Annotated in this window: 223 protein-coding genes, 1 tRNA gene, 1 other RNA gene, 8 pseudogenes and 1 riboswitch (1 of these 234 running past the window's edge); of the genes and pseudogenes, 53 read left to right on the top strand and 180 right to left on the bottom strand. The window is 27.8% G+C overall.

The genetic code is table 11. The features are described from left to right. Positions 1–203 precede the first annotated feature (203 nt). Positions 204–1,580, top strand: a complete 1,377-nt coding sequence (locus J5A73_RS01465) for a carbohydrate porin (protein WP_211615994.1) — start codon at positions 204–206, stop codon at positions 1,578–1,580. 234 nt (positions 1,581–1,814) lie between these two features. Further along, positions 1,815–4,628 (top strand): phosphoenolpyruvate carboxylase, encoded by a 2,814-nt coding sequence (gene ppc, locus J5A73_RS01460; protein WP_211615992.1) that lies wholly within the window; start codon positions 1,815–1,817, stop codon positions 4,626–4,628. A 71-nt stretch (positions 4,629–4,699) separates the two neighbouring features. On the opposite strand, the gene J5A73_RS01455 is transcribed toward ppc, so the two are convergent. Both J5A73_RS01455 and J5A73_RS01450 read right to left on the bottom strand, forming a co-directional pair. Then, the gene (locus J5A73_RS01455; RefSeq protein WP_256438653.1) at positions 4,700–8,914 is read right to left on the bottom strand and encodes a PolC-type DNA polymerase III; all 4,215 of its coding nucleotides are present in this window, start codon (positions 8,912–8,914) and stop codon (positions 4,700–4,702) included. Beyond that, positions 8,911–9,507: a hypothetical protein gene (locus J5A73_RS01450; RefSeq protein WP_211615990.1), complete on the bottom strand. Its 597-nt coding sequence runs from the start codon at positions 9,505–9,507 to the stop codon at positions 8,911–8,913. The genes J5A73_RS01455 and J5A73_RS01450 overlap by 4 nt, the downstream gene beginning before the upstream one ends. A gap of 135 nt (positions 9,508–9,642) precedes the next feature. Here J5A73_RS01450 and J5A73_RS01445 point away from each other — a divergent pair, with 135 nt between their 5' ends. From J5A73_RS01445 to J5A73_RS01435, 3 genes are all read left to right on the top strand, one after another. Continuing rightward, on the top strand, positions 9,643–10,518 hold the full coding sequence (locus J5A73_RS01445; protein ID WP_211615988.1) for a tetratricopeptide repeat protein: 876 nt from the start codon (positions 9,643–9,645) through the stop codon (positions 10,516–10,518). A 21-nt stretch (positions 10,519–10,539) separates the two neighbouring features. Further along, complete coding sequence (locus J5A73_RS01440) at positions 10,540–11,487, top strand: DUF4037 domain-containing protein (protein ID WP_211615986.1); 948 nt, start codon at positions 10,540–10,542, stop codon at positions 11,485–11,487. Positions 11,488–11,584: 97 nt separating this feature from the next. Then, complete coding sequence (locus J5A73_RS01435) at positions 11,585–12,217, top strand: DUF4125 family protein (protein WP_211615984.1); 633 nt, start codon at positions 11,585–11,587, stop codon at positions 12,215–12,217. A gap of 238 nt (positions 12,218–12,455) precedes the next feature. On the opposite strand, the gene J5A73_RS01430 is transcribed toward J5A73_RS01435, so the two are convergent. From J5A73_RS01430 to J5A73_RS01420, 3 genes are all read right to left on the bottom strand, one after another. Next, positions 12,456–13,331: a hypothetical protein gene (locus J5A73_RS01430; RefSeq protein ID WP_211615982.1), complete on the bottom strand. Its 876-nt coding sequence runs from the start codon at positions 13,329–13,331 to the stop codon at positions 12,456–12,458. A 142-nt stretch (positions 13,332–13,473) separates the two neighbouring features. After that, entirely contained in the window at positions 13,474–14,040 is a 567-nt protein-coding gene (locus J5A73_RS01425; protein ID WP_211615980.1) for a cob(I)yrinic acid a,c-diamide adenosyltransferase, read from the bottom strand. Positions 14,041–14,159: 119 nt separating this feature from the next. Continuing rightward, entirely contained in the window at positions 14,160–15,707 is a 1,548-nt protein-coding gene (locus J5A73_RS01420) for a YifB family Mg chelatase-like AAA ATPase (protein ID WP_211615978.1), read from the bottom strand. A gap of 191 nt (positions 15,708–15,898) precedes the next feature. Here J5A73_RS01420 and guaA point away from each other — a divergent pair, with 191 nt between their 5' ends. Continuing rightward, positions 15,899–17,461 (top strand): glutamine-hydrolyzing GMP synthase, encoded by a 1,563-nt coding sequence (guaA, locus tag J5A73_RS01415; protein ID WP_371813407.1) that lies wholly within the window; start codon positions 15,899–15,901, stop codon positions 17,459–17,461. 148 nt (positions 17,462–17,609) lie between these two features. On the opposite strand, the gene J5A73_RS01410 is transcribed toward guaA, so the two are convergent. The 10 genes and pseudogenes from J5A73_RS01410 to J5A73_RS01365 all read right to left on the bottom strand — a co-directional run bounded on the left by J5A73_RS01410 (position 17,610) and on the right by J5A73_RS01365 (position 23,851). Further along, positions 17,610–17,945, bottom strand: coding sequence for a hypothetical protein (locus J5A73_RS01410; RefSeq protein ID WP_211615975.1), 336 nt, complete (start codon positions 17,943–17,945; stop codon positions 17,610–17,612). Between the two features lie 26 nt (positions 17,946–17,971). Continuing rightward, positions 17,972–18,232: a hypothetical protein gene (locus tag J5A73_RS01405; RefSeq protein ID WP_211615973.1), complete on the bottom strand. Its 261-nt coding sequence runs from the start codon at positions 18,230–18,232 to the stop codon at positions 17,972–17,974. Between the two features lie 45 nt (positions 18,233–18,277). Beyond that, a complete protein-coding gene (gene cobM / locus J5A73_RS01400; protein WP_211615971.1) occupies positions 18,278–19,039 on the bottom strand; it encodes a precorrin-4 C(11)-methyltransferase in 762 nt (253 codons plus the stop codon). A gap of 34 nt (positions 19,040–19,073) precedes the next feature. After that, on the bottom strand, positions 19,074–19,742 hold the full coding sequence (locus J5A73_RS01395; RefSeq protein WP_211615969.1) for a hypothetical protein: 669 nt from the start codon (positions 19,740–19,742) through the stop codon (positions 19,074–19,076). Between the two features lie 49 nt (positions 19,743–19,791). Next, positions 19,792–19,965: pseudogene (locus J5A73_RS01390) on the bottom strand (DUF1016 N-terminal domain-containing protein); the annotation flags it as partial. Between the two features lie 113 nt (positions 19,966–20,078). Then, entirely contained in the window at positions 20,079–20,762 is a 684-nt protein-coding gene (locus J5A73_RS01385) for a hypothetical protein (RefSeq protein WP_211615967.1), read from the bottom strand. Positions 20,763–20,798: 36 nt separating this feature from the next. After that, positions 20,799–21,494, bottom strand: a complete 696-nt coding sequence (cobI, locus tag J5A73_RS01380; RefSeq protein ID WP_211615965.1) for a precorrin-2 C(20)-methyltransferase — start codon at positions 21,492–21,494, stop codon at positions 20,799–20,801. 126 nt (positions 21,495–21,620) lie between these two features. Further along, positions 21,621–21,992: a DUF488 domain-containing protein gene (locus tag J5A73_RS01375; RefSeq protein WP_211615963.1), complete on the bottom strand. Its 372-nt coding sequence runs from the start codon at positions 21,990–21,992 to the stop codon at positions 21,621–21,623. Between the two features lie 131 nt (positions 21,993–22,123). Next, the gene (locus J5A73_RS01370) at positions 22,124–22,702 is read right to left on the bottom strand and encodes a hypothetical protein (protein ID WP_211615961.1); all 579 of its coding nucleotides are present in this window, start codon (positions 22,700–22,702) and stop codon (positions 22,124–22,126) included. A 138-nt stretch (positions 22,703–22,840) separates the two neighbouring features. Then, positions 22,841–23,851 carry an endo alpha-1,4 polygalactosaminidase gene (locus J5A73_RS01365; RefSeq protein ID WP_211615959.1) on the bottom strand — a complete coding sequence of 337 codons (1,011 nt, stop codon included), beginning with the start codon at positions 23,849–23,851 and terminating at the stop codon, positions 22,841–22,843. 219 nt (positions 23,852–24,070) lie between these two features. Here J5A73_RS01365 and J5A73_RS01360 point away from each other — a divergent pair, with 219 nt between their 5' ends. From J5A73_RS01360 to J5A73_RS01350, 3 genes are all read left to right on the top strand, one after another. After that, entirely contained in the window at positions 24,071–24,574 is a 504-nt protein-coding gene (locus J5A73_RS01360) for a TlpA disulfide reductase family protein (RefSeq protein ID WP_211615957.1), read from the top strand. 94 nt (positions 24,575–24,668) lie between these two features. Then, positions 24,669–24,881, top strand: a complete 213-nt coding sequence (locus tag J5A73_RS01355) for a glycerol transporter (RefSeq protein WP_249069328.1) — start codon at positions 24,669–24,671, stop codon at positions 24,879–24,881. A 64-nt stretch (positions 24,882–24,945) separates the two neighbouring features. Beyond that, a complete protein-coding gene (locus J5A73_RS01350) occupies positions 24,946–25,332 on the top strand; it encodes a cysteine peptidase family C39 domain-containing protein (RefSeq protein WP_211615955.1) in 387 nt (128 codons plus the stop codon). A 119-nt stretch (positions 25,333–25,451) separates the two neighbouring features. On the opposite strand, the gene J5A73_RS01345 is transcribed toward J5A73_RS01350, so the two are convergent. From J5A73_RS01345 to ylxM, 22 genes and pseudogenes are all read right to left on the bottom strand, one after another. Continuing rightward, positions 25,452–26,234, bottom strand: coding sequence for an META domain-containing protein (locus J5A73_RS01345; RefSeq protein WP_211615953.1), 783 nt, complete (start codon positions 26,232–26,234; stop codon positions 25,452–25,454). Between the two features lie 199 nt (positions 26,235–26,433). Continuing rightward, on the bottom strand, positions 26,434–26,862 hold the full coding sequence (locus J5A73_RS01340; RefSeq protein ID WP_249069327.1) for a DMT family transporter: 429 nt from the start codon (positions 26,860–26,862) through the stop codon (positions 26,434–26,436). A gap of 128 nt (positions 26,863–26,990) precedes the next feature. Beyond that, positions 26,991–28,235: an RNA-guided endonuclease TnpB family protein gene (locus tag J5A73_RS01335; protein ID WP_211615951.1), complete on the bottom strand. Its 1,245-nt coding sequence runs from the start codon at positions 28,233–28,235 to the stop codon at positions 26,991–26,993. A gap of 414 nt (positions 28,236–28,649) precedes the next feature. Beyond that, a complete protein-coding gene (locus J5A73_RS01330) occupies positions 28,650–28,766 on the bottom strand; it encodes a MarR family transcriptional regulator (RefSeq protein ID WP_080680096.1) in 117 nt (38 codons plus the stop codon). Positions 28,767–28,801: 35 nt separating this feature from the next. Continuing rightward, positions 28,802–29,236 carry a DMT family transporter gene (locus J5A73_RS01325; protein WP_249069326.1) on the bottom strand — a complete coding sequence of 145 codons (435 nt, stop codon included), beginning with the start codon at positions 29,234–29,236 and terminating at the stop codon, positions 28,802–28,804. A 17-nt stretch (positions 29,237–29,253) separates the two neighbouring features. Continuing rightward, positions 29,254–30,345: a metal ABC transporter permease gene (locus J5A73_RS01320; protein ID WP_211615949.1), complete on the bottom strand. Its 1,092-nt coding sequence runs from the start codon at positions 30,343–30,345 to the stop codon at positions 29,254–29,256. Positions 30,346–30,348: 3 nt separating this feature from the next. Continuing rightward, on the bottom strand, positions 30,349–31,305 hold the full coding sequence (locus tag J5A73_RS01315) for a metal ABC transporter permease (RefSeq protein ID WP_094079226.1): 957 nt from the start codon (positions 31,303–31,305) through the stop codon (positions 30,349–30,351). Position 31,306: 1 nt separating this feature from the next. After that, a complete protein-coding gene (locus J5A73_RS01310) occupies positions 31,307–32,083 on the bottom strand; it encodes a metal ABC transporter ATP-binding protein (RefSeq protein WP_211615947.1) in 777 nt (258 codons plus the stop codon). A gap of 260 nt (positions 32,084–32,343) precedes the next feature. After that, positions 32,344–33,278 (bottom strand): annotated as a pseudogene (locus J5A73_RS01305) (metal ABC transporter solute-binding protein, Zn/Mn family). After that, positions 33,271–33,945 (bottom strand): metal-dependent transcriptional regulator, encoded by a 675-nt coding sequence (locus J5A73_RS01300; RefSeq protein ID WP_211615945.1) that lies wholly within the window; start codon positions 33,943–33,945, stop codon positions 33,271–33,273. The pseudogene J5A73_RS01305 and the gene J5A73_RS01300 overlap by 8 nt, the downstream one beginning before the upstream one ends. 427 nt (positions 33,946–34,372) lie before the next feature. After that, entirely contained in the window at positions 34,373–34,549 is a 177-nt protein-coding gene (locus J5A73_RS01295; protein ID WP_211615943.1) for a hypothetical protein, read from the bottom strand. 35 nt (positions 34,550–34,584) lie between these two features. Beyond that, entirely contained in the window at positions 34,585–36,063 is a 1,479-nt protein-coding gene (locus J5A73_RS01290; RefSeq protein WP_256438652.1) for a DUF2207 domain-containing protein, read from the bottom strand. Positions 36,064–36,193: 130 nt separating this feature from the next. Next, positions 36,194–37,296 (bottom strand): annotated as a pseudogene (tnpB, locus tag J5A73_RS01285) (IS200/IS605 family element RNA-guided endonuclease TnpB). A gap of 562 nt (positions 37,297–37,858) precedes the next feature. Then, a complete protein-coding gene (locus J5A73_RS01280) occupies positions 37,859–38,134 on the bottom strand; it encodes a DUF2207 domain-containing protein (RefSeq protein ID WP_211615938.1) in 276 nt (91 codons plus the stop codon). A 94-nt stretch (positions 38,135–38,228) separates the two neighbouring features. After that, positions 38,229–39,032 (bottom strand): energy-coupling factor ABC transporter ATP-binding protein, encoded by an 804-nt coding sequence (locus J5A73_RS01275; protein ID WP_211615936.1) that lies wholly within the window; start codon positions 39,030–39,032, stop codon positions 38,229–38,231. Beyond that, positions 39,032–39,709: a CbiQ family ECF transporter T component gene (locus tag J5A73_RS01270; protein ID WP_211615934.1), complete on the bottom strand. Its 678-nt coding sequence runs from the start codon at positions 39,707–39,709 to the stop codon at positions 39,032–39,034. Before J5A73_RS01270 ends, J5A73_RS01275 begins: the two co-directional genes overlap by 1 nt. Then, positions 39,699–40,013 (bottom strand): energy-coupling factor ABC transporter substrate-binding protein, encoded by a 315-nt coding sequence (locus J5A73_RS01265; RefSeq protein ID WP_211615932.1) that lies wholly within the window; start codon positions 40,011–40,013, stop codon positions 39,699–39,701. Before J5A73_RS01265 ends, J5A73_RS01270 begins: the two co-directional genes overlap by 11 nt. A 41-nt stretch (positions 40,014–40,054) precedes the next feature. Further along, positions 40,055–40,756, bottom strand: coding sequence for an energy-coupling factor ABC transporter permease (locus J5A73_RS01260; protein WP_211615930.1), 702 nt, complete (start codon positions 40,754–40,756; stop codon positions 40,055–40,057). A gap of 145 nt (positions 40,757–40,901) precedes the next feature. Next, positions 40,902–41,141, bottom strand: a riboswitch (cobalamin riboswitch). A 56-nt stretch (positions 41,142–41,197) separates the two neighbouring features. Further along, positions 41,198–42,715 (bottom strand): cobyric acid synthase, encoded by a 1,518-nt coding sequence (locus J5A73_RS01255; protein WP_211615928.1) that lies wholly within the window; start codon positions 42,713–42,715, stop codon positions 41,198–41,200. 215 nt (positions 42,716–42,930) lie between these two features. Next, on the bottom strand, positions 42,931–44,613 hold the full coding sequence (locus J5A73_RS01250) for a ClC family H(+)/Cl(-) exchange transporter (RefSeq protein ID WP_211615926.1): 1,683 nt from the start codon (positions 44,611–44,613) through the stop codon (positions 42,931–42,933). Between the two features lie 42 nt (positions 44,614–44,655). Continuing rightward, entirely contained in the window at positions 44,656–45,987 is a 1,332-nt protein-coding gene (ffh, locus tag J5A73_RS01245; RefSeq protein WP_211615924.1) for a signal recognition particle protein, read from the bottom strand. Between the two features lie 19 nt (positions 45,988–46,006). After that, positions 46,007–46,348: a YlxM family DNA-binding protein gene (ylxM, locus tag J5A73_RS01240; protein ID WP_211615922.1), complete on the bottom strand. Its 342-nt coding sequence runs from the start codon at positions 46,346–46,348 to the stop codon at positions 46,007–46,009. A gap of 155 nt (positions 46,349–46,503) precedes the next feature. Between ylxM and J5A73_RS01235 the strand changes: the two genes are divergently transcribed. After that, positions 46,504–47,094 carry a DUF4878 domain-containing protein gene (locus tag J5A73_RS01235; protein ID WP_211615920.1) on the top strand — a complete coding sequence of 197 codons (591 nt, stop codon included), beginning with the start codon at positions 46,504–46,506 and terminating at the stop codon, positions 47,092–47,094. Positions 47,095–47,136: 42 nt separating this feature from the next. Here the strand turns inward: J5A73_RS01235 and nrdG are convergent, their stop codons facing one another. The 13 genes from nrdG to J5A73_RS01170 form a co-directional block, all read right to left on the bottom strand. Next, positions 47,137–47,640 carry an anaerobic ribonucleoside-triphosphate reductase activating protein gene (gene nrdG, locus J5A73_RS01230; protein WP_211615918.1) on the bottom strand — a complete coding sequence of 168 codons (504 nt, stop codon included), beginning with the start codon at positions 47,638–47,640 and terminating at the stop codon, positions 47,137–47,139. 1 nt (position 47,641) lies between these two features. Beyond that, positions 47,642–49,831 (bottom strand): anaerobic ribonucleoside triphosphate reductase, encoded by a 2,190-nt coding sequence (locus tag J5A73_RS01225; protein ID WP_211615916.1) that lies wholly within the window; start codon positions 49,829–49,831, stop codon positions 47,642–47,644. 278 nt (positions 49,832–50,109) lie between these two features. Further along, positions 50,110–50,547: a hypothetical protein gene (locus J5A73_RS01220; protein ID WP_211615914.1), complete on the bottom strand. Its 438-nt coding sequence runs from the start codon at positions 50,545–50,547 to the stop codon at positions 50,110–50,112. Between the two features lie 157 nt (positions 50,548–50,704). Further along, positions 50,705–51,952, bottom strand: a complete 1,248-nt coding sequence (locus tag J5A73_RS01215) for an RNA-guided endonuclease TnpB family protein (protein ID WP_211615913.1) — start codon at positions 51,950–51,952, stop codon at positions 50,705–50,707. 401 nt (positions 51,953–52,353) lie between these two features. Then, positions 52,354–52,470, bottom strand: a complete 117-nt coding sequence (locus tag J5A73_RS01210) for a MarR family transcriptional regulator (protein WP_211615911.1) — start codon at positions 52,468–52,470, stop codon at positions 52,354–52,356. Between the two features lie 39 nt (positions 52,471–52,509). Beyond that, a complete protein-coding gene (locus J5A73_RS01205; protein ID WP_211615909.1) occupies positions 52,510–52,995 on the bottom strand; it encodes a hypothetical protein in 486 nt (161 codons plus the stop codon). A 24-nt stretch (positions 52,996–53,019) separates the two neighbouring features. Further along, a complete protein-coding gene (locus J5A73_RS01200) occupies positions 53,020–54,495 on the bottom strand; it encodes a TrbI/VirB10 family protein (protein ID WP_211615907.1) in 1,476 nt (491 codons plus the stop codon). Between the two features lie 15 nt (positions 54,496–54,510). Continuing rightward, complete coding sequence (locus J5A73_RS01195; protein WP_211615905.1) at positions 54,511–55,365, bottom strand: TrbG/VirB9 family P-type conjugative transfer protein; 855 nt, start codon at positions 55,363–55,365, stop codon at positions 54,511–54,513. A 39-nt stretch (positions 55,366–55,404) separates the two neighbouring features. Continuing rightward, positions 55,405–55,647 carry a VirB3 family type IV secretion system protein gene (locus J5A73_RS01190; protein ID WP_211615903.1) on the bottom strand — a complete coding sequence of 81 codons (243 nt, stop codon included), beginning with the start codon at positions 55,645–55,647 and terminating at the stop codon, positions 55,405–55,407. A 61-nt stretch (positions 55,648–55,708) separates the two neighbouring features. Continuing rightward, entirely contained in the window at positions 55,709–56,458 is a 750-nt protein-coding gene (locus J5A73_RS01185; RefSeq protein ID WP_211615901.1) for a hypothetical protein, read from the bottom strand. Further along, the gene (locus J5A73_RS01180) at positions 56,424–56,735 is read right to left on the bottom strand and encodes a hypothetical protein (protein ID WP_211615899.1); all 312 of its coding nucleotides are present in this window, start codon (positions 56,733–56,735) and stop codon (positions 56,424–56,426) included. Before J5A73_RS01180 ends, J5A73_RS01185 begins: the two co-directional genes overlap by 35 nt. 25 nt (positions 56,736–56,760) lie before the next feature. Next, on the bottom strand, positions 56,761–57,378 hold the full coding sequence (locus tag J5A73_RS01175; RefSeq protein ID WP_211615897.1) for a hypothetical protein: 618 nt from the start codon (positions 57,376–57,378) through the stop codon (positions 56,761–56,763). A 168-nt stretch (positions 57,379–57,546) separates the two neighbouring features. Beyond that, the gene (locus J5A73_RS01170; RefSeq protein ID WP_211615896.1) at positions 57,547–57,966 is read right to left on the bottom strand and encodes a hypothetical protein; all 420 of its coding nucleotides are present in this window, start codon (positions 57,964–57,966) and stop codon (positions 57,547–57,549) included. A gap of 265 nt (positions 57,967–58,231) precedes the next feature. Here J5A73_RS01170 and J5A73_RS10385 point away from each other — a divergent pair, with 265 nt between their 5' ends. Both J5A73_RS10385 and J5A73_RS01160 read left to right on the top strand, forming a co-directional pair. After that, positions 58,232–59,410: an NlpC/P60 family protein gene (locus J5A73_RS10385; protein ID WP_249069325.1), complete on the top strand. Its 1,179-nt coding sequence runs from the start codon at positions 58,232–58,234 to the stop codon at positions 59,408–59,410. A gap of 151 nt (positions 59,411–59,561) precedes the next feature. After that, complete coding sequence (locus J5A73_RS01160) at positions 59,562–60,395, top strand: hypothetical protein (RefSeq protein WP_211615895.1); 834 nt, start codon at positions 59,562–59,564, stop codon at positions 60,393–60,395. Between the two features lie 91 nt (positions 60,396–60,486). Here J5A73_RS01160 and J5A73_RS01155 read toward each other — a convergent pair whose 3' ends face one another. The 9 genes from J5A73_RS01155 to J5A73_RS01115 all read right to left on the bottom strand — a co-directional run bounded on the left by J5A73_RS01155 (position 60,487) and on the right by J5A73_RS01115 (position 69,831). Next, positions 60,487–60,885, bottom strand: a complete 399-nt coding sequence (locus J5A73_RS01155; RefSeq protein WP_211615894.1) for a hypothetical protein — start codon at positions 60,883–60,885, stop codon at positions 60,487–60,489. A gap of 19 nt (positions 60,886–60,904) precedes the next feature. Further along, positions 60,905–63,490 carry a transporter gene (locus J5A73_RS01150; RefSeq protein WP_211615891.1) on the bottom strand — a complete coding sequence of 862 codons (2,586 nt, stop codon included), beginning with the start codon at positions 63,488–63,490 and terminating at the stop codon, positions 60,905–60,907. 52 nt (positions 63,491–63,542) lie between these two features. Further along, the gene (locus J5A73_RS01145) at positions 63,543–63,926 is read right to left on the bottom strand and encodes a hypothetical protein (protein ID WP_211615889.1); all 384 of its coding nucleotides are present in this window, start codon (positions 63,924–63,926) and stop codon (positions 63,543–63,545) included. A gap of 92 nt (positions 63,927–64,018) precedes the next feature. After that, a complete protein-coding gene (locus J5A73_RS01140) occupies positions 64,019–66,166 on the bottom strand; it encodes a type IV secretory system conjugative DNA transfer family protein (protein ID WP_211615887.1) in 2,148 nt (715 codons plus the stop codon). Between the two features lie 134 nt (positions 66,167–66,300). Further along, positions 66,301–66,561 (bottom strand): hypothetical protein, encoded by a 261-nt coding sequence (locus tag J5A73_RS01135; protein WP_211615885.1) that lies wholly within the window; start codon positions 66,559–66,561, stop codon positions 66,301–66,303. Then, positions 66,558–67,445 (bottom strand): hypothetical protein, encoded by an 888-nt coding sequence (locus J5A73_RS01130; protein WP_211615883.1) that lies wholly within the window; start codon positions 67,443–67,445, stop codon positions 66,558–66,560. The genes J5A73_RS01135 and J5A73_RS01130 overlap by 4 nt, the downstream gene beginning before the upstream one ends. Before the next feature lie 9 nt (positions 67,446–67,454). Continuing rightward, positions 67,455–68,285: a type IV secretion system protein gene (locus tag J5A73_RS01125; RefSeq protein ID WP_211615881.1), complete on the bottom strand. Its 831-nt coding sequence runs from the start codon at positions 68,283–68,285 to the stop codon at positions 67,455–67,457. Positions 68,286–68,327: 42 nt separating this feature from the next. Continuing rightward, on the bottom strand, positions 68,328–69,437 hold the full coding sequence (locus J5A73_RS01120; protein WP_211615879.1) for an ATPase, T2SS/T4P/T4SS family: 1,110 nt from the start codon (positions 69,435–69,437) through the stop codon (positions 68,328–68,330). Positions 69,438–69,489: 52 nt separating this feature from the next. Beyond that, positions 69,490–69,831, bottom strand: coding sequence for a hypothetical protein (locus J5A73_RS01115; RefSeq protein ID WP_211615877.1), 342 nt, complete (start codon positions 69,829–69,831; stop codon positions 69,490–69,492). A gap of 160 nt (positions 69,832–69,991) precedes the next feature. On the opposite strand from J5A73_RS01115, the gene J5A73_RS01110 reads away from it, so the two are divergent. Continuing rightward, positions 69,992–70,612 (top strand): C40 family peptidase, encoded by a 621-nt coding sequence (locus J5A73_RS01110; RefSeq protein ID WP_211615875.1) that lies wholly within the window; start codon positions 69,992–69,994, stop codon positions 70,610–70,612. After that, positions 70,602–71,351 (top strand): hypothetical protein, encoded by a 750-nt coding sequence (locus J5A73_RS01105; RefSeq protein WP_211615873.1) that lies wholly within the window; start codon positions 70,602–70,604, stop codon positions 71,349–71,351. Before J5A73_RS01110 ends, J5A73_RS01105 begins: the two co-directional genes overlap by 11 nt. A gap of 99 nt (positions 71,352–71,450) precedes the next feature. Here J5A73_RS01105 and J5A73_RS10740 read toward each other — a convergent pair whose 3' ends face one another. The 7 genes from J5A73_RS10740 to lepB form a co-directional block, all read right to left on the bottom strand. After that, on the bottom strand, positions 71,451–71,510 hold the full coding sequence (locus tag J5A73_RS10740; RefSeq protein ID WP_371813422.1) for a hypothetical protein: 60 nt from the start codon (positions 71,508–71,510) through the stop codon (positions 71,451–71,453). Between the two features lie 1,456 nt (positions 71,511–72,966). Continuing rightward, entirely contained in the window at positions 72,967–74,037 is a 1,071-nt protein-coding gene (locus J5A73_RS01095) for a hypothetical protein (RefSeq protein ID WP_211615871.1), read from the bottom strand. Between the two features lie 11 nt (positions 74,038–74,048). Further along, positions 74,049–75,134 carry a hypothetical protein gene (locus J5A73_RS01090; RefSeq protein WP_211615869.1) on the bottom strand — a complete coding sequence of 362 codons (1,086 nt, stop codon included), beginning with the start codon at positions 75,132–75,134 and terminating at the stop codon, positions 74,049–74,051. A gap of 68 nt (positions 75,135–75,202) precedes the next feature. Next, positions 75,203–75,706, bottom strand: coding sequence for a hypothetical protein (locus J5A73_RS01085; protein ID WP_211615867.1), 504 nt, complete (start codon positions 75,704–75,706; stop codon positions 75,203–75,205). Positions 75,707–75,744: 38 nt separating this feature from the next. Further along, on the bottom strand, positions 75,745–76,278 hold the full coding sequence (locus J5A73_RS01080; RefSeq protein WP_211615865.1) for a hypothetical protein: 534 nt from the start codon (positions 76,276–76,278) through the stop codon (positions 75,745–75,747). A gap of 101 nt (positions 76,279–76,379) precedes the next feature. Then, complete coding sequence (locus tag J5A73_RS01075; protein WP_211615864.1) at positions 76,380–78,512, bottom strand: hypothetical protein; 2,133 nt, start codon at positions 78,510–78,512, stop codon at positions 76,380–76,382. A gap of 67 nt (positions 78,513–78,579) precedes the next feature. After that, complete coding sequence (lepB, locus tag J5A73_RS01070) at positions 78,580–79,113, bottom strand: signal peptidase I (protein WP_211615862.1); 534 nt, start codon at positions 79,111–79,113, stop codon at positions 78,580–78,582. Positions 79,114–79,460: 347 nt separating this feature from the next. Between lepB and ahpC the strand changes: the two genes are divergently transcribed. Continuing rightward, positions 79,461–80,027, top strand: a complete 567-nt coding sequence (ahpC, locus tag J5A73_RS01065; RefSeq protein WP_211615859.1) for an alkyl hydroperoxide reductase subunit C — start codon at positions 79,461–79,463, stop codon at positions 80,025–80,027. Positions 80,028–80,162: 135 nt separating this feature from the next. Beyond that, the gene (locus tag J5A73_RS01060; protein ID WP_211615857.1) at positions 80,163–80,795 is read left to right on the top strand and encodes a thioredoxin family protein; all 633 of its coding nucleotides are present in this window, start codon (positions 80,163–80,165) and stop codon (positions 80,793–80,795) included. Between the two features lie 72 nt (positions 80,796–80,867). Here the strand turns inward: J5A73_RS01060 and J5A73_RS01055 are convergent, their stop codons facing one another. The 22 genes from J5A73_RS01055 to J5A73_RS00950 form a co-directional block, all read right to left on the bottom strand. After that, positions 80,868–81,503 carry a hypothetical protein gene (locus J5A73_RS01055; RefSeq protein WP_211615855.1) on the bottom strand — a complete coding sequence of 212 codons (636 nt, stop codon included), beginning with the start codon at positions 81,501–81,503 and terminating at the stop codon, positions 80,868–80,870. A gap of 6 nt (positions 81,504–81,509) precedes the next feature. Continuing rightward, the gene (locus J5A73_RS01050; protein ID WP_211615853.1) at positions 81,510–82,058 is read right to left on the bottom strand and encodes a flavodoxin family protein; all 549 of its coding nucleotides are present in this window, start codon (positions 82,056–82,058) and stop codon (positions 81,510–81,512) included. Positions 82,059–82,121: 63 nt separating this feature from the next. Further along, entirely contained in the window at positions 82,122–82,724 is a 603-nt protein-coding gene (locus J5A73_RS01045) for a TetR/AcrR family transcriptional regulator (RefSeq protein ID WP_211615851.1), read from the bottom strand. 366 nt (positions 82,725–83,090) lie between these two features. Further along, positions 83,091–83,243 carry a hypothetical protein gene (locus tag J5A73_RS01040; RefSeq protein WP_211615849.1) on the bottom strand — a complete coding sequence of 51 codons (153 nt, stop codon included), beginning with the start codon at positions 83,241–83,243 and terminating at the stop codon, positions 83,091–83,093. A 35-nt stretch (positions 83,244–83,278) separates the two neighbouring features. Next, positions 83,279–83,647, bottom strand: a complete 369-nt coding sequence (locus J5A73_RS01035; protein WP_211615847.1) for a hypothetical protein — start codon at positions 83,645–83,647, stop codon at positions 83,279–83,281. Then, the gene (locus J5A73_RS01030; protein WP_211617472.1) at positions 83,647–83,844 is read right to left on the bottom strand and encodes a hypothetical protein; all 198 of its coding nucleotides are present in this window, start codon (positions 83,842–83,844) and stop codon (positions 83,647–83,649) included. Before J5A73_RS01030 ends, J5A73_RS01035 begins: the two co-directional genes overlap by 1 nt. Positions 83,845–84,185: 341 nt before the next feature. Then, positions 84,186–84,581, bottom strand: coding sequence for a hypothetical protein (locus J5A73_RS01025; protein WP_211615845.1), 396 nt, complete (start codon positions 84,579–84,581; stop codon positions 84,186–84,188). 244 nt (positions 84,582–84,825) lie between these two features. Beyond that, on the bottom strand, positions 84,826–85,218 hold the full coding sequence (locus J5A73_RS01020) for a hypothetical protein (RefSeq protein ID WP_211615843.1): 393 nt from the start codon (positions 85,216–85,218) through the stop codon (positions 84,826–84,828). A gap of 395 nt (positions 85,219–85,613) precedes the next feature. Beyond that, positions 85,614–85,766: a hypothetical protein gene (locus J5A73_RS01015; protein WP_021743305.1), complete on the bottom strand. Its 153-nt coding sequence runs from the start codon at positions 85,764–85,766 to the stop codon at positions 85,614–85,616. Positions 85,767–85,940: 174 nt separating this feature from the next. Further along, positions 85,941–86,924 (bottom strand): DNA polymerase III subunit delta, encoded by a 984-nt coding sequence (gene holA, locus J5A73_RS01010; RefSeq protein ID WP_211615841.1) that lies wholly within the window; start codon positions 86,922–86,924, stop codon positions 85,941–85,943. Positions 86,925–87,001: 77 nt separating this feature from the next. Beyond that, on the bottom strand, positions 87,002–87,217 hold the full coding sequence (locus J5A73_RS01005) for a zinc-ribbon domain-containing protein (protein ID WP_211615839.1): 216 nt from the start codon (positions 87,215–87,217) through the stop codon (positions 87,002–87,004). Between the two features lie 88 nt (positions 87,218–87,305). Further along, positions 87,306–89,087, bottom strand: coding sequence for an aspartate--tRNA ligase (gene aspS / locus J5A73_RS01000; RefSeq protein WP_211615837.1), 1,782 nt, complete (start codon positions 89,085–89,087; stop codon positions 87,306–87,308). A gap of 19 nt (positions 89,088–89,106) precedes the next feature. Continuing rightward, positions 89,107–89,289 (bottom strand): hypothetical protein, encoded by a 183-nt coding sequence (locus J5A73_RS00995; protein ID WP_249069323.1) that lies wholly within the window; start codon positions 89,287–89,289, stop codon positions 89,107–89,109. Between the two features lie 99 nt (positions 89,290–89,388). Then, positions 89,389–90,432 (bottom strand): macro domain-containing protein, encoded by a 1,044-nt coding sequence (locus J5A73_RS00990; RefSeq protein WP_211615835.1) that lies wholly within the window; start codon positions 90,430–90,432, stop codon positions 89,389–89,391. Positions 90,433–90,444: 12 nt separating this feature from the next. After that, the gene (locus J5A73_RS00985) at positions 90,445–91,044 is read right to left on the bottom strand and encodes a DarT ssDNA thymidine ADP-ribosyltransferase family protein (protein WP_211615833.1); all 600 of its coding nucleotides are present in this window, start codon (positions 91,042–91,044) and stop codon (positions 90,445–90,447) included. Between the two features lie 21 nt (positions 91,045–91,065). Further along, positions 91,066–92,301 (bottom strand): histidine--tRNA ligase, encoded by a 1,236-nt coding sequence (hisS, locus tag J5A73_RS00980; protein ID WP_211615831.1) that lies wholly within the window; start codon positions 92,299–92,301, stop codon positions 91,066–91,068. A 95-nt stretch (positions 92,302–92,396) separates the two neighbouring features. Beyond that, a complete protein-coding gene (locus J5A73_RS00975; RefSeq protein ID WP_211615829.1) occupies positions 92,397–93,932 on the bottom strand; it encodes a hypothetical protein in 1,536 nt (511 codons plus the stop codon). Positions 93,933–94,108: 176 nt separating this feature from the next. Beyond that, complete coding sequence (locus J5A73_RS00970) at positions 94,109–95,701, bottom strand: glycoside hydrolase family 57 protein (RefSeq protein ID WP_211615827.1); 1,593 nt, start codon at positions 95,699–95,701, stop codon at positions 94,109–94,111. 114 nt (positions 95,702–95,815) lie between these two features. Beyond that, a complete protein-coding gene (locus tag J5A73_RS00965; RefSeq protein WP_211615825.1) occupies positions 95,816–96,724 on the bottom strand; it encodes a YegS/Rv2252/BmrU family lipid kinase in 909 nt (302 codons plus the stop codon). 28 nt (positions 96,725–96,752) lie between these two features. Then, entirely contained in the window at positions 96,753–97,682 is a 930-nt protein-coding gene (locus J5A73_RS10730) for a M23 family metallopeptidase (RefSeq protein WP_211615823.1), read from the bottom strand. A gap of 43 nt (positions 97,683–97,725) precedes the next feature. Next, complete coding sequence (locus J5A73_RS00955) at positions 97,726–99,876, bottom strand: spherulation-specific family 4 protein (protein WP_249069321.1); 2,151 nt, start codon at positions 99,874–99,876, stop codon at positions 97,726–97,728. 209 nt (positions 99,877–100,085) lie between these two features. Then, positions 100,086–101,159, bottom strand: a complete 1,074-nt coding sequence (locus J5A73_RS00950) for a zinc-binding alcohol dehydrogenase family protein (protein ID WP_211615821.1) — start codon at positions 101,157–101,159, stop codon at positions 100,086–100,088. Between the two features lie 171 nt (positions 101,160–101,330). Here J5A73_RS00950 and J5A73_RS00945 point away from each other — a divergent pair, with 171 nt between their 5' ends. The 3 genes from J5A73_RS00945 to J5A73_RS00935 all read left to right on the top strand — a co-directional run bounded on the left by J5A73_RS00945 (position 101,331) and on the right by J5A73_RS00935 (position 104,112). Beyond that, positions 101,331–101,780: a MarR family transcriptional regulator gene (locus tag J5A73_RS00945; RefSeq protein ID WP_211615819.1), complete on the top strand. Its 450-nt coding sequence runs from the start codon at positions 101,331–101,333 to the stop codon at positions 101,778–101,780. 75 nt (positions 101,781–101,855) lie between these two features. After that, the gene (locus tag J5A73_RS00940; RefSeq protein ID WP_211615817.1) at positions 101,856–102,602 is read left to right on the top strand and encodes an ABC transporter ATP-binding protein; all 747 of its coding nucleotides are present in this window, start codon (positions 101,856–101,858) and stop codon (positions 102,600–102,602) included. After that, positions 102,595–104,112, top strand: a complete 1,518-nt coding sequence (locus J5A73_RS00935; RefSeq protein WP_211615814.1) for an ABC transporter permease/substrate-binding protein — start codon at positions 102,595–102,597, stop codon at positions 104,110–104,112. The genes J5A73_RS00940 and J5A73_RS00935 overlap by 8 nt, the downstream gene beginning before the upstream one ends. Before the next feature lie 91 nt (positions 104,113–104,203). Here J5A73_RS00935 and J5A73_RS00930 read toward each other — a convergent pair whose 3' ends face one another. From J5A73_RS00930 to J5A73_RS00860, 15 genes and pseudogenes are all read right to left on the bottom strand, one after another. Continuing rightward, a complete protein-coding gene (locus J5A73_RS00930) occupies positions 104,204–105,016 on the bottom strand; it encodes an HAD family hydrolase (protein ID WP_178938427.1) in 813 nt (270 codons plus the stop codon). A 186-nt stretch (positions 105,017–105,202) separates the two neighbouring features. Next, positions 105,203–106,348, bottom strand: a complete 1,146-nt coding sequence (locus tag J5A73_RS00925; protein WP_211615812.1) for a 5-methyltetrahydropteroyltriglutamate--homocysteine S-methyltransferase — start codon at positions 106,346–106,348, stop codon at positions 105,203–105,205. 75 nt (positions 106,349–106,423) lie between these two features. Further along, positions 106,424–108,712 carry a 5-methyltetrahydropteroyltriglutamate--homocysteine S-methyltransferase gene (gene metE, locus J5A73_RS00920; RefSeq protein ID WP_211615811.1) on the bottom strand — a complete coding sequence of 763 codons (2,289 nt, stop codon included), beginning with the start codon at positions 108,710–108,712 and terminating at the stop codon, positions 106,424–106,426. Positions 108,713–108,954: 242 nt separating this feature from the next. Beyond that, complete coding sequence (locus J5A73_RS00915) at positions 108,955–109,869, bottom strand: LysR family transcriptional regulator (protein WP_178938544.1); 915 nt, start codon at positions 109,867–109,869, stop codon at positions 108,955–108,957. 270 nt (positions 109,870–110,139) lie between these two features. Next, complete coding sequence (locus tag J5A73_RS00910; protein WP_211615809.1) at positions 110,140–110,976, bottom strand: SDR family oxidoreductase; 837 nt, start codon at positions 110,974–110,976, stop codon at positions 110,140–110,142. 37 nt (positions 110,977–111,013) lie between these two features. Next, on the bottom strand, positions 111,014–111,385 hold the full coding sequence (locus J5A73_RS00905) for a type II toxin-antitoxin system death-on-curing family toxin (protein WP_211615807.1): 372 nt from the start codon (positions 111,383–111,385) through the stop codon (positions 111,014–111,016). Continuing rightward, complete coding sequence (locus J5A73_RS00900) at positions 111,385–111,594, bottom strand: hypothetical protein (RefSeq protein WP_211615805.1); 210 nt, start codon at positions 111,592–111,594, stop codon at positions 111,385–111,387. Before J5A73_RS00900 ends, J5A73_RS00905 begins: the two co-directional genes overlap by 1 nt. A gap of 60 nt (positions 111,595–111,654) precedes the next feature. Then, positions 111,655–114,333: a leucine--tRNA ligase gene (leuS, locus tag J5A73_RS00895; RefSeq protein ID WP_211615803.1), complete on the bottom strand. Its 2,679-nt coding sequence runs from the start codon at positions 114,331–114,333 to the stop codon at positions 111,655–111,657. A 563-nt stretch (positions 114,334–114,896) separates the two neighbouring features. Continuing rightward, positions 114,897–115,841, bottom strand: a complete 945-nt coding sequence (locus J5A73_RS00890; RefSeq protein WP_249069320.1) for a lipopolysaccharide assembly protein LapB — start codon at positions 115,839–115,841, stop codon at positions 114,897–114,899. 63 nt (positions 115,842–115,904) lie between these two features. Next, entirely contained in the window at positions 115,905–116,597 is a 693-nt protein-coding gene (locus tag J5A73_RS00885; RefSeq protein ID WP_211615798.1) for a hypothetical protein, read from the bottom strand. Between the two features lie 290 nt (positions 116,598–116,887). Next, a complete protein-coding gene (locus J5A73_RS00880) occupies positions 116,888–117,898 on the bottom strand; it encodes a hypothetical protein (RefSeq protein WP_211615796.1) in 1,011 nt (336 codons plus the stop codon). A gap of 32 nt (positions 117,899–117,930) precedes the next feature. Beyond that, complete coding sequence (locus J5A73_RS00875) at positions 117,931–118,143, bottom strand: hypothetical protein (protein ID WP_211615794.1); 213 nt, start codon at positions 118,141–118,143, stop codon at positions 117,931–117,933. Positions 118,144–118,279: 136 nt separating this feature from the next. Further along, positions 118,280–118,495, bottom strand: coding sequence for a zinc-ribbon domain-containing protein (locus J5A73_RS00870; RefSeq protein WP_211615792.1), 216 nt, complete (start codon positions 118,493–118,495; stop codon positions 118,280–118,282). A 71-nt stretch (positions 118,496–118,566) separates the two neighbouring features. Continuing rightward, positions 118,567–119,013: pseudogene (locus J5A73_RS00865) on the bottom strand (amino acid--tRNA ligase-related protein); the annotation flags it as partial. A gap of 61 nt (positions 119,014–119,074) precedes the next feature. Beyond that, positions 119,075–120,176, bottom strand: a pseudogene (locus J5A73_RS00860) (RNA-guided endonuclease TnpB family protein). 269 nt (positions 120,177–120,445) lie between these two features. Here J5A73_RS00860 and J5A73_RS00855 point away from each other — a divergent pair. The 3 genes from J5A73_RS00855 (at position 120,446) to J5A73_RS00845 (ending at position 123,007) form a co-directional block, all read left to right on the top strand. Beyond that, a complete protein-coding gene (locus J5A73_RS00855; protein ID WP_211615789.1) occupies positions 120,446–121,135 on the top strand; it encodes a YoaK family protein in 690 nt (229 codons plus the stop codon). A gap of 168 nt (positions 121,136–121,303) precedes the next feature. After that, complete coding sequence (locus J5A73_RS00850; protein WP_211615787.1) at positions 121,304–121,768, top strand: hypothetical protein; 465 nt, start codon at positions 121,304–121,306, stop codon at positions 121,766–121,768. Positions 121,769–121,813: 45 nt separating this feature from the next. Continuing rightward, positions 121,814–123,007 carry a nitronate monooxygenase family protein gene (locus tag J5A73_RS00845; RefSeq protein WP_256438644.1) on the top strand — a complete coding sequence of 398 codons (1,194 nt, stop codon included), beginning with the start codon at positions 121,814–121,816 and terminating at the stop codon, positions 123,005–123,007. A gap of 77 nt (positions 123,008–123,084) precedes the next feature. Here the strand turns inward: J5A73_RS00845 and ssrS are convergent. The 7 genes from ssrS to J5A73_RS00810 all read right to left on the bottom strand — a co-directional run bounded on the left by ssrS (position 123,085) and on the right by J5A73_RS00810 (position 128,967). Continuing rightward, a non-coding RNA gene (ssrS, locus tag J5A73_RS00840) (6S RNA) lies at positions 123,085–123,288 on the bottom strand. 61 nt (positions 123,289–123,349) lie between these two features. Next, positions 123,350–124,027, bottom strand: a complete 678-nt coding sequence (locus J5A73_RS00835) for a Crp/Fnr family transcriptional regulator (RefSeq protein ID WP_211615785.1) — start codon at positions 124,025–124,027, stop codon at positions 123,350–123,352. Between the two features lie 118 nt (positions 124,028–124,145). Beyond that, positions 124,146–124,853 carry an ABC transporter ATP-binding protein gene (locus J5A73_RS00830; protein ID WP_371813421.1) on the bottom strand — a complete coding sequence of 236 codons (708 nt, stop codon included), beginning with the start codon at positions 124,851–124,853 and terminating at the stop codon, positions 124,146–124,148. Positions 124,854–124,875: 22 nt separating this feature from the next. Continuing rightward, positions 124,876–125,634, bottom strand: a complete 759-nt coding sequence (locus J5A73_RS00825; RefSeq protein ID WP_211615781.1) for an ABC transporter ATP-binding protein — start codon at positions 125,632–125,634, stop codon at positions 124,876–124,878. A gap of 18 nt (positions 125,635–125,652) precedes the next feature. Continuing rightward, entirely contained in the window at positions 125,653–126,789 is a 1,137-nt protein-coding gene (locus J5A73_RS00820) for a branched-chain amino acid ABC transporter permease (protein WP_211615779.1), read from the bottom strand. Positions 126,790–126,823: 34 nt separating this feature from the next. Then, positions 126,824–127,720, bottom strand: a complete 897-nt coding sequence (locus J5A73_RS00815; RefSeq protein ID WP_211615777.1) for a branched-chain amino acid ABC transporter permease — start codon at positions 127,718–127,720, stop codon at positions 126,824–126,826. 131 nt (positions 127,721–127,851) lie between these two features. Continuing rightward, on the bottom strand, positions 127,852–128,967 hold the full coding sequence (locus J5A73_RS00810) for an ABC transporter substrate-binding protein (RefSeq protein WP_211615775.1): 1,116 nt from the start codon (positions 128,965–128,967) through the stop codon (positions 127,852–127,854). A 634-nt stretch (positions 128,968–129,601) separates the two neighbouring features. On the opposite strand from J5A73_RS00810, the pseudogene J5A73_RS00805 reads away from it, so the two are divergent. Beyond that, positions 129,602–130,699 (top strand): annotated as a pseudogene (locus J5A73_RS00805) (RNA-guided endonuclease TnpB family protein). A gap of 107 nt (positions 130,700–130,806) precedes the next feature. Here the strand turns inward: J5A73_RS00805 and J5A73_RS00800 are convergent. Beyond that, the gene (locus J5A73_RS00800; protein WP_211615773.1) at positions 130,807–131,379 is read right to left on the bottom strand and encodes a porin family protein; all 573 of its coding nucleotides are present in this window, start codon (positions 131,377–131,379) and stop codon (positions 130,807–130,809) included. A 339-nt stretch (positions 131,380–131,718) separates the two neighbouring features. Here J5A73_RS00800 and J5A73_RS00795 point away from each other — a divergent pair, with 339 nt between their 5' ends. Next, on the top strand, positions 131,719–132,378 hold the full coding sequence (locus J5A73_RS00795; protein ID WP_211615771.1) for an outer membrane beta-barrel protein: 660 nt from the start codon (positions 131,719–131,721) through the stop codon (positions 132,376–132,378). A 139-nt stretch (positions 132,379–132,517) separates the two neighbouring features. Next, complete coding sequence (locus J5A73_RS00790; protein ID WP_211615769.1) at positions 132,518–133,333, top strand: Cof-type HAD-IIB family hydrolase; 816 nt, start codon at positions 132,518–132,520, stop codon at positions 133,331–133,333. A gap of 58 nt (positions 133,334–133,391) precedes the next feature. Here the strand turns inward: J5A73_RS00790 and J5A73_RS00785 are convergent, their stop codons facing one another. From J5A73_RS00785 to J5A73_RS00765, 5 genes and pseudogenes are all read right to left on the bottom strand, one after another. Then, positions 133,392–134,357 carry an ATPase gene (locus J5A73_RS00785; protein WP_211615767.1) on the bottom strand — a complete coding sequence of 322 codons (966 nt, stop codon included), beginning with the start codon at positions 134,355–134,357 and terminating at the stop codon, positions 133,392–133,394. A 150-nt stretch (positions 134,358–134,507) separates the two neighbouring features. Next, positions 134,508–135,539: a rod shape-determining protein gene (locus J5A73_RS00780; protein ID WP_094079314.1), complete on the bottom strand. Its 1,032-nt coding sequence runs from the start codon at positions 135,537–135,539 to the stop codon at positions 134,508–134,510. Positions 135,540–135,882: 343 nt separating this feature from the next. After that, entirely contained in the window at positions 135,883–136,533 is a 651-nt protein-coding gene (locus tag J5A73_RS00775) for a precorrin-8X methylmutase (protein ID WP_211615765.1), read from the bottom strand. 21 nt (positions 136,534–136,554) lie between these two features. Further along, positions 136,555–138,897, bottom strand: coding sequence for an endonuclease MutS2 (locus tag J5A73_RS00770; protein ID WP_211615763.1), 2,343 nt, complete (start codon positions 138,895–138,897; stop codon positions 136,555–136,557). A gap of 108 nt (positions 138,898–139,005) precedes the next feature. After that, positions 139,006–139,505 (bottom strand): annotated as a pseudogene (locus J5A73_RS00765) (5-formyltetrahydrofolate cyclo-ligase). A 138-nt stretch (positions 139,506–139,643) separates the two neighbouring features. Between J5A73_RS00765 and J5A73_RS00760 the strand changes: the two are divergent. Further along, positions 139,644–139,719, top strand: a tRNA-Thr gene (locus tag J5A73_RS00760). A 95-nt stretch (positions 139,720–139,814) separates the two neighbouring features. On the opposite strand, the gene thiD is transcribed toward J5A73_RS00760, so the two are convergent. The 15 genes from thiD to J5A73_RS00685 all read right to left on the bottom strand — a co-directional run bounded on the left by thiD (position 139,815) and on the right by J5A73_RS00685 (position 153,220). Continuing rightward, positions 139,815–140,633, bottom strand: a complete 819-nt coding sequence (gene thiD / locus J5A73_RS00755; protein WP_211615761.1) for a bifunctional hydroxymethylpyrimidine kinase/phosphomethylpyrimidine kinase — start codon at positions 140,631–140,633, stop codon at positions 139,815–139,817. A 105-nt stretch (positions 140,634–140,738) separates the two neighbouring features. Further along, the gene (gene metF, locus J5A73_RS00750; RefSeq protein ID WP_371813420.1) at positions 140,739–141,563 is read right to left on the bottom strand and encodes a methylenetetrahydrofolate reductase [NAD(P)H]; all 825 of its coding nucleotides are present in this window, start codon (positions 141,561–141,563) and stop codon (positions 140,739–140,741) included. Positions 141,564–141,725: 162 nt separating this feature from the next. Beyond that, entirely contained in the window at positions 141,726–142,907 is a 1,182-nt protein-coding gene (locus J5A73_RS00745) for a S1C family serine protease (RefSeq protein WP_211615759.1), read from the bottom strand. A gap of 341 nt (positions 142,908–143,248) precedes the next feature. Then, the gene (locus J5A73_RS00740) at positions 143,249–143,968 is read right to left on the bottom strand and encodes a YebC/PmpR family DNA-binding transcriptional regulator (protein WP_211615757.1); all 720 of its coding nucleotides are present in this window, start codon (positions 143,966–143,968) and stop codon (positions 143,249–143,251) included. A gap of 124 nt (positions 143,969–144,092) precedes the next feature. Beyond that, positions 144,093–144,692, bottom strand: coding sequence for a histidine phosphatase family protein (locus J5A73_RS00735; protein ID WP_211615755.1), 600 nt, complete (start codon positions 144,690–144,692; stop codon positions 144,093–144,095). A gap of 16 nt (positions 144,693–144,708) precedes the next feature. After that, positions 144,709–145,455 (bottom strand): adenosylcobinamide-GDP ribazoletransferase, encoded by a 747-nt coding sequence (gene cobS / locus J5A73_RS00730; RefSeq protein WP_211615753.1) that lies wholly within the window; start codon positions 145,453–145,455, stop codon positions 144,709–144,711. A gap of 56 nt (positions 145,456–145,511) precedes the next feature. Beyond that, positions 145,512–146,141 carry a Holliday junction branch migration protein RuvA gene (gene ruvA, locus J5A73_RS00725; protein ID WP_211615751.1) on the bottom strand — a complete coding sequence of 210 codons (630 nt, stop codon included), beginning with the start codon at positions 146,139–146,141 and terminating at the stop codon, positions 145,512–145,514. 15 nt (positions 146,142–146,156) lie between these two features. After that, positions 146,157–146,945: a glutamate racemase gene (gene murI / locus J5A73_RS00720; RefSeq protein ID WP_211615749.1), complete on the bottom strand. Its 789-nt coding sequence runs from the start codon at positions 146,943–146,945 to the stop codon at positions 146,157–146,159. 79 nt (positions 146,946–147,024) lie between these two features. Then, complete coding sequence (locus J5A73_RS00715) at positions 147,025–148,215, bottom strand: D-alanyl-D-alanine carboxypeptidase family protein (RefSeq protein WP_249069317.1); 1,191 nt, start codon at positions 148,213–148,215, stop codon at positions 147,025–147,027. Between the two features lie 253 nt (positions 148,216–148,468). Then, positions 148,469–149,233, bottom strand: a complete 765-nt coding sequence (locus J5A73_RS00710) for a TatD family hydrolase (protein ID WP_211615745.1) — start codon at positions 149,231–149,233, stop codon at positions 148,469–148,471. A 78-nt stretch (positions 149,234–149,311) separates the two neighbouring features. Further along, positions 149,312–149,917: a hypothetical protein gene (locus tag J5A73_RS00705; protein ID WP_211615743.1), complete on the bottom strand. Its 606-nt coding sequence runs from the start codon at positions 149,915–149,917 to the stop codon at positions 149,312–149,314. Positions 149,918–149,947: 30 nt separating this feature from the next. Then, entirely contained in the window at positions 149,948–150,628 is a 681-nt protein-coding gene (locus J5A73_RS00700; RefSeq protein ID WP_211615741.1) for a hypothetical protein, read from the bottom strand. Between the two features lie 65 nt (positions 150,629–150,693). Beyond that, entirely contained in the window at positions 150,694–151,236 is a 543-nt protein-coding gene (locus J5A73_RS00695) for a hypothetical protein (RefSeq protein ID WP_211615739.1), read from the bottom strand. Between the two features lie 25 nt (positions 151,237–151,261). Continuing rightward, positions 151,262–152,689: a hypothetical protein gene (locus J5A73_RS00690; protein WP_211615737.1), complete on the bottom strand. Its 1,428-nt coding sequence runs from the start codon at positions 152,687–152,689 to the stop codon at positions 151,262–151,264. Positions 152,690–152,740: 51 nt separating this feature from the next. Continuing rightward, complete coding sequence (locus J5A73_RS00685) at positions 152,741–153,220, bottom strand: S-ribosylhomocysteine lyase (RefSeq protein WP_211615735.1); 480 nt, start codon at positions 153,218–153,220, stop codon at positions 152,741–152,743. Positions 153,221–153,376: 156 nt separating this feature from the next. Between J5A73_RS00685 and J5A73_RS00680 the strand changes: the two genes are divergently transcribed. Together J5A73_RS00680 and J5A73_RS00675 are read left to right on the top strand one after the other, a co-directional pair. Then, entirely contained in the window at positions 153,377–154,300 is a 924-nt protein-coding gene (locus J5A73_RS00680) for a hypothetical protein (RefSeq protein ID WP_211615733.1), read from the top strand. Positions 154,301–154,385: 85 nt separating this feature from the next. Then, complete coding sequence (locus J5A73_RS00675; RefSeq protein ID WP_211615731.1) at positions 154,386–154,841, top strand: low molecular weight protein-tyrosine-phosphatase; 456 nt, start codon at positions 154,386–154,388, stop codon at positions 154,839–154,841. Positions 154,842–154,954: 113 nt separating this feature from the next. Here the strand turns inward: J5A73_RS00675 and J5A73_RS00670 are convergent, their stop codons facing one another. The 16 genes from J5A73_RS00670 to J5A73_RS00590 form a co-directional block, all read right to left on the bottom strand. Next, complete coding sequence (locus tag J5A73_RS00670; protein ID WP_211615729.1) at positions 154,955–156,856, bottom strand: S8 family serine peptidase; 1,902 nt, start codon at positions 156,854–156,856, stop codon at positions 154,955–154,957. A gap of 195 nt (positions 156,857–157,051) precedes the next feature. After that, on the bottom strand, positions 157,052–158,416 hold the full coding sequence (locus J5A73_RS00665; RefSeq protein WP_211615727.1) for a PFL family protein: 1,365 nt from the start codon (positions 158,414–158,416) through the stop codon (positions 157,052–157,054). Positions 158,417–158,443: 27 nt separating this feature from the next. Then, positions 158,444–158,719 carry an ACT domain-containing protein gene (locus J5A73_RS00660; RefSeq protein WP_094079336.1) on the bottom strand — a complete coding sequence of 92 codons (276 nt, stop codon included), beginning with the start codon at positions 158,717–158,719 and terminating at the stop codon, positions 158,444–158,446. 164 nt (positions 158,720–158,883) lie between these two features. After that, positions 158,884–159,573 (bottom strand): lipopolysaccharide assembly protein LapB, encoded by a 690-nt coding sequence (locus tag J5A73_RS00655; protein WP_211615725.1) that lies wholly within the window; start codon positions 159,571–159,573, stop codon positions 158,884–158,886. Between the two features lie 235 nt (positions 159,574–159,808). Continuing rightward, on the bottom strand, positions 159,809–160,792 hold the full coding sequence (locus tag J5A73_RS00650) for an FAD-dependent oxidoreductase (protein WP_211615723.1): 984 nt from the start codon (positions 160,790–160,792) through the stop codon (positions 159,809–159,811). Between the two features lie 118 nt (positions 160,793–160,910). Further along, complete coding sequence (locus J5A73_RS00645; RefSeq protein ID WP_249069316.1) at positions 160,911–161,315, bottom strand: DMT family transporter; 405 nt, start codon at positions 161,313–161,315, stop codon at positions 160,911–160,913. 164 nt (positions 161,316–161,479) lie between these two features. Beyond that, on the bottom strand, positions 161,480–162,727 hold the full coding sequence (locus tag J5A73_RS00640; RefSeq protein ID WP_211615721.1) for an RNA-guided endonuclease TnpB family protein: 1,248 nt from the start codon (positions 162,725–162,727) through the stop codon (positions 161,480–161,482). Positions 162,728–163,142: 415 nt separating this feature from the next. Next, the gene (locus J5A73_RS00635) at positions 163,143–163,259 is read right to left on the bottom strand and encodes a MarR family transcriptional regulator (RefSeq protein WP_211615720.1); all 117 of its coding nucleotides are present in this window, start codon (positions 163,257–163,259) and stop codon (positions 163,143–163,145) included. Between the two features lie 35 nt (positions 163,260–163,294). Continuing rightward, on the bottom strand, positions 163,295–163,669 hold the full coding sequence (locus J5A73_RS00630; RefSeq protein ID WP_211615718.1) for an EamA family transporter: 375 nt from the start codon (positions 163,667–163,669) through the stop codon (positions 163,295–163,297). An 86-nt stretch (positions 163,670–163,755) separates the two neighbouring features. Then, entirely contained in the window at positions 163,756–165,819 is a 2,064-nt protein-coding gene (gene recG / locus J5A73_RS00625) for an ATP-dependent DNA helicase RecG (protein WP_211615716.1), read from the bottom strand. Between the two features lie 19 nt (positions 165,820–165,838). Next, positions 165,839–166,636: an energy-coupling factor ABC transporter ATP-binding protein gene (locus J5A73_RS00620; RefSeq protein WP_211615714.1), complete on the bottom strand. Its 798-nt coding sequence runs from the start codon at positions 166,634–166,636 to the stop codon at positions 165,839–165,841. Between the two features lie 51 nt (positions 166,637–166,687). Beyond that, positions 166,688–167,215, bottom strand: coding sequence for a hypothetical protein (locus J5A73_RS00615; RefSeq protein ID WP_211615712.1), 528 nt, complete (start codon positions 167,213–167,215; stop codon positions 166,688–166,690). A 39-nt stretch (positions 167,216–167,254) separates the two neighbouring features. Then, positions 167,255–168,067: a hypothetical protein gene (locus J5A73_RS00610; protein WP_211615710.1), complete on the bottom strand. Its 813-nt coding sequence runs from the start codon at positions 168,065–168,067 to the stop codon at positions 167,255–167,257. A gap of 180 nt (positions 168,068–168,247) precedes the next feature. Next, positions 168,248–169,084, bottom strand: coding sequence for an energy-coupling factor ABC transporter ATP-binding protein (locus J5A73_RS00600; RefSeq protein ID WP_211615708.1), 837 nt, complete (start codon positions 169,082–169,084; stop codon positions 168,248–168,250). Then, positions 169,069–169,818 (bottom strand): energy-coupling factor transporter transmembrane component T, encoded by a 750-nt coding sequence (locus tag J5A73_RS00595; protein ID WP_211615706.1) that lies wholly within the window; start codon positions 169,816–169,818, stop codon positions 169,069–169,071. The genes J5A73_RS00600 and J5A73_RS00595 overlap by 16 nt, the downstream gene beginning before the upstream one ends. A 64-nt stretch (positions 169,819–169,882) precedes the next feature. Next, positions 169,883–170,467 carry an ECF transporter S component gene (locus J5A73_RS00590; RefSeq protein ID WP_211615704.1) on the bottom strand — a complete coding sequence of 195 codons (585 nt, stop codon included), beginning with the start codon at positions 170,465–170,467 and terminating at the stop codon, positions 169,883–169,885. A 452-nt stretch (positions 170,468–170,919) separates the two neighbouring features. Here J5A73_RS00590 and J5A73_RS00585 point away from each other — a divergent pair, with 452 nt between their 5' ends. Then, positions 170,920–171,624, top strand: a complete 705-nt coding sequence (locus J5A73_RS00585; RefSeq protein ID WP_211615702.1) for a hypothetical protein — start codon at positions 170,920–170,922, stop codon at positions 171,622–171,624. Positions 171,625–171,722: 98 nt separating this feature from the next. Here J5A73_RS00585 and J5A73_RS00580 read toward each other — a convergent pair whose 3' ends face one another. The 7 genes from J5A73_RS00580 to J5A73_RS00550 all read right to left on the bottom strand — a co-directional run bounded on the left by J5A73_RS00580 (position 171,723) and on the right by J5A73_RS00550 (position 180,151). Beyond that, positions 171,723–172,703: an SPFH domain-containing protein gene (locus J5A73_RS00580; protein ID WP_211615700.1), complete on the bottom strand. Its 981-nt coding sequence runs from the start codon at positions 172,701–172,703 to the stop codon at positions 171,723–171,725. Positions 172,704–172,822: 119 nt separating this feature from the next. Continuing rightward, positions 172,823–173,518 (bottom strand): PspA/IM30 family protein, encoded by a 696-nt coding sequence (locus tag J5A73_RS00575; protein WP_211615698.1) that lies wholly within the window; start codon positions 173,516–173,518, stop codon positions 172,823–172,825. Between the two features lie 61 nt (positions 173,519–173,579). After that, on the bottom strand, positions 173,580–174,632 hold the full coding sequence (locus J5A73_RS00570; RefSeq protein WP_211615696.1) for a hypothetical protein: 1,053 nt from the start codon (positions 174,630–174,632) through the stop codon (positions 173,580–173,582). A 152-nt stretch (positions 174,633–174,784) separates the two neighbouring features. Next, positions 174,785–175,207: a hypothetical protein gene (locus J5A73_RS00565; RefSeq protein ID WP_211615694.1), complete on the bottom strand. Its 423-nt coding sequence runs from the start codon at positions 175,205–175,207 to the stop codon at positions 174,785–174,787. Positions 175,208–175,433: 226 nt separating this feature from the next. Continuing rightward, positions 175,434–176,852, bottom strand: a complete 1,419-nt coding sequence (locus J5A73_RS00560) for an NADP-dependent glyceraldehyde-3-phosphate dehydrogenase (protein ID WP_211615692.1) — start codon at positions 176,850–176,852, stop codon at positions 175,434–175,436. A 261-nt stretch (positions 176,853–177,113) separates the two neighbouring features. Continuing rightward, complete coding sequence (locus tag J5A73_RS00555; protein WP_211615690.1) at positions 177,114–179,618, bottom strand: DegV family protein; 2,505 nt, start codon at positions 179,616–179,618, stop codon at positions 177,114–177,116. A 35-nt stretch (positions 179,619–179,653) separates the two neighbouring features. Next, the gene (locus tag J5A73_RS00550; protein WP_211615688.1) at positions 179,654–180,151 is read right to left on the bottom strand and encodes an HAD family hydrolase; all 498 of its coding nucleotides are present in this window, start codon (positions 180,149–180,151) and stop codon (positions 179,654–179,656) included. Between the two features lie 293 nt (positions 180,152–180,444). Between J5A73_RS00550 and J5A73_RS00545 the strand changes: the two genes are divergently transcribed. From J5A73_RS00545 to J5A73_RS00495, 11 genes and pseudogenes are all read left to right on the top strand, one after another. Then, a complete protein-coding gene (locus J5A73_RS00545; protein ID WP_249069314.1) occupies positions 180,445–181,332 on the top strand; it encodes a nucleotidyltransferase family protein in 888 nt (295 codons plus the stop codon). A gap of 606 nt (positions 181,333–181,938) precedes the next feature. Then, positions 181,939–183,187 (top strand): annotated as a pseudogene (locus tag J5A73_RS00540) (RNA-guided endonuclease InsQ/TnpB family protein). Between the two features lie 85 nt (positions 183,188–183,272). Next, positions 183,273–183,797 (top strand): nucleotidyltransferase family protein, encoded by a 525-nt coding sequence (locus J5A73_RS00535; RefSeq protein WP_256438651.1) that lies wholly within the window; start codon positions 183,273–183,275, stop codon positions 183,795–183,797. A gap of 63 nt (positions 183,798–183,860) precedes the next feature. Further along, a complete protein-coding gene (locus J5A73_RS00530; RefSeq protein ID WP_211615686.1) occupies positions 183,861–184,817 on the top strand; it encodes an alpha/beta hydrolase in 957 nt (318 codons plus the stop codon). Between the two features lie 56 nt (positions 184,818–184,873). Further along, positions 184,874–186,187, top strand: a complete 1,314-nt coding sequence (locus J5A73_RS00525; protein ID WP_211615683.1) for an MFS transporter — start codon at positions 184,874–184,876, stop codon at positions 186,185–186,187. An 18-nt stretch (positions 186,188–186,205) separates the two neighbouring features. Continuing rightward, positions 186,206–187,015, top strand: coding sequence for a transketolase (locus tag J5A73_RS00520; protein WP_211615681.1), 810 nt, complete (start codon positions 186,206–186,208; stop codon positions 187,013–187,015). 12 nt (positions 187,016–187,027) lie between these two features. After that, the gene (locus tag J5A73_RS00515) at positions 187,028–187,954 is read left to right on the top strand and encodes a transketolase family protein (RefSeq protein WP_211615679.1); all 927 of its coding nucleotides are present in this window, start codon (positions 187,028–187,030) and stop codon (positions 187,952–187,954) included. Between the two features lie 217 nt (positions 187,955–188,171). After that, entirely contained in the window at positions 188,172–188,432 is a 261-nt protein-coding gene (locus J5A73_RS00510) for an HPr family phosphocarrier protein (RefSeq protein WP_211615677.1), read from the top strand. A 167-nt stretch (positions 188,433–188,599) separates the two neighbouring features. Further along, positions 188,600–189,910, top strand: coding sequence for a phosphopyruvate hydratase (gene eno, locus J5A73_RS00505; RefSeq protein WP_211615675.1), 1,311 nt, complete (start codon positions 188,600–188,602; stop codon positions 189,908–189,910). A 246-nt stretch (positions 189,911–190,156) separates the two neighbouring features. After that, positions 190,157–190,597, top strand: coding sequence for an adhesion protein FadA (locus tag J5A73_RS00500; protein ID WP_211615673.1), 441 nt, complete (start codon positions 190,157–190,159; stop codon positions 190,595–190,597). A 1-nt stretch (position 190,598) separates the two neighbouring features. Next, positions 190,599–190,997, top strand: coding sequence for an adhesion protein FadA (locus tag J5A73_RS00495; protein ID WP_211615671.1), 399 nt, complete (start codon positions 190,599–190,601; stop codon positions 190,995–190,997). Positions 190,998–191,127: 130 nt separating this feature from the next. Here J5A73_RS00495 and tpx read toward each other — a convergent pair whose 3' ends face one another. Together tpx and J5A73_RS00485 are read right to left on the bottom strand one after the other, a co-directional pair. Beyond that, the gene (gene tpx, locus J5A73_RS00490; protein ID WP_211615669.1) at positions 191,128–191,643 is read right to left on the bottom strand and encodes a thiol peroxidase; all 516 of its coding nucleotides are present in this window, start codon (positions 191,641–191,643) and stop codon (positions 191,128–191,130) included. A gap of 62 nt (positions 191,644–191,705) precedes the next feature. Continuing rightward, positions 191,706–192,077, bottom strand: a complete 372-nt coding sequence (locus tag J5A73_RS00485) for a metalloregulator ArsR/SmtB family transcription factor (protein WP_211615667.1) — start codon at positions 192,075–192,077, stop codon at positions 191,706–191,708. A gap of 242 nt (positions 192,078–192,319) precedes the next feature. On the opposite strand from J5A73_RS00485, the gene J5A73_RS00480 reads away from it, so the two are divergent. The 3 genes from J5A73_RS00480 (at position 192,320) to J5A73_RS00470 (ending at position 194,119) form a co-directional block, all read left to right on the top strand. Beyond that, positions 192,320–193,027 (top strand): type 1 glutamine amidotransferase, encoded by a 708-nt coding sequence (locus J5A73_RS00480; RefSeq protein WP_211615665.1) that lies wholly within the window; start codon positions 192,320–192,322, stop codon positions 193,025–193,027. Positions 193,028–193,150: 123 nt separating this feature from the next. Further along, complete coding sequence (locus J5A73_RS00475; protein WP_211615663.1) at positions 193,151–193,804, top strand: 2'-5' RNA ligase family protein; 654 nt, start codon at positions 193,151–193,153, stop codon at positions 193,802–193,804. A gap of 15 nt (positions 193,805–193,819) precedes the next feature. Continuing rightward, positions 193,820–194,119 (top strand): thioredoxin family protein, encoded by a 300-nt coding sequence (locus tag J5A73_RS00470; protein ID WP_211615661.1) that lies wholly within the window; start codon positions 193,820–193,822, stop codon positions 194,117–194,119. Positions 194,120–194,209: 90 nt separating this feature from the next. Here J5A73_RS00470 and J5A73_RS00465 read toward each other — a convergent pair whose 3' ends face one another. After that, a complete protein-coding gene (locus J5A73_RS00465) occupies positions 194,210–195,307 on the bottom strand; it encodes an RNA-guided endonuclease TnpB family protein (protein WP_211615659.1) in 1,098 nt (365 codons plus the stop codon). Between the two features lie 349 nt (positions 195,308–195,656). Between J5A73_RS00465 and J5A73_RS00455 the strand changes: the two genes are divergently transcribed. The 5 genes from J5A73_RS00455 (at position 195,657) to J5A73_RS00435 (ending at position 201,394) form a co-directional block, all read left to right on the top strand. Continuing rightward, positions 195,657–198,911 carry an autotransporter domain-containing protein gene (locus tag J5A73_RS00455; RefSeq protein WP_249069306.1) on the top strand — a complete coding sequence of 1,085 codons (3,255 nt, stop codon included), beginning with the start codon at positions 195,657–195,659 and terminating at the stop codon, positions 198,909–198,911. Between the two features lie 600 nt (positions 198,912–199,511). Next, positions 199,512–199,790 carry a C40 family peptidase gene (locus J5A73_RS10355; RefSeq protein ID WP_249069435.1) on the top strand — a complete coding sequence of 93 codons (279 nt, stop codon included), beginning with the start codon at positions 199,512–199,514 and terminating at the stop codon, positions 199,788–199,790. Positions 199,791–199,824: 34 nt separating this feature from the next. Next, positions 199,825–200,190, top strand: a complete 366-nt coding sequence (locus J5A73_RS00445; protein ID WP_211615653.1) for an MliC family protein — start codon at positions 199,825–199,827, stop codon at positions 200,188–200,190. Positions 200,191–200,196: 6 nt separating this feature from the next. Then, positions 200,197–200,457: a transposase gene (locus J5A73_RS00440; RefSeq protein ID WP_256438643.1), complete on the top strand. Its 261-nt coding sequence runs from the start codon at positions 200,197–200,199 to the stop codon at positions 200,455–200,457. 91 nt (positions 200,458–200,548) lie between these two features. Continuing rightward, on the top strand, positions 200,549–201,394 hold the full coding sequence (locus J5A73_RS00435) for a hypothetical protein (RefSeq protein ID WP_249069304.1): 846 nt from the start codon (positions 200,549–200,551) through the stop codon (positions 201,392–201,394). Positions 201,395–201,447: 53 nt separating this feature from the next. Here J5A73_RS00435 and pflA read toward each other — a convergent pair whose 3' ends face one another. Further along, entirely contained in the window at positions 201,448–202,182 is a 735-nt protein-coding gene (pflA, locus tag J5A73_RS00430; protein ID WP_211615651.1) for a pyruvate formate-lyase-activating protein, read from the bottom strand. Between the two features lie 224 nt (positions 202,183–202,406). Beyond that, positions 202,407–204,638: a formate C-acetyltransferase gene (pflB, locus tag J5A73_RS00425; RefSeq protein WP_211615648.1), complete on the bottom strand. Its 2,232-nt coding sequence runs from the start codon at positions 204,636–204,638 to the stop codon at positions 202,407–202,409. A gap of 326 nt (positions 204,639–204,964) precedes the next feature. Here pflB and mnmA point away from each other — a divergent pair, with 326 nt between their 5' ends. Beyond that, positions 204,965–206,065: a tRNA 2-thiouridine(34) synthase MnmA gene (gene mnmA / locus J5A73_RS00420; protein WP_211615646.1), complete on the top strand. Its 1,101-nt coding sequence runs from the start codon at positions 204,965–204,967 to the stop codon at positions 206,063–206,065. A 152-nt stretch (positions 206,066–206,217) separates the two neighbouring features. On the opposite strand, the gene J5A73_RS00415 is transcribed toward mnmA, so the two are convergent. Together J5A73_RS00415 and J5A73_RS00410 are read right to left on the bottom strand one after the other, a co-directional pair. Next, positions 206,218–206,997: a type III pantothenate kinase gene (locus J5A73_RS00415; protein WP_371813405.1), complete on the bottom strand. Its 780-nt coding sequence runs from the start codon at positions 206,995–206,997 to the stop codon at positions 206,218–206,220. A gap of 20 nt (positions 206,998–207,017) precedes the next feature. Then, on the bottom strand, positions 207,018–208,625 hold the full coding sequence (locus tag J5A73_RS00410) for an OPT/YSL family transporter (RefSeq protein ID WP_211615644.1): 1,608 nt from the start codon (positions 208,623–208,625) through the stop codon (positions 207,018–207,020). A gap of 231 nt (positions 208,626–208,856) precedes the next feature. Between J5A73_RS00410 and recJ the strand changes: the two genes are divergently transcribed. Beyond that, positions 208,857–211,916: a single-stranded-DNA-specific exonuclease RecJ gene (recJ, locus tag J5A73_RS00405; RefSeq protein ID WP_211615642.1), complete on the top strand. Its 3,060-nt coding sequence runs from the start codon at positions 208,857–208,859 to the stop codon at positions 211,914–211,916. 131 nt (positions 211,917–212,047) lie between these two features. Here recJ and tgt read toward each other — a convergent pair whose 3' ends face one another. The 3 genes from tgt to J5A73_RS00390 all read right to left on the bottom strand — a co-directional run bounded on the left by tgt (position 212,048) and on the right by J5A73_RS00390 (position 214,306). Next, positions 212,048–213,247, bottom strand: a complete 1,200-nt coding sequence (gene tgt / locus J5A73_RS00400) for a tRNA guanosine(34) transglycosylase Tgt (protein WP_211615640.1) — start codon at positions 213,245–213,247, stop codon at positions 212,048–212,050. Between the two features lie 91 nt (positions 213,248–213,338). Then, complete coding sequence (locus tag J5A73_RS00395) at positions 213,339–213,581, bottom strand: type B 50S ribosomal protein L31 (protein ID WP_211615638.1); 243 nt, start codon at positions 213,579–213,581, stop codon at positions 213,339–213,341. Positions 213,582–213,868: 287 nt separating this feature from the next. Continuing rightward, positions 213,869–214,306: a Dps family protein gene (locus J5A73_RS00390; RefSeq protein ID WP_211615636.1), complete on the bottom strand. Its 438-nt coding sequence runs from the start codon at positions 214,304–214,306 to the stop codon at positions 213,869–213,871. A gap of 208 nt (positions 214,307–214,514) precedes the next feature. Here J5A73_RS00390 and J5A73_RS00385 point away from each other — a divergent pair, with 208 nt between their 5' ends. Continuing rightward, positions 214,515–215,339 carry an undecaprenyl-diphosphate phosphatase gene (locus J5A73_RS00385; RefSeq protein WP_211615634.1) on the top strand — a complete coding sequence of 275 codons (825 nt, stop codon included), beginning with the start codon at positions 214,515–214,517 and terminating at the stop codon, positions 215,337–215,339. 3 nt (positions 215,340–215,342) lie between these two features. Next, positions 215,343–216,896: a coproporphyrinogen III oxidase gene (locus J5A73_RS00380; protein ID WP_211615632.1), complete on the top strand. Its 1,554-nt coding sequence runs from the start codon at positions 215,343–215,345 to the stop codon at positions 216,894–216,896. Between the two features lie 78 nt (positions 216,897–216,974). On the opposite strand, the gene J5A73_RS00375 is transcribed toward J5A73_RS00380, so the two are convergent. From J5A73_RS00375 to J5A73_RS10350, 3 genes are all read right to left on the bottom strand, one after another. Beyond that, entirely contained in the window at positions 216,975–217,514 is a 540-nt protein-coding gene (locus J5A73_RS00375; protein ID WP_211615630.1) for an OmpA family protein, read from the bottom strand. 170 nt (positions 217,515–217,684) lie between these two features. Continuing rightward, on the bottom strand, positions 217,685–219,397 hold the full coding sequence (locus tag J5A73_RS00370; RefSeq protein WP_211615628.1) for a proline--tRNA ligase: 1,713 nt from the start codon (positions 219,395–219,397) through the stop codon (positions 217,685–217,687). 93 nt (positions 219,398–219,490) lie between these two features. After that, positions 219,491–220,090, bottom strand: coding sequence for a lysozyme inhibitor LprI family protein (locus tag J5A73_RS10350; RefSeq protein ID WP_249069303.1), 600 nt, complete (start codon positions 220,088–220,090; stop codon positions 219,491–219,493). A gap of 161 nt (positions 220,091–220,251) precedes the next feature. On the opposite strand from J5A73_RS10350, the gene J5A73_RS00360 reads away from it, so the two are divergent. Further along, positions 220,252–220,743, top strand: coding sequence for a DUF441 domain-containing protein (locus tag J5A73_RS00360; protein ID WP_211615626.1), 492 nt, complete (start codon positions 220,252–220,254; stop codon positions 220,741–220,743). Between the two features lie 93 nt (positions 220,744–220,836). Here J5A73_RS00360 and J5A73_RS00355 read toward each other — a convergent pair whose 3' ends face one another. The 13 genes from J5A73_RS00355 to J5A73_RS00295 all read right to left on the bottom strand — a co-directional run. After that, the gene (locus tag J5A73_RS00355) at positions 220,837–221,142 is read right to left on the bottom strand and encodes a hypothetical protein (RefSeq protein WP_211615624.1); all 306 of its coding nucleotides are present in this window, start codon (positions 221,140–221,142) and stop codon (positions 220,837–220,839) included. 15 nt (positions 221,143–221,157) lie between these two features. Then, positions 221,158–221,370: a hypothetical protein gene (locus J5A73_RS00350; RefSeq protein ID WP_211615622.1), complete on the bottom strand. Its 213-nt coding sequence runs from the start codon at positions 221,368–221,370 to the stop codon at positions 221,158–221,160. 18 nt (positions 221,371–221,388) lie between these two features. Continuing rightward, positions 221,389–222,393 carry a bifunctional oligoribonuclease/PAP phosphatase NrnA gene (locus tag J5A73_RS00345; protein ID WP_211615620.1) on the bottom strand — a complete coding sequence of 335 codons (1,005 nt, stop codon included), beginning with the start codon at positions 222,391–222,393 and terminating at the stop codon, positions 221,389–221,391. Between the two features lie 18 nt (positions 222,394–222,411). After that, positions 222,412–223,125, bottom strand: coding sequence for an SPOR domain-containing protein (locus tag J5A73_RS00340; RefSeq protein WP_211615618.1), 714 nt, complete (start codon positions 223,123–223,125; stop codon positions 222,412–222,414). 135 nt (positions 223,126–223,260) lie between these two features. Further along, positions 223,261–224,508 carry an RNA-guided endonuclease TnpB family protein gene (locus J5A73_RS00335; protein ID WP_211615616.1) on the bottom strand — a complete coding sequence of 416 codons (1,248 nt, stop codon included), beginning with the start codon at positions 224,506–224,508 and terminating at the stop codon, positions 223,261–223,263. Between the two features lie 460 nt (positions 224,509–224,968). After that, positions 224,969–225,085 (bottom strand): MarR family transcriptional regulator, encoded by a 117-nt coding sequence (locus tag J5A73_RS00330; protein WP_211614554.1) that lies wholly within the window; start codon positions 225,083–225,085, stop codon positions 224,969–224,971. A gap of 39 nt (positions 225,086–225,124) precedes the next feature. Continuing rightward, positions 225,125–225,430, bottom strand: a complete 306-nt coding sequence (locus J5A73_RS00325) for a MazG nucleotide pyrophosphohydrolase domain-containing protein (protein ID WP_249069302.1) — start codon at positions 225,428–225,430, stop codon at positions 225,125–225,127. Positions 225,431–225,448: 18 nt separating this feature from the next. Then, on the bottom strand, positions 225,449–226,303 hold the full coding sequence (gene nadC / locus J5A73_RS00320) for a carboxylating nicotinate-nucleotide diphosphorylase (protein ID WP_211615614.1): 855 nt from the start codon (positions 226,301–226,303) through the stop codon (positions 225,449–225,451). Further along, positions 226,281–227,582, bottom strand: coding sequence for an L-aspartate oxidase (locus J5A73_RS00315; protein ID WP_211615612.1), 1,302 nt, complete (start codon positions 227,580–227,582; stop codon positions 226,281–226,283). The genes nadC and J5A73_RS00315 overlap by 23 nt, the downstream gene beginning before the upstream one ends. A 1-nt stretch (position 227,583) precedes the next feature. Further along, the gene (gene nadA / locus J5A73_RS00310; protein ID WP_211615610.1) at positions 227,584–228,480 is read right to left on the bottom strand and encodes a quinolinate synthase NadA; all 897 of its coding nucleotides are present in this window, start codon (positions 228,478–228,480) and stop codon (positions 227,584–227,586) included. 28 nt (positions 228,481–228,508) lie between these two features. Continuing rightward, positions 228,509–229,174 carry a 5'-methylthioadenosine/adenosylhomocysteine nucleosidase gene (locus J5A73_RS00305; protein WP_211615608.1) on the bottom strand — a complete coding sequence of 222 codons (666 nt, stop codon included), beginning with the start codon at positions 229,172–229,174 and terminating at the stop codon, positions 228,509–228,511. A gap of 37 nt (positions 229,175–229,211) precedes the next feature. Further along, positions 229,212–230,138: a D-alanine--D-alanine ligase gene (locus J5A73_RS00300; protein WP_211615606.1), complete on the bottom strand. Its 927-nt coding sequence runs from the start codon at positions 230,136–230,138 to the stop codon at positions 229,212–229,214. 194 nt (positions 230,139–230,332) lie between these two features. Next, positions 230,333–230,686 carry the 3' portion of an Hsp33 family molecular chaperone HslO gene (locus J5A73_RS00295; protein ID WP_211615605.1) on the bottom strand. The gene runs 594 nt beyond the window's last position, so the window shows 354 of its 948 coding nt (coding positions 595–948); its start codon lies off the right edge, out of view; the stop codon is at positions 230,333–230,335.

Genomic DNA, 230,686 nt, shown 5'->3' with positions numbered 1-230,686 from the left:
TTTCCTCCATTCACTTTTTTCTAAAAATATTAAACTTTCTAAAATAAATTTATCACATTCATTTTTTTTTGTCAATAAAAGTAAAATATGAATTTTAGAAAAAATATTTATTTGGTATTGACAATGAAAAAATTTGGGATATACTTATATAAAGGTTTGAATTAAATAGAATATTAATAAAAAATTATATGGAGGGATTTATTATGAAAAAAAGGCTATTACTGGCTCTAACAGCGTTTTTACTGGCTTGTACATTTGTAAATGCAGAAACACTTGAAGAAAGAGTGAATAGACTTGAAAAAGAATTAAGAGAAACTAAAGAAGAATTACAAAAACAAATTGCTGAAAAACAAGTTCCTGCTCCAGTTGTAGCAGAAGCTCCAGCATTAGACATATCAAAATTAACTGATGGATTTGAATTTCACGGTTATGGAAGAGCAGGACTTCTTATAAATCAAAATGGAGATAAAGGAAGCGCATTTAAAGTTCAAGATGAAGGATTTGCTCAAAAATATAGATTAGGTAATGAAGATGACACTTATGCTGAATTAGAATTGGTTAAAAAATTTGATGTAAATGGAGCAAAAGGTTCAGTTCACTACATGTTTTCAACAAAATCAGGTGCAGGAGACGAATATAAAACATGGACTTCAGGAAGTTCAACAAATCCAGGTTCTGAAAACGATTCATTTAAAACTAGACAATTTTATGTTGATATAACTCCAAATGACGGAGCTACTTATTGGGCAGGGAAAAGATATTATGCAAGAGAAGATATTCATATAAATGACTATTATATTAGAAACTATTCAGGAACAGGTGCAGGAATTCAAAATATTAAACTTGGTTCTGGAGCAGCTGATGTTGCATTAATTGCAAACGATCCTAGTGATCATCCTGAATACACACTTCATTCAAGATATTCAGTAGGTCCATGGGCTTTTGAACTAGCAGGACACACAATGAAATCAGATTCTACAGATAAAGATATAACTGAATGGGGAGCACAAGGTTCTGTAAGTTATAGCCTACCTGGTTTTTATGGATTAAAGGACAAAGGATCTTCTAAAATAGTTCTTCAAGGTGGTAAAGGACTTGGTTCTGGAAGTGGACTTGGAAGTGCTACCGCTTGGGGAGATACTAGAAAAGATGCTTATTCTGTGAATTTAGTGACATACGGTCAAGCAAATCTTTCAGATAGATGGCAAATTATGCCTGAATTAGGTTATAGATACGACAAAAACTTTGGTGGAAAAAAAGATCAAAAACAACAATGGGTAACAACTGGAATAAGAGTTGTCAATCCAATTACACAACATTTTGCTATGCAATATGAAACAGGACTGGACTATGTGAAAGTTGATAAAGGAAATACAAACTACAACAGTGGACTATTCAAATTAACAGTTGCTCCAACTTTAAAACTTGACACAGAAAATTTCTGGGGAAGACCTGAAATTAGAGCATTTGTAACTTATGGACATGGATTTGGAGATAAGAAATTTATAAGAGTTGATTCAGATGGAAAAGAGCGTAATAAAGGTGTTCAGTTTGGAGTTCAAACAGAAGTTTGGTTCTAATTTATAACTTTTAATAAAAAAATTATTATTTTAAAATTTTAGGGAAAATCATTTTTCAGTAAATAAAAAAATTATATTGTAAATGATTTTCTCTTTTTTTATAAAAAAACTATTTGTTAATCAAATATTTTACTTGATCAACTAAAAAACTAAAATTGTATTTTAATTCTAAATATGTTAAAATAAATTATCAAAAATTATAATTATTTTATGTTATGAAGGAGAGTGAAAATTATGAGTCTAAAAAATTTGCCAATAACTCCGCTTTTGTCGGTACAACTCGATGAACAGCAAGAAGCTTTATTTGCAAACAATGAATTATTAGCTAACCTTTTGGGAGAAACTATATTCAACTATGCGGGACTACATATTTACCAAACTACTGAAAACCTTACATCCGTCTCGAAAAATTATTACAAAATGCTTAAACACGAAACTAGGGAAAATTTATCTTCATTTTTCTCTGATTTGACTGACAGCGAAATTTTGCGTGTAATTAGAAGTTTTTCGATTGCAGCAGCACTAGCTAATATCGCAGAAGATGTTTATCAGACGCATCAACAAAGAAGAGCCCGTATTTCTAATAAATTACAAATCGGTACACTTGAAAAATCTCTGCAAAATCTAAAAGCCAAAGGTATTTCTCAAGAAAAAATACTTGAAGCGATGGAAAAAGTATCAGTTGTTCCTGTTTTAACAGCCCATCCAACTCAAGTTCAAAGAAAAACTATTTTGGATATTACAAAAAAAATATCTGATATTTTGGATCAATACGAAAATGTAAAATTAAAACAAATTGACGAAAAAGAATGGATTGATAAATTAAACCGTGAAATCCAAATTTGGTGGCAGACTTCTATGCTGCGTGAATCTAAACTGCGAGTTACAGATGAAATCAGTAACGCACTAAGTTATTACAATATCACATTTTTTAGTGAAATTCCAAACTTAATAAATAAATTTCAGGAAATTTCACAAAAAGTAGGAAATTCAATTCAAAATTCGCAATCTTTAATTCCGCTTACAATGGGAATGTGGATTGGTGGAGACAGAGATGGAAATCCTTTTGTAACGGTCGATACACTGGAAAAATCTGCTCAAGCACAAGCAATTACATTGTTTCAGCACTATTTTTCAGAAGTGGAAAAAATTTACAGAGATCTGTCAATGTCAATTACAATGACAAATGTTACAGAAGACTTACAAGCTCTAGCAGATGCTTCTGGAGAAGTTTCTCCTCATCGTACAAAAGAGCCTTACAGAAGAGCAATTACAACAATAAGAGACAGACTTATTGCCACTGCCTATATTTTGTGTGACAAAAATATTAACTTATTGCCACCAAAGAGAAAAAATGGATTTGATGTGCCATATAAAAATTCGAACGAATTTACAAAAGATTTAGTTATTGTTGCTGAATCACTTATTCGAAATAATAGCGAGTTTTTAACTCATGGAACACTTAACAATCTAATTTGTGCAACTGAAATTTTTGGATTTCACCTTGCTACAATAGATTTAAGACAAGATTCAAGTATCCATGAAATCTGTGTTGCAGAATTGTTAAAGAGTGCAAATATCTTAGGAGATTATCTAAGTTTGCCAGAAGAAGCTAGATGCGAAATTTTACTTCGTGAATTGGAATATGATCCTAGAATTTTAAGTGACCCAACTATTCCGCAAAGCGATCTGCTTTCTAGTGAACTTGCTATCTTTAGAAAAGCAAAATCACTTCACAAAAGATTTGGAAAAAAAATTATTGAAAAAAATCTTATCTCTCATGCCACAAGTGTGTCAGATATGCTAGAAGTAGCTATTTTATTAAAAGAAGCGAATCTTGCTAAAGGGAACAAAGGGAACGAATTTTGTGATTTATACATAGTTCCATTGTTTGAAACAGTTGAAGATTTGGAAGCTGCGCCAGATATACTTAGAAAATGGTTTAGTCTTCCAATTGTACAAAAATGGATGGAAAAAAATGGAAGAAAACAGGAAGTTATGCTAGGCTATTCCGACAGTAACAAAGATGGTGGATATTTAAGCTCAAGCTGGTCTTTGTATAAAGCGCAAAAAGAACTTACTGCTGTAGGACATGAATTTGATGTGCAAATTTCATTCTTCCACGGTCGTGGTGGAACTGTCGGTCGTGGTGGTGGACCAAGCTACGAAGCAATTTTAGCTCAACCTGAAGGAAGTACAGATGGAACAATAAGACTTACAGAACAAGGAGAAGTTATCGGAGCAAAATATGGAAATCCTGATTTAGGATTTAAAAATTTAGAGGCGTTAGTTTCTGCAGCACTTGAATCTAGTGCTTTAACAGTTGAAGATGCCGCTTGGGAAGAATATGAAAAAATTATTGAAGAAATTTCAAAATTGAGTTATCATTCTTACAGAGATCTAGTTTACAATACAGAAGGTTTCTCAGAATTTTTCTTTGAAGTAACACCAATCAACTTTATTTCTGGATTAAATATAGGTTCCAGACCATCATCGAGAAAGAAAAAGCAAACACTTGAAAGTCTTCGTGCAATCCCTTGGGTATTTTCTTGGTCACAAGCTAGAATCATGCTTCCAGGTTGGTACGGAGTTGGAACTGCCTTTACAAAATGGATCAATGATGATGAAAAAAGACTTGAAATCTTACAAAAAATGTATGTTGAATGGCCATTTTTCAAATCTACAATTTCAAATGTAGATATGGTCTTATCAAAATCAGATGTGTCAATTTTTGCTGAATATGTAAAACTTGCGAAAGATCAAAAAGTGGCACAGGAAATCTTAAAAGAAATTGTGACAGAGTGGGAACTTACAATAGATGTTCTTAAAAAAATTACTAAAAATGATGTTTTGTTAGCTGATAATGCAGAACTGGCAAGCAGCTTAAGAAACCGTTTGGCATATTTTGACTCAATGAACTTTTTACAAATTGAATTGATAAAAAGAGTAAGAAAACTTGAATCTATGGATGAAATTCCAAGAGAATTAAGAAAAGCTATTCATATTTCAATAAACGGACTGGCAACAGGACTTCGTAATAGTGGATAAAAAAATATAATTACTTTATAAAACAAAAAACTGCACCTTTTATTAGATGCAGTTTTTTTATTTTAAATTTTTTAAAATAATTTTGATTGATTTTCTTCTTGTATTCCTTTCACGCAGTCATAATCTTGCAATAATTTTAACACAGTTTTATTCAACTTTGTTCTCTTTGTCAAATCTTCCAGTGATAAAAATGGTTCCGTTTCTCGTTCTGCTATAATTTTTTCAGCAACTGATTCACCAAGACCATCTACAGCAATAAGTGGCAGTTGAATTTTTTTATCTTTTGTTATCGTGAAAAGTTTTGCATCAGATGTCAAAATATTTGGTTTTTCTAGTTCAATATTACGACAGCTCATTTCTATTAAAATTTCATATAAAAACAATTCTTGCTTTTGTTTTGCATTTAAATTTGAATCCGATTCCAATTTTTTTCTCGAATTTTTTAAGTCTTCTACAGTAGCTATATTTTTATTACTTTTTTGATTTTGGAAAAACATCGTAGTCATTTTAAAATCTCCAACTTTTCTATTTAAAAAAGCTGTATAGAATTCTACAGGATAATGAACTTTAAAATACGCAATTCTTACTGCCATCATAACATATGCTACAGCGTGTCCTTTTGGAAACATATATTTTATCTTTTCACAAGAATCTATGTACCACTGCTCAACACCTTTTTCTTTCATTATTGCCGAATATTCCTTCCATTTATCAGGATCTTTCGTAGGTCTCCCTTTTCTTACAAATTCCATTATTTTAAATGCTAAAGATTTATCTAGCCCATCGTCAATAAGTTTATTCATAATGTCATCTCTCACTGTTATAATCTGGCTTAAGGTTGCAACTCCGCTTCTCACATAGTCCTGTGCATTATTTAACCAGACATCCGTTCCATGCGAAAGCCCTGAAATTCTCACTAATTCTGCAAAAGTTTTCGGTCTTGTGTCAACAAGCATTTGTTTTACAAAAGATGTTCCAAACTCTGGAATACCTGAAGTCCCAGTTGGAGAACCTATGTCATCTGGACTTACTCCAAGCGCTTGGGTTCCACTAAAAAGACTCATGACTTTTTTATCATCAAGCGGTATTTTATAAATATCGACCCCTGTCAAATCCTGTAAAATTCTAAGTGTTGTCGGATCATCATGTCCTAGAATATCTAATTTTACCAGTTGCTCGTCCATAACATGATAGTCAAAATGCGTTGTTTTAAAATTAGATTTCATATCATTTGCAGGTCTTTGTATTGGACAAAAATCGTAAATTGACTTGTCTTTTGGAACTACTATCATTCCTCCTGGATGCTGTCCAGTTGTTTTTCTCGCTCCTTCACATCTTATCGCAAGTCTTGTCACTTCAGCTTTTCTCTCTTTTATTTCTTCCGTTCCTTCACTTTCTTCTAAATATTTTTTTACATAACCAAAAGCATTTTTTTCTGCTAATGTAGAAATTGTTCCAGCACGAAATACATTTTCAGAAGTTTCAGGATATTCAGAATTTTTGGAATTTTCAAAATCTTCAAAATCTATAATTTTTTCAATATCTTCAATATTTTCAATATTTTCAAGAGCATCTGAATTAAATAGCCATTCAGTATATTTATGAATTTTTCCTTGATATTCTCCAGAAAAATTTAAGTCAATATCTGGCACTTTTTCTCCGTTAAATCCCATAAATACTTCAAATGGTATTGCATGTCCATCTTTTATATATTTTGTACCACATTTTGGACAATTCTTATCAGGATAGTCAACTCCATTTCCTTCTTCATTCATAAATTCAGTATGTTTACAATTTGGACATCTGTAGTGTGGATAAAGTCCATTTACTTCAGTTATTCCCATAAGATAAGCGACAATTGATGAACCAACTGATCCACGGGAACCAACTAAATATCCTTTTTTCACCGATTTTTTTACCAAGATTTGTGCAATCAAATAAAGTACCGAAAAGCCATTTCCAATAATCGATTTTAACTCTTTTTCCAGTCTTTCTTTTAGAACTGGATCAACATTGTCGCCATAAAGCTCTTCCAATTTATCGTAAGTCATTTTTCTTACTAACTCTTCAGCGCCTTTTATCTTCGGCGGATAAAATCCTTCTGGAACTGGTCTTATCCCAGCGTCAATCATATCAGCAATTTTATTTGTATTTTCAATAACAATTTCATTTGCAATTTCATCGCCTAAATATCTAAATTCTTCAAGCATCTCTTCAGTTGTCCTAAAATAAAGCTTTCTGTCAAAAAATTCGTATCTTGAACCATCGACAAATTTAGTTTTTCTCAATTTTCCACTTCCCAAAAGCAAAACATTTCTATTAACTGCTTCATTTTCATCCAAATAATGCACATCTCCAGTCGCAACAACCAATTTTCCTAATTTTTTACCCAAATCATAAAAATATTGATTCATTTTTTTTACTACTTCTAAACTTTCAATTTCACTCGCATTTTTTTCTACCAGTTCATCGTATGTAATTGGCGGATGTATTTCTATATAGTCATAAAATTTTGCCTTTTCTTCAATTTCTTCTATTTCTCCACGCAAATAAAGATTTATGAGTTCCCCTCTATTTCCATATATTCCAGTTGCCGAACTTGCAAGAAGTAAATTTTCCCTCTTTTGATTTAACAATGTTTTTGGAACTCTCGGTTTTCTCATTCCAAAATAGTCAATATGTGATTTAGAAATTAACTCATATAAATCTCTTAGACCTTTTTGATTTTTTACCAAAATCATTGTATTCAATGTTTCAGCATTTTGAATATTCGGCTGAAGATTCGTATTTATATCTTTTAGCGTCAAAATCCCTTTTGTTATAATCATATTGAAAAATTTCTGAAAAATTTCTGCAGTTGCTCTTGCATCGTCAATCGCTCTGTGATGCGATTCTAATATTATTCCAAAATATTTAGTTAAATTTGCCAATCCAAATTTTTTTTCATTAACAAGAAGTGCTCTTGCAAGAGGAAGAGTATCAACAACGCTTGGAGAAAATTCTAAATTTTGATCACTTGATTTTTGCTTAATAAATCCCACATCAAATTTTGCATTATGTGCAACAACTGTGGAATCGCCACAAAATTCTAAAAATCTTGGTAAAATTGTTTTGATGTCAGGAGCATCTTTTACCATTTCATCAGTAATTGAAGTAAGTTTTACAATTTCTTCAGGAATAGGAATTTTAGGATTTACAAATTCAGAAAATTCGTCAATAATTTCCTTTCCTTTCATTTTTACTGCTCCAATTTCAATTATTTTGTCATTAAACGGATCAAATCCAGTAGTTTCTATATCGAATACAACATATGTTTCTTCTTCAATTCCTAAATCTTTCGGATTAGTAATCATTTGAGCTTCATCATCTACAACATATGCTTCCACTCCGTAAATAATTTTAAAATTTTCATTTGCTTCTTTAAACGCAAATGGAAATGAATGTACTACTCCAAAATCTGTTACTGCAATGGCACTATGTCCAAATTCCTTTGCTCTTTTTGCATAATCTTTAATTGACATAACTCCGCTCATTTCACTCATATTCGTGTGAGCATGAAGTTCAACTCTTTTTTTTGGTGCATTATCCTCTTTTTTAGTTTCTTCTGATTCAATCGACTCCAAATCTTGCACTCCAATGTAATCTTCGGTATAAAAATCATCTTTTTTGTAATATCCTTTTACCTTTACCCAATCATTTACTTTAAGTATCGCAATTTGTGCTTCATCTTTAGGATTTAAAAAAATTTTACAATTTATTGAATCATTGTAATCAGTTATTAAAAAATCATACATTAAAGAATTATTTTTTGTTTCTCTTACATCGATTTTAAAAATTTTCCCTTCAACTTCAACAGGTTTTATTGTTTTTCCATCATTTTTTAAAATTTTTATATTTTTTAAATCTGAAATCTCAAATTTTTGTGCATTTGTTATTTTTCCACCTTTAAATCTGCTTTTTTTAAAATTATTTTCACTATTTGAATAATTCACATCTGCATATGAAGAACTTCTGCTTCTTATTACATTTTCAGATGAAACTTCTCCAACAAGTGGTTTTTTAACTTTTTCAGATTCTTTATTATTATTATTTTCGTTATTTTCGTTATTTATGCTATTTTCTTCGTTATTTTTATTTTGTTCATCTTTTTCATTTTCTTTAATTTCTTTATTTTTGTTATTTTCATTATTTTCTTTATTTTTTTTGTTTTCTATATTTTCTTCAATTTCTTTATTTTCGTTATTTTCATTGTTCTCGTTATTTTCTTTATTTTTTTTATTTTCTATATTTTCTTCAATTTCTTCAATTTCTTCGATTTCTTTAGTTTCTTTATTTTTTTATTTTTTTTGTTTTCTTTATTTTCTATATTTTCATCGCTGTTAAAATTTTCACTCACGACTTTTATTTTTATATTTTTATTTAGCACTTTAGAAATTTGCTTTTCCAATGCACCAATGATTTCGTCGTTTTCCATCTTTTTTTCAACTTCCTGCGACAAAACTTTCAAATAAATTATATCTTCTAAAACTTCTATTTTATAATCTTTTAAGTATATTGAATATATATTTTTTTCCGCCTTTTTATATTCGATAATAAAAGTAATAAATCCTTTTATATCATTAAGAATTAACTCCTCTTTTACATTGAAATTAACTTCAATTTTTGTATCTTTATCTTTTTTATGAATTAATTTTTTTAATTTTAAAATATCATCAATTGAATTTTCATAATCATTGATGACAATTCTTATAACAATTCTTTTTTGAACTCCGAACATGCTCACCTCCTTTATTTCAAAACTTTTTATATTATATTTTTCTAAAAAACCATCAGATGGCTTTATTTTACGGTATTTTTCTTCTTTAACATTGCTATCCATTTTATCCCCTCAATCTTTTATAGTTTACTTAATTATACAATTTTAAAAAAGATTTTACAATGAAATTTTTGATTTCTTTTTTTAAAAATATGTTATAATTTTATTGAATATATAAAGAATGGAGAATTTTTAGCAATGAATATATTTGAGAAAAAAATAAAAATTAATGAACTTACAAATTTGAGAAATAATCTTATGAAAGAAGGAAATGTCACAAAAGAAGTTGAAGTTTTAAAAGAATTAGCACCACTTGTTGAAGAAGTTTTTGGTGAAAAAAGTGACGAGAATATAAAAATTTTAAATGAAGTTGGAGGAACTCTAAAATATGTCGGCGAGTATGACGAAGCAAAAAGTGCTCTGTTAAAAGCAAAAAAGTTTATTATTGAAAAATATGGAAAAGATAGCATTCCTTATGCAACCTGCAGCTTAAATTTGGCTGAAGTTTACAGATTTATGAAGCAATATGACCAAACTGAAGAAATTTATTTAAATGCAATGAAAATTTACGAAGAAAATAATTTGCAAAATGACTATGTTTACGCAAGTGTCTGCAACAACTTGGCACTATTTTATCAAGAACTTTCACAATTTGAAAAAGCGATTTCTCTTCAAGAAAAAAGTTTAAAGATTTTGGAAGAAAAAGGAGAAAATCCAATTCAATATGCAATAACATTAAGTAATCTTGTGCAACCTTATATAAAAATTAAAAATATGGAAAAAGCGAACGAATATTTAAAAAAAGCGCTAAATTTAATCGAAATTGAAGTTGGAAAATCTCACAACTTGTATGCTGCTATTTTAAACAATGTCGCAAGTTTTTACTTTGAAGAAGGCGAATATAGAAAAGCTCTTGAACTTTTTAATGAAAGTTTAGAAATATGTAAAAATACTTTTGGCGAAAATAGTAATAATTATAAAAATATTTTAGAAAATATTCAAATTGTAAAAGAAAAAATTGAAGATGGTTCTGATTTTCAAACTGATGACGAAACAGAATATATCAGCTGGTAAAAAATAAAATTAGGAGAAAATATGGAAAAAATTAAAGGCTTAGAATTATCAAAAAAATATTTTGAAAAAGTTTATTTGCCAGTCATTAAATCAGAATTTCCTGAAATATTGGAAAAAATGGCGGCAGGACTTGCGGGAGAAGGTTCAGAGTGCTTTGGCTTTGATGATGAAATTTCAAAAGATCACGATTTTGGTCCATCTTGCTGCATTTGGCTGGACAACAACGACTTTAAAAAATATGGCTTAAAATTGCAAAAAAGACTAAACGAACTTCCAAAAGAATTTATGGGATTTCCAGTTTTTTGTGAAAGTGAATTTGGAAGCAACAGACGAGGTGTGCTAAATATTGACGACTGGTATTACCAATTTTTAAATCAATCTGACTGTCCAAAAAATTTATATGACTGGCGGATGATTCCAGAAAAATTTCTGGCAACTGCCACAAATGGAGAAGTTTTCTTAGATAATTTAGGAAAGTTTTCAAAAATAAGAAACGAGTTAAAAAATTATTTTCCAGAAGACATAAGACTAAAAAAAATTGCCGCAAGATGTATGAAAATGGCGCAATCTGGACAATATAACTATTACCGATGTATGCGAAGAGGAGAAATAATTGCAGCTAGACTTGCTGAAAGTGAATTTATTTCCGAAGCAATCCACATGATTTTTTTGCTAAACAAGACCTACAAGCCTTTTTACAAATGGATGGCAAAAAAAATGAAAGAACTTCCAATTTTAGGAAAAAAAATTTATTTTTTAATCGAAGAATTAATAAAACTTCCAACAGGTGCATTAAATAGAAAAGGAGAAATAATCGAGGAAATAAGCATGTCTGTAATTAACGAATTAAAGCGTCAAAATTTAGTCCCAAGACAAATTCCAAGCGACTTTTTACAAGACTACGGACCTTTTGTCCAGCAAAAAATTAACGATGAAAAACTTCGCAATTTACATCCAGCGTCAGATTAAATAAACTTAATAAACTAAATTTATTAATTAATTAAAAGAAAAATAAAAAAAATATTATTGTTAATAATATTAATATTATTAATTAAGAAAGGAAAAGATGGATAGAAATATTACAAAAAAAGAAAGTTATATAAGACAAATTTTAAAAAGAGAATGGGAATTTTTCCAGCAAGTGCACCACACCGAAGGAAGAGCAGAATGTCAAAATAATCCTGTCGAATTTGAAATTATGAGAAGAAGCCAGTGGGAAACACTTCCTTGTGAAATTTTGGAAAGCTATTTAGAAGATTTGATTTTGGCAAAACATAAAAATCAAAACTTGGTTCAAGATAAATATGCCAGAATGATGGAATTTAGCGCTCCCGCAGAATTTGAACTAATAAAATCATATTTGCCAGAAATTTCTTTAGAAAAAAAAGAAATTATAGAAAAAATTGCAAAAATTTATTTAAATTGGGAACTTGAAATAATAAAAGAATATCCACATTTGGCTTCTAAAGCAAGACCCCTTTACTCAAAAGATGACACGCCAAATTACACTTCAATTGAAACATACTTAAAAGGTGAGTTATCTTCATATTCCTTGAAAACTCTAAAATTATATTATAATTTTATTTTAGAATATTTAAATCAAAACAAAAATTTGGCGCTTGAAAATATTCAAAATATCGTTTTAAAAAAAGGATTTTCTTCGCTGGAAGAAGCTGAAAATATAAAAACTGAAATTTGAAAAAATAAAAATCAATATTTTAAAAATTCTAAATATTTTTAATATTGGTTTTTTTTATTTTAATTTAATAAATTTTTATATTCTATTTCTGTTTTTTTTATAATTTCCATTTTTTTCTCACTTATCATTTCACGAAAAAACACATTTTTTATTTGATTGCTCTGAGATGAAAAATAGTTTCTTACATTTTTTACAATATTTTTTATGTATTCTTCTTTTGTCTTTTCCTGCGCCTTTTTTAAAGCCTCTTTTTTTCTCTAAGCATTTCTTCCAATAACTTTATTTCTTCTCTTTTAATCGAATCAATCCTTTTCGCTCTTAAAACCTCTTCTTCATCAAAATCATCCAAAATATCCAAATTTTCCATATTTTCAGAAAAATTTCCTTTCCCCTCGTCTTTTTGAATCTGTTTGTTATCATCTTCTTGTAATGCTTCCACCTTTTTAGCCTTTTTTCCAAAAATCTTATCACTTAATTTTGAAAAAAATCCACTTTTTTTATTTGAATTTCCTACTTCTTTTTCATAATTTATTTCAATTTCAATCTGTGGCTTTTTATCTAAATCTTCTAATTCAGAATTTCTAATATTTCTAATTTTTTCAAGCCTTTCTTTTTTTGTCTTAAATTTCTCAAATTTTTGAATTTCCCATTTTTCTCTTGTCTTTTCATTATTGTAATCCATTTTTTTATAAAAGATTTCTTTTTTTAATTTTTCTATTTCGTCTTTTTCACTTTTAAAATCTTCAATTTTTCTCTTAATTTCCGAATCAAAAAAAGAAATTTTATTAGTCTGATTCAATTCTTCCGAATAATTTTTTATAATAAGTTTCACCTCTAAAAATAAATCATTAAAATTTGTATACAAAAATTTTTTATTTCTTTCTTTTATATCTTCCAGATTTTGAATCATATCTTTTTCCAAAAACTGGCTCACATAAGTTTCTATATTTTCCAAACTTTGATATGATTTCTCTTCCAAGACTCTTATAATTTTATTTTCAGACTTTCTAAGTTCAGATTCCAATTTTTTATTTATCGAATTTGCAATTTCATCTGTTCTAACTTCCAAAAGATTTTTTATATCTTGCAATTTATTAATTTTTTGTTTTTCCATTTCAACTCCATTTTTTCGTATTTTTTCAATATTTTTTTCTTATATAATTATACTAAAAAAATAAAAATAAAACAAAAATTTTTTTGCAAAATTAAAAATTTTAATTAATTAATATATTTTGAATTAAAAAAAATTCACAAATTTACTTAAATACTTTTGAACCTTTTTTATAAATAACTTCTTTAACACCCATTTTTACATTTGAAATACAAGCAACTACAAAAAAATAATCTGATAATCTATTGATATATTGTAATCCATATTCGTTTATATCTTCATTTTCTTCGAAAACTTTTACCATTTTTCTCTCCAGCTTTCTTGTGTTAGCACGAAGCAAATGAAACAAACTTGAAATTTCACTGCCGCCAGGAATTATAAAACTCTCTAGTTTAGGCATTTGCGGAATATACTTATCTATTAAACTCTCAAGCCAGCTCACATCTTCACTTGTCTGCTTATATTCTCTAAGTTTATCAGGTGTCGCCAAATCACTTCCACAGTCAAATAATTGCTGCTGTATCTTCTCGCATTCTCTTAAAATTTCTTCCAACTCAGCCATATTTCTCATTTTTGCAACAATCACTCCAAGCATTGAAAAAACTTCATCTGCAGTTCCATAAGCATCGACACGGCTGCTATTTTTACTAACTTTTTTTCCACCATATAATTTTGTAAATCCTTTATCTCCGTATTTTGTATAAATTTTCATATTTTTTTATCCTTTTTTTATTCTCTTTTATTCTTTTTTTACTTTTTTATTTTATTTTTTATTTATATTTTTCTTTTTTTATATTTTTATCTTTTTATGTCATTTAATTTTTTTATTTTTTATTTTTTTCGATAATTAAGTGCTTCTAATAAATGCTCTTTTTTTATATTTTCTTCTCCCGCAAGATCAGCAATCGTTCGTGAAACTTTTAATAATTTGTCAAACATTCTTGCTGACAACTTTAAGTTATCAACCGCTTCTTTCATTATTTCCTGAGTTTTTTTGTCAATTTTGCAATATTTATTTATTTGTCTTTTGGTCATTGCATAATTTAACATATTTGATTTAAATCGCTTTTTTTGAATTTCTCTGGCTTTAATTACTCTTCTTTGAATAACTTCAGATTTTTCTGATAAAGTTTCACAAAATAGCTCTTCCTTTTTCAATTGGCGCATTTCTACATACAAATCCATTCTGTCCAAAAGTGGTCCTGAAAATTTTTTTTGGTATCTTTTTATATCCAAAGGACTGTCGTGGCAAAGCGGATTATCAGGAAAATATCCACTTGGCGTAGGATTTGAAGCTGTGATTGTTATACTTTTCACAGGATATGTCATCGTAAAATTTGCTCTGGAAATAACTATTTTCCCATCTTCTAAAGGCTGACGCAAAGTTTCTAGTGTCTTTCCCTCGAATTCTCCAACTTCATCTAAAAATAGCACTCCATTTAACGCCAAAGTTATTTCTCCAACTCTTGTTGCACCTCCCGCAAGTGCCACTTCTGTAGCTGAATAATGTGGCGCACGAAAAGGTCTTTTCGTAATTATGGGATCTTTTTCACTCAAAAGTCCTGAAATGCTGTAAATTTTTGTAGTTTCAATTATTTCTTCTTCTGTCATCTCGGGAAGTATCGTCGTAAATCTTTTTGCAAGCATTGACTTTCCTGAACCAGGATCTCCTATTAAAAATACATTATGTCCTCCAGCAGCGGCAATTTCCAGCGCTCTTTTTGCTAAAAACTGACCTTTTACATCGCAAAAGTCTATCTTTTCATCTTCATTCTGAGAATCTTTTTCTTTTATTTCATCATTTTTATTTTTTGAAATCTCAATATTTTTTTCATCCGCATTTTTACATAATTCTTCCACACTTATTTCTTTTTCAAAAAAATCTAAAACTTCTTGTATATTTTGCACAGGAACTATTTCAACTCCCGAAATAAGTTTAGCTTCATTGTAATTTTCAAATGGTACAATCACTCCTAAAAAATTTTTTTCTTTTGCCAAAATAGCCGCATTTATTGCTCCAGTCACCGATTTTATTTTACCATTTAAAGAAATTTCTCCCAAAATCAAATAATTTTTAAAAATTTCAACATTTGGAATTTTCCCAATATTTGCAAGTATTCCTAAAAAAATACTTAAATCAAAATGACTTCCTTTTTTTTTAATATTTGCTGGAGACAAATTTACAAGAACTCTTCTGACTGGAAACTCAAATTCCATATTTTTAAAGCAGCTTCTAATTCTCTCCTTGCTCTCAGAAATTGCCTGATCCCCCATTCCAACAATATTAAACACAGGAAGTCCTCGTGACAAATCGACTTCCACTTCCACAATATATGTATCTATTCCAAAATAGCTACAACTAAATAAACTTATAGCCATTATATCCCCCTTTTATTTTTAATTAAATTTTAACAATATTATTATACCATTTTTATTTTATTTTTTCAAATAAAATAAATATTTTTTTATCAAATAATAGAAAAAATTTAAAAATAATGGTAAAATATAAAAAATAATAATAAATAAAAAATTTTATAAAATTATTAAATAAAATAAAAAAGTATTACGAGGTGAAAAAATTGAACGAAAAAAAAGAGAAAATTTTAATTGTTGACTTCGGGTCGCAATATACTCAATTAATTGCAAGAAGAATTAGAGAAATGGAAGTTTACTGTGAAATCTTTCCATTAATTGATGTAGAAAAAATCAAAAATGGAACTGAACCTGTAAAAGGAATTATTCTTTCGGGAGGACCTGCTTCAGTTTATGAGGAAGACGCTCCAACAGTTGATAAAGCTATTTTTGATTTAGGATTACCTATTTTAGGAATCTGTTATGGAATGCAATTAATTACTCACTTAAATGGTGGAAAAGTTGAAAAAGCTGATTCGAGAGAATTTGGAAAAGCTATTTTAGAAGTTATAAACGGAGAAAATCCTTTATTTAAAGAAATTAAGAAAACTTCTAGCATCTGGATGAGTCACAACGATCACATCACTGAATTGCCTGAAGGATTTGAAATAATTGCACAAACTGACTCTTCAATCGCTGCAATTACAAATAACAATGGAATTTATGCATTGCAATTCCACCCAGAAGTAGTTCATTCTGAATGCGGAACTGAAATTATTGCTAACTTTGTTTTCAATATTTGTAAATGTGAAAGAAACTGGAAAATTACAAGTTTTATTGAAGAAAAAACAAAAGCAATTAAAGAAATTGTTGGAGATGAACATGTTTTACTTGCATTATCAGGTGGTGTAGATTCTTCAGTTGCAGCTGTTTTGATTAACAATGCGATTGGAAGACAATTGACTTGTATGTTTGTAGATACTGGACTTCTTAGAAAAGATGAAGGTAAAAAAGTTTTAGAATATTACAAAGAACATTTTAATTTAAATATTGTTTTTGTTGATGCGAAAGATAGATTTTTAAATAAATTAAAAGGTGTAGATGAGCCAGAAGCTAAAAGAAAAATCATTGGACATGAATTTATCGAAGTTTTCAATGAAGAAATTAGAAAATTAAAAGGTCAAGAAGGTGCAAAATTCTTAGCACAAGGTACAATTTACCCTGATGTTATCGAATCTCAATCAATAAAAGGTCCTTCTCATACAATAAAATCTCACCACAATGTTGGTGGACTTCCAGAAGATTTAAAATTTGAATTGTTGGAACCATTAAAAGAATTGTTTAAAGATGAAGTTAGAAAAGTGGGACATGAATTGGGATTGCCTGACACAATTATTAATAGACATCCATTCCCAGGACCAGGACTTGGAATTAGAGTAATTGGAGAAGTTACACCTGAAAAAGTAAGAATTTTACAAGAAGCTGACGACATTTTCATTAATGCTTTGATGGAAGAAGGATTATATGGAAAAGTGGATCAAGCATTCGTTACTTTATTACCTGTTAAAACTGTAGGAGTTATGGGTGACCAAAGAACTTACGAATATGTAGCAGCTATCCGTTCTGTAAACACAATTGATTTCATGACTGCAACTTGGTCTAAATTACCTTACGAATTTTTAGGAGATGTTGCAAATAAAATCATCAATAATGTAAATGGAATAAACAGAATTGTTTATGATATTTCTTCTAAACCTGCAGCTACAATTGAGTGGGAATAATTTTAATAATTTAAAAATTTTGAATTTACACAAAATTCTGAATACTCTCAATTTCAATAAAAAAAACATAATTATTAAACTTTTTGAAATTTTCATTTAGTTTTCTAATTATGTTATTTTTTTATAAATACATCATTTTAATATTATTTTATTTAAACATTTCCTCATATTCCTTTGATTTCCAATCATTTCCTTTTTTTTCAAAAGTAATATCTTTTTTAGTAATTTCATAAGATGGATTTTCTTTAAATTCTTTTTTCATTGAATCTATCATATACATCAAAAATTCTGCAGCCATTTCCTTTTCATTCATATTTTTTAACTTATCAGAATTATATTTCTCTGCCAAATTTTTTTCAATTTCCTCTTCACTTAAATCGTCCAATTTATCAAATGAAGGTATTTTTATTTCACATTTTACAATTGCTTTTAAATTTGATAAATACTTTATACTTTTTACTTCTATTTTAGTATTTTCAGCCATAAGATCAAACATCTGTGAATAAGCTTCTAAGAAAGTTTTATAAAGATAAATATCTTCTGATTTATTATTTTTTGATTTTTCATAGTATTTTCTGCTTCTGAAAATGTTGATAAGTACTCTTTAAAACCTCTATTTATATAATCCTTTATCTTTTCTTCAATCTTTTTATTTTCTATCTCAATCTGTTCTGCAGACAATGTAACATTTTTCCCCTTCGTCACTTCATAACCTTGTCCAAAAATTTGTAACGAAAATGTAAACAATACGATTAATAATAATTTTTTCATCTAAAATTCTCCTTATTTTCTTACTTTATCAAAATTTTTATATTTTTATTCTTTAATCCCTCTTCTAAACTCATGCGAAAATGTCTTATCATAAAGTTTAGATTTAGAATATTCATCCCCCATAAAGTTTCCAACTAAAATTTGTGCAGTTTTCGTAATTTTTTCATCTTTCACTTTTTGAGCAATGTTTTCCAATGTTCCCATAATGATTTTTTGATCATCCCAAGTGGCTCTTTGGACAATTGCAATTGGCGTTGTTTTATCATAATGTTTTAATAATCTTTTTACAACTTCATCAATCATTTGCACAGATAGGAATATTGCCATCGAACATTTATGTGAAGCAAGGCTTTCAAGACTTTCTGCTTCAGGAACAGATGTTCTTCCTTCCAGTCTTGTACAAATTATTGTCTGACTCACATCTGGCAAAGTAAATTCTTTTTTTATTGCAGCAGCAGCAGCCACAAATGAACTTACTCCTGGAATTACTTCATACTCAATCCCATATTCATCCAGAATATCCATTTGTTCCCTTATTGCACCATAAATGCTCGGATCCCCAGTATGAACCCTTGCTACCAGCTTCCCTTTTTTCTGTGCCTTTATCGTAACTTCCATCACTTCGTCCAAGTTCATTGAAGCAGAATTATAAACTTCCGCTCCTTCTTTATGACATTCAATAACTTCTCTAGGCACAAGCGAACCCGCATAAATTATTACATCTGCTTCCTTTACAATTCTTTGTCCTTTTACTGTTATTAATTCAGGATCTCCAGGCCCTGCTCCTATAAAATATACTTTTTTCATAAAATTACCTCATTCTTTTTTATATTTTTTATTTTTATAATATTTCATTTATTTGAAAACTTACTGATATTTCTGTATTCAAATATATTTTTTCATTTTTCTTAAAAAACGCTTCCCAGACTTTCCCATTTTCAAGATAAACGGATATTTTATCAAGTTTTTCAACTTCTTCAACATTTATTTTTTCTATTTTTTTGTTTTTCATTCCAAAAATCTTTTCAAATTTTCCTGAAATGTCGTTATTAATTATCTCGTTATCCACAAAATAAATTTCATTAACCAATTTTTTCTGATAATCTTCAAAACTATTGCAAAATTCTCTAAACTGACTATTACATGCCCATTCACACAAAATATCCTTTATTGTCAATTTCTTAATTTTATTAATTTCTTCCTTGTTCTCTAAAATTTTTTTTATATCATTCTCCAAAAATTCCAACGGTGAATATCCATATACTTTCTCATCACAAAAATTATACTTCGGAATAAAATAAATTTTATCTTTCCATTTTTTCAAATAAATTTTAAAAAATTTGTAATATTCTATGTTTCCATAATTTAAATAAAATATATAATTTCCATTTTCATATTTTGGCAAATCAAAACTTTCACCATAATGAATTTCTTTCCCGTCTTTTAAAACTTGAATGTATTCTTCATACCAATCCTTATCATCATAAATTTTTCTTTTTATTTCTAACATTTTTTCTCTTTTTCCGTTATTTGTTTTTCATCAAATTATAAATTATTATTCTCTCATAAAATGCTCTTTCTTTATCATCGAATATACTCAAAATCTCACAATAATGAGACCAGTTTAATTTGCCAGACAGTGTCTGGCAAATTGGATACTTTAAATAAAATTGCCTCATATTTTGTAAATTAGATCTCGAAAAGCCTTTTTCATACTCTTTTGTCAATTTTTTTACAATTCTTTTAAAAGTTTTTTCTCATACTACTCTCAATTCCTTTTTCAATTTTTCTCATTTTTATCCCCCATTTATATTAATTTCAAAAATAACTTATCAAATATTTTTTACTAATAACTAATTTTTTGTTCAACATTCGGATTTTGAACGGCTTTCTTATACAGTTCTTTTAATTCTTCAAAATGATTTCCATTTTTTTCTCTATATTCTTTTTCCTTTTCTGTCAATTCCCTATTATATGGATTATCTCCCAAACTACTGTGAAGTGCAACTCCAAATTGGGTTATAATATCAAATTTCATAATTTCTTGCGACAAACTCTTATCTGTATAAAATTTATAACCGTCGTAATTTGAACCTCTTCCCGCATCATAATAAGTATTGTTATTATATTTTATCTTTACAATATTTTTTATTTCTTTTTTTGTTTTTCTTTCATAAATAGTCGCTCTATCGTTTTCCACCAATTCAGCAATATAATTACGAACATAATCCAATTTTTTATCTTTATCCGAAATACTATCTTTTATATTTTTTTCTTTTTTATCTCTATTCTTATTATACAATTCCAACAAATCACTTTTTCTTACTACAATATCAAAATTTTCAGTTTTGTAAGTCACCAAATCTTTTTTATCACTTGGCAATATATAATCTAATTTAATTTCTTTGACAAAATCTTGACTCAATTCTACATATCTTTTCTTTTTTGTATCGTAAGTTCCTTTTACAATCGTTTCTGCCATTCCTTGAATTGCCACTATAAATGACAAAATAAATAAAATTTTTTTCATAATAATTCCATTCTCCTTAATACTTAAATTTAATTTTTAAAACCCTGATTTTTTCAATATCATCGTCGAAAAATAAGGAACTTCCTCTACACTCTCAATATCCCAATAAACAACTTCATTATCTTTCCCGCAATCTGAAACAATTACAGCATTTTCTTTATTTCCTGTTTCAATTATCGCCTTTTTAATTTTCTCAAAATTTCTGCTTATTTTCATTAAAACTAAATTATCATTATTTTCAATTTCCTTGTAAATATCAGTTTTTCGATTGACAGATACCACTTTCAAATCTTCATCGCCAATCATCAAAGGCACATTCAATCTAGCTGCAATGCTATTAAACGAAGTTATTCCAGCAATCGTCTCTACTTCTACATCATCTGCAATATGCTCCAAAACATAAGTATATGTGCTATAAGTCATCGGATCTCCAATTGTCAAAAATGCCACATTCTTCCCCTTTTCCAATTCAGCACTTACTTTATCAGCATTATTTTTTCTAAAAACTTTTCTCGCTTCCACATCTTTTATCATCGGAAACTCTAAAAACATTTGCTCTACACCAGCTTTCAAATACTCTCTTACAATATTAAAAGCCGTGCTTCCTTCCCCACTTTTTGCCTCAGGCAATACAATTACATCCACCTCATGCAATTTTTTTGTTGCTTTAACCGTTATATTTTCTGGATCTCCTACTCCTACTCCAATACCATAAAATTTACCTTTTTTCATATTTCACTTTCCTTTCTTTTTATTCTCCTACTTATTTTAATAAAAAATTTACTCTTTATTTTTTATTTAACTTCTTTATTTTCAAACTTTTTCTATGCAACACTCAAAATACTTTTTAAATTTCAACTATTTTCCCAACTTTTCCTCAATAAATTCCTTTAATACAGGAATATGGCTCAACTCTGGAGTTTTACTCGCATAAACCATTGTCACATTTCCATTTTTCAACTCTTCCACTATTATCCCCTCAAATTCCTTAAAATCCGAATTTTCTTCCAATTCTTTTCTATATTTTTCAGAAAAATTTTCAAAATCAATAATTCCTTTATGATAATTTTGTCTCAATTCCTTCGATGGTGTAATAATTTTTGCCCAATAATCAATTTTTGCATCTTCCTTTTTTAACCCTCGAGGCCATAATTTATCGACTAATATTCTAAAACCATCTGCTTCTCCAATTTTTTCATAAGCTCTTTTCCATTTAATTTCAAATTTCATAGCTCCCTCCTTTTCTAAAATCAAAAATCTTATCAAGATCACAACTATTTGTCAATCACTTTTCATAAAATTACTTTAACTATTATACCATATTTGTTATACAAATATTTCGATAATACAACAATTTTTAATTATTTTTCCACTAAAAAAATATTTTCTGAAATTTTCTTTTTCATAATTCCACCAAATTGATTTTTGTAAAGTTCAAGATATTCTGAAAATTCGCAAGAACAATTGTATACTAAAATTTCCATCTCAATTCCAAATAAGTCAACATTGAAAGGAAATGGCGAAAATCCATTTTTCAAATAAAATTTCTTTCGACTTTGACGCTCTTCGTAATTTTCAGCATTTTCATCCTCAGCATTTTCAATCTCAAGAAAAAAACGATAATTTTTGTAATATTCCTTCAAAAAAGATAGCGTTTTAGAGCCGTATCCATAGCTTCTAGCTTCTTCAGTTATCGCCAAATAATCTAGTAAAACCAAGTCCTCATGTTTCAATGCAATTGCTAAACCTTTAAACTCATACGAATCTCTATTTTTCTCATCAGTTTTTTTCTTCTCGATTGAAAAGACCTCAAAATTCCCTCTCAATACTCCGATTAATATTAATCCAAATGGCTTTTTTTCCTCTTTTGGAAACGAATTTTGATATAATTTGTAAATATTTCTAATTTGTTTTATTGATTTTATTTTTCTTAATTCCAATTTAAACCTCTCCTTTTGCTAAAAACTAAAATTTACTTTTTCTTAATTAACAAAAAAAGAGAAAACCTGTTGCACTATATCATGCAATCTTACTCAAAAGGTGGTTTTCTCTTTGTTATAAAGTTATTAACTAAATAATTAATTTATAATTTCTCCGCTTTTTTCAGATTTAACTTCAAAATTATAGTATGTGTCAACTGTATCAAGCATATAACCGTCTACACCCATATCATCTAATCGTTTTTGATAATCTTTTACGATTTTTCTCCATTCAGGACTCCAATATTTTACAATGTAATCGTCTGCCCAATTTGGATTTTCTCCCACAATCCAACTAGGTCTTGTAGCTTTATTTTTCCATTCAGGCTTCCAGAAATCTCTGTATCCTCCAGCTTCTCCAATACTAAAATATGCTATCACTATTCTCTTAGCTCCATTTTTCTTTCTCTTCAATGATTCTATTTGTTCTTTTGTCATATATTTTCCACTATGTGAAGGCTCGATTAACAACAAATCATAATCAGTATTTTTCAAATAATTATAAAAATCATCAACATCTCTAAATTCTTTTGGATTTAATAACACCAAGAAATTTTTTACATCATTCAAAGAATTTATATTCTTTGAATTAAAATTTTGTATTGGCATATACGCTTTTTCAGCTCCAAATGATGGTAACAATTCATTTATAATATTTGTTTGAGTCGATTTTACCAACAAATCTTCTCTCAATTTATTCCCTACTCCATAATTTATCGCAAAAATTGGTTTCCCTGCTTTTCTAATTGGATTTAAAATACTCAAAAGAAACTCATTTGACTCCTTTTTAGTCGGATGCGACAATTTTAGACCTTCTCCATAATAAAGTGATTCTTGTGTAGTTCCGTTCGTAACATTAAAAAAATCCTTATCTATTTGATTATTACGATAATACAATAAATTCCCATTTTGCGTGATTAAGTATTTATTTTTTGTTGTATTTGAACGCACTTCACGAATTAAATCTCTCATTCTGTCACGATAAATTTCACTTCCTGAAACATATTTTTTTGTATTTTCAACTTTTGAATTCTTATTGTCTTTTACATTTGTATTTGAGAAGCAATAACAAAAAATAAATAATGACAATATTAATAGTACTTTTTTCATATTCACCTCTTTTTTAATTAGATATATTTTAATATAAATATTTTTGTCTTTGTTTAGTTTATCCTATTATTTTAGTTTTTTTCTTTTAACTTGTGGATTGTTTGTAAGAAATATAGCGAAATTAGGATTTAAAAAGTTAAATATAATTGAAAATATATATTAATATGATAAACTTTATAAAATATTTTAAATAAAAAAAATAAGAAAGAAGGGATAAAAATGAAAAAATTATTGATTATTATTTCATTATTTATGACATGTATTTTCGGATTCGCAAATGCAAAACCTCTTGATGTTGATGTAACAGAAGGTGCAAAATTACCAAATTTTGAATTAAGAGATTTTCATGGGAAATATACTAAAAGTAAAAAATTATTTGGAGATGGAAAACCAACACTTTTAATTTTTGCGGCTGAATGGTGTCCTTATTGTCAACGTGAATTAGCTGATGTACAAAAATTTTACGAAGAAAATAAAGATAATATAAATGTTGTAGTTGTATTCACAAGAAGAAAAACAAACTTATCAGCAACTAAAAAATATGTAGAAGATAGTAAATTTACTTTCCCTGTGTATTACGACGCTACAAATACTCTTATGACAGCCTTCAAAGTAAAAACTGTTCCATACAACTTGATTATCCAAAATTCAAGAATCCAAAAAGATTTGGGTGGATCAAAAAATTATGAAGAGTTGAAAGAAGCATTTTATTTGAATTATTAATTTAGAAATATTTTATATTTTAGACATCAACTATTGAAGGCTCTTTTGCAGGAGGAGTAGGATATGCTTTTGATAGAGGAGCTTTCAAATTAGGATGGTAATCGAAATTTTTAAGGAGGTAAAATTTATGAATAAGAAATATCAAAATATGATAGTTATAATGGCTTCAATATCGTCAGCCATAATTGGTGGTAGAATAATTGATGAATATGGATGGGTTATAGGTTTAATAACAGCTGCAATTACAGGTGCTGTTGTTGTATTGCTTGGAAAAATTATATTAAAGTTTCTTAAAATTAATAGATAGATTAAATAAATACGTATTTATTATAAAATTATAGTCATTAACCTAATTCCAATAAAACTTTTATTTGAATAGAGAGTTTCTAGTTTTTAGGAACTCTTTATTTTTAAAGAAAGAGAGATGGAAAAAGATTTTTTCGATATTTAAAAGATATTGCTATGTTTTACAGAAGGACGAGAACGATTGTGGACCTGCCTGTATATTAACAATAGCTAAGCAATATAATTCAAATTTTTCAATTGCCAAGTTACGGAAAATATCAGGAACAGATAGAAACGGAACTAATCTTGCGGTAATGATAAAAGGGCTTGATTATTTGGGATTTGATTCAAAGGTAGTGAAAGTTGAGGATAAAAAAATTGATAATAGTGTGTCTTTTCCTATAATAGCACATATTCAAACCACAAATAATTTTTTACACTATGTGGTTGTTCATGATTTATATTTATTTTGAAGGAAGAATTTAAAAACAGGATGATAAAACTACCATCCTGTACCATATATTATATTTTGAGTTTACACAAAATTCTAGACACTCTAGATAAAATTTATAAAATTCTCTATCTCTAACACCTAATAATGATAAACTCTGTCATCAATCTTTTCAAATTTCAAAACTTTCCCATCATTAGTAGTCAAAATCAAAAGATTATTATTAAATTCTATAGTTTTAGAATCTTGTAATAATTTTAAATATTCAAATTCAATTTTCATTAAATTTTCTGGTCCTGCCATTCTTGTAGAGCCAACTGGTCCGATTTTAATGCTGTTATTTTTTATTTCAAAACTTCCAAAATAGTTATTTACTCCTGAATTTCCGTTTACTTTGTTTTCGTCGAAAGAAATTGTTATTTCTCCATCTTTTTCTGGAAGTGTTGTTTGTCCCATTTCCAAAAGTTTCCATTTTGTATTTTTTAATTTTTCACTTAAATCTAATTTTTGGAATGTCCAAATTTCTCCATTTTTATTTCTCAAACTTAAAGTTGTATTGCTATAAGTTATTCTTGGAGAATTTTGCAATGTTTCTAAAAATCTTTGTTCGATTTTCATTAATTCTTCTGGACCTGCCATTAATGTTGTTGCTGCATTTGCAGTTAAAATTGAGTTATTTTTGATTTTGTAACCTCCAAAATAGCTGTTTACTCCTGAATTTCCGTTAATTTTGTTATCTGCAAAATTAATTGTGATATTTGCGTCTTGGGGAATTAATTGTTCTTTACCTCTTTTAGTAATTTGTAATAATTCCCATGAAGTTTCGTTTAAGTTAATAATTTTCTTTTTCGTTTTTGCACTTAAGGAAATGCAACTTAGTAAGAAAACTGTTAAAATTCCGAATAAAACAAATGTCTTTTTCATTTTTATTCCTCTTTTCTAAAATTTTTTATCTAAAATCTTAAAATTTATATTTCTAATATTTTCAAATTTCTCTAAATTTTATAATAGATTTTAATTTAAGATTTTATGATTTATTCTTTTTATCTTTTCATCATAATAGTATCACATTTTCATTAAACAAATATTAGAAATTTTTAAAAATTAAATTCTCAAAATTTATTTATAATCTTTTTTCCAAAATAAATATTGAAACGAAAACCAATGCAAATCCAATTAATTCAACAACAAAAAATCTTAATCCAAAAATTATTACTGATAATATTGCCGCAAGTACTGGCTCGAAGGCTGTCAATATCCCTGCAAGTGATGAGGAAATGTAGTTTAAACTTGCGATATAGATTAAATAGGCGATAGAAGTTCCTAAAATTACGACTATTGCTACTTGAATTATAGATTTTGTGTTTACATTTCCTTCTATTTTCCAAATTGGATGAACAATGTTTGAAACTATGCTTCCTATAATCATTCCCCAGCCAACTACTGTTATGCTTCCATATTTTTTCAACAGTTTTTTTGGATAAATTGAGTAAAAGGCGATCATAATTGCTGAAAAAAGTCCAATAAATAGCGCTTCTGGAGGGACAGACAAACTTGAAATTTTTCCTTTTGTCGCTATGAATACAACTCCTAAAACTGTCCTGAACCTCCCACGACTAAAGTCGCAGGGTTCTAAAATCTTTAAAAATATTTAAAAATTTTCTAAGAAGTTTAATAGTCCTATGCTATCCTTATTCTTTTAGGCGTGTCCAGTTCACCTCTATTGTATAGGACGCTTAAGTCCACAACTTTACTTTTTCTTAGAATATTTAATGCTCCATTACAGTCTGCATTTATGATTTTACCTGTGCTTGTTTGATATAGTCCTCTTTTTATTCTTTTTCCACTGAATATATATTCTTTTTGATTTTCTTTATCATATATTGGAATTTCATCTCCATCAAAGAAACTTGCTTTTGATGTATAACTCTCTTCTTGCAGCTTAAATTCTATTCCATATAGTTTACATAGGTATATTAATTTATCTCTTAATTTTCCATATGGTATATTTACAAAATTTTGATTATTTATACTCCCTATATTTGAATTTCTTTGAAAATCTTCATTATATCCCAGAACTATTTTTCCTATATCATTATTAAGACAATAATTTATTATTCTTCTTGCTGCTTTTGAAAGATAATCATTTATACGATTATTTCTCTTTCTAGCTATTTTCTTTTGTCTTAATGTTATATGCTCTATCTTTTGCTTATCTTTTATGCTTTGTAATTTTGCATTTATCTTATTATAGTATTGATTTATTGATTTTAATTTTCTACCGTCTATTATGAATGAAGCTCCAGCATTTGTAACACAAGCACAAAGATTATTTATACCTAAATCAATTCCTAGTGCATTGTTTTCATTTAATTCCCTTTGAACTTCTTCTACCTCATAAGTATATTGAATTTCAAAGTACCTAGAATGTTGTTTTGGTATTATTCTAATCTCTTTTATTTTCTTGTCTTTTAATACTGGTGGCAGCTTAATTTTAACTTCCTGATGAGTTTTCTTAAACAAATTTGAATAAGGAACTCTCAGAATATCATCTTTTAATCTTACAAAACCTATAACAAGAGTTGTAAATCCATCTTTAGCAAGATATTTAGGTAATTTTATTTTACCATTATATTGACCATTCTTAGCAAGTTTTAAAAGTCCAAAAAATGATTTAAAACTTCCGTCTACTTCTTTTAGAATTTGTTGAGCCATATTAGAATTTAATTTCTTATAATTTTCACTATTTTTAAGCATCTTATAGTTTTCATTATAACTTAAATACTTTTTATTTTTAAAATAGTATTGTCTAACATTGTATGTAGCCTGATTCTTTAAATTCTTAGCTATATGGCACAAATATTTTAAATTTCTAAACTCCTTTTTACTAAGATGTTTTACCTGTTGTTTTAAAGTTAAATACATAGATATCACCTCCTTTTCATCAGAGATATTATACTATATATCCTACATTTTATCTATTAAAAAGTAATATTTTTTAAATATTTTTAAAGTTTTTAAAACCCCGCAGCAGCGGGAAGCGTCGTTCACATAAGTACGCTACTACTTATGCAGTTCTCTCATGAACTTCTTGTTATCTCTAACAAGCACAGACTATATCTTATCCTTATCCTATTTCCAAGGACTTAGGCGAAACCACTTCCAATACCAATCGCTTGTATTGTACTCCCCTCACGAGGGATAGTCGTTGAACTTTCCTTTTCAGGTTTAGCTGCTGATTGTCTATTATCATAATGTTTAGGATTTAACCTTGCACCATCTAGTATATTTTTTCTGCTTTCGCTACCTTCACACTTATACCATATTTGAACGAAGGTATTATGTTGTGGTTATACTAGCTTTAAGAGTTCCCAGCAATTCAGTTTCTTTGTTGCACGGTTTTGCTCCGTGTCTACATACAAGTTTCCCTATATGCTTACTAAAATTTTCGTGCAATTCATCTCACAAATAAAGTCGCGAGTGTTCTTGTACTATTTAATAAAAAGTAAAATTAAAGTCGAAATTGCCGGAATTTTTTTATTTTTTACGGATTCATAAATAAATATGAAAAACGGTGCTGTAAATTGTAAAATTGTTGCAAATGAAACATTGCTTAGTTCGATTGTTCGAAAGTATGTGTATTGAACAAAGTACATTCCGGCCAGTCCGAATAGAATTATTCCAAGTGTGTCTCGCTTGTTTTTTAGTGGCTTTAAGACTGATTTTTTTTCAACGAAAATTACAATTAAAAATAGTAATATTCCTGAAATCAGAGTTCTTGTGGAAACTAGCCAATCTGATGAAAAATTGTATTTTTTAAAAAGGATTTCTCCTGAAATTCCTGAAATTGACCATAAACTTGAGGCTAAACTTGCCAGTATCATTCCATGTATTTTTTTCTTGATTTTGTATCCATTTTTCGCCACCTTCTTTTTCTGAAATTTTAACTTGCAACAACTTTTTCTCCACGCTCAGAGAGTTTGAAAACATCATTATCCACATAAATATATTTTTCCTTTTTTGCCTTTTCAATAACTTTATCTAAAAAGCTTTTATTCCAACGAAGATGGTTATCAATCGTTTCAGTTCCACATTCATCTTTTTCATGTTTAGTATTAGCATGATTAGACAAATGGATTAAAAGAATTCTAACTGAAAAAATCATTTTTTGGCTTCTTTTACGATTAATTGTAAAAATTAGACCTTTTTTAGGAGAAAAAATTAATGTTAAAAGAAAAATTACTCCTATTATTACTGCGATACTTCCCGCTATTGAAATATCAAAAAATCTTGCAAAATGAAATCCAATGATACTTGCTACAGCTCCCAGAACGAGGCTTAATCCTATCATTACTTTTAGCTTATCTGTTAATAAATACGCTGTAATTGGAGGACCAATCATAAATGCAACTACCAATATTGAACCTACTGCCTCAAATGAGGATACTGCTGTCATTGACACAAGCGACATTAGAATGTAATGAATTAATATTGGCTTCATTCCAAGAGTTATTGCAAGAGCTTTATCAAATACCGAAATTTTCAATTCCTTGAAAAAAATAACGACAAAAGATAAGTTTATTAAAAATATTACAAAAGTTGTAACTAGCCCTTTTGCAACACTAAAACCAAATATCTGTACCCGATTAAATGGTGCGAATGCCAGTTCTCCCAATAATACTGAATCAACATCCAAATGTACATTTCCAGCATATTTTGAAATTAAAATTACAGCTATACTGAATAACAATGGAAAAACCACTCCAATTGCAGAATCTTCCTTGACAAGTCTTGTCGAATTAAGAAGTTCCACAAGGTAAACGGTTAAAACTCCAACTATTCCCGCACCAACGATTAACAAGGGAGAATTTAAGTCATGAACTGCAAAAAATGCAACTACAATCCCAAGTAAGATAGTGTGCGTAATCGCATCTGAAACCATCGCCATACTTTTTAAAACCAGAAATGTCCCCAAAATAGAGCAGGCACTTGCAACCATTATTGCAATAAGCTGTATTTCCAATGAAAAACCCATAATTTATTTCCCCCTTTCCAAATTATTTATTTTTAAACTATTTAATTCTATTTTTTTATTTTTAAGTTTTTTTCTAAATTCTTTTTTTCTTTTCTGATTTCTTATAATTTTAAATACAATCCCTCTTTTGTTTGAGAAAAGAATGCTAACAACCACGATTATACTTATAACTATAACGATAACAGGTCCAGTTGGCAAATTACTTTCACTTATACTGATTAAAGTTCCAAGCAATCCTGATATTCCTCCAAAAAACGCCGCCAAAATTACCATAATCGAAAGTTTGTCTGTCCATTGCCGTGCTGCAACTGCTGGAGAAATAAGCATCGCACTTATTAAAATTACTCCTGCCGCTTGAATACCAATTATTACGGTTGTTACAATCAATATGGAAATTAATATTTCGATTTTCTTGCTTGGAAATCCCAATGTTTTGGCAAAATCAGAGTCAAATGAAACAATTTTAAATTCCTTCCAGAAAAGAATAATTATAATTAGAAGAATAATCCCTGTAATGAAGATAATATTTACATCTCTTTCAATAAATGTCGATGCTTGCCCAAAAATAAATTTATTTAATCCCGATTTATTTGCACCTGGCAATTTATTCAAATAAGAAAGTAAAACTAGCCCTAACCCAAAAAATACCGATAAAATCAATGCCAAAGCACTATCAAATTTTATTTTTGTATAATTTTGAATTAATTGAATCAAACCAATACATACAATTCCTGTTATTAAAGCACCTAGCAGCAAAACTTCTGTATTTTTCACGTTTGTAAATAAAAAAGCTAAGCAAACTCCAGGAAGTGAAGCATGAGAAACTGCATCTCCCAATAAACTTTGCTTTCGTAAAACGGCAAAACATCCAAGTATTCCAGAAACCATTCCAAGCAATAGACAGCCAAGTGCAACTGTTCTAAAAGTATGATCAGAAATAAGAAGATTTAATATATTCATTTTAATCCTCCTTTTCGATTTCAAGATGATTTTTATTATCTTGAGTTAATTTTTTACTTTTATATGTTTTTTCAATATTTTCAGGAGTAAAAATTTCCTCTACAGGGCCAGAAGCTATAACAGAAACATTTATAAACGTCACATAGTCAAAATAATCCTTTACCGTTTGTAAATCATGATGAACAACAATTACGGTCTTTTTCTCATCTCGCAATTTTTTTAAAATATTTACAATAGATTTTTCCGTTTTACTGTCGACACCTTGAAACGGCTCATCCATAAAATATATTTCAGCATCCTGCACTAATGCCCGTGCCAAAAACACTCTTTGCTGCTGCCCGCCAGATAACTGGCTTATCTGTCTATCTGAAAATTCATCCATTTCCACTTTGTGAATAGCTTCCTTCGTCTTTTCCTTATCAATTTTTCTAACTTTCTTTAACCACCCGACTTTTCCATAACGCCCCATTTCCACAACATCAAATACAGTAGTGGGAAAATCCCAGTCAACACTTCCTCTTTGTGGTACATAAGCTATCTTATCCCGCACTTTGCTATATTTTTCATTATAAAATCTTACTTCTCCAGTAACAGGCTTTAGTAAATCAAGCATTGCTTTAATTAAAGTAGATTTCCCAGCCCCATTTGGTCCCACTATAGCCATAAGGACTCCCTTTTTAATGTCAAGCTCAACATCCCACAAAACAGGCTTATCTTCATAAGCTACCGTTAAATCCTCAACCCTTATAATAATATCATCAGAAACATTTTGATTCATCTTTCCTCCTTCTCCTAAATTGTAAAACTGTTCTATTTCTGCAAATTTATTTTTTATTTAATGTCTCATTTTGTCTTAATTTTTAATAATCATTTTGTATTTTTATAAAATAAATTGTTATTAATAAATATTTTCCTTTAATTTTTTATGTTATTTTTTTAATTATTGCAAGGGTATCAATCGCCATACCCTTGCATCCCCGCTTGTCTAAGCATTTTTTGAAAATAAAAATTATGGTCTGAGAAAAGCGAGTTTAATTTTTATTTTAAAGCATTTACAATGGTATCGGCGTTTGCTTTAACTGTTTTAATATAAGTTTCAGAGTTATGTGCTTTATCTCCTAGCGAATCTGAATACAATTCTCCACCTATTTTAACTTCTTTTCCTCTAGCTTTTACAGCTTCCTGCAATGCTTCTATACTTTTTTTCGGAACAGAAGATTCTACAAATATTGCTTTTATATTTCTTTGCACAATGAAGTTGGCTAAGTCACTTATATTTTTTGTACCAGTTTCAGAATCTGTAGACACACCTTGTATTGCTTTTACTTCTAGTCCAAATTGTTCTCCAAAGTAGTTAAATGCATCGTGAGCTGTTACAAGAACTCTGCTTTTTCAGGAATTTCCTTAATTCTTGTTTTTACATAAGTTGTAAGTTCATTTAGTTCAGCTTTATATTTTTTTAGGTTTTCTTTGTAATATTCACTATTTTTAGGATCAAATTTACTTAATTCAGCTTCTACTGCCTCAGCTTCCTTTTCCCATAATTCTGTATTGAACCATACATGCGGATCAGGAGTATTTTGATCAACTAGATGAATTTTACTTTTATCCAGTTTGTCTCCAACATTTAATATATTTTTGTTTTGAGAAGTTAATTTTTCAAAAATTTCTGTCATTTTACCTTCCAAATGTAGTCCACCATAGACTATAATGTCAGCATTTCCAAGTTTTTCAATATCTCCTGCACTGGCACTGTATAAATGCGGATCTACTCCTTCTCCCATAAGTCCTGTAACTTCGACTTTATCTCCACCAATTGTCTTTACAAGGTCAGTAAGCATTGTCGTTGTCGTTGTAACTTTTATTTTTTTACCTGATGTAGCTCCACCTTTTCCACAAGATATTAGTAGCATCATTGCTACACATACTGCGATTACTAAGTTTAATTTTGTTAATACGTTGTTTTTACTCATTATCTGTCTCCTCCAAATCTTTATTTTTTTTATAAACCTCAATCATATCTGCTGCATTAAAAGCCACTATTTTTCCATTATTTTGCTCACTTTTCAAATATATCGGTCCATTAAACGGATCTTTTCTTTCTACAATATATTTTTCCTTTAAATTTATATCTAAATCCCTTAGATAATCATATAATTCTATATTATCTTCCACACTTAGTATAACAATTTCATCATCTTCCTCAGCTTCAGATAATTTTATAATATTTTCCTCATCTAAGTTTTCCAAATCATAGAAAATCGGGCTTCCGTGCGGACATTCCTTAGGATAAAACAGGAATTTTTCCAGCTTTTGAAGAAGTTTATTGCTAGTTACATGTTCCAGAATTTCCGCTTCCTTATGAACTTCTTCCTTTTTATACCCCAATTTTTCAAACAAAAATACTTCCCAAACCCTATGTTTACGTATAATGTCAAGTGCAAAACTGTTCCCTTTTTCAGTAAGTTTTACTGTTTTTTTGTCAATAGTTAAATAATCATCGTTTGCCAACTTTTTTATCATTTCACTGACTGAAGCTGGAGAGATATTTAAATATTCTGCAAGTTTTTTATTGGAATATTCCTTCTTTTTTTTCAAAGTATATATTCCCTTTAAATAGTCTTCTATACTTCTACTCATCTCAACTCCTTTCGGTTTTAGCTAAGCCTAATTTTAAAATTAGGAAGACCTAATAACAATAATATATTAACATTTTATACTTTGATTGTCAAGATATTTTTTTTACATGAATATTTTTAACATCAAAATAATAAAATTAAGATAAAATAAAAAATGCATCTAATAACATCAGATCTTTTATCTGACTATTATAAAATGCATTTTAAATCAAAAGTTATAATGATATTTTCCAAAAAAGCAAATAATAAATCAATTTTATACTAAAATCCTGAAATAAGAATAGGAAATAGTATAAAACTGTTGATTTCTCTCCACTTATATTCTATAACATTTTTTCAAATAATACTGTAACTTATGTTACAAAAAAACTCCCGTTTAAAAAATTTTTTTAAAACGGGAATTTATACGATAATTAATATATCAATTTTTATGGTTTCAAAATATTTGCTGAAAATTTATATGAATAATCTTCATTTTTCAAAAATTTTACTGTTCCTATAATATGTGAAATAATCCAGTAAATCCAAAGTCCAGTAATAATTGCCATTAAATATTTCAGCGTTTCAAAAATATTTTCCAAAATTATGAAATTTAACACTATCATTCCATTTTTTTATTGTCATATGAATTTTTATAATCTTACCAGCTTCCGCCTCCACCGCCGCCAAAGCCGCCACCTGAACTTCCGCCAAAACTTCTGCCAGAGCCAAATCTTTTATTTTTACTGGCAATTTTTCCCCATTTTACCCTTACGGCATCAAAAGTTTTTTGAACTTCATTAATGATTAAATTATTTGAGAAAAAATTTACATTTTGATTTTTATATTCCTCTTCTCCAAATTCTTTTATAAAACACTGTGAAACTCTTCGGTTTTGATGCAAAGCCACTGAATAAGGTAAAATAATATCATAAATTCTTCTTCTCTCAAATCTATCCATTTCCCAACTATTTTTAAAAATTTTATCTTCTATATATTTTTTTAACTCATCTATCCATTTTTTTATCGAAGAATTATTTTTAAAAATATAATTAAAAACTTCAAATAATCCCCAAAAATAAATAATTTCCAAAATATATAAAATATTTTTTGAAATATCGTTAAATAATAAAATTCCTATAAAAAAAATCGGTATTATTCTAAAATATGAAAGTTCGTCTAAAGAAATAAAATAACTTACAGCAAAAAATATAAAAAAGCCAATATATATGCTTAAATTTTCAAATGTTGTTGTAAAAAACAAAATACTTAAAATTATCACTCCTAAAAAAAATGGAAAATAATATTTTTTAGAATCTTTTTTTAAATTTCGATATTTTTTCTCCAACATTTTTTTCATTTCCAAACTTTTTTCATAAAATTTATCTTCTTTTTGATAATTATTTCTTATAGCTTCCAAAATAATCTTCTCTTCTTCTGGCAATTCATCTTTTCCACTGATAAAAATCATTTTCATTGTTTTTTCTTTAATTGAAATACATTTCTTTTTTAACAACGACAAGATGGCGACTTCTGTCAATTTTTCCAAATTATCATTTCCAGAAAGATAAGCGACTTCAACTGGAGATAATTCTTCGTCAAAATATTTTGTATTTTTTGCTTTCAAATAATAAACCCATACATAAATACTCAAAGCCATCAAAATTATAAATCCTATCACTAAAGAAATTCCTCTTAAAGCTAAATTTTTAAAATCATTTCTTTCTTTTTCAAAACTTCTTTGAGCTTCATTATTTATTTGATTTAAAATATTTTTATCAAATTTATTTTTATCCAAATGAATAATAAAACTAATTCCTTCATTTTCATTCAATCTTGTCAAATTTGAAATAAAAATTTTCCCACTTTCCATTCTTGCCTCAAAATTTTGATTCCGTTCCCCTTTTTTTCCAGTGTAAACTTCAAAATTAGAATTTTCACCATTTTCATACAAGTTTCCATTTTTCATTTTAATAACAATATTTGCTTTTTCAATTGGAACGCCCCACTCTTGACCAATTCCATTAAAGTATATTTCATATTGATTTCCATATTCTGTTATCGCTTTTTTCATTTTATAATCAATTTGATAATTGTAAATTCCATTTTCAAGCAAAACATCTTGTTTTCCTATTTTTATTATTTTATATTCCGCTTCCTGAACCTCTCACGACTGAAGTCGCGAGGTTCTTGGGTAGTAGTTGCTTCTGTTAGCCAACTAAATTTACCAAGCTATCCCCATAGTTCCTACGGTTCATATATTTATATATTTAAGCACTTTCTCTTAATATCCTTAGCCCTTCTTTTAGTATGTTTTTGGCTACATTTATATCTCTATTATGTACAGCTCCACAGAATGTACAAGTCCATTCTCTTACACTTAAATCTTTTACTTCTTCATTCTTATATCCACAATAATTACACATTTGACTACTTGCAAAAAATTTATCCACTCTTACTACTGTTCTTCCATACCACTTCGCTTTATATTCCAGTATTCTACTAAATTCACTCCATGATACGTCTACAATATTTCTTGCTAATTTATGATTTCTTACCATATTTTTTACTTGCAAGTCTTCCATACAGATAATGTCATATTTTCTTATCAGTTCTGTCGATAATTTCTGCAAAAAGTCTTTTCTTTGATTTGTTACTTTTTCATAACATTTCGCTACTTTTATTCTAGCCTTATTTCTATTTGAACTGCCCTTTGGTTTTCGTGACAGTTTTCTTTGGCATAAAGCTAGTTTTTTCAAAGATTTCTGTAAATATTTTGGATTCTCCATTAAGGTTTCATCACTGGTAATCGCAAAGTTCTTTATACCTAAATCTATTCCAACATTTTTATTTGTGCTCTCTAGTTTTTTTACTTCTACATCTGTACAACACAAAGATACATAATATTTTCCGCTAGGTGCTTGTGTTATTGTTGCATTTATTATTCTTCCTTGCGGCTTCATCTTATCTCCTATTTTTAGTTTTCCTAACTTAGGTACTTTTATCCATTTATCTAAAAACTCTATATTATTATTAGTATAATTAGTTCTGTATGATTTTCTATTATCTTTCTTAGATTTAAACTTTGGATAACCCTTTCCACTAAAAAAGTTCTTATAGGCTTTATCTAAATCTTTTAAAGAATTTTGTAAAGAAAATTTATCTACATCTTTTAACCATTCTTTATCTTTCTTTAAAACTGTTAATTCTTTACTACACTCATATATGACATAGACTTTTTCTCTGTATTATACAGCTTTTGTTTTAAACCTAAAAAATGATTATAGACATATCTAACACAACCAAAAGTACAATTTAACTTTTCTATTTGAGTTTTAGTTGGATAAAATCTGAACTTGTATGCTTTTTCCATTTGATTTCACCTCCATTTACTTATACATAAGTATACTATTTTTTATACTGTAAGTAAATGAAAAAGTAAAATTTTTCTAAATATATGAACCTAAAAACCGACTTAGTCGTTTTAGAGGTTGTCGTTCACATAAGTACGCTACCACCTATGCAGTTCTCTTATGAACTTCTTAATATTTCTATTAAGCACAGACTATATCTTATCCCACAGCTCTACCTGTTTGGGTCTACCCACTTCCACCAGCTTTGGTGTACTTCCCTCAGGAGGAATAGTCGTTGAACCTTACCTTTCGGTCTTGGCTGCTGATTGCCCATTATCTTAACACTTAGGATTTAACCTTATGTCATCTAGTATATTTTTTCTGCTTTCGCCACTTTCACATCTGTACTGTATTTATTTAGGTATTATGTTGTAGTTATACCAGCTTTAGGGGTTCCCAGCAATTCGAGTAGTATTGGATAGCTTTTTTTTAGTTGCTATCTCCACATACATATTTCTATATATGCTGACTATACTTCTCGGTCTAACTCATTCCTTGCGTCACGAGTGTGCGACCGCATTTTTAATCAAAAATATCAAAATTTTCTTTTTTATCATTTTTTAAAACATTAAAAACCTCAACTTCTGAACCAAACTTCAAAGGTATTTTTCTATAAATTCCGTGCTTTTGCCTTCCATCAAAGTTGTAATTTATATTTTCTGAAATATTCAAAATCCCATCTTTTTGAATTGTTATGAAAACATCATAATTTTTTATGCTCTCGCCAAAAAGAAAGACAGGAAAAATCAAAAAAAGAAAAAAAATTCTTAAATTTTCAATTTTTTTCATCTTCATCATTATCACTCACTTTTTATATAAAATTATTTATTAATAATATTATACCATATTTTCTTTTAACAAAAATTCAAGAACTTATTTATTTGTGAAATATTTATTTAAAATTTTTTTCCAAAAACTCATAATATTCTAAAATATCAATATTTTTCTGTTTCAAAAATTCTTTTACTTTCAATATTTTTGGAACATCCAAATTCAATTTTTTCAAAAATTTAAAATCTTCAAAAATTTCATTACGAGTTCCATGCTTCACAATTTTTCCTTCATTTAAAATATAAATATAATCCGCAACTTCGTACGCAAAATCTATGTCATGCGTAGAAATCACAAGCGTCTTCCCTCTTTTACACAAATTTTCTATCATTTCTAATGTTTTTTTTATATTTTTAAAATCAAGCCATGCCGTCGGCTCATCCAGTACCAAAATTTCTGGTTCCATTGCCAAAATTGAAGCTATTGTCACTCTTTTTTTTTGTCCGTAACTCAAATGATGACAAGGTTTTTCTAAAATTTTTTTCATATTTAGATCAGTACTTATCTCACTTATTTTTTCTTCAATTTTTTCATTTGAATAATTCAGATTTTGCAACCCATAAGCCATTTCCTGATAAACTGTTGGCGCAAAAATCTGAACTTCGGGATCTTGAAATACAATTCCAACTTTTTTTCTCAAATTTTCCAAATCTTTTTTTTTATACTTTAATTTTTCCCCATTAAAATATATTTCGCCACTGTCTGGCTTTAACAACCCATTTAACAAAAAAAATAGTGTCGATTTCCCCGAACCATTTTCTCCCAGAAATACCGTTTTTGCCCCCTTTTTTATATCAAGAGAGATATTTTTTAAAATCTTATTTTGTTTTTCATACGAAAAGCAAATACTTTCTAATTTTAACATTATACTACCACCATAACCAAATTTATTAAACATACAAAAATTACGAAAAAAATTTCTTTTCCAACTTTTTTATATTTTTTATGAATAAAGATAAAATTTTTTCCCAACCTTGAATTTACAGCTTTTACTGAATTTTCATTGTAATAAGCTGTTTTTCTAAATATTGCTGCAACTAACATTGAAAAAGATTTTAGACTATTTTTGTAATTTACATATCCCAATCTCGAATTTTGTGCATTTAATAACTTATCTTTCACATCAAAAAGTACAAAAATAAATTTATAAATTAATAAAAATAATTCTCGAAAAATTTTTGGAAATTTTAATTTCTCAAAAACATAGTCAAAATCTGAAATCGGTGTCGAACAAATTAGAGCATAAACCACACAAATTGAAGAAAAAGAGCGGAATAAAAATGTTATCATATCTTTTTTTATCCATAAAAGCGAAAGTGCTGTCGTAAAAATAAAAAACGCTGGAACAACATATAAATAAAGCAATTCTTTTACTTTTACAAAAAATAGCATAATTATATTAAATAAAACAAAATTAAATAGAAAAACTTCTTTTTTATCAGTAACAATTAAAAATATTAAAGTTATTACCATAAAAAATATTTTTATTGCAGGATTTATCTCTTTTAACAAACTTCTATATGAAATTTTATCAATTAGCATCTTCTTCTCTACCTTTTTTACGCCCTCTCAAATATCCAAGCACATAACAAACAACTCCAGCTCCAAATGCAGCTTGTAATGCAAACAAAAGACTTTCAACTTCTCCTCCCGGCAACTCAAAAAGATTTTTTGCCCAAGGTTTGTAATTTGGATTAATTTTTTGAATCATTTCTTCCCCCTTATCATCAGAACCGCCAAATTCCGCTCCTTTTATAAATAACAAGGGAAATATTCCTATTACTATAATTATCAATACTAGCAACAAATTTTTTTTGAAAATGTTATCTTTTTTTTCTTTTTTCACTATAATTGCACCTCTTTTTTTTATTCTTATTCTCGTTCTTATTATTCTTTTTCTTTTTTATCGTTATATTTGTCCAATATATTCACGATAATATTTGTAAGTAATCCTTCAATAATCGCTAAAGGAACCTGTGTTACTGCAAATATTGCTGCAAACTTTAAAAATGATTCCAGCACTCCTCCAGTTGTCGAAGGATTTGCCAGTGCCAGTTGAAGCGAAGTCACTACATATGTTGACAAATCTCCAAGAGCTGCTGCCAAAAAGACTGCCAATGCTTTATTTTTTTTGCAAAGTAATTTATAAATTCCAAATGATACCAAAGGCCCTGTTATTGCCATTGAAAAACTATTTGCTCCAAGCGTTGTAAATCCCCCATGTGCTAAAAGTCCCGCTTGAAATATAAGAACTATTGTTCCCAATATTGAAGTTACAAAAGGACCGTATAATATAGAAGCCAATCCAACTCCTGTCGGATGCGATGAACTTCCTGTAACAGACGGTATTTTTAGCGCCGAAAGAACAAAGATAAATGCTCCCGCAAGTGCTAAAATCATTTTTTTCTCCATATCTTCACCAGACAATTTTTTCAATTTTTTTATTCCCAAGAACCAAAACGGCAAACATAAGACAAACCAAAATGCCGCCCACTTTACAGGCAAAAATCCTTCCATGATGTGCATAGAAAAACTATTTACACCAATTACTAAAAAAGCCATTAAAATCAATAATTTCAACTTTTTCATTTTTTCCACTTCCTCTCAAATTTTTTTAATTTTTCTAAAATAAAAAATCAGCTGAAAAAGCTGAAATTAACACACTTAAAAATCCTGTGATAAAACCACAGTTTACTTTTTTACGCATATTATTTTCTCCCTTCCCAGAAAATTTTATATTGCAAAGATTACAGGCAAGTCTCCTGACTAACTTCTTCCTACTCGTATCCTTCCCAAAAAATTTTTTTATTTTAAAACTTTTTATATTTTTTCAACAAATTAAAAAATTTTTTAAAATAAATTTTTCGTTTTCAGTGGCTATACACTTTCGTCCATTTCACAGTAGTGGTGGCTGTATCGGATTTTAACCGATTTCCTTATTAAGTTTAAAAACACCTGTATCTTTTTTTATTATAACATGTATTATAATTTTGTCAATTGAAAATCAACCATAAAAAAAAACAAAAATTTTTATTTTTTTATTATCTCATAAATTTTTTTAATATCTATATTTTCTCGTAAAACCTTCGCCAATTTATTGTATTCTCTATCTTTATATTCAGAATAGCTAAATTTTTCATCTATATATTCCAATCCTTTATTTTCTCTAATTTTATTTAAGAAATTATTTGTAAATTCAAAATTATCAAATATTCCGTGAACATAAGTTCCAATCACATTTTCTCGCACCATTCCCTTTAACTTTTTCTCTCCAAAAATACAATTTTTTTGAATTTCTTTCAAATTTTTACTATTATCGCCATTTTCCAAATAACTATAACCTTGATGAATTTCATAACCATTTATTTTAACATTTTCCATTCCGCTCAAAATTCCACTTACGTTTTTTAATGTATTTTCATATTGCGTAGTTATTTTTTCCGTTTCTATAGCTGTTTCTATCGGAAGTAGACCTAGTCCTGAAATCTCCTTTAAATTACTTTCCAAATTATTCAAATCAGTAATTTTTTGTCCTAAAATTTGAAATCCTCCACAAATTCCAAAAATGACAGTTCCTGATTTTGCAAGTCTTATTATTTTTCGAGCCATATCTTTTTCAACCAAATCTTTCATATCTTCAATTGTATTTTTTGAGCCAGGAATAATAATAACATCTTCTTTTCCAAGTTCGTTTACACTTTTCACATATTTTAGAGAAACATCGCTATAGTGGCTAAGCGCATCAATGTCGGTAAAATTTGAAATATGCTTTAATTTTATCACAGAAATTTTTATTTTCGCATCTTTTTTCTCATTATATTTGTCAATCCCAAGACTATCTTCTTCTTCAATCCCCAATTTCACATATGGAACCACTCCCAAAACAGGCACATTTGTTAATTTTTCTATCATCTCAATCCCATTTGAAAGAAGCGACTTATCCCCACGAAATTTATTAATAACAACTCCTTTTATTCTGTCTCTCTCACTTTCTTCCAAAAGCATTATCGTCCCATAAATTGCGGCAAAAACTCCACCTCTATCAATATCTGCTACCAAAATTACAGGCGCATCCGCCATCTCAGCCATTCCAGTATTTACAATATCATCTTTTTTTAAATTAATTTCTGCAGGACTTCCCGCACCTTCTAATACGCAAATATCATAATTTTCTTGAATATAATTATACGCTTTCATAATCTCTTTTCTCAAATTATGTTTAAAAGCAAAATATTCTCTCGCATCCATATTTTTATAAACTTTTCCATTTACAATAATTTGTGATTTTCTATCTGTTGTCGGTTTTAGTAAAATGGGATTCATAAAAACTTCTGGTTCAATTTTAGCGGCTTCAGCTTGTACAACTTGCGCTCTTCCCATTTCTTTTCCAGATTTTGTTATAAATGAATTTAGCGCCATATTTTGTGACTTAAATGGCACAACTCTATATCCATCTTGATAAAAAATTCTACAAAGTCCTGCAGCAATTATACTTTTTCCAACATTTGAACCTGTTCCAAATATCATTATATTTTTATGTTTTTTCATTTTTATCTCTTTCTATTTTTTGTTTTTTTTTATTTTTTTTTTATTTTTAATTTTTTATAAAAATAATATTTTTACTAAATTTTTTCAATATTTTTCTTTAATTTTTAAATTTTTTTTAAATAATTTGTAAAAAATAAAATAAATAAAATAAAATAAAAGGACTAAAATTGAAAAATTTATTTTCTAAAAAGTCCTCTTACTTTAAAATTTATTTTTTAAATAATTTTTAGTCCTCGCTCTTTTAATTCACTCGCATATTTAACAGCCGTCTTGTAATCCGTAATCATAACGAGCTGATTTCCACTTTGAATTTTTGTGTTACCTTTTGCAATGTGGTCTTCTCCTTCTGATCTAACACTTATAATTAAAATATTTTCTGGCAATTTCAATTCTTTGACTAATTTCCCGTCAAATTCCGAATTTACTCCAACTGGAATTAATAAAGTGACAATTTTATCCTCATTCTTTTTTTTATTTTTTCCGTGTTTTTCTCTTTCTTTCCACCAATTTTCCAGCATTTCAAGTCTTTTTTCTTTTTTTCTTTTCTCTTTTTTAATTTTTTCTTCTTCTTTTTCTGCCTGAGAAATCTCTTTTTCAAACATATTTAAATAAAGTCTTTCGTAAATTGGCTCCATTTTAAATAATTCAGTAAAAATATAGACTATTGTACAAACAATTATAAGCATATACAGATAAGAAAAATTTCCTGTCATTTCCAAAATTAATGTAATTCCCGTAATTGGCGCTCTCACAACTGCTGTAAAATAAGCCGCCATTCCAAGTATCATAAAATGTACAATTATTTCATTTGGAATTTCAAAATAGTGATTTAATACTTCGCCATAAACTTTTCCAGACAAAGCTCCTATTACTAGCATTGGCAAAAAAATTCCGCCAGGAAATCCTGATGAATAACAAAACATTGTGTAAAAAAATTTCATTATTAAAATTGCAAATAAAATTTTAAGACCTACTTTTTCCGAGAACATTTTTTCAATTAAATCGTGCCCTCCACCTGTTATTTCTTTAAAAAAGATTGCCACTAAATAGACAACCACCATAAATAACGAAATTTTTAAATATTTATTCATTTTTATGTCTTTAAATTTTTTTTGAAACAACAAAAGAAAATATGAAAACCCTCTTCCCAAAATTGTAATTATTAAACAAAATACAAGCGTTACAATTCCAATAATATAAATTGGAGTATGTTTTGGAAGCATAAAATTGTATTGAAACGAAGACTCAGGTCCTAGAATCATTCTTGAAACATAATTTGAAGTCCCGCTGGCAACTAATACACAAATCAATAAAAGCGGCGAAAAAAACTTATGAAGTTCTTCTAATGAAAAAATTACTCCCGCAAGAGGCGCATTAAATGTCGAAGCGATTCCCGCACTGGCACCACAAGTTACAAGATATTTTTCTTCAGTTTCAGTTCTTTTTGTAATCTTTTTAATTCCAGAACCAATAAGTGCCCCCAGATGTACAGATGGTCCTTCCCGACCAAGTGCCATCCCAGCTCCAACCGCCAAAACTCCGCCCAAAAATTTTGAAAATAATTCTGGCAACCAATTAAATTTTATTTTTTTATTCAGAAATGCTGTTACTTGCGGAATTCCACTTCCACCTATTAGTGGATATTTTGAAAACATAAACTGAATTATTATTCCAACTAAAATAAAAACTATAAGTCCAATAATAATTTTTGTTACTGTTAAATTTGTCAAATATCCGTTCCGAAAAAAAGAAATTTTATTTAATAACAATGTATATGATGAAACAACTAACCCCGAAAAAATTCCTGTAAAAAAACAAAGTATTATTAAAATAATTTTACTTCTCCTTGATTTTAACGAATACACATTCTGTAATTCATGTAAAATATCTTTTGCCATTTTTTTCATCTCTTTTCTTTAAATTTAAAGTTTTCAAAAAATTTATTTTTTTCTGCCTTTCATCATTCCAAGTCCTGGAATCGCTCCACTGTTAAACATTTTCATCATCTGTTTCATCTGTTCAAACTGTTTTATTAATTTGTTTACATCGTTTACTTGAACTCCACTACCTCTAGCAATTCTCCCTTTTCTCGTTCCAACTTTTAAAAGTTTTGGATTTCTTCTTTCTTCAACCGTCATCGAATAAATAATAGCTTCCACTTTTTTCATCTCTTTTTCAGCCATACCCATATCAATCATGCTTGTATCAACTCCAGGTATCATTTTCATAATTCCTGCAATTGATCCCATCTTTCTAATCATTTTAAATTGTTTCAAAAAATCTTCAAAATCAAACTGATTTTTTCTAAATTTTTCTTCCATTTTTTTAGCTTCTTTTTCATCAATCGCTTCCTGCGCCTTTTCAACCAGCGACACGACATCTCCCATTCCCAAAATACGAGACGCAAGTCTATCAGGGTGAAACGCCGAAACATCGTCAAGTTTTTCTCCTTCACTTATGAATTTTATAGGTTTTCCAGCAACTTCTTTAACTGACAAAGCTGCACCACCACGAGTATCTCCGTCCAATTTAGTAAGTACTACTCCAGTTATATCAAGTTCTTCATTAAAAGATTTTGCAACATTTACCGCATCTTGTCCAGTCATTCCGTCAACTACAAGAAGTATTTCATTAGGTTTCACACTATTTTTTATTTCGTGAAGCTCTTTCATCAACTCTTCGTCAATGTGAAGTCTACCAGCTGTATCAATTATCACATAAGTGGCATTTTCATCTTTAGCTGCTTTTATTCCCTCTTGAACGATCTTCAACGCATCTGTGCTCTCATCTATCGTAAAAGACCCAACTTTTACTTGCTGTGCCAACACTTTTAATTGTTTTTTAGCCGCTGGTCTATATACATCAGCTCCAATTAGAAAAGGTTTTTCTCCCTTTGATTTCAAAAATTTTGAAATTTTTCCTGAAAATGTCGTTTTTCCAGCACCTTGAAGTCCACACAACATAATAATTGTCATCCCTTTTTCAGCCTTTTTAAGTGCAACATTTGTTCCACCAAGCACTTTTACAAGTTCATCATTTACTATTTTTACAAATTGCTGTGTCGGATTTACTCCTGAAATAACTTCTTCTCCAAGTGCTTTTTCACGGATTCTTGAAACAAAATTTTTGGCAACGCCATAATTGACATCTGCTTCCAACAAAGCCAGCCTAACTTCCCGAAGAGCATCTTTCATATTACTTTCTGTTAATTTTCCTTGTCCTCTGACTTTTTTAAATATATCTTTAAATCTATCTCCTAAATTATTAAACATCTTTAAACTCTCCTAATTTTTATTCTAAATTTTCATCATAATCAAATTCTTCAATTATTTTTTCCAAATTTTCCAAAGTAAAATTACTTTTCAAAAACAAAAGTTTATTTTTTAGTTCCTTTTCTTTTTCAAATATTTTTAATTTTTCTTCGTATTCATCAAGTTGCTTTATTCCACGCTTTATATTGTCATAGACAGCTTGTCGCGTAATTTCATATCTTTTTGCAATTTCCGAAAAAGAACTATTTTCCTCAAAATACAGCTCTAAATACTCTCTTTGCTTTTTAGAAAAAAGTTCACCATAATACAAAAAAAGTATCGAGTGTCTCAAAAAATCTTCCAATTTTTCTAGTTTATTCATAGTACTTTTATTATACACAATTATTATAACTGTTGTCAATTTTTAAAATTTTATTAAGTTTTATTTTGGTTTTTAAAACTATTGACTTATTAGCTTAAATAATGTAAAATTAATTATATAATAATTATAATAAAATTTATAGATAGGAGCCAAATATGAAAAAAATACTATTAGGAATGTTATTTCTTATTTTTTTGACAAGCTGTGGCGGTAATAGTTCAGAAAAAACAGTTGCAAAATTTATTGACAACTTAAAAGCTGGAAAAACAACCGAAGCTGGAAAATACACTACTGATGCAAATTTTGTTAAAAACTTTGAACAAAGTTATATTAGTCAAAGTCAGGAACAATTGTACAAAACTTTACTAAAAAATATTAATTACAAAATTACTAACTCAGAAAAACAAAGTGACGATACAAGTATTGTAACTGTTGAAGTTGAAAATATCGACACCAAAAAATTATTTTTACAATTTTTTAAAAATGTCTCAAGCAACACTTTTTCAAAAAATGCTACTAAAAAGTCTACTGAAGAAATATTAAAAGAAACATTAGAATCTAAAGACTTGCCAAAATCAAAAAATACTACAAAATTTATGGTAAAAAAATCTTCAGATGAAGAAAAAGTAGCTGTAACAGGAGAAAATTTAGAAGTACTATTAGGAAAACTAAATACAACTTTTTCAAATTTGAATACAATTCTTCCAAAAGATGAAAATAACAATGAAAATTCAGAAAATAATTAATTATAAAAATTAGAGCTGCCACATTTTGACAACTCTATTTTTTTATATTCCAAAATCTTCTCTTTTTATAATTCTCTGATTGCTACTTCCTCTAAATTTTATATTTGGATCATACAATTCTTTAATAAATCTTCCGTCAACCAAAACATCGACATATTTCAAGCACTTTTTTCTCAAATCATCTTTTTTTATTTCTTCCAATGTATAACCTGTATACATCCAAATATTTTTTTTCGTTTTCTTTTTCAAAAATTTTAAGACTTTTAGCATATCTTTCGGATTAAAAAGCGGATCCCCACCACTAATCGTAATTCCATCAAGTAATTCATTTTGATTAATTTCATTAGCAATTTCATTCAAAATTTCATAAGTCAATTCAGTTCCATTATTAGGATTCCAAGAATACTCGTTATGGCAACCAGGACAAGCATGAGAACAACCTGAAAAATATATTGAATAGCGAAGTCCAACTCCATCGACAATAGTTTCTTTAAAAGTTCTTAAAAGTTTTAACGAAAAATCTTTTTTTAAATCCTCGTTTTTCATATTAAATTCCGTGTTTTACTCTGTCCATTTCTTCAGCTTTTTTCGCACTGTTCCAACTTTCAAGATCCCCTGTCAGATAACCAGTTATTCTTCTGATTCTTGAGATATTGTGACTTCCGCAAACAGGACAACTGTCATAAATTATTGCCTCAGTTCCACAATCTTTACATCTGTCGACTGGATGATTTATTGAACCATAACCTATTCCGCTATCTTTCATAACTTTTACTATTTTTAAAATTACACTTATATTTTTTCTAGCTTCTCCATCTAATTCCACATAAGTTATATGTCCACCTTTTGTAAGTTTATGAAAAGGTGCTTCTTTTCTTATTTTATCAAAAATGCTTATTTCTTTTTTGACATCAATGTGAAACGAATTTACATAATAATCTCTATCTGTAACATTTTTTATCACTCCAAATTTTTCTCTGTCCATTCTTAAAAATCTTCCCGCAAGACTTTCTGCAGGAGACGCCAATACTGAATAATTCAAGTGATATTTATTTTTAAACTCATCCGCCACTTTTTCCATCTTTTCAATCGTATCATAAAGTGTCTTATATGCTAATTCATTTGTTCCATGTTCTGCATCAAACAAAGCATACATCGCATTGGCTCCACCTACAAAACCTATCGCAAGTGTTCCGCTATTTATCGCCTCTCCCACTTCATCGTTTTCTTTTTTATCTCCCAAACCTTTCCACAAATTATTACCTTTCATAAATGGGAATTGTTTTGCAAGAGCGGTTTTTTGAAATTCAAATCTTTCTAGCAATTGTTCCCCAGCAAGTTTAGCTGCATCCAAAACTTTTTCCTGAAATTCTTTTACTAACATTTCATTCTTTTTATTTATTTTTTCTTCTTCACTAGAAAATTTATTTTCTTTTTCTATTGCCAAAATTTTTTCTTCCACATCTTTTCGAGTTTCGATTGCAAGTCTAGGAAAATTAATACTTGTAAATGATAAGTTTCCTCGTCCAAGACTTGTTTTTTCGCCATTCACATTTTCGAAAACTCTTGTTCTACATCCCATTGTTGCAATTTCATATTTATATTTTTTAGGATCATTCATATCCCATTTTTCATGTTTATTAAACTCTGCATCAAGAAATACAAAATTAGGGAACAATCTACGACTAGTAGTTTCACAAGCAAGTAATAACAAATCAAAGTTTGGAGTTTCAAATTTTATATTTTTTTCTTTTGATTTTTCTTCATAAATATTTTCTTCTTTTTTTATACTCTCTAAAATATTTTCAAAATCATTTTGTGCCAATTTATAATCATTTTCAGAAAAATTCAAACCTTCTTTTACTTTAAAAATCTGAATTGGAAAAATCGGAGTTTCTCCTTTTCCAAGACCTTTTGAAGTTGCTCTTAAAAGTTCTTTTATAACCATTCTACCTTCGCATGAAGTATCTGTTCCATAATTTATCGAAGAAAAAACAACTTGATTTCCACCACGAGAATGCATTGTATTTAAATTATGCAAAAAACCTTCCATCGCTTGATAAGTTTCTTTTTTTGTATCTTTATAACTGCTTTTTAACAATTTTATCAAATCATTTTTAGAAATATTAAAATATTTAGATATTTCTTCATTTTCTTTTTCTGTCGTTTTTATCGAATTAATTATTTTTTTCAAAAATTCTTTTGCATCTTTTTCATATTCTTCAGTAATTTCAACATCATTTTTAATTTCCACAAAATTTAAAATTCTGTTTTTTAAATACTGTCTAAATGACTTTAGCACCCCTTTTGCCATGTAAAAATCAAATGCTGGAATTGCTTGACCACCGTGCTGTTCATTTTGATTTGTCTGAAAAATAATAGTCGCAAGAGTAGCGTAAGTCAAAATACTTTGTGCTTCACGAATATAACCATGCTTTGTGACAAATCCTTTTTCAAACATATTTTCTAGGTCATACTGAAGACAAGTTGTCGTTTTACTTGGATAAAAATCCAAATCGTGAATGTGAATAATTCCATCTTCATGAGCTTTTCTAAATTTTTCAGATATTAAATTTTCAAGTGCATAAACTTTTGAAACCTCACTTGCAAATTTCATCATTTGTCCCGCAGGTGTCATTGAAGACATGTTCGCATTTTCATTATTTGTATCATTTTTTTCCACATTTATTATTTTTTCAATTGTTTTGTTCAAATTCGGTGTTAATTCTAATCCCATCTTGATCTTCTCTCCTTTATTTCGTAAATTCCCCCACTTTACAAAATCCTCAAAAAACACTATATATTGTTATTGCACTTAAATATTAACACAAAATATTGTGTTTTTCAAGATGGATTTTAAAAATTAAAATAATTTTAATCAAATAAAAATTATCAAATTTTTTCAATTATACTGATTATGAACATTAGAGAAAAAAACAAAAAAACATTTTATGAAAAAATTTTTTATCTAAAAAAAATCTTCGAAAATACATAGAATTATAGTTTTAAAAAATTTTAGCTTTCAAAACTTCCAGATCCGCTAGTCAAAGTTACTGCTATAAAATCTATGTTTTCAATAGTTTTTTCTATTAACATAAGTGCTATCATCAGCGAAGAAATTCCAAGTATACTATTTCCAACTGACACCAAATTTAACAAATTATACGAAATTCCCATCATTGTTACAGTCATAAAAACTGTAATTATTTGCGTGATTATCAAGTTTAATCCTTTTTGAGCAATTTGCGATGCATTTTCTAAAAGAAAAAAAATTAAATAAAATACTGAAAAAATCATTAATATCAATGCTTCAAAAATAATTAAAATATATTTTGAAATAATTTTTGCACAAATCCAGACACAAAAAATTAATAAAATTATTTTAGCTATATTTACAAATATTGCAAAAAATGTTTTAAATTTTAATATATTTTGCAGTAAATTAAGTGGCACTGAAATAAAATTATCGGCTAACTTTCCTGGGGTTAAAGTTTTAAATTTTTTTGAACCAAAAGCTATTAAACCAAGTTTCTGAACCTCCCACGACTAAAGTCACAGGGTTCTAAAATCTTTAAAAATATTCAAAAATTTTCTAAGAAATTTGATAACTTTACACTACCCTTATTCTTTTAGGTGTGTTCAGCTCACCTCTATTGTATAGGACACTTAAGTCCACAACTTTACTTTTTCTTAATATATTTAATGCTCCATTACAATCCGCATTTATGAGTTTACCTGTGCTTGTTTGATATAGTCCTCTTTTTATTCTTTTTCCACTGAATATATATTCTTTTTGATTTTCTTTATCATATATTGGAATTTCATCTCCATCAAAGAAACTTGCTTTTGATGTATAACTTTCTTCTTGCAGTTTAAATTTTATTCCATATAGTTTACATAGATATATTATTTTATTTCTTAATTTTCCATATGGTATATTTACAAAGTTCTGATTATTTATGCTTCCAATATTTGATTTTCTTTGAAAATCTTCATTATATCCTAGAACTATTCTTCCTATATCATTATTAAGACAATAATTTATAATTATTCTTGCTGCTTTTGAAAGATAATCATTTATGCGATTATTTCTCCTTCTAGCTATTCTCTTTTGCCTTAATGTTATATGCTCTATCTTTTGCTTATCTTTAATGCTTTGCAATTTTGCATTTGTCTTGTTATAGTATTGATTAATAGATTTTAATTTTCTGCCGTCTATTAGGAATGAAGCTCCGTTATTTGTAACACAAGTACATAGATTGTCTATACCTAAATCTATTCCTAGTCCATTTTCTTTGTTTAATTCCCTTTGAACTTCCTCTACTTCATAAGTATATTGAATTTCAAAGTACCTAGAATGTTGTTTTGGTATTATTCTAATCTCTTTTATTTTCTTGCCTTTTAATACTGGTGGCAGCTTAATTTTAACTTCCTGATGAGTTTTCTTAAACGAATTTGAATAAGGAACTATCAGCATATCATCTTTTAATCTTACAAAACCTATAACAAGAGTTGTAAAACCATCTTTAGCAAGATATTTAGGTAATTTTATATCTTTAAAATTATATTGACCATTTTTAGCAAGTTTTAAAAGTCCAAAAAATGATTTGAAACTTCCGTCTACTTCTTTTAGAATTTGTTGAGCCATATTAGAATTTAACTTCTTATAGTTCTCACTATTTTTAAGCATTTTATAGTTTTCATTATAACTTAAATACTTTTTATTTTGAAAATAGTGTTGTCTAATATTATATATAGCTTCATTAGTTAAATTCTTGGCTATATGAGATAAATATTTTAAATTCCTAAACTCCTTTTTACTAAGATGTTTTACCTGCTGTTTTAAAGTTAAATACATAGATATCACCTCCTTTTCATCAGAGATATTATACCATGTACTCTACATTTTATCTGTTTTTTTTAAATATTTTTAAAGTTTTTAAAACCCCACAACAGTGGGAAGCGTCGTTCACATAAGTGCGCTACTACTTATGCAGTTCTCTTATGAACTTCTTGTTATCTCTAACAAGCACAGACTATATCTTATCCTTATCCTATTTCCAAGGACTTAGGCGAAACCACTTCCAATACCAGTCGCTTGTATTGTACTCCCCTCACGAGGGATAGTCGTTGAACTTTCCTTTTCAGGTTTAGCTGCTGATTGTCTATTATCATAATGTTTAGGATTTAACCTTGCATCATCTAGTATATTTTTTCTGCTTTCGCCACCTTCACATTTGCCTCTTGTGAGTAAGATTGCTATGTTGTGGTCATACTAGCTTTAAGAGTTCCCAGCAATTCAGTTTCTTTGTTGCACGGTTTTGATCCGTGTCTACATACAAGTTTCCCTATATGCTTACTAAAATTTTCGTACAATTCATCGCACGACTAAAGTCGCGAGTGTTCTTGTACTATTTAATAAAACATTGAAAAAAATATTTCTGTTAATTCAGTCAATAAAGTTCCTTTTACCATTTTATTTCCAAAAATATTTTCAAACCCAAGATTTATTTTATAATTTACTGGCGTTATAAAAATAAAAGCAAGAATTAAATTTTTTATAAAACTTGGAAATATTATTTTTAACATCGAATATAAATCTACTTTTTCAACATTTTGTAAAATTATTTTTAAAATACTTATAATCATAAATGCCAAAATAATAAAACCTAAAATTTGACTCAACTTTGATGAAATACCACGATATAAAATAATCATTCCATAAAAAAGTGCATTTACCATTTTTTCAATCACACTTCCACCGCCAATTTTCGCTCCTTCTCTAAACATTTTTTCAAAACTTTTGTAATTTGTATCTGCAAAACAAAAATTATATATTTCAAAAAATATAAACAAAACAAAATATTTAATTTTAAAATCTTTTTTATTATTTATTTTCATAATTTCCCTTTTTCATTTTTTTAATTAACTTCTTTTATATTCTTCCAAAATAATTTCATTTCCAGTAAAAACATTCAATTTAGTTCCAACAGGAATTTTAATTCGATTTTTTACAGAATTCCAGGCTTTATCTATCGTTTCCATCGAATCTTTTACTGTATTTACAGGATCTGTTATTATTTCATCCCATCTTGCTGGATATCTTCGTGCAACTCTAGTCTTTCTATAATCTAATACCAAATCCGCTACACTAAACGAAAGTGCAAGTAACGATTTTCCAAGTCTTTGAGTTACTTTTGTGTTCAACTGTCCCCTTGCACCAATTTCACCTTTTAAGTCGATCACACTCGACTTTTCAAATACAATTACTTTATTATTTGGAAGAATAATTTTGTCAACCATCATAAGCATTCTTGTATCGTTATTATTTTTTAGTGCCGAGTAATTTCCAATTATTTTACTCCCCATCGGAATTAAAATTTTATGCTTTCCTTCTTTTGAATAAACATTTTCAGAAACAATAGCCATAAAATAGCTAGAATTATCGCTATTCATTTTCGTCGAAGTTACAATTGGAATATAACTTCCTTGTTGTAATGAAAAAGTATTTATTCCATTTGCTCTAGCTTTCGGTCTTATATTTTCTTTATTATTTTTATTATTATTGCTTTTATTACTCTCATTATTTTCACCATTTTCACTATTCTCACTATTTTTATTATTTTTATTGATATTCAAATTAGAACTATTGTTTTTATTTAATGAATTTAATGCTCCAGATAATGGCTTTTCTATATTCCTTGGATGATATTCAGGTTTTTCAGGTTTAGAAATATTTCTAAAAGAATAAATTTTATTTTGTTTTTCAAATAAAATGTTTTTATTAGATTTTTTTGGTATTTCATTTTGTGAAAAATCTTGAGCTTCAAAATTTTTATTTTTATGATTTTGAGCTTTGGAAATTTTATTTCGACTTTCGTTTTGATTTTTACTTTGAGATTCATTTTGATTTTCACTCTGAACTTGATTCATACTTTGATTATTTGAAATATTTGCACAGTTTGGATTATTGATATTATTTGGATTATTTAAATTAACTGTATCACAAGGTTCGTTTACATTTATCGCCGCATTATTTTGATTTCCCAAATTAAGATTTTTATTTTGTCCATCTTCAGAATCAACTTCCCCATCATAAACAGGTTGTTCCATATTTTGACTAAGTTCATTTTGATTTTTATTTTTTTCAGACGATTTTTTTATCATTCCAGGAATTGCAAAAAGTCCCACAATCATTAAAAATCCAAAAATTGCAGAACATATTAGCAAATTTTTCTTAAACTTTCCAACTTTTTTCAAATCTTTTTTTGGCTCATCTTCAAAATCCGAAATGTCTCCAATATCATCTTCCAATTCATCTTCATCAGCTTCATCAATTACAAAATCTTCTTCTTCATGTGTTTCAAAATCATTTAAATTTTTTAAATTTTTTTTATACATTTTATTTTCTCTCCTTTACTTATGTTTAATTTTAACTTGCTTTTTCCCAAGTTTAAGTACCGCTTCCTTAATCTTCCTGTGAACAATTATTCTATTAAACTCATATTCAAAATTAACTACTTCAAATCCACTTCCACCAGTTCCTTTTACCATTATAACAGGTGCTTCCTGTATTTCTTCAGGTAAAATTATGACCGTTTTTATCCCATCAGTAAAAACTTGTGTCGGAGCAAATGGTAAATTTTTATTCGTCACAGTATAATTTGAATCCATTTTATTAACATCCATTAAAATAGAGTTTTTATTCAAGTCTTTTTTTACTGGGATTTTTGCCTTCATATCATTTTCAGAAGATGAATAATTAAATTTCACAAACGGATTAAATATTTCAAGAGTCGAATACAAATTAAACATATAAATCCTTTTATTTGTTATGACATTAACATTTGAAGTTATATCAAGATCTGTAGGTCTGACAAACAAATAAACAGAATTATCTTCTCCGCCAAATTCCTGCTCCATCTCAAAATTAGAATTATTTCCGCCAATAACAGCGATAATCTCTTCTTCTGGATCAAACTTTATCATCGTGACAAAATCTGGCGTGACATAAATGTCATAAATGCTGTCAGAATAGTAATCAAAAGTAGTCGCAACCCGTTTTATCGCATCTTGTTTTCCAGAAATCAATTTTTTTATTTGCATTTTTGAAATACTTTCTTGACTAAAAAAATTTTCTTTATTTTCTTCAGCTTGTACAAAAATTCCAAATACAAGAAAAATTAATGCTTTTATCAAAATTTTATTTATTTTATTATTTACTTTATTTACTTTATTTATTTTATTATTTACTTTATTTATTTTATTCATATTATTTTTTTATTTTTCTCCTTTTCATCTCAAAAATTTTTAAGCATCCAGTTCATCTTCATCAGTAAAATATTTAAACAATAAATTTATTTTATAATTGTCACCAAAGCAAATAATTCTACAAACCATCATAAGAATTGCCGCTATTACAAATGCCATAAAATTTTTTGTAAGAATATATAAGATTCCTGTAAATCCCATTATTACTTTAAAAATTTGCAAAGGAACTCCCATAATTTCCATTTCATCCATAAGTGATGAAAAAATCTGTCTTTTCTTCATAATTTTATTGTACGAAAAATATTAAAATTTCGCACTTTCCTTTCTTTAATTTTTTTATATTTTAAAAATTCAATAACTCTTTTATTATCTCATCTTCCAAAATTCCATCAAATTTTTCTTTTACTTTTTCAAAAGTTTCATCTTTAATCCAATTTTCAATAATTTCATCTTTTTTATTATTTTTATTTTTCTTATTTTTTTTCAAAAATCCACTTTTTTCAAAATTTTCAATAGTTTTTTCTTTTGTTAAATCAAAACAATTTGAATTTACAATATTTGAAATTTGCAATATTTTATAACCTTTCCGCAGTTCAATATATGTTCCAAGTAATTTAAAAATTTTACTAAAATCTGAATTATAATATCCCAATTCAATTTTGCACTTTTTATAAAAAATTTGAATTTTCTCACTTTGTTTCAAAATAATTTTATTTGCCAAAACAGCATAAATCAAAAAATTATTTTTTTTCTCATCAAAATTGGGTTCAATTTCGATTATTTTTGAAATTACTAAAGGAAAATTTGAATTAACAAATTCAATTTCTATAACAAGTTCAAAAAATTTAAAAAATTTCTTTTTATATTCAGGACTTTCCACCACTTTTTTTATGTGAGATTCAAAAATCTTATTTTCATAATATAATTTAATCCAAAAAAATATTTTTTTATCTTTAATTTTATTTATTAAATATCTCAAATCATAAATTTTATTTTTATATTGAAGATAAATATTTTTTTTACCAAAATCTAAAACAACAAATAAAAAAGTTATCTTTTCATTTTCTAAATAAAAATTGCCAGTAAGTTTCATTTTTTCCCCTTAATTTTTTAAAAGTTAATTTTTTAATTTCTTTTTCCAATTTATTCACTTTTGTTTTTAGCCTAACTTTTTCTCCTTTATTTTGAAAATACATACAAATAAAAATTTCCGAAAATTTCATAACTAACGCTTTGTTCTCCAAAAAATTATCGTCATAAATGCCATCTAATTCATTTTTTTCAAGAAAATTTGCAATTTCATTGTCATTCATAATTTTTTTTAATTCTTCACTTTTATTTTCGATAAATATTTCCAATTTGTTTTTCATCCATATTAACCCTTTCTAAAAACTTTTAAATATTTATTTTCTCAAAATCAATATTTTCTTTTAGTTTTTTTATTTCTTCTATTTTTTTTACCATATTTTTCTTATTAAAATAAAACTTAAAATTTTTGCCACAATAAAAACATCCATCATTTAGCGCCTTTTTAAATAAATTTATATAACTTTGCGCTTCTTTCAAACTTTCAAAATTAATTTTAGAAAAATCGCAAAAATTATTTGAATTTACAAACAAAAAATATTTTTCTGTCTTTTCCAAAAAAATATCAAGATATTCCTTTTCTTCAATTTCAATAAAATTAAAAATAAAACTTCCAGAAAAAATAATCAAATAAATTACATCGACAACAATTTTTAAATACAAATCTTTAAATTTTTTATTTTTTAATGAAATAAAATATTTAGTTTTTTTTATTTTTTCAAAAATAATTAAAATAACAAATATTTTTGGATAAATAAAGAAGTCACTTTTTTCTTTTTTAATATTTTCACCAAATTCAACATCTATAATAATTTTTTCTTCTAAATCAAAATTCTTAATCTCATAATTTAATAAAATCTTTTTTTCTAAATACTTTTTTTTGTTAAAATTAATTTCGCAATCCAAAATTTTTTCCAAATATTTCACAATAAATTTATATTTTTTTATATTTTTAATTTTTTTATTTTTTAAAATATAATAACTTTTAAATTCAAAAAAATTATTTTCTCTCAAAATATTAATTTTATTTTTTGATATTCAGACAAAATTAAAGTATAAAAATAAATAAATCTAATATTTTTTTTCATAAATTACCTACCTTGAAAGAAAAAATGTCAAAACTATTATCATCGTTTGTAAAAAAAGAATAAATAACAAATAAAAATTATATTTTTTTATATTTGGATTATAATTTACAAATATTTTAGAAAATTTTTCATAAGAAACTTGTAACTTCAAAAGAAAAAACATTACAAGACTGATTAAAATTATCGCTGTCATTTTTGTATCTAAAAATAGTGAAAATAAAAAAATTATGAAAAATACAATATAATTTTTTTTATTAAATTTTTTTCTTTTAAACTCAATCTCAAGTTTACTTTTTTTCACAAAATTTTCCTCCATCGTTTCAAAAATTTTTTTAAAATACAAATTATTTTCTCTTGAAATTACAAAAAATAAAAACAATATTTCTAAAATTATCAAAAACAAAGCAAGTCCATCCATTTTTATCACCACTTTTTTAATTTAATATTAATTTTATAAAATAATTTTACTACATTTTTTAATTTATTTCAATAGATAAAATTAAAAAATTTAAATTTTTTTAAATATTTTTTATTTTTTTTGAGCAAAAAAGTTAAATAAATATGTAATTACCTATATTTGATTAGATTTTTCAAAAATTTGACTTTTTTTAATATTATATTGTAAAATAAAAACATAAAATATATATTTTATTTAACTTATTTTAAAAATTATATAATGGGGAGCGATTTTTATGGCAAATAAAAACAATGATTTAAATGTTATAATGGATATTTTTGACTCAATCTCTGCAAAAACTACAAAAAATTCTAAAAAAAATAAAATTGAAACTGGAAATTCCAGTATAAAAAAAGAAGCCGAAATTTCTTCAAAGCCAGAAAAAAAGGAAAAGTCAATCGAAGATTTAAGAAAAGATGTATTGGAAAATGCTCAAAAAATATACAACAGAAATCCAAGACCAAAATATGTCTGGGAAGGTCAAGGACCAAACTATTATGACTGTTCAGGATTTTCCCAAAGTATCTATAAAAATTCAGGATTAAAAATTCCAAGAGTTTCTTCTGACCAATCTAAATTTACATCAAAAACTTTGAAAAAATCTGAACTAAAACCTGGAGATTTAGTTTTTTATGGGAAAGATAAAGTAAGTCATGTAGCAGTATATATGGGAGATGGAAAAATTATGGAATCTGGTGGAGGCGGTCGAAAAAATAATACTCCTTCTAAAGCGGGAGTTGGGGTTAGAATAAGAAGTATTGACGCCAGAAAAGACTTTAAAGGAGGGGGTTCTTTGGAAGATGTCGCAATAAAAAATAAAGTTATAAATAAAACTAAAGAACATGAAATTACTCAAAATAGTGATAATCGTTTTGAAGAAATTTTCAAATATCTTTTAAAAGTGGAAGGTGTTTATTCCAATGACAAGAACGACAGTGGTGGAAAAACAAAATATGGGATTATTGAAAAAGAAGCTAGAAGTCATGGATACAAAGGTGATATGCGTAATTTATCCTTAGATTTTGCCAAAAAAATCTATGAAAAAGACTATTATAAAAAAAATCAATTAGATAAAGTTAAAAATGACAAAATTGCTCTTTCCATTTGCGATTTTTCAGTAACTTCTGGTAATTATGGCGTGAGAAAAGCTCAAGAAACATTAAACAAAATTAATAATACCAACTTAAAAGTAGATGGTGTACTCGGTGAAAAAACATTAGAAGCATTAAATAAGACAAATCCCGAAACTTTCCTCAAAGAATATCATAATTCTCAAAGAAAGTTTTACAACAGCATTGGTTATGGAAAAAATAAAGTTTTCTTGAAAGGATGGCAAAATAGAGTAACTACAAAAGAGGCTACTATTAAAAATATGAATACTGATAAAAAAAACTCACAGTTATTCACTAGATAATTAAAAAAATTATTTTAATTTTTTTATCTATCTTCTAAAATTTGTAAAATGTGCCTAAAAATTTTTTAAAATATTAGGTACATTTTGCATTATAAAAAATTTTTTATACTAAAAAAATAAAAACAAAAAAGGAAAATTTGAGGAAAAATTTATGATTATAAATTATGGAAATAGTATAATTGCTAAAAATATCGAAAATGTAATTTTATTTGGAAAAAACTCAATGAAAATTGTGATCTTAAATATTATTCTTATCGTTTTTATTCTCATGGTTTTAAATATTCTCTACGAAATTTTTTTAATTTTGGTTGAAAATAATCCATCCAAAGTTATATCAAAACTCGTAAATGAATTAATTTTTTTTGGATTTCTATTTTTTATTTTAATAAATTGGATAAATGGACTCAACATTTTAGAAAATATTATTGAACCATTAATTTTCAAAAAAATTCCAAAATATATTTTTAACTTCCAAATTGAAGGAAAAAATTTATTTATTGAAAATGGAACTTTATTAAATTTGGATATTCTCTGGAAAACTTTGGAAGAAATCCCAAAACGAATCTATACTTTAAAGGATACTTGGACTATATTTTTAGAATGGATTTTAAAAAGTAATTTAGGTACTACGATAATATTAATATTATTAAAAATTTTTATGTATTTTTTAATTATTATATTTTTTAGTGATATTTTACAACTTATTTTAACTGTCCATTTAATTTATATCTTTTCAGGAATTTCATTTATATTTTTAATATTTAAACCATTAAGAGAAAATTATGGACTTATGATTCCAAAACTCCTTATTTCAAATTCAATACAATATTATCTAACTTTTATCTTAGTTGGAATATGTGTTGGATATTTAAAATTTATTTATTCAATTGGTGGAAAATTTGTATATATCGTTGCAATTTTTCTTTTGATGGGAATAATAAAAAATATAATAAAGACTATTAGTCAGATTGGAACAAAAATTTAAAAAGACTTTCTTAAAAATGAACTGAACTAAAAATCTTAAATATAAAAAATAAGATAAAAAGTTTAGTTCAAATAAAGAAAGTCTTTATTTTTTATTTAATATACATCTGAGATATATTTATAGATTGAGCTTGAGAAGAATCACTTGCACCTGACATATCAGAAATAAGTTTTGGACCGAACCAAGTTCCACCTATGATAATCCCATAAATTACTAAATTTTTAAATAATTCTGCTAAATCTAGTTGTTGTCCTCTGTATAAATTAAAAACTGAAATCGCAAACATAAGTAATCCTCCTGCCGTAACAATCCACTGAATCCAAGGAAGAAAACCCATTATTCCACCTAAAACTCTGTTAAACACTGTATTTGTTGCCATATTAGTATTTGTATTTACTGACATTCCCAAAAGTTGCTGATTTGCTGCATAAATTAAATTTGTTGATAAAAATATTAATAAAACTATTAATGCTGTAAAATTTTTTCTCATTTTTTCCCCCTTTAAATTTTTATTTTTCTAATATTTTATTTATGTTTTGTAAATCTTCAAAATTTATTTTATTTTCTTCATATTTATATTTTAAATAATCTTTATTTAAATTTCTTAAATATTTCTCTTTATCTTCTATTTTTGAATATTTTTCTGAATAAATATTTGATAAATTTTCTATTACTGACTTTGATGTATCATCTCCTGCTCCGACATATGCCAATTCAAGTTTTGATAAATTTAGCTCAAAAAGTCTCGTCCCATATTTCGAATTATAAAGATATTGCCTTTGTCCATATGCTTTATCTATCGTTGAAATTGCAATCTGTGAAAGATTGTAACTTTCATAAAGTTTTTTATGTGTACTTAGCGCATTTTCATTTGGCAAAAATATTTTTGTCATACATGCATCTTTTATCGTTGCAGCTATGCTTGATTTTTCTATATCGTTTAATGACTGTGTTGCAAAAACAACTTCAGCATTTGCTTTTCTTAAAACTTTTAGCCATTCTTCAATTTTCGCTTTCATTCTTTCATGTCGCAAAAAAACCCAGCATTCATCGAGAATAATCAAAGTTGGAATATCTTTTCCCAATTTTTCGTTTTCGATTTTAAAAAATAAATATTCTAAAATTGGTAAAAGCACTTTAGGTTTTTCCATAATCGCTCCCATTTCAAAAGTCAAAAAATTTGTATTTTCTATCACATCGCTATTGCTGTCAAAATAGCTTCCATAAATTCCTTCCTGCGAATAAACTCTTAGTGCCTCTTTTAATTTTGGGATTTGCACAAGTTTTACAAGTGTACTGATTGTTCGCATTTTAAATTCCATTTTTGCTAAAGACAATAGCGCATCATATATTTTTTTTCGATTAACCACATCTTTTGCCAAACTCTCATCTTCCTGTGCAACAAGTCCCATCACCCAATCCATAGCAAATTCCATATCTTTTGACTTATGAATATTTCTAAGTGGCTGAAATGCCATATGATTTTCACTTCCCAAATCATAAAATCTCCCACCTGAAGCCATTGTCAAAACTTTCGATGATGCCCCTTTATCAAATACAAAAACTTGTGCAGGACTTTTCTCATAATTTTTACCATTTTTATTGCTAAAAATTTTACTTTCGTATTTCAAAAAATTCAAAACCATCGTTCCCAGCAGAACAGATTTTCCTTTTCCTGTAGGTCCCAATACAAGTGTATGGCCAACATCTTTGTCAACTTTGTTATTAAAATGAAAAATTCTGTCATTTGTTATTGTGTCAAACAAATTTGGCGCATTTATACGCTCATCCCAGTCATTGCCTTCAAAAACTGAAGAAATTGGAAGCATATATCCAAGTGACTCCGAATTCATTGGACTTTTTCTCATATTTTGTTTTATATTGGACGGCATTGCGCCAAAATAAGCATCTTTTACATTTAATTTATCATCTAAGCAGGTAAAACCATGACGATTTATAATTCTAATGACTAAATTAACTTTTTCATTTAATTTTTTTAAATTCTTGTCTGAAATTATTACAGCAAAAGTGTAATATCCGTAAGAAACTTTGTCTGCTTCCAACTCTTCTCTCGCATATTTTGCTTCATAAGTTTTCTTAATTCTATTTTCGTTCCCATTGTCAATATTTCCATGAGTGTTATTAAATGCATTTAAAACAATTTGAATCATATTGTATCTTTTTCCAAACTGATATTTTTCAATATTTCTTATTGAAGAAATCGCTTCTTCTTTAGAAAGTCCAATTAATCTAGTCACACTTCTAAACGAAAATTTTAATTTTTCAAGTTCTGAAAATATTTGTGGGACGACTTCACTTGGAAATAATTTTATACTCACAACTTTTGTATACGAATCGTTTGCTTTAATTGCTCCATTTTCAATTTTCATCTGTGAACAGCTTAACCATTCATCAATTGGAAAACTTAACGGTGGAACTTTCAAATTAACTAATGGCAAATTTGGATTTATCGTTCTGTATAAAAAATTTAACAATTCACTATTTTCCAAAACTTTAATGTCTAAAACTGCATACTCAAGCCTAAATAAAATATCTTCCAATTTTCTGTTAAATTCTTTAATCAAATTATCAAATTGTTTCAAATAATCTTTTTTCTTAAAAATTCCTTCGTTAAACAAAAATTCATCAATATTTTTTTCTTTTGTGTAATCATACAAATATGAAATTGTCAAATAATGACGAATTTTATAAAATTTTTTCTTTTTAAAAAGCTCACTTCGCATTTTATGACCAATAATCGTAGGAATTGGAGAAAACTCACTTATTTTTTCTTCTTCTCTCTTAACTGGAATTTTTTGCGTTTCATAGTGAAAAACGACTCCACTATTGACTTCTTTCAATGTCTCGTTTAAATTTTTCAAAATTTTATCAATATCATCAACATAATCTAAATCTTTATTAATTATTTCAAAAACTCTAGCAAATCCACCATTTTTTAATAAAAGTGTATTTTTATCAATCATTCTTCTATACGGAATATAAAAATTCACGCTGTCATTAGTTGCAGTTAATTTAAATTTGTCATTAAAATTTTCAGAAACAAAAAAATTCCTTTTTTTATTTTTACTTTTCATTTTTCCCCTTTCAAAAATTCTCTAAAAAATATTTCGTGCTTTAAAATAAGAATTATTTATCTTCTAAATTTTGATTTATTTTTTCAATATTTACTGCTTCTCCTTCTGGAACTTCGCTAAATTCACTATTTTTCACTTTTTCATTATATTTTCTCAAATCATTTTCATATTGTGCCATCGCATTTTCATATTCTTTTTTTCTGTAATTTTCTTCCTCGACTTCTCTCAAATATTTATGCCATCTCGAAAAATAATAAAATTCTCTCACATTTTTATGTTTTTGCAACTGAATTTTTAAAAAGTCATTATTTTCATAAATTTTATTTTCTTCGTTTGAATTGTCAATTGAATTATCAATAATTTCTATTTCTGGTTTTTCATTCTGATTGCAAAAAACAAAACTTGAAAAAATTAAAAACAAAAATATTTTTTTCATAAAATTTTCTCCTTTCATAAAAATATTTTAATTTATTTTCTTTTATTTTTTAGAATTATTCTTAAACATATTTTCAAAATTAATATTATTTACTAAATCATCAATTTCATATATTTCTTCTTTACTATTAATTTTAATATTACTTTTTTTACTTTTTGAAAAAGATAATTTTCTTTCTTTTTTATATTTTTTATTTTCTTTTTAAAAAAATCTTCTTTTTGAATTTTATTATAAATTTCAATATATTTTTTTATTCCTTTGCTATTTTTTATATAATTTTCTCTACTTCTTTTATATTCTTCCAATTCTTTCTTATCAAGTTTTTCAATATTTAGTTCCAAAATTTTTATTTCGTCATAAATTTTTTTAATATCTTTTTTCATATTTTTTAGTGCAACTTTATAAGGAATATAATTATATGGATAATTTTTATATTTTTCTTGTTGTACTTCAGAAAGTTTTATATATCGCTTTTCTTTATCATAACAACTTTCCGTGTAAATATATGGAATTTTTGTCAAATCACTGTACTCTTTTTCCTCAAAATAGACAATTTTATCACTTTTTATCGGATTTCTTCCTGAAAGTTTAACTATTATTTTATCACTCGGAAATCTCCCAACTTCATCTGGTGTAAGCAAATCTTTTCCCAAAAATTGCTGACTTTCAGATTTTATAATTGTTCCAATCGTCTTATTTGACTGAGTAAACTGCTCTACTGTTTCCTTACCTAAAAGTTTCGAAACATAATTTGAAGTAGTTTCGTCATTTGAAGTATAAAAAATTTGCGTCTGACAATTTGACAAAAATCCGTTTTCTTTCCCATAAATTTTAAATAATTGATCCAGCGACTGAAGAATTAACATCATTTTCATCCCATAACCAGCTACATACCCAATTCCCTTTTCTAAAATTTCCAATTTCCCAATTGCTGGAAATTCATCCAAAAGCAAAAGCATTCTCCATTTATGCCCCTTTTTATTAATGTAATCTATTTCTGGAGTAAGAATATTTACCATTTGCAATAAAAGTATTTTTATTAGTGGAGAAAGTGAAGTTATATCAGCAGGTGGCACAACTAAATAAAGCGATATTGGATTTTTATAATTCATCAAGTCAAAAATTCTAAAATCGCTGTGATTCGTATTATCTTTTACAATCGGAATTTCAAAAATCGAAAGTTTAACTTTTGCTGAACCAATTACAGAACCTAAAGTCTGTTCTGGTAAATTTCCTTTTTCCATAAGGTATCTAGCTGCTTTTGGATGCCTTCCTCTTCTAATTATTTCAGCATCATTCGGATACATTTGAAATAATTTATTTCTGACATATTCTTTAATTTCTTCATCTTTTCCAAATTCTTCTATCATATTTTCTTCCTGCGCCTTCTGTAAAATTATTTCTTTTATTGGTGCCGTGTAATTTGGATCTGTTATAAAATCGACCACATCTGCCATACTTGCACTAGATACTGGCTTTTTTTCGCCGTTTTCAAAAAGAAATTTTGGATTTTGCAAAAATTTTTTATACATCACATAAAAAATTATTCCAATTAACAAATCTGCCGCCGAATTATTCCAATAAGGATCTTTTCCTCCGCCACTGTCATCTTGCATAATTATATCGACGATAAGTCGTACATCTTCCATTTCGTATTCAGTCAAAAATCTGACTTCTCCAAGCGGATTATATCCACACGAATTTTTTGATTTTGGAGCAAATCTTAAAATTAAATTATCAAATTTTTCTTTTCTAGCACCCGAAGTCAGCTGATAATTTTCTCCTTTAATATCAAGTACGACAACACTTTCATTCCAAGAATCAATAAGTGTTGGAATTATAATAGAAACTCCTTTTCCAGTTCGAGTTGGCGCTGTAACACAAATATGAGTTTTATTATTATCTCGCAAAGTTATTCCATTAAATCTTCCCAAAACCACACCTTTATCAGATTTTAAGCTCACACCAAAATATTTATCTTTTCCTGGTTTAAAGTCAATTTCTTCAATACCACCCCATTTTGCTGAACCATGTGAATCATTTTTTCTTTTTTTCTTTTTTAAAATAAAGTAAAAAATTAAAATTACTAAATTAAAAATTATGAGATAAAAAATTGCAAAGGCTTTTGCTTTTAAAAAAAATGGACTCTGGGAAATATAAATTGTTTTCCCATGATAATTTATTTTTTTTCCAGCAAGTGCAAAAGTTCCGAAAAATTTGAGATTCGTTTTTTGAGACAAAATTTTATAAATATAAAAAAAATTTTTTTTTAATATCAAATTAAAAAATAAAATATATACTAAAATATTTACAAAAAAATATATTACAAAAATAATTATAAATTTTAAATTAATTTTATTTTTTTTCATTTTTTTTATTCCCCTTTCACATATTCTAAAGATATTTTTTCAACCATTTCAAAAAAAGAATCTATGTTATGAAAATCATAAATATTTATTCCTGTACTCATAATTAAAAATTTGATAAACAAATTTTTTTCATATTTAAAATTATTTCTTTTCAAAAATTCATAAAAAATTTTTTTTACATCTTTTTTCAAAAAAATATTTTCGCTTCCAACAAAAAATTTTCCACTAAATTTTTTAACTAATTTAAAAATAATTTCTTCTTTCAAATTTTCAATTCCAATTCCAATTTCAATTCCATTTTGAACGGTTGATTTTGAAATAATATTTTTTTATTTTTCAAAAGTTTTTCCAAAATCATACTATACAAAATATCGCTGTCCAAATAAAAAATCAAAAGTAAATTATTTTTCAAAAGTTTTTCATTTTTTTCTTCAATTGGAAAAGATAAAAAATCAGGAATTTCAATATCATAATAATTCAAAATATTTTTTTCTTCGTAAAAACTTTCAATTTGAAATTTCATATTCAAAAAATAAAAATTTTTTTTTAAATTTATTTTAAAATTTAAAATTCTAAAATTCGTTATGTTTTCCCAAAGAAATTCACAGTTTTGAGAAAATTCATAATTCTTATACAACGAATCATCAAAAATAAGATTTAAAGTTTCATTTCCGTTCATTTCTTCAAAAATTTTATCAATTTCAAATTCGTAAGTTTCAAATTTTTCAAAATATTTTTTTGCAATTTTTTTTAGTTTGAAATTTTTTCTTATTTCAAAAATCAATTCTTTAAAAATAATATTAAAAATTTCACTTTCATAATAATCAAAATCCCAATTTTCTATTTTTTCTTTTTTAAAATTCAAAATTTCAAATAACTCAATTTCAAATTTTTCCCACAAAATATATTTTAGAAATTCCCAATTTTTTTCAAAAGTAATGTTATAAACATAATTTTTACTGCAAAATTTTTCAAAACTTACAAATTTTTGTAATTTCCCATTTTCAATTCCATCTTTTATTCCAACCAAAAGAATATGTTTTTCATCAATAATTTCATATTTATATAAAAAGCCAAAAGAATATTTTTCGGATTTTTTCGTTTCACAACTATTTATTAAATTTAGCAAATTTTTTATTATATTTTCCAAAATTTTCTCCTACTGTGAATTTTGATTTTCCATCGGTTCTATTTCTATATTTTGAGTTCTAGGATTTTGGTTAAATTTTGAAGAGTTCCCATTATTTTGTTGAATCGGAATCGGATTTTGCATAACATTTTGACTCACATTTCCAAATTCCACATCTTTTATTATAAGTCCCAATGGATTTAATCTAACCATCGCATTTGAATTAACTGCAACTTTATCCAAAAAAGCTACCATTGTATACTTAGCTTCTTTTTCAGGTATCCCATTTTGCGAATAAGTCGTTTCCTTAAAATTGACTTGATATTTGTCCTTGTCTATTTTAACAAAACTCTCAATTTCAACTGAAATTGATTTTTGCATTCTCAAAACTTCATTTGTGTTAGTTTTATTAGCAATAAAATCTTCAATTTTTGCTTTTGCCAAATTATTTACAAATGCCATTTTTTCTCTTGTCTGCCCTTTATAAAATTCGCTATCCCTGTAAACAGTCCTTATTTTTTTCACAAAATCAACCAAAAAATATTCAACTAATTTTTCATCAACATTTTGATTGCTAGAATTTTTAGTATTCAAGATTTGCCCATTGACGGAATTTTCTTTATCAACTCTTATAACATAAGGAATATAAGGATTTTTTACACTTCTATAAATTAATCCTAGAAGTGTTGCAAAATTTGTCAAAGTTAAACAAATTATTATAAAATGTAATATTTTCAAATATTTTTGAATTTTTACAGTTGAATGATACATCATTTCAACAGATGTCTTCATACCTTTGGAACTACTTAAATTTCCAAATTCGTATTTTTCACTAATTTTTTTTATTTCTTTTATATTCACAATTTTCCCCTTTAATTCAAACTTTTAATCAATTTAATAAACTTATTCAATTAAATCTTCCAAAATATATTTTTTATTTTTATAGTCATAACCTTTTACTCTCATTATTTCACTTATATAATTACTGCTATCCATTTTTTTCTTTACAGTAATCACAATATTTACAGCTTGTATTATTTCTTCAATTTGCGGAACAGAAGTTATCGAGAGCATGTACTGCTCCATTTTTTTTAATGCAGATTGACTATCATCAGCATGAATTGTATTAAATCCTCCTTTCGCACCAGAATTCCAAATTTTCAGTAAAATATCAACTTCTTCTCCAGTTCTCGATTCTCCAACAATAACAGTATCTCCATTAAGCCGCATTGAAGTTTTCAATAAATCAGCAAGTTTTACATATTTTGAAGTTGTAAGTTCTACTTTATTGTCACAGTCGCATATAATTTCAGGCGTATCTTCAATTATAATTATTCGCTTTTCTGTCCCTCTTAATTCGTTGATACAAGCGTTTGCAAGAGTAGTTTTTCCAGTTCCAACTCCTCCAGCAATTAAAATATTTGCTCCATTATGTATTTCTTCCACAAGTTTTTTTCTATATTCTTCCAAAAGTTTTCCAGTATTTACATAATCAGTCAGCGGAAAAATTTTAGACGGTCTTTTTCGCAGTGAAAAAACTGGCTGACCTTTTACAATATCACCCATTAAACACTCAATTCTTTCACCAGTTGGAAGATTTGTCGATAAAATTGGTTCTTCTTCAGAAATTATGGCATGGTTATAATCGGCAATTAACTTTATCATATTTTCCGCCCGATCTGTCTCCAAAATTATATCTGTCTTAAATTTCCCCTTTCCAAACATATCCACTCTTATAAATCCATCTTGATTTAAATTAATTTCATTGATGTTTTTATCTTTTAAAAGCGTCATAATCTCTTTTCCAAATTGTGAAAATATAACCTCGCTGTCTTCTCTAACTTTGATAATTTGTTTATATCTATATGGCAATTTTGAAAAAATTGAATCATAAGTTGTAATATAACTCAAATCTTCAAGTCCAATATTGTCAGGATTTTTTTCTAAAACTTCCATTTTAGTCTTTTTATTTTCTTTTTCTATTTCTTTGACAAAAACTTTTATCTCTTCCATTTATTTTTTTCTCCCTTTTTTCCCCTCTTTTTTTATTATAAATTTTCTTTAATTACAAAACCAAATTAAAATTAATATTTGCTCCAAAAATCCAAAAAATAAAATCTCCAATCGCCCAAGTCAATCCAATAATAAATGCTGCCTGAATAAATTTCATAAAAACGGCTGCCAAATCTGGTGGCTTTCCAGAAGAAAAAATTTCTGGAATAATTCCTAAAATTGCAACAATCAGCATAACTCCAGTTATCGTCCACTGTAAAAATTCAATAAATCCAAATAAAATTCCATTTACATCTTGGGTCACTTCTGAAGCGGTTTTATCTATTTCACCTGAAAAAACTGGAAATATTAGCAACATAAATATTATAATTATAAATATTTTTTTACTTTTCATATTTTTCTCCTAATTATTAATCTTTTTTTAATTATAACTTTATAATCTTTTTTTGTCAAGTTTAAATTAATTAAAAATTAAATTTTAAAAAAATATATAAATTTTATCTTGACTTTTTATAAAAATAATATTAAAATAAATAAAAAAGGGGGAAAGAAAAATGAAAAAAATAATTTTTGCTTTTTTTATAACAACTGTTTTATCTTTTACAAATGGTTTGCGATTTACAATGGAAAAAGACAAAATTGATAATTTAAATTTAAATATAAAAAATTCTCAATTTGAAAAAGAAATTTCCGAAATTGGAGATGTGGGTATAAAATCTTTTGAAAGGAATTTAAATACAGATGTAAAATTGATTAATAATCCGAAAAATAAAAAAACTCTATTAAACAATTTGCTCAACAAAATAATAAGAGAATCGAATACTTACTTGGGAACTCCATATTTATGGGGTGGAACTACAAGAAATGGAATTGACTGCTCAGCTTTTGTAAAAAATGTCTATTTATCAGTGGGGATTAAACTTCCAAGAGTTTCACAAAATCAAGCAAAGGTTGGAAAAACTATTACACTAGATAAAATAAGAAAAGGCGATTTGATTTTTTTTGAAACGGACAAAAATCGTCCAAATACAGTTTCACATGTGGGAATTTATTTAGGAAGTGGAAATTTAATTCATGCTTCCAGTAAAAATAAAAAGGTTGTTATTGTTCCACTTAATCAAGGATATTTTTTGTCAAAAATTGTTATAATAAAAAGGATTGTAGATGTTTTATAAAAATAAAGATAGAATAATAGACAAAATGTTTGAATATTTAAAAGATAATTTTTTTGATAACGAATTATTATTATTTCATAATTTTAACGATTTAAACTTAAATTACAATTTTGAAACAAAAAAATATTTGAATGAAAATTTTATTTTTCAAAATATAAATAAAATATTTTTACAGAATAAAATTTCTGAAATAAAAAATTTTGAAAAAAAATTTAATTTTTTAGAATTTGAAAACTTTAAACAAATTTTTGAATATAATTTTGAAAAAGATTTAAAAAGAGAATTTAAAAATAATTCAAAAAATAAATTTAATGATTTTGATAATTTAAAAAAACTTTTTTCAAAAAAGAAAAATATTTCAAAATTATCTTTAAAATATTCTATTGATTCAATAAATAAAATAAAATTTTATAATTTTTTTGAATTAAATATTTTAAAAAACGAAAATTTTGATAATTTAAAAAAATATAAAAAAGAAAAAAAAATTTTTGAATATGAATACTCTTTTTATATTTTTAATTTAAAAAACAATTTTTTGAATTTAAAAATTTTTCTTAAAAAAAGACAAAAAAATATAAATTCTATAAATTTAAAAAATCAAAAAATTTTGGATGAAAACTTTAAAAATATTTCGAATAATTTCATAAAATTAAATTTTCTTTACGAAATAAAAAAAAATAAAATTGATATTGAAAATATGAAAATAATTAGTCAATTTCCAGAATATTTAAACAGATAATTATATTAAAAAAAATAACTCTAACAATTTCATTTTGAGTTATTTTTTATTTTTAAAAATTTTTTAAATTATAAATTTTTTATTTTGTTAAATGGCATTTTAAATTCTCCAAAAATTTCTGTCCCCTTCAATCCAAATACTTTTCCAGAATAAATTGATTTTCCAATTTCTCTTATTTTTGTTAAAAGCAAAACTGCAATATAAAGCGTAAATATCAACTCAAATAACTTTGAGATGCTGCTGATTCCACTTTTTTCAATTTTATCAGTTAGTGAAAAACTAATTCCAGCTAATAAAAATAGCACAATAACATTTGTTATCGCATAAATTACCGCTCCAACTACTCCAGTTCCGATATTTCTTGTAACTTTTAAAACTGAAAATATAATGATACACATCGAAAAACAACCAATTACTAAATAATCAATTAAAATTGACATTATTTCAATAACTGCCTTAAAAATAAAATATAAAAATAAAATTCCAGAAAATAGCAAAATTAACGGCATTATATTATTGACAACTCCTTGTATATTAAACATCATTTTTATTCCTTGAACCATAATTGAAAATGGAACATCAAATAATTTTGTTAAATAATTTGGCAAATTTTTTATGTCAAAATTTTGTCCCGATAACATTCCGCCAATTTTCATTGAAAAATTAAATAATGCTCCAGTATAAAAATTCCAAAAAAAACTGTTTGCCAAAAATGAAAAAATAATTCCAATAACTGCAATTTTAGGAATCATATTTTTTAAAATTTGAATTATTATACTTGAATTTATATTTTCAATTTCTAAAATACTTTTAAGAATTCCAATTAAAATTTCAGTAATTCCCATAAGTAAAAGAAAAGCTGCCAAAACATTTGAAAGTATCCTCCCAACATTGTCAGTGATATTTCCAACTATTTTAAATAAATTTATAATTATTTTACTTCGAACATCTTTTGTGTCTTCCATTTTTCCAATTGGAGATTTTTCATAATTTAAATTTTTTATATAACCATTATTTCCATTGCTTATATTTTTAATTTCTCTCGTTTCATTTGCCATAAATGCTGCTACAGCAATAATTTCCCAATATTTTAACTCTATTTTATCCCACATAATCGGCTTTGTGCCAATGTCATTTTCATAATTTAAATTTGAAGATTTTATTGCATTGACAGCTATTCCAATGTTATATGCTGAAATTCCAGTCGCAGCAGTTGATAAAATTGTACCAAAATTAAAAATAGCTTCTTCATCAAAATTTTGATTTTGAAAATTATTTCTTTCAAGACTTTGAATTTTCCCAAAAGTATTTGTTGCTGCCAAAAAAATTCCAATAGTTAAAATTAACAATGTCATTTTTTTTATTTTCATTTTTTATCTTTTCCCTTCTTCTCACTTTTTCGCTGATCTTTTTTCAAATAAATTATTTTTATTCTTTACTTTTATTTTTAAATCTTTATTTTCTCTCTTCTTATCACTTTTTCTCTGATTTTTTTAGATAAACTATTTTTATTCTTTACTTCTATTTCTAAATCTTTATTTTCTCTCTTCTTATCACTTTTTCTCTGATTTTTTTAGATAAACTATTTTTATTCTTTACTTCTATTTCTAAATCTTTATTTTTTTTTGTTTTTTTCATTTTTTTTATCTTTTTCATTAAATTTCAAATTTTCTTCTTTTTCTTTTTTACTTTCTTTCTCTTTTCCGATTCCCGCTCCGTCCAAAATTGAATTTACAACATTACTTATATTCCACATAATTTTTTGTAAAACTAAAATAATAACTGAAAAAGCTGCAATTCCATCAATACTGCTCGAAATTGATATTATATTTAAAATTTGATAAGTAATTCCCATTATTGCAACTGAAATAAATAATGTGACTGCTTGTTTTATAATTAATTTTATTCCTTCAAATCCAATTTTTTTTGTCGAATCCAAAGTTAAAAAAATTAAATATATTGTTGATACTGAAGAGAGTATCAAAGCTGTAAAAATATTTCCCACAAATTTTGATAAAATTCTACTTATTATCCACATGCAAAAAATTAATATCATTATTTTTATAATCATTTCAAAAATTCCAGATAAAGTCATTTTTTGTAAAATATCTTTTAAAACTTCAAATGGCTTTGTCAAAAATATTTTTGAAATTTTTCCAGGCGTTGTATACAAAAAACTTGTATCTCCAAAAAACAAAATTCCAAATTTATAAAACATCGAAAAAATACTTTCGACAAAATATGTTAAAAAAGTTCCAGAAAATATTTTATTTTTATAAAACTGATTTTTTCCAAAACCAAATTTTAATGAATAATGAACTGGTGTAACAAGTACAAAAGAAATAAAAAGATTTATTACAAAAGTTGGAATTATCATTTTAAATATTCCATAAATATCAATTTGTCCAACATTTTTTAAAATTATTTGCAAAATATTTATAATCATGAAAAAAAGTAAAATATATCCAAAAATTTGACTTATTTTAAATGAAATTCCACGATATAAAATAATTCCACCAAAATAAATTGAATCAATAAAGTTTGAGACTATATCATTTCCTTTTAATGTATACTCTTTAAATATTTTACTAAAAGTATCGGATTCAAAATTTGCGAACAATGTTGAATTTACTAAAAATATTAATATTAAAATAAATCTTTTTATAAAAAAATTTTTTATTTTCATAAATTCTCCTCTTAAAAACTATCTGCCAAACTTTGTGCCACTCCATAAACAATATTTTGCAAAAAACTTATACACAAAAATATTTTTATCATATTTACCAAATTAAAAGGCGTAATAATAACTCCATTTTTTATCACTGCTTCTCCCAAATTTTGAATTGCCATCGAAAGCAAAATTGCAACTGCAAAATTTACAAGATATTGTAAAAATCCACTTATTATTATTTCCAAAGTATTAAGTGCTTTATCTCTTGTAATTTCATGCATTCCAAAAATCATATAAAATAATCCAACTGAAGTTGAGACAATAAACGATAATGTGCTAAAAAACATATTTAAAACTATTTTTAAAAGTGTCAAAATCGTCATAAGTCCCATTCCTGCCGTAAGCGGACGAAAAAATACAGTTTGTATAATCATTCTTGAAATAGAAAATAACATTCCAAATGTATTTAGTGAATTTGTAACAATTTCTTCGGGATTTGTAAACCATTGCAAAATCGTTTTCCAAATTGTTCCAAAAAACCCAAAAAGTCCTCCAATCGCATTAGGTTGAGCCAAAATTCCATTTCCATAACTTGCTACAATCAAAGGAATTCCCTTTTTAAAAATGTGAATGGCTAAATCAGCATAAGTTAAATATTTTCCATTTTTCATAAAAATATTACTCGCTTTTATAAAGTCACTATAAATATAAGTCGGCAATTTAAATAAAAAAACTGGCACAATAATTTTTTTCATAATTACTGGATATATTGCAACAAATACAAAATATGGAGATTTTAAACTAATTTCAACTAAAATATTTTTTACAATTTCTTCAATTGAACCACTAAATCCATTTTTTAAAATTTTCCATAAAATATTTATGACAATTAAAAAAATCATAACGGACATAATTATTCTCGAAAGTTCAACTTCGCCATTATTTAAAATTGAAAAAAAATCTGTCGTTCCAGATGAAATTTTATTTTTTATCAAATCTAAACCAGATTTCCCTAAATCGTTTTCATTCAAAATCTCAATTTCAATTTTTTTAAACAAAAAAATTTTCAAAATTCCTTTTATAAATCTAAAAAAATTTATAGCACAAAGCAATTATCTCTCCTTTCTTTTATTTTTTTATTTTAAAATTTTATTTTTTTAATTTATTAATTTATATCTATTTATCTATTTATTTCTTTCGCTTTTTCATGAATAATTTTCGATGTATCTATATCTAAATTTTTTAATTTCTCAATCTTTTTTTCAATTTGAACTTGATTTTTTGGCATACTTGTCAAAAAATTTTTTCTAAAATTATCAATTTCTGCGTCGGAAATATTCAAATTTTGTTCTCTAAATATTTTTTTTATTTCTTCATTCGAAATATTTAAAAATTTTTGAATATTTTCTTCATAAGAACTCTCTTTTTCTTCAGGTTCTTCCACAAACGATTTCATTTTTTCAAAATCTTTTTCTTGATTTTTCAAAATAATATTTTTATATTCAGGATTTCTTTTTTCTCCAAAAATTGGAGTTCTAGAAAAATTTAAATTAATTAATAAAATTACAAAATAAATAATTAACGCTAAAATTCCTATAAAAATATATTTTTTAGGAAGTTTTACTCCTTTTATAATAATTTCATCTTCCAGCGATAAAATAAAATCAATAATTTTTTTCTTCATTATTTTTTTTCCTTTTTTTATTTTTTTATTTTTTTCTTTTATTTATTTTTGATATTTTCTTTATTTTCTCCTAATTTTTTAAACTTTAAATATAATAATTTTTCAAAAAATGTTTTAAAATCTTTTCGCTCAATTTCAACTATTTCAAATTCTGCCATTTCATAAATCAAACTTTTTAATTCTGTTTCTGGCAAAAAATTAATTGGAATTTTATTTAAGACCGAAATTGGATTTCTCAAAAGAATAATTACTTTTTTTTGAAAATCAAAAAAATTATTTGAATTTATTTCTTTTATTATAAAATCTTGATTTTTTAATGTCACATCAAAATATTCTTTTATTTCTTCAAAATTATTTTTTCCACGAATATATTTTATTTCATAATTTTTTTCTCTTTCAAAAAAATAAAAATTTTTCTTTTTTACTTTTATAAAAATTCTATTTTCTCCATCTAACACAACTCCCAAATAATTTTGCACAACAAATTTTTTCCCATAATTTCCAAATCCTAATTTTTTTATCAAAAATAAAATAACAACTAAAAAAATTAATGTAATAAAATTTAAAAACATAATTCCCACCCTTTTCTAAAAAATATTTTTAATTTTTTTCATAAGCGAACCATTTTCTTCATTTTCCAAATAAAAATTTTCAGTTTTAAAATATTGTCCATCTAAATAAATATCAAATTTAGAATTTTTACTCTAAAATTTTTTACTTCAACTTTTTTCCCAAAAGATTTTTTTCCGCCATAAAAAATAATTTTTTCAAATCCATTCATCAATTTTAAAAACTCAAGATAATTTTTAAAAAATAAACTTTGCACAAAAATTTCATTTTTTGTATTTATATTCAAAAAAATATATTTTATATTTTCTTCTAAAATTCTATGATATTTTAAAAAATTAGAAAATTCATCTAAATTTTTTTCGCTCAACTCAAACGGATTCTTTTTATTAATTTTAAAATTTTTTTTATATTTATATTCCAAATATTCTTTATATAAAACTTCTTTTTCTTCTTTTTTTTCAAAATTTTTTTCATTATTCAAAAAAATTATTTTCCTTTTAAAATTTTTCCCCATAAAAAATTTATATTCATCTTGCAAAATATCAAAATCTGAAACTCTAAAAATTACCCCATCCAAAAATAAATTTACACAACTAATTTCATCAAAAAAAACGACCGTCGCAAATCTCTCAAAATTTTTATTTCCAAACTTTTGTGAAAATGGAACAACAAAATTGAATTTTTTTAAAAGTAAAAAATAAACTTTGATAAAAATAAATTCTCTGTCAAAAAAAAATTTTTTATTTTTTAAATTTTTATTTTTATATTCTTCAATAATGCTATAAATATCATTCAAAAAAATTCCCACAACTTTTTGATTCTTAAAATTTTTATTTTTTTTCAAATTTTTTATTTTAAAATTAAAAGAAAAACTTTTATTTTTTTTCTCAATTTCAAATTTTTTTTCTTCACACAATTTTTTTATCTTTTTTTTTATTTTTTCTTTTTCTTTTTCTTCAAATTTTCTTTTAAATTCTTCTTTAGATTCTTCTCTAGATTCTTCTTTAAATTTTTCTTTATTTAAAAATTTTTTTATTTTCTTTTCTAAAATTTTTTCAAACTCAATTTCAATTTGCACTTTTTGAAAATCCGTTATTTTTTTTATCAGCTCAAAATCATTAAATTTTACACTCTTTTTTTTTATTGTTCCATCTTCACAAGAAACTCCCACAACAAATTCTTTAAGTTCATCAATCAAATTTTTAAAGACAACACTTTTTGCAATTTCAAAAAAACTAATTTTTTTCGTATTTATATTATAAAATTCAAAATTTACAAAATAAAATTTAATTCCATTTTTTATAATCAAATTTTTTTTTATAATTTTTTCAAAATTTTGAAATACTAATTCTTTAAATATTTTCTCTTGCGAAAAATTTTTTTCATAAAAAATATTTTTTTGATTTTTAAATAAATTTTCAGGAATCAAAATTAATTTTTTTCTCACATCAAAAAATATTCTAGCCTTATAAAATCTTTTTGCCAATTCATAAAAATTTTTTTCTTTTTTATTTTTTTCAAAATCAAAATTCAATTTCAAATTTTTTAAAATCGAAATTTCTGCTAAAAATTTTTCTTTTTTAAAAACTTCTTTCCCATTTTCAAAATAAATTTTTTCATATTCAAAATTTTCTTTTATAAAATTAAAAATTTTCATAAAAATATAAATTTCGATAATTTTATTTTTTTTTATTTTATTTTTAAAATTTTCTTTTTTCTCAAAATTCTCTCTTATTTCTTTATCAGTTTCTTCATCAATTTCTTCAAAATATTCAAATTCTTCATATCTTTTTTTATAAATCAAAAATACTTTTTCAAAAATTTTTTCTGAAATTTCCAAATAATATTCATCCAACTTTTCATCGACAACTTCCAAATTCAAATTTTCATACCCAAAATAATTAAAAAAATCTAAAACACTCAATTTATAGTCCACATTTCTATTATCTTTTTTATTTTTTAAAAAACAATCTCTATCTTTTATTGTCATCTCAAAAATAATTTTCTTTCTCTTTTGAATTTTTGAAATTTGCTCCAAAAAAAATTTATTAATTTCATTTTGTTTTTCAAAATCATTTGTCCCATAAATAATTTTAGGATTAAAAATCAAATTTTCTTTTCCAAATGAATCTTTTTTTATTTCACAATTCAAAATATTTTTTATATCATTAAAATAAATACTCACATTCCAAAGTTTTTCAATATTTCTAAAACAAATTTTATAATTTTCTTCCATTTTTCTAATTTTCCCCTTTTCCCTTTCAAAACTTTAAAATTTTTTATTAAATTTTTTTATTTTAATTTCAAAAATATTTTATTATTTTTTCCAAAGTTTTTTCATCAATCAAAAGTTTCATCTCAAATTTAAAATCCTTTTTTTTAAGAACTCCAAAATATCTTGAATCAAACGAAGTCGGTGTATCTCCCATAACAAAAAATTCATCTTTTCTTAAAACATAACTTTCTTCTTTTTTTATATTTTTATTTTCGTTCAATCCTTTTATCTTAAAAATTTCCCCCTTTTTTTCCCCATTGATAAAAATCCCGCCATTTCTATTTTCTATTTTATCCCCACAAACTCCTACAATTCTTTTAATCAAATAAATTTTTTTCAGTTTATTTTTATTCGGAAAATTTTCCAAATATTTCAAATACTTTTTGTCAAGTTCAAACAAAACCAAATTATTTTTTTTATATTCTGGAAAAAATTTTTTAAAATAAATCCCCTTTGTAAGACTATTTGTCACATTGTAAGTAAATCTTGAAAAAATAAAAATTATACTAAAAAAAACAAATATTATAACTAAAAAAATATTTTTTTTGAAAAAATTTATCATATTTATTTTAACTCCTTTTTAATTTTAATTTATTATAACATTAATTTTAAATTAAAACAAGATTTATTTTTAAATTTTAAAAAAATATTTAAAATTTTGAAAAAAATATTTGACAAATTTATAAATTAAATGTATAATGTAATCAAGAAATATTTGTAATTATTTCAATTTAAAAATAATAATCATTTATAGTTAAATAATAAAATCAATTGTCAGAAAATTTCTCTATTTTTCATTAACCGATTTTTGTTTTTCGGTTTAGTGTAAATTAATTTCTCTAAAATAAAAATTTTTAATTTGATTTATTTAACTATAAATTCAAAAATTAAAACTTAGGAGGAATAAATATGTCATTAATTGGAAAAAAAGTTGATAATTTTACAGTTCAAGGTTATCAAAATGAAACTTTCAGAGAAGTAAACTTTGAAAAAGATATTTTGGGAAAATGGAGCATTTTTATGTTCTATCCAGCAGATTTCACATTTGTTTGCCCAACAGAATTAGAAGATTTGGAAGATCACCACAAAGAATTAAATGATTTGGGATTTGAAGTTTATTCAGTAAGTACTGATACTCACTTCACTCACAAAGCTTGGCACGATCATTCAGAAGCAATTAGCAAAGTAACTTTCACAATGCTAGGAGATCCAAAAAAAGAATTAGTTAAAATCTTTGATGTTTTGGAAGAAGAATCAGGAATGGCTTTCAGAGGAACTTTCGTTGTAAACCCTGAAGGAAAAATCGTTGCTTATGAAGTAAATGACGGTGGAATCGGAAGAGATGCTTCAGAATTAGTAAGAAGAGCAAAAGCTGCAAAATTTGTACACGACAATCCTGGATTAGTTTGCCCAGCTAAATGGAAAGAAGGAGAAAAAACATTAAAACCTGGATTAGATTTAGTAGGTAAAATTTAATTCATAAAAAAATTATCCACAATTTAAAAATATAAAATGATTTAAGGGAGTTTTTCTCCCTTATTTTCAATAAATAAAAAAAATATAAATAAAAAAATAAATAATAGAAATTAAATTAAATTAAAAGGAGTAAAAATGGCTTTATTAGATAAAAATATTGTAGAACAATTAAAGGGGTATTTTAATAATATAAACGGAAATATCGAAATGGTGGCTTTTTTAGACGACAGTGAAAAATCAAAAGAATTAGATAGTTTTTTAACAGAAGTTGACGCCATTTCAGACAAAGTTAATTACGCAAAAAAAACTTTTGGAAGTGACGCTGATTTTGAAAAAACGCACAATATCACAAGACCTATTTCATTTACTTTGTTAAAAGATGGAAAAAAATCTGGAATTAACTTTAACGGAATTCCTGGAGGACACGAATTCAATAGTTTCATTCTGGCAATACTTGGACTTGCTGGCATGGGTAAAAAATTGGAAGGAGAACAATTAACTAAAGTTGAATCTGTTACAAAACCTTTAAATATTGAAACTTATGTTTCTCTTTCTTGTACAAAATGTCCTGAAGTTATTCAAGCATTAAATATAATTTCTATGGCAAATGAAAATATCACAACTTCATTAATTGACGGAGGAGTTTTCACTGAAGAAGTTACTCAAAAAAATATTCAAGGTGTGCCAGTTGTTTATATCAATGGAGAAAAAGCTTCTGTTGGAGAAAAAACAATTGAAGAATTGATTGATATTGTTACAAATGCCTAATAACCTAAAACAATTTATATAATTTAAAAAGAAGCTATTTCATAAAATTATCTTATGAGATAGTTTCTTTTTTTATAATTTATTACTTTTTCTAAACAAATCTTTTACCCTCAAATTATTTTTTCTCGCTTTTAAAATCCAAGAAATCGATCCTTGTACAAAATACAAAATTCTTAGCCAATTTGGATTTATATAAATATCTTCATCACTTTTGAAATTTAAAATATTGTCAGAAAACTTTTCTAATGCTATACCTAAATTTTTCAGAGGTCCTTTACCCAATTTACATTTTTTCAAATATGGCAACAACTCTCCTGCACCCACGCCAACTCCTTGCCCCCATTTTGCCTGAACCTTCTTGCACCAGTTCTTCATCTGCAGAATTGCTAAATGATTTTGTTTTCCTTCATAAAATCCATTATTAACCACACAATAAATTTTACTTCCAGACTTTATAACTTTTTCCTTCTCAAATTCTACAAGTAATTTTAACAAATTGGATGGAATTCCATCAACATATAAAGGAAAAAGAAATATTAAAACATCGCTATTGTAGATTTCATTTTTCATTTTATCATTTAACTTAAAAGAAATTGAATAATATTTTTTTATTTCATTTTCTTTAAATAAAGACGAAAGATAGTTTCCTAATATTTCAGAATTACTTTTAACTGCTTTTGGACTTCCATTTATTACAGTGATTTTCATATTTTATCATTCTCCCTGATCTTCTAAAAAAGAAACCTTAAAATTTTTTACATCTAAATTCACACTATTAGCCTTTACTATTTCTTTAGCCGCCATTTTTTCACTTTGTGTCAAATTTTCTCCATAAAAATATACATTTAAATCAAATCTCGTTTTATTTCGTGCGATATGATGCATTTCCTTATTCTTAAATTTAAAAAATGGCAACAAATATGGAATTGTCCTATCCAGCACATTTTTTACAAACGGACTATAAGAACCATAGACACATTGACTTATAATCACAACTTTGTCTGATTTTGAATATAATTTTGCTAAATTTTCATATCCATCCCTAATTTTACATTTCCCAGGAGTTTTAATCCAGCATTCAAAGCACCCCATGCAGCTTTTAATTTTATTATTATCACAAATTATAAACATATCTTCATCAGCTATTATTTTCTTTTTATTTATACTTTCTTTTATTTTATCTATAATTTTTTCTTTTTTTTCAATTTTCCACTTCAAATTTTTCAATTTTTCATTATCTAAATCATGTATAATCAATTCCATTTTCTCACCTTATTTAAGATTTAAACTCATATAGCATAACAACTTTAAAATTTCATTTTAATATTACTTTACTATACAAACTGATTTTATTATCTCTTCTATTTTTTCTTCCCAAATTTCAGAATATGTTATATCATTCATAATCATTATTGTTACTAATCCCTGTACCAACGCCCACATTGCTATAATTTTATCTTGCATAGCCTGATTTGGCACTCCCATTTTTTCAAGTATTTTTATCGCCTCGATTTTTAATATACTAAAGGCTTTTTCGTTATTATTTTCTATTTCTGAAAACTTTGAAAATAAATCTATTTTCATATTTTTTCTTGAAATCATAAAATGATAATATCTGTGATTCTCACAAAAAAACATAACGTATGTTTTTCCTAATTTTACCAGTAAATTCTCTTGATTTTCATATTTTTTCCTTGTTCTATCAAGTTCCGCCGCCAATATTCCCCATATATAATCGCTCATTGCGTAAAGCAAATCACTTTTTTTCTTAAAGTATGTATATGGTGCCGCATTACTTACCCCGCACATTTTAGCTACTTTTCTTAAAGATAATTTTTCTTCTCCTTCTTCATTTATCACCTCTATCCCTTTTTCAATCAATTCTTCCCGTAAATTCCCATGATGGTAACTTTTTTTAATTTTTTCCATATTTAAATTCCCCCTAACTTTCATTATCTTATCACTGTAAAGATTATACACCCAAATCTTTACACTGTCAAGTTTGTTTTAAAATTTTATTACTTCTTTTTACCTGGGCTTAGTACAAATAAATATTTTTATAAAATTTATTGGATAAAAAATTATTTTAAAAATTCAAATTATATTCAATATAAAAAAAAATAATCGCTGTCTTTTACAACAACGATTATTTGAAAATATAGCTTTGTTTTTTTATAATTTCTATTTTTCCTTCTTCTAATAATTCTAAAATTAACATTTTAAATTCATCTATGTACTTTTTTCAAATTACTTTTCTTAAACTAAGTTTTAATAAATAGAAAACAAGTTTTCAAATTATTTGTCCAAGATTTTGGGTACACTCCACATTGTTGTACAATTTCTTCCAAGAAGTGAATATCCACCATTTAATACCGAACCTCGAGAATCTAATACTACCTTAACTATGCAATTTCTCCATAATACATTATACGGTTCAGAATACCTCAAATAGTATTTTCCACCCTTATGATTTTTTTTGTTTTTTAAAAAGCATCTACTCCAATTAATATCATAATTATTAATTCAATAACAGTTGAAATCAAAAGAACTGGAACTTTAATATTACTATTTTCTTTTCTCAGAATGATAATTTTTAATCCATAAAATATTATTATTAATATTAATGCTATCGAATATAAAATGTAATAAACTGAATTTTCTAAACTTTTTATTCCAATAGACACGTAAAATAATGTCCAGATATATAAAATATAGCATGAAATTATTATTAACAATATAGAAAATAATTCATCAAAAGAACTATAATTTTTAAATTTAGATTCTATGGCGACTTTCCATTTAAAATAATTTGTAAAAAATACTACTGTAAAAAATAAACAATATATTATCATTATTTTTTCCCTCCACGGCTTCTTTCCATATATTCTAAATATTGTTTTACTTCTAAACTGGACAGTCCTTTTAAATTTTTTTCTTTTTCCACATCATCTTTCTTCTTTAAATCTTTGTCAGTTTCCTTCTCTTCCTCCTGTTTTACTCCCCAAGCCTCAGGTTTTGGCACACAAATCGGACGTCCTTCTGGCAGCATATCCCATATTTTTTTTATATTCCCACTGGAAATACACCTCTTTTCTGTTTGCTTTTAAATTTTATTCATATTCTTTAATTTTTTTGCTGAGATTCTATCATACTTTTCATAGAGTTGTAGTTAAAACAGCTTTTAAGCAATCTAATTATAAATCAATTATTTAAACCATTGGGAGAAGAAAAACTAAAATGTCTTCCCTTTTTCTAATTCCTAAATGTTAGTTTCTCCATTTAGTATATGATTAAAATCAAAATTTCGAGTAATAGAATTTTTTTGATAAGTATAACTAGAATTCTTTAGTCAATTCAGAATATGATTTAAATCTCATTAAGTTCTAAAAATTAAAATAGATAAATATCATTTTCTACTATTTCTGTACTTATTTTTATAATATCTTTTATAAGTTCTGATAATTTTACATTAATTTTCCTTAATTTTTCCATTTTTTCTTTATCGTCCCAACCATAAGAATCGCTTAAAAGATTATAATCTTCTAAAGGATCATATTTCCCATAACTAGCTCTATATCTTGTCCAGTTTAATATTTCTTCTTTTAATTCATCTTTAAAATTTTTCGGAATTTTCTCTAGCTGTTCATATATTAAACAATTAACTAAATACAAATAATACTGAATATTTAATCCATTTGATTCTTTTAATTTCATTTCCTGAATAGAATTTTTTCTTACTTCCAAAAAATTTTCTATTGTCTTTTTTAATTTTAAATATATTTCCAATTTTTTCACTTCCTAATCATATTTATCCTATTTAACATATTCAAAAAATTTCAACTCCAGGTATTCTAGTATTAGGTAAAAATATTTTGATTTATTTCTAGTCCATTCACCTGTTCTTGTGTTAACCCAATAAGGCTTAGCCTTCTGTTGTCCTCCCTATTCTCTATCAGATCCCTCAGCTTCATTATATATAAATTTAAACTTCTAGATAAATTTTGGGTGCAGTATGCTATTTCAAGTTTATTTAATTTCTCCAAGGTATAAGATCATTTATATAAATTTCAATACTAAGTTTTTTTATTTTATGTGTTAATTCTCCAACTTTTATATTAATCTGTCTTATTTCTTCATTTTTTTCCGAATCTTTTCCGTATGAAGTAACAGATACAAAATAATAATCTAATAATGGATCAAATTTTCCTAAATTTTGACTCCATTTTCGAAATTCTTCTTCTATATCCTTTTTTACATCTTCACGAAATCTGCTAATTTCTCCATATACTAAATAGTTAACTATACATAGATAACTTATTAAGGATAAACTATGTGACTCTTTAATATCTTTTCTATTGTTTAAATTTTTTCTTAGTTCTAAAAATTCTTCTATTGCTTTTTTTAATTCTAAATATTTGTTCATGTTATTTCCCCTTGTATAATATAGTTAGTCTTTCTTTTAAATGTTTTTTTACATTCATTTGTACTCATAATATTTAACTTGCTATATATTTTTTTTATTATATCATATTTCTTTATATTTGTATATTTCTGCTTTATGTTTCTAGACTTTCAAACCTTTACTGCAAGGGTAATGAACAATCCTGTAAAAATAAAAAAGAAAAAATATAGTAATTATGAAAAATATTTATTAATCAATTATCAAACAACCTTATTATAAAAAATTATTTCTATTTTTTAAATGGAGTTTAATATAAAAATCCTTATAAAATAAAAAAGAGAGCGTCTAAATGCACCCTCTTCAATTATTTTCTGACAATAATGAGTTTATATTAAAACTTAATTTCACAAAAAACTTTATTTTTTTACTTTTTCCACATCATCTTTTTTCTTTAAATCTTTATCTGTTTCTTTATCTTCCTCCTGTTTTACTCCCCACGCTTCTGGCTTAGGCACACAAATCGGACGTCCTTCTGGCAGCATATCCCATATCTTTTTTAATATTCCCATTAGAAATACACCTCTTTTATGTTTACTTTCAAATTTTATTCGTATTTTTTAATTTTTTTATTGAAATTCTATCAGTTACAGTTAACATAGCTTTTAAGCAATCTAATTATAAATCAATTATTTAAACATCTTGGTTCGATGTTTATATTTATTCATATTTTAGGATTTCTAAAATTATTTTTTTCTAAATAATGAGCAAATTTCCATAATTAACATTTCCACTCCTGTTTCCATTTCTATTTTACCAGTCTTTATGTCTTTTTCGATTTCCCAGCATCTAAAAACTAATTTTTTTAAACTGGCATTTGTGTAATTTCGCTCCAGTTCTATTTTTTTGAAAATTACATAGGAATTTGGGATTCTGTTATTGGATTTGAAAATTTCTTTTATTTCTTCAAATTCAATTTTAAAAGTGTTGTAATTTTTACTGAATTTTCGCCCTTTCACTTTTAACGAGCTTATTTTGTACATTATTTCAAGTTCACTGTAAAGAGAATACAAAATTCCCATATATTCCTTCTTCTGCTCCAAATATCTCATTACATCCGCTGGCTTATTCAACAAAATATTCCGTGTCATCTCATAAATCCGATATTCCTTTTCAACCGACACAACATTTTTTATTTTTTTAATATCAAATTTCTCTCCATTCAAAAAAATCTTAATTTTCTCCACTTCATTTCTAACTTTAAACGGATTATTTCCAATCATCTCCAGAAGCAATGCCAGATCCCTGCCATTTATTCCCAGTTCATTCACAATATAGGCCCGTATTTCCTCTTCAGTCTCCTTCTGAAACAAAAAGACTTTCATTTTCCTATTTTTTTCCAACTCATCCAGCAACTTTTTTAACTTCGCCCCAAATTTCCCATCTTCCTTGTCATAATCAATAATAATTTCCTTATTTACTATCTCAAGATTTGCTATGTATTTCAAGATTTCCTCAATATTTTTCAGTTTTTCTGCCCTTTTTAACACAACCAGTTCCTGACTTGAAAATATCGAATTAATATTAATCTTCTCCAAAAACTGCTCATTTTCCTTCAGATCCACATCAAAAAAACTCTCACTAATCCCCACATTTTCCTTCCGTATTTTCTCCAAAATCTCGAAATACTTAAATTCCCTCTGCTTTTTCCCTCCAATAAAATAAATCATTTATTTCCTCACACTTTTAATCTAAAACCTAAAAAATATTTTCTAATTTTATTTTTTTAACTTATTAATTCAAACAACTAATTCTTTGGCACATCATAAACCTGACGACAAATTGGACATTCTAAATATTCTTTTCTACCACTTATTGGAAAAACTGGTATCCAAAACAAAGTAAACCAGTCACGATATTCCATAAAATTCCAGTCAGATGTGTTGTTACATCTTGAACAATGACAGTTTTCTAGTGTTCCTAAATTTTTAAATTTTCTTTTTGTTCCGAATATTAAAATCATTCTGGATACTTCTCCTTTATTTTTTACATTTTTTGACAAGGGGTCAAGACCCCTTGCTAATCTTTTAATTATAAAATTTTTTTTATTACTAATCTTCTTTTTCAACTTCCAGCAATTTCAATCTCAAATCATCTTCAAGCACTTGTTCTTCAATTCCTGCAGGTGCTCCAGTCATCAAGTCTTGTCCTTTATTAGTTTTAGGGAACGGAATTACTTCTTTTATCGAGTCTTCCTTCAACATTGCCATAAGCCATCTATCAATTCCGTAAGCAAGTCCTCCATGTGGCGGAACTCCATATTTCAACACTTCCAAGAAGAATCCAAATTTGTCTTCTAATTCTTCTTGACTAAATCCTAATTTTTCAAAAACTTTCGCTTGTAAATCTTCATCGTGAATTCTGATACTTCCTCCACCGATTTCATAACCATTCAAGACAATATCGTATGAATCTGTCTTGATTTTTGCAAGTTCATTCGTATCAAGATATTTTCTATCTTCCTCCTTAATCGAAGTAAACGGATGGTGTTGCGCTTTATATCTATTTTCTTCTTCACTCCATTCAAACATAGGAAAATCAACTACCCATAAAAATTTAAACGCATTTTTGTCGATTAATTCCAACTCTTCTCCCAGTTTCAATCTCAATGCTCCTAATCCATCATGCACAACTTTATATTTATCAGCTAAAATTAACGCAACTTCATTATTTTTGATTCCCAATTTTTCAATAATTTGTGCCAATTTTTCTTCTGAGAAGAATTTCGCAATTGGAGAATTTATTTCTCCATTTTCATTCATTTTAATATACGCCAAACCTTTTGCTTTAAAGTATGTTTTCACATAATCTTCCAAATCTTTTATATATTTTCTCGAGAATTTTTCCGCATTTGGTGCAACAATTGCTTTTACATTCCCACCATCTTTCAACGCATTTTCAAAAACGCCAAATCCACAATTAGCAGTTTCTTCTGACAAATCAATCAATTTCATATCAAATCTCAAATCTGGCTTATCTGAACCATAAAAATTCATCGCATCATCGTAGCTCATTCTTGGAAATTTTTCAGTAATTTCAATTCCTGTAACATCTTTAAATACTGTCTTTGTCAATTCTTCAGCCATTGAAATCACATCTTCTTGCTCAACAAACGACATTTCCACATCTAATTGAGTAAATTCAGGCTGTCTGTCCGCTCTCAAATCCTCATCTCTAAAACATTTTGCTAATTGATAATATTTGTCAATCCCAGAAACCATAAGTATTTGCTTAAACAATTGTGGTGATTGTGGCAATGCATAAAAATCACCTTTGTTAGTTCTACTTGGCACGATAAAATCCCTCGCTCCTTCAGGTGTCGCTTTTGCCAAAATCGGAGTATCAACATCCAAAAATCCATTTTCATTCATAAATTTTCTAATTGAAAACAGCATATCGTTTCTTTTAATAATATTATTCAACATTTTAGGTCTTCTAATATCCAAATATCTATAAGTCAATCTCATATTTTCACTAAGATTCCCAGTTTCACTAATTTCAAACGGTAACTGTTTCGCACGGCTTAAAACTTCAATTTTTTTCGCTTCAATTTCAATATCCCCAGTTGGAATATTTTTATTTTTACTACTTCTCTCAGCCACAACTCCTGTAACCTTCAAAACCCATTCATTCTTATACTTTTTAGCTTCCTCAAAAAGCTCACTCCCAGAAACTTCCTCATTCAACAAAATTTGAGTAACCCCATATCTATCCCTCAAGTCAATAAACACAAAGTGCCCCAAATCTCTAACTTTAGAAATCCATCCTGACAAAGTCACTTCTTCGCCAATATTTTCCATTCTTAATTCATTTAATTTATAGTCTCTATACATTTTTTATCCTTTCTTTTATTTATTTAATGATTTTATATTTTATTTTCTTATTTTTTCCCAAAAATAGCTCAAAATTTCTCAGTTTCAAATCAATATCAATAATCTGCCTAATTATCGAATAAATTAAAACCATAATATCCCACTTTGAATTCATTATACTTTTCACACCAACAATTATTATGAACAGCCCAGCACATTTCATAACGATATTTTTATATCTTCTTTAAACTTGTGATCAACAAAAAATCTAATTAAACTTGCAAGAATAATAGCAGCACAATTTACTAAATTTCCCAAAGAGTCACTTCATTTCTTTTAAAATATATTCTTCAAATATGTTTTTCTCTAGTATTCCTATTTTCTCCATAAAATCAAACATTGTTTTTACATCTTCAATATTATATTTTTTATCCTTCCTTTTATTCCAATTTTTCAACTTATTGTAAACATTTTCTACCGTTATATTTTTTAAATTTTCATTTTTCAATATAAAGTCAAGTGTCGAAAGCAGTTCAATTTTACTTTCTTTTTCGTATAAATTATTTGAAGAAATATTGTAAAATTTTTTCATATTAATATAAATTTTTACTGCCTTTTTTAAATTTAATTTTTCTTTTTGTAAATTTTCTGTTATATTAGTTTTTAACATTTCTTTTTCAATTTCAGTAATTTTCTTATTACTTGTTCTTGAATATTCTTTTAATTTCAAATACTGTATGTTTAATAATTTTGAAAATGGACCTTTTAATTCCTTTTTAAAATTAAAATAATTACTCTTATCTCCTAAATATATTAACTTTTGAAAAATTAAATCCGTCAATTCAGTTTTTATTTTCATTTTTTTACATTCGATTAAAGCATATGCTATCAAATAATGTCCTTTACCTAATTTTATCTCATTTAATGACGGTTCATAAACCACAACTTTAATTTTTTGAGAAATTCTTTTATCAAATTCCAAAATTTCATTTTTTACTAAATTCCAATCCAACTTACCATTTCCTGCTCCAATCGGTGGTAAAGCTATACTTTTAATATCTAATTTTAAAATTAACTCTTCCAATTTTTTCAATCCAATCTTTATATATTCAATCTTTGAATTTTCTCTCCAATTTCTTTTTGTTGGAAAATTAATTATAATTTTTCCTTTTTCTACCGTATAAACTAAATCTTTCCCAATTTCAATTTCCTTAATTTTACATTTTTTTTCATAATTTTTGAAATTATTTAGATATTTTCTCTTAAATTGATAAGCTAATCCTTTCCCCATTATTCCAACTGTATTTACAGGATTTATTAATGCATCAGCATCACTTTCAAAGATATTTCCTTTTTTAAATTCCATAAAAATCACCTTTTACCTATAAAAATAATTATATTTATCTATAGAAATTTCAACATCAATATTATTATTTTTCAAAATTTTTTTAACTTTTTTTGATTGTTCTTCAGAACAAACTATTATTTTCCAATTAAAATCTATATTTAATCTATCCTCTATTAATATTTCAGACATAAGAAATTGTTGAACTTCTCTATCTTTATAATTCAAACCCCCATTATATTTTGGTAACTTTTCTTCCTCTTTTCTTAAATTTTTAATAAATTCATCTAAATTTTTAAATTCGTGATTATTTTTAGAAATTGGATGATATAAAAAATAATTTAGAGTAATTTTATTTAAAGTTAAACTTTCTGTAGCACAATTTAAAAAAATCATATTTTCTTTTTTATTAACCTTCAAAACACTCCAATTATAAGGAATTCCATATTTTTTTTGTAGATAATCAATATGAAAAGGAATATTATTTTCTAATCCACCTCTTTTTTCAACTATTTCTATATTTGCTGTATCTTTATAATCACATCCTATATTTTTTAATTCATTTCTAGACATTAATCCATTTTTTAAAATACTATCTAAATTTTCAATATGTGTCAAATGATGAATCCACATGAATAATCATTCCTTTCAAATTTATTTCAAAATTTTCAAAACTTCCTCGAAGCCATATTTTTTCTGCTCCCCAGTACTAAATTTCTTAACCGTAATCACATTTTCATCTCGTTCTTCTTCCCCTAAAATCAACACATATTCAGCATTTTCACGGTTTGCCTTTTTCATTTGTGCTCCAAAACTTTTTGCATTATAGTCAAAGTTTACTTTAATGCCATTTTTTCTAAGTTCATTTACTGTTTTCACAAAATATTCTTTTGTATCATCGAAATAAATTACATAAATTTTTTCTTCATTTTCAGAAATTATAGAATCATCCATTAACATCGCAATTCTTTCCATTCCAGCGGCAAATCCAATTCCAGGAACTTTCGCATTTCCTAATATTTCAAGCAATCTGTCATATCGTCCACCCGCTAGAACTGTCGCTTGTGACCCCAATTTACTCGATTTAATTTCAAAAACCGTGTCCGAATAATAGTCAAGCCCTCTAACTAATTTATCATTTACAACATAATTCACGCCCAACAATTCCAAATATTTTTTAGTATCTTCAAAATATTTTTTACTTTCTTCATCCAAATAATCATAAAGTTTTGGTGCATTTTTAAACTCTTCCTGATCACCTTTATCCTTAGAATCCAAAGCTCTCAAAGGATTTTTCTCATATCTTTTTTGCGAATCTTCACTCAATTTATCAAGTCTTTCAAACATAAATTTTTTCAAATCTTCAATATATTTTTTTCTCGACTCAACATTTCCCAAGCTGTTAATTTCCACAACTAAGCCAGTAATTCCAAGCTCTTCAAGAAAATCACAACCCATTTTAATAATTTCTGCATCTAAATAAGCACTTCTCACACCAAACATTTCCACTCCAGTTTGATGAAATTCTCTCATTCTCCCTTTTTGCGGTGCTTCGTATCTGTACATTGGACCATTGTAAAACCATTTCACTATTGGAGAAGACTTATGAAATCCAGCTTCAAGATACGCTCTCACAACTCCCGCAGTTCCTTCTGGACGCATTGTAACATCTCTTTCTCCTTTATCCTTAAAATCATACATTTCTTTTGAAACAACATCAGTCTCATCTCCAACACCTCTTCTAAAAAGCTCCGTTTCCTCTAAAATCGGCGTAATTATTCGCTCAAATCCATATTTTCCAAAAACTTTTTTTGAAGCATCTACAATCGCATCGTATTTTTTCACATCATCAGAATATCTATCTTTCATTCCTTTTAAGGCAGCTATCATAATTTTTTCCTTTCTTAAATTAATATCGTCAATTTTATTTTATAAATTATTATACCACAATTGACTAAAGATTTTAAGATGTGGGATTTTTTAGTTTAATTTATTTTATTTAATTTATTTTTTTTATCTTTTTCATTTTCATTTTCTATCAAATCTCTTAAATCATTACTTCCTTCTTCATAAATTATTTTTGCAATAACTCTCAAAATTTTATAAAGTTTTCTCAAGCCATAAAATATTAAAATTGTCAAAAGAAAAGTTTGTGAAAATAATAATGAAAATAATAAATTTATGTTTTTGTTGATTTTATACAAACTTTTTTCTAAAAAAAGACTAAATACGATATTTCTTAGCAAATAAACCTGCACAGGAATATAAATTGCAGTTGCCATGCGGATTATTTTTAATATTGAAAGTACAAGTTTTCTTATTTCAAACGAATATTTTTTCTCTCTTTGCAAAATTTTATACATAATTTTTTCTTTTGTAATAAATTCCAGCTCAAAATATCTATTTTTTAAAGTCAAAAGTAACATAAAAATTACAGAAATCAAAAACATCACATAATTAATCTGTTTTTTTATTTTCAATTTTTTATCCACAATAAAAATTTCTTTCCCTTTGTTTTTTTGAAAATATCGATAACTACTGTTTAACGGTAAATAAATTCCATTTGAAAGTTTTATAACTTTTCCTGAAATAATATTTCCGCTATAAATTTTATTTTTTGAAAAAATTTTCACAACATTATTTTTTAAATCAACATATTCGCCCTTTTGTGAATTCAAATTTCCATTTTCTTCTTCAAAATTACTTCTATTTTTTTCATAATAAAGCATAAGACTGCTATTTTCCTTGACTAACAAATTTTCAACTCTATAATTTCCTTCTATTTTATTTCTCGAATCAATAATTTTCCCATTTTTATCAACCGACCATTTAAAATGATAATTTTCATTCAAAATTTCAATAGTAGAATTTTTCAACAAATCCATATCATCCACATCATCGCTTTCCAAAATTAAAAAACTCTGATTTTTCTCCAAAAGCTTTTTTGTATAATTCTGAAAAGTAAGATTTGCCAAAAACAGCAAAATTATTCCAACTATTATTTTATCCCATTTAATATGCAAATAAAAAGCACCAATATAAAACTTTTTCGTCATCTGCACCCAAAATAGACTTGCCCACCTTATAAAAACCAAACTCATCCAAACTATGACAAATGTTATCCAGCTCACAAAAATCAATAAATAAATGTGATAATCCAAAACTTTAATTTGCCAGGCGATATTTAAAGAAGTCAATATCAACATTACATAAACCGTAATTTCCAAAAAGAATTGGGAAAAATCCATTATTTTAATTTGATTATTTTTTATTTTCAAATATTTTTTTCGCTTGTAATAAAGATTTTTTAAATTTTTCTTAGTCTTATTTTTTTCACAAACTTTTCTTAATTCCCTTATTTCATTTTCTATTTTTTTTAACATCATAAATTTAAACTTCTTTAAACGAACATCATTTTTCAAATATTTATTTTCATTTCGCATAAGTTTTACTTTTGTAGAAATAATATAAGAAACAATAATTTTATACAAAACTTGTAAAACTTTTATAATTTCTTTCATTTTTTTCTTCTTTCTTGTATTTTTTTCTTTCTTGCATTCTTTCTTTTTCTTTTTTCTTTATATTTTTTTAAATTTTATAAAAAAGACTGGCTCAAGTCCAGTCCGATTTAATAAAATTTTTTTTATTTTTTATTTTTTATTTTCTTATCTTTTTTATTTTTCTAATTTTTTAATTTTTATAGCCAGTCACTTCTATACATTCTATAATCCATTTCAGGGAAAATATTGTCTCTACTTTCTATTTCAGAAATCCAGCTTTCGTCAAGCGAACCACCTTTGAAATCTTCGTAAATTTTGAATAATCTATTTACATGGTCACTTATTTTTTTATGAGCATAACCCACCATTGTTCCTGTATACATTATAAATTCCCAACAAGAAGTCTGAGCCATGACTAATTCTCTTGCAGCTTGATTTAATGCTCTGTATTCCAATTCATTGTAAGGTTCTCTTCCATTTGCAAGTTCTATCATTTTTTCTGCTGCTTTGTGCAAATGTCTATACGCATAATCGTTTGAACCATCAATCCAAACATCATAATATCCATTTGCTCCCCAGCTTGACATACTTACATCCACAATTTGGTTAGTTGGATATTTTTTCAAATATTTATATGGTGTAATTGTTGAAAAATCAGATTCTGCTGCTGCTCTAAATACCCATTCCAAGAAGATAGGTCCTTCATACCACCAGTGTCCGTATAATTCCGCATCATATGGTGAAATTACAATTGGTTTTCTATATTTCATTTTTGAAGCCAAAAATTGAATTTGTTTAGAACGATTAAATACGAAATTATAAGCATGTTCTTTGGCTCTGTTATATGCTAACTCAGGGTCATAAACCGCTTTGTAAGTACCTTTTTTATCTGTGATTGCGTGATATTTTATTCCAATATTTCTTCTTACACCATCACTATGTAAATAAGGTTTTACATAATCGTAGTCCAATTCATATCCAGCATCTTTATGGAATTCTCTATAAACTCCATCTCCAGGATATCCAATTTCCGAACTCCAAACTTGTTCTGATGATTCTAAGTCACGAGCAAATGCTGCAACATAATTTTTTGTATAAACAGGTGAATAAATTCCATAAACTGGTCTTGGATCACTGTGCATTATTCCGTGAGCGTCGACTAAAAAGTAACGGAATCCGTGTTTTTCCAAAAATTTATCTTGTCCAGGATAATAAGCACATTCTGCAAGCCATATTCCTTTAGGTTCTCTTCCAAAGTTTTTTATGTAATCTTTTTTTGCCATATAAACCTGAGCGTTTACTGCTTCTGGATAATCTTTCATAACAGGTAAAAATCCATGTGTCGCTGTAACAGGTATAATTTCCAAATTCCCTTGATCCTGAAATTTTCTAAATGCTCCTACTAAATCTCTTCCGTATTTTTTCTCAAAAACATCTTTTGCTCTTTGGTTAAACCACAAATTATGTTCAGCAACTTTTTTCATATCAGGATAAGGTGCTAATCTTTCTAATTCTTTTTTACAAAATTCAACAAGCTTGTTGATATGTTTTAAATATCTGTTTCTCAACAAATCGTCATTCATCATATTTACAAGTGTCCCTGACATTGTTATTGTCATATTCCAAGGAATATTATCCCTTGTTAAATTTTCAAACATTTCCAAAAGCGGAATATATGTTTCAGTAATAGCTTCATATAGCCAGTCTTCTTCCAAAAATTCCTCATATTCAGGATGTCTTACATAAGGCAAATGTGCATGCAAAACAAAACTTAAATATCCATTATTCATACTTTTTTTCCTCCATAATCAAATTTTTTATTATATATTATTTATACCACATTTTTTAAATTTTTTAAAGACTTATTTTAAATATCTTTTTTTTTATTTACAATTTTAAGAAAATTAATAAAATATTTTTAACTTATTACTAATGACTTTTACGCTCACATCTTCATTTTTCCCTCTTTCGCCATCAATGCTAACTCCTATTTTTTCTTCAATTTTTTTAATTTCACATTTTTTTATCTGCAAAATTCTCACATAATCGTTGTTCATCAAATTATTATTTAATAAATCTAAAAATATTTTTGAAATATCAAGCGGATTGTCAATATTTTTTACAATTAAAATATGCAAAAATTCATCATTTACATCCGCATTGTAAATTATTTCATCAAATCCAGCAACACTTTTTCCATTCAAAATCATAAATAAAATTGCCTTTTCTTCAATATCTTCATAATCTTTTCCATCAAAAATCTGCATTTTTAAATCAAATTTTTTTATATTTGTCAATTCTGTGAGTCCATTCAAATAATATGCAACTTTTCCAATTGTCTTTTTTAAATTTTTGTCTGTATTATAAGAAATTTTTGAAAAAAGTCCACTTGCATAAGATGACAAAAAAATCTTCTTCCCATTAATTAAACCAAAATCAACATACTTCGGCTCTTTTATTAAAATATTGTAAATCCAATCATCAATATTATTTCCTAAATTTAGTGATTTTCCAAAATCATTTGAAGTTCCAGTTGGAAAAATAGCAACTTTTGGAAACTTTATATTTTTTACATAAATTTCACTTAAAGTTCGGCTAAGCGTACCATCTCCACCAGATAAAATTAAAATATCATATTTTTCACTTGCCAAAATATCACAGAGTTTATTATAATTTTTATTTATACTGTAAAAAGTTACTATAATTCCCTTTTTTAAAAGTTTGGTAACTATCAAATCGAAATTATTCAAAATTACATTTGAATTTCCAGATTTCGGATTATATACTAAAAGTGCTTTCTTTAGTTTTTTCATAAATTTTCCCTACTTTCCTTGTTCTATTCTATTCTCTTTTTTGATTTTTTTGAGTTTTATTTTTTAATTTTTTAGTTTTTTCAATTTCTTCGATTTTTTTACCATCTTTTAAATTTTTTTCCAACTTTTCTTTTTCCTTTTCTTTCTCCAAAAATATGCTTTCAGTTATAAATCCTTTGTCATAGCCTTTTGGCTCAAACCACTGCATTTTACTTTTCTCAGTTTGAATTTTTTTCTCCTCTTTGGTCAAATTATTTCCATTTTTTATTTTAAAATACATTTCAGGATCGACTCTGTTTAAAAGACCTTTTCCTCTCATTTCAAAAGCTATTTCAAAATGTAAATGTGGCGCATGAGTTCCACTTGCATTTCCTGTTGTCCCTGTTTTTGCTATAACCTGTCCAGCTTTCACTTCATCACCAACTTTTACTTTAACTTCGCTCAAATGAGCATATCTTATATACTTTATCGGAAACGCAGGATTGTAATTAGGTCCGTAAAGCTGTTCTCTTGCACTTTCTTTTGGCTTATAATGCTTTCTTTTTATTTTTTCCAAATCAGCAGGATTTACTTCCAAATAAAGATTTAGACCGTAACCTTTTTTATCAACATATAAATCAACAACTTTTCCATCTAAAACCGCATACACATCAGTCCCAGGCTGCGCAAAAATGTCAACTCCCTGATGAACTCTTAGACCATTACTTCGAACTCGTCCAAATTTTGACCAATCAGGATATTCTTCTCCACGAAAATTATAATATGCGAGTTGTGGGTCTTTTACTGGATTAATTCTAAAAATATTGTCATCCTCCTCGAAAACACCATTATCTTTTAAATTTTTATTTCCATTAAATATCAGTATTAAAATAACAATCACAAGAATTGCAAAAGATACAATTCCTGCAATTATCATATTTTTTTTATTTATAAAATTTTTGTTTTTACTCTCTTCCATAAATTAATTAAATCTCTTCTCCTTATATTTTTAAAATATCCTTTTAAAATGCGGCATTAAATCCTAATTTTACAGCGCTATTTTTACTGTCTTGCAATTCATAAGATAATTTTACACCAAAATTATTTGTGACATTATATTTTAAACCAGCTTCCGCATTTACTCCACCTCTTGAATAAGATAACGGCGCAAGTTCATATCTTGTCAAATGTTCTCTTTCTCTGTGATAAGATTTTTTAGAAAATCTACTTTCATATTCCACATTACCAAATAAATCAACTTTTCCAAGCGATGTTTCTCCATAAATTCCAATTATTCCGTTTGGTAAAGTTGTCGATGTTCCTAAAAAGTTAAGTTTGTCAATATCTCCTTCTTTAACTCTTGTAACTCCAAGACCGACATATGGTTTTATGTAGCCGTTGTCAAATAAAAATTTGTAACCTAATTTTGTTGAAAAATCTAAAATCTTTGACTTAAATTCCGCATCACTTATAGCTCCAAGAGTTTTACTTGTCTCAAATCTATGTTTATTTGTCGAATAAAGTAAATTTCCTATTAAATCAATGTTGTCGTTAAAGTCATATTTTACACTTAATCCAAGCTGATAAGATTTAATTTTTTCTTTTATATCTTCAAATTTTTCTTTGTAATAAACATTAGATGTGTCATACCCAAAAGTTGTTCCCAAAGTAAATTTCCCAAAATCTTTTGATCCATTAAATAAAATACCATCACTGACCGAATTATATTTTACATTGCTCTTTTTATCTTTATATCTGTCGCCATTGTTATCCAAATACTGGATATCCAATTTGTACTGACCATCTTTTGTTTTTTCAAGATTTTTTAATGTCGTATTTCTAGCCGATCTCGCTAAATCTAAATCAACTTTTGAACGAGGCATTTCAACTGTAACTTTTTCCGCCGATTGATTTTCAGGTGAAAATAAACTTCCAGTTTTTGGAGTAAAATTATTAATCGTCATCATCAAATCTTCAAAATATGTTGGCAAATCATCATAAGCATTTGGCGTTGCAGCAGTTGTGATATAAACAAGTCCCGCATTTCTTTCACGAGATAATTTTATAATTTCTTCATATTGTTCAGGTGTTGCAGAATGAATAATATGATAAATTTTATTGGCATTTTCTGGATTAGTTTCAAATTCAGAAGTTCTGTTAGCAAAATTATTTATGTAATCATTTGCTGAAGTTTCATTTGTTAGCCAAATATCTGCATATGGTGCAATTGCATCATTAATCTGTGCACCTGGATTTCCTATTACGGTCATGCTGGGATACTTAGTTTTAACATATTTATATAAATTTAACATATAATTTACTTCATTTTGATTATTTCCATTCAAAGTTTCATCAAAAAATATTCCAGAAATATTATTATTTCCATAAAACTCAACATATTTATCAATATCAGCATAAACATCGTCAAGATTTCTTGTAAATCCTGTAGTTTTGACATAACCTACACTTTTTACTCCCGCTTCATTATTTTTTTTTATCTGTTTTGTAAAATTGTCATTTACTTGGGTATCAGGTCCATTATTAGGATTTATAATTGCATAAGGGATTTTTCCAGCACCATTTTTAGCAACACTTTCCCAATATTGATCTCCATCTGCTGGAGCATGATAAGTTGGCATAACAACTGTCTGATTTTTAAGCGGTGTTTCTTCTGCTCTATGTTTTTTTGCAAAGCCACTTTTATATTCAACATTAATTTGAATTAAATCAGGATCTTCACTATAACTATTTTGAGATTTCTTTCTTATATTATTTCTTTTATAATTATAATTAGATGTTGTTGAATCTTTAGAAGATACATTTTCAAAATTTTTTGAAGGATTTGCAGCTATATTTTCATCACGATAATTTTCTTTTTCTTTCTTAACAATAACTGTTTGATTTTGATTTTTATCTTTATCTTTTTTAGAGTCTTCTTTTTTTCTTTCAGATCTTCTTTTTTCAAATTCTTTAATGCTAATCTTTTCAATTACAAGATTTTCATTTTCGTCGTCATTGTCAGGATCACTTTTATTTAAAGCAACACTTTCTTCTTCTGTAACTTTCGAAGAATCATTTGTTTCAATATTGCTATTATCTATTGGTTTTCCATAACTTATTCCTGCAACTCCAGCCATAATGCATGGAATTATCTTTTTTAATTGACTTTTCATTATTAGGCGCTCCTTTTCGCATAAATTTTTATTTCAATTTTTCTTAATTATAAAATAACACAAATTTTGCAAAAAGTAAACAAAATATTTTTAATATATATTTTAATTTCAAAAAAATAACTAATTTTTATTATTCCAGCCATTTTTTCTAATTACTTCGTTCTTGCTCACAATTATTTTTATTAATATAATTATACCACATTTTTCTATTAATCCACAACCACAACAACTTTCCCATTCGCCATATTTCCTTCCAAAAATTCATGTGCTTTTGCGATTTCATCCAATGTAAAAACTTTTGAAATTTTAGGTCTAATCGAATGTTTTTCAAGAAAATCAAACATTTCATTAACTGTATCTTTATTGACATTTGTACTATCAAATGAAGTTAAATATGACTCTGAAATAATATCAACCAATGGCTCAAAATCTTCAATTATCCAGCCTCCAAGACATCCTGTCATACAGACGATTCCACCTTGCTTTACTGATTTTAGTGACGATTTCAAAGTTGGTCTTCCAATTAATTCTAAAACTTTATCCACGCCATCTGGGAATAATTTTTTCAAATTTTCATCAAAATTTTCATTCCCAACAATCACTTCATCTGCACCTTTTCCCTTCAAAAACTGCTCTTTAGATGCACTTCTGCTCGTAGCGATAACTCTCACATTGATAGCTTTTGCCAACTGAATAGCTGCTAATGCCACCGACCCTGTTCCACCTCGAACTAAAAGTGTTTCTCCTTCCTTTAATTTCAAACTTTTAAAAAGTGAGCCATACGCTGTATAATAAAGTTCTGGATACGCTGCAATTTCTGACCAGAAAATATTTTTTTCTGTGATTTCCAAATTTTCTGAAAATTTTTCTTTTAATTGCTCCTTATTTTTTAACTCGATATTATCAATATTCTTGAAGAAACTTTTTTCATTAGGCAATCTATAAACTTGATTTTTCGGAATCAAAATATATTCTGCATAACTTCCGTCAAATTCTCTTCCCATGCCATTCATCATCGAAAAAACTTTGTCACCTTTTTTAAAATCGCTGTTAGACGGCTCTTCCACAATGCCGACACATTCGATCCCAATTACTCTTGGAAGTTTTACCGATGGCGAATCTCCTTGACGAGTAAAAATTTCAGCTCTATTTATTCCAAATGCTTTTATTTTCACAAGAATCCAATCTTTTTTCACTTCTGGAATTGGAACATTTTTTATTTTCATTTCTTCAGCACTACACGGTTTTTCAAGCACCATTGCTTTCATAAATTTTCTTTTCATAAATTTTAACTTCCTTCCTTTTGTTTTTTTATTTTTAAAACATTTTATCATTTTTATAAAAAATATTTGACTTTTTTAATTACTATATGGTAATATAAATTTACGATATAGTAATATTTTTATGTGAATATATTATCATATAGTAATAATTTTGTAAAGGAGGAAAATACTATGAAATCAAACTCTGGATTTTATATAAGCAGAATAAAACAAGTAAATACTAGACTTTTGAATAAATTTTTAGCACAAAAAAATATAACAGCATTTAATGGGGAGCAAGGTCGAATTTTGCATGTGCTTTGGGAAAATGATAGGATTAGTAATAGAGAATTGTCGAAAAAATCTGGTCTTGCTATGAGTTCACTTACAACGATGCTTGAACGGATGGAAGAAAAAAAATTATTGATACGAAAATTTTGTCCGACTGATAAACGGAAAAGTTTAATTTTTTTAACGGATTATGCTAAATCTTTGAAAAGTGAATATGATGAAATTTCTGACAAAATGACTGAAATCTCTTTTGAAGGAATTTCAAATGAGGAGAGATTGGCTTTTGAGGCGATTTTAGAAAAAGTTTTGTATAATTTTGAAAAAGCTGAACAGGAATTTAATAAAAAATAATTTAAAATACTGAACAAAATTTGAAATTTATAAAATTTATAAAAATTTATTTGGTATTTAACTGGAGGTAAATGAATGATAGAATTTATCAATGTTGGAATGACTTATCCAAATGGGAATGTTGGATTAAAAAATATAAACTTGACTATAAAGGAGTCTGAAATTACGGTTTTTATTGGACCGTCTGGGAGCGGGAAAACTACGCTTTTGAAAATGATTAATCGGTTGGAGGATAATACGACTGGGGAAGTGAAAATTAATGGGAAAAATGTGAAGGATTATAATATTCACAAAATGCGTTGGGATATTGGATATGCTTTGCAGCAAGTGGCACTTTTTCCGCATATGACGGTTGAAGAAAATATTGCGATTGTGCCTGAATTGAAAAAATGGAAGAAAGAAAAAATTGATGCGAGAATTAATGAGTTATTAAATATGGTTGGGCTTGAGCCTGAAAAATATCGAAAGAGAAACCCTTCAGAATTATCTGGTGGAGAAGCACAAAGGGTTGGAATTGCAAGAGCTCTAGCTGCTGATCCAAAAATTATTTTGATGGACGAACCATTTAGTGCATTAGATCCCATCACTCGTGCAAATTTACAGGAAGATGTGAAAAAACTTCAAAAACAAATTCACAAAACAATTGTTTTTGTAACTCACGACATTGAGGAAGCATTTTTATTGGGGGATAAAATTTGTATTATTCAAGACGGCGAGTTAGTTCAATCTGGAACAAAACACGAAATAATATCAAATCCTAAAAATGATTTTGTGAAAAAATTTATAGCTTTTAAAAAGAAAGAAGGTGAAATTTATGAATAAATTAATTTTGACTTTTTTAGAGAAAAAAGACGAACTTTTTAGTGGAATTGTGGAGCATATTCAAATTTCTTTTATTGCACTAATAATCGCTCTAATTATCGCCATTCCACTAGGAATTTATTTGAGCTATCATAAAAAATTAGCAAATATCGTTATTGCAATTAACGGCGTTATTCAAACTATACCATCTTTAGCAATTTTAGCACTTCTAATTCCTATTGTTGGAATTGGGAGAAAACCTGCTATAATCGCCTTAATACTTTACGCTCTGCTTCCAATTTTACATAATACTTACACTGGGATTACTGGCGTGGATCCAATGTATATGGTAACTTCAAGAGCTTTAGGAATGAATAAATTTCAACAACTTTCAAAAGTTCAGCTTCCACTGGCTATGCCTGTAATAATGACAGGAGTTAGAACGGCTGCAGTTTTAATTATTGGGACTGCCACATTGGCTTCACTTGTTGGAGCTGGAGGACTTGGAAAGTTGATTTTACTTGGCCTTGATAGGAATAATAACTATTTGATTTTGTTAGGAGCAATTCCTGCCGCTTTACTTGCGATTTTATTCGATTTCATCTTTAAGCAATTGGAAAAATTGAGTATCAAAAAAATATTAATTTTCCTAATTTTAATCACGTTTGCGTGTCTTTTTGGGTCAATTAGCAGTTTTAATAATACAAAAAAAGACAAATTGATAATTTCTGGAAAACTTGGTTCTGAGCCAGAAATATTGATAAATATGTATAAAATTTTGATTGAAGAAAATAGTAAAATTGGCGTTGAGTTAAAACCTGGACTTGGAAAAACTTCATTCGTATTCAATGCTTTGAAAAATGGCGATATTGATATTTATCCTGAATTTTCAGGAACTGCCGTTTTTACTTTCTTGAATGAAACTCCTGTGAATAATAATGCTGAAGATGTTTTTAATCAAGCACAAAAAGGAATGGAAACTAAATTTAAAATGGTTATGTTAAAACCTATGAAATATAATAATACTTATGCAATCGCTGTTAGCAAGAAGTTTGCTGATGAAAATAATTTGAAGACGATTTCTGATTTGGCGAGAGTGAAGGATAAAATAAAAGCTGGATTTACAAGAGAATTTAATGACCGTGAAGATGGATATCTTGGACTTAAAAAATTGTATCAGTTTGAAATTCCAAATATTAAAGAGTTTGAACCAAAACTTCGTTACGTTGCTGTTCAAAGTGGCGATATTAACTTGGTTGACGCATACTCTACTGATCCTGAACTTGCTCAATATAATATGGTTATTTTAAAGGATGATAAGCATTTATTTCCGCCATATCAAGGTTCTCCAATGATGCGTGAGGAAACTTTGAAAAAATATCCTAAATTGAGAAATATTTTAGAAAAAATAAGTGGAAAAATTTCAGATGAAGAAATGTCGACAATGAATTATCGTGTTTCTGTGAAAGGTGAGAAAGCGGAAGATGTTGCTAGAGAATATTTGAGAAATGCTGGGATTATAAAAAAATAATCAGAGATTGAACAAAATTTATATAAATTTAATATTATTTAACAAAGGGGGATTCCCCCCTTTTTTTTGATTACAGAAAGCGAATTTATTTCTATAGATTAAATAATTCTCTTAATTTTTTTGCCATTCCATCTTCAGCATTACTTTCAATAACTTCCGTGTCTGTTAATTTTTCAAGCAGCAAATAAATTGAATTTCCCATCGCAAATCCAAGACCAGTTTCTGTTATCAATTCATAGTCATTCAATCCGTCACCAAATGAAACTGCATCTTTTAATGTAAGTCCGTCTCTTTCAAGCAGCACTTCAGCCGCTTTTGCCTTATTGCAGTTTGCCGAAAACACTTCCAAACTTCCTTCGTTTGCAAATAAAAGACTTATATTTCCATCTCCAACCGCTTTTCTTATTTCATTTTCAAGTTCCAGCAGTTCATCATGATCTTCTCCAAGAAAAAATATTTTTGTAAAATTATGCTTTTTAAACTCTTCAGGAGTAATTTGTTTTGGATATCTAGTTCTATCAGGCTTTTTATTGTAAAAATATTCTCGCAAATCTTCAGTAACAAACCAATTTGGTCCAGAATATCCAGTTATAATTATATCTTTCCCAAACGACTTGTAATCAATATCCAAGACTTTATCCAAATATTCTCGCTTCAAGTTATTTGAAAAAATTTCATTCCCATTTTCATCAAAAGCAACAGATCCGTGTGAAGTAATAAGTGGAACTTTCACTCCAAGCTCATCCATCGCTTCTTTTGCTCCTAAATAATTTCTTCCAGTCGCAATATAAAACTTTATCCCTTTTTTCAATAATAATTCTACTGTTTCCCTAGTAAATTCACTCACTTTATGCTCTGCATTCAAAAGTGTACCGTCCAAATCACTTACAACAGCTTTAAACATTTTATTCTCTCCTTCTTTCGTAGCTAATTATTATTTTTATTCTCATATCATTATAACACATTTTTCAATTAGAAAAAAGGAGGAAAAACTTCCTCCACTAAAAATCTTATTTTTAATATTTAAAACAAAATTTAAAAATCATAAATTATAATTATTTTATTCAAACTTCAATATTATTTATCTTTACTAATTTTTCCCCCACACTTCATCAGCAACTTCCTTGATAAATCTAAGTTTTGCCCATTGCTGTTCTTCTGTAAGGTGATTCCCCTCCTCTGTTGAAGCAAATCCACATTGTGGACTTAAATAAAGTCTATCTAGCGGAACATATTTTGAAGCCTCTTTTATACGAGCGATTACAGTTTCTTTTTCCTCTAAAGTCGGATTTTTAGAAGTTATAAGCCCCAATACAACTTTTTTATCCCCAGAAACTTTTGCAAGTGATTCAAAAGTTCCAGCTCTTTCGGTATCAAATTCCAAATAATAAGCGTTCACATCTTCTTTTCCAAAAAGTTCATCAGCAATTTTGTCATATCCACCTTGTCCAAACCAAGTCGAAGCATAATTTCCACGGCAAACATGCGTATTAATTACCAAATCTTCTGGATTATTTTGAAATACCCTATTATTTATATTTAAAAATCTTTCTGCAAATTCACGCCTAATAACTTCCTTATCCCTGTCACTTTTTTCAATAAATGAAGCAATAAAGTTGTCATCTACAAGACATCCCCAAGTACAGTCATCAATCTGCAAAGTTCTAAGCCCTTCATTATACAAATCATTTATTACTGTTTTGTAAGCATTTACAATATCATCTTCTAATCCTTTAAAATCAGGATAAACTTTAAGAAGTGCCTCAACATGCTTATCTTCCCTTACTAATTCCGCATAAAACTGTGCTGGAGCTGGTATCGTAAATCTAGCTTCCACACCTTTTTTATCTTTTACCAAATCTCGCAAAAATATAAAATGCTTTACAAACGGATGATTTTCCCCACTAATTTTTCCAGTAACAATCGCAGTATCATCACGAGTTACAACTCCATTAAATTCATATCCCTTATCAGCGTGAATATGTCCAATTCCATTAAATCCCCAGAAGAAATCCAAATGCCAGTAACTTCGTCTAAACTCTCCATCAGTAACACTTGTATATCCAAGTTCAATTTGCTTATCCACAATTTTTTTAATTTCTTCATTCTCAATTTTTGTCAATTCTTCCTTGTCAATTTTTCCTTTTTCAAAATCATTTCTAGCCTTTTTCAATCTTTCAGGTCTTAAAAAGCTTCCTACTACGTCATGTCTATGAGGTGCATTTATTGTACACATATTTATCAGCTCCTTTATTTATTATTTATTTATAAATTTATTATATTGCATTTTTTATTTTTTTTAATAATATTTCTATAATCTACTTTTCACAATTTTTGTAGCTTCAACAAGATTTTCCAAACTCTTTACAGTTTCTGTAATTCCTCTTGTCTTTAATCCGCAATCAGGATTTACCCATAATTTTTCTTTTCCAATTTTTTTAACCATTATTTCTAAAGCTGCTACAATTTCTTCAACTGAAGGTACTCTAGGAGAATGAATATCATAAACTCCAGGACCTACCTCTGTTTCAAAGTTATTTTCTTTTAGGAAATCAAGAATTGTCAATTTTGATCTTGAAGCTTCAAATGTTATAACATCAGCATCCATATTGTCAATGTCTTTTATTATATCTTCAAATTGGCTGTAGCACATATGTGTATGAATCTGTGTATCCACTTTTACTCCGCTATGGCAAAGTCTAAATGCCTTCAATCCCCAATCAAGGTATTCTTTATGCCAATCTTCTTTTCTTAACGGCAATTTTTCCCTAAGTGCGGCTTCATCTATCTGAATTATTTTTATTCCTGCTTTTTCTAAATCCAATACTTCTTCTCGTATGGCAAGTCCAATTTGAAATGCCATTTCGCTTAATGAAATATCTTCTCTTGGAAATGACCAGTTTAGTATTGTTACAGGCCCTGTAAGCATTCCTTTAACAGGTTTTTCAGTTAATTTTTGAGCATATTCTGAATATAGAACTGAAATTGGCTTTGTTCTTTTCACATCTCCAAAAATTATTGGCGGTTTTACACATCTTGTTCCATAAGACTGAACCCACGCTTTTTCTGTAAATACATATCCTGCCAGATTTTCTCCAAAAAATTCAACCATGTCATTTCTTTCATACTCTCCATGCACAAGCACATCAAGTCCAATTTTTTCCTGCAATTCTATACATTCTTTTATAAAGTTAAATACATTTTTATCATATTCTTCTTTGCTAATTTCACCTTTTCTAAATTTGCTTCTATTTAGCTTCACTTCCTTTGTTTGCGGAAAAGAACCTATTGTAGTTGTTGCAAGTAAAGGAATATTCAACTCTTCCCTTTGAATTTTCTGTCTTTCCTTTCTTGCTCCCTCTCTTACAAAATCACTATCTTTCAATTTTTTAACCGTATCTCTAACTTCCTTATCTTCCATTCCTTTTTCAGAAGTTATAATTTTTTGGTTTTTTACATAAAATTCATTTTCCTGTACTTTTTCCAGCGAATTTTCCCAAAGAACTTGACTCAATTCTCCCAACTCTTTTAATTCTGATAATTTTTCCTCAGCAAACGAGAAATGTCTTAATATATTTTCTGATAATTTTTTTTCATTTCTCAAAGTATAAGGCACATGAAGCAGTGAACAAGATGTCGTTATTACTATATTTTCAACTTTTCCTTTTAAATTATTCAATATATTTAAAACTTTTTTATAGTCACATTTCCAAATATTTTTCCCATTTACAATTCCTGCAAATAATATTTTATCTTTTGGAAATCCCTTTTCAGTTATTAATTTCTCAGTTTGTCTTCCTTCAGCAAAATCAAGACCTATCCCATCAAAATCAAGTTTTGTTATTGTCTTGTAGCAATCTCTCACATCTCCAAAATATGTTTGAAGCAATACTTTTACATCTTTCTTATTCTTCAAAATTTCTGTATAAATTTCTTCAAACAATTTTATATCTTCCTCTGTCTGATCTGTTACTAATTGCGGTTCTTCAATTTGAATCCAATCGATATTTTTTTCATTACATTTTTTCAGCAATTCCACATAAACATTTACAATATCAGTTAAATATTCTTTTTTCTCTTTATTTCCAGTTGTTTTAGCCAATTTATAAAATGTAAATGGTCCAATTACTGACGGATGAGTGTTCACTCTTAATTTTTTAGCTTCCTCAAGTTCATTAAATATCTTATCTGCATTTAATTTAATCTCTGCATAATCATCTAGTTCAGGAACCATATAATGATAATTGGTATTGTACCATTTTCTCATTGAAAGAGCTTTTACATCTCCTTTTTCCCCTTGATAACCTCTCGCAATTGCAAAATATGTATTCAGTTCATTCAATCCTAAATCTTTATAATGTTTTGGAATCGCATTCAATAAAATTATTGTATCCAGTATTCCATCATAAAATGAAAATATATTTCCCGGAATAAATGAAATTTTTTCTTCCTTCTGTTTTAACCACTGGTCTTTTCTAAGCTTTTCCGCTATTTCCAAAAGTTCATTCTCTGTAATTTCATTTCTCCAATATTTTTCTATCGCAAATTTTAATTCTCTATTCTCCCCAATTCTAGGGTATCCAATAATCGCCGTTTTCATAATTTATCTCCTTTATCTATTTGTTACACTAGTAATATTTCTAATTATTTTTGATAAAATTATTATATACAAATATATTATTTCTGTAAAATATATTTATTTTTTGGTTTGTTATAACTTTTATTTATATCAATTTTTTTTATAAAAAAAACCGTACTAAAATTTACAATTCTAATCCAGTCTTTTTTATTTCTTTTTATTTCAGTTTTTTCAATAATATCTCAAAATAATTTTTATAAATTTTACAAAATTTCCGTATATTTCAAATGCTCCTTCAAAGCCTCAACATAAACTTTCCCATAAACACTAAGTTTAATATTTTTCTGCATTATAATCCCAACTTTCATATACTCATCCACTTCCAGCGGTCTTGCAATAATATTTTCCCCATTTAATTCCTTACTGATTATCCCAGTACTCACAGTATATCCGTTAAGCCCGACTGCTAAATTAAACAAAGTCGCTCTATCTCTAACTTTTATATTTTTATCCCTATCAATCGTACTAAGTATTTCTTCCGAAAAATAAAACGAATTGTAATCCCCTTGCTCAAACGATAAATATGGATATTCCTTCAAGTCTTCAAGGCTAATACTTTCCTTTTTTGCCAAAGGATGATTAAAACTGATAAAAACATGCGGCTTTGCAGTAAATAATTCAATAAATTTCAAATTATTTCTTTTTATCATTTTCTCAATCACAGTTTTATTTGCCCCTGAAGTATACAAAATCCCAATTTCACTTTTTCTCTTGCTCACATCTTCAATAATTTCATTAGTCTGAGTTTCCCTAAGCGTAAAATCATATTTATTTTCCCCAAACTTTTTAATCACATCCACAAAAGCATTCACCGCAAACGAATAATGCTGTGTAGATACTGAAAAATGCCGAGTTATCTTATTCCCTTTCTTATACTCTTCCTCCAATAAATCTGTCTGCTCCAAAACCTGCCTTGCATACCCCAAAAATCTATCTCCCTCAAGAGAAACAATCACTCCCTTATTTGTTCTGTTAAAAATTGACACATTCATTTCATCTTCCAATTCTTTTATAGCCTTGGTCAGTGCTGGTTGAGAAACAAAAAGCTCTTTTGCAGCATCACTCAATGTCCCTTTTTCAGCGACTGTAACTACATATTTTAACTGCTGTAATGTCATTTTTTTCTCCTTCCATAATTTTTTACTCTAAATTATTCCCATTTAAACTACAAATTGGTTACAAATTTCTTTGCAAGAGATTAAAATACTCTATTAAAAAATAATATAAAATATAATTTCTTTCTTTTATTTAATATTATAAAATAAATTTTATAATATAATAAAAAGCCAGCTTCAATGCCGACTCTTTATTTTGTCAAAAAAATATTTATTCTATAACAAAGAGTTAAAAACTCCTTGTTAAATTTATTAAATAATTTCATATTTTCCTTATAATTTTTCCAAATATTCTGAAAGCGAAGTAGCTTTACGCCCTAAAACTTTCTCAATGTCAAAAGAAATACCAGATTGTTCACCTTGAGCGATCGCAGTATAAGTCGAAACCCAAGAATCATATTCCCATTGCTCAGCCTTCCAAATTTTACGACTTTCGTAAGCTTCTTCCACAGTTTCATCAATATACTTAATTTCTTTTCCAAAATATTCGCTCACAATTTTTACAATTTCATTCATTGTAAGTTCCTCAGGCCCTGTCATATTCAAAGTTTGATTTTCCCATTTTTTTGGATTTTCCAAAATTTTAGCAACAACTTCCGAAACATCTGAACGAACTACAACAGAGACTTTCCCATTCCCCGCAGGTCCTTTTATTTCTCCATATTCTCTGCACATATCTATAAAAAAATCCGCATAAAAATTATCTCTCAAAAATGTATATTTAAACCCTTTTTCTTTAATATACTCTTCAGTTGCATAATGATCTCTTCCCAATGTAAATACAGAATTTTTTGAAGCATTGTAAAACGAAAGATACACAATGTGCAAAACCTTTGCCATTTTAGCCGCATCAATAAAATCCTTATGTTGCTGAACTCGATTAGGATTTTCCGAACCAGACACCATAAAAAGCACATCAATTCCCTCTAACGATTTCACAGTATCTTCTGATTTATCATAACTCGACTTAAAAACATTAGAAAATCCCATTTTTTCAGCCTTTTCTTTATTTCTAGCCAAGTTTCTAATTTCTATTCCATTTTTCTTACATAATTTTGAAACAATTCCACCTAAATGTCCCGTCACTCCAGTTACTGCTATTTTAGCCATTTTAATCACTCCTCTTGTTTTCAAGTTCAAATGATTTTTAAATATATTTTTTCAGATTTTCTTTAAATTTTTCTCTACTAATTTTATTTTCAACAAGTTCAATAACTGCATCTTCCATATCTCTGATATATTCTGTTATTTTTTTATCATATCCATTTTCTATCAAAAAATATGCTCCTACAGCGATAGAAGTTCTTTTATTTCCATCATTAAAAAAGTGATTTTTTGATATACTAAAAATTATGTACTCCAATTTATCCAAAAATTCAGGATAATACAAATCATTTTGCACGAAATCGCAAACTTTCTTTAGTCCTAACTTATCTTTATATCCTTTTAATCCACCTGATAATTTTAAAACTTTATTATGTATTTTCAAAATATTAGAAACTTCAAAATATTTAATCATTATTTATCACGCATTCTAATAAATACATCTTTATTTTCTTCCATTTTTTCAAATAAAATATCCATTGAACTTTTTGTTATTTTATTTTTTTCAACAAAATTAGACATTAATTGAAGTAAAACTTCACTTTCACTTTTTCCAGTTTTTTCTACTGCTTTTTTAAATTCATTAATTAATTCATTATTTTTTATTTCTGCCATATATATCATTTTAATCACCTCTAATTTCTATTTTTTCCAAAAAATTCCCCCACTTTTTATAAAAATTATTTACCCTTTTACAACAACATTAACCAATTTATTTGGTACAACAATCACTTTCACAACTTCTTTTCCATCAATAAATTTCTTAGCCTTTTCTGATTCCAGCGCAAGTTTTTCAGCGTCATCTTTTGAAATTCCAATTTGAGCCGAAACCATATCTCTAACTTTTCCGTTTACTTGGATTACCAAATTGAAAGTATGATCTTTTGTCAATTCTTCGTCATATTTTGGCCATTCTTCTTCAAAAGTAAATGTTTCATTTCCTAAATAAGCCCACAATTCATCAGCTACATGTGGTGCAAATGGTGCGATTAACAAGATTGTTTTTTCCAATACTTCACGCCAGATTTTTTTGCTTTCTGAAGATATATTGTCTTTATCAATTACTTCTTGCTTGTAAGTCGTCATGTCGTTTAACAATTCCATAACAGCTGCAATTGCGGTATTGAAGTGGAAATCATCTTCGATGCTTTCTGTAACTTTTTTAACTGTTTGATGCAATTTCTTTTGAATTTCTTCATCTTTTTGATTTCTATTTTTTAATTCAACTCCATAGTGATTTGCTGATTTCGCATTATGGTCAGAAAATTCTGCAGTTCCAGAAACCAACAAATACAATCTGTTTATAAATCTGTATGCCCCTGCAAGCCCATTCATGTTCCATTCCAATTCTTTTTCAGGCGGTGCAGCAAATAATGTAAACACTCTTGAAGAGTCGGCTCCGTATTCTTTCACGATTTCTTCAGGATCAACTCCATTATTTTTTGATTTACTCATTTTTTCTACTTTTGTAACTAATTCTTCCCCTGTTTCAATCGAGAACGCTTTTCCATCTTTAAATTCAGCTTCTCTTGGGAATAAGTATCTTCTCTCATTTTGCGAATAGAATGAAGGCCCTAAAACCATTCCTTGCGTCAATAATTTTTTAAACGGCTCATTTGTGTCAACATATCCCAAATCTCTAAGTGATTTATGGAAAAATCTCGCATAAAGCAAATGCATTACCGCATGTTCAATTCCACCAATATATTGATTTACAGGTGTCCAAGCATCTGCGTCCGCTTTTTCAAATGGCTTATCCGCATTATGAGAATCCAAATATCTCAAATAGTACCAAGACGAGTCAACGAAAGTATCCATCGTATCAGTTTCTCTTCTACCTTTTTTCCCATTTGGCAAAATCACATCCTTAAACTCTTCTGAAGTTTCAAGCGGATTCCCTTTCCCATTAAATTCAATATCAGTAGGAAGTTTCACAGGCAAGTTTTCTTCTTCTTCCAAGTAAATATTCCCATCTTCATCATAAATTACAGGAATCGGAGTTCCCCAATATCTTTGTCTACTAATCAACCAATCATGAAGTCTATAATTTACCGTTTTCTTACCAAGCCCAATTTTTTCCAATTTTTCAGTAATTTTCTCTTTTGCTTCATTACTATTTAATCCGTTAAATTCTTCTGAATTCACTAATACTCCTGGAACTGTTAAAGCATTTTCCAATTTTTCAACAGAAACTTCTTCTAAATTTCCATTTTTGTCAACAGGATTTACAACAATTTTCAAATCCAAGTTATATTTCTTAGCAAATTGAAAATCTCTTTCATCATGTGCAGGTACCGCCATAACAGCTCCTGTCCCATAATCCATCAACACATAATTTGCAACCCACAACTGCACTTTTTCACCATTTACAGGATTAATCACATAAAGTCCAGAAAATACTCCTTCTTTTTCCTTATCTTCTGCTGTACGAGCTATTTTATCTTCATTTCTCATCGCTTCAACTTTTTCTCTAATACTAGGATTTTCCTTTAAAATAACTTCCTCAACTAATGGATGTTCAGGTGCAACAGTTGCATAAGTAACTCCATAAAGTGTATCAGGTCTTGTTGTAAACACAGAAATTACAACTTCTCCCTTGTCATTCAATTTCAAATGCGTATGTCCATTATTTTCAAATTTGTAATCTAAAATAAAGTCAACTTCAGATCCAGTTGATTTTCCAATCCAGTTTTTTTGCATAGTTAAAACTTGTTCAGGCCAATGTCCTCTAAGTTCTTCATGCCCTGTAAGCAATTCTTCAGCATAATCAGTTATTTTAAAATACCATTGCGACAATTCCTTTTGAATAACATCAGTTTTACTATGTCTCCAGCATTTCCCATCTTCAACTTGTTCATTCGCCAAAACCGTATTACAATCAGGACACCAGTTTACAAAAGATTTTTTCTTATAAACCAATCCTTTTTTATACATTTCAATAAAGAATTTTTGATTCCATTTGTAATACTCTGGAGTGTAAGTGCTAAGTTCTCTATCCCAATCATAAGAAAGACCCATAAGTTTCAACTGTCTTCTCATGTTGTCAATGTTCGCTTTAGTCCATTTTCCAGGATGAGCCCCATGATCAATCGCCGCATTTTCCGCAGGTAACCCAAAACTATCCCATCCAAATGGATGCAACACATTAAACCCTTTCATTTTCTTATATCTAGCAATCGCATCACCAATCGCATAATTTCTCAAATGCCCAACATGCAATTTCCCTGACGGATATGCAAACATCTCAAGCACATAATAATTCTCTTTCCCATCGGCCTTATTTTCAGATTTAAAAACATCTTTTTCAGCCCATTTATCTTGCCATTTTTTCTCAATTTCATTAGGATTATATTCCTTAATCATTGTTTTTTCTCCTCCACTTTTTCAGTATTTATAAATTTTTTATTTAATATCCTTAAAAAATAATTTGTCTATTGACATTTCTGCAAAAATATTTTATAATTAATTACCAAATAAAAACATGTGTGAAAAATAAGAGTATTATTGCTCTTATTTTTTTATCCACTTTAAAAATCGATAACTAAATTCTATTGTTTTTACAATACATAATATAATCGTTGCTACCCTAATCCATTCCATATTCAGCACTCTCCTTTGATTAAATAGAAGGGAGGGAGTCAGGGAATTATTCCCCTTTAAACCTCCTAATCATTTTGATAATCCATTTTATTATCTTTATCAGATAATCTATAGTTGTAATGAATAAAATAATTATCTCCCAAATTTTTAACATGCGCATTTTCTCCCTCCGCCTCATAATTGTACTATATTTTGGAATTTTTGACAATTATTTTTGTTTCATAATATTTCTAGAGATCCTATAAATATTATTTCCTCTTCGCATAAAACAACAAAATCTAATAAAATCTATCTTTTTCCTAAACTCTATTTATCATTCAACCAATTTACTTCTTCAACTTCACAACCTTTTTCGATTTCCCTCCAGTTTTCTTCCCTAATTTCTCATAAGCCCATTCAACAAACGAACTTGCAGTCAAAAATAAATAATCATTCTCTGTCATTGATAATATAAGTTCATCAGTTGAAAATGGTCTATATCCCATACTGCTTAATTGATTAAGATAAAATTCTCCTCTTTCATTCATCATATCTTTAAAGAATTTTTTCAATCCTTTTACATTTTTCTCAATTTTTTTCAAATAATTTAATGATTTGGTAAATTCTCCCTTTTTAAAATAAAGAACTGAAATTGGAAGCAACATCTGTACTGAATTTTGTCCATTATATTTTTTGTAAAGTTTTAATGCATTTTCTTCATCTTCAAAAAAAGCATAAAGTGACATCAATCTAAATCGGACTCCCAGATTGTCATTTTCATTTAATTTTAGTATTTCTTCATATTCTTTAACGGCTTTTTTCATCATTCCATTTTCTGCCAAAATTTCTGCATAGCTTTGTTTTATCCTCATATATGGCCGAGTTTCAACTATTTCCCAGAACTCTCCAATATTTTCTTCATTCATGAAACCTTCCCGCTCCACTATTTCATTTCCATGCTTCAATATTTTTTCCAATCTATTTAACATATCAATTGAATCTTTTGCATCTGTACTAGCTATCAAATATTCGGCATCCAAATTATCCTTATCCATTTTTAATACTTCTTTTGCATATTTTAGCCTTTTACTATCATCCTCTGTTTCAAATGCCATTTCTAAATAGTCATAAATCTTTTCAGAATCACTTTCATCAAAAGAATTATCTTCTTCACCTTTCATTGTACTTTCATTATATTGTCTTTCAAATTCATCTATTAGTTTTCGAATTTCACTTTCGCTCATTTCTTCAGTAGAATGTTCTTCCATAAATTTTTTAAATTGTTTGTACATTTTTTCTATTTCCCTATGCATAATTCCCTATTTCCCTTTCAATAAGTAATCTATTTCAATCTGCTAATACCCAAAACTTGGATTTTCAATAACCCATTTCCCATTCTTTTTATTAGCTTCCAAAATTTCTTTTCTTCCTACATATTTTCCATTTTTTGTAATTCGTTCTAATTCTTGATCCATCATTTCTAATTGAATTTCGCCTATTGTTTTAAAATATTTTTTAATAGCTTTTTCATCATTTTGTGAAATTGATTTTTGATATTCTTCCATTGTTTTTCCCGTTTTTTTCTTAAAGGCTTCGTCCATTTTTTCAGCTATTTCTCCAGATCTTTCAATCATCTTATCCATGCTCATTTCATCTGTATTTACAGGAAATCCCAATTTAACTTTTACATATGCTTTCTCTCCATTGATATAGTCAATTTTTTCTATATCAATCTTGTAATATTTATACATCGTATCCACCATTTTAGAAAAATAATCCTCTCCAAAAAAAGAACCCATCATTTCTTTCATCTGATTTGACCCATCTTTTTGACTTCCAGCAAAAACTCCATTCATCATTTTATTCATCATTCCAAACATTTCCTCTTTTGAATAAATTCTACTCACTTCTTTTTCAATTTGAGAATTGTAATCTGAAAGAACACTTTGATTGAGCTTTACTGCTGGTTCTACTTCCACTTGATATTTTTCTTTTGCAAAACTTGACAAACTTAATAATATTGACAAACTTAAAATTATTTTTTTCATAAAAATTCACTTCCTTCTTTTAAAATTTATTTCAATTAAAATGATTGTATGGGAATTTTATCATTACATTTCCACACCTTGCTTTAAACCTCTATTTATAGGCACCTTTCACTTTTTCTGTTCAGATTATTAAATATTTCTATAACTATATTTTAACAGATAAATTTCTTTTTAGCCATAACAAAAACCTCCAAATATTATATTCTTATATTTTGAGTTTACACAAAATTCTGGACACTCTCTCACTGCTTTTACAACATCAGTTATTTAAAAATCAAATTTTTATTCTTTTATGAAAAAATCAAATTAGAACTATATTCTTTATCTTCTAAATCAGTCACTTTAATCTTAGGATAAAAAGATTTTTCAACGACTAATTCTACAATATAATCATCTGCAATATAGGTGTAGCCTTTTATTGATTTTTTAAAATCATCTATATTTTCAAAAAAACCATTTTCATTATAACAGTTTCTAAAAAATTCTGAATTTTCATTTTCTAAAAGGAAAATATTATTTTTTATATTTTCTAACCCCTTTCTATATTTTCTTTTTAAAATAAGAAACCTTTCATTTTCTAGAGATTTATACTCTATAATAATTTTATATTTTTCATTAAATAAAAAATATATTCTCGTATAACATATAAAATCTTCATAATACTTTCCTTCTTTAAATGTATAGGTTTCTATTCCCATAAATCTAACCGTTTTTTTTTCTAAAAAAAATACCAATGGAATCATATTTTCTATATTTTTTTTATTTGAAAACTCTAATATGTACTCTCTTTTATAAATAATATCTTTTTTTTCTAATTTCAATTTTTCTTTCAATGGTATATAGTATTTTTTTATTTTCTTTGATTTTACTTGCTCTACATTTATATTTTTTTTACTTAAAAACTCTATATGAGTATCCTCAAAAATAATATAATGTTTTAAATATTTATTTCGAGTATACCAACCTTCTTTTCTAGAGTTTATTAATTCCTGTTCTAGAGAAGTTTTTAAATTAAATTGTCCTAAAAAAATTCCCATAGTAGAAAAACCACTTGTATTTCCTAAAAATTTTATTCCCTCTAGATCACTCATATTATATTCTTTTATAATTTCTCCATTTTCTTGATATAAAAGAATAAATTTACCTTTATTCTTATGGTATTCAATAGACGGTTCTATATACATAAAATTTTTTCTTTTTTTTATTTTTGGGGGATTTTTTGATACTACAATCTCATTAGTCTCATATTCCTCAAAATCCAAAAGATCTTTTCCGTTATCTTTTCTTAAATAATGTTTCATAGTTCCTTCCCCTTTGTATCATTTTACATATCTTATTTTTTGGGAATCTTTTCCCTTTTTTCAAACAACTCTAAAGTTGACTTATTTCCACTTAACTTACTTGAATAATTTCTTACACTAATGGTTAATTCTTTTCCACCAACATCAATTGTCCCAATAAATATTTCTTTTCCCTCAGGTTTTGGAATTTTTCTTATATTTTTAGCTTCTTTTTCAAATTTAGTAACTTCATCTAAATTCAACATTATCTTAGTACCGTGTGTTAGAATTACTTGTTTTTTGCCCGCAATTTTAAATATTTTTATAAGTTTTTTTGTTCCTTTAAAAGTCGGTTTTGCTATTGGAATAATATTTAAAACTCTTGTTAAAACCTAGAAGAAATTAATCTTTTGGCACATCATAAACCTGACGACAAATCGGACATTCTAAATATTCTTTTCTACCACTTATTGGAAAAACTGGTATCCAAAACAAAGTAAACCAGTCACGATATTCCATAAAATTCCAGTCAGATGTGTTATTACATCTTGAGCAATGGCAGTTTTCCAATGATCCTAAATTTTTAAATTTTCTTTTTGTTCCAAATACTAAAATCATTTTGGATACTTCTCCTTTATTTTTTACATTTTTTGACAAGGGGTCAATACCCCTTGCTAATTTTTTAATTACTAATCTTCTTTTTCAACTTCCAGCAATTTCAATCTCAAATCATCTTCAAGAACTTGTTCTTCAATTCCCGCAGGTGCTCCAGTCATCAAGTCTTGCCCTTTATTAGTTTTAGGGAATGGAATTACTTCTTTTATTGAATCTTCCTTCAACATTGCCATAAGCCATCTGTCAATTCCGTAAGCAAGTTCTCCATGTGGTGGAACCCCATATTTCAACACTTCCAAGAAGAATCCAAATTTGTCTTCCAATTCTTCTTGACTAAATCCTAATTTTTCAAAAACTTTCGCCTGTAAATCTTCATCGTGAATTCTAATACTTCCTCCACCAATTTCATAACCATTTAAGACAATATCATATGAATCTGTCTTAATTTTTGCAAGTTCATTCGTATCAAGATATTTTCTATCTTCTTCCTTAATCGAAGTAAACGGATGGTGTTGCGCTTTTGTTAGCCAAATATATTTACCAAGCTCTTCGGGTAGTTCCTACCCTATCTTTTTTATTTTCCTAATATTCCAACATCAATTTTCCAATGTTTTTTATATTCAGTGCCGCATTGTAATCTCTATCAATTTCAATTCCACAGCACTCACATTTATAACTTCTTTCTGATAATTTCAGTTCCTCTTTAATATTTCCACATCTACTACAAGTTTTCGATGATGGAAACCAACTTATCTATCTTCAAAAATTGTTTCCCTAAAAACATCAGTTTATACTCAAGCATCCTCAAAAACATTCCCCATCCATTATCTCCTACACTTTTCCCAAAATTTAATGCCTGACTCATCACTTTCATATTCAAATTTTCAACAACCACAGCATTATAATCTTCAGATAATTTTTTCGATAATTTATGCAAAAAATCTCTTCGACAATTTTTGATATACTCATGTAATTTTGATATTTTCATTTTTTGTTTATACCAATTTTTAGAAAATTTCACTTTTCTCGATAATGATTTCTGTAATTTTTTCAATTCTTCTTCCAACATCCTAAAATATTTTGGATAATCAGCTCTTTGGTTTTCAGAACTGACAAATAATTCAGACATCGAAAAATCAAGTCCAATCACTTTATCATTATTACTAGCTACTTTTTGAATTTCTTTTTCAAATTCTGTCAAGATGGAAACATAGTAATTTCCATTACTGTTTGTCAATGTTACTGACTTTATCTTGTAATACTTTGGTATTTCTCTATGATATTTTAATTTAACTTTTTTCAATTTTGGCAAAACCAAATATTTGTTTTCTTCAATTCTTATCGAATTATTCACACAATTTGTCGTGTAACTTTTAACACTATTCTTTTTAGATTTGAATCTTGGAAACTTTGCTCTCTTTTGAAAGAAATTCGTAAACGATCGTTTTATATTCAATTGAGCATTTGAAAGTGCTAGACTGTCTACTTCTTTTAGAAATTGATTTTCACTTTTCAAACTGGCAGGTGTGATTATTTTATTTTTTCCAGTTTCTTCATAAAATTTATTCGCAGTATACAAAATCGTATTGTAAACAAAGCGAACACATCCAAAAGTCTTATTTATCAACAATTCTTGTTCCTTATTTGGATAAATCCTGTATTTGAATGCTAAATTATATTTCATAAAATTACACCTCCTTTTGATTTTGAATATTATTTCTTTAGAAATTTTATAATTAATGATTTCTCTTCGATATTTTATACAAAAATTGTATCATAGATATATACTTTTTTCAATTTTTTTACAAAAAAAGCAATTTATCTCCCGCTTGTAAAAGCCGGAGACTTCTTGTTATCTTTTTGTTAAAAAATTTTATACTTTAAAAATATATAAAAGTTTGGTAAAATATTTTTATATTAAAAGTTTTTTTGAAAGGAGAATAAAATAGAAAAATGAAAAGAGAACTTAAAAAAATTTTTTTTATAAGAAAAAAAGATTCTGTGCAAACATTTAGACTTGCAATGTTTCTTTGCATTGTTGGAGGATTTTTAGACGCTTATACTTTTACAACAAGAGGAAAGGTTTTGGCAAATGCGCAGACTGGAAATCTTGTTTACTTAGCGCTAAATCTTGCTGAAAGAAATTATCAAAAAGCTTTTTCCTATTTTGTCCCAATTTTTGTCTTTGCGCTTGGAATTTTATTTTCAGAATATTTAAAACATATATTTACAAAATATGAAAATTTTCGTTGGCAACATACTGCCATTCTTATTCAATTAATTGTAATGTTTTTTATTTCGTTTATTCCGTCAAATCACTTAAATATGCTAGTTAATGTGATAATTTCATTTATTGCTGCGCTCCAGTATCAAGGTTTTAAAAAAATTCATGGAGTAAATGGTGCAACTACAATGTGTACAGGAAATCTGCGTTCCAGCATGGAATTTTTGACTCAATTTATAAAAACAAAGGAGAAGATATTTTTTTATAAATTTTTGGTTTATATTGGATTAATTACATTTTTTGTAATTGGTGCAACTTTATGTGCTGTTTTAGTCCAGTTTTTCAAAAATTATGCGCTACTTGTCTGCTGTATTTTACAATTTATCGTATTTTTAGTGATGTTTAAACAAAAAATTTAATTTTATAATCAAACAAATATCTCTTAATATTGATAAATAAAGACTTTAGAAATTTTTCAATATATTTAAAAAATTTTTTTGCTTGTAAAAAAAGCAAAAAAGTTATATAATTATTACAAATAACATCTGTTATATTGTTAAAAAAAAATTAAAATAAGGAGGTTTTTTATGTTTGAAAAATTTCGTTTTGAGAATCTTTCAAAAATAATTCAATTGTATGTTTTGAATTTATTTGAACAAATTATAAAAAAAGATAATTTGACAATTTTTTCAAAAATAAATTTTTTTAATGTAGGAAATATTTCCTTGCTCTATGAAAAAAATAAAAAAATTTTGATTAATAAAAGCACTAAATTTTTAAAATTATTGGACGAACATATTCTAAAGTCAGAAATAGACTTGTCTTTTATCGAAAATGTCGATGTCAAAAAATTGATACAAAATTTTGAAAAACTTTGTGCCAATGGATATAAAAATTTTATTGAAAAAGACATAAGAAAAAAAATAATTGAAAAATTTACAAACTGCTTAAAAAATTTAGTTGTAATTTATTTATTCTCAAATATAAAATTTAACTATATTTCTGAAAACGCAAGAGTAAAAATAAGCCGTGCTCCACCTTTTGTAAAATAATTTTATAAAAAATTTTTACAAAAAAATATTGTGGAGGATAAAAAAATGGAAAAAATTGAGAAAATCGAGAAAATTGAAAAAGTAGAAAAAGTAGAAAAAGTAGAAAAAGTAGAAAAAAAAGAAGTAAAAGAAAAAAGAGAATTAAAAGGAATTAAAATAGGAAAATATGAAATCGAAAAGCCAATCGTTCAAGGTGGAATGGGAGTTGGAATAAGCTGGGACAGACTTGCTGGAAATGTTGCCAAAAACGGCTGTCTTGGAACAATAAGTGCAATTTGTACAGGATATTACCAAAATATGAAATTTGTAAAAAAACAAGTAAACGGAAGACCACTTGGGACAGAAAATACCTACAACAGAGAAGCGCTTATCGAAATATTTAAAAATGCTAGAAAAATCTGTGGAGATAAACCTCTAGCCTGTAACATTTTACACGCAATTAACGACTATGCAAGAGTCGTAGGAGACGCACTTGAAGCTGGAGCAAATATCATTGTAACAGGAGCAGGACTTCCACTAGAACTTCCAAAACTTGTAAAAGATTATCCAGATGTCGAAATTGTGCCAATCGTTTCATCAGCAAGAGCGCTAAAAATTATTTGTAAAAAATGGAAAGCCGCTGGAAAAATGCCAGGAGCAGTAATCGTTGAAGGACCTAAAAGTGGAGGACACCAAGGAGCAAAATACGACGAATTGTTTGCGCCAGAACATCAACTAGAAGCAATTCTACCGCCAATAAAAGAAGAAAGAGACAAATGGGGAGATTTTCCAATAATTGCAGCTGGAGGAATTTGGAACAACGATGATATCCATAAAATAATGGAACTTGGAGCGGACGCTGTTCAAATGGGAACAAGATTTATAGGTACTTACGAATGTGACGCAAGTGAAAACTTTAAACAAAACTTGATTAATGCGAACGAAGAAGATATCGTAATTGTAAGTTCTCCTGTAGGTTATCCTGGAAGAGCAGTAAAGACAAATTTAATCAAAACTTTGGAACCTAATTCTAATAAAATCAAATGTATAAGTAACTGCGTTTTCCCTTGTGAGCGTGGAAAAGGTGCAAACAGAGTTGGATACTGTATTGCCGATAGTTTGGGAGATGCTTATTTAGGTAGACTTCAAAGTGGACTTTTCTTCACAGGAGCAAATGGCTATAGATTAAAAGAAATAGTTCATGTCAAAGATCTAATTGAAGAATTGATGACAGGTGTTCAAACTTCTAAAAACATTTAAAAAACATAAAGATAAAAAAATATCCGGAGTATAAAAAATACTTCGGTTTTTATTTTTATCTAAAATTAAAACAAATAAAAAAATCCAGTCTACCGTTCTAATTTGATTTTTGGTTGCCTGTAAATGTTACAGGTGGTAGTCATATTTATAAAAGGTACAGGATCCGTGCAAAGTTTTATTACCGCCGTGATTTTTCTGAAGCGTCTTATAAAGAGATGACCCCATTAAAAAATGAGTAAAGCCCAAAAATATATAATTAGTATCGAATAGACCAGAAATCCATTTTTAATTTATTTAAAAATTTTCTTTACTCAAATAGTATAACTTTTATCACAAAAAATGTCAAACATTTTTTTTAGGAAATTTTTCAAAATCTACATAATAAGTATTTTTATCTATTTTTTTCAATATATTTTTTTTGCACAAACTAGAAATTTCTCTTGAAAGAGCTGGCCGTGTCACATCAAATTTTTTTGCAAGTAAAGATATGCTAGGAAAAAATATTATTTTTTTATCTTTAGAATTTTTTTTAATATAGCTCAAAACTTTTTCACTAATTGTTTTATTCACAAAATTAAACCAAATTCTCTTCGATAAATATTGACTTTTATTTGAAATTTCATCAATAAAATTTAAAAGCAATTTTTCATTTTTTTGAATTAAGCTAAAAAATTTATTTCGATCAATCACAAGCAGCTTTGTTTCTTCCAATGCTATTAAATCAACTGGAAAAGTATTATCTTCCCCAAAAATAAAAGCTGGTGCCAAAATTTCACTTGTTTTTATATGACCTATCACAATGGAATCGCCATTAAACTTCTGCATTTCAGCAACAAGAGTTCCTTTTATTAAAATATTCACATTTGTAATTAAATCACCCCGAAAAAAAATAATTTCATTTTTTTTATAATTTTTTATTTGATATTCAGTTTCTTTTAAAAATGAAGTGACAGATGAGATACTGTAACTATTAAACAGTGGAACTTTTACAAGCGATTGTGAAATATTTTTGATATCCATATTATCACCAATTTCTTTTTTATTTTTTTATTACAAATAATTTTACTATAATATTATTATTTTGTCAAACTATTTATCTAAAAATAAAAATAATGAAAAATTAAAAAATAGGAGGGTATTATCCTCCTAAATATGCTTTTTTTATTTCCGAATTTGTCAAAAGTTCTTTTCCAGTTCCTTCTAGAATTATGCTTCCAGTCTCCAAAACATAACCTCTATCAGCAACTGACAAAGCCATATTTGCATTTTGTTCAACCAATAAAATTGTGACATTGTCTTCTTTATTTATTTTTTTTATTATTTCAAAAATTTCCTGAACTAACAGCGGTGCAAGTCCCATCGAAGGTTCATCTAATAAAAGCAGCGACGGATTTGACATAAGCGCTCTTGCCATTGCTAACATTTGTTGTTCTCCTCCACTCATCGTTCCAGCAAGTTGTTTTTTTCGCTCAGCCAGTCTAGGAAATAAAGAAAACATATGTTCTATATCCTTTTTTATTCCATCCTGATCATTTCTAATAAAAGCTCCCATCTCCAAATTTTCCAAAACAGTGAGTTCTGTAAAAATTCTTCTTCCTTCTGGAACATGAGCCATACCTTTGCTTACAAGTTTATGAGCGACAGTATTTGTCGTGTTTTCACCATTTAGTGAAATTTCTCCAGATTTTATTGGAACTAGACCCGAAATTGCGTGTAATGTTGATGTTTTCCCAGCTCCATTTGCTCCAATCAATGAAACAATCTCTCCTTTTTTTATATGAAATGAAATATTCTTTATAGCGTGAATTACACCGTAATAGACATTCAAATCATTAACTTCTAAAATATTCACAACTCTTCCTCCTTTCTTATTCTCCCAAATACGCCGCAATAACTTCTTTATTTGACTGTATTTCACTTGGAAGTCCTGACGCTATTATTTTTCCAAAATTTAACACATAAAGTCTCTCACAAATTCCCATAACTAAATCCATATCATGCTCAATAAGCAAAATTGCAATTTTAAATTTATCTCGAATAAAACTAATTGTTTTCATCAACTCTTTTGTCTCATTAGGGTTCATTCCCGCAGCAGGTTCATCTAATAAAAGTAACTTCGGATTTGTCGCCAAAGCTCTTGCTATTTCCAACTTTCTCTGTTGTCCATAAGATAAATTTCCTGAAGTTATGTTAGCCATTTGTGCCATATCAAAAATATCTAGTAAATCCAGCGCTTTATCTGTAACTTCCTTTTCTTCACGCCAAAATCTGGGAAGTCTTAATATCGCTTCAAAAGTATTATATTTCATGCTGCTGTCAAGCGCTAATTTTACATTTTCCAGCACCGTCAAATTTTTAAATAATCTAATATTTTGGAATGTTCTTGCAATTCCCGATGCAACTATTTGCGGAGTTGTTTTTTTATTAATACTTGTTCCATTTATAGTAATATCTCCATCAGTCGGTTTATAAACACCTGTAAGCAAGTTAAATATTGTTGTTTTTCCAGCTCCATTAGGTCCAATTAATCCGATTAATTCACCTTCTTTTATTTCAATATTAACATTGTCAACAGCTCTCAAACCACCGAAGGAAATTCCTAAATCAGTCGTTTTAAGTAATGACATATCTCTATCTCCCATTTTTTATTTTTTTGAATTTCTAATTTCTTTAAGTCGTTTTTTTGTTTCGTGAAATGTAAACTCTTTTGTTCCAAAAATTCCTTTTGGTCTAAAAATCATTAGAATAATAAGAATTATTGAATAAATTAAATATCTAAACTGTGAAAAATCTCTCAAAAATTCACTTAACATAGTCAAAATAACTGCTGCAATAATTGCTCCTGTTATACTTCCAAGACCACCCAAAACTACCATAACTAAAATTTCTATCGAAAACAAAAATCCAAATTTATCTGGTGTCAAAATTCCAACATTGTAAGCAAACAATGAACCTCCAACTCCAGCAAAAAACGCTGAAAAAGTAAATCCATAAAGTTTTACACGGTTTAATCTTATCCCTATATTTTCCGCCGCAATTTCATCTTCTCTAATCGACATAACTTCCTTACCTTTTCTCGAAGTCATCGCCATAACGACAATAATAATCGAAATTACAACAATAAAATAAACATTTGAAAATGTCAAAATTCCTTTTGGATTGACATCAAGTCCTATCGCTCCTCCAAGAAAATCCAAATTTTGAATTATATATTTTATAATTTCTCCAAATGCAAGTGTAATAATCGCAAGATAATCTCCTCTCAAACGAAGTGTACTTGCTCCAACCAAAAATCCAAATATTGCCGCAATAATTCCACCAAATATTGAAGTTATAATAAGGTGCATTGTTACAGGTAAATGGTAGTTTACCAATATTTTAGAAATATATGCCGCTGAATATCCACCAATTGCAATAAATCCAGCTTGTCCTAAATTAAGCTGTCCCATAATTCCAACAGATACATTAAGACTCACAGAAAATAGCACAAAAATTAAAATAGTTATATAAATTCCACGAGTGTAGCTAAAAATATCAGTTGGATCAATTGTCAAATTTAAAACTACATAAAGTAAAATAATTGAAATAACTGTAACTACATAATTTTTCAACTTAAATTTATTAAAATAATTCAAATTTCCCCATTTTGACTGTTCTTTGTCTTTTTTCTTTTCTTTATTTTCTATATTTTTTTTATTTTCTTTATTTTTTTTGTTTTCAATTTCATTTTTTGCTAAAACAGTTTTTTCATTTTGAACTTCATTTTTTTCTTTATTTTCCATTTTTCTCTTTTCTCCTCCTTTCTCTTCTCTATAATTAAACTTTTTCTTTCATATTTTTTCCAAACAATCCATTTGGTTTAAAAATAAGTATCAAAATCAAAATTCCAAAAACTATTGGATTTGCCCAAGTTGTAAGGAAAGAACCTTTTACATATGCTTCTAAAAGTCCTAATACATATCCTCCAACCATAGCTCCAGGAATACTTCCAATTCCACCAAATACAGCCGCAATAAACGCCTTCAATCCAGGAAGCATACCCATATATGGCTCAATTTGCGGATAAACAATAGCATAAAGCGCTCCACCAAGTGCACCTAGCCCAGAACCAATTGCAAATGTAATAGCGATTGTTTTATTTACATTTATTCCCATTAACTGTGCTGCTCCTGTATCTTGAGATACCGCTCTAGTCGCTTTTCCAAGTTTTGTCTTCTTAATAAATAAATTTAGCGCAACCATGCAAATTATAGTGACAACTATTACAAAAATAGTTAGCATACTTATTTGAACGACTCCCAAATTTAATTTTTTACTATCTGACAAAAATCCAGGAATATATTTTTGGTCAATTACTTTTGGTGTAGCTCCAAAAATTATAAGTGCGACACTTTCAAGTAAAAAACTCATTCCAATTGCTGTTATAAGCGCTGAAATTTTTGGCGCATTTCTAATCGGTCTATACGCAAAAAAATCAATCACGACACCTAGAATAGCACAAAAAACAATTGATAAAAGTATTGCAATTATAAGTGGCATACCATTTGACACAGCAATAAAAGTTAAATATGCTCCTATCATAAGTATATCTCCATGCGCAAAGTTTATAAGTTTTACGATTCCATAAACCATTGTGTATCCCAGAGCAATCAATGCATAAATACTTCCAGTCTGAAGACCATTGATCGTCTGTTCAATTAAATTTTTTAACATCTTAAACTCCTTCGATTATAACTAATTCGATTACAATTTTTTTATTTATAAATTAAAAAAGTTCAAAATGGTATTAAGAAAATCCTAGTACCATTGAACTTAAAAAAAATTATATTTACAAATTTTCTAAATTAAAATTTTTCTTTTAAAGTAAGTTTTCCATCTTTTACTTCAATAAATGTAACTTTTTTTTGTGGATTTCTGTTTTCATCAAATTTCAATGAACCTGTCAATAAATTATCTCCGCTAAAGTTTTTAATTGCATCTCTAATTGCTTCTTTTGAAGATAAGTCTTTTACAGATTTTAGAGAAGTTTCCAAAATAGTACCTGTATCATATCCAAGTGCCGCGAACATAATTGGATCAGTTTTAAATTCATTTTTATAAGAATTTATGAATTTTTTAGCCACATCAGAAGCGTCATCTGCAGCAAATTGACTGGCAAAAATAGCTCCATTTGCAACTTTTCCAAAGTTAGTCTGGATTCCATCCCAACCGTCTCCTCCCATAAATTGAGAGTTTATTCCAAGTTCTTTAGCTTGAGTTAAAATCAATCCTATTGTGTTATAATAATCTGGAACAAAAATCATCTTTGAATTATAACCTTTAACTTTTGTTAAAACTGCTCTAAAATCTTTATCATCAGCAGTATATTTTTCTTCTTTAATTTGAATTCCTTCTTTTTGAGCTTGTGCTTTAAATGCGTCAGCTAATCCAACTGAATAGTCACTTGTAGAATTAGTCAAAATAGTTACATTATTAAATCCTTTTGATTTTGCATATTTTGCAACAGCTTGTCCTTGATAAGGGTCTGTATAAGTTGTTCTAAACACAAAATCCTTATCTTTTGTTATGTCAAAAGCTGTTCCTGTAGCAGTAATCATAGGAACTTTAGCTTGTTCAGCAAGTGGAGCAATAGCTAGAGAAGGTTTTGAGATAACTTCTCCTACCAAAACATCAATTTTATCTTGAGAAACCATTTTTTTGAAGATATTTACAGCTTCTTGCGTATCTCCTTTACTGTCAGCTTCAACAAGTTCTATTTTTTTCCCGTTAATTCCACCAGCAGCATTAATTTCCTTAACTTTTAATTTAAATCCATTTACAGCTGCAACTCCGTATTGAGCAACATTTCCTGTAAGTGGTGCAATAACTCCAATTTTTATAACATTTGAATCTGCTTTTTTAGATCCACAGCTCATTACAAACAATGCCATCATTGACATTAAAAATAATATTTTTTTCATAATCTCACCTCGTAATTATTTATTAAAAATTTTTTTAAAGTAAATTTTTAAATTTTTACTTTAACAAATGCAGTTATTTTTTATTTTAAATTTTTTTATTTTAAATTCTAACTACATTTACAAGAAATTTTTTATATTAAAAATACTTGCCTCCTTTCTTTATAAATTATCTCCAGTTTCAATAATTATATCATATATTAACTAAAAAATAAATTATTATTTCAATTATCAAAATAAAATTCAATCACAAAAATTACTATTTAAAATAACAAAATAACTAACTTTTTACAAATATTAATCAATTTTTTCTAAAAAAAAACTACCACAAATTTTGTGATAGTTTTTATCTTTTGTACATTTTTCGAGTAAAAAAAATTATTTTTTATTAGTAGTTTTTAGTTATTTGATTTTTAGGTTTAAATTTTTCTTTTTTTATTTTTTAACAAAAGATAGCAAGAAGTCTCCGGCTTCTATAAGCGGGAGATAAATTGCTTTTTTTTTGTAAAAAAAAATTGAAAAAAGAATATATCTATGATACAATTTTTGTATAAAATATTGAAGAGAAGTTATAAATAATAAAATTTCTAAAAAAATAATTAAAATAATATCCAAAATCAAAAGGAGGTGTAATTTCATGAAATATAATTTAGCATTCAAATACAGAATTTATCCAAATAAGGAGCAAGAATTATTGATAAATAAGACTTTTGGATGTGTTCGTTTTGTTTACAATACGATTTTGTATGCTGCAAATAAATTTTATGAAGAAACTGGAAAAAATAAAATAATTACACCTGCCAGTTTGAAAAGTGAAAATCAATTTTTAAAAGAAGTGGACAGTCTGGCACTTTCAAATGCTCAATTGAATGTAAAATGATCGTTTACGAATTTCTTTCAGAAGAGAGCGAAGTTTCCAAGGTTCAAATCTAAAAAGAATAATATTAAAAGTTACACGACAAATTGTGTGAACAATTCGATACGAATTGAGGAAAACAAATATTTGATTTTACCAAAATTGAAAAGAATAAAATTAAAATATCATAGAGAAATACCGAAGGATTACAAGATAAAATCAGTAACATTGACAAACAGTAATGGAAATTACTATATTTCTATTTTGACAGAATTTGAAAAAGAAATTCAAAAAATACCAAGTAGCGATAAAGTAATTGGACTTGATTTTTCGATGTCTGAATTATTTGTCAGTTCTGAAAACCAAAGAGCTGATTATCCAAAATATTTTAGAATGTTGGAAGAAGAATTGAAAAAATTACAGAAATCATTATCGAGAAAAGTGAAATTTTCTAAAAATTGGTATAAACAAAAAATGAAAATATCAAAATTACATGAGTATATCAAAAATTGTCGAAGAGATTTTTTGCATAAATTGTCGAAAAAATTGTCTGAAACATATAATGCTGTGGTTGTCGAAGATTTGAATATGAAAGGGATGAGCCAGGCATTAAATTTTGGGAAAAGTGTAGGAGATAATGGATGGGGAATGTTTTTGAGGACGATTGAGTATAAGTTGATGTTTTTAGGAAAGCAATTTTTGAAGATAGATAAATGGTTTCCATCGTCGAAAACTTGTAGTAAATGCGGAAATATTAAAGAGGAACTGAAATTATCAGAAAGAAGCTATAAATGTGAGTGCTGTGGGATTGAAATTGATAGAGATTACAATGCGGCACTGAATATAAGAGATGTTGGAAAAGAAATGTTGAAATATTAGGAAATAAAAAAACAGGGCAGGGACTGTCCGAAGAGCTTGGTAAATATATTTGGCTAACAAAAGCAGATACTTCCCAAGAAGCTCCCGCTTCTGAAAGCGGGAGTAGTTCACTTTCCTAAATTAAAGTTATATCCTACTCCTAAAGATACTCTTCTATAATTTGCATCTGTTTTATCTCCAGTATTGCTGTTTTTGTATTGACCTTGATTTTCTTTATACATAACTTCTGCATTAAAATTATTGTAATTTACTCCAGCTCCAACTCCATAGTAAAGTCCATTTTTAGCTTTGTAATCATCAATGTTTCCGTTATTTGCAGAATATCCCAAATCTCCTTTTACATATGGTTTTACAGTAGTCGGAGTTTCAAAAGTATATTTTGCAGTTCCGTAAACTGGTACAGAATCATAATTTTTATAATTTTCATCATCTGAATTTTTAGCTTTTACTTTTTTATGCCATTGATAAGCAGTTCCTGCTCCTACTTCCAATCCTGGAGCAACTTCGTATCTGTATTCTGCTCCTATTTCTCCTGCTGTAGCTTTTGCCTTTTCTGAACTATTGTCATAATGATATTTTCCACCTAAATCATATCCACCTTTTACTTCAACTTTTCCAGCATTTGCTGCAAACGAAGCCATTCCTAAAACTAAAAACAATCCCATTAAATTTTTTTTCATAGTAAACACCTTTTCTTTCTTTTCGGTAAACTCTAAATTATCATGTATACTAGAGCTTTCCCTTATTTTTATTAAATTTGTTTAGGAAATCTTACTTTCCTGAACCTAAAGTCATTATACATTAGTTGACTTATAAGTCAATTTTTTTAAAGATATTTTTTCATTAGAAAAAAAGAAGTCAAATCGAATAAAACTGTCTAAATTTCTATCTAAACAAAATAAAAAAAAATATTTAAAAGAAATTAATTTTTGGAGAATTTGACTTGATTTTTAATTTAAATTATGCTATACTTATTCTCGAAAGTTAGTAAAATTATAATTAATTGAAGGAGAACGACAATGAAAAAAATTTTAGTATTATTGACATTAGTTGGATCAATCGCAATGGCTCAAGGAAATATTTATGAATTTAGAGCAGGTTGGGATTTACACAACAGAGCAAAAGATTCTGATAAAGAATATCAAATCAGAAAAGATGTATTAAAAACTGGTCCAGAAGTTTCATTTGAATACAGAAAAGAAGTTACAGATAATCTTGAATTAGGTGGAGGACTTGCTTATAAATACAACAATTTAACTGCTAGAAAAGTAGATGTTGATGAAAAAAAAGTTAGTGTTTCTATGAAAGGTTTACATTCTGTACCTATCTACGCAACTGCAAAATATAACTTTAAAAACGATTCAGCTGTTACACCTTATGTAAAAGCTAAATTAGGATTTGCAGTAAATTCTGGAAAAATTGATTTCCAAAAAATTAATACACCTGGAATAGATGAAACTGCTCAAATGAAATTTAAACACGGATTCTACTACGGAGCAGGAGCAGGAGTTGAATATAATAATTTCGTTGCTGACTTATCATACAATGTAAATACATTAAGAGCTAAATACAACTACAGCTACAACGATTTATTAGGAACTAAAAAAGAATCATCAAGCAAAGAAACTTTAAATCATGGAATGTTGACATTAAGTGTTGGTTATGCTTTGAAAAACTAATAATTTTTAATAAACTTTTTACGAGCCTTTCTTAAAATTTAAGAAAGGCTTTTTTATTGCTTTTAAAAACATTTTTTGGTATAATTTTATTAGTTAAGTTTTCTTTTTTAACAAAATTTATTTTTTTAAGGAGTTTGCTATGAACTATAAATTAATCGCAACTGATATGGACGACACTTTGTTAAATGAATCACAAAAAATTTCAGCTGGAAATGAAAAAGCTATTGTCAAAGCTCAAAAAAATGGAGTAAAATTTGTACTTGCAAGTGGAAGACCTAGTTTTGCAATGTTTGAATATGCAAAAAAACTTCAAATGGACAAATTTGAAGGATATATTTTGGCTTTTAATGGTGGAGAGTTAATTGATTCAAAAAATAATGAAATAGTTTTTGAACAGGGACTTGACAAAAATGATATAAAAACTGTCTATAACGCAGCAAAAAAATTAAATTTAACAATGCTGCTTTACAGAAACGACACTGTTTTTGCCACAAACGAAGCAGATGAAGCACTTGTAGAAGCAAGATTATGCAAAATGAAATTTCAAAAATTTGAATCTTTGGAAGAACTAGAAAAATTTGGTGTTGAAAGAACTGCAAAATGTATGATTGTGGGTGATCCAAAACTTGTTAAAGATGCTGAAAAATATATGAAAAAAATTCATGGAAATGACTATTTTATTGCGATTTCAAAGCCTATTTTTTTAGAAATTGCCAATAAAAATGTGAATAAAGGAAAAACTTTAGCTAGACTTGGAAAAATTTTGGGAATTAAAACTGAAGAAATGATAGCGGTTGGAGATAGTGGAAACGATAAACCACTTTTAGAAACTGTTGGAATGCCTGTCGCCGTTGCAAATGCAACTGAAGAAATTAAAAATTTATCAAAATTTGTATCCACTTCAAATGACGAAAGTGCACTAAAAACCGTAATTGAAAATTTTTTTGATTTCTAATATTAATTTAAAATTTTAAAAAAAATCCTCTCAATTAATCAAGATTGTGAGGACTTTTTTATGCATCATACAATATATTAAAAAAATTAAATAAAATACTTCTAATGTTTACATTATTTCGCACACTATTTTTTATTTCTATCAATTTTTTCAAATCTTTGCTATTTACCATAACTTTTGCACAGATAATCACTTTAGACAAAAAATTTATCAAAAATTCTCTATTTTTTTTCACTTCAATTTCAATTTCGTTTAACATAAAATACACATTTTCCATATCCCAAAATTTAACTTCTTTTACTAAAAATTCAATACTTTTGTTATATTTTATTATTAATTCCAAATAATTTTCAGTTTCTAAATTATAAAATAAATAATTTTGCATATTAACAATATTTTTTAAAATATCTTCAACTGTTTTTATTTCAAACGAAAGATTTTCAAGCGAAATATTTTTTTCTAAATAATTTTTTTTAAATAATTTTATGTCGTTTTCATTTCCATCAAAAAAATCATAAGTTTTTTTATCAACTCCGAGTTCAAGACTAGTTGAACTTTCCAGATGAAATTTTATTGCACGAGATTTTATTGTCGGAATTATATTCAATGTTCTTGACAAAAGTATGAAATAAACATTTTTAGGTGGCTCTTCAATCGTTTTTAATAAAGCATTTGCCGACTCTTTTCTCAAATTTTCCACACCACAAATTATAAATATTTTTTTTGGCGAATTAAATGACGATTCAATCGTCTCATAAATAATTTCCCGAATTTCATCAATTTTTATATTTCCATTATTTTTATTAACAATTTCAACATCAGGATGAGCTAAATTATCAATTTGTTTTTCAATTTGAGTTTTTATATCTTCATTTTTTACATCTTGCGTCATCACCATTTTTGAAAAAACTAAGGCGTAGTGAAGCAAATCAACTCTTTTATCGCCAAAAAAAAGATAACTTGCACTCACTTTTCCAGTTTTTATTTCATTTTTAAAATTTCTTAAAATTTCACTGCTTTTCATTTTATACTTTTCAACTTTCAATACTTAAATTTTAAAAAAATATTTATAAATACAAAAATAAGTCAATAAAAATTTATTTCAACAAAAAATTTTTTTTATAAAAAATCTTTTTTTACTGACTTTTTAAAAACTTATTTCTGTATAATACTATTAATTTTCTTTCATTTGAAGTGTTCGAAGCAATTTTTTATTGTCAAATGCAGCTCCTCCACCTAAAACTACTGAATCTAATGGATTAGGCGATAAGAATACTTTAATTCCAACTTCTTTTTCCATCATATCGATAAAGTTTTTAATTAATGAACCTCCACCTGTCATAATAATTCCATTATCCAAAATATCAGCTGCTAATTCTGGCGGACATTTTTCCAAAACTTCTTTTGTAGCTGCAACTATTTGGAAAAGTGATTCTTCGATTGCTTCATAAATTTCATTTGCGTTAATTTCAACTGTATTTGGAATTCCTGACTCCAAATCTCTACCTTTGATTTCTAAAATTTCAGGATTTTGAACTTCAAGTGCCGAAGCCAATTCCTTTTTAATTTTTTCAGCTGTTCTATCTCCAATTAACAAATTATATTTTCTTTTTACATATTTAACTATATCATCATCAAATTTATTTCCGGCAATTCTTATCGACTTACTTGCAATAATTTCATCTAATGATAAAATAGCAATATCAGTAGAACCTCCACCTATATCGATTACCATGCTTCCTTCAGGTTGTGAAATATCCACTCCTGAACCGATTATCGCAGCTCTTCCTTCTTCTATGATATAAGTCTTTTTAGCTCCTCTTACAGCGTCAAAAAGTGCTTTTCTTTCCACGCTCGTAACTTCAATCGGCACACAAATCATAACTTCTGGTTTAAAAAGTGAATTTCCATAAATTTTGTGAATAAAGTATGTTATCATTTCTTTTGTAGAATCAATATCTGCGATAACTCCATCTTGAAGCGGTTTTATAGCTTGAATACTGTCAGGTGTTTTTCCTAACATTTCTCTTGCTTCTTTTCCTACCGCAATTAATTTTCCTGTCTTTCTATCTCTGGCTACTACCGATGGCTCATTTAATACGATTTTCTTTCTTTGTTTATCATAAATTAAAATATTCGCCGTACCCAAATCAATTGAAATACTTTTGTTTACTCTGAATATTTTTACAAAATCAAATGCTCCCATTATTCCTCCTATACTCATTTTCTTACTAAAATTATTCTTTAATAAAATTACTCTTAATTATTGCAATAAAAATTTGTTTTAATAAATATTGCTACAATAATAATTTATATTTTAACTTCTTAATTATATCATATTTTTTTAGAAAAATTTATTATTTTTTAAAAATTTTCAAAAAAATTTTCACTTTTTCCAAAAATTTACTTTCTAGCCGACAAAATCAAAATTTTAGCTTCAATTTTTTAGTTGATATCATCAAAATCTCTTCAGCCAAAACTTCTAATTTTACAAATTTTCAACTTTTTTTATTTTTTTTTAGTACCAAAATTACAATTTTTTTAACTATTTAATTATTAAAGTATTTATCCCTTTCGTACATCTGATACAAAATTCCGTGCATAACTCCAACTGCAACCGTACTTCCACCTTTAGTCCCATTTGTCCGAATAAACGGCACTTCGTATTTTGAGAGCTCCTTTTTCGACTCTGGACATCCAACAAAACCAACTGGCACTCCAACAATTAATCTTGGCAAATTTTCCTTCTTCATTTTTTCAAGCAAGGTAAAAAGTGCAGTCGGTGCATTTCCAATTAGAAAAATTTTAGTTTGTGGATCTTTTAGTGCTCTTTCAAGTCCAATCATTGAACGAGTCACTCCTTTTTCTTTTGCTTCCTTTGCAACATCAGGATCAGCTACAAGACAGTAGGCTTTAGCACCAAACTTTGCAAGAGCATTTTTATTAAGTCCATTCACAATCATATTCGTATCACAGTAAATTTTACAGTTTCCTTCTTTTAGCACTTCTTCTGCTGATTCTATCGGATCATTTTCAAATTCAACAATATTAGCATAATCAAAATCTCCAGTTGTATGAACGAGTCTTTTCACAATTAGTTTTTCGCTTTCACTAAATCTATCAAGTTTATCTCCTAAAGTTTCAGTTATTATCTCAAAACTTCTTGTTTCAATGGATTTTGGATCTTTTATATATGACATTTTTTTCTCCCAATTTTTTTATTATTTTAAAGTTACAACCGTACAACCAACTCCACCTTCATTTTGGTTAGCGTCTTTAAACTCACTCACATATTTTGAAGTTCTCAAATATTCCTGAATTTTCTTTCTCAAAACCATCGTTCCTTTTCCATGAATTATGTAAACTTCGTTATAACCTGTAAGCATTGCACGGTCAAAATATGTCTCAATTTCGGAAATTGCTTCGTCTGCATTCATTCCACGCACATCAAGTTCCCCACGAACTTGGGAAGTTCTTTTTAATGCGGCAAAATTTTTAAGTCTATTATTTTTTTTCTTTTGAATTTTTACGATGTCATCCATTGACACAACCAATTTTAAAATTCCCGATTGCACTTGAACTCGACCATCTTTTGGCATCACTCTCAAAATTTTTCCATTTTGATTTAAAGTTTTTACCAAAACTTCTTCCCCTTCAGAAAAATCAACATTTTTAACTACAACTTTTTTTTCTTTAATATTTTTTTTCTTGTCAATTATAAACGATTCACGGAGCATGTTTAAACTTCGTTGAGTATTTTTTGCATCTTCTTTTTTACTTTCTTCCTTGCTAATTTTTTCAATTAGACTTTTTGCTTTTGCTTGAATATTTTTCAAATAGTCGTCCGCTTTGTCATAAGCTCTTTTTATAATTTTATTTTTTTCATTTTCTAAATTTACAATTTTTTCTTCATAAAGATTTTTTTGTGTCAAAAGTTCGCTTTTGGAATTTTCAAGTTCCTGAGTCAACAAGTGAAGTTCGTCATTTTTTTCTTTTATTGATTTAATCATTTCTTCAACTTTTCTATTATCTTCACTTATATATTTTTTTGCATTTTCAATAATTTCATCGCTGATTCCATATTTTCTTGCGATTATAAGCGCATTACTCTCTCCTGGAATTCCTTCCAAAAGTCTGTAAGTCGGTGATAAACTTTCGACATCAAATTCCATAGATGCACTTTTTATATTTTCAGAATTAAAAGCGTGTGCCTTCACTTCACTATAATGTGTCGTAATTATTGATGTTATATTTTTTTTATTCAAATAATCAATGATTGACATCGCAAAAGCCGCACCTTCCATCGGATCTGTTCCACTTCCAAGCTCATCTATCAAAACAAGCGATTTACTGCTCGAATTCTCAATAATTTCTTTAATTTTACTGACATGTCCTGAAAATGATGACAGATTTTGCTCCAAACTTTGCTCATCCCCAATGTCAGCCAGTACATTGTGAAAATATCCAATTTCCGTTTTTTCTCCCGCTGGAATTGGAATTCCTGACAAAGCCATTAAAGTTAAAAGTCCTGCTACTTTTAATGTAACTGTTTTTCCACCAGTATTCGGCCCTGTTATAAGCATAATATTTTCACCATTTCCAACTGAAAAATTAATCGGCACAACTTTTTCTTCATCAATCAACGGATGTCTTGCGTCAACCAATTTCAAATATTCTTTATTTATAACTTTTGGCACAACGCATTTTTTATTCACAGAATAAATTGTCTTGGCATTCAAAAAATCAAGCCTTTCCAATATTTCTTTTATTTCTAAAATTTCTTCTTTTTTAGTTTTTACAATCTCTGTCAACCGCAACAAAATTTTTCTAATTTCTTCTCGTTCTCTCGCTTCATATTCCCTAAGTTTATTATTCAGCGAAACAATATTTATTGGTTCAATGTAAACTGTACTTCCAGTAGCCGACCTATCGTGCTCAATACCTTTTATAAGTCCTTTAAAATCTGTTTTTACAGCAATTACATATCTCTCGTTCCTTTTAGTTATAATCCGTTCTTGCACAGCCCTTTGGGTATCTTTATTCGACATCAAATCATCAAATTTTTCTTTTATATTTGCGTTAATATTTTGTTTTTGCCGTCTTACATCTTTTAACCCAAAAGATGCGTCATCTTTTAATTCTCCATTATCATCAATTGCTTCGGAAATAAAGTTCTCAATATCTTTCACTTCCTGTGCATCTGCAAACAAATTCCAAATAGTCTTATATTTATCTCGCACATTTTTAGCTCTCCCTTTAGAAATCCTAAAAATTGCCAAATTTCTCTTAAGCACAGAAAAATCTTCACTACTCAAGTAACTTCCAATAACATCAATTGACTTAAACATTCTCGACAAATCAGCTAAACCTGTAAGTTCCAATCCATCATCAAATTTATAAAAATCTATCATTTCAGACATTAAAACAAGTTCTTTATCTAAAACAGATTTTTCTTTTATAATATCAATGTCCAAAAATTTTTCTTTCGTACTGTCTAAAAGAGCCAATTCCATAAGATCATTAATTATTTTATGAAATTCCAGCACATCATAATTTTTTTTCATTTCTATTCTATCCCCCAATCTTTTTCAAATAATTTAAATAATAGACAAATTATACCATATTTTTAAAATATTCTCCAGTTCCATTATTTCAAAGATTTTTTTATTTTTTTACACAATCACTCTTTTTTCACTGACAACCGCATCAACTCTTACATCATGCTCTTCTGTTGGAATTTTTTCCACAATTTGAAAATCATAACAAACTGCAACACATAAAATTTCTTTTTCATTTTCCTAACTTTCGTCAAAAAATTATCATAAAATCCGCCACCAAATCCAATTCGATTTTTTTCACAGTCAAAACCAATTCCTGGAACAACAATCAAATCCAATATTTTTTCATCACAATATTCTTCGGACGCCGACTCATAATATCCAAATTTATGTAAAACAAGCTCATTTTTATTATATTTATTAATTTTCATTTCTCTTTTAGGAAAAATTTTTGGAATAAAAAAATTTTTTTGAGGATAAAGTTTAAGCAATTTTGTAATATTAACTTCATTTCCCATGTCCATAAAAATCATAATATTTGTAGAATTTTTAACATATTTTTTTAAATTTTCAATAATTAAACTTGTATTTTTTTCAACAGTTTTTTTATCCATTAGATCTCTTTTTTCTAATAACATTTTTCTAATTTCTTTTTTTTCATCAATTTTTTTCATAAAAAATCTCCTTAATTTATAAAATTTATTTAAAACTCTTGACAAAACAAAAAAAATTTTATATAATAGTTTTGTTATGCCGCTTTAGCTCATCTGGTAGAGCAACTGACTTGTAATCAGTAGGTGGTTGGTTCGAGTCCGACAAGCGGCACCATAAACTTTTTTAATAATCTATTTTGGGATTTTTCTAAAATAGTTTTTTTTTATCAAATTTTTTTAGAAAAGGGAGAAAAAATCTCCCTTTTTTAATTATTTTAATGCAAATTTTTTGTGATTTATTGGACCTGCAAAATTATTTAATGGAAATGAATCTTTAAGTGCATTTGAAATTAATTCTTTTGTTGTTTTCACAGCTTCTGAAACTGTTGCACCTTTTGCAATTTCTGCAGTAATTGAAGCTGAGAAAGTACATCCTGCGCCATGATTCCATTTTGTATCAATTTTTTTACTTTCAAAAAATTCAAAATCTTTTCCATCGTATAACAAATCCACTGAGTTTTCTCCAGCAAAAAAAGTCCGTCCTTTAATAACAACATTTTTTGCTCCTAATTCATGTATCTTTTTAGCAGCTTCTTTTGCTTCATCAACTGTTTTTATAGTTTCCATTCCAGCAAGTTGCGCCGCTTCAAATAAATTCGGTGTCACAACTGTCGCATAAGGCAAAAGATATTTTTTCATAGCTTCAACATTTTCAGGGAAAAGATTTTCTGCATTTCCTTCTCCTTCGCTATTCACTTTGCAAACCATTACTGGATCAATGACAATCGGTTTTTTGACATCTTTTAAAACAGAACCAACATATTCAATGATTTCCACTGTTGGAAGCATTCCTGTTTTTAGTGCATCTATTCCAATTCCCTTTATAACTGTGTCAACTTGTTCTTTTATCACAGAAAGTTCAACTGGAAAAACTTTGTGTGCCCAATTTTTTGGCTCCATTGCAACAATTACTGTAATTGCGCTCATTCCATAAACTCCTCTTTCTTGAAAAGTTTTAAGATCTGCTTGAATTCCTGCTCCACCACTTGTATCAGAACCTGCGATTGTAAGTACTTTTTTTAAAGACATATTTTTACCTCCTATATTATACAAAACAAATATTTTTATATACAAATATACATTTAGATTTTACACCTAATAAATACAAAAGTCAAGCGACTTTATTTCAAATTCTTATCTCAAAAAATCAATATTTTTTATAATTTCTTTAGCATTTTCAGCCTTATTCATCGTATAAATATGAACGCCTTTTATTCCGTAAGCAAAAAGTTCGATAATTTGCTCACTTGCATACATAATTCCAGCTTTTCTCATTGAATCTGGATTATCTCCATATTTTTCAATTAATTTTTCCAATTTTTTCGGAACTGAGCATTTTGAAAGTTCTATTATTCTTTTAATTTGTTTTGCATTCGTAACTGGCATTATTCCAGCAATTAAAGGTACTTTTATATCAAGTTTTTCCGCATTTTCTCTAAATTTTACAAAAAGGTCGTTGTCAAAAAACATCTGTGAAACTAAAAAATCTGTTCCCGAGTCAACTTTATTTTTTAAATGAAACAAATCCACTAAATCATTGTTTTGATAGTGAGTTTCTGGATAAAACGCTGCACCAATTGAAAGGTCACTAAATTTTTCATTTTGTCTTAAGTCAAAAATCAACTCTGACGCATATTTGTAGTCACCTTTATCATATATTTCTTCAGTTTCTCCGACAGGAACATCTCCACGAAGTGCCAAAATATTGTCTATATTATTTTCTTTTACTTCCTTCAAAAAATTATTTATTTCACTTTTCTTACTTCCAACACAAGTCAAATGCGTCATAACTTCCGTTTTTAAATTATTTTTTATGTGTGACGCCATCTCTATTGTCCCAGATTTTGTCTTTCCACCTGCACCATAAGTTACGCTTATAAAGTCGGGATTATATTGAACCAGCTCCGCTGTCACATCTTTTAGTTTTTCTTCCGAAAAATTTTTGTTTGGCGGAAAAATTTCGAATGAAACCGTGTGTTCTTTTTTTCTAAAATATCTTTTATTTTCATAAATTTTTTACCTCCATTTTTACTTTTTTATAAGTTATTTTACTATAAAAATTGATTTTTGTATATAAAAAAATCCATTTAATAACGAATTATCAAATGAATTTTTTGTTTTTTATCTTCCAAATTGTTGTTCATATTGTTGTTGCTGCTGCTGTTGTCTTTGTTGCAAGATTTGCTGCTGCTGCAATGTACTTGGTATTTTTGCCAATGTAACTGCAATATTCATTTCTTTTCCATTTCTTGTCACAGTCAAATTAGTTTTTTGACCAACTTTTTTAGCTGCAATTTCTCCCACAAAAGCTCCTGCTGAATTTACTTCTTTTCCATCAACTGCTGTAACTACATCATTTTTAGCAAGTCCTGCTTGTGCCGCTGGACCATTTGCAACAGTTCCTGCAATATATACTCCATTTGACGATTTCAAATTCAACGCTTTTACTTTTTGCGCATCTAAATTATCCAAATAAATACCGATATATGGTTTTTCAAATTTTCCTGTGGCAATGATCGAATCTTTTACTCTCACAACTAAATTTGAAGGAATTGCAAATCCAAGTCCCACACTTCCACCGCTTTGTGAATAAATAGCTGTGTTAACTCCTATTACCCTTCCGCTTATGTCAATTAACGGACCTCCACTATTTCCTTGATTAATTGCGGCATCCGTTTGAATAAAGTTTTCAATTTGCTCAATTCCAAGTGAACTTCTTCCAGCTGCACTTACAATTCCAGCAGTCATTGAGTCATTTAGTCCCATTGGATTTCCAAAAGCGATTGACCATTGTCCAATTTGAACATCGTCTGAATTAGCAAATTCCAAAGGTTTAAATGTTTCGTTTGAATTTATCTTTAAAACGGCTATATCAACTTCTGGTGAAGTTCCCACAAGTTTGGTCTTATATTCTCTTCCGTCAGAAAATTTTACAAAAATTTCGTCCGCACCATCAATTACATGATTATTTGTCACAATGTAACCATCTTTAGAAACGACAAATCCTGAACCTAATGCTCCAGATTCCCTTGTTTCCTGTCCACCTGAATTTCCAAATAATAATGCTTCTAATGGATTATAAGTATTTACTTTCACAGTCTTTTTAGTTCTAATATTTACAATCGAGTCTTTTGCGCTGTTGTGAATACTAACAAATGCATCTTGTGTCTGAACCGCATTTTTAGTATATTTTGGTAATTCTTGCAAAGAAATTGATTTTTCTTGCGTATTTTTTTGGTCGCTTTCTGATGCACCACTTGTTTTACTTGATTTATCAGAACAGCTTAAAACAAATAACAGCATTGAAACTAATATTAAATATTTTTTTTGTTTTTCATTTTTATTCCTTCTTTCTTATTTTCTTAATTTTTTTACTTACTTAATTTTTTTTCTTTTTATTTTTCTTTTTTTTCTGAATCTTATGTAAACTACTCCCACTTGGAGAAAGTCTACGGCTTCTTGCTATCTTTTGTTAAAAAATTTTTATTTTTTTTATTTGAAAAGGATTTTAGCAAATTTTAATTAGATTGAACTTTGATAATTCTTGTTCTTAACTTTTTTGAATTTTTAAATAATTATTTTAATTTTTTCGAAAAAATAAAAAAAAGCGGAAAAAATTTGTCCGCCATATTTTATTAATTTTATTATAATTCTCCTGCATAATTATGATGAACTTTTTGCACATCATCATCATTTTCCAAGACTTCGATTAATTTTCTTAATTTTTGTAAATCGTCATCTGCTAAAGTTTCAACTTCAATTGATGGTAAATATTGAATATCAGCTTCTAACAATGTGTATCCAGCTTCTCTAAGCGCATCTGCCACTTCATCAAAAGAACTTGGATCAGTTGTGATGTAAAAACTATCGTCTAAAGTTTCCATATCTTCCATTCCTGCGTTTAGTGCAACTTCCATCAATGCTTCTTCATCAATATCGTCAGTTTTTTCAATTATAATTTCACCTTTTCTTCCAAACATATACGAAACTGAACCAGAAACTCCAAGTTTTCCGCCATTTCTATCAAAAGCGTGTTTTACAGATGAAGCAGTTCTATTTTTGTTGTCAGTTAATGTTTCCACAATAATTGCAACTCCTGCAGGTCCGTATCCTTCATAATTTAATGTTTCAAAAGCTGTCGAACCATCTGTTCCCGCACCTTTTTTAATTGCTCTGTTAATGTTATCATTAGGCATATTAATTGCTTTTGCTTTTTCAATTGCGTGTTTTAGTGCCACATTAAATTCTGGATTATCTCCACCTCTTGCTGCAACTGTTATAAGTCTTACAAGTTTTGTAAACGATGCAGCTCTTTTTTTATCTTGCGCTTCTTTACGACCAGCTATTGTACCATGTCTTCCCATTATTTCCTCCTATTTTTCATTTAATCTAAAATTTTTAAATAATATTTGCTTCAACAAAATTAATATATATATACTAACACAAGCACTTTTAAAAGTCAATAATTTATGTTTTTATAAAAATATTTTATCTGTTTATATAATTAAAATAAACAAAATTATCTTCTGTTACTGTCATTTTTGTAATGCTTCCATTATCAACTTTAAAATTCCAGTAAAAATCCAAATTTTTTGTGAGATAATAACTAATTAGCGACTGAATTACACCGCCATGAACAACTACTAGAATTTTTTTATCTTGATAATTTTTTATAATCTCTTCTATTTTTTTAACAATTCTATTTTGCAGCTCAAATACGCTCTCACCATTTTTAACCTTAAAATATTTCCAATTATTTTCAATTTGCTCGATATAATGAGGATTTTCATCTTCAATTTCTTTATAAGTCTTCCCTTCTAAAATTCCAAAATTAATTTCTCTCAATTCTTTTGTAAAATTTCTTTTAACTTTATCTGAAATTTCAAGTATTTCAAGACTTTGTCGACATCGTCTCAAGTCGCTACAAAAAACAACATCTATTTTTTCTTCAAATTTCTGCAACTTCAATTTTGTCTTATTTAACTGATCAATCCCAGTTTGATTAATATCTGGATCAAGATGTCCATAAAATAATCTATTTTTATTATGGTCTGTTTCTCCATGCCGAATAAATAATAACTCCGTCATCGTTTTTCCCCTCTTCTCACTTCAAAAAAATTGCTAAAAATAACACAAAAATTGCCGTCAATTCAAGCGACGCACCCATCGTGTCACCAGTCACGCCGTCAATTTTCTTTTTTACAAACTGCATAAATAAAATTATAAATGCAAAAGCTCCTAAAAATAGCTCAAATCCTTTAAAACTAAGTATTATAATGGATAAAGCTGCTGCTAAAATTATCGAAAAGATTCCTTCAAAAGTGGAATTTTGTAAAATTATAAAATTGCTCATCCCATTTTTTCTGGCATAATCTGAAAAAGCAGCATTTACTGGAGTAGCAAGTCTTGCTAAAATTGGATAAATCATCAAATATTTTAAATTTATTGAAAAAATTTCTGAAATAAATAAAATTTTTGCAATAAAATATAAAACTAAAATTATCGCTCCATTTGTCCCAATTCTCGAATCTTTCATTATTTCAAGCATCTTTTCTTTTTCTCTATAACTAAAAAGCCCGTCAAATGTATCACAAAGCCCATCAATATGAATTATTCCAACTACCATTAATTCTATAACTATAACAATCAAAGCATTTATCAAATTATTTTTTGAAAATTTTACCAAAATTATGCTCGAATAATATAAAATAAGTCCAATTGCCAATCCTACAAGCGGAAAAAATTTTATTGATTTTCCAAGTTTTTTTGGATCGTAGTTGACTTTTATGGGAATTGGGATTCTTGTCATAAATTTTGTTAAAATGACAAGTTGCTCAAAAATATTTTTCATTTTATATTCTCATTTCTATTTTTTATTATTTTTATATTTACTTTTTTATTTATTTTTTATTTTCTTTTTTTACTTTGAATTTTTTGCAGCACAATTTTTATTACTTCACTTATGTCACTAATTTCACAAAGTTCTTCGTCTGTTATCCACTTTGAAACATCTTCATTCTGATAGCCAAGCGAATCAAGCGCTAACTTCAAATCTTCTTTTAAATTCAGAATTTCACTATTAAAATTAATTTGAGAATTTTTATTTTTTTCTTCAAAACTTTCTGAAATATTCAATTTTTTCACTTTATCTTTTAAGTCCAAAATAATTTTTTGTGCCTTTTTTAACCCAAGACCTGGGACTTTTGTAAATATTTTTGTTTCATCAATCGACACAATTTCTATCACTTCTTGCACTTCAAAAGTTGACAGTATCGCAATCGCAAGTTTCGGACCGACGCCACTTATCGTAATTAATTCTCTAAATAATTCTCTTTCATTTTGTGTCTTAAATCCATAAAAAGAAATATCATCTTCCTTCACATTTGTAAAAATATAAAGTTTTTCATCTTTTCCAATTTCGTTTAATTTTTCAAAAGTTTTAAGAGAAATATAAATTTTATAAGCCAGTCCGTTTATGTCAATTGCCACATAATCTATTTTTTTTATGGCAAGTTTTCCAAAAATATATTCGAACATATTTTCCCCTTCGTTTTAAAGTTTTACCAACTCAACTTTTTCAATATTTTCATCCAAAAACATAATTCCAATTTCTTTAAATTTATCTTTCCCATCGGTTACATAATATTTAACTTCTCTATTTTTTGTTGCATCATTTTTTAATAAATTTTTCTCCTCCAAAATTTCTTTTAAATCAAGTGCAGTTTCTCTCGCAGGATCAACGATATTTAAATCAGTATAAATTTTTCCAATCGCACTTTTTAGCAGCGGATAATGAGTACATCCTAAAATAAGCGTATCAATCCCTTTTTCAAAATCATCTAAGTATGTTTTTATAATCTGATCGACAAGTTTTCCGTCCAAAATTCCTTCTTCCACCGCAGGAACAAATAATGGACAAGCCTTTTCAATAACCTTTATATTTTTTTTACTCAATTTTTTTATTTCTTCTTCATATCTTTTAGAATTCACAGTTGCCTTCGTTCCAATAACTCCGATATTTCCAGATTTTGTCGTATTTATCGCAGTTTTTGCTCCAGCTTTTATAACTCCAACTATTGGTATTTTAAATGTTTTCTTTAATTCTTCCAAAGCCAATGCTGTAGCTGTATTACAAGCAACTACAATCGCACTAACTTCTTTGTCCAGCAAAAATTCCACAATTTCTTTTGAATATCTAGTTATCAGCTCTTTCGTTTTTTCTCCATACGGAACTCTCGCCGTATCTCCAAAATAAAATATTTTTTCATTTGGTAAAACTTTTCTAATTTCTTTCAAAACGGTAAGTCCACCAATTCCAGAATCAAATACTCCAATTGACATTTATTTTTTCTCCTTATTTTATTTTTTTTGTAAAATAGAAAATTGAGCTGCAGACACAGCTCATAAATTTTTTATTTTTTTATTTCATTATCAGATTACCTCTAAAAGTTTGCACACCATCTGTCGCAGTATAAGTTCCAACAACTTGACCTCTACTATCTCTAGAAATACCAGGATTTAATGTTATGCTATATTTCAAATATGGTTTTTTATCCGCTTCAATTTCTATATCTTCTGTCGGATACAAATTAAATTTGTCATTTCCAATTTTTACTATCGCAACCACATCATTTTTATTAACCGCTTTTACTTTTTTCGCTCCATCATTATTTTTTCCAAATAATGAGTTGAAAAATTGAGAAACTTTATTTCCTTTGTTTTGCGAATTATTATTATTGTTGTTATTTTCATTGTTTATATTATTTGTATTTGCATTTTGCGCATAATTATTTTGACCATATCCGTTTGCATAATACTCATTAATTTCTCTAGCTCCAATTGCATTTCTATCTTTAGCATGAGCAGAACCTAAAATTACGGTAATCATTCTATTTCCGTCACGAATTGCTGTAAGTACAATATTTGACCCAGCTGCGTCGTGATAACCTGTCTTTAATCCATCAACTCCAATGACATTTCCCAAAAGAGTGTTTGTTGAAGAAACTTTTGTATTTCCATTGTCGATGTAATCCACTTTATTTTTTGAGAAATTCAAGTAGTCGCTGTAATCTTTTACTACAATTTGCGCCAATTTATATAAATCTTTGGCATTTCCCTGATCCATGCAAGAACCCGTATAACTAGGTGGCAATCCATTTGGAGAGCAATATCTTAATGAATACAACCCAAATTGTTGTGCTTTTTGATTCATCATATTTACAAAATTTGGAATATTTCCTCCAACAAATTCTCCTAGTGCATAAGCTGCATTATTTGATGATTTTATAATTGTCGCTTTCAATAAATCTCTTACTGTATACTGTTTTCCCGCAACTAAAGTCACCCCATAAGGAACTTTTGCCGCTTTTGCCGAAACCGTAACTTTAGTGTCATAAGAAATCTGTCCACTTTTTATTTTATCCATTGTCAAAATGACAGTCATAATTTTTGTTACAGATGCTAGTGGTCTAACTGTGCTACTATTGTCCTCTTTAATTATATTTCCATTTATATCTCCCACCAAAAGTGCCTTGTAGTCAGAATAATCTTCCGCAATAGCCATCGAAGATACTCCAAAAAATAATATTGAAAACAATATTTTTTTCTTCATTTTCATTCTTTTAATTTTCCTCTTTTCAATTTTTACTTTTAGTAAACTTATTTTATATTTTTTATATTTTTTACAAATTTTTGCAATTTTTTTATAACTTTTTATAACTTTTAAAATTCACTTTAGAAAAAATTTTATAAAAAAATAAAATTATTGAATAAGTTCATTACTAACATTCAATACTAACATATAAATATTAGTTTTTTATTTGATTAATCAGAATATATTTTTTTATATTCGATTTTTTTTATATTTATTTTATCCCATAAATTTTCTTCGCATTTTCCGTAGTTACTCTTATAACTTCTTCCACTGAAATTTCCTTAATTCTAGCAATTTCTTGTGCCACATATTTTGTATAAATCGGCTCATTTCTTTTCCCTCTAAAAGGAACTGGCGTCAAATATGGACAATCTGTTTCTAGGACAATCTTTTCCAAAGGAAGTTCTCTCACAAGTTCTTTCGTCTTTTTATTATTCTTGAATGTCAAAGTTCCGCCAATTCCGATATAATATCTATCTAAAAGTGGTTTTGCCGCCTCAAGCGATCCTGGATAACAATGCAAAATCCCACCAACATTCGGATATTCCTTCAAAACATTAATCGTATCCTGCAACGCTTCCCTCGTATGAATCACAACAGGCTTTTTCACTCTTTCAGCAAGTTCCATCTGCTTTCTAAATCCAGCAATCTGAACATCCTTCGGATCTTCCATCCAGTGATAATCCAGTCCGATTTCCCCAATCGCAACAACCTTTTCCTCATTCAAAGCCAATCGCTCCAACTCTTTTTCCACTTCATCATTATACTTCTTAATATCCACAGGATGAACTCCAATCACCGCATAAATAAACGGATATTTATTCGCAAGAGCCACACTCGTAAGCGAAGTTTCCAAATCACACCCAATAACAACAGCACTTTCCAATTGCTCCTCAATCCGTTCCACAACTTCATCAAAATCTTCTGCAAATTGCTCGTCGTAAATGTGTGTATGTGTGTCTATTATTTTTGCCATTTCAATCCTTCCTTTGTTACAAAAAATTTTTAATTTTTATGTTAAAAAATTCCAATCTTATTAATTTTCTAAAATTTTCTATTTTAAATTATTCATTATAATATTCCATTTTCCATTAATTTTTGTCGCTTCAACAGTTCCTTCTTTTTCATCAAATTCTTTTATATCCTTAATTTTATCTGAAACCGTTTTTGATATTATATCTATCAAAGTTGGCATCCATTTCTTTTGAAAATCTTCCCCTGAAACATTTGACAAATATTTTATTGATTTTCCAGTTTTTTGCTCAAATGTTTTATTTATTTTTTCTTGGTCTTCAACTTCCAAAAGAGAGTTAAAATTTAATTTAGGTGCTTTTAAAACAAATTTTAAATCTGCACTTGAACTAGAATTATAATTTATCTCCTTAATACGATATTCCATATTTCTCATATATTCTTTCAAAATTTCGCCAAAAAATCTTGCTCCTAATTCATCTTTTTGTTCTGCAATCTGATTGTCAACCTCTTTTATTCCTTCAAGAGTATCTCGTTTTGTATTTTCCAAAAAAACTTTTTCAATTTCCAAATTGTTCTTTTCAATTTCTGACTGCTGAATTTTCACATTAGGCTTAACTTCAACCTTGTAATTTTCTGAAAATCCAAGACTTGCTGTTAGTAAAAATAACATTAACATCTTCTTCATTTACTCATACCTCATCCTCATTTATTCAAATTATTTTCCAAAATTTTCAAACAAAGAATCAAAAATATCATTTTCTAATGTTTCTTCATTTTTATATTCCCATTCTTTTTTCTTTCTTTCCAAAATCATTTTCGTTTTTTCATTCATATATTCAAATTGGTTATTATCCAATCTTTTTAGCATTTCATTTTGAGATTCAGATAAAATTATTACATTTGCTTTCAGTCTTTCTTCATCGGATAATTTTTGAATTTTTTCTTTATCCAATTTATATCCCAATTCTTTCGAAACTTTATCTTCTAGCATTTTATTAAATTCTTCAGAAAACATAATTTTAAAAATATTCGGTAATTTTTCTGTATAAATTATTTCTACTTTATTTTTTGAAATAAAATTAATTTTTTCAATTTTATAAATTGTTTTTTCATAAACTTTGTTATTCATCAAAACATTAGGTACATTCACTTTAAAATTTTTTTCACCAGTTTCCAAATTAGTATTTTCCGAATATCCTATACCCTTATTTTTACTTTCTATCCTATCTGAAATTTCTTTATCAAAAATTTCAACAATTTTTTCACTTTGATTTTTCATTTCTTCTTCCGATATTTTTAAACTCTTATTTTTTACAATTTTTAAATTTTCTTTTTTTAATTCAAATGAAAAATTTAATGAAAAAACAACTAAAAATAAAATCAATATTTTTTTCATAAATCTCCTTTTCTATTTTAAATTTTTTGAAAAAATCTAAAAAATTATAACTTTTAAATTTAATTTTATTCAACTTCAATTCCACTTTCTCTAAATTCATCTAGCAATTCCTCATCACAACAAGAGATAAAAATTACTTTTTTCAAATTTTTCAATTTTTCAAATCCTTTTACACTTTTTATTTCAAATAATTCATCTTCTCCATCCCAATTTGGACAAAGAATACCATAAATTTCAAGTCCACCACCAATACAAATTTCATCTACTTTTTCTAAATCTTCTTCTGTCAATTTTACATTTTCTAAAAATTTCAAAATTGGTTCAATTATAACAGGATTAATAAAATTTCCAATTTCAAAAACATAATCATCATATTTTTCTTCTAATTTTTCAGTAAATTCTTTAAATTCATCAACAAAACTCGCATTTTTCCCAAGTAAACTTTCCAAAACAACTAATTTAAACCTAAAATCCTCAAACATTCCACTTTTATCAACCATTTTATAATCATCGGGATAAAATTCTCCAAAATCCTCTTCTTCAAATTCATCCATTTCTGATTTTCTCAAAAATTCTTCGATATTTTCTTCTTTTAAAATGTAAGGCATTTTTCCTCCTTGTTAATTTAGATACTTAAATTTTACTTTTATAACTTTCAATCAGCTTTTGATATTCATTAACAACCCACTCACCAAATCCCAAATGAATTGCATCGCTTATCCCATAATCTTTTATCTCTGATTTTTGAAAATACAACTTCCCGTCTGGACAATATTTTTCATGATATACTTGTACAGAGGTAGTCGTGTATGTTATAACTTCTCCATCTATAACTTTTCGTTCTAATGTATCAAAATCCAGTAGCGGCAATATATACCAATTATTTTCATAATCATAAACCCATAAAATATCTTTTTCCGTTTTTAGTTTATATGGTGAATGCGTATTAAAAAACCTATCCTTATTACTTATAATTTCAACATCATAACCCAATCCTATCATTTTCTTTAATAATTCTTCTGATATACTAAATCCAAGGTCATCATCATCACATTCTCTAGGAATATAAACTATATCGAAAATATTATTTTCTATTTTTTTAAAAACAGGTGGGAATACATTTTTATGCTCTATTTTAGGCATTATCCTAAATTCTGGCAATTTTTCCCATTTTTCATCACTAAGCTCTATATTTAGAATAAATATTTTTTGCTTTCGGCTTTTCATAAACTCACATTTTTTCCAAGAATTCACTGTATCTCTAAAATATATTTCAGGATAACTTTCCAAAGGATGCATATTTGAATCATTTTTAGTAATATAAATATCCATTTCATCATCTAAAAATTGCATTTTATTATTTGTAATTGGATATTTATCAACTAATATTTCAATTTCATAATTTTCAGCTATATCTAATAATTCCTTTTTCAATAAAGGAGATATATTTTTCAAAAATTCATTATATTGAATTTTATCATACAAAGGTTCTATTTTTAATTTTTCCAAAAAAATATCACAATACAGTGCTTCTTCTGTATCCAAATAATAATCTTTAATGTATGAAGTTTTTATATTTTCATATATAATTAATTTCCATTTATTTTCAACTTTCAATTTTTCCATTTTTAAATTTATATTTTCAAAATCCAGTAATGAAACATAAAAATCTAATTTCCCAATTTTTATCCATCTACTTAACAAATATTCTGCTCTTTCTTTTATACTATCAAAAGAAAAATAATCTCCTATTATTTTATCAATTACTCCATTTGGAAATAACTTTTCATGAAAAATTTTTATAATATAATCATAACAATTTCCTGATTTTTTTGAGCTAACTAAAAAATAATATCCTGTTAAATTTTCATAAACATATTCAAGTCCATTAATCTTTTTTATTTCTGCACTTTTTCCATTTTTCTGCATTAATTCTAAAAAAATAACTGCTAAACTAATTTTTTCCAAACTATTTTTTTCTAAACTCACGAATTGCTTCAATTTAATTAGAAAATCCAATTTATCTGGTAAAGTTTTTTCAAATGTATTTAGTTCTTCCATCCTTTTACCACCTTATTTTTAAATACTTCTTAAAGATGCTCATAATATTTTCTATCTAGGATAAACCAAATTCGCTTCCGTCAAATTCTCCAAAGTTTCTTCCAAAAATTTTTTCGACTCAAAATTAGCCATTGCCAAGTTTTGATCTAAATAGTTTCCACATTCAATTGCAGTTGCTCCTGGGATTTCGCCTTTAAATTCTGCCATAAATTTGTAAAGTTCTTTCATTAAGTCAATGATGTCCTTTGATTCTAATTTTCCTTTCAAAATTACATAAAATCCTGTTCTGCAACCCATTGGTCCAAAATATACAACTTCATCTTTCCAAGTTGGATGATTTCTTAAAAATGTTGCTCCTAAATGTTCGATTGTATGAAGTTCTGCAATATTTATAACTGGTTCTCTATTTGGCAGCTTCATTCTCACATCAAAAGTTGTGATGTAATTTCCGTTAATTTCGTCAATTCTTGATACATAAATTCCTCTATTTAATTTTTTATGATCTACTGTAAAACTTGCTATTCTTTCCATTTTTTTCTCCTTTTAATCTTTTTTCTTATCAAAATAATATCACAAAAATTTAGAAATTTGAAGTCATTTGTAAAATTAATTGAATTAAGTTTCATAATTTTTTCACTTTATAAAATCCTGAAAATATGATAAAATTACTAAAAAAGGAGGAATTTCATGAAAACTGTTATTTTACTTGGAGCACTAATAGCTTCCTTGACATCTTTTGGATTTTTTAAAAAATCGCCAAAAGCAAAAAATGAAAATGTGAAAAAAGTTATTAAAAAGGCAGATAACTTAAATCAAAATAAAAATATAACTAAAAATATTAATATTAATGAAGATAAAAATAAAAACTCTCAAAATTTAAGTGAAAGACCAAAATTGTCGATTTCAAAAGAAGAACTTAACCGTGTGGCTAAAAGAATTTTTCAAAATGAAGCCGCTGGGAAAAAGAATGACTTGGTTGTTTGGAATAGCGGAGAGAATTTCCCGTCACTTGGAATAGGACATTTTATTTGGTATAAAAAGAATGAAAAAGGTAAATTTGAAGAAAGTTTTCCGCCACTTGTGGAATTTTATAAATCTAAAAATATTGAATTGCCAAAAATTATTAAAGATAACAAATTTGCACCTTGGAAAAGCCGAGAAGAGTTTTTGAAATTAAAACAAAATAATAATCCAGAAATTACCGAACTGATTAATTTTCTTTACAACACGCAGGATACACAAATTGAATTTATTTTCAACCGTCTGGAAGATTCGCTGGAAAAAATGTTAAAAGTTGCAAAAAATAAAGAAAATGTTAAAAAGCAATTTTACCGTGTTGCAAACTCGCCAAATGGCTTATATCCATTAATTGACTATGTAAATTTCAAAGGTGAGGGAATTTCGCCATCAGAAACTTACAATGGACAAGGCTGGGGACTGCTGCAAGTTTTGGAAAATATGAAGGGTTCTCAAACTGGAAAAGCGGCACTTGAAGAATTTAGCCAGTCGGCAAAATCTGTGCTTGAGAGAAGAGTAAAAAATTCTGGCGCTAAAAATGAGCAAAGATGGCTTAGAGGCTGGTTGAACCGTTGCGAAACCTACAACAATTAATTTTATTTTTTATTTTTAAAATTTATGATTTTAAAACGGAAAATTTAATTTATGAAAAATAAAAATAAAATCAAAAGGAGAAAAAATGAAAAAAGTATTATTTGTCTGCCTTGGAAATATATGCCGTTCTCCAATGGCTGAGGCTGTCTTTAAAAAAATGGTTGCAGATGAGAATTTGCAAGATAAAATTATAATTGACTCTGCGGCAACAAGTTCTTGGGAACACGGAAATCCTGTTCATCACGGAACTCGTGAAAGATTGAAAAAAGAGGGAATTTCAACTGCTGGAATGTACTCTCGAACCCTTGAAGACTCAGATTTGGATTCCGATTATATCATTGGAATGGATGAAAATAATATAAAAGATATCAATTCATTTATAAATGGAAGAAAAGCAGGAGAAGTTAAAAGACTTTTGGAATATGCGAATGAAAGCCGTGATATTGCCGATCCTTGGTTTACAGGGGATTTTGAGCAGACATTTGCTGATGTCACAAAAGGCTGTCAGGCTTTGATGAAAAAATTGAAAGAAGAAATTTAATTATTTTATGGCAAGGGGTAAAAACCCCTTGTTAATTTAGAATTTATAATAAATCTTTTTTTTTTATAAAAACTTTTTTATAAAAAATAGTATTAATTTATTAATCTATTATTTTATTTTTCATTCATATATTTATAAAATTCATAAGTATCAGTAAAATCCCATTTTCCAGTTAATTTATAAGAATAATCATGTGCATAAACTTGATTTTTCCCTCCAAAAAATTCATCTTTAGGCATTTTTCCAAAATTATAATTGCTTTTTATGTGATAATAATGCTTATTTAAAAACTTATTATATTTATCATAGTCTTTAAAATTATTAGTTTCAATTTTGTTGCTTTGAGTAAAATAAAAAAGTTTTGGAATATCAATCACTTTTTTCTTATTTACTTCAATATCTTCCCTATCTTCGTTCACAAGTGTATATTTAGCGCTTGGACATGCTTCAATTTTCCCGCTGGCAAGCACAACTTTATTTGCATTTCCACAAAGTTCAAGAGTAGCCCCTTCATAGACAACTATTGTACTGTCAGGTATATTTCCAGTAAGTTTTAGCGTCCCTTCCAAAACTTGAGTTTCTCCGCCATAAAGCAAATCTCCGGTTATGGTCAGTTTATGTTTCCCGGCTTTTCTAAGTCCTGGCACATATTTACTAGTTTCCTTGTAAAAGTTTTCTTCACTTGACAAATAATTTTGTATTGTCACTTTTCCTGTTATACTGTTGTCATCCTTATCCAAAGCCATAATATAAGTTGATGTTCCGCTTGGCTTGTCACTTAATCCACTGTCTATATCATTAGTCCAGACCCAGTCAGTTTCAGGTTCTGCCCAAAAATAAATATCATTGCTTTCTTTATTAAAAATTTTATCATACATCCCAGTATAAAATTTATTTTCTTCAATCAGCCCCGCATTCAAATTTGTCGGACCATTAAGCGCTTTTCTAATATCCACAATTCCCCAGCCCATCTGATTGTCAAGCCTGTCTTTTTCACGATAAGCCGTAGTCAAAAGAATTTCTTTAACCTGATGATAAGTCAGTCCCTTAAATTTATTCAAAATAATTGCCGCATATCCAGCCGTTCTAGGTGTTGCAAAACTTGTTCCAAATTTATTTGACTCATCTACTTTGCTATATATATTTCCAAGTGCTACTACTGTATTACCTCGTGCATATAATGCATCTGCTCCAACTTCATCATTCATTTGCGACATTGTACATCTATTTGAAAAATCTGATATTCTTTTACCTCTATAACTTTCATTTAGCAAAACAGAATTTGTCACATTTTTTTTCCCATAAACAAAACAATTTGCAGCATCTACCATTATTCTCTGACTTCTAAATAATTTTGCAACTTCATCACTATATAAAGAAAGTTTGGCAGTCGCATCATTAAGCAGTACTTCAGCATCAGATCCATTTTCCTTTTTTACAGCATTCGGAAGAGCAATTATCAATAAATTTCTGTCGTCTGTGTTTGTTGTTGCAACTCTTGGCATATAGTTATTTAAAAGTGTTTCATTTATTACATTTCCAAAATACCACGCATTGCTTGTAAGCATATATGGAGAGTAATACGATGTACTTGTACTGTATGAAAATATTCCTTCTAACATATTCCATTCATTTTCAGCGCCGTAGTTTACCACTTGACTCGCATCAAGTCCTGTCGTTTCAAGAAAAGTTTTCGTAACAAGTGTTGTATGGTCACCACCTTCCTGATCTTTTAATGGATGTTTTCCTATTTTTTCCCAATTTTTAGGAAGATATGTTCGTGGCATCTCGCCTCCAACTTCTTCTTCCCAATTATCATAACCTATTGTATTATCAGTTATGGCATAGTAAGTTTGACCTTTTTTATACTCATTTTTTTGATATTTTACAACATTTTCTTTTACATCGTAATCGGATACTTTTGTATTTTCATTAGTATAGATTAATTTTGCACCAAAAATATTCGTATTCAGAACTATACCAAAAAGTATTATTAAAAGTTTTACTTTTCTCACTTTTATCTCCTATTTTTTTATTTTTTATTCAAATAATTTTTTTTAAATTTTAACAAAAAGATAGCAAGAAGTCTCCAACTTCTATAATCAGAAGTAGTTCACTTAAAAATAAAAAGAGAAAATTATTTAAAAAATTTTCTCTTTTGATATTATCTTTTTAAATATTTAAATAATTTTTATATACAAATAAATAAATTAATTTTTTAAAGCTTGAATTGGAGGTGCAACTTTTCCACCACGGTTAATTAAAACTGAGCAATCTAAATTATTTATGTCAATTATGTCAGCTTCTCCCAAAAGTCCTCCAAACACGACTCTATCTCCGGCTTTTTTATTTGGAACTGGTATCAATCTTACTGCCGTAGTTTTACTATTTACCATTCCAATCGCCATTTCATCAGCTATTATTCCAGAAATAACAGCTTCTGTCGTATCTCCAGGAATTGCTATCATATCAAGTCCAACTGAACAAACACAAGTCATAGCTTCTAATTTTTCAAGATTTAAGTGTCCTTTACTTGTGGCTTCTATCATTCCCTGATCTTCACTTACTGGAATAAATGCTCCTGTCAATCCTCCAACACGAGTCGCAGCCATAGCTCCACCTTTTTTAACGGCATCATTTAAAATTGCAAGTGCCAAAGTTGTCCCATAAGCTCCAACAGCTTCCAAACCAAATTCTTCTAACACATTTCCCACACTATCTCCGACCGCTGGAGTTGGTGCAAGTGATAAATCTATTATTCCAAATTCAACGCTAAGTCTATTTGCAACTTCTCTTCCAACCAATTCTCCCATTCTTGTGATTTTAAAACTAACTTTTTTAATAGCTTCTGTAATTTCATCAATTTTAGCAGTTTTTGAAATGTTTGCAAGTGTGTGTCTTACAACTCCAGGTCCGCTTATTCCTACATTTAATACAATATCAGGATTTTCTACGCCGTGAAATGCTCCAGCCATAAAAGGATTGTCAGGCACAGCATTTGTAAATACAACAAATTTTGCAGCAGCTAAACCATCGCTTTCTTTTGAAAGATTTGCCAATTCTTTTACAGTTTTTCCCATCATTTTTACTGCATCTAAATTAATTCCTGATTTTGTTGAACCGACATTTACTGAAGAGCAAACACGGTCAGTTTGAGAAAGTGCAGCTGGAATACTTTCTATCAATCTCAAATCTCCTTTTGTAAACCCTTTATCAACAAGCGCTGAAAATCCACCAATAAAATCAATTCCAATTTCTTTTGCAGCTTTATCCAATGCTCTTGCAAAAATAGTGTAATCAGTCGCATCTGTAGCATTTCCAATTATTGCAATTGGTGTAACTGAAACTCTTTTATTTACAATTGGCACATTGTATTTACTAGCCACTTCATCTGCAATTTTTACCAAATCTTTTCCATTTTTTACAATTTTGTTGTAAATATTTTCAGCTGTTTTTTCAGCCGATGTTTCGATACAGTCTAACAGGCTGATTCCCATTGTAACTGTTCTCACATCAAGATTTTGCATCTCTATCATATCTATTGTTTCCAGTATTTCGTCTGGTAATAAATTCATATTTTCCTCCTAATTTTCTTTCTAAAATTATATTCTGTGCATTGTTTTAAAAATTTCTTCATGCTGCAAAAATACTTTTACTCCGATTTTTCCTTCAAAAACTTTAAATTCTTCCTGCAATTTTTTAATATCTACATTCTTTTCAACTTCAACTAACATTATCATAGCAAAAATATTATCTTCAAAAACTTTTTGAGTTATATCAATAATATTTAATTTTAACTCACTTAATTTTGTTGATACATTTGCAACAATTCCTGTCTTATCCGCTCCAATAACAGTTATAACAATTCTCTCTTTCATTTTCAGTCCTCCATTTTAAAATCCAAATTATATATGTTAAATTATCGCATAATTTTAAATATTTAGCAAGTAGAAAAATTTACACTTAATTATTATTTGAATATTGTAAAATAATTTATGATAACAACTAAAAACTTTTTATCTTTAAAATTTGTTCAATTTTATTAGTATCCTGCCTGCACTAGTTTTCTATAGACTTCTTGAGCTTCTTTAGTCATTGGATCATTTTCATTTCCTAAATCTATTACCATTTTAAAATATTTCTTAGCTTTCTTATATTTTTTTTGTTTTTCATATAAAGACCCCAAATTATATGTACCTCCAAGATAACCTTTTTGACTAGATTTTAGAAACATTTCTTCTGCTTTTTTTTCTTTATTTTGTTGTCTATATAAAACTCCTAAATTGTTCATAGCTAGTTCATCTCCCTTTTGAGCTGCTTTTAAATACATTTCTTCTGCTTTATCATATTTTCCTTGCTTATAATATAAAAGCCCCAGATTGTACATAGCATCAGAATTGCCCTTTTTAACAGCTTCTAAATACATCTTTTCAGCTTTATCAAATTTTTTTTGATCTTCATATAACATTGCTAAATCTTTCATAGCATTATCATTTCCCTTTTCAACGGCACTTAAATAAATTTGTTCAGCTTTGTCATATTTTTCTTGTTTATAATATAAATTACCTAAATAATTCATACCTTCAACATTACCTTCTTGAACAGCTTTCAAAAACATCTCTTCAGCTTTTAAATAATTTTTATTTGCATAATACAATTTTCCCTCTTCTAAGTATCCAGCTTTTAATGCAAGCGATACGATAATTGTTCCCAATAAGATAAGTTTTTTCATTTTAAATAATCTCCTTATAATCAATTTTTTATATAAAATTACATTAATACATTTATTATATATTATTTTTTATTTTTGTCAATAATTAAATAAAAATTAAAATTTAGGTATACTGAATCTGTAAAAATTTAAAACGAAATAAAATATTTAAAGTAAATTTTTATATTATTAGAAATTTTATCAAAAAAAAAAAAAAAAAGACCTATGAAAAACTTCATAAGTCTAAAAAATTTTATTAATATTTTGAAATTAAATAATCAAATGCAGAAAGTGCTGCTTTTGCTCCTTCTCCCATTGCAATAATTATTTGTTTTCGTTTTACATTTGTAACATCTCCAGCTGCAAAAATTCCTTCTAATGAAGTTTCGTTAGTTTCTGGATTTATCACAACTTCCCCCACTCTATTCAATTCAACTAAATCTTTCACTATTTCACTATTTGGAGATAGTCCTACTTCGATAAATACTCCGTTTAATTTCAAAACTTTTTCTTCATTTGTATCTCGATTTTTATATTTTAATTTTTCTACAAATTCTGTTCCCAAAACTTCTGTAGTTGCTGAATTTAAAATTACATTCACATTTTCACGCTGTGCCAATTTTTCCTGCAAAACTTTGTCAGCTTTCAATTCTGGCATAAATTCAATTAAAGTGACATTTTTTGCAATTCCTGACATATCAAGCGCAGCTTCCACACCTGAGTTTCCACCACCAATTACAGCAACATCAAGTCCCTTGTAAAAAGGCCCATCGCAAGTTGAACAGTAATGCACTCCTTTTCCAACATATTCAGCTTCCCCAGGAATATTTAGACTTCTAGGTTTTGCACCAGTTGCCAAAATAATAGTTTTTGTCTTATATTTTTTCCCGTCATCAGTTACAAAAACTTTATCTTTTCCATCAATCGAAATTTCTTTTACAACATGCCCTTCTTTAAACGCAACTTCATATTCTTTCAAATGGCTGTGTAAAGTTTCAGCAAATTTGCTTCCAGTTGTAGACACAGTTCCTATAATATTTGCAATTTCATTCGTATCCAAAACTTGTCCTCCAACTTTTACTCCAACCATCGCAACAGCTAATCCTTTACGAGCCGCATAAATTGCACTAGAGACCGCTGCTGGTCCAGCTCCAATAACAGCCACATCGTAAAGTTTATTTTCGTCAATTTTTTGTAATTTTCCTTCATCTAAAACACCTAAATTCAAGCTAAAGTCCATTTCTTACCTCCAAATTTTAATTTTTAATTTTTTATATAAAATTATTCTAATTTTGTAATCATTATAATTAATTTTATAATATTTTTTCAAAAAAGTCAAATTTTTTTAATTATAATTTTTAAATTTCTGACAAAACTATCGAAAATAAAACTATTCCAGCTCCAATAATTACCTTCAAGCTTAGAATTTCGCCTAGCAAAAAAAACGCAAAAATTGGTGCAAATAAAGATTCTGTTGACATTAAAAGTGAAGCTCGTGTCGAAGTTGTAAATTTTTGACAGACTGTTTGCAAAAGTGTTGGAACTATTGTGGAAAATATTGTCAAATAACCGACTGAAATCAGCGCCATTCCTTTTAAATCTGAAATTTCTTTAGGATTTGAAAAAATAAAAAAATTTACTACAAATAAAATTCCAGCAAATATCATTTGCAAAAAAATTAATTTTAACGGCTCAACTTTTCTTGAAAAAAATCCAGTTGTTGCTATTTGAAATGCAAAAAATACTGCACTTATTATTGTCAAGATATCTCCAAAATTAATGTCAGACAAATTTAAATTTTTATCAAAACTTATGACTCCGATTCCAATTATACAAATAATCGAACAACTGAACCTCCCACGACTAAAGTCGCAGGGTTCTAAAATCTTTAAAAATATTTAAAAATTTTCTAAGAAGTTTGATAGCTTTACACCACCCTTATTCTTTTAGGTGTGTTCAGTTCACCTCTATTGTATAGGACATTTAAGTCCACAACTTTACTTTTTCTTAATATATTTAATGCTCCATTACAATCCGCATTTATGATTTTACCTGTGCTTGTTTGATATAGTCCTCTTTTTATTCTTTTTCCACTGAATATATATTCTTTTTGATTTTCTTTATCATATATTGGAATTTCATCTCCATCAAAGAAACTTGCTTTTGATGTATAACTTTCTTCTTGCAGTTTAAATTCTATTCCATATAGTTTACATAGATATATTAATTTATCTCTTAATTTTCCATATGGTATATTTACAAAGTTTTGATTATTTATACTTCCTATATTTGAATTTCTTTGAAAATTCTCGTTATATCCTAGAACTATTTTTCCTATATCATTATTAAGACAATAATTTACAATTATTCTTGCTGATTTTGAAAGATAATCATTTATACGATTATTTCTCTTTCTAGCTATTCTCTTTTGTCTTAATGTTGTTCGCTCAATCTTTTGCTTATCTTTTATACTTTGTAATTTTGCATTTGTCTTATTATAGTATTGATTTATTGATTTTAATTTTCTACCATCTATTATGAATGAAACTCCAGTATTTGTAACACAAGTACAAAGATTATCTATACCTAAATCAATTCCTAGTACATTTTCTTTATTTAATTCCCTTTGAATTTCTTCTATCTCATAAGTATATTGAATTTCAAAGTACCTAGAATGTTGTTTTGGTATTATTCTAATTTCTTTTATCTTCTTACCTTTCAATACTGGTGGCAGCTTAATTTTAACTTCCTGATGAGTTTTCTTAAACGAATTTGAATAAGGAACTATCAGAATATCATCTTTTAATCTAACAAAACCTATAACAAGAGTTATAAAACCATCTTTATCAAGATATTTAGGTAATTTTATATCTTTAAAATTATATTGACCATTCTTAGCAAGTTTCAAAAGTCCAAAAAATGATTTGAAACTTCCGTCTACTTCTTTTAGAATTTGTTGAGCCATATTGGAATTTAACTTCTTATAGTTCTCACTATTTTTAAGCATCTTATAGTTTTCGTTATAACTTAAATACTTTTTATTTTTAAAATAGTATTGTCTAACATTGTATGTAGCCTGATTCTTTAAATTCTTAGCTATATGGCACAAATATTTTAAATTTCTAAACTCCTTTTTACTAAGATGTTTTACCTGTTGTTTTAAAGTTAAATACATAGATATCACCTCCTTTTCATCAGAGATATTATACTATATATCCTACATTTTATCTATTAAAAAGTAATATTTTTTAAATATTTTTAAAGTTTTTAAAACCCCACAACAGCGGGAAGCGTCGTTCACATAAGTGCGCTACTACTTATGCAGTTCTCTCATGAACTTCTTGTTATCTCTAACAAGCACAGACTATATCTTATCCATATCCTATTTCAAGGACTTAGGCGAAACCACTTCCAATACCTATCGCTTGTATTGTACTCCCCTCACGAGGGATAGCCGTTGAACTTTCCTTTTCAGGCTTAGCTGCTGATTGTCTATTATCATAATGTTTAGGATTTAACCTTGCACCATCTAGTATATTTTTTCTGCTTTCGCCACCATCACACTTATACCATATATTATTACCTAGGTATTATGTTGTGGTCATACTAGCTTTAAGAGTTCCCAGCAATTCAGTTTCTTTGTTGCACGGTTTTGCTCCGTGTCTACATACAAGTTTCCCTATATGCTTACTAAAATTTTCGTACAATTCATCTCACGACTAAAGTCGCGAGTGTTCTTGCACTATTTAATAAAAGTCATTATTTTAGGCTTTTTTTTATGTAAAATCCAAAAGATATATGGCACGACGATCACATTTATCGAAGTGAAAAATGCGTTTTTACTAGCCGTCGTAATCATTGCGCCATAAGTTTGAAAAGCGTAGCCCAAAAATTGAAAAGTACCGACAACAAGTCCAGCAACAATATCTTTTTTCCTAAATTTTTTCATCTTTTTAAAAAAAACAAAATAAAACAAAATTCCACCGACTAAAAATCTCAGCGCCGATAGATAAAATGGATTAATTCCCGTATTTAAACCGATTTTTACAAATACAAACCCAAGTCCCCATAATATTCCGACTATTAACAGCCCAAAATCCGCTACATACTGTTTCACAAAATTCTCCTTATTTTTTATTTTTTTGACAAGGGATAAAGACCCTTTTCTATTATAAAAAACACTATTTTTTTATAATTTTACTCTTATTCTGCACGAAAAAACTTTTTATAAATATCCATTTTCAAAAACTCATTCTCAATTTGCCCATTATTTTTTTCCAAATACCAAATGACAAAATCGTGAACTTTTTTAATTTCTTTAACATTTCTTACAATATCAGTAAAAACCATATCTGACACACCGCTTTGCTTTATCCCCAAAATTTCTCCAGAATTTCTCAGTTTCAAATCTTCTTCTGCAATTTTAAAACCATCCGTTGTACTTTCCATAACTTCAAGTCTTCTTGCCGAAACTTCATTATTCGTTTGAGATTCCAAAAAACAATAAGATTTATGGCTTCCCCTACCAACACGACCTCTTAACTGATGAAGTGACGAAAGTCCAAATCTTTGTGCATCCCGAATTACCATAACTGTAGCATTTGGCACATTCACTCCAACTTCAATGACGGTTGTCGACACCAAAATATCAATTTTATGATTTTTAAACTTTTCCATAACTTCCTGTTTTTCCTTATATTTTTGTCGCCCGTGAATAATATCTATTCTTCTATTAGGAAAAATATCTTTGTATTCTTCAAAAGTTTCCTGAGCCGATTTTACATTCAAAGTTTCACTTTCTTCGATTAGCGGTGAAACAATATAAACTTGTCTTCCTTTTTCTATCATTCTGTCGATAAAATCATACATTTTCTGTTTTTCAATTTCATCTTTTATCCATTTAGTCTTAATTGGAGAGCGACCGCTCGGCAATTCATCAATTATTGAAACATCCAAATCTCCATAAATCGTAAGCGCTAAAGAACGGGGAATCGGAGTCGCACTCATAACTATAAGATTTGCCAGATTTCCTTTATCTCTTAGTAATTTTCTCTGTCTTACTCCAAATTTATGCTGTTCATCAATTACAATTAATCCAAGATTTTTAAAAACCACATCTTCTTCAATTAAAGAATGCGTCCCAATCACAATATTCACAAGTCCTTCTTTTATCTCATTAAGTAATTTTTCTCTTTTTTTCCCTTTAACACTTGCCGTTAAAAGCTCAACTCTTATGTCAAGTTTTGAAAATTCATCTATAATTCCCAAATAATGCTGAATTGAAAGAATTTCTGTCGGCGCCATTATCGCACCTTGATAGCCATTTTCAATCATATAGAGAAGAATTACAAATGAAACAATTGTTTTTCCTGAACCGACATCACCTTGAATAAGTCTATTTACAATTTTTCCAGCTTTTAATTCTTTATAAATTTCCGTTATCACAGTTTTTTGTGCTTTTGTAAGTTCATAAGGTAAATTTTTTATAAATTTTGAAACAAGACTTTTTTTATCTTCTAATTTATAAACATTTTTATTATTTTTTTCACTTTGAAATCTATTTTGCAAAATCCCCATTTCCAAAAGCAAAATTTCTTCAAACATAAATCTTTTTTGAGCTTGTTCTTTTTTCTTTTCATTTTCTGGAAAATGAATATTTAACATTGCTTCTTTTCTGCCGATAATTTTCTCTTTTTTCAAAAATTCATTTGGCATATTTTCATAAAGCAAATATCCATAATTATTTAGTGCATCCTCAATAATTTTTCTTATTGAAATTTGTCTTAAAGATTCTGTTGACGGATAAATTGGCAAAATTTGATTTTCTTTTTTTATTTCAAAACTTTTTTCATCAATTTTTTTATATTCAGGATTTATAATTTGCATTTTCATCCCTTTTTTAACTTTTCCGTAAACCATAATTTCATTTCCAACTTTTACATTGCTTTTAACATACCGATTATTAAACCAAAGAAGTTCCATCATTCCAGTCTCATCACTCAAAACCGCCGATACCATCACCATTCCTCTTTTAGCAAATCTACTTACAATATTTACAATCGTCCCTTTTAAAATGACAAATTCCTCGTCCAAAACTTCGTTTATCTTTTTATAATTATCTCTATTTTCATAAGCTCTCGGAAAATGATAAAACAAATCATAAAGTGAAAAAATTCCTAATTTTTTTAATTTTGGAAGATTTGTTTTTGTAACTCCTTTAATTTTTATTTCATCAATATTTTTGTAAAGCAAAGAATATGAACTCACACTCTCACCCCCAGTAAAACTAATAACTTTCCACAAATTCTTCAATTGACAAGACATTTTTATTTAAATCAATTTCTCGTGCCAAGTCACTTATATATGGCTGTTTTAACATAGCCTTATTTAAAACTTCCAAATTCCAAAAAATCTCTCTTTTATTTCCGTCAGCGATTATTTTTCCATTTGTCATAACAACTATTCTGTCAAAATTATTCACAACAAATTCCATATCATGCGTAATTGTAACAATCGTTTTCCCTCTCTTTTGCAATTCATCAATCAAATCATGCAAAATTTTCATTCCTTTAAAATCTTGCCCTGCAGTCGGTTCATCCATCACAATCACCTCAACATCCATCGCTATCACAGCCGCAATCGTAACAAACTTTCTCATCGAATATGGCAAATTATACGGATTTTCCTTTGAAAATTTTTCCAATTTTGTCAATTTCATTGCATCTTCCACTAATTTTTTTATTTTTTCCTCAGAAAACTTCAATTTTTTTGCACCAAAAGCAATTTCATCATAAACATTGTTATGAAAAATTTGATCCATCGGATTTTGAAAAACATACCCAACCTTTTTACTCATTTTTGCTACGGAATATTTTTGTGTGTTCCACTCATCGACAATTACATCACCACTAGTCGGTTTCAAAAGTCCATTTAACATTTTTACTAATGTCGTTTTCCCAGCTCCATTTTGTCCAATAATTGCTACTTTTTCTCCTTTTTCAACTTTAAAAGAAATATCATTAAGTACATTTTCTGTACCATTAGGATATTTAAAACTCAAATTTTTTACGGTAATAAAATTCATAATTGCCTCTCCTTCAAAAATTTTATTAAACAATTATCTTTAATAATTATTCTATTGTTCCAGCTCTTCTTTTTTCTTCTTCATATATTCTGTAACTACTCTAAAACTAAAAAAAGTCCCAAATATTATAAAAGTTACTGATATTATTAATAAATTTCTGTAAAAAAATTGTTGATTAAAAATTTCATTTAACGAATAAAAAAACTCTGCTGTAAATTTTGTTTTCTTAGCTGAACTTATAAAATATGCCAGTTCAGTCGCATTTCCAAGATAAATTGTTATAATTGCTGGAATATATGCGAGAAAAAGGGCTGACAGTAATTCTTTATTTGAAGGCTCTTTCTTTTCTTTTGGTGCAAATCTGCTTCTACTATTATCTTTTTCTTTTTCAAAATTTTTTTTATCATATCTATTTAATCCATATGTCCAACCACTACATATCCCTAAAAAAATCAGCGCTTCAAAAAAAGGTATGTATTTATTAACAAATATTTTAAAAAGACAGTATAGGCAATAAACAATTGTCATTACAAAAAATAACAAAATAATTCCTAATAAGCCTGACAAGCATCTTTTCATCAAAATTTCCCTTTCTCACTTTCTAAATTTTCTTATTTTCTAATAGAATTTAGGATATTTTTTATCAAAATTTTCTATTAATTTTTTTAATAAAATTTCCTGACAAATCACTGTATTTTTAGCTTCAATTTCAAGAATCGTATTCTTTTTCAAATCACTTACTGTAATTGTGCCAATTTCAAATTCAATATTATAATTTTCCCAATCATAAATCTCATTATCAAATGTTACAGACTTATTCGATACTTGTATTTTAGGAGAACTTTCAAAAATCTGAGTCAATTCCTGTAATCCTTCTTCACTTGAAAATAAAAATTTATTTTTCACAAAACCTTGATTTTGAAATGGAAAAATCTCAACTCCGCCATTTTCAATATTTTCTACTGCTTTTGAAAAATTTTTTTCTAAAAAACATTTTTGAAATACTGAAAATAAGTCATAATCATACCCGCTTCCATCTATCTTTTTCCAATTACCACCATCAGGTTTATACAAAATTTTAGAAAACTTCTTCATTTGAAATACTCTATTATCCTTAAAGAAAAAATATTTTAAATTTTCATAATACACTTTCTCTTTTTTGAAAATAAAATAATCATCATAAAATTCTATATTAGGAAATTTATTTTTATAATAAAAAATAAATAATCCATTTAACAAGATAAATAATATAAATAAGACTATTGAAGTCGAAACAGAAGATACGCTAAATCCTTTTTCTATTTCTTTTTTAACTGTGAAAAGCAACATTATATCCAAAAATATTAAAATTCCTAAAATTTGTATTCTCGGTTTGGAATAAAATATTGTCCAGTCTATTTTTATAATTTTTTTCAGTTTCCCTTCTTTCATAAAATCCCTTTCTCTTCCAGTAATTTTTGATAAATCTTAAAATTTTCATTTTCAAAACATACAAAATTTACTTTTTCTATAAAATCTCTTTTCTCCAAATATTCTATCACAACATTAATAGCTATTTTTGCATCTAAATCTTTTGGAAATTTATAAATTCCTGTTTTATTTTTTATTACTTTATTTTTTCAATAATTCCACTGTCTTTTCCTTGGTTATGGGAATTTCTTCAAACTTTGCTTTTCCTGCCTTTTCAAGTTTATAAGCAAGCATCGAATACTGTGTCATTCCAATTCCCTTTTCCAATAAACTTTTATTATTTAAAACTTCACTAGCTTTTCCGCTCAAAATTATTTTTCCTTCATCCAAAACTAAAATTTTTTCGGCATATTCTGCAATCAATTCCAATTTATGCTCCACTAAAATTATCGTTTTCCCTTTTTTAGCCATAATATTTATTATTTTGAAAATATCCTGCGTTCCTTTTGGATCAAGCTGTGAAGTAGGTTCATCAATTACTAATATTTCAGGATCCATCACAATGATTGAAGCTAATGCAACACGCTGTTTTTGTCCTCCAGACATCTCTTGCGGATTTTTATCCTTCAAATGCTCTATCTCAAGTAATTTTAATGTTTCATTTACTCTTTTTATTATTTTTTCCTTTTCAACTGCAAGATTTTCCAAACCATAAGCAATTTCTTCAAAAACTGTATCTTTTACTCCGCTAATTTGTGTAAATGGATTTTGAAACACAAAACCAATTTTTGTCACAAGTTCTTTTGGACTAAAATCTTTCAAATTTTTCCCATCAACTACAATTTCTCCAGTCACTTCTCCCTTGTAAAAATCTGGCACAAATCTTCTCAGAGCATTACAAAGTGTCGTTTTTCCACTTCCATTTTTCCCAATAACTGCCCAAAACTCACCTTTTTCAATCTTCAAATTCAAATTTTCCAAAACATTCTTATCTTCCAGCGGATATTTATAACTAAAATTTTTTATTTCAATACCCATAAAATCCTCCAAGCAATACATAAAATTAAAAAAATCACAAGTATCATTTTTATAATTTTGTCATTTTTTGTCTCTTCTAATTCGTCCAATATCGTTCTTTTTTCTCCTATTGAAAAACCTCTCGCTTCCAGCGTAATCGCTCTTTCTTCTGTATTTACAATCGAACCTAGCACAAGCGGAATAAATACAGGTAAAAGCGCTTTAAATCTAACGAAAACATTTCCTTCAGTTTCCACACCTCTTGAACGCTGTGAATCTAAGATTACACTTGCCTGTTTTCCCATTTCTGGTATCATTTGTAAAGTCAAAAGTAAAATGAATGCCATTTTAGGATTAATTCCTTTTTTTTCCAGTGCAGTTATAAAATCTTTTGCTGGTGTTATTAAAATAAGTAATGTAATCGGTGTTATAATAGCCCATAATTTTGATGTTACAGCAATTGCTTTCAATAGACCTTTTTTATAAATTACAAAAATCCATATTTTTGCAAATACTTCATCTGACACAAATAATAAACTTTGAGCTAAAAATATTACTAAAGTCAATAAAAATAAGCTTAAAAAGGCTCTTTTAACATAAATTCCCAATTTTCCATATAAAAAGGCAAATATTCCACAAATTACAAAAAGTAAATATCCATAAATAGTGTAAGGAATGATAAATCCTGATATTATTAGTGTCAAAACTAAATAAAACTTTGTCAGCGGATATAAATTTTTTAAAAAATTATTCATATTTTCTCCATTTTTCCCATTAAATTTTTTCAAGAGATAAATTCTCTATTTCAAAATACAATTTTTATTTTATATAATTTTCTCCATATTTGAATTTTATCAAATATCTATCTGACATGCTTTTTGCAATTAAAACAGCAATAATTATTGTCAATGACTTGTCCATAATCTCTGACACAAAAGTTGCCGCTATTACAGAAAAAACTTCCCCAAATCCTAATTTTATTAAAGTTGATGCAACAACTCCAGTTCCATCTGGTGTAATTCCTTTATAAACCAAAAGTGTAATTACTGTATTTGCAACAACAGTTGTTATAGTTAGTGCCAATATTAACAATATAATTTTTACAACAATATTTTTTATTTTTAATTTTGTAAGATTTCCAATAACAACAGCAATAAGTATTCCAACTGGTAAAAATGCTAAATTTACTGGATTAAATCCACCTGTTGCAATACTCGTAATTACTGCAGTTACCGACCCCACCCATGGTCCTGCAATAAGACTGATAAATACTGTCCCAATAGCATCTAAAAATAATGGTAATTTTAGAGAACTTGCAATAAAAGAACCTGTGAAATTAATAGCTACCGCCACAGGTATTAACAAACTTGACATTAAAGAAAAATCATTTTTTAAACTTTTCATTTCTTTGCCTCCTTAAAAATTTATTTATATATATTCTAAAACATATTTGTCAATATTTCAACCTTTTTTACAATATTTATTTAAAAAATACGAAATTAAGCGAATAAATTATGAGAATTTGAATTTTTTATAAATATTTTATTTTATGAATTATAATAATAACTTTTGAAAATTTTTATGAGTTATGCCAAAACACTCCCGATGCAAGGAATGAGATGAATGACATATTTTTTGGCAACGAAAAAATTTGAAATAGTTAAATACATATGGTATAATAAAACTGGTTTCGAACCGAGCCAACAGGACGCTAATGTTCTTAGTGGAGAGCTTGTCCATTAAAGTCTTAAGGAAATTAGCTAGTGGTTGAATACTAGATATTCAAAAGAAACTAAATAGTACTTAAGAATCTCACAACTTCAGTCGTGAGAGGTTCAGAAAAAGAAAGGGTATTTATGATGGAAAATAACGATGTAGAAGTTTTCACTAAAGAAGAAAAAACTCACGAATTTTTAAAAAAAGAAAATATTTATAAAAAATTTTATAATTATAAAGGAATTAAAGCACTTCGGATTTTTTTGAAACTCTCCAAAGAAAAAGGGGAAAATAGTTATAATTTATATGAAGATTTGAAAAAAGATTTCCCAACTTGGAATTTTATGAAAGTTTTGAGTTACGAAAAGATAAAAAATAGTCCATTTTCGGTAAAAACTTTAGTTTGCTCGGAAAATGTAGATAAAACTTTTTCAGGAAATTTTGTCGAATATTCAAAATATTTGATAAATGAAAACGACAAACAAAAATTTTTTGAAGCAATTGACTTATGGTATAAATTTGAATACACATTTTTACAAAAAAATTATTTTCATACAGATTTTAATCTAAATAATTTTATGATTGACCCAAAGACTAAAAAAATTGTTTTTATTGATTTTGACGACATAAAAAAAGAACCACACTTTAAGAAAAAACTCCTTTTGACTCAGTCAATCCGAAGTTTTGATGCAACTTTAAAAGACATTCTTTTGAGCATGACAAATATGAAAATTTCTGATAAAAAAGAAATTTTAGACAAGTTTAAGAGCGTTGTCAGTCATTACGACATAAAAATGAGACCAAAAGATATTGAGCACGAAAAAAGAGTTTTAAACGAAAAATAAATTTTTTTGATAAAAGAAACTGCACAAAAATCTTAAAAATAAGATAAAAATGCAGTTTTTTTATTTTTTATTTTAATCAAAAAATTTATTAGAAAATTTTAGAACAATTTTGTTCCACATTCAGGACAAAATTTCGCACCATTTGTTTTTGTCCCACAATTTGGACAAAATTTTGGGACAGTTCCGTTTGAAGTATTTTCTTGTTGTACATTATTATTTGAATTTTGATTATTTACACCGTTATTATTCATCTGATTGACCATTTGCTGTCCCATCATCATTCCCATTTGCATCTGAGCCATATCTCCTGCGACACCGCTTCCACTTCCATTTGCCATCGAATCAGCCATAGCCATTTGGGTATATCTATTCACATCGCCCACCATACTTTGAGCTGCCGCTTTTTCTTGCATCTTTTTAATTTCTTCTGGATAATTAAAACTTGAAACCGCAAAACCTGTCATCGCAAGTCCGATTTTTCTCATTTCCAAATCTAAGTCCGTCTGAATTCCAGAACCTATTTCAGAAGCGTTTGCCTGAAGATTGAACATATCCTTTCCTTCTCTTACAATCCACTTCATCAAAAGCTGGTCTAACATCGACAAAACTCTCTCTTTCACATCTTCAATCCCAAATTGCTGTTTTATTCCTGCAATTTTTTCAATCAAAACTTGATTGTCGTCAACTTTGCAAGACATTGTTCCAAAAGCTCTTATTGGCATTCCACCAGGAAGACCTGCAGCTGGAATACTTATCGCATTTTTAGTTCCCCATTTTATCGTAACTTCTTTTGTATTGACAAATATCACTTCTGCCCTAAGTCCTGAATTAAACCCAAATTTAAAACCCTTCAAAGTCGACAAAAACGGTATTATTTCCGATTGAATATCATATTCGCCATCATCTTCAAAAACCCCTTCAATTTTTCCATTATGTAAAAAAATAGCATCTTGCCCAGGTTTTAGTATAAGTTTTGAGCCTTTTTTAATTTCGTTGTTTGACCATTTCCAAAAAAGTGTATCTTCGTTATATTCGTACCACTCTATCACATTTGCCAATTGTTTCCCAAATAGTCCCATTTTTATTTCCTTTCTAAAAAATTCAATTAATTTTTATAAAATTTTTTTATTAAAAATAAAATTTCTTCTTACAAATCAAATAAATAATATTGAAGAATTAATAATACTATTATTCAAAATTATAATCCCAATTCTTTTTTCATTTTTTCCAATTCTTCGTCAATTGCTGAAGATCCTTTATTTTCATCTGAATTTTCATCGTCATATTTTTTCATCAAATCTTCAACTTCATCTTTTTTAGGTGTATTCAATTCTGCTTTAGCATTTGCCTCATCAAGCATTTTATTCGCTTTTTCTTCCATTCTTTCAAATGCCGATTTATTTCCGTTAAGCCCTGACGCTGAAGTCATCGAATTCACTTTTTCTGTTGTCTTTGCAATTTTTAATTTTGTTTTTATTTCTGTTCTTTTTTCTGATAATTTTTGAATATCATCCGCCAATTTATCATGCATTTCTCTCATTTTTGTAGAATTTGCCACCGCTATTTCGCAATCTTTTTCAAGTGCTTCAAGTTTTGTAGTCAATGTTTCTTTTTTCTGCAAAAATAATCTTGCATCGCTTTCATTTCCAGCTTTTAGCGCCTTTTTAGCATAATTTTCCATTTTTGAAATTTCTTCTTTGCACTCTTCAACTTTTCTCTTAGCTGAACTTTCAACTGCCATAACTGCCGCTGTTTCAGCTTTTACACTCGACAAATCTCGCTCCATATTTCTCAAATATTGGTCAATCATCTTTTCTGGATTTTCCATTTTATCCAGCATTGAATTTACATTTGCAGCCATTATATCTTTAAATCTTGTTAAAATATTTGCCATTTTTATTTCCTCCGTTTTTTATTATTTTATTTTGTTTTATTTTATTTTTATCTTTTATTTTTTATTTTTTCAAAAAATTATAAATTATTATTGCGACAATAATTCCTGCCAAAATAGCTAATATTATTTTTACCACTGATTTTGGATATTCTCCAGTTATTGCTCCATTTTCGCCATTAATTACGACTTGATAAGTTTTTTTGTCGTATAAATATGATGTCGAATACACAGGAAGCATTAAAAGTCTGTAATATTCGTTGTACCATCTCACTCTCATTCTTATATCTCTAACATGATCATAATTTCTTAAAACATCACTACTCGCCAAACTCTCCAAAGTATTTCTCATCACATTTTTTGCTTGTTCATATCCATCTCGCATAGGCACTTTAAAAACTTCAGAGCTAAATCCCGCTAAATATCCTGAATTAAATTTTATTGTGCTTTCAACACCAAATTCAGGTAATTTATTTAATAAATTTCTCTGTAAACTTCTACTTCCTGGTACAACAACATCAATAAACTCATTTTGTATATTTCCACTGACTGGATACCAATCTGTTATTGTCCTTGTATAAGTTTTTCCGTCTTCTTCATATTCTTCCGTCCTGTCAATTCCACCTTCTGCAAAATAATCACAGTCCGCATCGTTGTCAAAAGACCAGTAAGGTAAATAAATTCCCATTATTTTCCCAGTTTGATAAAGATTTTTTAACGCGTTCGGTGCAAACCATCTCTTCTTTATCCAATTTGAAAAAATCATTTTAACTTCTTTTTGCTCTATTAAAAAAGGTCGCAGTCCATCTGGCTCCAAAATTGACATTATTTTCTCACTCACAACGATATTTGATCCACAATAAGGACAATTTGTCGAAGCTTTTTCCGAACTTAATTCTATCGTCGCACCACAAGACTCACATTGAATAATTGTTGTCTTTTCTTCAGGAATTTTTTTTAAATTGTGTTCATATTCATTTAAAGCGTGTCTTTTAGACGACATATCCTTTGGCAGTACCACTTCATTTCCACAATTTTCACATTTCAAATTTTGTGATTTTGGGTCATATTTCATCACTCCGCCACAATTTTTACAAGTGAAATTTTCATTTTTCATAATTTCTCCATTCTTTTTTTCTGAAAATTTCTGAAATTTTTAAAATAAATTATAAGTTTTATTAATTTTTTTATCTTAAAATATTTTATTTAAATTATACCATAATTTTTTTGATAATTATATATTTTTTTATTTTTAATTTAAAATTTTATTTAATTTAAAATTTCTTGACAAATCATTTTGTTTCCATTTTTTATCAAAATAACTTTTTCTTTTGAAATTTTAATTGAAATTACTCCGTTAGAAAAATATTCTCCAGATGCATCGTCTTTTTTATCCAGCTGGAAACTCTGTTTTTTTGCGATATCTGTAATTCTTGCAACTTTTGGCGTCAAATAATCTAACTCAAATATTTTTTTATCACATTTAAATGATCTTGTATAAATTGCTTTTCTTTTGTCATAAATCATTTGATTTTTTTTAATTATATTTTTTTCTCCATCAGCAGTTTTTTTTATCTCTTTTCTTATCTCTTCAATTCTTCTTTTAGCACTAACACTTTTTGCTCCCAGAATTCCACAAAATAAAATTGCCAGTCCAAAAAATAAAATTACTTTTTTATTTTGAATTCTCATACATAATCCCCTACTTTCTTTTTACTTTGTTAATATTCTCAAATATATTTTAGTATATTTTTTTAAAGTACAGAAATTAATTTTTTTATTTTTTTATTTTGATAATAAAAAAAATTTTAAAAAAAAACTGTTTTAAAAAAGTTTTAAACAATTTCAAAACAGTTTACTGATTCTCTCATGGCTAAAGCTATAATTGTCAGACCTAATTAATAAAAATTATTTTTAATTAGTAATCAAACACAATTGATTTTATTTTTGTCATGCTTTCAATACTGTATTTAATTCCTTGCACTCCAACTCCAGAACCTTTAATTCCTAAAAATGGGAAATTGTCAGGTCCTCTTTGAGTTTTGTTATTTATATGAACTGTTCCAACTTCAAGTCTTGATGCAATATCAAATGCTTTTTGATAATCTTTTGTAAATACTGAAGATTGCAATCCATATTCAGATTCATTACAAATTTTAACAGCTTCATCCAAACTTTTTACTCTTATTATCGGTAAAACTGGTCCAAATGGTTCTTCCCAAGCGATTTGCATATCAAGTGTCACATTGTCAAAAACAACTGGCCACAACAAATTTTCTTCCATTTTTACTGGATTTAACGGAATTGCACCTTTAGCTAGAGCATCTTCCATAAGTCCTTCGATAAAATCTGCCGCTTTTAAATCAATTAAAGGAGTTATATCTGCATTATCAAATGGATTTCCAACTGTAAGTTTACTTACATTTTCTTTAATAAGTGAAGCTAATTTGTCCGCCACCTCTTCGACAACAAGCACTCTTTTAATCGCAGTACATCTTTGTCCAGAATAACTGAATGCACCACTTACAATATCTTTTGCGGCTTTTTCCAAATCGGCATCTGCAGCGACAATAGCTCCGTCTTTTCCACCTAATTCAAGTAAAATAGGTTTCATTCCAGCTAATTCCCCAATTCTTTTACCAGTTTTAGTACTTCCAGTAAAATTGATAAAATCTACATTTTTATGTTCAATCAAATAATCTCCAATTTCAGAACCTTTACCTGTAATTGTATTTAGTACTCCTGCAGGAAGTCCAGCTTCTTTAAACGCCTTTGCTAACATAAGTCCACTTATTGCTCCTTGTGTTGGCGGTTTAAACAATACGACATTTCCTCCAATTAAAGCTGGTGCTATTTTTGAAGCCGATAAATTTACTGGATAATTAAATGGCGCAATTGCAAGTACAAGTCCCACAGGTTCTCTTCTTACCATTGCAACTTTTCTGTTACTAGCCGCTTCAAAACTTCCACCTTCGATTATTTCTCCAACTGTTCTAAGTCCTTCTTCAGCAGAATATCTAATCAAATCAGCCGTTCTCACAACTTCTCCAACTGCTGACTTATACCCTTTTGCAACTTCTTTTGTCAAAATTTCACCAATTATTTCTTTATCTCTTTCCAAAATGTCCGCCGCTTTGTATAAATATCTCGCTCTTTCCACAGCTGACAAGTTTCTCCAACTTTCTAAAGCTTTTTTTCCAGTTTCCATTGCAATATCTACTTCTTCCTTGGACATTGATGGAATTGTACCAAGTTCCTCATTGTTTATCGGAGAATAAATTGTAATTTCTTTTGCTGAATGTACCCATTCCCCATTTACTAAATTTTGATATTTCATAAAAACCTCCTTATTTTTTTATTTTTTTGTATTTTATAAATCTCAAAATCTAATTGAAGTTATATTTTGACTTTTTTATAAAAATCACTTTTTAGCTCCAAAAGTCTTTATTTTGAAAATTTTAATTTGTTAATATTTGTGAAATTTAGATTTAAAAAATTTTGTTTATAAAATTTTACATGTTCTTATTATAGCATATTTATTTCTAAATTAACATAGTTTTTTTTGAAAATATTTTGAATATAAAAATATTTTTTTGTTTTAACTAAGTCTAGGGAAGACAAACATTCCATAAACAGGTCCTGCATGTGCTCCAATTACCGCACCAATTTCTCTATTTAAAATAAGTGTACTTATTTTAGGATTTCCTTCAACTTCCGAATAAACTTTCATAACACTATCTAGTTCAGTTTGAGTTCCACCCCAACCGCTCATAACTATTATGCTTTGTTTTTTACTTTCTCTTTCTATATATTTTTCAATATATTTTTGTGCATTTCTTTCTCCCAGAACTTTTTTCTCAACTGCAATTTCTCCTTGGCTAATCGTTAAAATTGGTTTCATGTTAAGTGCTCCAGCTATTGTAGAACTTGCCTTTCCAATTCTTCCACCTTTTTCCAAATATTTTAAATCAGGAATTACCATAAGCAATTTCCCTTTATTTTTAAAGTTATTTACCCAATTTAAAACAGTTACAAAACTTTCTCCTCTTATAATTTTCCCAGCAGCTCCTAATACTAAAAATCCTTCTAACAGAGAAACACCCAAACTGTCTATTAATTCTATGTCATTTTCCCTATTTGTAAGACTTCTCGCAACTTTAGCCGCTTGAATTGTTCCACTCAATTTTGAAGAGGCATGAATCGAAATTATTTTTTTATAACCTTTTTCAAAAAGTCTGTTATAAGCGTTTAAAAATTCTTGCGGTGATGGCTGTGAAGTTTTTATATTCGCATTTTTCCCCATCATTTCGTGCCAAAATTCCGAAGTTGTAATTTCAACTCCATCTTTTAAAAGATTACCATTAATGTCAATTTTTAATGGAACTATTTTTATTGGCAACTCTTCTATATCTTCTTTTGTCAAATCTGAAATTGAATCAGTCAAAATTGCTATTTCAGGCATATTTGGATCTTTGTTTTCTAAATAAATATAATAAAAATAATTATTTTGATTTCCTTCAATAGTAACCGTTTTCACATTTTTTAATTTAGTGTCAATGCTCTTTTTAGAAGCTTCATCTTTTTGGTTTCCAACTACAACTGTCGCCGTAATCGTATTTTCGGTAACTAATTCGTCAAGCATTTGAGTTACAAGCTCATCAAGTGTTTTTTTAGAATATTTTATTTTCCCATTTACAAGTCCAATAAAATCGTCTTTTGCAATCATTAAATTTTCAATTTTCGTATCTCTCACAGCTTTTGTAATTTCAATCGAAGCATTTCTTTTAGCGGATTTTTTTATTTCAGAAACTCCATCTTCTTTGTTTTTTAAGTAATAATATCCTTCAAGCATTGTTTTAGTTTCTTGAACAATAACTGTCTTTTTAGATTTTTCAGCTGCCAATTTTGCCGTTGTAATTACATTTTTATTATTTGGCAAAATATAGATATTTTGTTTTTTTATTTTTTCAATTGCATTTAATATTTCTTGAACGCTTGGATTTTTACTTTGTCCACCAAGTATTACAACATCAGCTCCCAGTTTCAAAAATTCTTCTTTCAAATTTTCTGTATCCGCCAAAATCACAAAAGCATTTTTAGTTTTATCAACTTTTGGATTTTCAAATATTTTGGCTTCATCTTTTTCACTAAAAATTTGTAAATTGTCGTGCTGCAATCTCATATTTTCAACTTTCATTTTTTCAAGCGGACCATATTCCAACGCTATTTCAAAAGCTTTTCCTGGATGATTTGTATGAATATGTGTCTTAAACTTTTTAGAAGTTTGAGCAAAAACCGCAGAATCTCCTAATTCTAATATCCTTTTTTTATATTCTTCCGTATCAAAATTTCCATTTAAAATTATAAATTCTGTACAATATTGAAAGTGTATGCTTTCTGGATCATGGTCAATATTTGCTATCGTTTTGTCAAATTCATTTTCCTTAACTTGCGCTTTTTGTAACTCAACCAATAAATTTAATTCAGTCGTAACTTTGTAAAATCCTTCAAATAAAAAGAAAAGTCCTTTTCCACCAGCATCTACAACTCCAGCTTCCTTCAATTTTGGCAAAAGTTCAGGAGTTTCTTCCACTGCTTTGTTTCCAGTTTCAACAATTTCTTTTAAAAATACAACCAAATCTTCCGTTTTTTCCGCACATTCCAATGCTTTTTCAGAAATTTTTCTTATAACGGTAAGAATTGTTCCTTCCATCGGCTCTCCAACTGCGTTATAAGCAGTTTCTTTGGATTTTACCAATGCATTTGCGACATCTTTTGGAAATAATTTTTTCTTTTCTCCAATTCCACGAAGAAATCCTGTTATCACTTGTGACAAAATTGTTCCAGAATTTCCTCTAGCTCCCATTAGAACTGCTTCTTCAACTGTATCAGTAAATTCTTGCATAGTTATCTTTTCACTTGTTTTTTGCTCCAAATCAGTTATCATAGAATTTAGAGTCATTGCCATATTGCTTCCTGTATCTCCGTCTGGAACTGGATAAACATTTAACTCATTTAATAGCTCTTCATGTTTTATTACCCATTTCCCTCCGCCAATAAATAACATTTTCAGTCTTTTGGCGTCCAAATATTTAATTGCCATTTTTCCCTCCTAAAATAATTTTTTTATTTTTTATTTTAAATTAAACATATTTCTAAAAATTTTTCATATAAGTTTTCTTTTTTCAAAATAGTTTCAACAAATTCTCTAACAGCGCCATTTCCACCTTTTTTAGCACAAACAAAGTCAACTATTTCCAAAACTTCATCCACAGCATCCGCTGGAGCTCCTGAAAAACCAACTTTTTTTATTATGTTTATATCGTTCAAATCATCACCCATATAAGCGATTTCTTCCATTTTTAATCCAGTTTCTTCCATCAATTTTGTAAGTACATCTTCTTTTTTTTCGACTTCACAAAATAAATATTTCATTTTCAATTTTTTTGCACGATATTCCAAAAGCTTTCCGTTTCCTCCAGTAACAATGCCAAAGTCAATTCCTACTTTTCTAGCATTGGCAATGATGTAGCCGTCTTTTACATTAAATTTTTTTGTTACATTTCCATCATTTCCATGATAGACTCCGCCATCTGTAAGAGTTCCATCGACATCTAACAAAACTAACTTTATCATATTTTTTTACTCCATTATTTCAAATAATATTTTCAACATTAATATATTATACCACAATAACATTGATTTATACAATAATTTTTCAATATTCAGCTTTGAGTAAAATATTTAAGCCGCTAATAAAAATTTGCTTTTAGCTATCTTTTTAAAATATTTTCAATATTTAAAAGCATTCATCAATTTAAATAAAAAATTTTGAGAAATTTTTTAAAGAAATTAAAAAAACTTATAAAAATTAGTTGGATATATGATATAATATGTGTAACAATAAGAAAAGTTTTTAGGAGAAAAAATTGTTAAAAATAGGAATTGTTGCTGAATATAATCCATTTCACAATGGTCATTTGTATCAAATCAGGAAAATTAGGGAAATATTTGGTAAAGATGTCTTTATTGCTGTTGTAGGAAGTGGGGATTTTGTTCAGCGGGGAGAAATTTCGTTTTTGGATAAATGGGAAAAAACGCAGGTTAATTTAGAGTGTGGTGTTAATTTAGTTGCAGAACTTCCACTTTACTATTCGATTCAAAATGCTGAGATTTTTTCAAAGATGGCGACACGAATTTTGGATTATTTGGGAATGGATATTCAGGTTTTTGGAGCAGAGGAGGAAAATATTGAGGTTTTGCAAAAGGTGCTTGATTTGCAGAAAAGGCAGGATTACAAGGACAAACTTATGGGATATATGAAAAAAGGCAATAGTTATAGCACTTCTCAAAGATTAGCATTGAAGGAATATGAGTTGGATGGAATTGTGAAGTCGAATAATATTTTGGCTTTGGAATATATGCGTGAGATTGAGAAAAGTAATCTTGGAATAAAGCCGTTTATTGTAAAAAGGGAAATTTCAGAATATAATGAAGAAAAAGTTGAAAAAGAGAGGGAGGAGTTTGCCAGTGCTTCGTTTTTACGGAATGAACTGGAAAAAATTTTGGAAGAATTTTGTGGCGATAAAAATTTAAAATCAAAAAAACTTATTTTGGAAAAGCTGGAAAAAATTCAGAAATTTGTGCCAGAAAAATCTTTTGAAATAATTCTTGAAAATTTAGAATTTAAAATAAAAAATGGAATTAATTTTCAAAAACTAAAGGAAGAAATCTTTAAAATCGTAAAATATAAGATTTTGACTGAAAAAAAAGAAAAAATAATGGAAATTTATGACATTAATTGTGAAATTTATTAAATAGCGCAAGAACACTCGCAACTTTAGTCGTGAGATGAATTGCACAAAAATTTTAGTAAGCATATAGGGAAACTTGTATGTAGACACAGAAAGAACTGTGCAACAAAGAAACTGAATTGCTGGGAACTCTTAAAGCTAGTATGACCACAACATAATACCTTCGTTCAAATATGGTATAAGTGTGAAGGTAGCGAAAGCAGAAAAAATATACTAGATGGTGCAAGGTTAAATCCTAAACATTATGATAATAGACAATCAGCAGCTAAGCCTGAAAAGGAAAGTTCAACGACTATCCCTCGTGAGGGGAGTACAATACAAGCGATTGGTATTGGAAGTGGTTTCGCCTAAGTCCTTGAAATAGGATAAGGATAAGATATAGTCTGTGCTTGTTAGAGATAACAAGAAGTTCAAGGCTAATCTCCTTAATTTATTAAGGAGTATATATGCCAAGAGAACTGCATAAGTAGTAGCGCACTTGTGTGAACGACGCTTCCCACTGTTGTGGGGTTTTAAAAACTTTAAAAACATTTAAAAAATATTACTTTTTTGACAGATAAAATGTAGAATACATGGTATAATATCTCTGATGAAAAGGAGGTGATATCTATGTATTTAACTTTAAAACAACAGGTAAAACATCTTAGTAAAAAGGAGTTTAGAAATTTAAAATATTTATCTCATATAGCCAAGAACTTAACTAATGAAGCTATATATAATATTAGACAATACTATTTTAATAAGAAAAAGTATTTAAGTTATAATGAAAACTATAAAATGCTTAAAAACAGTGAGAACTATTAAGAAGTTAAATTCTAATATGGCTCAACAAATTCTAAAAGAAGTAGACGGAAGTTTCAAATCATTTTTTGGACTTTTAAAACTTGCTAAGAATGGTCAATATAATTTTAAAGATATAAAATTACCTAAATATCTTGCTAAAGATGGTTTTACAACTCTTGTTATAGGTTTTGTAAGATTAAAAGATGATATGCTGATAGTTCCTTATTCAAATTCGTTTAAGAAAACTCATCAGGAAGTTAAAATTAAGCTGCCACCAGTATTAAAAGGCAAGAAAATAAAAGAGATTAGAATAATACCAAAACAACATTCTAGGTACTTTGAAATTCAATATACTTATGAAGTAGAGGAAGTTCAAAGGGAATTAAACAAAGAAAATGGACTAGGAATAGATTTAGGTATAGACAATCTATGTACTTGTGTTACAAATAACGGAGCTTCATTCCTAATAGACGGCAGAAAATTAAAATCTATTAATCAATACTATAACAAGACAAATGCAAAATTGCAAAGCATTAAAGATAAGCAAAAGATAGAGCATATAACATTAAGGCAAAAGAGAATAGCTAGAAGGAGAAATAATCGCATAAATGATTATCTTTCAAAAGCAGCAAGAATAATTATAAATTATTGTCTTAATAATGATATAGGAAGAATAGTTCTAGGATATAATGAAGATTTTCAAAGAAAATCAAATATTGGAAGCATAAATAATCAGAACTTTGTAAATATACCATATGGAAAATTAAGAAATAAAATAATATATCTATGTAAACTATATGGAATAAAATTTAAACTGCAAGAAGAAAGTTATACATCAAAAGCAAGTTTCTTTGATGGAGATGAAATTCCAATATATGATAAAGAAAATCAAAAAGAATATATATTCAGTGGAAAAAGAATAAAAAGAGGACTATATCAAACAAGCACAGGTAAACTCATAAATGCGGATTGTAATGGAGCATTAAATATATTAAGAAAAAGTAAAGTTGTGGACTTAAGCGTCCTATACAATAGAGGTGAACTGAACACACCTAAAAGAATAAGGGTAGTGTAAAGCTATCAAACTTCTTAGAAAATTTTTAAATACTTTTAAAGATTTTAGAACCCTGCGACTTTAGTCGTGGGAGGTTCAGGCTAGAATATATAAGGGAGCGGAAATTTCAAAAAATTATAGGGAATTTTTGGAAAATACGAAGTCAAGAAACTTATCAAACAGGCGTGTGGAGCGGATTATTTTAAATATTTTGTTAAACATAAAGGCTGGAATGATGGATTTTGAGATAAATTATGTCAGAATTTTGGGATTTGATAAAAAGGGACAGGAATATTTGAAAAAAATTCGAGAAAATAATAATTTTGAAGATATCGAGGGGAAAAATGGTTTTGAGAAAAAAAATATTTTTGTAAATTGGAAGGATATTGAAAAATTTGGAAACTTTTTTGAAAATAATGGAAATATGGAAAATTCAAAAAATTTAAAAAATTCAGAAAATAAAAATATAGGAAAAAAAGAAATTATAAAAAATTTTAAAATTCAAGAAAATTTTTTAAAAAAAATAAAAATTGAAAAAAATGGATTTCTGTTAAAAGAATTATTTTTGGAGAAAAAAGAAAAATTGAATCCAATTGTTTATAAAAAAAATTTTTTTTATAAAACTAAATAAAAAAAATAAATGAATTAAAAAAATAAATTAAATAATAAAAATAAAAAAATAGAAAGGATAAAAATGGCAATAGAAGTATTAATAGCGATAAATGTGTTGTTTTTGATATTTTTGTTTTTGGTTGCGTATGTATCGCTTAGATATTTTATAAACCAAATTGAAAAATATCCAAGAGTCACTTTTGAAGAAGTTTACGACAGTAAAAAGTTAAGACAAAAATATAATATAGAAAATAAAGCAAATCCAATGGACTATGGATTTAACTACGAAGAAGTTGGCTATAAATCAGGGAAAATTCAGTTGTATGGCTGGTACATAGAAAATAAAGGAGCAGAAAAAACTGTAATAATTTCTCATGGAAGAGGAGTTAATAGACTTTCTTCAATTCAGTATTTACAAATATTTAAAGATACAGGACTAGATAAAAAATATAATTTTTTTATTCCAGACTTGAGAAACTCAGGAATGTCTGATGTGGCAAGGACAAAAATGGGCTATAATTTTGCACAAGATATTTTTCATACAATGGAAATGCTTTCTGAAAAATATTCTAAGAAAAATTTTATTTTATATGGATTTTCGCAAGGTGGAATGGGTTCAGCGATTGTTTCCAAATATTATCAGTCAGCACTTAGAAAAAAAGGAATTGTCATAGAAAAAATGATTTTGGACAGTACTATTTCCAATGTGAAAAAAAGAATAAAATCGGATGCTAAAAAAAGAAGAGTTCCAAAATTTATTGTGAGCATAGTTATAAGAATTTTTAATTTAAGAGTCGGAAATCATCTTGAAAATTTAAGACTTTCATATTTATTGAAAAGAATACCGACACTTATAATTCAGTCAAAAAACGATAAAGCGACTACTTACGGAATGCTTATGGAAGAGTACAACAAACTTGCAAATTTCGAAAAAATACAACTAAAAGTTTTTGAAAAAGGTGCTCACACAAGAATTTATGCAGAACCTGAATGCACTGCCGAATATACAAAAACTGTAGGAGAATTTTTAAAAAATTAAAAAGATAAAAAATCCAGTTAAGAATGAGAATTTTAAGATAAGAAAGGAAACGGTTTATGAATTTTAAACTGCAAAAAAGACATTATTTTATATACGGACTTGGTGTATCATATTTTATGATAGACCAAATTTATAACCAATGGCTACAATATTATTATCTGCCACCGTCAAACGACAAGAGTTTAACACCGCTTTTGACATCAAAGTCGCTAATAATAGCATTTATTATTGCAAGAATTATTGATGCAATAACAGATCCTGTTGTGGGATATTTATCTGACAATTCTAAATCAAAATATGGGAAAAGGTCAATTTTTATGATGTTAGGTGGTTTACCACTTGGTATTTTTACAATTATGTATTTTTTCCCGCCTAAAAGTTCTGAAATTGCTACATTGATATTTTTATCAGTAGTTGGGGGACTTTATTTTACTGCCTACACTTTAGTTGCGGCGCCGTATAACGCGTTAATTCCTGATTTAGCGTCCAATAAGAATGAAAGACTTAATTTATCGACTTCTCAATCAACTTTCAGACTTATATTTACTGGAATAGCAATGATTCTGCCAGGAATTTTAATTTCCAAACTAGGTGGAACAAATACTGAAACTGGGATTAGAGCGACAGTTATTATAATTTCTATTTTGGCTGTAATTGGAGTTTATGCGTGTGTATTTTTATTGAATGAAAAAAAGTTTTCAAAAAATAATGAAGTTAAACATAAAAAATCTACTGGATTTTTTGATTCGTTAAAAAAAATGAATGAAAAAGAGATAATTTTATACTTTTTAGGATATTTCTTTTTCTTTTCAGGATTTAATATTTTGCGTGGAGTTATGAATTATTATATTTCTCTTGTTATGAAACGGGAAATGAGTTATTTAACTGTGACGACACTTATTTTGTTTGGAGTGGCAGGACTATTTTTCCCTGTAACAAATAAATTAGGGAAAAAATATTCGTATAAAAAAATATTGATATTAGATATGATACTTTTAATTATTGGAACAATCGGTTTAATTTTCATAAATGAAAATTCATACAGTTTTGCCTACTTATTTTTTGTAATTTGTGGAATGGGACTGAGTGGAGCGGCTTTTATTTTTCCACAAGCGATGTTAAGCGAACTTTCTGTAAAAGTTTCAAAAATTAAAAATACAAGTTTAGAAGGATTTATGTTTGGAATACAAGGAATGTTCTTAAAATTGGCATTTCTTGTACAGCAAGTAATTCAGGCAGTTGTATTGACATTTGGAAATACTGGTCAGTTAAAGGGTGCAACTTCATTTGGTGTAAAAGCATCGCTAGTAGTGGCGCTAGTATTATTTTTAATATCATTATTTTTTTACAATTTAAATAAAGAAGATTAAAAAATTATGGAGGTTTTTATGGAAATTAAAGAATTTCAAGAAATAGCAAAAAATTTGAGAAAAGACATTGTTGAAATGATTTATAGAGCAAAATCTGGACACCCAGGTGGCTCTCTTTCAATTGTGGAAATCTTAACAGTACTTTATTGGAGTGAAATGAATGTTGATCCAAAAAATCCTAAAATGGAAGATAGAGATAGATTTGTTTTAAGTAAAGGACACGCTGCACCTGCTCTTTATGCGGCATTAATTCAAAAAGGATATGCTAGTAAAGAATTAATCCCAACTCTTAGAAGATGGCAATCACCACTTCAAGGACATCCAGATATGAAAAAATTACCAGGAGTTGAAATGTCTACAGGTTCATTAGGACAAGGTCTATCAGCTGCAAACGGAATGGCACTAAGCGCAAAAATTTACAAAAAAGATTATAGAGTTTACACTATTTTAGGAGATGGAGAATTGCAAGAAGGTCAAATTTGGGAAGCTGCGATGACAGCCGCTCACTATAAATTGGACAATTTAGTTGCAATTGTTGACCACAATAATTTACAAATTGATGGAAATGTAGCCGATGTAATGAATGTTGCACCAGTTGGAGCAAAATTTGAAGCATTTAACTGGAATGTAATTGAAATTGACGGACACGACTACGAACAAATTATTAAGGCATTGAATTGCGCTAAAACTGTAAAAGGAAAACCAACTTTAATTGTTGCAAATACCATAAAAGGTAAAGGAGTTTCATTTATGGAAAATAACGCAGGATTCCACGGAGCTGCTCCAAATGACGAAGAATACAAACAAGCAATGGAAGAATTAAAATAGGAGGGATAAATAATGGAAAAAAAATCAACTAGACAGGCTTATGGAGAAGCTTTGGTAAAATTAGGAAAAGAAAATGAAAATGTAGTAGTGTTGGAGGCAGATTTGTCAAAATCGACAATGACAGCATTTTTTAAAAAAGAGTTTCCAAATAGACACATAAATGTAGGAATTGCAGAAGCTGATATGATAGGAACTGCAGCTGGACTTGCAACAACTGGAAAAATACCTTTTGCTTCAACATTCGCACTTTTTGGAGCAGGAAGAGCATACGACCAAATTAGAAATAGCGTGGCTTATCCTAAATTAAATGTAAAAATTTGTCCCACTCATGCAGGAGTTTCATTAGGAGAGGACGGTGCTTCACATCAATCAGTAGAAGATATCGCTCTAATGCGTGTCGTTCCAGGAATGACAGTTTTATGTCCAGCAGACGCAGTGGAAACTGAACAAATGATTTTTGCAGCCGCAGAATATGAAGGGCCTGTTTATATAAGATTAGGAAGATTAAATATCCCTGTGTTATTTGATGATAATTACAAATTTGAAATTGGAAAAGCAAAAACACTTACAGAAGGAAATGATGTAGCAATTTTAGCAACTGGATTAATGGTTTACGAAGCAACTGAAGCTGCAAAACAGTTGGCAGAACAAGGAATTAAAGCAAGAGTAATCAATGTTTCAACAATCAAGCCGCTGGATGAAGAAACAATCTTAAAAGCTGCGAAAGAATGTAAATTTGTCGTAACAAGTGAAGAACATTCAGTAATCGGAGGACTTGGAAGTGCTGTGTCAGAATTTTTATCAGAAAATTATCCAACAAAAGTCATCAAACACGGAATTCAAGATGTATTTGGACAAAGTGCTGACGGGGAAACGATGCTTGATAATTATAAATTGAGAGCAAAAGATATTGTAGAAGTGATTTTGAGAAATATATAATCTATAATCTAATAAAAATTTTTATTTCTTTTTTAATAAAATAGAACAAATAGATATAGATATAAATTTAAAATAAAATACACTGTAAATAATAGAATTAAATTAATAATAAAATTTTTATTTGAAAATTTTAAAATATAGCAATATTATATTTGACAAATGAAGAAAACTGTTGTAAAATTATAGTAAGAATAACATTATTAGGAGGAATAAATAAATGGCAAGTAAAACAGTTACTATGACAAACCCTACAGGACTACATACAAGACCAGGTGGTGTATTTGTTGCAAAAGCAAAAGAATTTGAAAGTTCAGTTCAAGTAGAACACGACGGGAAAAAAGTTAACGGAAAATCATTATTAAAATTATTATCTATTGGAATTAAAAATGGTTCTGAAGTTACTGTTTACGCAGAAGGTCCTGATGCTGATCAAGCAGTTGAAGTTTTAGGAGAATTATTAGCAACTATTAGAGATTAATCGGTAATGTTTTACATGATTATTAAGAACTATCTTAAAGGATACACTTTTTAAGATAGTTTTTTTTTAAATATTAAATAATTAAAAATTTTTTTTGAAAATAAGTGAACAATATGGTATAATAAGTTTGGAAAGTTAAACAATAAAATATATGGAGGTAATTAGAAATGACTAGAATTGAAGATATCTATGCAAGAGAGATACTTGATTCAAGAGGAAACCCAACTGTAGAAGTTGAAGTATTCTTAGAAGGTGGAGCAATGGGAAGAGCATCTGTACCATCAGGAGCATCTACTGGAGTGCACGAAGCAGTTGAATTAAGAGATGGAGACAAATCTAGATATTTAGGACAAGGTGTTTTAAAAGCAGTAGAAAATGTAAACAAAATTATTGCTGAACACTTAATCGGATTTGACGCATTAGATCAAGTTGCAATTGATAAAGCTATGATCGAATTAGACGGAACTCCAAACAAAGGTAAATTAGGAGCAAATGCTATTTTAGGTGTTTCATTGGCAGTAGCTAAAGCAGCAGCTAACCAATTAGGTATACCTTTATACAGATACTTAGGTGGAGTAAATGCTAAAGAATTACCAGTACCTATGATGAACATCTTAAATGGAGGATCTCACGCAGATTCAGCTGTTGACGTTCAAGAATTCATGGTACAACCAGTAGGAGCTAAAACTTACAAAGAAGCTTTAAGAATGGGATCTGAAATTTTCCACCACTTAGGAAAAATCTTAAAAGCAAATGGAGATTCTACTAACGTAGGAAACGAAGGTGGATACGCACCATCTAACATTAACGGTACTGAAGGAGCTTTAGATGTAATTTCTCAAGCTGTTGAAGCTGCTGGATACAAATTAGGAGAAGATGTTACATTCGCAATGGATGCCGCTTCATCTGAATTTGCTACTCAAAATGCTGACGGATCTTACACTTATACATTCAAAAGAGAAGGTGGAGTTGTAAGAAACTCTGATGAAATGATTGAATGGTACAAACATTTAACTTCTAAATATCCAATCGTTTCAATTGAAGATGGATTAGCTGAAGATGACTGGGATGGATTTAAAAAATTAACTGACGCTATTGGAGATAAAGTACAATTAGTAGGAGACGACTTATTCGTTACTAACACTAAGAGATTAGCTGAAGGAATTGAAAGAGGAATCGCAAACTCAATCTTAATTAAAGTAAACCAAATTGGTACTTTAACTGAAACATTAGACGCTATCGAAATGGCTAAAAAAGCAGGATACACTGCAGTAGTATCTCACAGATCAGGAGAAACTGAAGATGATACAATTGCTGATATCGCAGTTGCTACAAATGCAGGACAAATTAAAACAGGATCTGCTTCAAGAACAGATAGAATGGCTAAATATAACCAATTATTAAGAATCGAAGATGATTTAGCAGATGAAGCTATTTACGAAGGTAAAAAAGCATTCTATAACATTAGATTAAAATAATTGCAATTTATAAAATTAATAAAAAATAATTAATATAATTTCTTACAAACTAAGTTTGGGACTACTCAAAAATTTGACAGAAATATTGACTTAAAAAAGTAAGTATTTTCAAAAGTTTTTCTTTTTAAAAAAAAAGAGAAGGTAGTTCAAACTTAGTTAAATTATTTTTTTTAAATAAAAATTGACATTAATTGAGAAATAATATATAATAATAGAAAATAAAGAAAAATTTTTTAGGAGGCAAAAATGAAAAAAGTTGGAATTTTGTTTGTAGTTTTAAGTATGATGTCATTTTCTGCTAATGCGCAAACTGCAAAAACAAAACCTGGAAAAAAAGCAGCAGTAACAAAAACAACACAAGCACAATCAGTAGTTGGTAGATTTAATCAATTAGAAGCTGAATATGCAAGATTAGTAGATATGGAAAATCAAGAATTTGGAAAAATTAAAGCTAACGCAGAAAATGCAGCTAAACAACTTGAAGAAAAACAAGCATTGAAAGCTCAAATTGAAGATAAAATCTCAAAAATTGAAAATGCAGCAAATTCTAAAATGTTTAAAGAACAATATGCTGGAATCGTAAAAGAATATAGAAATGTTGTTAAAGCATTAGATTCTGAAATCAAAAGATTATCAAATGTAGTTGAAAATTATCAAGCATTAGAACAATTAAAAGGAGAAGAATAATATGAAAAAAAAATTAGCAATTTTATTAGGAGTATTAGCAATTAGTAGTATGTCATTTGGTGCAACTGTTAAAAAAGGTACTACAAACTCAATTGAAAGCAGCTTAAGCAACTTAGAAAAACAATTGAGCAACTTACAAAATATGGAAGATCAAAAATTTGCTCAAGAAGAAGCTAAAGCAAATGCAGCACAACAAAAATTAGAAGAATACCAAAAAATTCAAAATACAATTAACGAAAGAATTAGCACAATTGAAGCTTCAGCTCAAACAAGTATTTTCGGAAAAGAATTTAAAGAAAAAGCAGCTGAATATAGAGCTTTAAGCAACCAATTAGACAAAGAAATCGCTAATCAACAAAAAATTATCGAAAATTTTGAATTATTAAAATCATTAAGATAGTTTTAAAATGTTTCCCTTTTAGGGAAACATTTTTTTATTACAAAAATTTTAAAAATTAATTTACAAAAAAAAAAAAATACCTTCTTTTTTATCACAAAAAGGAGGTATTTATATTTAAAATTTAAATTTTTTAAACTAATTCTTTTATTATTTCAAGAGCTTTTTCATAGTTTGGATGTTCACTAATTTCAGGAACATATTCAACATATTTGATAATTCCATCTTTATCAACAATAACAACACCTCTTGCAAGTAATCGCAATTCTTTTATTACAAATCCATATTTGTGACCAAAATCTAAATCTCTGTGGTCCGAAGTAGTTAGAGCGTTTTTAATGCCTTTGTCAGCGCAATATCTTCCAAGCGCAAAAGGCAAGTCAACTGAGATAGAAAGTAATTGCACATCATCACTAAAATTAGTAGCTTCCTTGTTAAATCTTGTCAATTGTAATGCGCAAACTCCCGTATCAACTGATGGAAATACTGCAATTACAACAACTTTTCCACGGTAGTCGCTTAATTTCACTTCTTTTAAATCTGGAGATAAAACAGTAAAGTCAGGTGCAATATCTCCTACTTTTACTTCATTTCCAACCAATGTAACTGGATTTTTTAAAAATGTAACTTTATTTTTGTATTCTGTCATATTTTTTATTTCCTTTCTTTTTTTATAATTAATATTAGCACATATTTAAAATGATTTCAAGTTTATTTTTTTTCTGAAATATGTGAAATTGCTTCGTCAACAATATGCTTTACATGTTCGTCTTCCAGAGAATAGTACACTACTTTTCCTTCTTTTCTGTATTTTACAAGCCTTGTCTGTTTTAGAACTCGCAGCTGATGTGAAATTGCGGACTGCGTCATGTTTAGTAAATTTGCGATGTCACATACGCACATCTCTTCTTGAAATAGCGCACTTAATATTTTCATTCTTGTGGCATCTCCTAAGACTTTGAAAAACTCTGCGGTATCAATTATTATTTCTTCTTTTTGAAAATTTTTTTTTACTCTTTGTATAGTTTCGTTGTGAATAGTTTTTGAGTCACAAACTGGAATTTCTTCTTTTCTTTTTTTCATATTTACTCCTTGTTAATTCTTTATAATATTATATACAGTTTTTTTAATATTTTCAACAAAAAATGTTTTTCAGTATAACGGTTTGAGAAAATATTGATTTAAATCCTTTTCTTGAATTTTTTTCATAAAAATTATATAATACATCTAATCTCTTTAATATTAAACTTAAATATTAGCAAAATTCAAAAAAGTTAGTTTTAAAGTGATTTTACTAGAAATCTAAAACTTAAAGGAGTACAGTGATGAAAATACACTTTATATTACACGAAACATTTGAAGTTCCAGGAGCTTATCTTGCCTGGGCAGCACTTTCTGGACACGATGTCACAATGACAAAAGTCTATCAAGATGAAAAGTTACCTGAAAATGTGGATTCATTTGATTTTTTAATAGTAATGGGAGGTCCTCAAAGTCCAATTGGAGATAATAGCGAGTTTCCTTATTTTGACCCAAAAGCTGAAATTGATTTGATTAAGAAAGCTATAAAAGCTGATAAATACATAGTTGGAGCATGTCTTGGAGCTCAGCTTCTAGGAGAAGCCTACGGTGGAACTACAGAAAAAAGTCCTTCTTGCGAAATTGGAAATTTTCCGATTGAATTAACTGAAGATGGACTAGAAGATAAAAATATTAAGCATTTTGGAAAACAAGCGATAACAGGACATTGGCACAGCGATATGCCAGGACTTCCTGATACAGCAAAAATTTTAGCAAAAAGCAAAGGATGTCCACGACAAATTATAAAATATAGCGAAAAGCACTACGGCTTTCAATGCCATCCTGAATTTACAAAAAAAGTGGCAGAATTATTAATTGATTCAGATAAAGATCTTGAAAAGAAAAGCCAAACTTTACCATTTGTACAATCACCTCAAACAATCCGCAATAACGATTATAATGAGATGAATAATCTTCTTTATGAATTTTTGGATAATCTTACAAGTAAATAAAGTAAATGTGCGGAAAAACAGCTAAATTAAATGTGGAATACTTTTTAAACCTTGTTTTTAAAATATTTCAAGGTATAATTGTAGCAAAAGTAATCTAAAACAAAAAATTTAGGAGGTTTTATTATGAAAAAGATATTTTTTTCAATTTTTTTAATGTTTTGCCTGAACGCTTTTTCCAATGTAAATTACAACGTTTTTGTAATTATGGATAATAATGCAACCAGAAATGTGGAAAATATCTCAAAGGGACTTAAAGAGGCAGGAATTGAAAGCCTTTATTCAAAAGGATATGCAGTCCATCTGACACTTTATCTTACAGAATACAAACCTGAAGCATTAAAAACAATAAAGAATACTGTCAATAAAATCGCAAATCAGACAAAGCCTTTTGATATAGAATTTTACAGATTAAGAAAAACTGGCGGAAACTGGTTTATGCTTGATGCTCAAAACAATGAAGCTATACAGCAGCTTGCAGATGAAATAACAGTTAGCTTAAACAAATATCGTGCAAAGGACGCACAAGTTCCCGACTGGGCAAAATCTATTCCTGAAAAAGTAAAATCTTTCAATTTGTACGGCTCTCCAAACGTATTTACAAGTTTTGATCCCCACATAACTTTACTTACTCCAGAAGATCCATCCAAAATAGACGCATTTACATCAAAATACGACTTCAATCCTTTTAAATCTAAAGTCATTGGTATTGGAATTGCTCAAGTAGATGATTTGGGACAAGCTAAAAATATAATTTATTCAGTAAAATTTAAAAAATAGAAAAGGAGAAATTGTATGAAAAGACTTGGAAACTATGAGGAAATACTGAATAAAATAAAAGAGGAAAAGTATTTCTTATTATATGTTTCAATGAATAACTGCAGTATCTGTCATGCTGATATGCCAAAAGTTGAAAAAATTGCAAATGAAAAAAATTTTCCATCCTATCATATTGAAGCCCCTGAAATTCCTGAAGCTGTTGGACAGTTAAGTTTATTTTCAGTTCCAGTAGTTATTTTATTTTATGAAGGCAGGGAGATACATAGACAGGCTAAAATTATTGATTTTAAGGAAGTGAACTACTCCCGCTTTTAGAAGCGGGAGCTTCTTGGGAAGTATCTGCTTTTGTTAGCCAAATATATTTACCAAGCTCTTCGGACAGTCCCTGCCCTGTTTTTTTATTTCCTAATATTTCAACATTTCTTTTCCAACATCTCTTATATTCAGTGCCGCATTGTAATCTCTATCAATTTCAATCCCACAACACTCACATCTATAACTTCTTTCTGATAATTTCAGTTTCTCTTTAATATTTCCACATTTACTACAAGTTTTCGACGACGGAAACCATTTATCTATCTTCAAAAATTGTTTCCCTAAAAACATCAGTTTATACTCAACCATCCTCAAAAACATTCCCCATCCATTATCTCCTACACTTTTCCCAAAATTTAATGCCTGACTCATCCCCTTCATATTCAAATCCTCAACAACCACAGCATTGTATTCTTCAGACAATTTTTTCGATAATTTATGCAAAAAATCTCTTCGACAATTTTTAATATACTCATGCAATTTTGATATTTTCGCTTTTTGCTTATACCAATTTTTAGAAAACTTCACTTTTCTCGATAATGATTTCTGTAATTTTTTCAATTCTTCTTCCAACATCCTAAAATATTTTGGATAATCAGCTCTTTGGTTTTCAGAACTGACAAATAATTCAGACATTGAAAAATCAAGTCCAATTACTTTATCATTACTTGGCATTTTTTGAATTTCTTTTTCAAATTCTGTCAAAACAGAAACATAGTAATTTCCATTACTGTTTGTCAATGTTACTGACTTTATCTTGTAATCCTTCGGTATTTTTCTATGATATTTCAATTTAACTTTTTTCAATTTTGGCAAAACCAAATATTTGTTTTCCTCTATTCGTATTGAATTATTCACACAATTTGTCGTGTAACTTTTAACATTATTCTTTTTAGATTTGAACCTTGGAAATTTTGCCCTCTTCTGAAAGAAATTTGTAAACGATCGTTTTACATTCAATTGAGCATTTGAAAGTGCTAGACTGTCCACTTCTTTTAGAAATTTATTTTCACTCTTCAAACTGGCAGGTGTAATTATTTTATTTTTCCCAGTTTCTTCATAAATTTTATTAGCAATATACAAAATCGTATTGTAAACAAAACGAACACATCCAAAAGTCTTATTTATCAATAATTCCTGCTCTTTATTTGGATAAATTCTGTATTTGAATGCTAAATTATATTTCATAAAATTACACCTCCCTTTGATTTTGAATATTATTTTTAATTATTTCTTTAGAAATTTTATTATTTATAACTTCTCTTCGATATTTTATACAAAAATTATATCATGGATGTATCCTTTTTTCAATAAAAAAAGCAATTCATCTCCCACTTGTAGAAAGCCTACGACTTCTTGCTATCTTTTTGTTAAAACTATTTTAATTTTATTGACTTTTAAAAAAAATCAAGATATAATAGGAATGATTAGGGAGTCTAATTTTTTACATACAATTAATTTATTCAGATAAATTTACACAAAATATAAAAAAATAAATAAAAAATTAATTTCTTTTAAAGTAAAAGGAGGAAGTGTGATGAAAACACGAAATTTAAAGAAAAAATCTAAAAAGTTAAGAAATTTAATACTTTTAACATCGTTATGTGCTATTTTAAGTTGCGCTTCTGGCGGCGGCGGTGGCGGTGGTGGAACCGCAAACAATACACCTTCAAATCCAGATAAGCCTTCAAACATAAATACAGCTCCAAGCAAACCAAATCCTGGAACTCCTGCACCTAAGCCAGACTCTAATCCGGAGACTGTTAAGCCCACTAAACCACAAGATCCTGGTAACCCCACTAAACCACAAGATCCTGGTAACCCCACTAAACCACAAGATCCTGGTAACCCCACTAAACCACAAGATCCTGGTAACCCCACTAAACCACAAGATCCTGGTAACCCCATTAAACCACAAGATCCTGGTAACCCCATTAAACCACAAGATCCTGGTAACCCCATTAAACCACAAGATCCTGGTAACCCCATTAAACCACAAGATCCTCCACAAGATCCTGTTAAGCCCATTAAACGAACCCCTACACCTAGACCAATACCCAAAAAACAACCCCTTGCTGATAAACCTAAACTTCAAAATCTTGGCTCAGTATCTGAACTTCATGTTAATAGTGATATAAATCTTGATAATAGTAGTAGCTCATATTTATCAGATATGACAACTCACCCGATTATTCATTTACTTAAGGATAAAGAGATTACAGGAACAGGGGATAATCAGAATGCTATAAAATCAGATTTATTTGCGGATAATCATGGAATAATTAAACTTACAGGAAAAAATACTGTGGGAATGTCTTCACAGATTGTTTATAATAGAGGTTTCATAAAAGTAGGAGAAAATTCCATTGCGCAACATGCTGTTTACAAGGATGTAGAAGATAATTATGAACGATTTATTATTAATGAAGGTATAATTGAATTAGGAAAAAATTCTACAGGTATACGTATGGATAAAGAGTACAATAATATTAATGGATTTGCTAACAACTACGGTACGATTACAAGTAATGCAGCAAATGTTACTGGAATAATGGCGGATATAAAAGATGTAAAACATTCTAAAAATAATCCTAATCTAATTTCTTATATCGATAATGATGGAGAAATAAATCTTTCAGGAGACAAATCTAAAGGAATGTATGCTGAAGGAAAAGGTAAAATGAAAATGCGTAACAGAAATAAAATAATAATAGGAGATTCATCTGACAAAAATGATCCAAGCATCGCAATGCATTCAAGTAATCCAGAAAATGAAACAATAAATGATGGAATTATAGAAGTAGGTAAAAATTCTAGAGGAATGTCTGAAACAAATGGTGGAAGATTAACAAATAATCAAGAAATAATTATTAAAGGTGAAAACGGTGTTGGAATGTACTTAGCTAATGGATCTAAAGGTGTCAACAACGGTACAATAGAACTAACTGCAAAGAATGCTATTGGAGTTGTTCTTGATGCAAATTCAGAATTTACAAATAATGGAAATATTATTATTGATTCTGATGGAGGAATTGGAATATTGGCAAATGGTGGTATAGTTAATAATACAGGATATTTCGAAATTAAATCAAAAAATTCAAGGGGAATAGTGAACAATGGTGGTAAAGTTGAAATTTCTAAAGGGGATTTTATAGTTAACGGAAATAATTCAATAGGAATCTTGAATAAAGGTAATAATGTTATAAGTTCTGAAGATGTTTTTATAATTAGTGGAAATAATTCAGTAGGAATCTATAACAATGATGAAGCTAAAGTTTCTGGAGGTAATTTTACAATTACTGGAAATAATTCAGTAGCAATTTATAATAAAGGTAACGGTAGCATTTCTGGAGGTAATTTTATAATTGGTGGAAGCGGTTCAAGTGGAATAAGTTTAAGAAGCTCAACCAAAGCTATCGCTGCTAAAGACCTTCCTGCTAGAAGAAGTTTAGGAATTTATGTAAATTCACTTGGAAAAACTAATCCGATAGAAGGATTAGCTAACTTAGGATTAGACAGTGCTGACTTGCTAATCGGAGCAGAAGTTACAGAAAAGACTAATGATACAGAAGTTACAGTTGGAAGTAATGTACTAGATCCATTTAATAACTCGATCAAAACGAGTAATATTCCTAACTGGACAGTAAAATCATATTCATTGATTTGGGAAGCTGATCCTGAAATTAAGGACGGTAGAATTGAAAAAGTTACTTTGAAAAAACAATCTTATGCAAAATTTGCTGATGAAAATACAGAAGGTGTTGCAAAAGCGCTTGATGAAAAATACATTATGGCAAGTGAAAAAGATAAACAAATATTTAACTATATGAACAAATTAAGAGATGCTGAAAGTCTAAGAAGAGTCTACCGTGAAGTAAGAGGAAACCAATATACAAATGTTCAGCAAAGAATTAATCAAACAGATAATCTTCTAGATAAACAAATTTTATCTTTACAAAAAGACAATGCTGATAAAGCTGGACATCACGTTGAAACATTCTTTGACAGAAATAAACACGATTTTGAAACTAATGAAGTGCCTGACACTAAAAACACAGCTTACGGGGTTTCTTACTTATTTAACAATACTGATAATAATTGGGGACTTTACGGTGGTGTTGTAATAAATAGATATAAATTCAAAGATATTGCACATTCAAAAGAAAATATCACAATGTTTAAATTAGGTGGTTATAAGAAATACGAGTTAAACAACTTTGATTGGACTTTTGGTGGAGACGTATTTATTTCACAAAACTCTATGAAACGTAGATTTATGGCAGGAAATATTTACGAAAATAAAGCTGATTACAACGCTTATGGATTCTCAATTAAGAATGAAATTAGTAAAACTTATGAGTTAGGTGAAAATGGTACTATCAAACCTTATGGAACATTAAAGCTTGGATATGGAAATTTTGAAAGAATTAAAGAAAAAGATGGAACTTTCAAATTGGATGTTAAAGGAAATAGCTATTATTCAGTTAAACCATCTGTTGGTGTAGAAGTTGCTTATACAAAAGAAATTACAGATAAAACTAAACTAAAAGCGTCTTTAGATTTAGCGTATGAACATGAACTTGGAAAAATTGATCATAAGAAAAATGAAATTAAATATGTAGATACAAACAGAACTTATAAATTATCTGCAAAAGATGAAAATCGTGGAAACTTTAGAAGTGGAGTGAAAGTTGGAATGGAAATAGGAAACTTTAATTTCTCAGTAAATGGTGGATACGATACTAAGGATAAGAATGCCCGTATTGGTGTAGGATTCGGAACATCATTCTAAATATATTCTTTCCCTTAAATAAATTTGTATTTCAGAGGGCTGTCTCATAAAGTGATTTTGTGAAACAGTCTCTTTTTATTTTTTTGAGAAAATAACCAATTTAATTTTTTTCAAATAAATGATACAATTATCGTATCAAAAAATTGATAAAAATGATATTCGAAATAAAATAATTTTAGTTCTGAGTTTTATTCAGCATTATTACTACACTAAAAACTAATTTTGGAAGGAATAAAAATATATGAAAAAAAATAAATTTATGACAGCTATTTGTGTATTGTCAACTTTTGTAGGAACAAATTTATAGGCAAAGGAGACAAAAACTAAAAAAGTTAGTAATACCAATAGTTCTAATAAAAATTCAGCTACTAAAAAAAGCTCTATAACAACACATAATACAAGAATTTACAGCATTTCATCAAAAAACACAAGCCCTCTTCTCGAAACTAAAATGGCAGAACTAAAACAAAGACACGCTAAAGTAATGGCTTCAGGTTCAGCTCAGGAAAAACGTAAAGTTAACATAGAAAAAAACTTTTAACTTCATATAGTAAATGGAAAGGAACTAAATATAAATTAGATGGAGATTCAAAAGAAGGAATTGATTGTTCAGCATTAACTCGTAGAGTTTATCGTGAAACTTTTAATCAAGAATTACCAAGAGTTTCAACTCAACAAATAAAAAAAGGACCAAGAGTTGTAGGAAAAGATCTAAAATCGGGAGATATTATGTATTTTAGACCTGATAACAGAATAGACCACACAGCTGTCTATGTTGGAAACTCGATATTTATTAATGCTTCATCTTCCAAAGGAGTCTCTAAAAAGCCTTATTGGAGAAAATATTTTAAATATGGAGTAAGAGCCTGTAAAGCTTAAACTAAAAGTCGAATATTTTAAAAATTAAAGAAAGGTGGTGCAACTAATGATGAAATTAGCTAAGAAATTACTAGTAATATTTGGAAGTGTATCATTAATGAGCTGCGCTTCATCTAATAACAGCAATGAAGTAAGAAAATATCCACCAATAAATGATACACGCAAAAAAGTTCCTTCCCAAACATTTAATTGTAACGGAAAAAAATTTGTTGTAGTTTATGTTACATCAGACAAAATTCAACTTATTGATGAGTCATCAAATTCCAGATTTCAATTAGACCACGTTGTATCCGCAAGCGGTTCAAAATATAGCGACGGAAAAATTGAAATTCACATAAAAGGTAGGGAAGCTGTGCTTAATCAAGATGGAAATGACGTTTCTTTTTATCTTGTAAGATAAAGAGTATTGTTTTACCGTAAAGAAAAAAAATTGAAGAAATTACAGAAATTGTTATCAAGAAAAGTAAAATTTTCTAAAAATTGGTATAAGCAAAAATTGAAAATATCAAAATTACATGAGTACATCAAAAATTGTCGAAGAGATTTTTTACATAAATTATCGAAAAAATTGTCTAAAGAATATAATGCTGTGGTTGTTGAAAATTTGAATATGAGAGGGATGAGCCAGGCATTAAATTTTGGGAAAAATGTAGGAGATATTTGTTAAAATATTTTTTAAACCTTGTTTTTATACTATTTTAGGGTATAATTATAACAAATAAAAGTAATCTAAAATAGGAAATTTAGGAGGTTTTGTTATGATAAAAAAAATATTTTTTTTAATTTTTATAATATTTTGTTTTAATATTTTTTCTAATACAGATTACAGTATGTCTGATTCTAATTCTGACATTTCAGTTTCAGAGCAAAATACTTCTGATTATGATTCTACTAATATTAGCTCAGACTACAAAACTTCTAATTCTAGTGATAGTATTGGTGTTGTAATTCTAATTCTGATTTTTCTTATACCGCTATTTGATTCTAAGCCTAATGTTAAGCCTAATGTAGATTATAATGTTTTTGTAATTTTAGATAATAACACAACTACAAATGTTGAAAATATTTCAAAAAAATTAAAAGAGAATGGAATTGAAAGCCTTTATGAAAAAAAATATATAATACAATTAACACTTTATCTTACAAAATATAATATGAATAATTTACATAAAATTAAGGAAATCATTGAAAAAATTGCAAATCAGACAAAATCTTTCAATGTAGAGTTTTACAGGTTGAGAAAAACAGATAGAAAATTGCTTGTACTAGATGCTAAAAACAATGAAAATATACAACAACTAGCAGATGAAATTACAGTCAATCTGACTAAATATCATGCAAAAAATATAAATGTTCCTAATTGGATAAAATATATTCCAGAAAGAGAAAAACTTTTCAAGTTATACGGTTCGTCAGATGTATTTACAAATTTTGAACCATATATACCTTTACTTTCTCAAGTAAATTTATCTCAAATACAATCGTTTATTTCAAAATATAATTTTAATCCATTTAAATCCAAAGCTATTGGTATAGGAATTGCACAAGTTGATAATTTGGGACAAGCAAAAGACATAATTTATTCGATAAAATTCAAACAATAAAAAATCTAAAAGGGAACTAATTTCTAATAAAACTAGAAATAATTCCCTTAATTTTATTTTTCCAGCATTTTTAACCCATAAGATCTAAAAATATCTTCAGCCTTGTCAATCAATTCTTTCGTAGGAGTCGGTGTATCTTGTAATTTATACACTTTTTTCATTTTTTCCCACTTTGATTTTCCCATTTGATGGAATGGCAATATATCCACCCTTTCCACATTTGTAAGCTGTGACGCAAATTTTGCCCAGTCGTGCAAATCTTTTTCATCATCAGAATATCCTGGAACTAATACATATCTTAACCAAACCGGTTTATTTATTTCCTTTAGATATTTTGCAAATTTTAGCGTATTTTCCAAATCTACAGAAGTCAATATTTTATATTTTTCAGGATTTATGTGCTTAATATCGAGAAGCACCATATCCACAAGCTCCAACACTTTTTTCGCCTTTTCATTAAAAATATATCCAGATGTATCAAGTGCCGTATGAATCTTATTTTCACGGCAAAGTTTAAATAATTCCATCAGAAATTCAGGCTGCATCAAAGGTTCCCCACCAGACACAGTAACACCGCCAGTTTTTATAAATCCTTTCACTTTTAAAATTTCCTTCATAACTTCCTGTGCAGTCAGCACCATTTTTTTATCTTCAATTTTCCAGGTGTCAACATTATGGCAATATAAACATCGCAAAGGACATCCCTGTAAAAACAGCACAAATCTAATTCCCGGTCCATCTTTTGTCCCAAAAGACTCAAATGAATGTATATATCCTTTTACTTCCATATAAATTCTCTCTCTTTCTCTCTTACTTTTTTTAATATAAACTCAATATAAAATTTAATATAAATATTTATTTTATATTTAAATAATAGAAAATAATGCCGCATAACTCATATTTTTATGAAACTATGCGACATTTTTCATATTTTTAACAATTTATTGAATTTGCTTAAATTGAATTTGTTTAACAGCTAAATTTAAATTTTAAATTTTTAAACTTTCAAAAATTACATTTTGTTTGAAATTGTTCTGTTAATTACATCTAATTGTTGTTCTCTAGTCAATTTAACGAAATTTACTGCATATCCAGAAACTCTGATTGTTAATTGTGGATAATTTTCAGGATGTTCCATTGCATCTTCTAATAAATCTCTTCCGAATACATTTACATTTAAGTGGTGTCCTGTTTGGTTGAAGTATCCGTCCATTAATCCAACTAGGTTAGTTTGTTTTTCATTTGCATTTTTACCTAATGTTTCTGGTGTAATTGCGAATGTATAAGAAATTCCATCGTTTGCATCTTCAAATGGGATTTTTGCTACTGAAGCAAGTGAAGCAACAGCTCCTCTTGTATCTCTTCCATGCATAGGGTTTGCTCCTGGACCAAATGGTGCTCCAGCTCTTCTTCCATCAGGTGTATTTCCTGTTTTCTTACCGTATACAACGTTTGAAGTAATAGTTAATACTGATTGTGTAGGGATTGCATCTCTATACATTTTATGAGTTCTCAATTTGTTCATAAATCTTCTTGTAATATCTACTGCAAATTGGTCAGTTGCATCATCATTATTTCCGAATGGAACATAATCTTTTTCATTGATGTAGTCAACTGCATCTCCTTCTTCATCTCTTACAACTTTAACTTTACCATATTTAATAGCCGCAAGTGAATCTGCAATAATTGAAAGTCCAGCAATTCCAAATGCTTCTGTTCTTCTGATATTAATGTCGTGCAATGACATTTCTAATGCTTCATAAGAATATTTGTCATGCATATAGTGAATAATATTCAATGCTTTAACATAAGTTGAAGCTAACCAGTCTAACACTTTATCTAATTTTTCCCATACTTCGTCAAATTCCAAGTATTCACCTTTGATTGGTTCAAATTGTCCAACTGGTGTAACTTGAATCTTAGATTTTTCATCTTTACCACCGTTAATTGCGTATAACAATGCTTTTGGCAAGTTTACTCTTGCTCCGAAGAATTGCATTTGGTGTCCAATTGTCATTGGAGATACGCAACATGCGATTCCATAGTCATTTCCGAATTGTGGTCTCATAATGTCGTCATTTTCATATTGTACTGATGAAGTATCAATTGACACTTTAGCACAGAATTTTTTCCAAGTTTCAGGTAATTTTTCACTCCATAAAACTGTTAAGTTTGGTTCAGGTGAAGTTCCCATGTTGTACAATGTGTGCAAGATTCTAAATGAATTTTTTGTAACCATTGATCTTCCATCTGCTCCCATTCCTCCAATTGATTCAGTTACCCAAACTGGATCTCCTGAGAACAATGCATCATATTCAGGTGTTCTTAAGAATCTAATTATTCTTAATTTCATAACGAAGTGATCCATTATTTCTTGAGCTTCTTTTTCAGTCAAAGTTCCTTCCTGCAAATCTCTTTCCAAGAAAATATCTAGGAATGTAGAAGTTCTACCAATACTCATCGCAGCTCCATTTTGATCTTTAGTTGCTGCCAAGTATGCAAAATATAGCCATTGTACTGCTTCTTTACCATTAGTAGCTGGTCCTGAAATATCAAATCCGTAAGCTGCTGCCATTCTCTTTAATGCTTTTAATGCTTTAACTTGTTCAAAAACTTCTTCTCTAAGTCTAATTACATCTTCAGTCATTTCAGCTGGATCTAAATTTTTGTATTGTTCTTCTCTGTCAGCTATCAATCTGTCAACTCCGTAAAGAGCAACTCTTCTGTAATCTCCGATAATTCTTCCACGACCATAAGCATCTGGAAGTCCTGTAATAATTCCTGTATGTCTTGCTTTTCTTATTTGTTCAGTATAAGCTGAGAAAACTCCATCATTGTGAGTTTTTCTGTATTTAGTAAAAATTTCTTCAGTTTCTGGATCTAATTTATAACCAAAAGCTTCCAAGCTGTTTTTTACCATTCTTAATCCACCATTTGGGAAGATTGCTCTTTTTAGTGGAGCATCAGTTTGAAGTCCTACAATTTTTTCCAAATCTTTATCAATATATCCAGCTCCATAAGCATCTATTTGAGAAGGTATTTTAGTTTCAGCGTCATAAATACCTTTTTCTCTTTCTACTTTAAATTTTTCAGAAAGCTCTTTCCACAATTTAGTAGTTGCTTCAGTCGGTCCTTCCAAAAAGCTGTCATCACCTAAATATTCTGTATAATTTAATCTGATAAATTCTGTAACATCAATGTTGTCTTTCCAATTTCCTTCTTTAAATCCTCTCCATGCGTCCATAATATTATAAACTTCCTTTCAAAAATTTTTTTGTATCCGTATATTTGTAATCATTTTAATATTGTAACTTTACTTAAGTTCATAAGTATTATACCCTATATTTTTCATAAAAGCAAACATATTATTTAAATTATTTTTTTCACTTATTTTAGCTAAATAACTTGCATTTCTAATAGATTTTTTAAGTATATTCTTGAAATTTTTTTATTAAAAAAAGTAATTTTAAAATAAACAAGACAGAGCAAAAACTTTTAAATTCATTGACAAATAAAATACTTAATGTTATTATTTGCATATAAAAATAGAAAGCGAGAAAAAAATATAATATGAAAAAGAAAAAAGTTGTTTTGGGAATGTCAGGTGGAGTCGACTCTTCTGTTGCGGCAATTCTTTTAAAAGAACAAGGTTATGAAGTCATCGGAGTTTTTATGAAAAACTGGGAAGAAAAAGATGAAAATGGAGTTTGCATGGCTGAGGAAGATTACAAAGATGTGATTGCTGTGGCTGAGCAACTGGGAATCCCATATTATTCAGTAAATTTTGTAAAAGAGTATTGGGATCGAGTATTCACTTACTTTTTAAATGAATATAAAAGAGGAAGAACACCTAATCCTGATGTGATGTGCAATAAAGAGATTAAATTTAGAGCGTTTTTAGACTATGCAATGAAAATTGGTGCGGATTATGTGGCGACAGGGCATTACGCCAGAATAATTCACGAAAAAGATGAAAATGGCAAAATTAAGTCAACCATGCTTCGCGGAGTTGATGACAACAAAGACCAGACATATTTTTTGTGTCAACTAAATCAAGAACAATTAGAAAAAGTGCTATTTCCAATTGGAGACTATGAAAAACCTAAAATTAGAGAAATTGCACAAAAATATAATTTGGCGACTGCAAAGAAAAAAGATAGCACAGGAATTTGCTTTATTGGAGAAAGAAACTTTAATGAATTTTTGTCTAAATATTTACCTGCAAAAGATGGAGAAATTGTAAATATTCAAGGAAAGGTTTTGGGAAAACATCATGGCCTTATGTATTACACAATTGGACAAAGAAAGGGAATTGGAATTGGAAATACGAAAGAAGGGACTGGAGAACCTTGGTTTGTTGTGGATAAAGATTTGGAAAAAAATCAGTTAATTGTTACGCAAGGTGATAATTCTTTGCTTTATTCAAAAGGAATGATTGCGACAGATTTTAATTTTATTAATCCTGATGATGTTTCATTTCCACTAGAATGTACGGTAAAATTCAGATACAGACAAGCTGATACAAAAGCAACAATTAATAAATTGGATGGCGAAAAATACGAAGTGATTTTTGATTCTCCACAAAAAGCGGTAACATTGGGACAAATTGTGGTTGCCTACAATGGCGAAGAATGTTTAGGTGGAGGAGTTATTGATAAAATTATAAAATAAGGGGATTATATCCCCCCTATTTTTTATTCAAAATCTTTTTTTTACTCTTAAGTTTAATTGAATTAAAAGATATTTATCAAATCAAAAAAATAAAACTTTTCAACTTTTAATTATTTTATTTTAATTCAAAAAATTTTTAAAAATAAAAAAAATTAATCTTTATTTAGTCTATAAAACTCAAAAATTCCTTTAGCACCTAAATTTTCTATATATTCATCTATTGTTTCAACATATTCAGAAATTTTTTTACCTTGTCCACCTGTCGCTATTACACAAGCGTTTGGAAAATCTTTTTTGTACTGAAAAATAAGTTCTTTTATTGCTCCAACATTTCCAAAAAATATTCCCGCATTAATTTGCTCTGTTGTATTTGTACCAAGTGCTGAATTTGAGTTTTCAAATGAAACTTTTGGCAATTTTGCCGTATTTGTGAATAACGCATTTATTGAAAGCGTGATGCCAGGTAAAATACAGCCACCACAGTAAACTGAGTCTTTTATCACATCAAAAGTAGTTGCTGTGCCAAAGTCAATTACAACAAATTCATTTTTTTTATAAGTTTTTTTAAGAGCTAAAATGTCACAAATCCTGTCAGCTCCCAATCCACGCTCAAAATTTTCTGAAAAAATAATTTCTTTTTTTGTATTTTTTAGCGAAATAAATTTTGGCGTAAGTTTAAAATATTTTTTTCCAAGATAATAAAAAATTTCATTTATATGTGGCACAACTGAAGAAACAATAATACTTTGAGTTTTGTAAATATCTATTTTACTATTTTCAGATAATGTCTTTAATACGGCAAAAAAAGTGTCTTCTGTATAAGTTAAATTTGTAGGAATTCTAAAAGATGCCAAAATTTCCCCTTCATTGCTGTAAAAAATTGGAACAATATGAGTATTTCCAATGTCAAATCCTAAAATCAATTTAATCACCTCTCGTCATGTTTTAATTTTTAGCGAAATAATATAAAATAATATGCAATCAGTGAAATTATCACTCCGATAATTGCTTCACCTGACATCAATCCGTTTGAAAACATCATAAATTTTTGTGAAAATTTAGTAGAAATTTTTCCAAAGATTAAATTTAGAAGTCCACCTAAAAATACTGGCAAAGTCAAGTAAAATGGGACATAAATTCCTATTCCAAAAGTTAGCACAGGAAAATTTAACATATAAAGTGCAAAACCGATTAAAAGTCCTGTAAAGAAAAACTGAATAAATGGAATTCCATTTATAATTGAAGCAACAATTGAAGCTTGAAGCACTATTAACTCTGAATTTTCTTTTGGACCAATATTTTTATAAATGTTAAAAAATACGAAAAATAGCCAAGTTATAACAACCGAACTCACAACAGCTCCTATAAGTTCTCCTAAAAACTGTTCTTTTGGATCAGTTTTAGTTTTATAACCTGATTTAAAGTCATTTAAAATATCTCCCGCAAGTCCACAAGCTACTGCGACGATACACGCTAAAAAAAATAATAAAAGTGTTGAAAATTTTGTGGAAAAAGCAAAGTTTAAAAATTTTAATTTTCCTAAAAAAGAAATTATTAAAATTGTGATAATTGCATAAATTTCCATCGGATTTACACCTGTTTTTCCAGTTGAATATCCAGCGACTATTGTACATAAAATACAAATTACTAAAAGAACAAATGCTAAGATAATTGGTAATTTATAAATAAAAGTAATTAATAAAACTGTTATTAAAAAATAAGTAAATAATTTTTTTGAAAATATAGAAGTGCTTTTTTTCTCCTTTTTTAATTGAGAAAAAATTAGTTTTACAATTACTCCAAATCCAATTCCGACAACAATTCCCATTCCAAAACTATTTTTCATAAGATCAAAATCTTTTATATTTTTTGAAATTGCCAAAGGCTGTGCTATAAAATGAACTAAAGCACCTCCTAAAAACCAGATAAAAGTGTTTAAAAATCCTAAAATATAGCCAATTCCAACTAAAAGTGGAGAAACATAAAAACTTAAAAATCCATTTTTTGTAGAAATTAGCGTTGGAATAATCGGAGATTTTTGTTTAGTAAAGTTAATATCTCTCAAAACGGAAACAACTGTGCTAAATAGAACTCCTAATCCGACAAAAAGTCCATCTTTTTTGGTGTTATCCGAATTTACCAAATTATAAGCCGCTTCTCCAATTGGAAATTCAAGCTTCTCTTCTTCAATCATCTTTTTTCTAAAAATAAAAGAAAGAACACAACCTAGCACAGATCCAAGTAAAATTGTCACAAAAAGCAAAGTTTTATTGATATTTTCAAGTTTTCCACCCAATATCAAGTATCCAGGCATTGTGAATGCTACACCTCCAGCAACCATTGATCCAGCACTCATAATCGTGTGAGTGACCGTAATTTCTTTGCTATCAGTTTTTTTGAAAAAATTTAGCGCCATGATGGAAATTAGCGTCACCATTACTGTTGGCCAAGGCAGTGCACCAAATTTTAAAACAGTGTAAAATGAACTCGCAGAAATAAGTACAGCTCCAATAACTCCAATTATTACAGAAGCTGGTGTGATTTTTATTTTTTTTGACATAAAGTATCTTTTTCTCCTTTCAAAAAAATTTATTTTTTTATTAAAATATATAAAATTTTACCTTATTTAATGCATCTTTGTCAATAAATTTTGAAAATAAAGTAAAATAAATTTTATTTTTTTAATTTTAAATAAAATTAAAAATGTGGTAAAATATAAAAGTAAAGTTTTGAAATTCCCAAAAATACTTTACAAAAATTAATGGGGGAAATTTTAAAAGAGGAGAAAAAAATGAGAAATACAAGATGGCGTTCAAAAGTTATTCCAAGTCCACGACAGGAAAGGGAATATATAAAAAAAAATGAAGATAAAAATAAAAATGAAAGCAATGAAAAAGAAAAAAAAGAAAAATTTAAAAAAGTAAAAATAAAAAGAGCCAATCAAAATGAAGCAAAAAAGTTTTCAATTGATCAAGATATTTTGCAAATTCTTTATTCAAGAGGAATTGATTCAGACGAAAAAATAAAAAAATTTCTTAATCCAAGTTTGAAAGATGTCGAAAATCCTTTGGGACTTTGCGATATGGAAAAAGCTGTTGTTGAAATTGAAAAAGCAATTTCGGAGCAAAAAAATATTTGGATATATGGAGATTACGATGTTGACGGAATCACTTCCACTTCGGTTTTATATTTAGCTCTAAAAGAACTTGGAGCAGAAAATGTAAATTACTACATTCCAATTCGAGATGAAGGTTATGGACTAAATAACGAAGCACTTAAAAAAATAAAAGATTCAGGAGCGGATTTGGTAATAACAGTTGACTGTGGAATTACTGCTTTTCCCGAAGTTGAATTTGCAAATTCGATAGATTTGCCTATAATAATTACAGATCACCACAATTTGCACGGCGGAAAAATTCCAGAAGCTTTGGCGGTCATTAATCCTAAAAGGAAAGAAAACAATTTTTCTTTTGAATTTTTGGCTGGAGTTGGAACTATTTTTATGGTTGTGCTTTGTCTTTTTGAAAGAGCTGAAAAAAAAGAAGAGACAAATAAATATTTGGATTTGGTGGCGATTGGAACAGTTGCAGATATTGTGCCGCTTACGGATGAAAATAGAATTTTTACAAAATTTGGTTTAGAGCAATTACTTTGCACAAAACATAAAGGACTAAAATTTTTGCTCTATAAATTATTTTCTTCAAATCAGCAAAATATTGAAAAAACTGAGTACACAACTTACGATGTGGGATTTATCATAGCGCCTGTATTTAATGCGGCTGGAAGACTTACAGATGCGAAAATGGTTGTAAAACTTTTGACTTCGGATAACGAACGAGAAATTGAAGTTATTGTAAAAGAACTTATTAACAGAAATTTTGAGAGAAAAGAACTGCAAAATAAAATTGTGGAAAAAATTGAAAACAAAATTGAAAATACTGACACTTCAAATGATTTTGTAATTATCGACTATTCGCCTGAATATCATCACGGCGTAATTGGAATTGCAGCTTCAAAAATTGTTGATAAATACTATAAACCAGTAATAATAATGGAAGTTAAAGAAGATGAAGGAATTGCAGTCGGTTCGTGCAGAAGTATTGGAAATTTCAATATTTTGGAAGTTCTACAGTCAATGCCAGAATTATTTTTAAAATTTGGAGGACATTCAGGTGCGGCTGGATTTACAATTCCGATAAAAAATATTCCGCTTTTTCAAAAAAAAGTAAATAAATTTGCGAAAACTAAATTGACAAAAGACGATTTTGTAAAAATTATCGAAATTGATAAGCAAATTCCAATACAAAAAATTTCGTACGAATTTTTTCAGCTGACAGAAAAACTAAAACCTTTTGGTTTTGGAAATCCAACGCCAACTTTTAGGACAAATAATGTGCTTTTTGAAAATATTAAATTCATTGGAGAAAATAAAAATCACATAATGTTTGACCTTAAGCAAAAAGGTTTTTCAAATAAAAATGCAGTTTGGTTTAATTCAGGGGAACTTTTTAAAGATTTGAACAAAAATTTAATTTATGACATCGTTTATAAATTAAAATCTGAAATGTTTCAAAATAAATTTTACACAAAAGTTTATATTGAAGATGTAAAACCGTCTAAAATGAAAGACGAAACTTTACTCTATTATCATTCGTTATTCAATACTTCGTTTCCAATAAAATCAGTTTTTTATACAAATGTTGAATGGGACGAAAATAAAAAAATAAATATGAAAGCAAATTTTGACCAAATTGAACTTTTTTGTGGAAGACAAATTATTGGACGACTTAATTACAATATTTCAAATATGCTTTTATTGCTAAATAAATATTATAACTGGAAATTTTCGGTTAAAATTGCAAATATTAGGCAAACTGAAACTCACAAAATAGTCGAAGTTTTGATAAGAAGAAAATATAAATTCAATGGTTATGGATATGAAGATGCAGAAATTTTTAGAGAAATCAAAGAGTTTTTGATTGGAAAAATGGAATATAATACTCAGACGAAAAAATTACTTGCACAAATTTTTAGACAAAATAAAAATTTAATCATAAAAAATATTTTTAGCAAAAAAGAAGAATTTAAATATGAAATGTCAGATTTTAAAATATTTTTACTCACAATCGGAATTTATTATAAAAAAATAACTTCTAAAAAAAGTCAAATCGTTGTTAAAAATAAAGATGATTTTGAATACAACGAACCTTTTATAAATAAATATTTTGAAATAAACGAAAAATACGAAACTGAATATCCATTTACTGTATTTTACGATTTTATTCCAGAAAATATTTGTTTTGTCAAAGAAGAAGAAAATTATTTAAAAACAAATTCTGTAGAAAATAGTTTTTTAGAAAATGAAAATAAAAACGAAAATATAAATTCTGAGAATGAAGATGAAAATAAAAATAAAGATAAAGATAAAAATAAAAATATAAAAGATATGGAAAATATAGACGAAAATCAAGAAAATTTTGAAATAAAAGAAGAAGTTAAAAAAATAAATTATAAAAAAGTCGAACAAATTGAATATAAAATTGGCAAAAATAAAAATATTAAAGTTAAAGAGAAATTTTGTGTAATTTTAAATGACAATGAATTTTTAGAAAGACTGGATTTTTCAAAAGAAGAAATGGAAAACGAAAATATTATAGAAATTACAACTGAGATTAAAATTCCAAGAAATGTCATTTTTCTTGAAAATTTGGCAAAAAAAGACAGAAAAAAACTAAGTGGGAAAAATATTTATTTAAGATATCTTCCTTTTAGTAAAAAAATTAATTTGAAAAAATTGCTTGACGAAAGAAAAATTATTTATTCTGATTATTCGATAAATGATATTTTATAAAAAAATTTTTTATATTTGATTAAAAAATTACTAAATAAATAATAATAATAATGCAGTTTGTATTTTTTACTAAAAATAAAGAAAAAATATAAAAAAAGAAGAATTTTTAAATAAACTCTTCTTTTTTTATTTTATAACATAACTTCATTTTTTCCTTTTTTCACAATAGTCGGATTTCCAAAAATCTTTGGCTTTATCCAATCGCTCTCTTTCCCCATCGCATAATTTTTCAAAAATTCTTCTTTATATTCCTGAAATTTTTCGTTCAAAATAGCATTTCTAGCATTGTCCATTAATTTTAACAAAAAGTGCAAATTGTGATAAGTCGCCAGTCTTTGTCCCAAAATTTCTCCAGTCTTAAAAAGATGTCTTATGTAGGCTCTCGTATAATTTTTACAAACATAGCAATCACAGTCCTCGTCAAGTGGTCTGTCATCTCTCGAATAAGATGAATTTTTTATAACCAATCTTCCATATTTTGTGAAAACTGTCCCATGTCTTCCAAGTCTTGTCGGTTGAACACAATCCATCATATCTATCCCATCTTCCACAGCTTCTAACATATCCACAGGCTCTCCAACACCCATCAAATATCTAGGTTTATTCTCCGGCAACTTTGGCGTGATATATTCTAAAATTCGGTACATATCTTCTCTAGGCTCTCCAACTGCAAGTCCTCCAAGCGCATATCCTGAAAAATTATCATCCATCTCAAACAACTCATTAAAACTTTTGTCCCTCAAATCCTCATAAATTCCACCTTGGACAATTGCAAAAAGCCCTTGTGTTTCTTTATTTCTATTAGCAGCTATACATCTTTTTGCCCATCTTGTAGTCCGCTCAATTGATGGAATTAAATATTCCCTAGAAGACAGTCCCGGAGGACATTCATCTAAAACCATCATGATGTCACTTCCCAAGTTATTTTGAATTTCAATAGATTTCTCCGGCGATAAAAAATGTTTTGAGCCGTCTATATGCGAACGAAAATTAACTCCTTCTTCTTTTATATCCCGCAAATCTCCCAAGCTGAAAACTTGAAATCCGCCGCTATCCGTAAGAATCGGTCTATCCCAATTCATAAAGCCATGTAATCCACCAAAATCATTTACCAATTTATCTCCAGGTCTTAAATACAAATGATAAGTGTTTCCCAAAATTATTTGAGAATTGATTTCTTTTAATTCTTCTTTCGTCATAGCTTTAACGGTTGCCTGAGTTCCAACTGGCATAAATACAGGAGTCTTAATTTCTCCGTGCGGAGTTGAAATTACACCAGCTCTGGCATTTTTATCCTTTTTTTCCAATTCATATTTTATTGGTTTTTCCATTTATTTTCTCCTATTTTTCAATTTTTTCTAAAAAATTCAAAAAAAAACAGAGAGTAAAAAACCTCTGCTTTTATTTTTTTTATAATTCAAATTATAAATTGTATTTTTTCTTAAATTTATCAACTCTTCCAGTTTCATCAACGAATTTAGATTTTCCAGTAAAGAATGGATGAGAAGTTGAACTTGTTGCAACTTTTATTACAGGATATTCTTTTCCTTCAAAAGTAGTTGTTTCTTTAGAAGTTTTTGTTGATTTTGTTAAGAATTTGTCTCCATTACTAGTATCTTCAAACACTACAAAATTGTATGCAGGATGTAAATCTTTTTTTGCCATTATTTATTTCTCCTTTCTATATATAACTATGATTATTTATTTTTATCATTCATAATATAATAACATATTTCTTTATCTTTTTCAAGATTTGAAAATTTATTTTTTATTAAAGTTTTATAATTTTTGAAAAAATTTAATATTTTGAAATAAAAATTAGATTTTTTTATCAAAAAAATTTAAAAATTAAAATTAAAAAAAAGAGAAAATCAACATTCAGATTTTCTCTCAAATTTAAAGTATAGTAATGAATTTTTGAATAATTTTGTAAAATTTTTAATTAAAAGAAATTATTTTAAATAAGCATTTAACATCCACAAATCTTTTTCATATGTGCTGATATATTCATCAACTAATGCAGATGTTCCGTAATCATTTTCTTCATCAGCAACTTCTTTTACTTCTTTTACTAATTTTAACATTGCTTCAAATTCTTTTTTAACATCGGCAACTGCGTCAGCAATAGAAATTGCTTCATTTTTAGCTTCACTAATTGTAGAAACTTCTAAGTAGTCTTTTAATGTTCCTAAAGGACGACCACCAATTGCTAAAATTCTTTCAGCAACATCATCAATTTGTGTATTTAATCCATTATAATATTCTTCCAATTTTGCGTGAACAGAAAAGAATCCTGAACCAACTATATTCCAGTGATAATTTTGAACCTTTCTGTATAACACATTTAAATTAGCTAAATAAAGATTTAATTTTTCAACTGTTTTTGACATTTTTATCACTCCTTAAAAATTTATATTTTGTATACTTTTGTAAGTATTACAAATTTATTCTACCACTTTTCAAGAAATTTGTCAACACTTTTTTTCATAAATTTTCAAATTTATTTTCCTAATTTTTTTCAGTAAAGTTGTAAAACTGCCAAAAAAATGTTACAATTTTATGTAATAATAAAAAATTTTTTTAGAAAGGAAATGATATATGATTTTTAGTATTATAAAAGTTTTTATACTAAGTCTTGTTGAAGGACTTACAGAATTTGTACCTGTCAGCAGTACTGGACATATGATACTTGTTGACCAATTTTTAAAATTATCTGACAATAAAGTTTTTGTTGACGCTTTTAAAATAATAATTCAGTTAGGAGCAATTTTGTCAGTTGTCGTTTACTACTGGAAAAAAATTTTTCCATTTGCGAAAGGTAATACGAAGCAAGAGAGCATGGATATTATTGCAATGTGGGTAAAAATTGTGATTGCTGTAATTCCTGCCGTGATTTTGGGACTTAAATTTGATGATATTATTGAAGAGAAATTTTTTAATTCATTAACTGTTTCGATAATGCTTGTATTTTATGGAATTTTACTTATTTGGATTGAAACAAGAAAGAAAAAAGAAGAAAAAATTAAATCAATCAAAGAAATGACAATTCCACTTGCACTTGGAGTTGGACTTTTTCAATGCCTTGCGATGATTCCAGGAACTTCTCGTTCTGCTGCAACAATAATTGGAGGAGTTTTGCTTGGATTAAACAGAGTCCTTGCCACAGAATTTTCTTTTTTCTTGGCAATTCCGACAATGCTTGGAGCAACTTTGCTAAAGATAGTTAAAATTGGAAATGTTCTTACAATGGAAGAATGGTTTTTAATTGGACTTGGATTTGTTTTATCCTTTATTTTTGCTTACGCCGTTATAAAAGTATTTATGGATTACATCAAAAAACACGATTTTAAAGTGTTTGGATATTATCGAATTATTTTGGGAATTATTATTTTACTTTTATTTTTCACAGGAGTGATTAAATAAAAAATGATAGTTTCAAATATTAAAGTAAACGAAAATAAATTGGAAGAATTTGTGAGAGTTCTTTTACCAGAAGAATACGATATTTTAAAAGCAAATTCCGAGAAAAATATTTATTTTGAAATTTTTGAAAATCTAGAAAAAATTGATGTCGTGGCTATTTTGATAAAAGAAAAAAATTTTAATAATTATAAAAATAATAAAAATTCTGAAATAAAAATTGAAATTTGTGAAAATTTTAAAATTAAAAATGTCGAAAAAAATATTGAAGAAAAAAACATATTAAAAAAAATTACTTTTTCCTATGAAAAAATTTGCGACAAATATTTTGACCAAGCAGAAGTTATGCTAAAAACTTCTATTTTTAAAATTTTTGAGAAAGAAAAAGATTTCAAATGGGGAACTTTAATTGGCGTAAGACTTACAAAAATTGTCGGAAGATTTTTGAAAATGGGACTTTCTTATGAAAAAATTTTAGAAATTTTGAGAGATATTTATTTAGTCAGCGACGAAAAAAGAAATTTGCTGATAAATATTGTAAAAAAGCAGCAGAAATATCTCGATAAAGATACAATCGGAATTTATATTGGAATTGCTTTTTGTCCAACAAAATGCACTTACTGCTCATTTCCGGCGTATCTTTTAAAAGGAAAATATGCCGCTAGATATGACGAATATATTGAAGACATTTACAAGGAAACTAAAGAAATTGGACAACTTGCACAAGAACTTAATTTAAAAATAAATACAATTTACATCGGCGGCGGAACTCCTTCAATTTTGTCAGCTGAAGAAATTAAAAAATTACTTGATACAATAAAAAAAAATTACGATTTAAGCCATCTAAAAGAATTTACATTTGAAGCTGGAAGAATTGATACATTAAATCAAAAAAAATTGCAGGTTTTAAAGCAAGGTGGCGTGGATAAAATCAGCATAAATCCACAGTCATTTAATGAAAAGACGCTAAAACTCGTGAATCGTTATCACGACAGAAAACAGTTTGACAAAGTCTATAAATTAGCTAAAGAAATGGGACTTTCAATCAATATGGACTTAATTTTAGGACTTCCAAAAGAAACAACTCAAGATATTTTGTATACTTTGGACGAAGTGGCAAAATACGATGTGAAAAATTTGACAATTCATAATTTGGCGATAAAAAATGCAAGTAAACTTAATAAAGAGAATTATGAGCATCGTGACACTTTGGACTACAAGACTATTTTTGAAAAAATTTCTAAAATTACTGAAAATAAAGGACTTTTCCCTTATTATATGTACCGCCAGAAAAACAGTTTTCAGTGGGGAGAAAATCTGGGATACTCGCTTAAAAACTGTGAATCTATTTACAACATTGAAATGATTGAAGAAAATAAGACGATTATTGGGATTGGAGCTGGAGCTATAACAAAACTTATTTGGACGGATGAAAATACGAAAAAAGATAACATAAAAAGACTTGTCAATCCAAAAGATCCACTTGTATGGATGAATGAATTAGAAATACGGCTTGAAATAAAAAAAGAAAAAATTAGAGAAATTTCTAAAAAATTATAAATAAATTTAAAAATAATAATAATAAATAAAATAAACTATTCATATTTTATAAAGAATAGTTTATTTTATTTTATTTTTTTAACTTTGATTTTTATTGATTTTTATTTCAATTCTTCTATTTTTAGCTCTTCCATCTTCATCATCATTTGATGCGATAGGATTACTGTCTCCTTTTCCAACTGTTTCAATAATTCTTTCAGGAGAAAGTCCCAAATCAATTAATCTTTCTTCAACGCTTTCAGCTCTTCTAAGTGATAATTCTTTGTTGTAACTCTTTGTCCCCTTTGAATCTGTATATCCAATAATTGAAACTTTTAAATTTTTTTCTTCAATATATTTTTTTACTTTTTCCAGTATTGGATTATATTCATCTTTTATATTTGCACTGTTATAATCAAATTTTAATTTATTTGTATCTAATACAAGTAAATCTCCTTCAGATTTTTTTGTTTCAGTTACATAATTTTCTACATTTTCAGAATTTGTATTGTCAACTTCGACAGCATCCGTTCTCATAGCATTGTCTCTTAAATTTGAAGTTGTTATTTTTTTTGCAGTAGTTGGTGCCGAAACTAATAGCACAGATAACATCGCTGTTACTTTTGATCTTTTATCCATCTTGTCAGCCTCTCTTCCATTTATTTTAATTTTATTTTTATTTTTATTACATAATTGCTACTTAAATTATACTACATTTCTTTATATTTTCATAGAATTTTTTTTGTTTTTTGGAAAAATTTTACAAAAAATATAATTTACAAAAATAAAATTTTTATTTTCAGATAAATTTATTTAGCCAAAAACTCTTTCACAAAATTAACAACTTCCTCAACCTTAACTTCAACGCTTTCTCCAGTTGCTCTATCTTTAACTTCCACAATTCCATTAGCTGCACCTTTTCCAGCTACAATTTTAAGCGGGAATCCAATTAAGTCAGCATCTTTAAACTTAAATCCTGCTCTCTCATTTCTGTCATCTAAAACAACATCTATATTTTCATTTTTCAACGCCTCATAAATTCTTTCAGCAACATTTACTTGTGTTTCATCTTTTACATTAGCAATAATCACATCTGCAATATACGGTGCAATCGATTTTGGCCAAATAATTCCAAAGTCATCGTGTTTTTGCTCAATTACAGCCGACATCAATCTTGAAACACCAATTCCGTAACATCCCATTTGGATTACTTGCTGTTTACCATTTTCATCTAAAACTTTTGCATCTAACGCTTTTGAATATTTATCTCCCAATTTAAAAATGTGTCCAACTTCCATTCCACGAGCAATTTTTAACACACCTTTTCCATCTGGCGAAATATCTCCCGCTCTAGCCGTTCTAATATCAGCAACTACATCATAATGCAAATCTTCCAAATTAACATTAATAAAATGATAATCCTTTTTATTTGCTCCCAATGTAAAATTTCTCACATATTTTACAGTTTCATCAATAACAACTGTAAGTCCTTCTTTTTTCTCATAAGATCCCGCAAATCCAGGAACAATCCCAAATTTTTCACATTCTTCTTCAGTCATCATTTCCAATTCCATCGAAGCATTCACTGCATTTTTCAATTTAATTTCATTTACATCCAAATCTCCACGAATAAGTGCCAACACATAATTTACTTTATCTTCCAATACTTCCTTCAACATAACCGCTTTAACAGTTTTTTCCTCTGGAATATTCAAAAATTCTGACAATTCCTTAATTGTCTTAGTATTAGGCGTTTCAACTAATTCTTTTGGCAATTTTTCCTCTGAACTTTCCTTCAATTCAATGATACTCGTAGCTTTTTCAACATTTGCAGCATAATCTGATGAGTCACTGTATAAAATATCGTCTTCTCCATTTTCAGCAAGTACCATAAATTCATTTGAAGCGTCTCCTCCAATCGAACCAGAATCCGCATCAACCGCTCTAAATTTTAACTCCATTCTTTCCAAAATTCTAGAATATGCATTTTTCATATTCAAAAATTCTTCATCCAACGATTCTTTTGTTAAATGGAAACTGTAGGCATCTTTCATTAAGAACTCTCTTCCTCTCATAAGACCAAATCTTGGACGCATTTCATCTCTAAATTTTGTCTGAATTTGATACAAGTTAAATGGCAATTCTTTATACGAAGTAATTGTATTTCTAACAATATCCGTAACAACTTCTTCATGCGTAGGTCCCAACGCAAATTCTCTCTCATTTCTATCCTTCATTCTCATAAGTTCTGAACCATAAGCAAACCATCTTCCAGACTCTTCCCACAATGAAGCTGGCTGCAACACTGGCATTAAAATTTCCTGTGACCCAGCTCTATCCATTTCCTCTCTAACAATATTCTCAATTTTTTTCAAAACCTTATATCCCAATGGCAAATAGCTGTAAACTCCTCTTGTCAATTGTCTAATCATAGAAGCTCTCAACATCAATTTATGACTTATTACTTCTGCCTCTTTTGGTGCTTCCTTATATGTTTTTAAAAATGCTTTCGATAATCTCATTATTTTTTCTATCCTTTCAATATTTTTTATTATTTAATATATATCTATTATACTAAAAAAGACCGGTTATAGTCCAGTCTTTTTTAATTTTTACTATTTTAAATTATCGTACATTTTTGCAAGTTCAATTGCTCTATCCTTTGTCAAGCTAGCTGCTGTACCTGAATGCAGTACACCCGCCAAAGTTCCTCCATTGGCTTCTTTTGCAGCTTCATTTGCTTTTTCTTCCTTACTTTTTATCCAAGCTCTCTGTGCATTTTTTAATTTTTCTTTTCTATCACTCGGCAATCTCTCCATAAGAAGTTTATACACTTTGTTCAATTCTTTGTCCCAAGCTTCATAAAGTTCATTATTTGCATTTACCATTTCAGAAGTCACACCCGAATCCAATTTACTTTGCATTTCTTCTTCCAATTTTTCCATTTTACTTTCTAATTCTTTTGCATAATTTCCACTTGATTTTTTATCCAAATTATCTCTTTGTGTTTTATCCTCGTCTTGTCTTTCTTTTTCGTAAGAAATTTTTTTACTTTGAGATTTATTCTCATCATTATTCTGATTTTTCGAAGTTTGAACCTCAGTAAAATTCCCTGAATCCACCTTTGAAACTCTTTCAACTTTATTTTCTCTATTTTCCTTAGAACAACTAAAAGCTGCAATTAATAAAATTAGAAAAATTGCTAATTTTTTCATTCCAATCAACTCCTTCTTTTATCTTATAATATAAGTATATCCCATTTTTTTTAAAAAGCAATTGTTAAAAAATAATTAAAGCAAAAAAATTTTTTTGTTGAGAAAACAAAAGTTTCGTGTTATACTTTAAAGAAAAGATTTTTTTGAGAGGAGAATTTATTTTGGAAAGTTATATATTTTTAATCTTAATTTTATTAGTTGGAACTATAAAATTTAATAAATCTATTGTATATGCAACTGTTTTTGTAATAATTCTAAAAATTTTATTCGATATTTCAAAATTTTATAATTTTAAATTTTTGGATATTGAAAAATTTATTACACAATTTAGAAAAAATGGAATAAACTGGGGAGTCTTGGTCATTACAATTGCGATTTTAATTCCGATTGCCACAGGAGAAGTTAGATTTTATCACTTATTTAACGCCTTTAAATCTCCAATTGGATGGATTACAATTTTTAGTGGAATTCTAGTGTCACTTTTATCTGCAAAAGGTTTGTCTCTCTTGTCAAATCAGCCAGAAATTACAGTTACTTTAATTGCAGGAACAATAATCGGAGTTGTATTTTTGCGAGGAATTGCGGCAGGACCTGTTATTGCGAGTGGAATTACATTTTGTATTTTAAAAATTGTGTCGCTATTTCTTAAATAAAAAAATTTAAATAAAAGAATTTAAAAAATAGAAAAAAAGGAGCTACTACTAATTTAAAATTAGAAGTAATTCCTAAAAATTCTATTTTTTATTTTATTTATATTTCAAAACTCTACTTGAAACAATTTTTCCATCTTCACTTACTCTCACTTCATAATAAGCATTTTCACCATATAAAATTACTTTCCAGTTTCCAAAACCTTTTTTATAAATTCCCACATCTTGTGATTTTATTTCTTCGCCAAATTTATCTTTTATTTCTAAAATGCTATTTTCGACGACTGTATCTCTTGAAACAACTGCCGAATCTGGAACTGTCCTCACTCCAACATATGAACAGCTTACAACTAAACTAAAACATGCTATTAATATATTTCTTTTTAAATTATTTTTTTTCATATCACTTTTCCCATTTTACCTGTTTATAATATCTATATTTATTTCAAAATTTAACTTTGTCTTTTCTTCGTCCAAATAACTAAAGTCAATTTTTTTTAATATTGCATTTGGTTTTTCATCCAAAATATTATTAATCTTTTGATTCATCTCTTCTATTTTTTCAAATTGACTTACTAATTCATCATTTGTAAAACCTTTTATTTTTAGATAATTAAACATATTAAACATAATTTATTTCCCTTTTTTTTATTTTTCAAAAAATTTAAATTTTTCATACACTTTTTCAATAATTTTATCAAAAGTCAGCTCAGTTCTAAATCCTGCAGCTTTTATATGACCTCCACCGCCAAAGTTTTGTGCCAATTCATTTACATTGTATTTATCATTTGCACGAAAACTTCCTTTTATCGAACCGTCAATTTCTTCTCTTGCAAAAAGCGAAATTTCCATACCTTCAATTTTTAAAAGCATTTCAGCAATTCCATCGGTGTCGTCTTTTTCAATTCCCAGCTCTTTCATCTTTTCCTGCGTCAAATAATAATATGCAAAGCCGTAGTTATGATCAATTTTTTTATTTTTATAAACTTCTCCGAAAAAGTCTATTTTTTTCTCGCTGACGGCAAAAATTATGTTGGCAATTTTATGATTATTTGCTCCCGCACCAATTAATTTAGAACAGACAAAAAATGTGTGCTCTGTGACATTGTCATGCCTAAAATTTCCTGTATCATTGATTATTCCAAGATACAAATATTTTGCAATTCTTTTATCTAATTCAATGCCAAATATTTCCAAAAACTGATATAAAAGTTCACAAGTGCTGCAAATATCTTCTATGTAGTTGAATTCGGCATGTTCTGTGTTACTTATGTGATGGTCAATATTTATTGAATTTTCACTTTGTTTTTTTATTTCCACAGATTTTTGATAGCGCTCTTCATTTGCACAGTCCAAACTTATGAAAAGATCATTTTTTTTATTTTTTAAGTCATTTTTTTGTAAAAAATTCTCATAACTTAAAATAAATTTTGTATCTTCAAAATGGCGCATATATTTTGGCAATTTGTCATCTACCACAATTTGAATATTTTTTTTATCGTCAAATTTTTTTATCATAAAATAAAATGCTAAAAGTGAACCAAGCGCATCTCCGTCAGGATTTATGTGAGCTGTCAGCACAATATTTTTTGAATTTTTAATTTTTTCAACAATTTCTTCTGGTGTAATATTTCCTCTAAAGTTTTTTTTCATTGTTCACCTTCTTTTTTTTTATTTTCCTCCGCCTCTTATCATATAGTCGCTGCCGTATTTAGATTTAACAGTTTTTTGCATAGAATTTAATTTTGCTTGGTCATTTGTCATGTTTGACATTACAACATATGCTTTTTTCCCATTTACGACAGTTTTTTTATAATAAAAATTTCCACCTAATTTTTTAGTTATGCTTCTAGCTCCAGCTTCTGTTTTTACAGATGCCACTTGAATATATTTTTTAGGACCTTTTGCAGCTTCAGCTTTTGCTTTCTGTTCTGCCACGGCTTTTGCTTTTTGAGCTTTTTCCTTTTCAATTCTTGCCGCTTCTTCCTTCGCCTTTTGCTTTTGTTTTTCTATTTCCTGCTGATTATTTTTTTGCTGCTCTTTAGCCTTTTCTTGGTTCTTTTTTTCATCTTCAATTTTTTTATTGGCGTCATCTTTTTTTATATCTTGCAAATCTACATTTTTTGTCTTGTTGTCATTAGTTTTTATATCGTTTATGACATTTTTATTATTTTCTTGAATATTTTCTTTTGGCAAAGTCAAATTATTTTTATAATCTTTTGATTTGAAAAAATTTTTTCCTCTGACTTTAACATCTTTTTTTATTTCATTTGTCGCAGATTCTTTAGATTTTTTAAAATTAAAAGCAAGAACTCCTAGACAAATAATAACTGCTAAAATTACCACACTTCTCAAAATTTTATATGGATTTAATCGATAACTCATATTTTTTCCCCTTTCTTTAAAATAGTAAAAAATATTTTAATGTAATACCATAATTACTGAACCTCCCACGACTAAAGTCACAGGGTTCTAAAATTTTTAAAAATATTCAAAAATTTTCTAAGAAGTTTGATAGCTTTACACTACCCTTATTCTTTTAGGCGTGTCCAGCTCACCTCTATTGTATAGGATATTTAAATCCACAACTTTACTTTTTCTTAATATATTTAATGCTCCATTACAATCTGCATTTAATTGATAGCCTTTACTTGTTTGATATAGTCCTCTTTTTATCCTTTTTCCACTGAATATATATTCTTTTTGATTTTCTTTATCATATATTGGAATCTCATCTCCATCAAAGAAACTTGCTTTCGATGTATAACTCTCTTCTTGCAGTTTAAATTCTATTCCATATAGTTTACATAGATATATTAATTTATCTCTTAATTTTCCATATGGTATATTTACAAAGTTTTGATTATTTATACTTCCAATATTTGATTTTCTTTGAAAATCTTCATTATATCCTAAAATTATTTTTCCTATATCATTATTAAGACAATAATTTACAATTATTCTTGCTGCTTTTGAAAGATAATCTTCTATACGATTATTTCTTCTTCTAGCTATTCTCTTTTGCCTTAATGTTGTCCGCTTAATCTTTTGCTTATCTTTAATGCTTTGCAATTTTGCATTTATCTTATTATAGTATTGATTAATTGATTTTAATTTTCTACCATCTATTATGAATGATGCTCCAGTATTTGTAACACAAGTACAAAGATTATTTATACCTAAATCAATTCCTAGTGCATTTTCTTTAGTTAATTCCCTTTGAACTTCTTTTACTTCGTAAGTATATTGAATTTCAAAGTACCTGGAATGTTGTTTTGGTATTATTCTAATCTCTTTTATCTTCTTGTCTTTTAATACTGGTGGCAGCTTAATTTTAACTTCCTGATGAGTTTTCTTAAACGAATTTGAATAAGGAACTATCAGCATATCATCTTTTAATCTAACAAAACCTATAACAAGAGTTGTAAAACCATCTTTAGCAAGATATTTAGGTAATTTTATATCTTTAAAATTATATTGACCATTCCTAGCAAGTTTTAAAAGTCCAAAAAATGATTTAAAACTTCCGTCTACTTCTTTTAGAATTTGCTGAGCCATATTAGAATTTAATTTCTTGTAATTTTCACTATTTTTAAGTATTTTATAGTTTTCATTATAACTTAAATACTTTTTCTTATTAAAATAGTATTGTCTAATATTATATATAGCTTCATTAGTTAAGTTCTTGGCTATATGAGATAAATATTTTAAATTCCTAAACTCTTTTTTACTAAGATGTTTTACCTGTTGTTTTAAAGTTAAATACATGTATAATCACCTCCTTTTTATCAGAGATATTATACCATGTATTCTACATTTTATCTGTCAAAAGTAATATTTTTTATTTATTTTTAAATATTTTTAAAGTTTTTAAAACCCCACAACAGTGGGAAGCGTCGTTCACATAAGTGCGCTACTACTTATGCAGTTCTCATGGCATATATACTCCTTAATAAATTAAGGAGATTAGCCTTGAACCTCTTGTTATCTCTAACAAGCACAGACTATATCTTATCCATATCCTGTTTCAAGGACTTAGGCGAAACCACTTCCAATACCAGTCGCTTGTATTGTACTCCCCTCACGAGGGATAGTCGTTGAACTTTCCTTTTCAGGCTTAGCTGCTGATTGTCTATTATCATAATGTTTAGGATTTAACCTTGCACCATCTAGTATATTTTTTCTGCTTTCGCTACCTTCACACTTATACCATATTTGAACGAAGGTATTATGTTGTGGTTATACCAGCTTTAAGAGTTCCCAGCAGTTCAGTTTCTTTGTTGCACGGTTTTGCTCCGTATCTACATACAAGTTTCCCTATATGCTTACTAAAATTTTCGTGCAATTCATCTCACGACTAAAGTTGTGAGTGTTCTTGCACTATTTAATAAAAGATTTTTTCAAAATCAATTTCATAATAATTCGCAATCGCAACAATATAATAAAATACATCAAATACTTCCTCCTCAATCGTCCCCTTTATATTTTGTCCATCAAACCTCGTATTTTTTCTAATATTTTCAGCCAGTTCCCCAAATTCCTCAATTAATTTTAAAACTAATCTTTGTCCATTTTCTTTTTTTTTCTGCGATTCTTCCTTATCTCTGCTTTCATCTAAAGTCCCTTTTTCTATTCTTTTAATCAGATACTGGACTTCTTTAAGTGTCATATCTTCAATATTATTTTTCATAAAAATTTACCCCCTTTCTTATTCTATATACCTCAAATTTTTTAGACTTAAATCTAAAATTTTAGCTGAATGTGTTATAGCCCCACTTGAAACATAATCAATCTCCAATCCTTTAAAGCGATTTATATTATTAATGTCTATATTTCCAGAACATTCTATTACAGCTTTCTTTCGTATAATTTTTATAGCCTTTTTAATAGTTTCTATATCCATATTGTCAAGCATAATTATATCTGCCCCAGCTCTAACTGCCTCTTCCACCCCTTCTAAATTTTCAACTTCTATTTCAATTTTTTTAATAAAAGGAGAATATTCCCTAGCAAGTTTTATAGCTTTTGTTATTGAACCAGCGGCATCTATATGATTGTCTTTTAACATTATCGCATCAGAAAGATTATATCTATGGTTATGCCCTCCACCAGCTACAACTGCGTACTTTTCAAATATTCTCATATTCGGAACAGTTTTTCTTGTATCTAGTAAATATATATTTTTATCGTCTAGCGCTTCTATCATTTTTTTTGTATAAGTTGCAATTCCACTCATTCTTTGCAAATAATTTAAAGCTACTCTTTCAGAAGATAGCAATGCTTTTACATCATCTCTTATCTTTAGTATCAGATCTTTTTTAAAAACTTCATCCCCATCTTTTTTATACTCAGTAAAAACAGGAGAACCATTTAACTCAAAAACTCTTTTAAATACATCAAGTCCTGCCAAAATTCCTTCTCCCTTGGAATATAAAGAAATTTCTGCCAATCTATCATCCTTATAAATTGCATTTGTACTTACATCTTCTGAAGTAATATCCTCTTTTAATGCTAATTTGATTGAATCATCCATTTGAAATTTATCTATTTTTCTCAAACTCATCTTCTTTTATCCTTTGCTCTATAATATTTTTATTTTCTTTTATTTTATTTTCTATTTCAAAAACCTCTTTTTCAATATTTTTAAAAGCATTATCTGCTGCCGCATTATTATAATTAGAGATGTTATTTTCAATATTAATCGAACGGGCTGCTCTTTTTCCAAACACAACACTTTCTAATAATGAATTGCTTGCAAGCCTGTTTTGCCCATGAACACCCGTACAGGCAACTTCACCAACAGCATACAAATTTTTCATTGAAGTTTTTGAATCCATATTAACCTTGATTCCTCCCATTGTATAATGCTGAGCAGGAACTACTGGAACTTTATCTTTCAATACATTTATATCTTTTTTTATTAATTGTTTATAAATATTTGGAAATCTTTTTTCAATATCTAATTTTATTGTGCTAAAATCTAACCATTCATATTCAGATTTATCTTTTTTCATTTCTTTCAGTATTGCTTTTGTGACTTCATCCCTAGGTTTTAACTCATCTGTAAATCTTTGCAACTTCTGATTTAAAAGCACCGCTCCTTCCCCTCTTACTGATTCCGAAATCAAAAATTTCCTTTCATTATCTTTTGTATAAAATGTCGTTGGATGTATTTGAACATACGAAATATCCTTTAATTCTATATTATGTCTGATAGCTGCTGCTACTCCATCTCCTCTTATATGAGAAAAATTTGTAGTATTTTTATATATTCCGCCTATCCCTCCTGTTGCTAAAACTGTGAATTTAGATCTTATGGAAAATATTTCTTTATTTTTGGCTACAATACCAAGACAAGTATTATTTTCTTCAACTATATCTAAAAATTCACAATTTTCTATTGTTTTTATGTTCTTTTTTTCCAAAACTTTTTTTATAAGGCTTTCCATTATGTATTTACCAGTTCGATCTTCACAATATAAAATTCTAAATTTTCTGTGTCCTCCCTCTCTTGTATAGAAAAGACCTTTTTTATCACCTGTAAATTTTACTCCCATTCCAATCAAAGTCTTTACAGCTTCTTCTGATTCATCAACTAATATTTCAACTGCCTTTCTGTCATTCTTATAATGGCCTGCAATTAAAGTATCTTCGATATAATCTTCTCTATCCTCTTTTCCCCTGCAAACAGATATTCCTCCCTGTGCAAGATAAGAATTACTGTCTTTAAGCTCCTTTTTCGTTATTAAGCATATATTTATACTGTCATCTAATGTCAAAGCACAAATCAATGCCGCAACTCCAGAACCAATTATAACTACATCGTAATTTTCAGCTTTCATTTCAATCCCCTGCCAATTCTAACATTCTTTCCAAAGGAATTAGAGCTTTTTTAGCTATTTCATCATCAACTTTCAGTTCATCTCCACCTTCCGTCAAAATTTTTTCGATTTTTTCCAAGGTGTTTTTCTTCATACTTCTGCATATCAAAGTATCTGCAAAATGCAATTTTTTATTAGGAGCTTTCTTATATATTTCAAATCTAATTCCTCTTTCAGTTACAATTATAAATTCATCTCCTTCCTTTAAAGTCTCAGCAATTATCCCGCTTGTACTCCCAATATAGTCTGCTAGTTCCAAAATTTCTTCCTTGCATTCTGGATGAGCCAAAACTTTTGCATTAGGATATTCTTCTTTTAGTTTCTTTACATTTTCTAAATGCACTAAATTATGTACACAGCAATAACCTTCATTTAAAATAATATTTTTATTTTTTACCTGTTTTGCGATATATGAGGCTAAATTTCCATCAGGAACTATGAAGATATTTTTTTCTTTTAATTTACTTACAATTTTAAGTGCATTGGATGAAGTTATGCAGACATCACAATGTGCTTTAATTTCAGCTGTTGAATTTATATAACATACTACTGCCAGATCATTGTACTTTTCTCTCATTTCTTTTATTTTTTTTATAGTTATCATATGTGCCATAGGGCAGTCGGCATAAATATCAACCATATACACTGTTTTTTCTGGATTTAAAATTTTTATGCTTTCACCCATAAAATATACTCCTGCCATTATTATGGTCTTATTTTTCAGCTTTGTCGCAGTCTTAGCTAAATAAAAAGAATCTCCAACATAGTCAGCAATCTCCTGTACATCTCCATCTACATAATAATGAGCTAAAATCGCCACATCTTTTTCTTTTTGTAATTTTTTTATTCTCTCTTTCATTACTCCTCCTAAAATATTCCATAAATTTTTATATTATTTCTTTCAAAATTTCTTTTGAATTTTTTGCTGCCAATTTTACAAAACTATTGTATTCCATATCTGATTCATCAGTAATGCTATCGGAAATAGAACGAATTATTAAGAATTTTACATTTAAACGGCTACAAACTTGTGCCACAGCACCACTTTCCATATCCACACAAAGTGCCGAAAAATCTTCTCCCAGTTTTATTTTCACATCTTTTTTACTGACAAACTGATCCCCTGTCAAAATTCTTCCCAACACAACTTTATGACTTATATTTTGAACTTTTTCCAAAAGATTTTTATCCGACTCAAAAGCCCACTGTTTCATCTGTGGAATCTGTCCCATTTTATAGCCAAACGCTGTAGCATCGACATCGTGCTGAACAACATCAACTCCCGCAACAACATCTCCAACTTTCAAATCTTTACTTAACGAACCTGCAACTCCCGAAAAAATAACAGTTTTTACATCAAATTTTTCTATTAACAGCGTCGCAGTAATCGCCGCATTAACTTTTCCGATTCCTGACTGAACAAAAACGACTTCTTTTTGATTAAATTTTCCACGGAAAAAAGAAATTCCACTTATCACTTCTTCTTTTATATCTTTAATTTCTTTTTTTATTTCATCCGCTTCTTCATCGACAGCTCCAATAATTCCAATCATAATTTAAAATTTAACTCCTTTTTATTTATTTTTTATTTTATCTCTCTACATCAATCGAAGAATTTATTAATAAATCCAATGTCTGTTCGTAATTATAACCTAGAGATGCTGTACTTTTAGGAAGTAAACTTGCAGCAGTCATTCCTGGCAATGTATTTACTTCCATAAAATAAGGCGTGTCTTCATTTACTACCATAAAATCTATTCTTGAAAATCCTTCACATTTTAATCCATAATAGCTATCTTTTGCAAATTTATTTATTTCATTTTGAACTTTTTCACTAAATTCATAGACATATTCTTTTGCCCCACCTTTTGCATATTTAGATTCAAAGTCAAAATAATCTCCTGCAAGTGCTTCGATTCTTATAGTTGGAAAAACTTTCCCGTCAATCACAGGAACACTAATTTCAACTCCAGTCAAAACTTCTTCAATAAGAGCTTCTTTATCCATGCTAAACACCAAATCTAACCCAGCTTCAAGTTCTTCTTGATTAGAAACAAAGCTTACTCCGATGCTTGAACCTCCACTATTTGGTTTTACAACAACTTTATCTCCCAATTTTTCTTTTATTTCATCGAAATTCGCAGTTTCTCCACGACGCACACTTATCCATTTTGCAATTCTAACTCCATATCCTGCAACAATTCTTTTAGAAAATTCCTTATCCATACAAACTGCACTTGACATTACACCAGGCCCACTATAAGCCACTCCAAGACTTTGTAAAATGGCCTGTATTCTTCCATCTTCTCCGAAAACTCCGTGTAGAGCGATATATACAAAATCAAGGTTTAAATCTTTCACTTTTTCAAAAACCTCATTTTCCTTGTCAATTACAATATCAAACACTTCATATTTGTCCCTATTCAAATTTGCTACAATTTCACTTCCAGTTTTCAATGAAATTTCTCTTTCTGTCGAAACTCCTCCTCTTATTACTCCAACTCTTATTTTACTCATTTTTTAAATCCTTTCTTTTTTTATTATATTTTATTATATTTTATTATATTTTATTATATTTTATTTTTTTTATTATATTTTGTTTTTTTTACTTATTTTTCTTTACTTCACTTTATTTTTATTTAATATTTATTTTCGAAAAAAATTTAAAAATTAATTTATGAATTTTTTTTATTTTTAAAAATCTTTTTTAATTACTTTAAATTAAAATGCTCCTTCAAAATCTTTTTTTCAAATTGGTGTTTTTTCCCACAAAAATGACATTCCACTTCAATTTTCCCTTGCTCTTTAAAGATTTCATCAATTTGTTCTTTTCCCAAAGTAATTAAACCCTTTAAAAATGTTTCTCTTGAACAGTTACATTTATACTCAATTTCACTTTTTTCCAAAATTTCAAAATTTTCAACATACTTCTTTTTATGATTTCCATCAACATCTTCAGTTTCTTCAAACACCGAAATATCTTCATACAAAAGCTCAACTATTCTTTCAAGACTAAATCCGCCGTTTAATAACTCTGTGATACTTCTGATTTGTTTCAGTTTATC

Source organism: Leptotrichia sp. oral taxon 218 (assembly GCF_018128225.1).
Taxonomy (GTDB): Bacteria; Fusobacteriota; Fusobacteriia; order Fusobacteriales; family Leptotrichiaceae; genus Leptotrichia.
This window is presented reverse-complemented; position numbering and strand designations above follow the sequence as displayed.

Bases quoted from the DNA above. Each gene is read 5' to 3' on its own strand.
- J5A73_RS01250 (WP_211615926.1), bottom strand. From the start codon at position 44,613: ATGGCAAAAGATATTTTACATGAATTACAGAATGTGTATTCGTTAAAA.
- J5A73_RS00495 (WP_211615671.1), top strand. From the start codon at position 190,599: ATGAAAAAAAAATTAGCAATTTTATTAGGAGTATTAGCAATTAGTAGT.
- J5A73_RS01365 (WP_211615959.1), bottom strand. From the start codon at position 23,851: ATGAAAAAAGTACTATTAATATTGTCATTATTTATTTTTTGTTATTGC.
- ffh (WP_211615924.1), bottom strand. From the start codon at position 45,987: ATGTTTAATAATTTAGGAGATAGATTTAAAGATATATTTAAAAAAGTC.
- nadA (WP_211615610.1), bottom strand. From the start codon at position 228,480: ATGAAAGAGAGAATAAAAAAATTACAAAAAGAAAAAGATGTGGCGATT.
- J5A73_RS00370 (WP_211615628.1), bottom strand. From the start codon at position 219,397: ATGAGATTATCGAAAGCATTTTTAAAAACATATAAGGAAGCACCAAAA.
- J5A73_RS01430 (WP_211615982.1), bottom strand. From the start codon at position 13,331: ATGGAAAAACAAAAAATTAATAAATTGCAAGATATAAAAAATCTTTTG.
- J5A73_RS01150 (WP_211615891.1), bottom strand. From the start codon at position 63,490: ATGAAAAGTAAAAATAAAAAAAGGAATTTTTTTGTTTCTGAAAATTTT.
- J5A73_RS00350 (WP_211615622.1), bottom strand. From the start codon at position 221,370: ATGTTTAATATGTTTAATTATCTAAAAATAAAAGGTTTTACAAATGAT.
- J5A73_RS01030 (WP_211617472.1), bottom strand. From the start codon at position 83,844: ATGCTGCCAGAAGGACGTCCGATTTGTGTGCCAAAACCTGAGGCTTGG.
- J5A73_RS00385 (WP_211615634.1), top strand. From the start codon at position 214,515: ATGATTTTTAGTATTATAAAAGTTTTTATACTAAGTCTTGTTGAAGGA.
- J5A73_RS01440 (WP_211615986.1), top strand. From the start codon at position 10,540: ATGGAAAAAATTAAAGGCTTAGAATTATCAAAAAAATATTTTGAAAAA.
- J5A73_RS00610 (WP_211615710.1), bottom strand. From the start codon at position 168,067: ATGAAAGAAGGGAAACTGAAAAAAATTATAAAAATAGACTGGACAATA.
- J5A73_RS00770 (WP_211615763.1), bottom strand. From the start codon at position 138,897: ATGAAAAAAAATTATGATGTGCTGGAATTTCATAAAATAATTAATGAT.
- J5A73_RS00935 (WP_211615814.1), top strand. From the start codon at position 102,595: ATGAATAAATTAATTTTGACTTTTTTAGAGAAAAAAGACGAACTTTTT.
- ahpC (WP_211615859.1), top strand. From the start codon at position 79,461: ATGTCATTAATTGGAAAAAAAGTTGATAATTTTACAGTTCAAGGTTAT.
- J5A73_RS00470 (WP_211615661.1), top strand. From the start codon at position 193,820: ATGAAAAGACTTGGAAACTATGAGGAAATACTGAATAAAATAAAAGAG.
- J5A73_RS01190 (WP_211615903.1), bottom strand. From the start codon at position 55,647: ATGAAGAAAAGACAGATTTTTTCATCACTTATGGATGAAATGGAAATT.
- J5A73_RS00525 (WP_211615683.1), top strand. From the start codon at position 184,874: ATGAATTTTAAACTGCAAAAAAGACATTATTTTATATACGGACTTGGT.
- J5A73_RS10385 (WP_249069325.1), top strand. From the start codon at position 58,232: ATGGCAAATAAAAACAATGATTTAAATGTTATAATGGATATTTTTGAC.
- J5A73_RS00780 (WP_094079314.1), bottom strand. From the start codon at position 135,539: ATGGGAGCATTTGATTTTGTAAAAATATTCAGAGTAAACAAAAGTATT.
- J5A73_RS00515 (WP_211615679.1), top strand. From the start codon at position 187,028: ATGGAAAAAAAATCAACTAGACAGGCTTATGGAGAAGCTTTGGTAAAA.
- J5A73_RS00575 (WP_211615698.1), bottom strand. From the start codon at position 173,518: ATGGCAAATATTTTAACAAGATTTAAAGATATAATGGCTGCAAATGTA.
- J5A73_RS00885 (WP_211615798.1), bottom strand. From the start codon at position 116,597: ATGAAAAAAATAATTTTAAGTTTGTCAATATTATTAAGTTTGTCAAGT.
- J5A73_RS00455 (WP_249069306.1), top strand. From the start codon at position 195,657: ATGAAAACACGAAATTTAAAGAAAAAATCTAAAAAGTTAAGAAATTTA.
- J5A73_RS01445 (WP_211615988.1), top strand. From the start codon at position 9,643: ATGAATATATTTGAGAAAAAAATAAAAATTAATGAACTTACAAATTTG.
- J5A73_RS00650 (WP_211615723.1), bottom strand. From the start codon at position 160,792: ATGGACTTTAGCTTGAATTTAGGTGTTTTAGATGAAGGAAAATTACAA.
- J5A73_RS01345 (WP_211615953.1), bottom strand. From the start codon at position 26,234: ATGAAAAAGACATTTGTTTTATTCGGAATTTTAACAGTTTTCTTACTA.
- J5A73_RS00615 (WP_211615712.1), bottom strand. From the start codon at position 167,215: ATGAAAAGATGCTTGTCAGGCTTATTAGGAATTATTTTGTTATTTTTT.
- J5A73_RS01035 (WP_211615847.1), bottom strand. From the start codon at position 83,647: ATGATAATATATTGTTTATTTTTTACAGTAGTATTTTTTACAAATTAT.
- J5A73_RS00795 (WP_211615771.1), top strand. From the start codon at position 131,719: ATGAAAAAAATTTTAGTATTATTGACATTAGTTGGATCAATCGCAATG.
- J5A73_RS01465 (WP_211615994.1), top strand. From the start codon at position 204: ATGAAAAAAAGGCTATTACTGGCTCTAACAGCGTTTTTACTGGCTTGT.
- J5A73_RS00900 (WP_211615805.1), bottom strand. From the start codon at position 111,594: ATGATATATATGGCAGAAATAAAAAATAATGAATTAATTAATGAATTT.
- J5A73_RS01385 (WP_211615967.1), bottom strand. From the start codon at position 20,762: ATGAAAAAAATTTTATTTATTTTGTCATTTATAGTGGCAATTCAAGGA.
- J5A73_RS01015 (WP_021743305.1), bottom strand. From the start codon at position 85,766: ATGGGAATATTAAAAAAGATATGGGATATGCTGCCAGAAGGACGTCCG.
- pflB (WP_211615648.1), bottom strand. From the start codon at position 204,638: ATGGACGCATGGAGAGGATTTAAAGAAGGAAATTGGAAAGACAACATT.
- J5A73_RS01160 (WP_211615895.1), top strand. From the start codon at position 59,562: ATGATTATAAATTATGGAAATAGTATAATTGCTAAAAATATCGAAAAT.
- J5A73_RS01225 (WP_211615916.1), bottom strand. From the start codon at position 49,831: ATGGGATTAGAATTAACACCGAATTTGAACAAAACAATTGAAAAAATA.
- tpx (WP_211615669.1), bottom strand. From the start codon at position 191,643: ATGACAGAATACAAAAATAAAGTTACATTTTTAAAAAATCCAGTTACA.
- hisS (WP_211615831.1), bottom strand. From the start codon at position 92,301: ATGATAGCTGCCTTAAAAGGAATGAAAGATAGATATTCTGATGATGTG.
- J5A73_RS01355 (WP_249069328.1), top strand. From the start codon at position 24,669: ATGGTAATCGAAATTTTTAAGGAGGTAAAATTTATGAATAAGAAATAT.
- leuS (WP_211615803.1), bottom strand. From the start codon at position 114,333: ATGATTAAGGAATATAATCCTAATGAAATTGAGAAAAAATGGCAAGAT.
- J5A73_RS01110 (WP_211615875.1), top strand. From the start codon at position 69,992: ATGAAAAAAATAATTTTTGCTTTTTTTATAACAACTGTTTTATCTTTT.
- J5A73_RS00965 (WP_211615825.1), bottom strand. From the start codon at position 96,724: ATGAAAAAACTAAAGAAAGCACTTTTAGTATATAATCCGAAATCTGGA.
- J5A73_RS01085 (WP_211615867.1), bottom strand. From the start codon at position 75,706: ATGAAGAAAAAAATTATTGATTTTATTTTATCGCTGGAAGATGAAATT.
- nadC (WP_211615614.1), bottom strand. From the start codon at position 226,303: ATGAGTTTGAGAAAAATAGATAAATTTCAAATGGATGATTCAATCAAA.
- J5A73_RS01300 (WP_211615945.1), bottom strand. From the start codon at position 33,945: ATGAGTAGAAGTATAGAAGACTATTTAAAGGGAATATATACTTTGAAA.
- J5A73_RS00660 (WP_094079336.1), bottom strand. From the start codon at position 158,719: ATGAAAGAGAGAATTGTTATAACTGTTATTGGAGCGGATAAGACAGGA.
- J5A73_RS01005 (WP_211615839.1), bottom strand. From the start codon at position 87,217: ATGATTTTAATATTCGGAACAAAAAGAAAATTTAAAAATTTAGGAACA.
- J5A73_RS00600 (WP_211615708.1), bottom strand. From the start codon at position 169,084: ATGGGTATTGAAATAAAAAATTTTAGTTATAAATATCCGCTGGAAGAT.
- holA (WP_211615841.1), bottom strand. From the start codon at position 86,924: ATGATTTATTTTATTGGAGGGAAAAAGCAGAGGGAATTTAAGTATTTC.
- J5A73_RS01270 (WP_211615934.1), bottom strand. From the start codon at position 39,709: ATGCTAATTGATAAAATTTCATATAGAAGTTTGTTAAAAGAGATAAAT.
- J5A73_RS01195 (WP_211615905.1), bottom strand. From the start codon at position 55,365: ATGAATAAAATAAATAAAGTAAATAATAAAATAAATAAAGTAAATAAA.
- J5A73_RS00355 (WP_211615624.1), bottom strand. From the start codon at position 221,142: ATGAAAAAAAATAATTTAAAAAGAAATATATTAATAGCATGTTTTAGT.
- nrdG (WP_211615918.1), bottom strand. From the start codon at position 47,640: ATGAAAAACGAGGATTTAAAAAAAGATTTTTCGTTAAAACTTTTAAGA.
- J5A73_RS01215 (WP_211615913.1), bottom strand. From the start codon at position 51,952: ATGTATTTAACTTTAAAACAGCAGGTAAAACATCTTAGTAAAAAGGAG.
- J5A73_RS00825 (WP_211615781.1), bottom strand. From the start codon at position 125,634: ATGTCATTACTTAAAACGACTGATTTAGGAATTTCCTTCGGTGGTTTG.
- cobM (WP_211615971.1), bottom strand. From the start codon at position 19,039: ATGAAAAAAGTATATTTTATAGGAGCAGGGCCTGGAGATCCTGAATTA.
- J5A73_RS01395 (WP_211615969.1), bottom strand. From the start codon at position 19,742: ATGTTAGAAATAAAAAGAAAAATTTATGATGATAAGGATTGGTATGAA.
- J5A73_RS00880 (WP_211615796.1), bottom strand. From the start codon at position 117,898: ATGAAACATTATTTAAGAAAAGATAACGGAAAAGATCTTTTGGATTTT.
- J5A73_RS00555 (WP_211615690.1), bottom strand. From the start codon at position 179,618: ATGGCAATTAAATATTTGGACGCCAAAAGACTGAAAATGTTATTTATT.
- metE (WP_211615811.1), bottom strand. From the start codon at position 108,712: ATGAAAACGGCGATTATTGGATACCCTAGAATTGGGGAGAATAGAGAA.
- ylxM (WP_211615922.1), bottom strand. From the start codon at position 46,348: ATGAATAAACTAGAAAAATTGGAAGATTTTTTGAGACACTCGATACTT.
- eno (WP_211615675.1), top strand. From the start codon at position 188,600: ATGACTAGAATTGAAGATATCTATGCAAGAGAGATACTTGATTCAAGA.
- J5A73_RS00580 (WP_211615700.1), bottom strand. From the start codon at position 172,703: ATGGGACTATTTGGGAAACAATTGGCAAATGTGATAGAGTGGTACGAA.
- J5A73_RS00585 (WP_211615702.1), top strand. From the start codon at position 170,920: ATGATGGAAAATAACGATGTAGAAGTTTTCACTAAAGAAGAAAAAACT.
- J5A73_RS01200 (WP_211615907.1), bottom strand. From the start codon at position 54,495: ATGTATAAAAAAAATTTAAAAAATTTAAATGATTTTGAAACACATGAA.
- J5A73_RS01425 (WP_211615980.1), bottom strand. From the start codon at position 14,040: ATGAAAATTTATACAAAATACGGAGATAAAGGATTTACAAAATTATAT.
- J5A73_RS00510 (WP_211615677.1), top strand. From the start codon at position 188,172: ATGGCAAGTAAAACAGTTACTATGACAAACCCTACAGGACTACATACA.
- cobS (WP_211615753.1), bottom strand. From the start codon at position 145,455: ATGAAAAATATTTTTGAGCAACTTGTCATTTTAACAAAATTTATGACA.
- J5A73_RS00800 (WP_211615773.1), bottom strand. From the start codon at position 131,379: ATGAAAAAAAATTTAATGGGATTGTTTTTAGTTTTAGGAATGGCTTCG.
- J5A73_RS01405 (WP_211615973.1), bottom strand. From the start codon at position 18,232: ATGAAAAAATTATTATTAATCGTATTGTTTACATTTTCGTTACAAATT.
- J5A73_RS00325 (WP_249069302.1), bottom strand. From the start codon at position 225,430: ATGAAAAATAATATTGAAGATATGACACTTAAAGAAGTCCAGTATCTG.
- J5A73_RS01180 (WP_211615899.1), bottom strand. From the start codon at position 56,735: ATGAAAAACAAATTGGAAATATTTATCGAAAATAAAAGTGAAGAATTA.
- J5A73_RS01095 (WP_211615871.1), bottom strand. From the start codon at position 74,037: ATGAAAATAAAAAATTTTTTTATAAAAAGATTTATTTTAATATTAATA.
- J5A73_RS00845 (WP_256438644.1), top strand. From the start codon at position 121,814: ATGGAAAAAATTGAGAAAATCGAGAAAATTGAAAAAGTAGAAAAAGTA.
- J5A73_RS00910 (WP_211615809.1), bottom strand. From the start codon at position 110,976: ATGGCTAAAATAGCAGTAACTGGAGTGACGGGACATTTAGGTGGAATT.
- J5A73_RS01045 (WP_211615851.1), bottom strand. From the start codon at position 82,724: ATGGAAAAAATTAAAAAAAGTTACCATCATGGGAATTTACGGGAAGAA.
- J5A73_RS00485 (WP_211615667.1), bottom strand. From the start codon at position 192,077: ATGAAAAAAAGAAAAGAAGAAATTCCAGTTTGTGACTCAAAAACTATT.
- J5A73_RS00995 (WP_249069323.1), bottom strand. From the start codon at position 89,289: ATGAAATGTGCTGGGCTGTTCATAATAATTGTTGGTGTGAAAAGTATA.
- J5A73_RS01155 (WP_211615894.1), bottom strand. From the start codon at position 60,885: ATGAGAAAAAATTTTACAGCATTAATAGTTTTATTAATATTTTTATCA.
- J5A73_RS01055 (WP_211615855.1), bottom strand. From the start codon at position 81,503: ATGAAAATCACTGTAATAAATGGAAGTCCAAAAGCAGTTAAAAGTAAT.
- J5A73_RS01360 (WP_211615957.1), top strand. From the start codon at position 24,071: ATGAAAAAATTATTGATTATTATTTCATTATTTATGACATGTATTTTC.
- J5A73_RS00930 (WP_178938427.1), bottom strand. From the start codon at position 105,016: ATGTTTAAAGCTGTTGTAAGTGATTTGGACGGTACACTTTTGAATGCA.
- J5A73_RS00520 (WP_211615681.1), top strand. From the start codon at position 186,206: ATGGAAATTAAAGAATTTCAAGAAATAGCAAAAAATTTGAGAAAAGAC.
- thiD (WP_211615761.1), bottom strand. From the start codon at position 140,633: ATGTCTTTAAAAAAAGTACTTACAATCGCAGGTTCTGATACAAGTGGT.
- J5A73_RS00740 (WP_211615757.1), bottom strand. From the start codon at position 143,968: ATGGGAAGACATGGTACAATAGCTGGTCGTAAAGAAGCGCAAGATAAA.
- murI (WP_211615749.1), bottom strand. From the start codon at position 146,945: ATGTCAATTGGAGTATTTGATTCTGGAATTGGTGGACTTACCGTTTTG.
- J5A73_RS00870 (WP_211615792.1), bottom strand. From the start codon at position 118,495: ATGATTTTAGTATTTGGAACAAAAAGAAAATTTAAAAATTTAGGATCA.
- J5A73_RS01450 (WP_211615990.1), bottom strand. From the start codon at position 9,507: ATGGATAGCAATGTTAAAGAAGAAAAATACCGTAAAATAAAGCCATCT.
- J5A73_RS00990 (WP_211615835.1), bottom strand. From the start codon at position 90,432: ATGGAATTTAAAAAAGGAAATATCTTTGAAAGTGATGCTGATGCATTA.
- J5A73_RS01115 (WP_211615877.1), bottom strand. From the start codon at position 69,831: ATGAAAAGTAAAAAAATATTTATAATTATAATATTTATGTTGCTAATA.
- J5A73_RS00700 (WP_211615741.1), bottom strand. From the start codon at position 150,628: ATGAAAAAAATATTGATTTTATTTTTAGTTGTTTTTTCATTAAATTTT.
- J5A73_RS00655 (WP_211615725.1), bottom strand. From the start codon at position 159,573: ATGAAAAAACTTATCTTATTGGGAACAATTATCGTATCGCTTGCATTA.
- J5A73_RS00985 (WP_211615833.1), bottom strand. From the start codon at position 91,044: ATGTGGATTCATCATTTGACACATATTGAAAATTTAGATAGTATTTTA.
- J5A73_RS01435 (WP_211615984.1), top strand. From the start codon at position 11,585: ATGGATAGAAATATTACAAAAAAAGAAAGTTATATAAGACAAATTTTA.
- J5A73_RS00665 (WP_211615727.1), bottom strand. From the start codon at position 158,416: ATGAATTTATTACCAGACGAAATACTGGAAACAATAGATATGATAGAG.
- J5A73_RS00680 (WP_211615733.1), top strand. From the start codon at position 153,377: ATGAAAACTGTTATTTTACTTGGAGCACTAATAGCTTCCTTGACATCT.
- J5A73_RS00500 (WP_211615673.1), top strand. From the start codon at position 190,157: ATGAAAAAAGTTGGAATTTTGTTTGTAGTTTTAAGTATGATGTCATTT.
- J5A73_RS00620 (WP_211615714.1), bottom strand. From the start codon at position 166,636: ATGAATTTTATTACCGTAAAAAATTTGAGTTTTAAATATCCTAATGGT.
- J5A73_RS00940 (WP_211615817.1), top strand. From the start codon at position 101,856: ATGATAGAATTTATCAATGTTGGAATGACTTATCCAAATGGGAATGTT.
- J5A73_RS00410 (WP_211615644.1), bottom strand. From the start codon at position 208,625: ATGTCAAAAAAAATAAAAATCACACCAGCTTCTGTAATAATTGGAGTT.
- aspS (WP_211615837.1), bottom strand. From the start codon at position 89,087: ATGTATAGAGACTATAAATTAAATGAATTAAGAATGGAAAATATTGGC.
- J5A73_RS00890 (WP_249069320.1), bottom strand. From the start codon at position 115,841: ATGTACAAACAATTTAAAAAATTTATGGAAGAACATTCTACTGAAGAA.
- J5A73_RS00850 (WP_211615787.1), top strand. From the start codon at position 121,304: ATGTTTGAAAAATTTCGTTTTGAGAATCTTTCAAAAATAATTCAATTG.
- J5A73_RS01280 (WP_211615938.1), bottom strand. From the start codon at position 38,134: ATGATGAAGATGAAAAAAATTGAAAATTTAAGAATTTTTTTTCTTTTT.
- J5A73_RS00775 (WP_211615765.1), bottom strand. From the start codon at position 136,533: ATGTCATATATAAAAGATCCAAAATCCATTGAAACAAGAAGTTTTGAG.
- J5A73_RS01050 (WP_211615853.1), bottom strand. From the start codon at position 82,058: ATGGAATTGATTATACATGATTTAGATAATGAAAAATTGAAAAATTTG.
- J5A73_RS00975 (WP_211615829.1), bottom strand. From the start codon at position 93,932: ATGAAAGAAATTATAAAAGTTTTACAAGTTTTGTATAAAATTATTGTT.
- J5A73_RS00675 (WP_211615731.1), top strand. From the start codon at position 154,386: ATGAAAAAAGTATTATTTGTCTGCCTTGGAAATATATGCCGTTCTCCA.
- J5A73_RS00695 (WP_211615739.1), bottom strand. From the start codon at position 151,236: ATGCCTTACATTTTAAAAGAAGAAAATATCGAAGAATTTTTGAGAAAA.
- J5A73_RS01075 (WP_211615864.1), bottom strand. From the start codon at position 78,512: ATGGAAGAAAATTATAAAATTTGTTTTAGAAATATTGAAAAACTTTGG.
- J5A73_RS01080 (WP_211615865.1), bottom strand. From the start codon at position 76,278: ATGTTTTTAAATTTTATTACATTAATTTTTTTAGTTGTTATTTTATTT.
- J5A73_RS00820 (WP_211615779.1), bottom strand. From the start codon at position 126,789: ATGGAAAATAAAGAAAAAAATGAAGTTCAAAATGAAAAAACTGTTTTA.
- J5A73_RS00390 (WP_211615636.1), bottom strand. From the start codon at position 214,306: ATGTCAAAAACAGTTGAAAAATTAAATCTTTATTTAGCTAATTTAAAT.
- J5A73_RS00340 (WP_211615618.1), bottom strand. From the start codon at position 223,125: ATGAGTTATCGATTAAATCCATATAAAATTTTGAGAAGTGTGGTAATT.
- J5A73_RS01275 (WP_211615936.1), bottom strand. From the start codon at position 39,032: ATGTTAAAATTAGAAAGTATTTGCTTTTCGTATGAAAAACAAAATAAG.
- J5A73_RS01120 (WP_211615879.1), bottom strand. From the start codon at position 69,437: ATGGAAGAGATAAAAGTTTTTGTCAAAGAAATAGAAAAAGAAAATAAA.
- J5A73_RS00690 (WP_211615737.1), bottom strand. From the start codon at position 152,689: ATGGAAGAACTAAATACATTTGAAAAAACTTTACCAGATAAATTGGAT.
- J5A73_RS00735 (WP_211615755.1), bottom strand. From the start codon at position 144,692: ATGACGGAGTTATTATTTATTCGGCATGGAGAAACAGACCATAATAAA.
- lepB (WP_211615862.1), bottom strand. From the start codon at position 79,113: ATGATAAATTTTTTCAAAAAAAATATTTTTTTAGTTATAATATTTGTT.
- J5A73_RS00945 (WP_211615819.1), top strand. From the start codon at position 101,331: ATGAAATCAAACTCTGGATTTTATATAAGCAGAATAAAACAAGTAAAT.
- J5A73_RS00955 (WP_249069321.1), bottom strand. From the start codon at position 99,876: ATGAAAAGTCAATTAAAAAAGATAATTCCATGCATTATGGCTGGAGTT.
- J5A73_RS00550 (WP_211615688.1), bottom strand. From the start codon at position 180,151: ATGATAAAGTTAGTTTTGTTAGATGTCGATGGAACTCTTACAGATGGC.
- J5A73_RS01105 (WP_211615873.1), top strand. From the start codon at position 70,602: ATGTTTTATAAAAATAAAGATAGAATAATAGACAAAATGTTTGAATAT.
- J5A73_RS01020 (WP_211615843.1), bottom strand. From the start codon at position 85,218: ATGAACAAATATTTAGAATTAAAAAAAGCAATAGAAGAATTTTTAGAA.
- J5A73_RS01320 (WP_211615949.1), bottom strand. From the start codon at position 30,345: ATGGGTTTTTCATTGGAAATACAGCTTATTGCAATAATGGTTGCAAGT.
- J5A73_RS00380 (WP_211615632.1), top strand. From the start codon at position 215,343: ATGATAGTTTCAAATATTAAAGTAAACGAAAATAAATTGGAAGAATTT.
- J5A73_RS00640 (WP_211615721.1), bottom strand. From the start codon at position 162,727: ATGTATTTAACTTTAAAACAACAGGTAAAACATCTTAGTAAAAAGGAG.
- J5A73_RS01205 (WP_211615909.1), bottom strand. From the start codon at position 52,995: ATGAAAATAAATAATAAAAAAGATTTTAAAATTAAATATTTTGTTTTG.
- J5A73_RS00875 (WP_211615794.1), bottom strand. From the start codon at position 118,143: ATGTTGAATTTAGATGAAGTTACTAAATTTGAAAAAGAAGCTAAAAAT.
- J5A73_RS00925 (WP_211615812.1), bottom strand. From the start codon at position 106,348: ATGTGTACAATAAATGCACCTCATAGACATGACGTAGTAGGAAGCTTT.
- J5A73_RS00715 (WP_249069317.1), bottom strand. From the start codon at position 148,215: ATGAAGAAAAAAATATTGTTTTCAATATTATTTTTTGGAGTATCTTCG.
- J5A73_RS00785 (WP_211615767.1), bottom strand. From the start codon at position 134,357: ATGAAAAGCAGTGAAATTTTAAGAAATTTTAAAAATGAAATAAAAACT.
- ppc (WP_211615992.1), top strand. From the start codon at position 1,815: ATGAGTCTAAAAAATTTGCCAATAACTCCGCTTTTGTCGGTACAACTC.
- recJ (WP_211615642.1), top strand. From the start codon at position 208,857: ATGAGAAATACAAGATGGCGTTCAAAAGTTATTCCAAGTCCACGACAG.
- J5A73_RS00915 (WP_178938544.1), bottom strand. From the start codon at position 109,869: ATGACATTACAGCAGTTAAAATATGTAGTTACAGTCGCTGAAAAAGGG.
- J5A73_RS00345 (WP_211615620.1), bottom strand. From the start codon at position 222,393: ATGAAAAAAAACTTTAGAGGAAATATTACACCAGAAGAAATTGTTGAA.
- J5A73_RS00475 (WP_211615663.1), top strand. From the start codon at position 193,151: ATGAAAAAGATATTTTTTTCAATTTTTTTAATGTTTTGCCTGAACGCT.
- J5A73_RS00480 (WP_211615665.1), top strand. From the start codon at position 192,320: ATGAAAATACACTTTATATTACACGAAACATTTGAAGTTCCAGGAGCT.
- J5A73_RS00745 (WP_211615759.1), bottom strand. From the start codon at position 142,907: ATGCTGTTATTTGTTTTAAGCTGTTCTGATAAATCAAGTAAAACAAGT.
- J5A73_RS00300 (WP_211615606.1), bottom strand. From the start codon at position 230,138: ATGAGTAAAATAAGAGTTGGAGTAATAAGAGGAGGAGTTTCGACAGAA.
- J5A73_RS01060 (WP_211615857.1), top strand. From the start codon at position 80,163: ATGGCTTTATTAGATAAAAATATTGTAGAACAATTAAAGGGGTATTTT.
- J5A73_RS01260 (WP_211615930.1), bottom strand. From the start codon at position 40,756: ATGAAAAAGTTGAAATTATTGATTTTAATGGCTTTTTTAGTAATTGGT.
- J5A73_RS10350 (WP_249069303.1), bottom strand. From the start codon at position 220,090: ATGAAAAAATTAGCAATTTTTCTAATTTTATTAATTGCAGCTTTTAGT.
- J5A73_RS00905 (WP_211615807.1), bottom strand. From the start codon at position 111,385: ATGATTAAATATTTTGAAGTTTCTAATATTTTGAAAATACATAATAAA.
- tgt (WP_211615640.1), bottom strand. From the start codon at position 213,247: ATGGAAAAACCAATAAAATATGAATTGGAAAAAAAGGATAAAAATGCC.
- J5A73_RS10730 (WP_211615823.1), bottom strand. From the start codon at position 97,682: ATGGAAGAGAGTAAAAACAAAAATTTTATAAATAAAAAAAATATGATA.
- mnmA (WP_211615646.1), top strand. From the start codon at position 204,965: ATGAAAAAGAAAAAAGTTGTTTTGGGAATGTCAGGTGGAGTCGACTCT.
- J5A73_RS01295 (WP_211615943.1), bottom strand. From the start codon at position 34,549: ATGATAGTGTTAAATTTCATAATTTTGGAAAATATTTTTGAAACGCTG.
- J5A73_RS00305 (WP_211615608.1), bottom strand. From the start codon at position 229,174: ATGATTGGAATTATTGGAGCTGTCGATGAAGAAGCGGATGAAATAAAA.
- J5A73_RS00435 (WP_249069304.1), top strand. From the start codon at position 200,549: ATGATAAAAAAAATATTTTTTTTAATTTTTATAATATTTTGTTTTAAT.
- J5A73_RS00810 (WP_211615775.1), bottom strand. From the start codon at position 128,967: ATGAAAAAAATATTATTTTTAATGTCAATGATGGCATTGTTTGTAATG.
- J5A73_RS00565 (WP_211615694.1), bottom strand. From the start codon at position 175,207: ATGAGAATTCAAAATAAAAAAGTAATTTTATTTTTTGGACTGGCAATT.
- J5A73_RS00395 (WP_211615638.1), bottom strand. From the start codon at position 213,581: ATGGCAAAAAAAGATTTACATCCTGCATACAATTTTGTAGTGTTTGAA.
- J5A73_RS00950 (WP_211615821.1), bottom strand. From the start codon at position 101,159: ATGAAAAGAAAATTTATGAAAGCAATGGTGCTTGAAAAACCGTGTAGT.
- J5A73_RS01145 (WP_211615889.1), bottom strand. From the start codon at position 63,926: ATGAAAAAAATATTTTTGTTTTTAATTTTTTCAAGTTTTGTTTTTTGC.
- ruvA (WP_211615751.1), bottom strand. From the start codon at position 146,141: ATGTTCGAATATATTTTTGGAAAACTTGCCATAAAAAAAATAGATTAT.
- J5A73_RS01315 (WP_094079226.1), bottom strand. From the start codon at position 31,305: ATGAATATATTAAATCTTCTTATTTCTGATCATACTTTTAGAACAGTT.
- J5A73_RS00815 (WP_211615777.1), bottom strand. From the start codon at position 127,720: ATGTTAAAAAATTTAATTGAACAGACGATCAATGGTCTTCAGACTGGA.
- J5A73_RS00590 (WP_211615704.1), bottom strand. From the start codon at position 170,467: ATGAAAAGTTTAAAAAATGATTTTTCTTTAATGTCAAGTTTGTTAATA.
- J5A73_RS00685 (WP_211615735.1), bottom strand. From the start codon at position 153,220: ATGGAAAGAATAGCAAGTTTTACAGTAGATCATAAAAAATTAAATAGA.
- J5A73_RS01185 (WP_211615901.1), bottom strand. From the start codon at position 56,458: ATGAAACTTACTGGCAATTTTTATTTAGAAAATGAAAAGATAACTTTT.
- J5A73_RS00465 (WP_211615659.1), bottom strand. From the start codon at position 195,307: ATGAAATATAATTTAGCATTCAAATACAGAATTTATCCAAATAAAGAG.
- J5A73_RS01420 (WP_211615978.1), bottom strand. From the start codon at position 15,707: ATGGCTATAAGTTTATTTAGTTGTAGCTATTTTGGAATAGATACATAT.
- J5A73_RS00335 (WP_211615616.1), bottom strand. From the start codon at position 224,508: ATGTATTTAACTTTAAAACAACAGGTAAAACATCTTAGTAAAAAAGAG.
- J5A73_RS01310 (WP_211615947.1), bottom strand. From the start codon at position 32,083: ATGAATCAAAATGTTTCTGATGATATTATTATAAGGGTTGAGGATTTA.
- J5A73_RS00530 (WP_211615686.1), top strand. From the start codon at position 183,861: ATGGCAATAGAAGTATTAATAGCGATAAATGTGTTGTTTTTGATATTT.
- J5A73_RS01410 (WP_211615975.1), bottom strand. From the start codon at position 17,945: ATGGCTGAAAATACTAAAATAGAAGTAAAAAGTATAAAGTATTTATCA.
- J5A73_RS01375 (WP_211615963.1), bottom strand. From the start codon at position 21,992: ATGAAATTTGAAATTAAATGGAAAAGAGCTTATGAAAAAATTGGAGAA.
- J5A73_RS00570 (WP_211615696.1), bottom strand. From the start codon at position 174,632: ATGAAAAATGAAAATTTCACTTGTAAAAATTGTGGCGGAGTGATGAAA.
- J5A73_RS00595 (WP_211615706.1), bottom strand. From the start codon at position 169,818: ATGAATAATTTTTTAAAAAATTTATATCCGCTGACAAAGTTTTATTTA.
- J5A73_RS00375 (WP_211615630.1), bottom strand. From the start codon at position 217,514: ATGGATAAAAGATCAAAAGTAACAGCGATGTTATCTGTGCTATTAGTT.
- J5A73_RS00705 (WP_211615743.1), bottom strand. From the start codon at position 149,917: ATGAAGAAGATGTTAATGTTATTTTTACTAACAGCAAGTCTTGGATTT.
- J5A73_RS00970 (WP_211615827.1), bottom strand. From the start codon at position 95,701: ATGAATAATGGATATTTAAGTTTTGTTTTGCATGCACATTTGCCTTAT.
- J5A73_RS00710 (WP_211615745.1), bottom strand. From the start codon at position 149,233: ATGGCAAAAATAATAGACACACATACACACATTTACGACGAGCAATTT.
- pflA (WP_211615651.1), bottom strand. From the start codon at position 202,182: ATGGAAGTAAAAGGATATATACATTCATTTGAGTCTTTTGGGACAAAA.
- J5A73_RS00560 (WP_211615692.1), bottom strand. From the start codon at position 176,852: ATGAAATATCAAAATTTAGTAAATGGGGAATGGGTACATTCAGCAAAA.
- J5A73_RS00855 (WP_211615789.1), top strand. From the start codon at position 120,446: ATGAAAAGAGAACTTAAAAAAATTTTTTTTATAAGAAAAAAAGATTCT.
- J5A73_RS01255 (WP_211615928.1), bottom strand. From the start codon at position 42,715: ATGAAAAAACATAAAAATATAATGATATTTGGAACAGGTTCAAATGTT.
- cobI (WP_211615965.1), bottom strand. From the start codon at position 21,494: ATGAAAAAAGGTAAATTTTATGGTATTGGAGTAGGAGTAGGAGATCCA.
- J5A73_RS00835 (WP_211615785.1), bottom strand. From the start codon at position 124,027: ATGGATATCAAAAATATTTCACAATCGCTTGTAAAAGTTCCACTGTTT.
- J5A73_RS01235 (WP_211615920.1), top strand. From the start codon at position 46,504: ATGAAAAAAATACTATTAGGAATGTTATTTCTTATTTTTTTGACAAGC.
- J5A73_RS01335 (WP_211615951.1), bottom strand. From the start codon at position 28,235: ATGTATTTAACTTTAAAACAACAGGTAAAACATCTTAGTAAAAAGGAG.
- J5A73_RS00315 (WP_211615612.1), bottom strand. From the start codon at position 227,582: ATGAAAGCTGAAAATTACGATGTAGTTATAATTGGTTCTGGAGTTGCG.
- J5A73_RS00790 (WP_211615769.1), top strand. From the start codon at position 132,518: ATGAACTATAAATTAATCGCAACTGATATGGACGACACTTTGTTAAAT.